Raw genomic sequence first — 228,327 nt, 5'->3', positions numbered from 1 at the left:
GAGCCCGGCGAGGAGGTCACCGTGCACCTCGAGGAACGCCTGGCCTGACCTCCTCGGCTACGCGGGACGGGAGCGGCACTGGCGTAGATTCCCTCCGTCGACGGCGGTTGCGACGACCGCAGGTGGGGGAGGACGACGTGAGCGAGGCGGCAGCGGCCGCGGCGGTCGTCCCGGCATCCCCGACGGCGGCCGGGCAGGCGCCCGGCGTCGCGGTCTTCGACGGCGACTGGACGCTGGTCTCGGTCGACCAGGCGACCGCCGACCTGCTCGGCCGCCGGCGCGAGGAGCTGGCCGGCCGCAACATCTGGATCGCCCTGCCCGAGCTGGCCGGCACGATCCTGCACAGCTTCCTGCTGCACGCCCGGAGCGTCGGCGAGCGGGTGACCTGGCGCGGCTACTACCCGCCCGCGGGCTGCTGGCTCGACGCGACCGCGCAGCGGGCCGGCGACCACCTGCACGTCTCGCTGCGGCGCCGGGTCGGCCCGGTGCCCGAGAGCCGCACCGACGCCGTGGCGGACGAGGGCGACCGGCTGCGCTTCCTCGCCGAGGTCAGCGAGTCGATGGTCAGCACGCTGGACCCCACGAAGTCGGTCGCCACCCTGGTCGACCTCGTCGTCCCCCGGCTGTGCGACTGGGCCGTGGTCAGCGTGCTGGGGGACGACGGCGCTCCCACCGACGCGGGGTGGGGGCACCGCGACCCCGCCCGCGCGGACGACCTCGAGCTCTACCTCAGGAAGAGGGTGCGCACCGCCGTCGACGACAACCCGATGGTGACCGCGCTGTTCACCGGCGAACCGATCCACCTGCAGGCCCTGGACCCGGCGATCATCGAGCCCGCTTTCGGCGGCAGCGAGGAGGTCCGCGCGGCCTGGGAGCGGCTGGACGCCGGCTCGATCACCGTCGTCCCGCTGCGGGCGCGGGCGGAGACCTTCGGCGCCCTCGGGCTGATCAACGGCTCGGCCCGGCCACCGCACAGCGAGATGGAGATCGCCACGGCGGTGGAGGTGGCCCGCCGCGCCTCGCTGGCCATCGACAACGCCCGGCTCTACGGCCGCCAGCTCGCCGTCGCCGAGACCCTGCAGCGCAGCCTGCTCACCCCGCCGCCGCAGCCGGGCGACCTGGAGATCGCCGTCCGCTACCTGCCGGCGTCGAGCACGCTGCACGTCGGCGGCGACTGGTACGACGCCTTCCAGCAGCCCGACGGCGCGACGCTGCTGGTGATCGGCGACGTCGTCGGCCACAACGTCGACGCGGCCGCGGCGATGGGGCAGGTGCGCAGCATCCTGCGCGGCATCGCCTACGACCGGCACGAGGAGCCGGCGCGGGTCCTCACCCGCGTCGACGCGGCGCTCACCGGCCTGCGGATCGGCACCCTGGCCACCGCGCTCATCGCCCGCCTGGAGCAGCCGCCGGAGCTGGCCGGCAGCGGGCGGCGGGTGCTGCGCTGGTCCTCGGCCGGGCACCTGCCGCCGCTGCTCCTGCACGGCGACGGCCGGGTGGAGCTGCTGGCGAGCGAGCCGCAGACGCTGCTCGGTGCGGAGTCGACCGCGCCCCGCAGCGACGCCGTGGCGGAGGTCGGTGCGGGCGACACGCTGCTCTTCTACACCGACGGGCTGGTCGAGCAGGGCCGCACCGGCATCGACGAGGGCACCGACCGGCTGGTGGCCGCGGTGCGCGAGCTGGGTCCGGTCCCGGTCGACCGGCTGTGCGACGCGCTCATCGAGCGGATCGTCGGGCCCCGGCCGGAGGACGACGTCGCGATCGTCGCCGTGCGCTGTTCCGCGCAGGACGGCGCGGTCCAGGAGGGCGGCACCCCCGCCGGCTGACGGAGGCGCCGCCCGGGCCTCAGCCGATCCGGCGGGCGCTGTTGTAGCCGCCCATCGAGTCGATCGAGGCGACCTCGACCGGCTGGCCGGAGGTCGAGGCGTGCACCATCTGCTCGTCGCCGACGTAGATGCCGACGTGGCTGACCGGGCTGTAGAAGAACACCAGGTCGCCGGGCTGCAGCTGCGACCGCGACACCGGCGTCCCCGTCTGCGCCTGCATCCGGCTGGAGTGCGGCAGGCGCACGCCGGCGGCGGCGTAGGCGTACTGCACCAGGCCCGAGCAGTCGAAGGCGTCTGGCCCGGCGGCGGCCCACACGTAGGGGTCGCCGAGTTGTGCCAGGGCGGTGTCGACGGCGGTCGCCGCGGCGCCGCCGGCCGCCGCCACCCGCGGCGCCGGGGTCGGGGCCACCGCCGCTGCGGCCTGCTGCTGCGCGGCCGCGGCCTCCTCGGCCGTGTGCCGCTCCGCGGCCTCGCGGGCGGCCCGCTGCTCCTCGGCCGCCAGCCGGTCGTACACGGCCTGGAAGGTGGCGACCTGCCGGTCGAGGTCGGCCTGCTGGGCGGCGACCCGGTCCAGCAGCGCGGCGGCCTCGGCCGCGGTGCGCTCGGCCGCGCTGCGCGCCGCGGCGGCGGAGTCCGTGGCCTGCACCGCGCCGCCGAGGACACCGTTGGTGTGGTCGGCGATCGCCTGGAGCGTGCCGACCCGGTCGAGCAGCTCGTCGGGGGAGTCGGCGGTGAGCACCGCCGAGAGCGTGGTCAGCCGGTCGCCGGTCCAGGCGCCGCGGGCGACGGCGCGGACCTGCTCGCGCGCCGCGGCCAGGGCAGCCTCGGCGGCGGCGACGTCCCGGGCGGCCTGCGCGGCGGCGTCCTGGGTGGCGCGCAACTGCTCGCGCGCCTCGTTGAACCGCTCGGTGACGACCTCGAGGTCGTGGGCCCGCTCGGCGACGAGCGCGGCGGCCTCGGCGGAGGTCTCGGGGTCCTCGGGACTGGCGGCGGCGGGGACGGTCGTGAGCGTGAGGCCGCCGGCGGCGATCAGGCCGATCACGATGCGGGGGACCGCACGGCGGGCAGGGGTGGGTGCACTCGCCATGGAGGCGGGTCTGTCCTTCCTTCCACGGCCGCCTACCGAGTTAGCTGACGGGTTCGGGCGGGAAGACGCCCGGCGCTGCCCGGCCTGGCGGCCGGGTGGCGCTTCACCCCGGTGCTGCGGTGGGTCCCCGGCCCCCGATCCGGCGAGACGGGCCGGTACGGGGTTCGGCGGCGTCCGCCCGGTCGCCACGGGGGAGTGGCGGACGACCCGGTCGGACGGCCGGAACGGTAGGTCCGTGACCTCGGCGTGACAAACCGCGGTACGGGCGCGGTCGGACACCCCGGGTCGGGATGACCCACGGTGACCGGTCCGCGCACACTGCGTCCTGACGGCACCGGTAGCCACCGTCGACCCGCAGCGGCCCGCCGACGACGGGTCGGTGCTCGCGATCCCGTCCGAGCTGGTCCACCACGTGCTGCCGGACCTCCGGTCGAGGGGGTCCGCGCTCTCCGGCTGCCCCCCGGAGGCCCGTGCAGTGACGGTCCGGTGACACTGCTCGGGTCCTGCTTGTCGCTGGGGACGGGCGCGGTCACAGTGGGGGCGTGCACCACCTGAGCTCCGGGTCCGAGCCGCCGAGCGGCTCCTACCGGGTGGTGCAGGAGGGCGCCGGCCCGGTCCTGCACCTGATCGGCGACGTCGACGAACCCCTCGTGCGGCGGATGCGCGCCGACGGCCTCGACGAGCGCGAGCTGGTGGCCGTGCAGGTCGCCTCCGTCGGTTACATCGACTCCACGGGGCTGTCGCTGCTGGTGCGGTGGGCGCAGTCCGCGGCGCGCGACGGGCGGCCGGCGGTGCTCCGGTCGGCGTCCCCGCGGTTCCGCAAGGTGCTCGACCTGGCCGGCATCTCGGTGCTCTTCGTCCTCGCGGACGACGGCCGCGGCTGACCGGCCGCACCGGTCCCGGCCTACAGTCCGCCGGGGCGGCCCGCCGGGGGCCGCAGGAGGTGGGGACCGTGGACCGACCGCCGGCGATCGCGCTGCTGGGACTGGGGGAGGCCGGGGCGGAGATCGCCCGCGACCTGGTCGCTCTCGGTGCCGACGTGCGGGGCTACGACCCCCGGGTGGCTCCGCCACCCGGGGTGCTGCCGCGCACCGACGAGGCCGCGGCGGTCGCGGACGCCGACCTGGTGCTCAGCGTGAACAGCGCCGCCGACGCGCCCGTCGCGCTGCGCAACGCCCTGCCCCGGCTGCAGCCCGGGGCGATCTGGGCCGACCTCAACACCGCCGCGCCCCGCGTGAAGCGGGACCTCGCCGCGACCCTCGCCGACCGGGGTGTCCCGGTGGCCGACGTGGCGCTGCTGGGGACCGTCCCCGGGCGCGGGCTGCGCACCCCGATGCTGGTGTCCGGGGACGGCGCCCGCAGGTACGCGCAGGTGCTGGCCGGGTTCGGCGTGACCGTGGACGTGCTCGACGGTCCGGCGGGTGCGGCGATCTCCCGCAAGCTGTTGCGCAGCGTCTTCTGGAAGGGCGTGGCCGCCGCCGTGGTGGAGGCGGTGCAGGGCGCGGAGGCGGCCGGGGTCGGCGACTGGCTGCGGCGCGACATCGCCGCGGAGCTGGACCGCTTCGCCGCCACCGACCTCGAGGTGTTCCTGACCACGTCCCGCGAGCACGCCCGCCGCCGGACCGCGGAGATGGCGGCCGCCGCCCAGCAGCTGGCCGACCTGGGCGTGCCGGCCCGGGTGGCCGCCGCCGCGCGGGACCAGCTGGCGGCCCTGGCCGACGAGGCGACCCCAGGCGAGGACGGCGGCGGGTCCTGACCGGCGGCAGGCGTCCAGCGAACGCACAGCGCGGGTCCGGGCGGCCTCCAGGCCGGCCGGTCACGGTGGTTGCACACTGCGACCTGAGAAGCACCGTGAGCCACCCCGACCCGACCTCCAGCCGGCCCGGCCTGACCGCGCCTCCTGTGGCGCACGGGGCTGGTGGTGCGGCCGGCCGGGGCGACGAACGGAGGCGCGGCACACTGGGTCGAGGTGTCGCGGTGTCGTCATGTCGTCATGACGTATGGTCGATGGCGACCCGGCCCACGACCCCAGGGAGACAGCCGGTGCGTATCGGTGTGCTGACCGGCGGGGGCGACTGCCCCGGCCTCAACGCCGTCATCCGCTCGGTCGTCCGCACTGCGACGACCCAGTACGGCAGCTCGGTGATCGGTTTCCGCGACGGCTGGCGCGGCCTGCTCGAGAACCGCACCACCCCGCTGGACGTCGCCGCCGTCGACGGCCTGCTCACCCGCGGCGGGACGACGCTGGGCTCGGCCCGGGTGGCGCCGGAGAAGCTGCACGCCGGCCTCGACGACATGAGGGCCGTGCTGGACCAGCACGGGGTCGACGTGCTCATCCCGATCGGCGGTGAGGGCACGCTGACGGCGGCCCACCTCCTGTCGGAGGCCGGCGTCCCGGTCGTCGGCATCCCCAAGACCATCGACAACGACATCGACTGCACCGACCTGACCTTCGGCTTCGACACCGCGGTCAGCATCGCCACGGAGATGATCGACCGGCTGCACACCACCGCGGAGTCGCACCAGCGGGTGCTGCTGGTGGAGGTGATGGGCCGGCACGCCGGGTGGATCGCGCTGCACGCCGGCCTGGCCGCCGGCGCGCACCTGACCCTGGTGCCCGAGGAGCCCTTCGACGTCGCCGAGGTGGCGAAGATCGTCGAGGACCGCTTCGCCCGCGGCGACTCGCACGTCATCGGCGTCGTCGCCGAGGGTGCCACCCCGGTGCCCGGCACGATGCTGGTGCGTGACGGCGGCGTCGACGAGTACGGCCACAAGCGGTTCACCGGGGTCGCACAGCAGCTGGGCGAGGAGCTGGAGCGGCGCACCGGCAAGGAGGTGCGCACCACCGTGCTCGGCCACGTGCAGCGCGGTGGCACCCCGACCTCCTTCGACCGGGTGCTGGCCACCCGCTTCGGCCTGCACGCCACCGTCGCAGCGCACGAGGGCGGGGTCGGTCAGATGGTGGCGCTGCGCGGCACCGAGATCCACCTGGTGCCGCTGGCCGACGCCGTCGCCCGGCTCAAGACCGTGACGCCGTCGCGGCTGGCCGAGACCCTCGCCTTCACCGGCTGAACGGCCCCGTCCTCCCCACCCCTCGGAGGAGGACCCCTGCCCCCACTCGCTCGCAGGCTCGCGGCGGGTCCCTGCAGGGGCCGGCGGCGCCGTGGAGGGGGCCGTTCCAGCACCTCACCTGTAACAGTACGAATCCGAGGAGGCGTCGCCGCCCTGCAGGCGGACCTGGTGCGGCCGCAGCCCGCGCCAGTCGTCGCCGTGCGGGAAGAACCGCTCATCGAGGTTGAGTCCGCCGGTCTGCGGGTCGGTGTCGATCTTCGCCATCCACGAGCCGGTGCCGTCGGGGAAGAACTGGTCGTCCCACGCTCCGTACAGCGAGTTGGTGACGTAGATGCGCCGGCCGTCGCGGCTGACCTCGACCATCTGGGGGCCGCCGGCCAGCGGCTCGCCGGGCGCCGCCGGGTGGGCGGTCTTCCGCACGATGCCGCCCAGGTGCACCGAGCCGACCTCGCGCGGGTGCGCCGGGTCGGTGACGTCGTACTGCTTGAGCTCGCCGGTGCCCCAGCACGAGACGTAGAGCATCCGGTCGTCGACCGACAGGTCGATGTCGGTGACCAGCGGGGGCACCGCCGAGAACGGCTTGAGTGCCGGCGGCAGGTCGTCCGGGTCGGCGGGCTGGGCGGGGATCGTGATGACCTTCTCGGCCTTCCACTCCTCGCCGTCGCGGAACCAGCGCCACACCGACGCCGACAGGTCGGCGGTGGAGACGACGACGCCGGCGAAGCCCCAGGTCGCCTCCGGGTCGTGGGAGGGCCGCAGCTCGAGGACCATCTGGTGCTCCGCACCCAGGTCGACCGTCTGCCGGTGCCGGCCCTCGGCGAGGTCCCAGAAGTGCAGTGCGTGGCCGTACTCGCCGCCGAGCAGCAGCTCGGGGACCAGCCCGTCCTCCACCATGGCCGGGGTGCCCCACTCGCTGGAGACGAGCGTGTTCTGGTTCAGGTGCCACCAGGCGTCGTAGGCGAGGTACTGCGGGCCGCGGTCGGTCTCCCACGCCCGCAGGACGTCGAAGGTGCTGTGGTCCAGCAGCGCGATCCCGCCCGGGCCGTCGTCCCCGGTCCCGTTGCCCAGGCAGGTGAGGAAGACGCCGTCCGGGCCGCAGTGCAGCGTGTGCGGCCGGGAGTAGCCGGCCTTCTCCGCCAGCTCCTGCGCCTCGATCGTCTTGTGCAGTCTCGGCGAGCGCGGGTCGGGGTGGGTGTCGTAGACGTGCACGTTCGAGCTGCGCAGCCCGGGCAGCAGCAGGTAGCGGCGCTGCAGACCGTCGTCCCCCATGTCGTGGCCCTCGTGCCTCAGCGCGCTGGAGCAGGCGTTCCAGCCGAAGTGGTGGAGCTCGTCGCCGACCGTGGGCAGCTCGGCGAAGCCGACCAGCTGCCCGTAGGTCGGGGAGTCCGCGTCGGTGTCCACGACGGTGAGTGCGTCGGGCCTCGCGCCGGCGCGGTCGAACGCGACGACGTAGGCCAGCCGCTCGGTCGGGGCGGCGATCGCCTCGGCGGCGCTGCGGTAGAAGGTGGGGTCCATCCGCGTCGGGCTGCTCATCATCGGCCTCCTGGACTGACGGGTAGGCCCGACCATCCCGCGCCCGCCCGCCCCGGGGAAGACGCTGCTGCGTCAGCCGGCGCCACGCCGTCGCAACCGGCGGTTCCACCACCCCGGCTGCCGCCGGGACCGCACGAGGAGTCGCCGGTACTCGCGGTGCTGCGCCCCCACCAGCCACGGGACGACGACCGAAGCCGTCCGCGCCCGAGACGTCGGCTTCTGCATGCGCGGGCGGCTTCGCGCTGCTGGGCGCCGCCTGCGGCATCACTCGGGTCGCGCTCGGGGAATGGCCATTTGGACCGTGCCCCGGAGGCCACGTACCACCAGTGGCAGCATGAGGCAGGACTCGAGCGTTAGTGCAATGAGCCACCCGCTGGCGAATCCGAGTAGGCCGGCGTGTCGGCCGCCGAGGAACGCCATGCCCATCTCAAGGGCGGCACCCAAGTAGATCAGTGGTACGGCGTTGTGGACGCGACGTCCGATCCGGCAGACCGCGACATAGTGGTTCTTGACCACGGTCGGGATACCGGCAAGGGCCAGCACGATCAAGGCCCCCGTGCCATTGCGGACGTACTGCTCGCCGAACACGGAGAGGATCCACGGGGCTCCTCCTGAGAGAACTCCAGCGGCGATCAGAGTGAGCACCACGGAGATTGTCAGCGTGAGCCGCAGTCTCTGCGCAAGTGCGCGGCTGTCGTCAGCTCCGACGGCGTACAGCATCCCGGCGAGTGACGCCGGTAGCACAAAGGCGGTGCTGGTCAGCTGCCAGGCGATGTAGAAGTTTGCGTTGGCCTCGGCCGACACCACGCTGATGACGAGCACGGGGAGCGTCAATAGGGGGACCTTGAGGCCGAGGTTGAGGAGTTGATGCCGCAGCACCGGGGGCATCACGTCTCGCAGTAGTGGAACTATCGCGGACAGTCGTAACTCACTCAGGCATGCCTGTGTCCACCTGCCACGCGCAATGGCCAGCCAGACCAGTGACAAGACCGCGCCAGCGACCCACGTCGCGAACAAGATGAGTCCTCCGCTGTTGGCCAGGACAATGCCAGCCAGTACGAGCAGGAGGAGCTTCAGGACGCCGAACAAGGTATTGCGGTGGAGCTGGATGCGCCCGTAGAGGGCCCCCAGGAGAGCCGCGTCCAGCACCCCCCCGACTGCGGTAGCCGTGGCGCCCACCACGAACAGCAGAACAGTCCATGTGCTGGCAGCCAGGGGGCGCAGGTCCTGCGAGAGAAGTGGCACCACTACTGCGTAGATCACGGCCAGGACGGTGGTTGTGAAGCCGGTGGCCATCAACGTGGTGACGATGAGGGATCGTCGGCGCTCTCGGATGCGCTGCGCTTCTCCCAAGACGTACGTGGTCAGGCCGAGCGAGGACAGCGTCGAGACCAAGGTCATGCCGGACACGGCTGCGCTGCTGAAGCCGACGGCCGACGGCGAAAAGCTGCGGGCCGCGACAAACCAGTACGCGAGTCCTAGCGCCGAGGTGGCGACGGTAGCGCTGGCCGCACTGACCGCGTTGGTGACCATGTCCCGCAGCACGGGCTGTGAGCGCCACAGGCTCCGTACCCGCTGGATGAGCGTCCTCCGGCCGGGGAGCTGCGGTCTTCCGCTCGGCCCATTGGACCCCGGAGCCGATCGGCTCGTCATGCTCCCAGTCCTGAGCCGCGGAGCTGTAGCGGCTGGCGGTGACCGGCGATACGGGAGCGGTCGTTGCCTTCGCGCCACTCCCAGGGGCGGTCCGGCACCCGATGGATTCTCGGCCAGCGAGTCGAGCCCTCGTTCGTGATGACGAATTTCGTGCGTGAGCGACTTCCCGAAGACCTCACCTGTTGAAGTTCCGGCTGAGGTGGTGCCGGTCCGGCGTCTGGAGTTGGTTCATCGAGTAGATGTCGTAGTCGGTCAAGAATGCCGCGGCATGGATCGGACCCGCATCGACGAGTCGCGAAGGGCCGCCGGATACGGTCTCCGGCGGGGAGCGCCGTTGAGTGGAGGCTTTCCAATGTCGTGGTGTTCTCCGTCCGGAGTGCCGGATGTCAGGCCTGGCGAGGATCCTCATCCGGCTCACGGATCGTCGAACCGGCGGCGGCGAGCGATCGCGACGGGGTGACCGCTCGGGTACCAGGACCCGGGATGATCAGCTCGACGTCGTGCCACCGTCGATGGGAGCGCTTCTCATCGCGGTCCGCAGGTGACTGCACACGGTGACCGACGTCGGCGGTCGTGATCGGACCGCGCATGTTCCTCCCGTTGTCGGTGGTCCTGGCACTCAACTACGGCGTGAAGAGCCGTGTCAACGAGTTCCGCCGGGTGGACGTGTGGGCCGAATAGAACGACGGGTCCGAATGCTGTTACGAAGCGTAGTGGCGCCTCCGTAGCGATGATGGTTTCGCCTCGACGTGACGATCTTGCTCCTGTGCGTCGACTCACTGATCCAGTCGAGTCGCAACTGCTCTCGGGTTGGCGAGCCGTGCCGGAATGCGGCCCCGCAGGGTCAGCGACGTGGCACCATCGGCGGCCGTCGCAGGGACGGTCCCTGACAGTCCTCGCGGCTCAGCCCGCAGCGCCTAGATGTCGTGTGGCGGGTCCGTACCCGTGACCGGAGACCGAAGCTGCAAGGAGAGATGCATGTCAGGGCACCCTATCCGTGCTGCTGCCGGCGACGGTGGAGTCCCTTGGAGCGACGGTGTCGTTGCTCCCCCAGCAGGGAGCGGGAAACACGTCCCAGACGACCTGCATGTCCGGGAGTGCGATCCCACCCTCGACGACCGTTGGGATCGGTTTGTCGCCGACCACCCCGACGGCCACATCTACCAGTCCGCCGGCTGGTTCTCGGTGGTCACTGCTTTCACCGGACACGCTCCCACGGCTCTTATGTGCGAGGACGGGGCTGGACGGCTGAGAGGGGTGCTACCGATGGTGTGCAGGCCTGCTGGGCTGCTGAGCCGACGGACGCACTACTACTCCTCCCTGCCTCACTCCCCTTTCGCCGGGCCTCTCGCCGACAGCGATGAGGCCACAGCCGCGATGCTGCGGGCCGCCGCCGCACGCGTCGAGGCAGACCCAGGAACGTGGCTTTCTGTGCGTTCGACCACCGGAGGCCTGGACCAGTGGCTCCCCGTATCAGTGACAACTCGAACCACCTACGTTCGGGAGTTGCCTCCACCGGAGCAGCCGTTACGCTTTGGAAACTCACATAACCACGGTGTCAAAAGGCGCGCGGTGGAGAAGGTGGAGCGGTCTGGAGTCCGGGTACGTGCAGCGGAGACCGAATCTGACCTCAGAGCTTGGTACCGGCTCTACCTCGCTACCATGCGCCGACACGTAGTACTGCCCATGCCGTACCGATTCTTCCTCACTGTGTGGAGGATCCTCGGCCCGAGCGGCCACGCGCAGCTCCTGCTTGCTGAGCAGGAGCGGGGATCTGCTGCAAATCTGCTGGTGGGCTCCTTGTTCCTGCGCTTCGGGGGGACGGTCATGTACGCGAAGAACGGTCGTGACCCGGACGAGGTGTCCTCCCAGCCGAACGATGCGATCCTGTGGCGCGCGATGCACGATGCGTGGAAGGCGGGATACCGCTACTTCGACCTGGGCGAGGTGCGGGAGAACCAAGAGAGTCTCGGGCAGTACAAGATGAAGTGGGGAGCGCGGCCTCAGTCCTTCCATGTGTACCGGTATCCGTATGCGGCGAGTTCTCCGACCGCAAGCCGGGACACGGGAACCGGCCGGCTGTCTCCCCGGATCGCAGCCGCCAGTCGGAACCTGTGGCAACGTGTCCCGCTGCGTGCCACCGCCGCCATAGGTGAACGCTGGTATTCGTGGTACTGAAGTCGCGCCGGAATGGCAACGAAGCCACGTCCGTGCCCGGTGGGCGCCAGAACGCCGTTCGGAAGGCCCCTGGGGAACGGTCACACGGAGAGGTGGCGCCTCGTCGCTGACGGTTGCTAGGCGGCCATGCGCAGGGGAGTGGCGGGGAAGACGCTGCTGCGTCAGCCGGCGCCACGCCGTCGCAACCGGCGGTTCCACCACCCCGGCTGCCGCCGGAACCACGCGAGGAGTCGCCGGTACCCGCGGTGCTGAGCCCCCACCAGCCACGGGACGACGACCGGCACGACCAGCGTCCCGACGAGCCCGCGGCGGTTCTCCAGCAGTCCGCCGACGGCCGCGACCCCCGAGACGTGCAGGACGACGTCGTACGGGTGCACCACCGGCCCGCGCAGGCCCTCGCACTCGGCGAGCCACGGTAGCCACGGGCGGACGCGGGGCCAGCCGGTCAGGTGAGCCACCACCGCGGACAGGTACACCCCGTCGACGACGGCGAAGACCGGGTCCCAGGACGCCGGCCGCCGTCCCGCCTCCCGGACGCCGACGGCGGTGCTGCCGGCCCACCACGCCGCGGCGGGCACCGGTCCGGCCGGCCCCGCGAACGGCATGCCCACGCCGGCCAGCAGCTCGTAGAGCACGTGCGCGCCGCCGCCGAGGACGGCCGCCCGTGTCCACGGCCGGCGGCGGGTGCGTGCCTGCACGGCTCCTCCTCCCGGGCTGCCGGAGGTTGGTCCGCTGGGTAGCGTCCGGGGCTCCGACCCGGCCGACGACGACAGGAGCCGTCCGTGCCCGAGACGACCATCCCCGGCGCGGTGAGCGCTCCGCACCTGCGCGCGCACCTCGCCGTCCCGCCGGTGGGGCAGGGGCCGTGGCCGGGCGTGGTGGTGGTGCACGAGGCGTTCGGGTTGAACGACGACACCCGCCAGCAGGCCGACCGGCTCGCCGCCGCGGGCTACCTCGCCCTGGCCCCCGACCTGTTCAGCGCCGGCGGCGCCGTGCGCTGCCTGAGGCGCACCTTCGGCGACCTGCTCCGCCAGGACGGCCCGGCCTTCGGCGACCTGGAGGCGGCCCGCGGCTGGCTGGCCGGCCGGGAGGACTGCACCGGCCGGATCGGCGTCGTCGGCTTCTGCATGGGCGGCGGGTTCGCCCTGCTGGCGGCCACCCGCGGCTTCGACGTCGCCGCGCCGAACTACGGGATGCTGCCCAAGGACGCCGAGCGGGTGCTGGCGGGCGCCTGCCCAGTGGTGGCCAGCTACGGCAGGAGGGACCGCGCTCTCCGCGGGGCGGCGCAGCGGCTGGAGCGGGTGCTCACCGGGCTCGGCGTGCCGCACGACGTCCACGAGTACCCCGACGCCGGGCACTCGTTCATGAACCGGCACGACACCGGGCCCTTCGCCGTCCTGGAGCGGGTGGCCGGCCTCGACTACCACCACCCGTCGGCCGAGGACGCCTGGGCGCGGATCCTGCGCTTCCTCGACACCCACCTCCGCGCCGGCTGAGGGGACCCCGTCCCCTCCCACGCTGCGCAGGCTCAGAGCGGGACCCGGGACGGAGCCGGCGGATCAAGGCAGCGCGGGGACGACGGCCGCCTGGCGCCGGCGGCGGTGGGCCGCCATCCGCACGGGCGCGTCGGCGGTGCCGTAGCCGTCGTAGCCGCCGAGCCGCTGCACCACCTCGAAGAACACCCGGTCGCCGAGCACCTCCGTGGCCAGGTGCAGGTAGCCGCCGGCGCCGTCCTCCTCGTACATCAGCCCGTGCTCGCGGACCGCGGCCAGCACGTCGGCCGGCAGGTCGAAGCGGGCCTCGAGGTCGTCGGCGTAGTTGGCCGGCAGCGGCAGCAGCGGGGCGCCCGCCGCGCGCAGCCGGCGCGCCGTCGTGACCACGTCGTCGGTGGCGAGGGCGACGTACTGCGGCTCGGGGACGCCGGGCGCCCAGCCGCCGCGTCGCAGCGCCGCTGCCGACAGCGCCAGCCGCACCGACCGCGCCGGGTCGGTGACCGCGCGGGTGCGCACGAGGCCGAAGGGGGCCGCCAGCTCGGTGACCTCCTGCGGCTCCAGCCCGAGGACGGCGCGGTAGAACAGCCCCGCCTCGTCGAAGGAGTCGAACGGCTGGGTCAGCCCCACGTGGTCGACATCGGTGATCCCCGCACCGGGCCCGACCTGCTCCCCGGTGGGCAGGAAGTCCGCCGGCCAGCCGTCGGGGACGGTGCGGGTGAAGAAGACCTGCGTACCGTCGGGTGCGGCCACGGCCGACAGCTCGGCCTCGGCGGCCCCGCGGGTGCGCGGGAGGACCGGGGCGCTCATGGCCTCGGCGCGGGCGGCCGAGCGGCCGGGGTCGGCGCTCTCCAGCCCCAGCGCGGCGACCGAGGCGACGCCGGCCGCGGCCGGGCGCACCACGGAGGCGTTGAGGAGCACTCGGGCGCGGCCCTGCTCCCACAGCTGCACCGGCTTCGAGCGGTGCTGGCCGGTGTGGGTGAAGCCGAGCGCGGTGAGCACCCCGGCAACCCGCGGACCCGAGACGCCGTCGACGCCGAGCTCGGTGAACGACCAGCCCGACAGAGCCGGCGCGGCCGGCGGCGGGGGCAGGTCGGACGCCGGGTCGCGCAGCGCGAGCCCCTCCTCCAGCCACTGCAGCGAGCGCATCGCGTCCACAGCCGTCCGGACCGGGTCGGACTGCCGGTAGACGTCGTTGAAGACCTCGAGCGACAGCGGCCCGGCGTAGCCCGTGGCGAGCACCGCGGCGACGAAGCCGGGCAGGTCGAAGGCGCCCTGGCCGGGGAAGAGGCGGTGGTGGCGGCTCCACTGCAGCACGTCCATGGCCAGCCGCGGCGCGTCGGCCAGCTGCAGGAAGAACAGCTTCTGCCCGGGGACGTCGGCGAAGCCGGCCGGGTCGCCCCCGCGGGAGAGCACGTGGAAGCTGTCCAGGCACAGCCCGAGAGCGGGGGAGTCCGCACGGCGGACGGCGTCCCACGACCGCTCCCACGTCGAGACGTGCCGGCCCCAGGCCAGCGCCTCGTAGGCGATCCGCAGGCCGCGCTCGCTGGCGCGGGCGGCGGCGGTGGCCAGTTGCCCGGCCAGCCGGTCGGCGTCCTCGACGGCGTCCGGCGCGACCGAGGAGCAGACCAGCACGGTGTCGACGCCGAGCGCGGCCATCACGTCGAACTTGCGCTCGGCCCGGCGGAGGTTGCGGGTGAAGCGGTCGGGGTCGGTGGAGTCCAGGTCGCGGAAGGGCTGGTAGAGGTCGATGGACAGGCCGAGGTCCGCGCAGTGGGCGGCCAGCTCGGCCGGGGACCACGGCGAGGCCACGAGGTCGGGCTCGAAGACCTCGATGCCGTCGAACCCGGCGGCGGCCGCGGCGGCGATCTTGTCCTCGAGGGTGCCGGAGAGGCACACCGTGGCGATGGCCCGGCGTGGTCGCTGGGGAGAACGGGCGGCCCCCTGCAGGGTCCCGCCGCGAGTCTGCGAGTGGCGGGGGGCAGGGGGTCCTTCCTCAGCCGACACGGGTGCCGGAGACCAGCGTAGTGAAGTGGGCCAGCATCCGGTCGGCGTCGGGCTCGACCCCGGTGAACAGCCGGAAGGCGTCGACGGCCTGGAACACCGCCATGCCGCCGCCGTCGAGCACCCGGCAACCCAGCTCGCGGGCGGTGCGGATCAGCGCGGTCTCCAGCGGGCGGTAGACGATGTCGGCCACCCACAGGTCGGGTCGCAGCAGGCCGGCGTCCAGCGGCAGGCCCGGGTGGGCGGCCATGCCGGTGGGCGTGGCGTGCACCAGCCCGTCGGCGTCGCCGAGCGCGACCGGCAGGGTGGCCAGGTTGCCGCCGGTGGCGCGGGTGTCCCCGAACCGCGCGCGCAGGGAGCTGGCCAGCTCCACCGCCCGCTGCACGTCGACGTCGAGGACGGTGAGTCGTCGGGTGCCGAGGGTGAGCAGCGCGTGGGCGACCGCCGCCCCGGCGCCGCCGGCGCCGAGCAGCACCACCCGGTCCAGCGGGGCCTCGGGCAGGCCGCGGTCGAAGGCCCGGGCGAAGCCCGACCAGTCGGTGTTGTGCCCCACCGCGCGGCCGTCGCGGAGCACGACGGTGTTCACCGCACCCAGGGCCGCGGCGTCCGCGGAGAGGTCGTCGAGGTGCGGGATGACCAGCTGCTTGCAGGGGTGGGTGACGTTGAGTCCGTCGTAGCCGGCCAGCCGCGCGGCGGCGAGGATCTCGCCGATCGCCGTCGCCGGCTTCTGCAGCCGGTCGAGGTCCAGGCGCCGGTAGAGGTACCGCAGGCCCAGCTCGTCGGCCTCGCGCTCGTGCAGCGGCGGGGTGAGCGACGGGCCGATGCCGCTGCCGACCAGACCGACCAGGAAACCCTGCGCATCGCCCGTCACGGGACCGCCCCCTGTATGTACCAAATGGTGAGTTGTTGTGCAGCAGACCACATCCGGCGGCCCGGCGCCAGCCTCCGCCGGCGGTCCGGAGCCGTCGGCGAGCGGGGCTTGTGCTCTACGCCACGCTAATGTACCAATTAGTTCATTGCGGACGTGGTGCCGGTCACCGCGCTCGCTCTCGCACCGAGCACCGCCGTCCCGCGCCCCCCGGCGCCCCCCGTCCCGCTCAGGAGGACCGATGCGCGACGCAGTGGCCGAGCCCGGCTCGCACGAGCCCCGTGAGTTCCAAAAGTCGCCCAGGAAGGCGGCGGCCAGCGGCTGGATGGGCAGCGCGCTGGAGTACTACGACTTCTTCATCTACGCCCAGGCCGCGGCCCTGGTGTTCCCGACGATCTTCTTCCCGGAGTCCAACCCGCAGATCGGCATCATCGTCGCGCTGGCCACCTTCGGCGTGGGCTACGTGGCCCGGCCGATCGGCGCGTTCGTGCTCGGCCACTGGGGTGACACCCACGGGCGCAAGAACGTGCTGGTGCTGTGCATGCTGCTGATGGGCGCGTCCACGTTCCTCGTGGCGCTGCTGCCCACCTACCAGCAGGTCGGCCTGCTGGCCCCGGCGCTGCTGGTGCTGCTGCGGCTGGTCCAGGGCTTCGCCGTCGGCGGGGAAATCTCCGGCGCCAGCGCGATGATCGTCGAGCACGCGCCCTTCGGCCGGCGCGGCTACTACGCCAGCTACACCCTGCAGGGCGTGCAGGCCGGGCAGATCCTCGCCGCCGCGGTGTTCCTGCCGCTGGCAGCGTTGCTGCCCGAGGCGGCGTTCGAGTCATGGGGCTGGCGCATCCCGTTCCTGCTGTCCGCCCTGGTCGTGATCGCCGGCTACGTCATCCGGCGCCGGGTCGACGAAACCCCGGTCTTCCAGGAGGAGGCCGCGCACGGCGAGGTGCCCAAGGCCCCGATCGTGCAGGCCGTCCGGGAGAGCGGCAGGGACATGCTCCGCGTCGTCTGCATGGCGCTGATGAACGCCGTCCCGGTGGCGACCACCGTGTTCGGCGCCACCTACGCCACCAACGAGGAGGCCTACGGCATCGGCTTCAGCGCCTCCACCTACCTGTGGATCTCCGTGGTAGGCAACGCGGTCGCCGTGCTGCTGATCCCCTTCGTCGGCAACCTGTCCGACCGCATCGGCCGACGGCCGTGCATCATCGTCGGTGCGCTGGGCTCGACGGCGCTGTCCTTCGCCTACCTGTACGCGATCAGCCAGGGGTCGGTGGTGGGGGCCTTCGTCCTCGCGATCCTCATGTGGGGTGTGGTCTACCAGGGCTACAACGCGGTCTTCCCGGCCTTCTACCAGGAGCTGTTCCCGACCCGGACCCGCGTCACGGCCTTCGCGGTCTCGCAGAACCTGGGCACCATGATCACCGCGTTCCTCCCCGCCCTCTACGCGATCGTCGCCCCGGGCGGGTCGAACGTGCCGCTGATCGTCGGCGGCATCACCTTCGGCGTCGGGATCATCGCGGCCACGGCCGCCTGGTCGGCCCGGGAGACCCACCGGGTGCATATGAACGACCTGGGTCGCGACGACGCCCCCGTGGTGCCGCGCGAGGAGTACGAGCGCATCCGCGCCTCCGCCTGAAAGAGGACCCTCCTGCCCCCGCCACTCGCGGGCTCGCGGCGGGCCCCTGCAGGAGGGCCGTCCCGGGCGGCCGGGCCGACAGTGCGTCGGCCCGGCCGCCTAGGCTCGGGGACCAGCCCACCGCCGGGAGGTTCCGCCGTCGTGCCGCCGTCCGCCGCTCAGCCGCTGCCCGACGACGCCACCGTGCCGGCGGGTCCCGAGCCCGCTCCGGTGCGCCAGCGTGACGCCGAGCGCACCCGTGCCGAGATCCTCGACGTGGCCACCAGCGAGTTCGCCGACCGGGGCTACGCCGGGGCGCGGGTGGACGAGATCGCCGCGAAGACCCGCACGACCAAGCGGATGATCTACTACTACTTCGGCGGCAAGGAGCAGCTCTACGTCGCCGTCCTGGAGCGGGCGTACAGCCGGATCCGCAGCCTGGAGCAGCAGCTCGACGTCGAGCACCTCGACCCGGTCCAGGCGGTGCGCGAGCTGGCCGGTCTGACCTTCGACCACCACGAGGCCCATCCGGAGTTCATCCGGCTGGTGAGCATCGAGAACATCCACCGGGCCGAGCACATCGCCCGCTCCGAGGCGCTGTCCGGGCTGGCGAACCCCGCGCTCGACGTCCTCGGCCGGATCCTCGAGCGCGGCTGGGACGCCGGGGTCTTCCGGGACGATGTCGACGCCCTGGACGTGCACCAGGTGATCAGCGCCTACTGCATCTTCCGGACGGCGAACCGGCACACCTGGCGGGCCCTCTTCGGCCGGGACATGCTCGACCCCGAGCGGCGCGAGCACCAGCGCCGGCTGCTCGGTGACCTCGTCGTCGCCCACCTCACCGCCCACTGATCCCGCCGCGGCCGCGCCGCCGGCGCCGCATCGTCGCCCTGCACGCGGTGTGGCCTGGGGGCGCACACGCCGCGGGTCAGGCGCCGGCGACCTCGATGAGCGCGATCGTGTCCCCCTCGGGGTCGGTCGCCACGGCCTCGCGCGCCCCGGCGCCCTCGGCCGTGACGGGGCCGCAGTGGATGCCGCGCCTGCCCAGGTCGGTCACCGCGTCGTCCAGGTCGCGGACCTCGATGGCGGCGAGACCGCGGCCGGCGCGCGGCGTCCTCGACCACGTAGAGCCACCCGGTCCCGGTCACCCGCCACAGGACCTCCCGGTCGTGCGCCACGACGTCGGCGTCCCGCCCGAACAGCCGGCCGTACCACTCCGCCGCACGGGTGAAGTCGGCCACCGCGATCCCCGCGAAGAGCACTTCCACCGCCACGGGGCCACCGTGTCACCCGTCAGGGCGGTCCGGCAGGAGTCCAGCCCTGGTGGTGGAGCCGCTCGAAGCCGTCGAGCAGCAGGTCGAGCGCGAACTCGAACTCGAACTGGTCGTCACAGCGCTCGGTGGTCGAGGCCATCTCGACGATGGCGGGGTACCGCGCGGCGAACCGGCCCAGCATCGCCGCTCGCTCGCCCGGGTCCGCGGGTGTCGCCGGGGTGGGGAAGACGTCCTGGGTGAAGCCCCACATCCGCGTGCCGAGGGCGTGCATCGCGTGGTGGGTGAGGTCGACGGAGAAGCCGCCGGCCCGGAACGCCGCGACGAGGGCCTCCATGTGGTCGAGCACCACCGGTGAGGCGGCGGTGCGCGACTCGACCACCTGGGCGGCCCAGGGGTGCCGCAGCAGGGAGGCCCGGGCGGACAGGACCCGTTGTCGGACGGCGTCCTTCCAGTCGGCGCCGGGCGCCGGGGGCTCGATGTCGCCGACGACGACGTCGACCATCCCGTCGAGCAGCTCCTCCTTGTTCGTCACGTGCTTGTAGAGCGCCATCGGCACCACGCCGATCCGCTGGGCGAGCGACCGCATGCTCAGTGCCTCGATGCCGACCTCGTCGGCGAGCTCCACCGCCGCGCGCAGCACCCGGTCCCGGTTCAGCCGGGCGCGGGGCGGGGGATTTGACACGTGTACACCGTACACCTACGGTTCCGGCACCGAGGTGTACGCTGTACGCCTCCTGGCCCGAAGGGCGACGCCCGTGACCTCCTCCAGCCCCGCGCGACAGTGGTCGGTCCCCGCCGGACTCCTCCTGCTCAGCGCCGTCCCGGTGCTCGCCGGCGCGGCCCGGGTCGGCGAGCTCACCGGCGGTGCGGGGGTCACGGCGGACAACGCCCGGTTCCTCGCGTCGCCGGTCCCCGTGCTGGTGCACATCGTGGGCGCGAGCGTGTTCTGCCTCCTCGGGGCCTTCCAGTTCGCCCCCGCCTTCCGTCGCCGTCGGCCCGGCTGGCACCGCCGGGCCGGTCGACTCCTCGTCCTCAGCGGTCTCGCCGCGGCGCTGTCGGGCCTGTGGATGACGCTCTCCTTCCCCCGCCCGCCCGCGGACGACGTCCTGCTGACGCCGATCCGCCTGTTCTTCGGCGCGGCGATGGCGGGCTGCATCGTCCTCGGCGTCGCCGCCATCCGCCGTCGGGACGTCGACGGCCACCGGGCCTGGATGGCGCGCGGCTACGCGATCGGACTCGGCGCCGGGACCCAGGTGCTGACCCACCTGCCGTGGGTGCTGCTGGCCGGCCAGCCGAGTGGGACCCCTCGGGTCCTGCTGATGCTCGCCGGCTGGGTGGTCAACCTCGCCGTCACTGAGTGGGCGCTGCGCCACCGACCGGCCCGGGCCGTCCCGTCGCCGCGCCGGGCGACTCGGGCCGTCGTGGCCGACCCGGTGCGCTGAACGCCCGGCCCCGTGCGGCCTGTCTCCGGTCGTCAGTGCAGGTGGGTCAGCCAGTCGGCGGGGACCCGGCCGCGCGGCCCGGGGGCCGGCTGGTCCCACGGCCGGTGCTCCGGCGGCGCGAGCTCCGGGCCCGGCACGAAGTCCTCGCGGGTGAAGTCCCAGAACCAGCTCTCACCCGGCTCGAAACTACGGATGACCGGGTGCCCGGACTCCGCGGCGTGCCGGCGGGCGTGCTGTGAGGGCGAGGAGTCGCAGCAGCCGACCTGCCCGCACTGCGCACACCGGCGCAGGTGGAACCACCACCCACCCGTGGCCTCGCACTCCACGCAGCCGGTGCCGCTGGGCGGCACCGACGGGTCGATCCCGACGGTCGTCCTCACGTCGGCCACCGTAGGGACGTCGGGCGGGTCCCCGGAAGCCGTCGCGCGACCGGCGGGGCACACTCGGGCAGGGGACGGAGGTCAGCATGGCGACGACGAGCCTCTCCGGGGCGGACTTCGCGGCGGCGACGCGGGCGGCGGGCATCGTGCTGGTCGACTTCCGTGATGCCGCGTCGGGATCCAGTCGCGCGTTCGCCGAGGTCTTCGACACCGTGGCCCAGCGCCACCCCGACCTGCGCTTCACCACCGTCGACCTGCCCGCTGAGCCGGCGCTGGCCGCCGCGGTCGGGGTGGAGCGGGCGCCGAGCCTCATGGTGTTCCGCGACGGCGTGCCGGTGTTCGCCGAGCCGGGTTGGCTGCCCGAGGACTCCGTCGAGTTGCTCATCGCCACCATCCGCGAGCTCGACATGGTCGCCGTCCGGGAGACCTTCCCCGAGCCGGTCACCGGTACCTGAGCACCCTCGGGCACGCGGGGAGGGTCTCCGGAGCAGGCGCCGCCGCTAGCCTGGCGGGGCTCCGGGTCAACCGCTCGAGTCGCCGATCGGGGACGTTCGGATGAAGCGCGGCGCCACACTCGTGTTCAGGGCTCGGGAGGCCGTCCCGGCGGCCCGGGCCGAGACGGCGGCCGTCCCGGCGACGGCGGCGGAGGCCGACCTGACCCTTGAGGTCGTCCCCGAGCTCGCGCCGCGCGACGAGGCCGTCTTCCTGCTGCACACGGCCGCCGAGGTCGAGCACGCGCTGATGGTCCAGTACCTCTACGCGGCCTGGTCCCTCCCCGACGGGCCGGTCGGCGTGCGGCGCTGGCGGCAGGCGATCCTCCGGATCGCCCGGGAGGAGATGGCGCACCTCGTCGACGTGCAGAACCTGCTGCGGTTCGTCGGCGGTCCGCTGAACCTCGACCGCGAGGACTTCCCGTTCCGGAGCGGCTTCTACCCCTTCCCGTTCCGCCTGGAGCGGCTGCACCGCGCATCGCTCGCCCGCTACGTCGTCGCGGAGATGCCGGCCCGGTCCGGCGTGGACCCGGCGCTGATCGCCGAGGCGGTGCGCCTGGCGACCGGTGGGCCGGACGGCGGGCCGGTCAACCGCGTCGGTGCGCTGTACAACCGGCTGAGCGAGCTGTTCGGCGACGAGGACCGGCTCCCCGACGCCGTGTTCCGACCGGACACCGCCGACCTGCTCCAGGCACGCCCCTCGCGGTTCCGTGCCGACGTGGGGCACGGCCCGCTGTACCTGCGCACCGTGCGCACCCGCGCCGAGGCGCTCGGCCTCCTCGCCGACGTCGCGAACCAGGGGGAGGGGGAGGGGTCCGTGGCCGACTCCCACTTCCTGGCCTTCGTCGACGTCTTCGACGGCTGGCCGGTCGACGGCGACGGTCCGTCGTTGGAGGTCCCGACGAACCCGACCGTCGGGTCCTCGTCCGGCGCCGACGACGGGGGTCTCATCAGCCACCCGCACGCCCGGGACTGGGCGGTGGTCTTCAACCACCACTACCGCATGCTGCTCGCCTGGATCCAGCACGGCCTGCTCACCGGGGCGGGGGCCACCGCGGACGGCCTGGCGCTCCGGGCGTTCGACGAGATGTTCGTCCTCGCCGACGTGGGGCCGCTGCTCGCCACGCTGCCGCGCACGGCCGGCGGCGCGGGCCGGGCCGGTGCTCCCTTCGAACTGCCCTACACCCTCGCGCTGCCCGACCTCGCGCCGGACCGCTGGACGCACCACCAGGACCTGATCGCGACCGCCCGCGCGCAGATCGCCGCCCTGGGGCCCAGCACCGGCAGCGCCGAGGACGACGTCCGGCGGCGCATCACCGCGTCGCTGAAGGTGGCCGAGGCGTTCGTGACGGCGCACCTCGACGAGGCCCGGAGGCCGGTGTGAGCGTCCTGTCGTTCCCTCGACTGCACCTGCGCGGCGGGATGTCGTGGGACCCGGTCGTGTCCAACAACGACCCGGCGGTCTACGACGGCGTGGCGGCCCGGGCGATGCTCGCGCCGGGGGAGCGGGTCGCCTGCTTCCGCGAGCGCATGATCGCCAGCACGGTGGAGCGCGGCGACTGGAACTACTTCGGCACGTACCGGTGTGCGCTGGAGGGAGGGCAGGTCAGCGGCGGATCACTCGCTCCCCGCGACGGGGGAGACCTGCTCGGCGACGGCGTCCTCGGCGCACCGGTCGGCCTCGTCGGCAAGCTGGTCGACATCGACCCGGCCGGGGTGCTCTCCCAGCTCTTCTTCGACGAGCTCACCGTGGGCGTCCCGGGCCGCCCCCACCTCCGCGCCCGCCCGCGCCGCCGGATGAGCTCCCGCTGGCTGAACTTCGGTCGCAACCTGGGCGAGCTGCCCATCGCCGGTCGCGCGTCCGCGGCCTGGCAGACGGTCTTCCCCACGGCGGACGTCGAGCTCCGCCGCACCGGCGGGTCGCCGCTGCTCGGGCGCCTGGCCGCTGCCCTCGACCAGCCGCGCGCCCGTGGTCTCGTGCTGCGGCTGAGCACCTACCGGACCCTGTACTTCCAGAATGGGGTGCTCAACGAGCTGGAGCCGGCGGCCGACCTCGGCCAGCTGCAGCGCCTGCACGAGCGGGGCCTGCCCGTGTCCAACCCCGCGTACAGCCTGGTGGTGGGCACGCTGGGGGTGTGGTGGGACGGGGAGAGCGAGTCGGTGCCGGACGGGCGCCGGCTGTTCTCCGCCGGACCGGTGCCGGTGCGCAACGCCGGCGGTCGCCCAGCGGCGGCCGGCCCGGCCGCAGCGGTGTTCCACCCCGACGAGGGGACGTTGTCCCTCGACCTCGCGGACACGGTCCCCGAGCTGGACCGGGACGCGGAGAAGGCGGACTTCGGCCCGCTGGAGGTCGTCGTGGAGACCGACGACGGCGCCGTCGGGATCGGGCGGGTCGAGTACTCCGCCTACGACCGGTCGGCCTACGAGGCGCGGGCGGGGGTCGTGGACGTCGACGTCTCCGGCCGCCCGGACGTCGCCGCCCTGCTGTCGCGCGGACGGCTGTCGATACGGGTGGACGCGCCCGCCGGGTGCACGGAGCTGCTCGGCGAGCGGCGGCTCACCGCGTCCTGCGACGACTGCAACGTCTACCTCGACCAGGACGAGCTCCGGACGCTGGCGATCCGTGCCCGGGAGTGCGGCGAGCCTCCGTCGCGGCCGCTGTCCGTCCTCGTCGCCACCTACGTGCAGGCGGAGGACATCGTCTTCTCGGGGGAGATGACCGTGCTCCCGGTCGCGGAGGACGGCACGGCGACCCTGGAGATCCGCGGTGAGCAGCCCGGGTACCGGCATCTCGGCTTCACCGTGTTCGGCGAGGGCGACATCCCGGTGCCACCCGCCACGTTGCCCATCGCCACCGCCGACTTCACCAGCGTGCGCACCCTGCCCTTCGACGACGAGCTGGCGGACGCCACTCCGGACGAGGCGCTGACCTTCGGCTTCGTCTTCGCCAACGTCCTGTCGACGTACGACGCGATCGCTCCGCGGATGAGCAACGTCCTCGACCTCTCCAGCGCCGAGGCGGTGCGCACGTTCGCGCGCCGCATCCTGGAGGTGGTCGACCCCGCGCTGTTCGAGAGCAGCCGGTACATGCCGGTCACCCGGGACCTCTCCCGGGGCGGGCGCACGTTGCTGCGGCGGTTCTGCACCCTGCAGCTCACGTCGCCGGGTCCCGCTCGGGTCCCGGCGCCCGAGCCGCCCACCGCGGCGGAGGCCGGCGCCGACCGCGCCGACGGCCGTGGGGAGCCCGGGCCGTCCGGACCAGGCGGGCTCCGCACCGCCCCCCTCGGCGAACCGTTCGACAAGCGGGCGCTCCCGGGGTGATGCCCCGGCCACCGATGCCGTGGGGACCGGCGTCTCGCCAGGCTGTCGCGGCGGCGGCCGTGCGGGCTAGCGTGGCCGCACCCGGCGACGACGCCGTCCTCCAGCGCACCTCCCCGCCACGGCGGGCCCGGACAGGAGGCCGCCATGGGCCGACCCGTGCTGCTCACCGTCGACGACGACCCCGCCGTCTCCCGCGCCGTCGCCCGGGACCTGCGCCGCCACTACGGCGAGGCGTACCGGGTGCTGCGGGCCGGCTCCGGTGCCGAGGCCCTCGAGGCGCTGCGGGAGCTGAAGCTGCGCGGCGACCCGGTGGCGGTGCTGCTGGCCGACCACCGGATGCCGGAGATGAACGGCATCGAGTTCCTCGAGCAGGCGATGGACCTGGTCCCGCGGGCCCGGCGCGCGCTGCTCACCGCCTACGCCGACACCGACGCGGCCATCGCGGCGATCAACGACGTCGACGTCGACGCCTACCTGCTCAAGCCGTGGGACCCGCCCGAGGAGAAGCTCTTCCCCACGCTCGACGCGATGCTGACCGCCTGGCACGACACCCCCGACCCCGAGGTGCACGGCGTCAAGCTGGTCGGCCACCGCTGGTCGGCGCCGTCCTTCCGCGCCCGCGACCTGCTGGCGCGCAACGCCGTCCCCTACCGCTGGTTCAACGCCGACGAGCCCGACGGGCAGCGGATCCTCGCTGCGGCCGGCGCCGGTCCGGACGACGTCCCCGTCGTGGTCACCGCCGACGCGCAGGTGCTGCGGCACCCCGGCGAGGCCGAGCTCGCCGCGGTCGCGGGTCTGGCCGTCGACCCGCGGGAGAAGTTCTACGACCTGGTGGTCGTCGGTGGTGGGCCGGCCGGGCTGGGCGCGGCCGTCTACGGTGCCTCGGAGGGACTGCGGACCGTGCTCGTCGAGCGGGAGGCGACCGGAGGGCAGGCCGGGCAGAGCAGCCGCATCGAGAACTACCTCGGCTTCCCCGACGGCGTCTCCGGCGGGCAGCTGGCCGACCGCGCCCGCCGGCAGGCCGTCAAGTTCGGTGCCGAGCTGCTGCTGGCCCGTGACGTGGTGGCGCTCGAGGCGCACGGCCCCAAACGCGTGGTGCGCCTCGACGACGGCCGGCGCATCGCCGCGCACGCCGTCGTCCTGGCCACCGGCGTCTCCTACCGCAGCCTGGGCGTGGACGGCGTCGACGACCTGAGCGGCCGCGGCGTCTACTACGGCTCGGCGATGACCGAGGCCGCCCAGTGCGCCGACAGCGACGTGTACGTCGTGGGCGGGGCCAACTCGGCGGGCCAGGCGGCGGTGTTCTTCTCCCGCTACGCCCGCTCGGTGTGCCTGCTCGTCCGCGGGCCCTCGCTGGAGGCCTCGATGTCGGCCTACCTCATCGAGCAGATCGCCGACATCCCGTCGATCTCGGTGCGCACCCGCACCAGCGTGGTGCGCGCCCAGGGCGACGGGCACCTCGAGGCCATCACCGTGGAGGACGCGCGGACCGGTGAGCGGGAGACGCTGCCGTCCAGCCACCTGTTCGTCTTCATCGGCGGGGCGCCGCGCACCGGCTGGCTCGACGGCACCGTCGTCCGTGACGAGCGCGGGTTCATCCCGACCGGGCCCGCCCTCCTGCGCGAAGGACGCCGTCCCGCCGGCTGGGACCTCGACCGCGACCCGTACCTGCTGGAGACCAGCCTGCCCGGTGTCTTCGTCGCCGGGGACGTGCGGGCCGACTCGGTCAAGCGGGTCGCCTCGGCCGTCGGCGAGGGGGCCATGGCGGTCACGCTGGTCCACCGCTACCTGGAGGAGAGATGACCGAGACGGCGAGGTCGACCGGGTGCAGCGCACGACCCGGCACGGGTCCGACGAGCGCCGGCGAGGTGGAGACGTGACGACGGCGGCCGAGCGGCTCGGCCCGGCCGAGCTGCGCGAGCTCTTCCTCTTCGCCGACCTGGACGACGAGCAGCTGGCCTGGGTCGCCGAGCACGGCGACGTCGTCGCGTTCCCGGCCGGCGCCGAGGTGTCGGTCGAGGGCGAGGCGGCCACCTGCTTCTCGGTCCTGCTCGACGGGACGCTCGCCATGTCCCGCCGGGTGGGCGGCAGCGAGGTCGAGACCGTGCGGACGGCGCACCGCGGCGTCTACTCCGGCGCGGTGCAGTTCTACTTCGGCGACCGGCTGCCGCAGCGCTACCCGGCGACGGTCCGCGCCGTCACCGACTGCCGCTTCCTGCAGCTGCCCGCCGCGGAGTTCGCCGCCGTGTTCCGGCGCTGGTACCCGATGGCGGTGCACCTGCTGGAGGGCCTGTTCGTCGGCCAGCGCAACACCGCCGAGCTGGTCGGGCAGCGGGAACGGCTGCTGGCGCTGGGCAAGCTGACCGCCGGGCTCACCCACGAGCTCAACAACCCGGCCGCCGCCGCGTCGCGCGCCGCCGCGGCGCTGCGCGACCGGTTCGCCGGGATGCGCCACAAGCTGGCCCTGCTGTCGGAGGGCCGGCTCGACGGCGCGGTGCTGCGGGCGCTGACCGGGCTGCAGGAGGAGCTGGTGGCCCGGGTGGCCGGCGCCCCGGAGCTCACCGCGCTGGAGCGCGCCGACCGGGAGGACGAGCTCGGCGACTGGCTCGACGAGCGGGACGTCGGCGGCGCGTACGAGCTCGCCGGCGTCTTCGTCGGCGCCGGGCTCGGCCCCGCGGACCTGCAGCGGGTCGCCGACGCGGTCGACGACACCGCCCTGGAGCCGGCGCTGCGCTGGCTGGCCTACGCGGTGGAGACCGAGTCGTTGCTCGCCGAGATCACCGACAGCACCGGCCGCATCTCCGGCCTGGTCGACGCCGCCCGCCAGTACTCGCAGCTCGACCGCGCCCCGTACCAGCCCACCGACCTGCACGCCGGGCTCGACGCCACGCTCGTGATGCTCAGCGCCAAGATCCCGCCGGGGGTGCGCGTGGTCAAGGACTACGACCGGTCGCTGCCCGCGGTGCCCGGCTACCCGGGGGAGCTCAACCAGGTCTGGACCAACCTGATCGTCAACGCGCTCGACGCGATGGCGGGGGAGGGGACGCTCACCCTGCGCACCGCCCGGGACGGCGACCGGGCGCTGGTCGAGGTCGCCGACACCGGCCCCGGGATCCCCGAGGAACTGCGGCAGCGCGTGTTCGAGCCGTTCTTCACCACCAAGCCGGTCGGCCAGGGCACCGGATTGGGCCTCGACGTGTCCTACCGCGTCGTCGTCACCCGGCACGGCGGCGACCTGCGGGTGTGCTCGGAGCCCGGCGACACCCGCTTCCAGGTACGGCTCCCGCTGACCGACGCGGCTCCCGCCTGAGGGAGGGCCCCGTCCCGGCCCCGCTGGCTCCCTGCAGGGTCCCGCCGCGAGCCTGCGAGCGGGGGGCAAGGGGTCCTTCCACGAGGGGGGAGGACGGGGTCCTCCTACGGTGTGCGGGCCACGTAGACCGAGTCGAACGGGTCGTCGGGCACGTCGTGCACGGCCACGTCGACGAACCCGGCCTCGTCGAGCATCCGGCGGGCCAGCTGCTCGCCCCACACCGTGCCCAGCCCGGCGCCGCCCTGGGCGAGCGAGACGGTCATGCAGTGCAGCGTGCTGATCCCGTACAGCCAGGGCGCCATGGGGTTGCCCACGTTGTCCTCCAGCGCGGAGGCCGCCTTGATGTCCATCATCACGAACCACCCGCCCGGCTCCAGCGCCGCGCGCACCCGCGACAGGACGCCGGCCGGGTCGGCCTGGTCGTGGATCGCGTCGAAGGCGAACACCGCGGTGGACAGCGGGTCGCTGGGCAGCCGGGCGACGTCGAGCACCTCGAACGAGACGTTGGTCAGCCCCCAGTCGGCGGCCTCCGCCCGTGCCCGGTCGATGGCGTCCCCGGCCAGGTCGTAGCCGGTGAACGACGACCGCGGGTACGCCGGGGCCATCAGGTTCAGCGCGTGCCCGGTGCCGCAGCCGACCTCCGCGACCCGGACGCCGTCGGTCAGCCGCGCGGGCAGCTCGCCGGTCAGCGGGAGGATGCCGTCCGCGACGCCAGGTCGATCATCAGCGTCACCATGCCGCCGACGTAGGTGCCGATCAGCTTCTCGCCGAAGGCGGCGACCCGGGTCTCGTCGAGGGACGTGGTCATCGTGCACCTCCAGAGTCCGCCTGAGCGGCCACGCTAGGAGGGCCCGCGACGGGGCGGCCAGGGCCGGAGGCCCCGCCCTGCGGAGCCCCCGGACCCGGCGGAGGATCGAGGGGACGGCGGGCGCGCACCGGGCGCCGCCACCTCGACTCCCCGGAGGTGCCCGTGACGGCCCGGCCCGACCTCGACCGGACCGCGCGGGACCGCGGCGGCGACGCGGAGGAGTACCGGCCGGACCCGCGCCGCTGGCGGGCGCTGTCGGTCACCCTCGTCGCGGGCTTCATGAGCCTGCTCGACGTCAGCATTGTGTCGGTGGCGCTGCCCACGTTGCAGCGCGAGCTGGGGGCCTCGCCCGCGGCGGTGCAGTGGGTGGTCTCCGGCTACGCGCTGACCTTCGCGCTGATGCTCGTCCCGGCCGGCCGGCTGGGCGACGCCCTCGGCCGGCGGCGGATGTTCCTCGTCGGGCTGGCCGGCTTCGTGCTGTGCAGCGCGGCGGCCGGCGCGGCAGCGAGCGTGGGCCTGCTCATCGCGGCCCGGCTGGCGCAGGGGCTGGCGGCCGGGGTCCTGGCCCCGCAGAACTCCGGGCTGATCCAGCAGCTGTTCCGCGGCGGCGAGCGGGGCCGGGCGTTCGGCCTGTTCGGCGCCGTCGTCGGGGTGTCGACCGCGGTGGGGCCGATCGTCGGCGGGCTGCTGCTGGCGGTGGCCGACTGGCGGTGGATCTTCTACGTCAACGTCCCCATCGGCGTGGTGGCGTTCGCGCTGGCCTGGCGGCTGCTCCCGCGAGGCGGCGCGGCCCGGAGCAGCTCCATCGACGGCGGCGGGGTGCTCCTGCTCGGCGCCGGGGCACTGGCCCTGCTGCTGCCGCTGGTGCAGGCCGAGGCCGGCGGGCTCTCCCGGCTGTGGTGGCTGTTCCCGGTCGGTGCGCTGCTGATGGCCGCCTTCCTCGCCTGGGAGCGTCGGGTGGTGCGCCGCGGCGGGGAGCCGGTGTTCGACCCGCGGCTGGTGACGCAGACGCCCGGGTACGGGCTGGGGGCGGCGCTCGGGACCGTCTACTTCGTCGGCTTCAGCGGCATCTGGCTGGTCTTCGCGCTGTTCTTCCAGACCGGCCTGGGGCTGACCCCGCTGCAGTCCGGGCTGGCGGTGACGCCGTTCGCGCTCGGCTCGGCGGTGGCCGCGGTGGTGGCCGGGCGGCTGGTCGAGCGCTTCGGCCGGCTGCTCACCGTCCTCGGCCTGGTCGGGGTGATGGCCGGGCTCACCGCGACCGCCCTCGTCCTGCTGTTCGCACCCGCCGGCGCCGTCCCCTGGGCGGTGGCGCCCGCGCTGCTGGCCGGCGGCCTGGGCGGCGGCTGCGTCATCTCGCCGAACATCACGATGACGCTGCGCGAGGTGCCCGTCCGGATGGCCGGTGCGGCCGGCGGCGGACTGCAGACCGCGCAGCGCTTCGGTGCGGTCATCGGGACGGCGGCGCTGCCGGGCCTGTTCTACGTCGTCCTCGGAGCGACGGGCGAGGACTACCCGGTGGCCGCGGCGGCCGGGTTGGGGGTCGCCCTCGCCGGGATCGCCGCGGCCCTCGTCCTCGCCGTCGTCGACCTGCGGCACAGCCGGGGGCAGGACGCGGGCGTCGAGCGGCGCGGGGACGCGCACGCGCACCGACGCCGCTGACCGCCCTGCCCCGCACGGACGCCGACCGGGTGCGTCCCGGCCCCGGGGTGCCCTCCGGCGGTGTCAGCCGCCCCAGATGTCCTCGAGGAACCGGTCGCCCGAGCGCAGCCCGGCCAGCCAGGCCTGCGCGTCCGCCTCACCGGCCGACGTCCGCTCCCGGAAGACCCGCGCCAGGGACGCGCGTACGGCGGGGGCGATGGTGGCGGCGTTGCCGCAGACCAGGACGACGGCGCCCTGCTGCAGGAGGTCCCACACCTCGTCGGCGCAGTCCAGCAACGCGTCCTGCACGTAGCGGCAGGGACGGCCGTCCTCGCGGGAGAAGGCGTTCTCCACGCGCACCAGTCCCTGCTCCTCGAACCCGCGCAGCTCCTCGGCGTAGAGCAGGTCCGCCCCTGGCTCGCGGCAGCCGAAGACCAGCAGTGAGCGGGCCACGGGCACGCCCTGGGCACGCTGCGCCGCGCGCTCCTGGAGGAAGCCACGGAAGGGCGCCACCCCGGTCCCGGCCCCGATCATGACCATCGGCACGTGCGGGTCCTCCGGTGGCCGGAAGGGGATGGTCGGCTCGCGGACGAACACGAACGCCGTCCCGTCCTCGGGTAGCTCGGCGAGGTGCCCGGAGGCCACGCCGGTGAACGTGCCCGCGCCGGAGCGGGCCGGGCCGCGGAGCACGCCCACGGTGATGCTGCAGACGTCCGGGCTGGCCAGCGGCGAGGAGGAGATCGAGTAGTACCGGGGCCGCAGCGGCGGCAGCACGTCCAGGAACTCCTCGAAGGGCAGCCGGCAGGCGGGGAACTGCTCGAGCAGGTCGAGCACCGACCGGTTGGGCCCGAGCACCTGCTGCCGGTACTGCTCGTCGTCCCCGGCCACCGCCTCGAGGGCGGACCGCTGGTCCGGGTCGTCGGTGTGCCGTGCGAGGAGCGCCACGTCGTCGCGGGTGGCGACGTCCTGGAGCTCGACGCAGGTCCCGAGCACGCCCAGCAGCGGCGTCGGCTCGTCGATCGGCAGGTGGGTGTGGGCGCCGCTGTTCGGGATGATCGTGACGTACTGCCCGGCGTCCAGCCCGAAGTGCGCCATGACGCGGCGGATCTGCTCGATGCTGTTGCGCGGGAGCACCCCGAGGTGGTCACCGGCGCGGTAGGCCGTGTCCGCCGGGAGGGCGATCTCCAGGTGTCGGGTCGACCGGCGCGGCGTCCCGTGCTCGCCCGCGCCGAGCAGCTCCCGGTTCTCCCGGACCCGGGCCGGTCGTGCCCGGTACGACACGATGACCGGGTTGGTCACCTGGCGGTTGGTGAGCGTGATCGACAGCCGGGGCCCGGCGGGGGCCGTGGCGGCGACCTCCGCCGGCAGGTCCAGCGCGGTGGCGAGGGTCTGCCACAGGTCGCCGTGCCAGTCGCGGTACGCCGCGTCGAAGTCGCCGGCCGCGTTGCCCTCGCCGCGGGCGTGGACCCGCTCCCCGCCATGGGCTTCCAGCTCCCGGTCGAGCAGGGTGGGCACGGCCTGGTAGGTGCCGGCCCACTCGGTGTTGCCGCAGCCGAAGACGCTGTACGTCACGCCCGCGGCCGCGTCGGCCGGGGCGGAGCTGATCCAGCGGCAGAACGCGGCGGCGTTGTCCGGCGGCGTCCCGTTGTAGGACGAGCAGACCACGAGGAGGGCGCCGCCGGCGGGCAGGTCCTCGACGTGGTCGTCGAGGGGCCCGAGAGTCACGTCGAAGCCGCGTTCGGTCCCCTCCTGGGCCAGCCGCGTGGCGATCGACTCCGCGGTGCCGAGGTTGGAGCCGAACAGCACCGTCAGCTTCGTGCCGTGCCGCGCGACCGTGGGCACGGGTGCGGCCTGCGGGGTGGCGGTCCGGACCACGGGGTCCGGTCCGCTGCGCTGGACCGGGATGCCGAGCGGGACGTCCTCCCGCGGCAGCACCTGCAGGTGGAAGTCGTCGGGCTTGACGGTGAGCGTCGTCTTGACGTGCAACCGGTAGTCGCGGGCGTCGACGAAGTCGAACCGCTGCAGCAGCATGCCCAGCACGAGGGTGGCCTCCTGCAGCGCGAACTGGCGGCCGATGCAGGCCCGCTGCCCGGTGCCGAAGGGCTTGTAGGCGTGCGGCGGGAGGGCGGCCAGCCGCTCGGGTGCCACGTGATCGGGGTCGAACTCCGCGGCGTCGGGTCCCCACACCGAGGTGCTGCGGTGCAGCGAGGGCAGCAGCACGGTGATCGGCGTGTGCGCGGGGATGGCGTAGCGGCCGCCGATCACGGTGTCCTCGAACGGCGCCCGGGTGAAGCCGGGCGCGGTCGGCCAGAGCCGCAGGGACTCGTCGAGCACCTGGCGGACGTAGCGCAGCCGCTGCACCTGCTCGAACGCCGGCTGGGCCGTGCGGCCCAGCACCTCGTCGACCTCGGCCCGGGTTCGCTGCAGGAACGACGGGTTCTTGACCAGGTAGTGGAGCGCGAACGACAGCAGTCCCGAGGTCGTCTCGTGCCCGGCGACGAGGAAGGTGATGCACTGCGCGCGGATGTTCTCGTCGGGCAGTCGTTCACCGTTCCGGTCGACCCCGGTGAGCATCCGGCCGAGCAGGTCGGTGGTGTCCGCGGCGTCCCCCTGCGCCCGGCGCTCGGCGACGAGCCGGTCGACCAGGTCGTCCATGAACGCCTGGTCCTCCTCCATCTGCCGCTGGGCGCGGACCTTCAGCCGGGTCTGGACCGGCAGCTGCCGCGCGCGGGCCTGCGACTCGGCCAGCGTGCGGATCATGGCGTCGACGAACGGGTGGGGGGTCTCCCGGTAGAAGGAGTTGAACCGGTAGCCGAAGCCGCAGAGCGCGATGGTGTCGAGGGTCAGCCGGGTCATGTCGGCCGGGATGTCGGCCTCCTCGCCGGGGTTGAGCCGCGACCACTTCTCCACCAGCTGCTCGGCGATGTCGAGCATCTCCGGCAGGTAGTCGCGCATCGCCTGCAGGCTGAACGGGCTCATGAGGATCTCGTGCGCCCGGTGCCACAGCGGGTCGTCGGTGTCGGAGGTGAACAACCCGTTCTCGAGGGCGTCCTTCTTCAGGTTGCCCAGCCCTCCACCGACCACCTTGTCGAAGCGCGCGTCGTCGCAGACCTCGGCCACCAGGTCCGGTCCCGACACCATCAGCCGCGTGCCCCCCGGGACGCTCAGCCGGTACAGCGGCCCGTATTCGTCCGCCATCCGCATGAAGCTCTCGAAGGGACTGGCGGTGTCGATGTCGAGGACGTTGCCCAGAACCGGCACCCCGCGGGGGCCGGGGATCTCGTCGAGGGCGGCGGTCGCGGTCATGACGGAGCTCCTGCCGGCCGGCGCACCAACAGCAGGACGCTCATGAGCAGCACCCAGGCCGGGAACACCAGCAGGATGGCGGGGTGGAAGGTGGTGCTCGCCAGGAGGACGGCGGCGAGCGCGTAACTGATCAGGGCGGCCGGTCGTGGCACCACGCCGGCGGCCCGGGCGAGGCCGGTGGTGGTGAGCATGTACATCCCGGCGGCCCGCACCGCGTACACGAACACGAGCGTGTAGCCCGCCGCCGTCAGCCCGCGGGTGACGTCGGGGGTCAGGGGCGGGTCGTCGGAGAGCTGGACCACCAGTGCCGCCGCGCCGGAGGCGGCGGCTCCGGCGAACAGCAGGGCGACGAAGAGCACGCAGGCGGCCAGGTGCAGCCAGTGGGTGGCGTCCGCCCAGGACCCCGGACGCCGTACCTGCAAGAGGGTGCGCGTGGCGATCATGTGCCAGAGGGCCGCGATGCCGGCGAACGGCACCAGGTAGAGCCCCACCGCCACCATCTCGTCGCCGCCGCCGGCGTAGAAGTCCGTGAACTCCGCGTCGGAGGCGGCCAGGCCCGGAACGCGGCTGAGCAGCAGCACCGCCGTGACCAGCAGCAGCGTGAAGGCGATGCCCGACCACCCGGCCGTGCGCGCGTGGGCAGCCGCGAGCCCTCCTGCGCCGTGGTCCTGGACGGTGGTGGAGGGGCGAGGTGGCCGGGTGGGGACCCTCATGGAGGCCTCCTGCGGCCGCCTGCCCCGTGGCTGCGACGTGGTCCCGCGTCCGGGCCGGAGGGGACCGGGCTTTGCTACACCCGCCGGCGGGGGAGGACAACGACCCGTCCTCCGGACCTCCCGTGCGGCGGCCGGTCGCTCACGGCCGTGGCAGCCGACTCACTCGCCGTGAGCCATTCGTTCCTCACCGTTTCGGTACGCCGACTCCCCGGATCGCGCCCCCACCGGGCGGCCGGTACGACGAGAAGGGGGTGCCCGGCCCGCGAGCGGGCCGGGCACCCCCGGGTCGGTCGGCTACCGGTCAGCGCACCGAGGACTCCGCCAGCTTGGCCTGCGCCTCGCCCGCGTCCCGCTGCCCCGGCCCGGCGTTGCTCCCGGAGGCCGGGAGCTCCTCGCCGTGGGAGGCCAGGTAGTCGTCGTGCTCGTCGAGCATGGTGGCCTCGTCGAACGGGTCACGACCCGACAGCACGGCCGACAGCTGCTCGCGGTCGAGCTCCTTGGTCCAGCTGGCGATCAGGACGGTGGCGACCGCGTTGCCCGCGAAGTTGGTCACCGCCCGCGCCTCGGACATGAACCGGTCGATGCCGACGATGAGGCCGACGCCGTCCAGCAGGTCCGGACGGTGCGCGGAGAGCCCGCCGGCCAGCGTGGCCAGGCCCGCGCCGGTCACACCGGCGGCGCCCTTCGAGGCGATGATCATGAACACCAGCAGCCCGATCTGCTCACCGATCGACAGCGGGTCGCCCAGCGCCTCGGCGATGAACAGCGAGGCCATCGTCAGGTAGATGGCGGTGCCGTCGAGGTTGAACGAGTACCCCGTCGGGACGACGATGCCGGCGACCGGCTGGCTCACACCGGCGTGCTCCAGCTTGGCGATCAGCCGAGGCAGGGCGGTCTCCGACGACGAGGTGGAGACGATCAGCAGGAACTCGCGGCCCAGGTACTTGAGCAGCGAGAACACGTTGACCCCGGCCAGCAGTCGCAGGATCAGGCCGAGGACGACGAACACGAAGACGGCGCAGGTCGCGTAGAAGCCCAGCATGATGATCGCGAGGCTCTTCAGCGCGTCGATCCCGGTCTCGCCGACGACGGCGGCGATGGCGCCGAAGGCACCGATCGGGGCCACCCACATGATCATCGAGAGGATGCGGAAGACCAGCCGCTGGAAGTGCCCGATGCCGCGCAGGATCGGCTCGCCGGCCCGGCCCATGGCCTGGATGGCGAAGCCGGTCAGCAGCGCGATCAGCAGGGCCTGCAGCACGGATCCCTCGGTCAGCGCCGAGATCAGCGTGGTCGGGATGATGCCGAGGATGAAGTCCGTCGTCCCGCCGCTCTCGTGGGCGGTCTCGGCCAGCTGGGCGCCCTGGCCGCGCAGCTCCTCGGAGAGCTGCAGCCCGTCGCCGGGGTGCAGGATGTTGCCCACGACCAGCCCGATCGCCAGGGCGACGGTCGACATCAGCAGGAAGTAGCCCAGCGCCAGGCCGCCGATCCGGCCGACCTTGGCCGCCTGCCGGATGGCGCCGATGCCGAGCACGATGGTGCAGAAGATGACCGGCGCGATCAGCATCTTGATCAGGGCGACGAACGCCGTGCCCAGCCACTTGAGGGAGACGGCGAACTCGGGGAAGGCGAAGCCGACCGCGATGCCGGCGAGCACGGCGCCGATGACGGCGAGGTAGAGCCAGTGCGTGCGGTCCCGCCGCTTCGCGGGCGGCGGCGCGTCGGCCACGGTGTCTGAGGCCATGACTGCTCCTGGGGGTCCGGGGGATGGGGTCGGCCCGCGATGAGGGCCAGTGCACAAACGGTGCGGGTAGCCAGTGACCGCCGTCACGCATTCGTTCATTGCGTACACGCCGGCCGCGGCGCGGGGCCCGCACGCGGGACACTCGCGGCGTGCGCGTCCCCGCCTTCCTCTCGCACCGCCGCCGGGGCGACGCGAGTCTGGCCCGGCGCCTGCTCCTCCTGCAGGCGCTGGTCGTGGTGGTCGTCGTCCTGACCATGACCGCCGTCGCCTACCTCGAGGCGCGCCAGGCGGTGCGCCAGGCGGCCGAGGAGGAGACCACGGCGATCGTCGCCAGTCTCGCGGACTCGCCGCTGGTCCGCTCGGCGGTGACCGGACCGGACCCGACGGGGGTCCTGCAGCCCTACGTCGAGGAGGTCCGGGCCGACACCGGGACGTCGTTCATCACCGTCCTGGCGCCCGACCGCACCCGGTTCACCCACCCCGACCCGGCGCAGATCGGCAAGCCGTTCATCGGCACGATCGGCCCGGCCCTGGCGGGGGAGACCTTCACCGAGACCTACACCGGCACGCTGGGCCCGTCGGTGCGCGCGACCGGCCCGGTGTTCGACGACGACGGCGACGTGGTGGCCGTGGTGTCGGCCGGGGTCACCGTCGAGGCGATCGGGGAGGACCTCGCGGCCGCCGTCCCCGGCATCGTCGGGACGGCGGTCGTGACGCTGGCCGTCGGCGCGCTGGGCAGCGCGGCGCTGTCCCGGCGGCTGCGGCGGCAGACCCACGGGCTGTCCCCGGCACAGCTGGCGCGGATGGTCGACTACCACCACGCCGTGCTGCACGCCGTCCGTGAGGGCCTGCTCCTGGTCGACGACGAGCAGCGGGTGCAGCTGGTCAACGACGAGGCACGGCGGCTCCTCGGGCTGACCGACGACCCCACCGGCCGGCACGTCGACGAGCTCGGCCTGCCCCCGGAGCTGACCGCGGCGCTGGGCCAGCAGCGCACCGCCGTCGACGAGGTGCACGTGACCGGCACCCGGGTGCTGGTGGTCAACCAGGCCCCGCCGCGGCCGGACGGTCGCTCGGCCGGCACCGTGGTCACCCTGCGCGACCACACCGAGCTGCAGGCGCTGACCGGTGAGCTGGACAGCGTCCGGGCCTTCGCCGAGTCACTGCGCGCCCAGGCGCACGAGGCGGCCAACCGGCTGCACACCACCGTGTCGCTGGTGGAGCTCGGCCGCACCCAGGAGGCGATCGACTTCGCGACCGCCCAGCTCGCCTCGGCGCAGCAGCTCACCGACCGGCTGGTCGACGCCGTCGGCGACCCGGTGCTGGCGGCGCTGCTGCTGGGCAAGGCGGCGACCGCGCACGAGCGCGGGGTGCTGCTCGAGGTCGACCCGGCGACGGCGGTGGGGGAGACCGGCATCCCCGGCGGCGACCTGGTGACGATCGTCGGCAACCTGCTGGACAACGCGATCGACGCCGCGCTGGCCGGCGACCCGCCGCGGGAGGTGCAGTTCGCCGCCGAGGTCGACGACGGGCGGCTGGAGATCCGGGTCGAGGACTCCGGTCCCGGGGTCCGCGAGGAGGACCTGCCGCGGTTGTTCGAGCGCGGCTGGAGCACCAAGGAGACGACCGCCGCGCCCTCGGGGCTCGGTCGCGGGCTGGGCCTGGCGCTGGCCGCGCAGGCCGTCGCCCGGCACGGCGGCACGCTCACCGTGCGGCCCGGCCCCGGTGCGCTCTTCACCGTCACCCTGCCGGTCGGGGTCCCGGCGGTGTCCCGGTGATCCGCGTCCTCGTCGTCGAGGACGAGCCGGTCGCCGCCGAGGCACACCGCGCCTACGTCGACCGGACACCGGGCTTCACCACCGCGGCGGTCGCCGGCACCGGGGCCGCGGCCCTGGACGCGCTGGCCCGCCAGCCGGTCGACCTGGTGCTGCTGGACATGAACCTGCCCGACGGCCACGGCATCGACCTGTGCCGGCGGATCCGTGGCGCCGGCGCGCAGGTCGACGTCCTCGCCGTCACCTCGGCGCGGGAGCTGGCCACGGTGCGCGCCGCGGCCGCCCACGGTGTGGTCGGCTACCTGCTCAAGCCGTTCACCTACCCGGCGCTGCGCGACCGGCTGGCCGCGTACGCCGAGTACCGCGAGCGGCTGCGCGCCGGCGGGGACGCCGCCGGGCAGGAGGAGGTCGACCGCGTGCTCGGCGCCGTGCGCCCCAGCCGGCCGGCGCCGCTGCCCAAGGGGATGGGTCGGGAGACGCTCGACGCCGTGGTCGCCGCGGTGCGCGCCGCCGGTGAGGGGCTGTCGGCGGCGGAGACCGCCGAGCTCATCGGCGCCTCGCGCATCACCGCCCGCCGCTACCTCGAGTACCTCGCCGACACCGGGCTGGTCGACCGGGCACCGCGCTACGGGGGCGCGGGCCGCCCGGAGCTCGAGTACCGCTGGCGCTGAGCCGCGGCACCGTGCGCGGGGAAGGGCCGGCGGGGGTGCTGGGGTGTCGGTCGCTGTCAGGTGGGGGGTGCCGAGCCGAGCCGCAGGCGGACGATCCGGTTGTCGCGGAACTCGGCCTCGGCGCATGCGCGCGAGGCCGTGTCCCCGCTGCCGGTACGCACGGTCCAGGCGGTCCGGCTCCCGGTCACCTGCTTGCGCGTGACGTCGATGCGGACGTCCTCGGACAGGGTGCGCATGACCTCGTGGAGCTGCCGCCCCCGCACCGGGCCGCGCTCGCGGAACGGCTCGGTGAACGTCAGCTCCGCGTCGTCGGCCAGGTGGTGCACCAGCTCGTCGGCGTCGCCCCGGTGCCACGCCCGTTCGAAGGCCAGCGCGGTGAGGAACGTGTCGGCCTGGCGTCCACCCTCGCGGATGAGGCGGCGGAGGAAGCGGCGGTCGCGGTTGACCTTCGACGCGGGGCCGAACCACCGTGACGAGCGGAGCCGCGGGAGCTGGACGACGCGCACGGTGACCTGCTTGTAGCGGTCGCCCGTCAGGAGGCCCTCGTCGAGCAGCTGGTCGATCTTCTCGATGACGTGCAGCTCCTGGTAGAGCGACAGGTTCCCCGCCAGCTCGTTGCGCCGATCGGCGATGGCCAGCACACTGCGCGGCTCGCTGGACCGGGTCGTCGGGTTGATCTGGACGACCCACAGCTCGTCCGGCCGCGCATCGAGCAGCTCGCGGACGGGTGGGTTCTGCGAGAACAGACCGTCCCAGAAGCTGCCACCGGCGGTGCGCACGGTGCGGAACGCGGTGGGGATCGCCGCCGAGGCGAGGACCATGCCGGCGGTGATCCGCTCGCGGCGGCTGTTGAATGCCCGGAACTCGCCGGACAGCACGTCCACGGCGCCGATGAGCAGGATCGGGTGCCTGGCCAGGCCATCGACCTGGATCCGGTCGAAGTCCACCCATCGCCGGAGCAGCGTGCGGAAGTGTTCGAGCCCGGTGACCGGGACGTCGTAGGGACTGACGGCGGGCAGCAGACCGACGCTCTGCAGCGTGGCGGCCCACAGCACCCACGCATTGATCGCCATCTCCACAGGACCCGACGCGGCGTTGTCGGCCCAGAACCCGTCCAGCCGCGCCTTGCTGTCCGCCGGGTCGCCGTCGAGCAGAGCCGACCACGCCAGCGCCGCGCACACCGCCCCGCCGGAGGTCCCGCTCAGGCCCACCAGCTCGTACTCGTCGAACTCGTCGGCGGTCAGCAGTCGGCCGAGCACACCCGCTGTGAACGCGGTGTGGCTGCCACCGCCCTGACAAGCGATCGCCACACGTCGCTCGGAACCACCGGTCACGGAGCCTCCCGGGTCGGCCACGCCCTGGACACGTCACCGTGAACGGGCGACTGACGTTGACCGCCTCATGGTCCTCGCGGGTGCCCCGCAGGCCGCCCGGAGTGCTGCGGTCGCCGCGGATCGGCCCTCCCGTCCGGCGCGTGCACACGGCCCCGACCGGGTCAGGAACTCACCGCTGGTGGCCGTCGCCGCCCCACGCGCCGCCCCCGAGGCGGACGTCGTCCGACGGTCCTGGGCCGGCATCCGGTCTGCACGGCGACATCCGTGGTCGTCCTGATCGGCGAGCGACCTCGGTCGGTCCACCTCTAGGCTGCGGCTCCAACCAGGGCGGTTCCCAGGCGAGGTGGGTGGTCGCATGTCGGAGGGCGGGGCCTCGGAGGCCGAGGCGCGGGCCTTCGCGGCGGCGGTCCGGTCCCTGCTGGCGTGGGTGCACGCACCCGAGGGCGGGGACCGCAACGAGGTGGCCGCCCTGGTCAAGGAGGTGCTCGGGGAGGCCGGCGCGGCGCACTCGGTGGTGACCCGGCAGCTGCCGCCGTTCGAGCACGTCAACCTGCAGACCGCGCTCGACGCGTGGTCGGCCGAGGAGGGGCGGCGGGTCGAGGTCCGCGGCATCGCACTACCCCCGCACTTCGGCGGGATCGCGCTGCAGCAACTGGTCAGCGGCGAGGCGCTGCCGCCGCTGCGGCTGTCGGCGCCCGGCGTGGTGGACCTCCCCGATGGGCCGAACTCGACGCTGGCGTGTCTGCGGCTGGCGCTGCTGCTGGTCACCGACTCCAGGGGTCGGTACGTGCTGATGGTGCAGGGACCCGCGGAGCACCACGAGCCCGTGCTGACCGTCGAGCTCGCCGGGCTCCCGGTGCGGCAGGCGCAGGCGGTGCTCGGCGGGCTCGAGCGGTTGAGCCGCCGGCTGAACGTCTACCGAGGGCAACTGCTGGAGGTGACGCAGACCCCGATGGGCGGGGTCAGCCTGGGCTTCCTCGGCGTGCCGACCACCGGCCGAGACGACGTCGTCCTGCCCGAGCCGGTGCTGGACCGGATCGAGCGGCACGCCCTGGGGGTCGCCGAGCACCGGGCCGCGCTCGTCTCGGCCGGTCAGCACCTCGAGCGTGGCCTGCTGCTCTTCGGTCCACCGGGAACCGGCAAGACGCACACCGCGGGCTACCTGCTCGGCCGGATGACCGAGTACACCCGGCTGGTGCTCACCGGCCGGTCGCTGGGAGTGGTCGGGGCGGTGACCGAGCTGGCTCGAGAGCTCCAGCCCGCCGTGATCGTCCTCGAGGACGTCGACCTCGTCGCCGCCGACCGCTCGTTCGGACCCGGCGGCAGCCCGGTGCTGTTCGACCTGCTGGACGCGATGGACGGCGCCGCGGCCGACGCCGACCTGCTGTTCGTCCTGACCACCAACAGGGCCGACCTGCTCGAACCCGCGCTGGCCGCCCGCCCTGGCCGGGTCGACGTCGCCGTCGAGATCGACCTCCCCGACGCCGAGGCCCGTCGGCGGCTGCTCGAGCTCTACGGCCGCCGCGTCCCGCTGCAGGTCTCCGACGCCGACGTCGAGGCGGTGATCGAGCGCAGCGACGGCGTCACCGCGTCCTTCCTGAAGGAGCTGCTGCGCCGGGCCGTGCTCGAGGCGCTGCGCGACGGCAGCGGGTCCACCGCTGTCACCGGCCGGCATCTGACCCGCGCGCTCGATGACCTGCTCGACTCCACCCAGTCGGTCACCCGCACCCTGCTCGGGGTCGGCGTCGACCCTGCGACTCCGCCCGACGGCGGCCCCACGCCGATGCCGGCCCGCGCCGGCTGGCTCACTCACTCGGGGCGCCACGGAGGACGCCGCCACGAACAGCGGACTCCCGGTGTACTCCCGCCCTGAAGCTCTCCGACACTGCGACGACGCTCGTCGGGGACGTGATCGGAATCCCTGGGTCAGCGCATCTCCCACGTGCCCTTGCAGTGACGACTGCCGTTGCAGCACCAGCGCCGTGCGTTGCTCCCGGACGTACGTGCCGTGCTCGACGCAGGGGATGCGGCGCTCGGCGATGAAAGGGCGGACGAACCGCTCGCCGGTACGCACGTAGCCGCCCGGCTCGGCTGTGCTGTGCCAGGAGCCGTCCTCGGAGCGGTCCACACGGACACCGCGCGGGAGTGGCGACCCGGTGTCGGGGCACGGCGACGGTGATCAGCTCGGCGTCGGCAGACTGGGCCGATGACTGGGACGACCTCGCGGGTCCAGACGCTGGGGGGACCGGCGGCTTTCGTCCTGCTGTGGAGCACCGGTTTCGTCGGTGCCAAGTACGGGTTGCCCTACGCCGAGCCCTTCACCTTCCTGAGCCTGCGCCTGGGCGTCGCCGCGGCCCTGCTCGGCGTCCTCGCCGTCGCGCTGCGCTCGGCCGGCATGGCCGCCCGCCCGCAGTACGGCCGCGCCTCGATCGCCGGGTTGCTGCTGCACGGCGGGTATCTGGGCGGCGTCTTCTACGGCATCTCGCTGGGTGTGCCCGCGGGGGTGTCGGCGGTGATCGTGAGCCTGCAACCCGTGCTCACCGCCGTCCTCGCCGCACGGGTGCTCGGCGAGCGGCCCACGGCGCGCCAGTGGCTCGGGCTGGCGCTCGGCGTCGGGGGCGTCGCGCTGGTCGTCGGCCCGGGCATCGCCGACGCCGGGTCGGCCGAGCCGCTCCCGGTGGCCGGTCTCGTCGCGTGCCTGGTGGCACTGGTGTCGGGGACGCTGGGCACCGTCTACCAGAAGCGGCACGGCGACCGCATCCCGCTGGTCTGGGGGACGGCGGTGCAGTACGCGGCGGCCGCGGCCGTGCTGGTGGTGGTCGCGGTGGCGACCGAGGACATGTCGATCCGGTGGACCGGTGAGTTCGTCGCCGCGTTCGTCTGGCTGGTGCTGGTCCTGTCGATCGGCGCGGTCCTGCTGCTGCTCCTGTTGCTGCGCCGGGGCACGGCCGCCGGCGTCTCCAGCCTCTACTACCTCGTACCGGTGGCCACCGCCGTCGAGGCGTACCTGCTCTTCGGTGAGCGGCTCAGCGGGCTGTCGCTCGTGGGCATCGGGGTGACCGCTCTCGGCGTCGCGCTGGTGGTGGCGCCGCCGCGGCAGCGGTGACGCGCAACCACCGGACCAGCACCTCCACCAGCGGGCGGCGGGTCCCGTGAGATTCCTCGGACGCGTCCCCGTGGAGACCCGTCCGCCGGGCTCGAGCGGCGGCTCCTGCAGTTCCGGACCCGCCGCTCCGCGGCGCTACGGGTGCCCGGTGTCCGTCGTCAGCTCCCACCGCCAGACGGCGCCGGCTTCCGGGTCGTCGAGCTCGGCGGTGCGTCGGAAACCCAGTCGCCGGAGGACCGCTGTCGAGGGGTTCTCCTCGGCGAGGGTGTGGGCGCACACGAGCCCCACTCCACGGGCGGTGGCGATGCCGAGCAAGCGGCGGGCGGCCTCGGTGGCGTGACCGCGTCCGCGGTGGGCCGGAGCAATGCTGTAGCCGATCTCGACGGATCCGTCGGTCGGTGGCCCCTTGAAGCCGCCGAGGCCGATGACCGTGGTCGTCGTGGGGTCGATGATCAGATAGCTGAACCAGTCGGGGTCCACGCCGTCCCGAAGCGCCTGGACGGTCGCGGGGAGGGCCTCCGGGAACTCCAGGTAGCCGTCGGCCACCCCGTAGCCGAACCTGCGTGTGAAGGCATCGGCTCCCTCGAGCAGCGCCTCGGCGCGGTTCCGCGTGAGCGGTTCGACGGCTGTGTGCTGCGCTTCCATGATCTCGTCCGGTCCTCGTCCGGGCGCTCGCCGGCGCGTGCGGTGGGTCGCCGCCATCCTCGCCCGGAAGCGGCCCCGGTGGGAGGGAGCGGCGCGCCCGTCCCCGCGACGCGAGGGCCGAGGAGAGGACGGCGGAGGTGGTGTGAGCACCTCGGCGAGCCCTGCGATGACGAGATCCTCGACCGAGCCACATGACACACAGTCGGCGGAGTCGTACCCTGGGTCACGGTCGTCTGACTCGAGTCGCGCCCGGATGTCGGTGGGCAAGCCGGACCCGACGGGGTCTCCGGCTCGGGTCGAGGGCAGTTGGGTCCTGGCACAGCGTCCGCGACGCCCGTCGCGAGAGTGGTGGAACCGTGAGTGATCGAATCACCTGGGAGGTCTGTCCGGGGTGCGGACGAACCGCCGCAGTGGGCTGGATCGAGGAACAACCGGTCGAGTTCGACTGCACGGCCGCGTGCCGCGTGACCGCGGGCCAGCTCCGCGACCTCGCTCGGCGGAGCCGCGTGCACGACCTGCTGGCTCGCATCAGTCCCCCAGGCGCCCCCGAACGCCGTTTCGTCCACTCCTTCGGCGTCGTCCTGCCGCACACGCCGTAGCGCGCGTCCACGGCCACGGCGTGGGCCAGGCACGGCCCTGGCGCATGGCGCTTCCGGCGAGCGGCGACCGCGGTGCCGCGTTGCCGGGTATGCCGTCTCGGCCGTGTGGCCATCACGCGGCGGGCCGCCGGATCACATGGGGCCGCGTCTACTGCGTCGAGTGATCGGATGAGCACCAGCGACTCCGCCGCTGCTCTCGGTGACGCGCTCCGCGGGCGACGGTCATGAGACCTCGTCGACCGCGTCAGCACGTGCACCGCGGCCGAGGCGTGCGGTGCCTTGCTGTCCCCGGACGGTCCGAGCCCGCCTCGCATGGCGGACAGGGCCGCTCGACCTCACTCTTCGTCTATGCGGTCAGTGCACGGCCCGTCAACGCGCGCCTCCGTCAGGGGGGCCATCGACTCGGCCGCGTTCGTGGAGGAGCACCGTCAGGTGCTCCTCCACGAGGAGGCAGCGGCCATGCCCGAGCTCAGGGCCCTGCAGGGCAAGCCGCGGCGTGAGGTCGCCATGTTGCAGCGGCGAGCCGCCCACCTTCGTCGATGGGCGGCTCGCCTGCGTTCACACTTGTCCGACGCTGGAGACAGGCAGCCGAGATGAGCTTCGATCTCTACCGAGCAGACGGTGAGGTCATCCGCTATGGGGATGACGCTCGGTTCAGCTTCACCGCCACGGGACACCTCGTCATCTACGACGGTGCGCACAAGATCGTCTTCGGTCAACACAGTTGGGATCGCGTCGAGGAACCCGTTCCGCCGCCGGGGAAGTGATCGTCACGGACAGGCCGGCGTCCCAGCCGTCCGTCCCTGGAGACCATCGCCTGCTTCGGATGGTTCCCTGCTGCACGGGCGGCGCCCGCGGCCGCTGACGCCCGACCAGGTCACGGCGCTCCGACGGGCCCGACGCGGAGGGCGGCGTCGCGTCAGGCGCGTTCCTGCCACTGCCGGACCCACGCCCGGCCGTAGTCGTTGCCGTGCGGGGTGCGCAGCACGGTGTGCACGTGGAACGGCTTCGGGGTGTCGTGGTCGAGGAAGACGCCGCAGTGGTGGTCCAGTTCGGAGATCACCACCGGTGACTGCACCCGGTAGTAGAAGACGTCGCCGGGAGCGTGCCCGCCGATCCAGCTGAACCAGGTCTCGTCGAGGCGCGCCTCGACCTCGCGCATCCGCGCGGCGCGGGGACCCTCGGGCAGCAGCCGCACGAACGCCGCGACGACGTCGAGCACCCGGGCCCGCGCCTCGGCGGAGAGGTCGGCGACCCGGATCCCCTCGACCGGGATGACCCGGTTGTCCTGGAACGCGCCGGCCAGGTGCCGCTCGTCGCCGGGGTGCACCCGGCCCGGCGGCATGGCCGGGTCGACCATCTGCCCGTACACGGTCGCCCGTGCCCGCTGCTCCGGCGTCAGCTCCGCCATCACGGCGAGGCCGGCGGAGATCCGGTCGGCGAACAGGCCCGAGATCCCCGCGTGCGGACCCTCGTCGATCTCGTCGGGCTCGGCGCCCACGAACACCGGCGAGACCACCATCCGCCCCTCGACGACGAGGACGTTGACCGCGCAGTGGTGGCCGTAGAGCTGCCAGCCCCACGGCGCCCGCAGGTGGGGCGTGCCGTAGAGCGCGACGTTGTAGCTCCACTCGCCGAGCAGCTCGGGCAGGTCGACGACGTCGCCGAGGAAGCCGTTGACCAGCATCGCCGCGTGCACCAGGTCGGCGCCCTCGGGGGACAGCGACGCGCGCACCAGCGCGAGCGCCTTCTCCCGCACCTCCTGCGGCTGGAACTCCAGCCGCAGGCCGGTGTCGAACTGCATGAACTCCGGGTTGGCCCAGGTCTGCCACTCCACCGCGTCCACGTCGAAGGCGATCCGCTCGCGGTCCTCGGGGGACAGCGCCGCGAGCAGGTCCTGCGCGGCCGCGACCATCGCCGGGACCGGCGCCTCCTCGCCCGGCTCGGCCGGGGTGAGCGGGTACAGCCCGTCGCGCAGCGTGCCGTCCTCGGTGACCCCGCGGAACGGCGCCCGGTACAGCGGCGTCCAGCCCTCGACCAGCCCGCCGGTGAACGTGCCCGGCTTCTTGGCGAACTCGCCGTAGGTGTACGGGTCCAGGCCGCGGACCTCGGCCAGCCGCGGGTGGTCGTGCGGGAACAGGTACTGGCGGAACTCGCCGGCCACGGTCAGCCCTCCTTCAGGCGGGCGTCGTTGCCGACGACGGTGTTGCGCAGCACGCCGAGCCGCTCGACCTCGACCTCGACGACGTCGCCGGGATGCAGCAGCCACGGGGGCGTGCGGGCATACCCGACCCCGGACGGGGTGCCGGTCGCCAGCAGGTCGCCCGGCCGCAGGGTGAACGTCCGCGAGACCAGGGAGAGCGTGTCGCCGACCGTGTAGACCATCTCGTCGGTGCGCCCGTCCTGCACCGTCTCGCCGTTGACCCGGGTCTGCACGCGCAGGCCGTCGCGCAGGTCGCCCACCTCGGCAGCCGGCACGATCGGCCCGAGCGGGCCGGAGCGGTCGCCGTTCTTGCCGAGGATCCACTGGCTGGTCAGCTTCTGCGCCCGGCGCGCGGTGAGGTCGTTGAACGTCGAGTAGCCGACGACGGCGGCCAGCGCGTCGTCCGGGGTGGCGTCGACCAGGGTCGAGCCGACGTAGGCGACGACCTCGCCCTCCCAGTCCAGGCCGTCCTCGTCGGCGGGGACGGGGACCTCGGCGCCGCCCACGGTCAGCGACCGCGTCCAGCGCGCGAACAGCGTCGGGTAGGGCGGGATCTCCTGGTCCCGGAAGGAGCCCTCGGCCACGTGCTTGAGGTAGTTCAGCCCGATGCACACCACCCGGGCACCGGGCAGCACCGGGGGCACGAACTCGACGCCGCCGGCGGGCAGCGACTCACCGGCCGGTTCCCGCGACAGGTGCCCCGCGGCGTCGGCCCAGAACTCCGCCAGGCCGGCCAGCACCGTCACCCGCGTGCCGTCGTCCGACAGCGACGCCACCTCGACCGGCTCACCGTCCCGGCGGATGCCCACGATCCTCATGCCCGTCGTCCTCCCTCGTCGTCGGTTCGGCCCCAGCCGCAGGCCCGCTCCAGGGCCTCGGCCGCGGCGGCGGGGTCGTCCCCGCGCCAGGCCACGTGCTGGTCGGGGCGGACCAGCAGGAACGGTGCGCCCCACGTCTCGCGCAGCGGGACGCCGCCGGGCGCCACGTCGCCGTCACCCAGCCGGACGACGATCAGCGGGATCCCGCGGCGCGCCGCCGCCTCCCGGACCGGCCCGGGATCCCCGTCGGCCAGCTCGAGCAGCGTGAACCCGCGGCCCAGCAGGTCGTAGGCCGAGCGCCCGCCGGTCAGCCAGCGGTGCGGCAGCAGGCAGCCGGGGTGCGCCGACGGGGTGTAGCGGACCGGGTCGTCGGCCGGCAGGTCGCTGCCGTCGTCGGTGGTCAGCGGCGAGGTGGCGTACTGGTAACCCAGCACCAGGCCCAGCGAGTGGAACTCGCTCTCCTTGACGTCGAGGGCGCAGGCCACCTCCTTGCGGAGGAGGTCGGCCTCGGGGCCCTCCTCGCCCAGCCGCGGGTCGGCGAAGTGGTGCGCCAGGGCCCGGTCGTTCGCGGCGGCGTCGGCGATGGTCCGGGCCGCGACCGGGCGCCGCTCGGCCTCGTAGCTGGCCAGCAGCCCCGGCCCGCCCCAGCCCTGCAGGACGGCGGCGGCCTTCCACCCGGCGTTGACCGCGTCGCCGACGCAGGTGTTGAAGCCGTGCCCGCCCCATGGCGGGTTGAGGTGGGCGGCGTCCCCGACGAGCAGCACCCGGCCGGTGCCGTAGGAGTCGGCGAGCAGCATCCGCGCCACCCACGGGTCGGTGGCGAGGACCTCGACGTCGACCGGCTCGCCGACCAGCGCGTGCACGAGCGCGACCGGGTCGACGTCGTCGGCGCGCACGTCCACCCCCTGCACGATCGCCCACCACGTGTCGGCCAGGTCCAGCCGGCCGACGATCCCGGCCGCGCCCGGCGCCATCACCCAGGAGTGGACGGCGCCCGCGAAGGGCACGCGGTCGGCCAGGCCGGGGGCGCGGAACAGGGTGCTCAGGTTCGGCTTCTCCCCGGAGCCCCCCTCGTACCGGGCGCCGAGCGCCGTCCGGACGACGCTGCCGCCGCCGTCGGCGCCGAGCACCAGGTCGGCGCGGACCGTCGAGACGGTCCCGTCGGCGTCCTCGACCGTGACCTCCACGCCGTCGTCGTCCTGCCGCAGGGCGGTGACGCGAGCGCCGGTCAGCAGCCGGGCGTGCGCCGAGGCCTCCACCGCGGCGCGCAGCACCTCCTCGATGACCGGCTGCGGCACCTGCTGGCCGGCCTCGGGGAACTCCTCCCGAGGAGTCGCGTACAGCTGGAAGGCGTGCTCGAAGCGGCGCACCTCCTGACCCAGCAGGGTGGAGCAGAAGACGACGTCCTGCGCCTCCTCGACCGGCAGGGGTGCCGCGGCGCGGAGCCGGTCGGCGATGCCCCAGCGGCGCAGGTGGGTCATCGTGCGGGCGTTGGTCGTCTTGGCCCGGGGGCGCAGCGGGTCCACGGTGACGCGGGGCTCGACCACCAGGCTGGCGACGCCGTGGGCGTCCAGCTCCAGTGCGGCGGCCAGGCCGGCCGGGCCACCGCCCACGACGAGGACGGGCACGTGCCGGCTCATGCGGCACCGCCGGTGGGAACGGACGCCGTGGGGACGGCCACGGGGACCTCGGGCCGCGAGCGGGGCAGCCGGCTCATGACCAGCGCGCCGAGCAGCGCCGGGACGGCGAAGGCGACCGCGCTGGCGACCACCGCGCTGCCGCCGCCGACGAAGAGCGCGCCGTAGGTCGGCCCGACGATGGCGCCGATCCGGCCGACGCCGAGCGCCCAGCCCAGCCCGGTGGCGCGGGCGCCCGCCGGGTAGAAGCCGGCGACGTGGTCGTTGAGCAGGTTCTGGGTGCCCAGCCCGCCGAAGCCGGCCACGGCCACCAGCACGAGCACCACGCCCGTGGGCGGCTGCGCGGCCAGGACGGCGAGGGCGATCGTGGCCGCGGCGAAGCCGGTGAGCACCAACGCCTTGGCACCCAGGCGCTGGGCGAGGTGCGCGGCGACCAGCGTGCCGACGATGCCGCCGGCGCTGTAGACGAGCAGGAAGGCCACCGACGAGCTCAGCCCGTAGCCGGCGGTGCGCATGATCTGCGGCAGCCAGGTGCTCAGCCCGAACAGGGTCAGCAGGCTGCAGATGGTCACGACCCAGATGCCCAGGGTGGCCGGGCCCATGCCGTCGACGAACAGCGTCCGCACCGGCGAGCGGCGGCCGGCCGGCGCGGGCACGGCGGCGGGGGCGGGGAGGCCGAAGGCGGCGGCGGGGGCGGGGAGGCCGAAGGCGGCGGCGATCTCGTCGGCTTCGGCGGTGCGGCCCCGGGCGCGCAGGTACGCCGGCGACTCCGGCAGCAGGCGCAGGGCGACGGGCACCAGCAGCAGCGGGATGACGCCCAGGCCGTAGACCAGCTGGAAGCCGTGCTCGGCGAGCAGCGCGACCGACGCCGCCGAGGCGAGCAGGCCGCCGACCGGCGGGCCGGTGAGCACCGCGCCGAGGATGCGCGACCGGTGCTGCGGGGCGGCGAACTCGCTGGTGAGCGCGATCGCCGTGGGCAGCAGGCCGCCGATGCCGAGGCCGGCGAGGAAGCGGAACGCGGCGAAGACGGCGAAGGAGGGCGCCAGCCCGCAGCCGAGCATCGCGAGGGAGAACAGCGCGACCGAGGCGGCGAAGAGCCGGCGGCGGCCGAGCAGGTCGGTCAGCGTCCCGGCGACCAGGGAGCCGCAGAGCATGCCGACCAGGCCGAGGCTGGCGACGGCGCCCACCGACGCGGGCGTCGCGCCCCAGCCGGGCGCGGCCAGCAGGCCCGGCACGGTGGCGCCGTAGGCGAACAGGTCGTACCCGTCGGCGGTGAGGGCCAGCCAGCACAGCACGGGCACGAGCAGCGCGGATCGGGACGGGGTGCGCGAGTCGAGGTTGTCCACGCGGGTCTCCGGGGTTCGAGGGAGGGGGACGGGCGGCCGCTGCACCCAGACTGGGTGACGCGGGTCACCCGGCCCGACGGCATTGCCGTTCAATGGCAGACCGAGGTGCCAGGATCCCCGTCGTGGACGAGGACCCGGGACCCGCTCCGGCCGCGCGCGGGAAGCGGCCGCCGCAGGGCGATCCCGTCGTCGACCGGGCGCTGGCCCTGCTCGCCGCATTCGACGACGGGCACCGCCGGCTGACGCTGTCGGACCTGGCGCGGCGGGCCGGGACGCCGCTGAGCACCACTCGCCGGCTGGCCGAGCGGCTGGTCGCCTGGGGCGCGCTGGAGCGGGCCGCGGAGGGCGGCTACGTGGTCGGCCTGCGGCTGTGGGAGGTCGGGTCGCTCGCGCCGCGCGCGCTGGGCCTGCGCGAGGTCGCGATGCCGTTCATGGACGACCTGTACGAGGCCACCCGCCAGCACGTGCTGCTCGCCGTCCTCGACGGGGACGCCGCCCTGCTGGTGGAGCGGCGGTCCTCGCGGGCCGCCGTGCCGGTGCAGTACCGCGTCGGCGACCGGCTGCCGCTGCACATGACCGGGGTCGGCCGGCTGCTGCTGGCCCACGCGCCGGCCGACCTGCAGGAGCGGGTGCTCCGCGGGGAGGTCGGCGGCCGGTCCGACGACCCGCCGCCGCAGCCGACCGCGCTGCGCCGGGAGCTGGCCGAGATCCGCCGCAGCGGGGTCGGGGTCATCAACCGGCGGCGGCCCGCGCCGGTGGTCTCGGTGGCCGCACCGGTGTGGGACGCCGCGGGGCGCGTGGCCGCGGCGCTGTCGATCGTGGTGCCGGCCGGTGGCGCCAGCCCGCGGACGATCGAGCCGGCGGTGCGCGCCGCGGCTCGTGCGGTGTCGCGCGGGCTGGGCGCCCCGGCGGCGGGGCGGCCGGGGCCGTCAGCGGGCTGAGAGGAAGCCGATCGTCCGGGCCAGCGCGTCGTCCGCCACCTCCGGGCTGCCCAGCCACATGTGGTCGGCGCCGTCGTAGGTCGTGAGCTCGACCGGCACACCGGCGTCCTGCAGCGCGTCGCGCAGCCGCTCGCTCTGCACGCAGGGGATGAACCGGTCGGCCCGCCCGTGCAGCAGCAGGAACGGCGGCGCGGTGGGGGAGACGTGGGCGACCGGGCTGGCCTGCGCCGCGCGGTCGGGCACGGCGGCGACGGGCGCGCCGAGCAGCTGCGCCTCCCGCGAGTCGGCGGCCGTGGGATCGGCACCGAGGTCCCCGGGCAGCGCGGACAGGTCGGTGGGCGGGTACCAGGCGGCCACGGCATCCACCGCGCTCGAGGGGCCGGTCACACCGACGTCCCCCTCCAGCTCCGGATGACCCGCGGTCAGGCCCAGCAGTGCGGCGAGGTGGCCACCCGCCGACTCGCCCCACGCGGACACCCGCCCGGGATCGAGGCCCAGCTCGCCGGCCCGGGCGCGCAGCCAGCGGACCGCCGCCTTGACGTCGTGCAGCTGGGCCGGCCAGACCGCCTCGCCGGAGAGCCGGTGGTCGACCGAGGCGACGGCGATCCCGGCCCGGGCGACGACCTCGAACGCCGACGGTCGCCGCCCGGCGTAGGCGGGCCCGGCCGAGTGCCGGCTGCCCAGCCGCCAGCCGCCGCCGTGCACGAAGACGACGACCGGCGCCGGGCGCTGCGCGGGCAGGTACAGGTCGAGCTCGAGCGGGCGGGCGCCGGGCAGCGCCGCGTACGGGACGCCGGCGAGCACGGAGACGCCCTCACCGGCCTCCCGCGGCGGCGGCAGGGGCGTGGCGTGCGCGGGTGGGGGCAGCGGGAGGTCGGGCACGCGTCGTCCCGCGGGATCAGGCGCCGGGCCAGTCGACGTCGCGCAGGAACTGCATCCGGTGCGCCTGCGCGGCGGCCTGCATGCGGGGCGGGTCGGGGACGAACGGGGGCTGCTCCCCGGGGACGTCGGTCGGCGCCCCCATGTGCTGGAAGAACCGCTCGAACCCGCCCGAGACGACGCCGAGCATCCGGCTGGCCCGCTCGACGCGGTAGGCGTGCGGCAGCCCGGCGGGCACGAAGCCGAAGTCGCCCGGTCCCAGGAGCCGGGACGTCTTCTCGCCCTGCCGGTCCTGCACGAACACGCGCACCGCGCCGTCGACGACGTAGAACACCTCGTGCGTGGCGTCGTGCGCGTGGGTCGGGATGACGTCGCCGGCGGGGCAGTCGGCGGTGAAGAGGCCGAACTGGCCCTCGGTCTCGTCGCCGCTGAGCAGCACGGTGAACAGGTCACCGAAGAGCCGGGCGTGCTCGCCCTCGCCCCGCCGGAGGAAGAAGGGCTCGGGCGCGCCGGGGAGCAGACCGCGCCACTGCGGCCCCTGCTCCGGGTCGGTCAGGTACTCGAAGCTCATGGCTGCTCCCGGGCCGGGTGGACGACGTCGCGGGGAGCCTCCGTGACGCCGGATCCGCCCGGCCAGGGGGTTGCCATTGGCCGGAACGCGGATCCCGTGCGGCTGCTCAGCGCACCTGGACCTCTCGACCGTCCTCCGACCACAGGGTGTGGAAGGTGCCGCCCTGGTCGACCCGCCGGTAGGTGTGCGCGCCGAAGAGGTCGCGCAGTCCCTGGACGAGGGCCGCGGGCAGCCGCTCGGCGCGCAGGCCGTCGTAGTAGGCCAGGGCGGTGGAGAAGCCGGGCGCCGGGACGCCGGCGCGGACCGCCTCGGCCACGACCCGGCGCCAGCCCTGCTGGCCGGCGGCGACCGCGTCGCGGAAGTAGTCGTGGGTCAGCAGCGTGGTCAGGGTCGGTTCCTCGGCGTACGCCTGCCGGATCCGGTCGAGGAACCGGGCCCGGATGATGCAGCCACCGCGCCAGATGGTGGCCAGTGCGCCGAGGTCGATGTCCCAGCCGTGGGCCACGGCTCCCGCGGCGATCTGGTCGAACCCCTGGGCGTAGGCGACCACCTTCGAGGCGTACAGCGCCTGCCGGACGGCCTCGACGAACGCGTCCCGGTCCTCCACCGGCGGGGCGCCGTCGGCAGGCCCGGGCAGGACCTTCCGGGCTGCCGCGCGCTGGTCGGCGTGCCCGGACAGCGCGCGGGCGAACACCGCCTCGGCGATCCCGCTGACCGGGACACCGAGGTCCAGTGCCGACTGCACCGTCCACCGGCCGGTGCCCTTCTGCTCGGCCTCGTCGAGGACGACGTCGACGAACGGGAGGCCGGTGTCGGCGTCGACGTGGTGCAGCACCTGGGCGGTGATCTCGACGAGGTAGGACTCCAGGTCGCCGGCGTTCCAGCCGGCGAAGACGTCGCCGATCTCGGCGGGGGAGAGGCCCAGCCGGTGGCGCAGCAGGTCGTAGGCCTCCGCGATGAGCTGCATGTCGGCGTACTCGATGCCGTTGTGCACCATCTTCACGAAGTGGCCGGCGCCATCGGTGCCCACGTGCGTGCAGCAGGGCGTGCCGTCGACCACCGCGGCGATGCTCTCCAGCAACGGCCCGATGAGGGCATACGCCTCCGCCGAGCCGCCGGGCATGATGCTCGGCCCGAGCAGGGCACCCTCCTCGCCGCCGCTGATCCCGCAGCCGACGAAGTGCAGGCCGCGCGTGGTCAGCTCCGCCGTCCGCCGGATGGTGTCGGTGTAGCGGGCGTTGCCGCCGTCGACGAGGACGTCGCCCTCGTCCAGCAGGGGGGCGAGTTCGTCGACGACGGCGTCCGTCGGGGCTCCGGCGGCGACCATGACCACGATCCGGCGAGGTCGCCGGAGGGCGGCGACGAACTCCTCGGCCGTTCCCGTGCGGACGAAGTCGCCCTCGTGGCCGTGCGCGGCCAGGAGCCCGTCGGTCCGCGCCTGGGTCCGGTTGTGCAGGACCACCTGGTGTCCGTGCCGGGCGAAGTTCCGGGCGAGGCTGGCGCCCATCGTGGCCAGTCCGGTCACGCCGATCTGCTCGCTCATGGCTCGTCCTCCGGTTCGTCGGGCGGCGTGGGTCCACCCTCGTCCGGTGCGTTCCACGGCGCCAGGGCCGACCGCGCCGGACGGCAGGGGCACCCCCTCCGGACACGACCGCGCCCCCGGCCGCAGGTCGGCCGGGGGCGCGGTCGGTGGCGGGCGAGCGTCAGCTCGGGAGCGGGACCTCCCGCGCGTCGTCGTCCCGCTCCGGGTCGGTCAGGTCGTCCCCGGCCACCGCCTCGCCGCGGGCGACCAGGCCGGCCACGTCCGACAGCGGGATCTCCTTGAGGAACAGCGCCAGCAGCAGCGCGACGGCGAAGGCCGGCAGCAGGTAGCCGAACACCGGGGCCAGGGCGCCGGCGTAGGCGTCGACGATCGCCGTCCGCAGTGGCTCGCCGGCGGCCTCGACCGCCTGCGGCACCAGGCTGTCCGGTGACGTGATGCCGGCCGCGACCGCCTGCTGGGCGTTGTCCTGCAGCGCGCCCGAGAGGTTCTCGGCCAGCCGGTTGGTGAATACCGTGCCGAAGACGGCGACGCCCAGCGTGGCGCCGACCTCGCGGAAGTAGTTGTTGGTCGAGGTGGCCGTGCCCAGGTCGCGCGGGGAGACCGCGTTCTGCGCCACGAGGACGACGACCTGCATGACCAGGCCGAGGCCCAGGCCCATCACGAACAGCATCGTGCAGATGGTGACCAGCGAGGTGTCGCCGGACAGCGTGGTCATCCACAGCATCGCCGCGGCGATGACGAGCACGCCGGCGATGGGGAAGGCCTTGTACCGGCCGGTCCGGGTGGTCGCGATGCCCGAGCCGATGGCGGTGACGAACAGGCCGGCCATCATCGGCAGCATCAGCAGGCCCGAGCTGGCCGCGGAGGTGCCCGAGGCCATCTGCAGGAACGTGGGCATGAAGGCGATCGCCGAGAACATGCCCAGACCGATGGCGGCGCCGAGTGCCGTGGCCACGACGAAGGTCGGGTTGCGGAACAGGCCCAGCGGGATGATCGGCTGCACGGCGCGCTGCTCGACCAGCACGAAGGCGAGCACCGAGACGGCGAAGGCGGCCATGAGCGCCAGGGTCAGGCCGTCGGTCCAGCCGCGGTCGCCGCCGAGGTCGGTGAAGAAGACCAGCGACGTGGTGGCGGCCGAGAGGGTGACGATGCCCGCGTAGTCGACCGGCTCGGTGTTGCGCTTGCGCGGCAGCGTCAGGGCGAACCAGCCGATGACCAGGGCGGCGACGCCGACCGGGACGTTGATCCAGAAGCACCACTGCCAGCCCAGGCTCGCGTGGTCGGTGAAGAACCCGCCGACGAGCGGGCCGGCGACGGCGGAGAGGCCGAAGATGGCGCCGAGCGGACCGAGGTACTTGCCGCGCTCCCGGGCCGGGACGACGTCGGCGATGATCGCCTGCGAGAGGATCATCAGCCCGCCGCCGCCGAGGCCCTGCACGCCGCGCCAGACGACGAACCAGGTGAAGTCGGTCGACAGGGCCGCCCCGACGCTGGCGACGGTGAACAGCGCGATCGCGATCAGGAACAGGGTGCGGCGTCCCCACAGGTCGCCGAACTTGCCGTAGATCGGCATGACCAGCGTGCTGGCCAGCAGGTAGGCCGTCGTCACCCACGCCATGTGCGAGACGCCGCCGAGGTCGCCGACGATGGTCGGCATCGCCGTCGAGACGATGGTCTGGTCGAGGCTGGAGACCAGCATCCCGGCGATCAGCGCCGAGAAGATGAGGTTGATCCGGCGCCGGGTGAGGACGAACAGCGGTGCGTCGTCCGTGGCGGTCGGGGTGGGGTCGTGCACGGGGCTCCTCGGGTCAGCGGGGTGCGGCGGTCAGGCCGCGGGCGAGCGCGTTCCACGCCTCGTCGACGAGGCGCGGCAGGGAGTCGGTGAAGCCGCTGGTCAGCCAGCGGTGCATGGCGGTGCGCATCACCGCGCCGCTGGTCAGCGCCAGCAGCATCGGGAGGGTGTCGGCGTCGACGTCGGTGCCGGTGCGCTCGGCGACGGCGGTGGCCAGGGCGCGGTCGGCCTCGCCGAAGTGGGTGACCAGCCGCCCCACGAGGTCGGGGTTGGCCTCGATGACCTGCAGCCGCAGCGGCCACAGCTCGGTCTCGCTCGCCATCTCCTCGGCCTGCTCGCGCTGGACGGCGCGCAGCGCCGCGACGGCCGACTCGTCCGCGGGCCGCGCGGCGAGCGCCTGCGCCGTGCGCCGCGGCTCGGCCGGGTCCAGGCCCAGGACGGCGTCGTCCTTGGTGGCGAAGTAGTTGAAGAAGGTGCGCGGGGAGACGTCGGCGCGGGCGGCGATGTCGTCGACCGAGACGCCGTCCAGGCCGCGCTCGGCCACCAGCCGCAGCGCGGCCTCGTGGAGCGCGGACCGGGTGGCGGCCTTCTTGCGCTCACGGAGTCCGGAGGTCACTCCGCCATCGTTGCACCCTCTGCAAGTTTGCGCGGCGTGCAGGATGTGTCGGGTCGATCACGCTGCTTAGGCTCTGGCGGTGACGGTCCGCGAGCTCGTCGTCCTCGGCACCGCCAGCCAGGCGCCCACCCGGACCCGCAACCACAACGGCTACCTGTTGCGCTGGGACGGCGAGGGGCTGCTGTTCGACCCGGGCGAGGGCACGCAGCGGCAGATGCTGCTGGCCGGCGTCCCGAGCAGCGCGGTCACCCGGATCTGCCTGACCCACTTCCACGGCGACCACTGCCTGGGCGTGCCGGGCGTGGTGCAGCGGATGTCGCTGGACCGGGTCACGCACCCGGTGGTCGCGCACTTCCCGGCGTCCGGGCGGGAGTACTTCGGCCGGCTGCGCGCCGCGTCGGTGTTCCACGACGTCCTCGACCTGCGCGAGGAGCCGCTGACCGCGGACGGACCGGTGGCCGCGGGGCTGTCGTGGACGCTGGAGGCGCGCCGGCTCGACCACCTCGTCGAGTCCTTCGGCTACCGGCTGGTCGAGCCCGACGGCCGCCGGATGCTGCCCGAGGAGCTGGCCCGCGCCGGGGTGTCCGGCCCGGACGTCGGCCGGCTCCAGCGGGAGGGCTCCCTGGACGTGGGCGGGCGGACCGTGCGGCTGGACGAGGTGAGCGCCCCCCGGCCGGGACAGCGGGTGGCCTTCGTGATGGACACCCGGCTGTGCGACGCGGTCTCCGCGCTGGCCGACGGCGCCGACCTGCTGGTGATCGAGTCGACGTTCCTCGAGGAGGACGCCGCGCTCGCCCGCGACTACGGGCACCTGACCGCGCGGCAGGCGGCGACGGTGGCCGCCGAGTGCGGGGTGCGCCGGCTGGTGCTCACCCACTTCTCGCAGCGCTACCCCGACGCCTCGCGGTTCGCCGACGAGGCGGCCGCGGTGTTCGCGGGCGACCTGGTGGTGGCGGCGGACCTGGGAACCGTAGCGGTGCCGCGGAGGGCATAGGGCGCCCTACCGCACCTCGCCGGAGCCGTAGTCGCCGAAGGGTTCGGTGGCCACGGCGTTGATCGGCACCTCGGCCAGCGCCCGGCCGGCCGCGTCGAGGGTGCGCACGTCCCGGGCGCCGGTCGGGAGCAGGGCGACCCCGCCGCCGTCGGGCAGCGGGACGGTGGCGAGCACGCCGCCGCGCTCGTCGAGGACGGCGGCGGCCGTGGCCGGGGGAGGCGCGGTGACGACCAGCCAGCGGCCGTCGTCGGACGGCTCGCTCTCGGGAGAGGAGAGGTCGCAGACCCGCGCCACGACGAGCCCGGCCACGTCGGTCGTCCCCGGTGGGGTGTGCACGCCGCACGGCACGGTGCGCCCGGCCCCGGTGCTGCCGAGCTGCCCGGCCCGGGTGGTGACGACCAGCCCGCCGCCGGGGCTGCGGCCCACGACGACGACGGCGCTGCCCGGCACCTCGGCCATCGGCAGGGTGCCCGACCAGAGCAGCTGCGGCTGCAGCTCGGCGGGCTCGGCGCCCAGCGGGACGGCGATGTCGGTGAGCGCCTCGGTGACCAGCCGGTCGGCCGGACGGGTGGTCACCGGCCGCAGCGGCTCCAGCGGCGGGACGTCGGCGGCGCCGGTGGGGAGGGTGGGGGCAGCGCCGGTGGGGAGGGTGGGGGCAGCAACGCCGGCGCGGTACACCGGCTGCCCGTCGCGCAGCACCCGGACGCTCGTGCCGCTGCCCCCGCTCGTCGTCGGCACCTCGGCCACCGCGAGGCCGTCGTCCGCGGGGACCGGTTCGTAGGTCCGGCCGACCGTGCCGCGCGGCCCGACCTGCAGCCGTGGGGAGACCTCGACCACGTCGCCGGGGGCGGTGACGAGGACGAGGGTCGCCGGGCCCGGGCCGCCCAGCAGCAGCGACGCCGGCCGGTACGGGCCGAGGTCCTGCGGCACGTGCCGGGTCAGCCGCTCGGGCGGCGCACCCACCGGGCCGGTGAGCCAGACGCCGCGGACGTCCTCGTCGACCGTGCCGGCGAGCAGGACGACGCGGCCGTCGGGGGTGTCGGTGGCGAGGACGACGCGGCGCTCCTCGACCGGCGGCGGGGTCAGCGGACCCCAGTCGGCGCGGCGCGCGGCCTCGAGGAAGGCGGCGTCGCCGGCGAGCGAGCCGCGGGTGGGCTGGATGAGCACGGGGACGTCGGCGGCCTGCTGGGCGGTGCCCTGGAGGTCGGGCGGCTCCGTGGTCAGCTGGGGGACCACCAGGGCGGCGGCGGCCACGGTGGCGGCGGCCGTGGCGGCGAGCCCGGCTGTGCGGACCCGGCGCTGCCGGCGGGCGCGGGCGAGGGCGTCGGTGGCAGCCGCGTCGGCGTCCAGGCGCCAGCGCGCGGGCGGAACCGGTCCTGGTCGGGTGCGCTCGTCGAGCGACTCGAGGACCTGCGCGTCCCCGCGCGGCGACGCGGCGGCGTGCAGCGCGTCGGCGGCGGTGGTCGCGGGGTCGGTGCCGCGCCGTCCCCAGTGCCGCCGGGTGGTGGCCAGGGCGCGCTGGACGGCGTCCTCGGCGCGGTCGGGATCGCCGGTCAGCCGGAGCGCCTCGGCGAGGAGTCCGTCGCGCTCGTCGGCGACGAAGCGGCGGAAGGCCGCGTCGGCACCCTCGGTCATGCCGGCCAGTGTGCGCCGTGCAGGAGCCCTGGTCTCCCGCTCCCCGGTCGTCCGGGCCCGCCGCTGGGGCTAGCGTCAGCAGACGTGCAGCTGCCCGACGGACTGGTCGCCGTCGTCAAGCGGGACTGCCCGACGTGCCTCCTCGTGGAGCCGGTGCTGCGCGACCTGGGTGCCGCGGTCTGGTGTCAGGACGACCCGGACTGGTTCGACGGCGACGACACCGGCCTGGAGCTGTCGTACCGGCTGGGGGTCGAGACGGTGCCGACGTTGCTGCGCGTCGAGGGCGGGCGGGAGACGGGCCGGGTCGTCGGCTGGAGCCGGGAACAGTGGGAGGCGCTGACCGGGGTCGCCGGGCTCGGTCCCGGGCTGCCCGACCACCGCCCCGGCTGCGGGTCGCTGTCGGTGGACCCGTCCCGGGTCGACGACCTGGAGGCCCGCTACGGCGACGGGCTGGTCAGCCGGCGGGTGGAGCTGGCCGACCTCGAGGACGAGCACGAGGCGCTGTTCGACCGCGGCTGGACCGACGGGCTGCCCGTGGTCCCGCCGACGCCGAGCCGGGTGCTGCGGATGCTGCGGGGGACGTCGCGGGATCCGCGCGAGGTCGTCGGCGTCGTCCCTCCGGACCTCGTCGAGTGCACCGTGGAGAAGGTCGCGGTCAACGCGGTGATGGCCGGGTGCCTCCCCGAGTACCTGCCGGTGGTGCTGGCCGCGGTCGAGGCGGCGTGTGCCGAGGAGTTCGCGCTGCACGGGCTGCTGGCCACGACCTACTTCTCCGGCCCGCTCGTGGTCGTCAACGGTGCGGTCGCGCTGCGGATCGGGATGAACAGCGGGGTCAACGCCCTCGGCCAGGGCAACCGGGCCAACGCCACGATCGGCCGGGCGCTGCAGCTGGTGGTGCGCAACGTCGGCGGCGGCCGTCCCGGCGAGGTGGACCGGGCGACCCTGGGCAGTCCCGGCAAGTACACGGCCTGCTTCGCCGAGCGGGAGGAGGACAGCCCCTTCGCGCCGCTGGCCGCCGACCGCGGCGTGCGAGGGGACGCGGTCACCGTGTTCGCCGGCTCGGGGGTGCAACCGGTGGTCGACCAGCTCAGCCGGGACCCGGAGTCGCTGGCCCGCAGTCTCGCCGCCTGCCTGCGGGTGAACGCGCACCCCAAGCTGCCGATGGCCTTCGACGCCATGCTGGTCGTCTCGCCGGAGCACGGCCGGGTGTTCCGCGAGGCGGGCTGGGACCGGGCGCGGCTGCTCGCCGAGCTCGACGGGCTGCTGCAACTGCCGGCCGGCGAGCTGGTGCGGGGGGCGGGGGGCATGGCCGAGGGGCTGCCACCGGGGGTGGGGGTCGAGCAGCTGCCGAAGTTCCGGCCGGGCGGTCTGCTCGTGGCGCACGCCGGCGGGGACGCCGGACTGTTCAGCGCGATCATCGGCGGGTGGGTGTCCGGCGAGACGGGGAGCGTCCCGGTGACCAGGGAGGTGCGTGGGTGAGGACGGTCCTGGACCCGACGGGGGAGCGCAGGCCGGCGACGCGGGGGCTGCTGCCCCGGCCCGGCTCGCTGCGTGGCCGGACCGTCGGCCTGCTCGACATCAGCAAGGCCCGTGGGGACGTCGTCCTGGACCGGCTGGAGGAGCTGCTCCGTGCCGACGGGGTACGGGTGCTGCGCTACCGCAAGCCGACCTTCGCCCGGCCCGCTCCGGTGGACCTGCGGCACGAGATCGCCGAACACTGCGAGGTGGTCATCGAGGCACTCGCCGACTAGGGCTCGTGCACGTCGTGCAGTGTGCACGACATCGCCGATCTCGAGCGCCGCGGCGTGGTGGGGGTGTTCCTCGCCAGCGAGGCCTTCGCCGAGGCTGCCCGGATCCAGGGCCGGGCCCTCGGCTTCCCGGCTCCGGCGGTCCTGGTGCCGCACCCGGTGCAGGACCGCACGGACGACGAGCTGCGTGCCGCCGCGGACGCCGCCTACCCGGAGGTCGTCGCCGCGGTCACGGGCGACGGGTGAAGCCGCTGCGCGACGTCATCGCCCCCGGCCTCGACGTCCTGTTCTGCGGGATCAACCCCTCGCTGGTGTCGGCCGAGCGCGGGCACCACTTCGCGCGGCCGGGCAACCGCTTCTGGCCCGCGATCCACCGGGCGGGGCTGACCCCGCGGCAGCTGAGGCCCGAGGAGGACCTGCAGCTGCTCGACCACGGCCTCGGGGCGACCAACGTGGCCGACCGGCCGACCCGGACCGCCGCGGAGCTCTCCACCGCGGAGCTGCGGGCCGGCGCCGTGGCGCTGGGCGAGCTGGTGGCGCGGTACCGGCCGAAGGTGCTCGCCGTCCTCGGCATCACGGCCTACCGGCTCGGCTTCGACCGGCCGCGCGCGGGCATCGGGCTGCAGCCCGAACGGGTCGGTGGGGCGGCGACCTGGGTGGTCCCCAACCCGAGCGGGCTGAACGCCCACCACCAGCTGCCCGACCTCGCCCGGATCTACGCGCAGCTGCGGGACGCGGCGCAGGGCGACTGAACGACCCGGCCGGGCGACCCGGTCAGCGACGGGTCGAGATGGCGCGCAGCTCGTGGGCGGACTCGACGGTCGGCGCCCGGGCGAGCACCCGCTCGAAGGCGCGGTCCTCACGCATGCGGGCGCGGACCCGGCGGCGCTCGGCGATGGCGGTGCGCAGGGACACGGCGGTTCCTTCCGGGTCAGGCGGCGGCGGGCACCGGCGCGCCGGGCAGGGGGCTCTGCACGGTGTAGACGCCGTGGTCGGGGGTGAGGACGGCGCCGGGGAGCAGCCGCCGGACCAGCCCGACCACCCGGTCGTTGTCGGCTTGCACGTCGGCGGTGAGGCTGCGGACCCCGCGCCGTGCGGCCAGCTCGGTCAGCTCGCCGAGCAGCTGGCGGCCGACGCCGAAGCCCTGCCAGCCGTCCTCGACCACCACGGCCACGTCGGCGGTCGCGGGGTCGTCGGGGGAGCGGTCGTAGCGCGCCACCCCGACCACCTCACCGCCGACGACCGCGACGAGCGCCTCGCGCAGGTCGTGGTCGACCTCGACGAGCCGGGCGGCGTCGACCGGCGTCCGGCGCAGCGGGGCGTGAAAGCGCCGGTAGATCGTCTCCGGGGAGAGCCGGTCCCAGAGCCGGCAGAACAGCGGGCCGTCGTCCGGTCGCACCGGCCTGGTGTCCACGGTGATGTCCATCCCGACCTCCTGAGTTCGTGCGGTGAACTCTGCTCCCCAGTGCTTGGTTCGTCAAGTGAACTCAGCCCGGCTATGCTGGAGCCGTGAGCGAAGCCCTGTGGGACCGGTCGCGGTGCTCGGTCGCGGGCACGCTGGCCGTCGTCGGTGAGAAGTGGAGCCTGCTGGTGCTGCGCGAGGCGTTCCTCGGCGTGCGCCGGTTCGCCGACTTCCAGCGGGTGCTGGGCGCGCCCCGGGCCGTGCTCACGGACCGGCTGAACACGCTGGTGGACCAGGGCGTCCTGCGGCGGGTCCCGTACCAGGCGGAGGGGGAGCGGCAGCGCCACGAGTACCGGCTGACGCAGAAGGGCATCGACCTGCACCCGGCGCTGGTCGCCCTCATGGCCTGGGGGGACAAGTACCTGGCCGGGGACGGCGACGCCCCCCTCGAGCTGCGGCACCGCGACTGCGGCGAGCCGGTGCACCAGGTGCTCGTGTGCGAGGCCGGGCACCAGCTCAGCGGCGCCCGGGACGTCCGGCCGGTGCCACGGGCCGCCCACGGGTGAGCGCTCCCCGTCCCCGGGAACGCGGGTCAGGGCCGGCGGCGGGCGCGTGCGTCCCGGGCCAGGCGGCGGGCCTCCCGGAGGGGGAGCGGGGTGCGCACCGCGGACGACGAGGTGAGGACGAGCGCGGCCGCGGCCTCGGGGTCGGTGCGCCACGCGGCGTGCGCCACGACCGGACGCGCCCCGGCCGCCGTGCGCACCCAGCGGGCCACCTCGGCACCGTCGAGCGCGAGCGGTGACGTGTCGCCGCGCGCGGGCCCGGGTGGGGGGCCGGGGGCGAGGAGGGGGCGGTCGGTGACGCCGACCGTGGGCAGGTCCAGGACGGCGCCGAGGTGCAGCGCGAGGCCGGCCCGCCGCGGGTGGTCCCGGCCGGCCGCGGCCAGCAGGAGGACGTCCGGCCGGAGGTGCAGTCCGCCCACCGCGGCGGACAGCAGCGGCCCCTCCCGGGCGGCCAGCAGCCCGGGTTCGTAGGGCACCGCGAGCGCGCCCTCCACCACCTCGGTGGCCAGGACCCGCGGCCCACGGGTCACCACCGCGGCCGCCCAGGCGGGACCGACGTCCCCGGCGGAGACGACGACGGCGGCGGCCACGGCCGGGAGCGACGCCCCGGGCCGCCAGGCCGGCGGTCGCTCGGTGGCGAGCCGCGGCTGGTCGGCGAGGACCGCGGCGGGGAGCGTCAGACCGGCTGGGGTCCGGAGGGCGGCGGCGCCGACGGGTCGGTGGGACCGGGCACGGGGAACGGGGCGGGCTCGGGCGGCGGGACGGGGTCCACGGGCGACGGCGTGGGTGACGGTGGTTGCGGACCGGGGGGTGGCGGGACGGTCATGGACCGACGCTAGTCCCCGGGAGGAGCGCTCGAAGAGCCGAACGGCGCCCGGAGGTGCCCACCGCGAGGCCCGCCGCGGCGGTGGAGGCCACGAGCACCCGGGCCCTGCGCCGCTGCTCCGGGCCCGGGCGCCGCGGGTCCGCCGGCCCCGACACCGGGCCCGGGAGACCGCCGGGATCCGGCGGCGCCGGCGCGCCGGAGCGCAGCAGGGAACGGCGGCCCAGCCGGTCGGCGTCCCGCGCGGCCAGCACCGGGGGGCACCCCTGCGAGCGAGGGCCCGGGCCGGGGCCAGGCCGGTGCCGCTCGACCCCCGTGAGGACGACGACGGAGCCGGCCACCTCGCGCGACACCGGACCTCCCGGGGACGACGGCCGGCCCGGGGCCACCCCGTCGTGGACCGGCGGACGCGCACCGGGTCCCCTAGCGTCCGGGGACGTGAGCAGACGCGTGGTGGTGATCGGTGGGGACGCCGCGGGTGGCAGTGCGGCGTCGCAGGCGAAGAAGCGACGTCCCGACCTGGACGTCGTCATGTTCGAGCGGGGCCGTGCCACGTCGTACTCCGCCTGCGGCATCCCGTACTGGATCAGCGACGCCGTCGACTCCGAGGCCGACCTCATCGCCCGCACGCCGGAACAGCACCGCGCGATGGGCGTCGACGTCCGGATGCGGACCGAGGTCGTCGGCATCGACCTCGACCGGCGCGTCGTCCACTGGCGCGGTCTGGACGACGGCGGCAGCGGCGTCGAGCCGTTCGACGAGCTGGTGTACGCCACCGGCAGCGTGCCGATGCGGCCGCCGGTGCCGGGCATCGACTCGACCGGGGTCCACGGCGTCCAGACGCTGGACGACGGCGCGGCGCTGCGGGCGGCGCTCGACAGCGGTGACGTCCGCCGGGTGGTCGTCGTCGGTGGCGGCTACATCGGCCTGGAGATCGCCGAGGCCTGCCGGATCCGCGGGCTCGACGTGACCGTCGTCGACATGTCGGCGACCCCGGTCGGCACCTTCGACCCCGACGTCGGCGAGTTCATCGCCGAGGCCGTGCGCAAGGAGGACATCGAGCTGGTCCTCTCCGACGCGGTCGCGGCGATCGAGACCGACGCCGGCGGCCGCGCCCGGGCGGTGGTGACCGCCAGCGGCCGGGAGCTGCCCGCCGACCTGGTGGTGCTCGGCCTGGGCGTGCGCCCGGCCGTGCGGCTGGCCGAGGAGGCCGGCATCCCGCTCGGCGTCTCCGGCGGCATCGCGGTCGATGCGGGGATGCGAACGCAGGTCGAGGGCGTCTGGGCGGCCGGCGACTGCGTCGAGTCCGTGCACCGGCTCTCCGGCCAGCGGGTGGTCGTCGCCCTGGGGACCCACGCCAACAAGCAGGGCCGGGTGGCCGGCATCAACATCGGCGGCGGCTACGCCACCTTCCCGGGCGTCATCGGCACCGCGATCACCCGCATCTGCGAGCTGGAGGCGGCCCGCACCGGGCTGTCCACCGCCGAGGCCGAGGCGGCCGGGTACCAGTTCGTCACCGCCGTCGTCGACTCGACGACCAAGGCCGGCTACTTCCCGGGCGCGCAGCCGATCCGGCTCAAGATGATCGCCGAGCGGCGCAGCGGGCGGCTGCTGGGAGCGCAGGTCGTCGGCCGGGAGGCGGCGGCCAAGCGCATCGACGCGCTGGCGATCTGCATCTGGAACGAGATGGACGTCGACGAGATCCTCTCGCTCGACCTCTCCTACGCCCCGCCGTTCTCGCCGGTCTGGGACCCGGTGCTCATCGCCGCGCGCAAGGCCTTCGAGGCCGTGGAGGCCGACGTCCGGCAGCTCTGACGCCGGGCCCGGCAGCCCGCCGGCGCCGCACCCCGCGGGGTGCGGCGCCGGCGACCCCCCTGCAGGGTCCCGTCGCGAGCTTGCGAGCGGTGGGGGGCAGGGGGGCTCCCTCAGACCGGGTCGACCCGGTCGGCCTGCCGGCCGCGCTGACCCTCGCTGGCGTCGAACTCGACCCGCTGGCCCTCGTCGAGGCTGCGGTAGCCGCCGCGGTCGGCGATGGCCGAGAAGTGCACGAACACGTCCGGCCCGCCGTCGTCGGGCTCGATGAACCCGAAGCCCTTCTCCGCGTTGAACCACTTCACCGTGCCGGTGGCCCGGCCCCCGCCCGAGGGACGGCGACCCGCACCGGCGCCGCCGCGCCCGGCGTCCCGGCCGCCGTCGCGGTACCCGCCGGAGTCGCGGTAGCCGCCGCGGTCCCGGTCCTGGTAGCCGCCGCGGTCGGACCAGCCGCCCGAGTCGCGGTACCCGCCGCCGTCCCGGGGGTCGCCGCCACGCTCGGCCGACCGCACGTCCTCCGCCTGCGGTCCGCGCTGCCCCTGGGTGACGTCGAACTCCACCCGCTGGCCCTCGTCGAGGCTGCGGTAGCCGCCGCGGTCGGCGATGGCCGAGAAGTGCACGAACACGTCCGGCCCGCCGTCGTCGGGCTGGATGAACCCGAAGCCCTTGTCGGCGTCGAACCAGGAGACCGTGCCGGTGGCGCGGCCGCCGCGCGACGGCCGGCCGCCGTCCCGCCCGCGGTCGCCGCCGCGGCCCCAGTCCCGGTCGTCGTCCCGCCCGCGACCCCGGTCGTCGCGCCCGCGCTCCTGGCGCCGCGGGGCGCCGCCGACCGGCCGCACCGAGTCGGCCTGCGGGCCGCGCTGACCCTCGCTGGCCTCGAACTCCACCTGCTGGCCCTCGTCGAGGGTGCGGAACCCGCCCTCGTCGGCGATCGCGGAGAAGTGGACGAAGACGTCACGTCCTCCGTCGGCGGGTTCGATGAACCCGAAGCCCTTCTCGGCGTTGAACCACTTCACCGTGCCCTGCGGCATCCACGTGCTCCTGCACTGCTCATCGCCGGCGGGCCCGTCCCACCGGCCTTCCTCCGGCCACGCCGTCCCCGAGGAGAGGCACGGCCGCGCCTCCAGCCTCCCTCACCCGCCGCGCGCCCGGGCGGGCACCCGGCGGGACACCGGTGCCCGGCTCACGCGGCGCGCACCCGGCGGGTGGCGGTCATGCGGTCGAGGCGGTCGTCGAGCAGCTCGTTGAGCCGGGCCTCGGCGGCCTGGCAGGCGGCGACCGCGGCGCCGCTCGGGGAGTGCGCGAACACCGACCGGGCCGCACCGAGCTCACGGTGGGCCTCGACGATGCGTCGGTCGATCTCGGACAGGGGGACGACGGCGGACGTCATGGTGCTCTCCGCGGGTCTCCGGCCGGTCCGACTGTCCGAACCCAGGCCGCACGGTGGCCATACCCATCGGTGACCGTTCCATCCCCCGTTCGGCACACGTGCGGCGTGTCCGGGAGGTCGGCGGCGTGTCCCGTTACCCGGACGCGGGTGCGGGTAGAGGCGGCCACTCACACGGGCACACGATCGACGGAGGAAACGGATGACCACCAACACCGACAACCACTTCGTGGCCCAGGCGGTGCACGACCTCGGCTCGGCCCTGTGGTTCGGCGGGGCGGTGATGGGCATCGCCGGCGTGAACAAGTCCGGCCAGGACCTCTCCCAGGGCCTCGACCGCATCCGGGTGGCCGGGTCGGCGTGGAGCCGATACCAGCCCGCTCAGTTCGGTGGCATCGCCGCCACCCTGCTGGCCGGCCTGCGGCTCACCCAGGTCGGCGGCCGGCGGATCGCCCTGCAGAAGGGCTTCGGCACCGTGGGCGCGCTCAAGGCAGGCCTGGCCGTGGCCGGCGCGGGCGCCACCGCGTACGCCGCCTACAGCGGCAGCCGCATCGGCAAGGCCGCCGAGGAGGCCGCGCGCCGCGGCGAGCAGGTGGAGGTCAAGGACGCGACCCTGCCGACCCAGAACACCCCGTCGGAGATCGCGAAGTGGCAGAGCCGCCAGCGGGTGACGCAGTTCCTCGTGCCGGCCCTGGCCGGCGCCAACATCGTCTGCAACTCGTGGCTGGTGCAGTCCTACCGTGTCGGGGCGACGGCCAAGGGCGTGCTGCGCCGGTTGCTCCCCGACTGAAGGAGGACCACCCTCCCCCCACGCCTCGTCGAAGGACCCCGTCCTCCCCACCCTTCGCGAGCTCAGGGCGGGACCCGGGACGGGGCCGGCGGGCCCCTGGAGGGTGGCCGTTCCAGCACGTCACCAGGCTCAGGGGGGCCGGGTGCAACCGGCTGCAACGCTCCCGGGGACCGGGCGCCTCGCGGTGTCCTGTCGGCAGCCCCCCTGCGGGGGTCCACCGACGGACGGAGACGACGCCATGAGGGCAGCCCGGTTCCACGGTCGCGGCGACATCCGGGTCGAGGAGGTCCCGGACCCCCAGGTGCGCCCCGGCACGGTCGCCGTCGAGGTCGAGTGGTGCGGGATCTGCGGCACCGACCTGCACGAGTACCTCGAGGGCCCGATCTTCGTGCCGACGCCCGACGCGCCGCACCCGCTGACCGGCGAGAGCATGCCGGTCACCCTGGGACACGAGTTCGCCGGCGTGGTGGCGGAGGTCGGCCCCGGGGTGGACGACGTCCGGGTCGGCGACCGCGTGGTCGTGGAGCCCTACGTCGTCTGCGGCCACTGCGACGCCTGCCGGCAGGGCCGCTACAACGTCTGCCGGACGCTGGGCTTCGTCGGCCTCTCCGGCGGCGGCGGGGGCTTCTCGCGGTACGTCGTGGCCGAGCGGCGGTGGGTCCACCCACTGGGTGACCTCGGCACCGACGTCGGGGCGCTCGTCGAGCCGCTCGCCGTCGCGTACCACGCCGTCCGGCTCTCCGGTGCCAGGCCGGGACAGTCGGCGGTGGTCTTCGGCGCGGGCCCGATCGGGCTGGTGACGACGGCCGCTCTGCGCGCCGCCGGGGTCGGCGAGGTCATCACGGTGGAGCCGGCCGAGGCGCGCAAGCAGAAGGCGACCGTCGCCGGTGCGTCCACCGTGCTCGACCCGCGCGAGGTCGACGTCGTCGAGACCGTCGACGAGCTGACCAAGGGCCGCGGTGCCGACGTCACCTTCGAGTGCGCCGGCGTCGACCAGGTGCTGGCGACGGCCATCCGGTCGACCCGCGCCGGCGGCACCTGCGTCAACGTCGCGATCTGGGGCCACGAGGCCCGGGTCGCGATGAACGACCTGGTGTTCCGCGAGGTCAGCGTGCTGGGCAGCCTCGCCTACGCGCACGACCACCCGGCGACGATCGAGATGGTGGCCTCCGGCCGGGTCGACCCGTTCCAGTTCATCACCGGGCGGATCGGGCTCGACGACATCGTCGAGCGGGGGTTCCGCGAGCTGATCGACAACAAGGAGGAGAACGTCAAGATCCTGGTGCAGCCCCGATGACGACGTTCCGCGGCCGGATCGTCCAGCCGGTGACCAGACCGTGGACCACGTACGGGTCGGACTCGACGAAGCGCTCCACCACCTCGCGCGGCGCGGTCCACACCAGCAGCGCGCGGTCGTAGGGGTCGGGGAGGGCCCCGGCCATCAGCAGCTCGCCGCGCTCGTGGGCGGCCCGGGCGAGGGCCAGGTGCTCCTCCCGCAGGGCCGCCCGGTGCTCCAGGTAGTCCTCGACCAGCGCGTACTCCAGGACCAGGTGCACGCGGCCAGTCTGGCAGGGTTCAGCGGAGGTCGGTGGTCAGCCGCACCGTGACGCCGTCCGGGCCGGAGCTGATGTCGACGTGGTCGCACAGCTGGCGGGCCAGCCACACCCCCATGCCGCCGTGGGAGAGGTCCTCGCCGTGGGCCGGGCCGTAGCCGACGAACGGGTCGTCCAGACCCGGGCCGTGGTCGGTGACGGTGCACACGACCCGGTCGGCCGACGTCCACAGCCGCAGGCCCACCGGTGGCCCGCCGTGCCGGACGGCGTTGGACGTCGTCTCGTCGACGGCCAGCAGGAAGTCCTCGACCACCTCGCGCGGACCGCCGACGGCGGCCAGTTCGGCGGCGACGGCGTGCCGCAGCGCGACCGGGTCGGCGACGTCGTCCACGGCCAGCTGCGGGGCCCCGGACTGCAGCGGTTCCCACGGCACCGGCAGGCCGCGCAGGTAGTCGGCCGGGTCGACGAAGCGCGGGTTGGGCGTGCGGGAGCGGCCGGTGACGACCGTCGAGTGGGTGCGGGCGACGGACTCCAGCACCGGCTCGGGCAGCCGCGTGGTGTCGAAGACGCACAGCCCCCACAGCGGCCAGGGGGCGAGCGCCTGGTTCAGCACCGCCTCGTAGCGCTGCCACTCCAGCCACTCGCGCTCGGTGCGCCCGAAGTCGGTCTCGCCGACCACCCGGACGCGGTGCGCGCCGGCGGCGGTGAGCTCGTCGGCCAGCCGGCGGAACGCGATGACGGCCGCGGGTGTGCGCCGCGCGTAGGCCGACCCCCGCTCCAGCACGCGGACCCGCTCGTCGTCCACGGCTGCGCGGACGACGTCGGCGGTGGCGGCGGAGGCGGTGACGACGACGGCGTCCCCGGCGGCCAGGCCCTCCTGCACGAAGGGGACCGTGGCGGCGACCAGCTCGTCAGGGGAGGAGAAGAACAGGGCGTCGTGCACGTAGCGCGAGCCGGGCACGGGGACGGTCCCGTGCCGAAGCGCCGTGTCCACCTGTCCGTTCCCCTAGCGTGCGGTCCGCCGATGCCCTCCCACGGTAGCCAGCACCGCGCCGTGCTCGCCCGCGGACACGGGGCGACGTCCCCCACGCCGGGCATGCCCGCGGGGTCCCCGGTGTTGTCCCTCCCGAGCCCTGACGGGCCCTCGCCCGGCACGACGCCCGTGGCCCACCTCCCGCACCAGACGACGGACGCCGTCCTGCCTGCCCTCCCGCACCCCCTGCCCGTCGCCCGGGACACGGTGGCCACCGGCCCGGCCCTGCCGGTCCGCGGCAACCCGCCGCGGCGGGTCGTGTTCCACCTCGGCCCCACGAACTCCGGCAAGACCCACGACGCACTGGCCGCCCTGGCCGCGGCCGGCTCCGGCACCTACGCCGCACCGCTGCGCCAGCTCGCCCACGAGGCGTACGCCCGGCTGTCGGCGCAGCTGCCGCCCGGTGCCGTCGGCCTGTCCACCGGCGAGGAGCAGATCGACCCCACCGCGCCGATCCTGTGCTGCACCGTGGAGAAGGCGCCGCCGCGCGGCGAGCTGCTGGTCCTCGACGAGGCGCACTGGGTCACCGACCCCGACCGCGGGCACACCTGGGCGCGGCTGCTGCTCACCGGCGAGTACCGCGAGATGCGCGTCATCGCCGCGGCCGAGGCGCTGCCGGTGCTCGAGCCGCTGGTCGCCGACGTCGCCGGCGTGGCGGTCGTGCGACACGACCGGCTGTCCCGGCTGGACGTCCTGCGGGCGCCGGTGCGGCCCTCCGGCGTGCGGCCGCGGACACTGGTCGTCGCCTTCTCCCACAAGGCCGTCTACGCCACCGCGGCGGTGCTGGAGGCGGTCCGGCCGGGCCGCACCGGCGTCCTCTACGGCGCTCTGCCGCCGGCCACCCGACGCGAGGTGATCGACCGGTTCACCCGCGGGGAGCTCGACGTCCTGGTGACCACCGACGTGATCGGGCACGGCATCAACGTGCCGGCGGCGACCGTGCTGTTCGCCGAGACGACCAAGTTCGACGGGATGGAGCGCCGGCCGCTGCGCACGTGGGAGGCCGCGCAGATCGCCGGCCGCGCCGGCCGTTACCTGCTCACCGGCCACGGCACCGTCGGCGTGCTCACCGGCGTGCCCGGGCTGCGGCCCGACACCGCCCTCGTCGCGGCCGGCGCCGCGGTCGCGCGCGGCACGGTGGCCAGCGACCTGCCGCAGCGCACGCCACGGCTCCGCCCGGAGCTCGACGACCTGGGCGCCCGCACCCCGGTGGACCTGCCCGGGGCCCTGGCCCGCTGGGCACGGTGGGCCCGGGCGGCCACCCGGCACGAGGCGGTGACGGGGGACGACGTCAGCGGGCTGGTCGAGCGCGCCGAGGCCCTCCTGCCGTTGCTGGAGGGACCGGTCGGGGCGAGCACCGACCTGGAGACCGTCTGGCGGCTGGTCACGCTGCCCATCGACTTCGACCCGCCGCGCCGCACCCGCTGGCTCACCCTGGCCCGCGCCGCGCTGCTGCACGGGGCCGGGTACCGCGTCCCGCCGCAGACGGTGCTGCCCGTCCGGCCGCGGCGGGGACCGGTGGAGGACTTCGAGCAGGCGGCCGCCGCCGCGCGCGACGCCGCGACGCTGCTGCGGTCCTTCCCGGGCGTCGCCGGGCTCACCGCCGAGGACGCCGCGGGGCTGGAGCGGCAGTGTGCCGCGCGGATCACCGAGCTGCTGCCCCGCGCCATCGCCGCGGCCGGGCCGGGCCGGTGCGTCGACTGCGGCTCGCCGGTCGCCCCGCGGTTCCCCACCTGCCGGGCCTGCGCGGCCCCCGGTTCCCGGCGGGGGGCCCCGGCCGGCCGGGGTGCGCCCCCGGCCCGCCGTCGCGAGGACGCCGGCGGCCGCCGGTCCGGGCGCACGGGCGCGCCGCGTCGCGAGACCGCACGGCGGGCGGGACGCGGCTGACCGCCTCCGGGCGCACCATGGCGGGGTGACCGGCACCGCGCGGTACGTCGCGCTGGGCGACTCGATCTCGATCGACGACTACTCCGGCGGCCCGGGGCGCGGCGGGGCCAGCCTGCTGTTCGCCAACCGGGACGACGACTTCCCGGAGTGGTGCGGGCGCGACCTGCGCAGCACCGTGCCGGGGACGGCGTTCACGCTCCTGGCCACCGACGGCGCGACCACCGGCACGCTGCTGGACCGGCAGCTGCCCCGGCTCGCTGCGCTGCCGTCGCGGCCCGACCTGGTCACGCTGACGATCGGGGGCAACGACCTCCTCGGCGCCTACGGGGACACCGCGGCGGCGCGTGCGGTCGTCGCCCGGGTCGCGGCCGCTCTCGACCGGGCGCTGACCGCCATCGGCGAGGTCCTGGCCCCGGACGGCCGGGTCGTCGTGGGCACGGTGTACGACCCCAGCGACGGCACCGGCGACGCGGCCCGGCTCGGCCTGCCGCCCTGGCCGGACGCCGTCGCGCTGATCACCGAGCTCAACGACGCGCTGCGCCGGGGAGCGCTCCGGCACGGCGCCGCCGTGGCCGAGATCGCCGAGCACTTCCACGGCCACGGGCTGGCCGCCGGTGACCCCCGGCGCGCCGAGGCCCGGCCAGCGGAGCGGGACCTGTGGTTCTGCTCTCTCATCGAACCCAACGCCTGGGGGGCCGGCGGCGTCCGCGCGGCCTTCTGGGCGGCCCTGCACGGCTCCGGTTGACGGTGGACGCCCCCGGCCCGACCTGGACCCGCCGGCGGCTGCTCGCCGCCGGGGCGCTCGCCGGCGTGGGCGTCCTGGCCGGGTGCGGGCTGCGGCTGCCGGTGCCCGGGGGCACGGGAGCGGAACTCCGGCTGACCGCCCGCCCGCAGCCGCAGCCTCCCGCCGCGCTCCCCGCGCCGGGGACGCAGCCGCTGGACCCGGGCGTCGAGCGGCCGCCGCTGCTGCACGTGCCGCCCGGTCTGGTCGCCGGCAGCCCGGCGCCGCTCGTGGTCGCCCTGCACGGCGCCGGCGGGGACGCCGCGGCCGGTCTCGGCATCCTCGGCGGCCTGGCCGACGAGCGGGGCCTGCTCGTCCTGGCGCCGGCCTCCCGCGGGTCGACGTGGGACGCGGTCACCGGCCGCTCCGGCGAGGACGCCGCTCTGCTGGACCAGGCCCTGGCCCGCGTCTTCTCGACCGTGCCGGTCGATCCGGGGCGCACCGCCGTGGCCGGGTTCTCCGACGGCGCCTCCTACGCGCTGGGCCTCGGCCTGGCCAACGGGGACCTGTTCGCCTCCGTCGTCGCCTTCTCCCCGGGCTTCGTCCCCGGGGCGTCGCGGCAGGGCCGGCCGGCGGTGTTCGTGTCGCACGGCGACGCCGACGGCGTGCTGCCCGTCGAGCGGACCAGCCGGCGGATCGTGCCGGACCTCCGCGAGGAGGGCTACGACGTCACCTACCGGGAGTTCTCCGGCGGGCACGCCGTCCCGCCCGAGGTGGCGGCGGAGGCGGTCGACCGGCTCGTGGGGTGACGGCGCGACGCTCCGGGGCGCGGGCGGGCGGCGACCGGCGTAGCGTCCGCAGACACCTCACGTTCCGGGGACCGAGTTCCGGGGGAGCCGATGGCCCTCAGACGCCGGATCGGCAGCGCGCTCGGCGCGGCCGTGACGCTGGCCGGTGCCGGCGTGGTGGCCGGCGCCGGGGTCACGGCCGGGCTCGTGGGCGGCACCGCCGGCCTGGTTGAGGGGCCCGCCCGCGCCGTGCTGTCGCGGGCCCACGCGGCCGCGGTCACCGGCACGCGCGCCGTCGGCACCCTGGTCACCGGCGCCGACCCGCTGCCCGACGGGCACCTGCGCGACATCGTGGACACCGTGCGGGGGATGGTCGAGCCGCCACCGTCCCGGCACACCCGCCGGGTGTGGGCCGACCGGGGTCGCGTGCAGGTGGAGCTGTGCGTCCCGGACGCACAGGAGGCCCCGGAGGTCCGCTCCGCGCTGCGTCGCCACCTCGAGCGGCTCGAGGGCGTGGAGTGGGCCACCGTCAACGACGTCGTCGGCCGCGTGCTCGTCGCCTTCGACGACCGCCGGGTCACCGTCGAGGACCTCGTCGGCACGGTGACCGCCATCGAGAAGGCCCGGGGCGGACAGGGGCTGTTCCCGGCGCGGGAGGACCACCCGGCCGACCTGGAGCCGCTGCTGGCCGCGCTCGTCGCGGCCGGCATCGACCTCGCCGCCGTCGGGGTCGCCTACGCGGCGAAGATGTCGCCGGTCCCGGCGCTCACCCGCCACGCGACCCTCGCCGTCGCGCTGCTGGAGTCCCAGACGTGGCTCAAGCGGGTGCTGTACCGGCGCGTGGGCCCGACCGGCACGGAACTGACCTTCTCCGGCGTGAGTGCGCTGCTGCACGCCCTCACCCAGAGCCCCACGGTGCCCGCGCTCAACGCCGCCGCCGCGCTCCAGGAGGTCCTGGAGATGCGCGCCCACCGGCAGGTGTGGCGGCGCCGCGAGTGGGAGCTGTGCCGCCCGGAGCCGGACGACGGCGAGCGGGAGCCGCTGACGCCACCCGGCGACCGGCCGCGCCCCCTGCCGCCCGGCCCGGTCGAGACCTACACCGAGCGGCTGGCCCCCACCGAGCTGGCCGCCGCGCTCGGCCTGCTGGGGCTCACCGGCCGCCCCGGCCGCTCGGCGGACCTGCTCAAGGCGCTGAACCCGAAGGCCGCCTTCCACGGGCGGGCGGCGTTCGCCACGACGCTGGACCTCCTGCTGTGCCGCCGCGACGTGCTGCCGATGGACGGCTCGGTCTACAAGCGGCTGGACCGGGTGGACGCCGTCGTCGTCGACGGCGACGCGCTCTGCACCGGCCCGCCGGTGGTGCTGGAGGCCACCGCGGAGGCCGACGGGTGGGACGACGCCCGGGTCTGGACGGCCGCCGCACGGCTGGTCGGCGCCCTGGAGGGTGACGAGCCGGACGACGACGTGCGGCTCGGGCGGTCCCGGGCCGCCGAGGACGCGCCCGGGGCCGAGGTCCGGCAGGTGTACGAGGGCCGGCGCCGGGTGGGCACGGTGACCGTCGCCCGCGAGCTGGACCCGTACGCCGAGGCGTTGCTGGCGACCGCTGCCGCGACCGGCGCCCGACTCGTGCTCACCGCGCACGCCGGCACCCGGGAGGTCGCCGCGGCCGCGGACGAGGTGGCACCCGCGGACGAGGCGCTGGTGGCCACGGTCCGCCGGCTGCAGGACGACGGGCTCGGCGTCCTCCTGGTCAGCCACTGCGACGGCCCCGCGCTGCTGGCCGCCGACGTCGCCGTCGCCCCCGTCCGGCCCGGCCGCGCGCCGGCGTGGGGTGCCGACCTGGTGACCCGACCCGGGCTGGCCGACGCCTGTCGGATCGTCGCGGCGACGACGGCCGCCCACACCGTGAGCCGGCGCTCGGTGCAGGCGGCGCTCACGGGCAACGTCCTCGGCGGGCTCCTCGCCGCCGTCGGCAGCGAGCGGTACGGGCAGCAGAAGGCGACCACGCCCGGCAAGACCGCCACGACCGTCGCGATGCTGGGCGGCACCTGGGCCGCCGTCCGGGCCGCCGGCCGCCCGGTCCCGCCCCCGACGGTGCACACGCCCTGGCACGCGCTCGACCCCGACGAGGTGCTGCACCGCGTGGCCGAGCTGCCGGCCGCGGAGGACGCGCGGCCGGTCCGCTTCCGCCGGGTCCGGGCGCACCCGCTGGTGCGGGGACCGTCCCGCTTCGTCCGCACCGTCGCCGCCGAGCTGGCCGACCCGCTGACCCCCGTGCTCGGCACCGGTGCCGCCGCCACCGCGCTGCTCGGCGAGGCCACCGACGCCGTCCTCGTCGGCAGCGTCACCGTCGCCAACTCGCTGGTCAGCGGCCTGCAGCGGCTGCGCGCGGAGACGGCGCTGGAGTCGCTGCTGCTCGAGCAGGACGTCGTCGTGCACCGGGAGACCGACGGCGGCCGCGAGGAGGTGCCCGGCAGCGCGCTGCGGGTCGGGGACGTCGTCCTGGTGGAGCCCGGTGACGTGCTGGCCTGCGACGCCCGCCTGCTGGAGGCGGTCGACCTCGAGGTCGACGAGTCGAACCTGACCGGGGAGTCGCTGTCGGTGGGCAAGTCGGTGCCGGCCACGCCCGGGGCCGACGTCGCCGACCGCACCTGCGTGCTCTTCGACGGCACGACCGTGGTGGCCGGGCGCGGCCGGGCCGTCGTCGTCGCGGTGGGCGACGCCACCCAGGCCGGCCGCGCGGCCCGGGCGGCCGGCGGCGCGGCGCCCCCCGCGGGCGTCCAGGCGCGGCTGGGCGAGCTGACCCGCTCGGTGCTGCCGCTGACCCTGGCCGGCGGCGCGGCGGTCACCGCCCTCGGGGTGCTGTGGCGCCGCCCGCTGCGCGACGCCGTCCGGGACGGGGTGGCCGTCGCCGTCGCGGCGGTGCCCGAGGGGCTGCCCCTGGTCGCCACGGTGGCGCAGCAGGCGGCCGCGCGGCGGCTGTCCCGCCGGGGCGCCGTCGTCCGCAGCGCGCGGGTGCTGGAGGCCCTCGGCCGGGTGGACACCGTGTGCTTCGACAAGACCGGGACGCTGACGGAGAACCGGCTGCGGGTGGCGGGGCTGGTCCCCCTGGACGGGGGGCTCGACGAGGACGGGCTGCTGCGGCTGGTCGCGGCCGGTGTCGGCAACGGTGACGACCGGGCGCACGAGACCGACCGCGCGGTCGTGGAGGCCGCCGAGGAGCGCGGGGTGTGCCCCGACGGCGACGCGGGGGCGAGCCTGCCGTTCGCCGCCGGGCGCGGCTTCTCCGCGGCCGTGCGCGAGGGCCGGCTCGTGGTCAAGGGGGCGCCCGAGGTGGTCGCCGGCCGCTGCCGGGACGCCGGGGACCTCACCGGGCGGGTGCAGGAGCTCGCCGCCGAGGGGCTGCGGGTGCTGGCCGTCGCCGACCGGGAGTGGGACGGCGGCGCGGGCGACCTGGAGGAGGAGGCCCGGGACCTCACGCTGCGCGGGCTGGTCGGACTCGCCGACACGGTCCGCGGCTCCTCGGTCGCGGCAGTCGAGCAGCTGCGGGCAGCCGGCGTCCGGGTCATCGTGGCCACCGGCGACCACCCGGAGACCGCCCGCGCCATCGCCGCCCAGGCCGGCGTCCCCGGTGCCGACCAGGTCGTGACCGGCGCGCAGTTCGCCCGCGCCTCGGAGGCCGAGCGGGCCCGCATGGTGCGCGAGACGGCGGTGTTCGCCCGGCTGTCGCCGGAGCAGAAGGTCTCGCTGGTCGCCGCGCTGCGCCGGGCCGGGGCGACCCTGGCGATGACCGGGGACGGCGTGAACGACGCCGCGGCGATCCGGCTGGCCGACGTCGGGGTGGGGGTCTCCGGTGCCGAGTCGCCCGCCGCCCGTGCCGCTGCCGACCTGGTGCTCACCGACCTGGACCTGACCCGGCTGGTCGACGCGATCGGCGAGGGCCGCGCGATGTGGTCGCGGGTGCGGGACGCGGTCTCGGTGCTGGTCGGCGGCAACGCCGGCGAGGTCGCGTTCACGGTGCTCGGCACCGCGTTCGGCGGGCGGGCGCCGATCAACACCCGGCAGCTGCTGCTGGTCAACCTGCTCACCGACATGTTCCCGGCGCTGGCCGTCGCCGTGGCCGCGCCGCGGGGTGCCGCGGTCGACGGGGACGACGGCCCGCTGGCCGGGCACCCGCTGGCCGCGGTGCTCGAGGCCGGGCCGCAGCGGGGCTTCGCGCGGGAGGTGCGGCGGATGGTGCTGGTCCGCGGTGCGGCCACCACCGCCGGTGCGACGGGGGCCTGGACCGCCGGGCGGCTCACCGGGTTCCGGGGGCGGGCCGGGACGATGGGCCTGGCCGCGCTAATCACCAGCCAGCTCGGGCAGACCGCGTGGGCCGGCCGGCGCAGCCCGCTCGTGCTGGTCACCGCCGCGGGCTCGCTCGCCGTCCTGGCCGCCGTCGTCCAGACGCCGGGGCTCAGCCGCTTCTTCGGCTGCACGCCGCTGGACCCGCTGGCCTGGCTGGTCGTCCTCGGCTGCGCCGCCGCGGCCACCGCCGGCGCCGAGGTGCTGCCGCGCCTGACCGGGTCGGCCGGGTCGAAGGCGTCGGGCTGACCCGCTCAGCCGGCGAAGCGGGCGGCGAACGCCCCCGGTGTCATCCCGGTGACCCGGGCGAAGTCGCGGCTGAAGTGCGGCTGGTCGGCGTACCCGAGCAGTGCCGAGACCTCCGCGAGGGTCGTGCCGCGAGCGCGCAGGCGCTCGGCGGCCTCCTGCAGCCGGCGGCGCTGGATCAGCCACTTCGGCGTCAGCCCCAGCCGGCGGCGCACCAGCCGCTGCAGGGCCCGCTCGGACAGGTCGAACGCGGCGCACACCTGGGCCACCCGGGTCACCGCGTGGTCGCCCTCCACGAACGCGACCACCCGGTTGACCAGCTGGCCCTCGGGGTCGACGGGCAGCAGCGGCCGCAGCGCGTCGCCGAAGGCGTCCATCGCCGCCCGGTGCGCGGCGGGGGACGTCGAATCGCCGGTCATGGCCGCCCGCACCCGCGCGGTCAGCCGCTCGCCATCGGCCCCGAGCACCTGGGCCAGCGGGACGTGCCGGTCGGTGTACGGGGCGACCGACCCGCGCGCGACGAGCGCGCCGGCGGCCGGGGCGCACATGACCCCGACCGCCCAGCCGTCACCGGTGAGCGTGGTCGTCGACAGGCCGGAGACGACGCCGTGGAAGCGGGCGTAGTCGCCGGAGACCACGAGCAGCGTGACCGGGTACTGCAGCACCTGCTGCGGCGCCTCCCGGCCGGGCGGGACCGACCAGACCGGGATCCAGAAGCGCTCCAGCAGCCCGGTGAACTCCGGTGCGGCCGCGTAGCGGTACATCACGTGCGAGGCGTCGCCGGGGGAGCGCAGGTGGGCCCGCTCGACGTGGTCGAGGCGGCGCGGGGCGGTGTCGGGTTCCATCAAGACCCCACCCTGCCCGGCTCCCTAGCGTCGCGGCCATGACGACACCCATCGCCGCCGCCTACGCCGCAGCCGACCGCCCCCTGACCGCCGTCCTCGACGCCGTGCCCACCGCCGCGTGGGACCGGCCCTCGACCTGCGAGGGGTGGACCGTACGGGAGGTCGTCCGACACATGGTGCAGACCCAGCGGGAGTTCCTCACCGACCGTGGGGTGGACCTCGGCGAGGAGCCGGACGTGGACGCGGACCCGGCGGCGGCGTGGCGGGCCCACGCGGCGCGGGTCGTGGCGGCGGTCTCCGACGAGGCCGTCGCGGAGCAGGCTTACGACGGGTTCTTCGGCCCGACGACGGTCGGCGCCAGCCTCGAGCAGTTCTACGTGTGGGACATGGTCGTGCACCGCTGGGACGTCGCCCGGTCGGTCGGCCAGGACGCCGCGCTGACCGACGCCGAGCTGGACCGCGTCGAGTCCGGGGCGGACGCGTTCGGCGACGCGCTGTACATGGAGGGCATCTGCCGGCCCGGGGCGCAGCCGCCCGCGGACGCCGGGCGCGAGGCCCGGGTGCTCGCCCGGCTGGGCCGCGGCTGACCCGCTGCTCAGCCGGCGGGGTCCCGCGCGGGGAGGGCGTCCAGCGACCGGCGCACGGCCTGCACGATGTCCCCGGCCACGAACAGGTCGTCGGTGCTGGTGGCCCGGGCCCGGCGGACGGCCTCGGTGAACTCGTGCAGGCAGGCCTCCGCCCGGGCCAGGGCCTCGCGGTCGGCGGCGGCGTCCTCCACCGAGCGCAGCGCGGCGGCCAGCGCGGCCAGCGTGCGGGACGCCGCCGGGCGCAGCGTCGGGCCGAGCGCCACCCGCTCGAACTCAGCCCGCTCGGTCTCGGCGATCACCTGGGTCAGCTGCTCGACCAGCAGGCTCAGCCGCTCCAGCGCGCGGGCCTGCCGGTACTGCGCCTCAGCGGCGGCGCGGTGGTGGCGGGCCCGGCGGTTGCCCCGGCGGGCCTCGGCGGCCTGCTGCACCGCCTCGCGCATCTGGGCCAGCACCGGGTCGATCCGGTGCGTGCGCCGCTGCCACTCGTCCTCGGTGGGCGGGTGCTCCTGCTGCAGCCCGTCGGCGAGGTCCTCGAGCTGGCCGGCCAGGGTGTCGCGCAACGCGCGCAGCCGCTCGGCGGCCGGGGCGAGCGGCAGCGGCGGGAAGGCGGCCGTGACCGCGAGGCCGATCAGCGCGCCGACGGCGGTCAGCCCCGTGTAGGCCAGGACGAAGCCGGGGTCCTGCGTGCCGAGGACGAGCACGAACAGCGCCGAGGTCGCCGTCCAGCTGCCGGAGCTGCCCAGCCGCCGCCAGCCGGCCAGCAGCACCCCGGCAGCGACCACCACGGCGAGGGTGCCGAAGTCGTCGCCCAGCACGGCCGACACCCCGAGGGCGAGGGCGGCGCCCAGCGCGATCGCCGCGACCGACTGCGCGGCCTCCCGGATCGACCCGGTCAGCGTCGTCGAGGTGGCGAACACCGCCCCCAGCGGCGCGTAGTACGGGTACCGCTGGGCCGGGTCGAGGGGCAGCAGGCCCGCCACGTGCCAGGCCAGCGCCGCGGCCAGGGCGGCCTTGACGGCCAGCGCCACCCGCGGGTGGCGCGCCCAGGTCCGCCGCAGCCCGCCCGGCCGGCCGAGCCGGGGGCGCCGGGGGACGGCGGTCACCGGCCCAGGTGCGCCCGGAGGGCAGCCACGACCATGCGGTGGTCCTCCAGCTGCGGCAGCCCGGAGACGACGACGGCGCCGACCGGGCCGACCGAGCGCACGACGACGGGGAACCCACCGCCGTGGGCCGCGTAGAGGGCGGGATCCAAACCGAACTCCTCCTCGAACGTCGTCCCCCGCTCGACCGAGGCCTGCCGCACGTAGAGGCTGCTGTGCCCGAACCGGTGCACGACGCGGGTCTTGCGCTGGATCCAGGAGTCGTTGTCCGGGCTGGTACCCGGCAGCGAGGCGTGGAAGAGCTGGTGGCCGTGCCGGCTGACGTCCACCGCCACCGGGGCGCCGTCCCGCCGCGCGGCCGCCACCAGCGCCGACCCGAGGTCCCACGCGTCGTCGTTGGTGAAGCCGTCGAACTGCAGCTCCTCCTCCTCGGCGGCGAGCTGGGCGAGGGACGGGAAGGAGTCGGCCATGCGTCCTTCCTACCGCGCTCGACACTCCTCCCGCGGGGTAGGAAGGGTGCCCCTCCGGACGACAGGGGTGGCCCATGAGGTGGACCGAGCGGGTCGACCGGTTCCAGCGCCGGCACCCGGCGGCCGGGTTCCCGATCGCGGTGTTCTACAAGTTCATGGACGACGACGGTCACTTCCTCGCCGCGCTGATCACCTACTACGGCTTCCTGTCGCTGTTCCCGACGCTGCTCCTGCTGGCCACCGTGCTGGGGTTGGTGCTGGCCGGGAACCCGGACCTGCAGCAGCAGCTGCTCGACTCCGCGCTGGCCGAGTTCCCGGTGATCGGCCCGCAGCTGGCGCGGCCGGAGGGGCTCGGTGGCGGGGTCACCGGGATCGTGGTCGGGGGGCTGGTCGCCCTCTACGGGGCGCTCGGCATGGGGCAGGCCATCCAGCACGCGATGAACACGGTCTGGGCGGTGCCCCGACACAGCCGGCCGGACCCGATCACCTCCCGCGGGCGCAGCCTGCTCCTGCTGTGCACCCTGGGCCTGCTCGTGCTGGCCAGCACCGTGCTGTCCGCGCTGGGCAGCGGTGCGGCGGCCTACGGCGGGTTCAGCGGATGGCTGCACCTGCTGCTCACCGTCGCCTCCGTGCTGGCGAACGCCGCGGTCTTCGTGCTCGGGTTCCGCATCACCACCGTCCGCCGGCTCACCACCCGGCAGGTGCTGCCCGGTGCCCTGACCGCTGCGGTGCTGTGGCAGCTGCTGCAGTCCTTCGGCGGTGTCTACGTCGCCCGCGTGGTGGCCAACGCCAGCGCCGTCGACGCGGTCTTCGCCCTGGTCCTCGGGCTGCTCGCGTTCATCTACCTGGCCGCGGTCGCGCTGATGCTGTGCGTGGAGATCGACGTGGTGCGGGTGGACCACCTGTACCCCCGGGCGTTGTTCACCCCCTTCGTCGACCACCAGGACCTGACCGAGGGCGACGAGCGGGTCTACTCCGAGGCCGCGCGCGCCCAGCGTGCGGTGCGGCACCAGGAGGTCGACGTCCGCTTCGAGCGCGAGGACCGCGAGACGGAGAGCCCGTAGCCCCGCCCGTCCGGAGCCGGTCGGGGCCGACGAGGCTTGACCTCACGTGCACTTCAGCTCCGACGATCGGTGCCGCGGCTCGCACCCGGAAAACCGGTGGCGGGCCGATGACCCGGCCGCGCACATTCCGTCGTAGGGACGACGGACGCCGCACCGCACACGCCGCTCGAGGGAGTCGGGATGACCGCAGGGAGCGCACTCGCCATCGAGGCGACCGGCCTCGAGAAATCCTTCGGGGACACCCGCGCCGTGGCCGGCGTCGACCTCGCCGTCCCCGCCGGTGCCATCTACGGGGTCCTCGGACCCAACGGCGCCGGCAAGACCACGACGATCCGGATGCTGGCCACCATCGTCCCGCCCGACGCCGGCAGGGCCCGGGTCCTCGGCCACGACGTCGTCACCGAGGCCGACGCCGTGCGCGGCCTGGTCAGCCTCACCGGTCAGCTCGCCTCCGTCGACGAGGAGCTCACCGGCCGGGAGAACCTCGTCCTCATCGGGCGGCTGCTGGGCCACCGCCGGGGCGCCGCCCGCGCCCGGGCCGACGAGCTCCTCGAGGCCTTCGGCATCGCCGGCGCCGCCGGGAAGCTGGTCAAGCACTACTCGGGCGGCATGCGCCGGCGGCTGGACATCGCCGCGAGCATCGTCGTCACCCCGCAGCTGGCCTTCCTCGACGAACCCACGACCGGACTGGACCCCCGCTCGCGCGGTCAGGTCTGGGAGATCGTCCGGGCGCTGGTGGCCGAGGGGACGACGGTCCTGCTCTGCACCCAGTACCTCGAGGAGGCCGACCAGCTGGCCGACGGGATCGTGGTCATCGACCACGGCCGGGTCATCGCCGAGGGCACCCCGGGCCAGCTCAAGGCCTCGGTGGGCACCGGCTCGCTGCACGTGCGGCTGCTCGACCCCGGCCAGCGTGCGGAGGCCGCCCGCGTCCTCGAGGCCGCGGTCGGCAGCGTGGTGCTGGAGCCCGACCCGGCCGCACTGTCGGCGGCCTGCCCCGACCCCGGGCTCGCCGCACTCGGCGTGGGCGAGCTGGGCCGCGCCGGCCTCGGCATCGCCGAGTTCGCGCTCGGCCAGCCCAGCCTGGACGAGGTGTTCCTGGCCCTCACCGGCCACCTCGCCGAGGAGCAGCCCACGGACACCCTGGAGGACCAGGCGTCATGACCGCCACGACCACCCCGGGAACTGCCGACACCGCCGCCGTCCGCCGGGCGATCGCCTCCACGGCACGGCCGCCCCGGCCGGGACCGCTGTCGACCGCGCTGACCTTCGGCTGGCGCGGGATGCTCAAGATCAAGCACGTCCCCGAGCAGCTGATGGACGTCACCATCACGCCGGTGCTGTTCGTGCTGATGTTCACCTACCTGTTCGGTGGTGCCCTCGCCGGCTCGACCAGCGCCTACCTGCACTACGTGCTGCCCGGCATCCTCGTCATGTCGGTGGTCTTCACGACCGTCTACTCGGGCGTGGCGCTCAACACCGACCTCACCAAGGGCGTCGTCGACCGGTTCCGGTCCCTGCCGATCTGGCGGCCGGCGCCGCTGCTGGGCGCGCTGCTCGGCGACAGCGTCCGCTACGTCGTCGCCGGCACGGTGATCCTCGTGCTGGGCGTCGTCCTCGGGTACCGGCCGGAGGGTGGGGTGGCCGGGGTCCTGCTGGCGCTGGGGTTGGTCGTCGTCTTCTCGTTCGGGCTCTCGTGGGTGTACTCCGCGCTCGGCCTGGTGCTGCGCTCGCCGAGCGCGGTGCTGAACGGCGGGTTCACGGTGCTCTTCCCGCTGACGTTCCTGTCCAACGTCTTCGTCGACCCGGCCACGCTGCCCGGCCCGCTGCAGGCCTTCGTCGAGGTCAACCCGATCTCGGTGCTGGCCACCGCGTGCCGCTCGCTCATGGCCGGCACCCCCGACGGCACCGCCATCGCCGTCTCCCTGGCCGTGGCCGCGGCGCTGGCCGCGGTGTTCCTGCCGGTCACGACCCGCCTCTACCGCAGCCGCTGAGGACCACGGTGACGGCCGTGGTGCCGTCGGACCCGGACCCGTCGGGATCGGTGCGGCCGCTGGAGGACTCGATCCGCACCGACCTCGGCTCGGCACCGCGTCGGGCTCCCCGTCGCACCGGTACCGCGCGGTCGAGTCCGTCCCCGGCGGGCCCTGCGGGAAATCGATGGCGCCGCCTGTCACGTCCCGAGCACCGTTTCCGTCGGTAGGTGGGAGCAGGGTGCGCACCCACCGAGGAGAGGACGAGGCATGACCGCACGACCAGGCAACACCGGTGTCCTTGTGGCCCTCCCGCCGGGAGGTCGAGCATGGGCACCCTGGCGCACCCGACGAGGAGGAGCCGACATGGATCCCGATCCGCGTGAACCGACCGGAGACCTCGGCTACGACATGGCGCACGACGACATGGCCCAGGTGAGCGGCGGCCGGCCGCGCTCCCGGGGCGAGGCCGCGCAGCGCGCCCCGGCGGACGACGGCCGCGACGACGCCGCGGGGGACTACGCCTACGACGAGGCACACGACTTCCGGCGCTGACGTCCTGCCCCGGCGTGGCGGCGCCGCGCCGGGGTAGGGGAGGGGGCACCCCTCGACCCTGGGAGCGTCGTGACCGACCGCACCTCCCCCCGATCCGCCCTCGGTGCGCTGACCGGCGCCCTCGTCCGGGCGCCGGAGCTGCGCACCGACGAGGAACGCTCGGCCTCCCGCCTGGAGCTCTTCTTCGACCTGGCGTTCGTCCTCGTCGTCGCGGAGCTGGCTCTCGACTTCCGCGCCGACGTGACCTGGCACGGCGAGCTGGTCTTCGCCGGGCTGTTCACCACCGTCTGGTGGGCGTGGGTGAGCGCGACCCTCTACGCCAACCGCTTCGACCACGACGACGTCGTCTACCGGCTGCTCAAGCTCGGCTCGATGGCCGCCGTCGTCGGGATGGCCGCCACCGCCACCGAGGCGACCGGCACCTACTTCGGCGTCTTCGTGGGTTGCCAGCTCGCGCTGCGGGCGACGCTGTTCCTCCAGTACCTCCGCGCCCACCTGCACGTGCCCGGTGCCCGGCCGATCGCCCGGCTGTACATGATCGGCACCGCCATCGGGGCGCTGCTGTGGGTGGTCTCCCTCGCCGTGCCGCGCCCGGTCGGGTTCGCCCTGTGGGCCGCCGCCATCCTGGTCGAGGCGCTGGTGCCGCTGCTGGCCACGCGCTCGTCGGCCGACGTCCCCCTGCACGTCGAGCACCTGCCCGAGCGGTTCGCGCTCTTCGTGATCCTGGTGCTCGGCGAGTCGGTGGCGGGCATCGCCCACGGGCTGCACGACGCCCACTGGACGGGATCCGGACTCCTGGTCGCGGCGCTCGGCTTCGTCCTGGCCGCGGCGCTGTGGTGGAGCTACTTCGACCTGGCCGGGGCCCGCGCCAAGCAGCTGCTCAGCGAGGTGGGCGGGGAGCGCAGCGACCACTCGCACGACGCGTACGTCTTCGGGCAGCTGCCGTTGACCCTGGCGCTGGCCACCGTCGGCGCGGGGCTGGAGCTGGCCGTGGTGCAGAGCGGCGAGGGCGAGGTGCCGATCGGCACCCGGCTGGTGCTCGCCGGTGGGGTGGCGGTCTACCTGCTGTCGGTGTCCGTCACCGAGGTGGGGATGTCCAAGCGGGGGGCGCGGCGCGGGTTGTGGTGGCCGGTCGCCGCGGCTGCCGTCGCCGTCGTGGACGTCGTGCTGGAGCTGCCGGCCGCCGTCGTGGTCGGCGCGCTGACCGCCGTCGTCGTCGCGGTGGTGGTCGTCGGCCTGGTCGAGCGGGCCACCGGCCGTCTCGACGTCGAGGAGGTCTGAGGGCGGCTCAGTCCGCCCGGCGCGGGAGCGCTCGGCGGGCCGGGCCGGGCAGGAGGAGCAGGAGCAGCGAGAGATAGCCGATGGCCGGGACGGCGACGCCGACGACCAGGGCCAGCACGAAGGTGCCCGTGGTGAGGAGCGCACCGGGCAGGTCGTCCTCCGCCGGGTCGGCGCCGGCGCGGCGCAGATACGGACGGCGCACGAGGAGGAGGGTGAGCAGGGTCAGGCAGGCGGAGCTCACCGTCATCGTGCCGATGTAGACGGCGATCGCGAGGCGCTCGTCGCCGTAGACCGCTGTCACCTCGGTGGCGAAGGGCAGCAGCACGATCGTCAGCGTCCAGACCAGGTTCACCAGCACGAACGGCCGGTCGTAGGAGCCGACCCGCTCGACGATCCGGTGGTGCACCAGCCACAGCTGGGCGATCACCGCGAAGCTCAGCGCGAAGGCGCCGAACCGGCCGGCCTCGGCGACCAGGAGGGCGTCGAGGTCCACCACCTCGCCCTCGTCGGGGAGGACGTCCACGAGGGGCAGGACGAGCAGCGTGATGGCGATCGCCACGATGGCGTCGAGGAAGGTGATCAGCCGGTCGAGGCCCCGGTCGGTGCGCACCGCCGCAGGCTAGGGGCGCAGGTTTCTGGGTGGGGTGGTCGGAGCGCCCGCCGCCGGGTACGGGCCGCAGCATGCGCGAGCGACCAGGTCACGGCGGACGACCCAGACCCCGGGAGAGCCGCATCGAACTGCCGGACGGGCGGGCGATGGCGTACGCGGAGTACGGCGACCCGGCGGGCCGGGTGGTGCTCGGCTGCCACGGCTCGCCGAGCTCGCGGCTGGAGCGCCACGTCGAGGACCCCGAGGACTACCGGCGCTGGGGCGTGCGGTTCGTCGTGCCCGACCGGCCGGGCTTCGGCCGCTCCGACCCGCAGCCGGGACGGCGGGTGGTCGACTGGCCGGACGACGTGGCGGTTGCTGGACTCGCTCGGTGTGGGCGAGTTCTCGGTCCTCAGCCTCTCCGGCGGTGCGGCCTACGCGCTGGCCTGCGCCGCCGCCTTCGGCCCCCGCGTACGGGCCGTCGGCGTGCTCGGCGGGGCGCCGCCGCCCGACGTCCCGTGGCCCTGGCCGCAGTGGGTGCCCCGACGGCTGCGGGTGGCCGCGCACCGGCCGTCGTCGGCGGCGCTGCTGCGGCCGCTGTTCGCTCCGGTGGCGCTGCGCCCGGCGGCGATCCCGCGCTACCTGCAGGCACGGCTCAACCCGGCCGACCGGCGGGTGATCGGACGTCCCGAGGTACGGCGGATCCTGTCCGAGACCTTCACCGAGGGGTTGCGCAACGGCGCGACCCCGCTCGCCGAGGACCGCGCCCTGCTGTTCCGGCCGTGGGGGTTCCCCCTGTCGTCGGTGCGCCAGCACGTGCACGTCTGGCACGGCACGCAGGACTGGCAGGTGCCCGCCGGGCTCGGCCGGGTGCTGGTCGCGATGCTGCCCCGCTGCACCGCGCACTGGCTGGTGGGGGAGGGGCACTTCGCCGTCTTCGACCACGCGGCGGAGGTCTACGGCGCGCTGCGCCCCTGACCGGGCGGGGGAGGATGGGCACGTGCCGCGGCTGCTCGTCGTCCACCACACGCCCTCGCCGTCCCTGCAGGCCGTGCTCGAGGCGGTGCGGGAGGGCGTGGCGCTGGTCGAGGAGGTCGAGCTCGAGGTCCGGCCGGCGCTGTCGGCCGGGGCCGCGGACCTGCTCGCCGCCGACGGCGTCCTGCTCGGGACGCCGGCCAACATCGGCTACATGTCCGGGGCGCTCAAGCACTTCTTCGACACCGTCTACTACCCGTGCCTGGACGCCACCGTCGGTCTCCCGTACGGCGTGTACGTGCACGGCAACGACGACACGTCCGGCGCGCTGCGCAGCATCGAGCGGATCACCGGCGCCCTGCGGTGGAAGCAGGTCGCCGCGGCCCTGAGCCTGACCGGCGCCCCCGGCCCGGCCGACCTCGAGTCCGCCCGCGAGCTGGCCGCCACCGTCGCCGTGCAGCTGTAGCGGACTCGTCCCCGGGCTCCTCACCGCCGCTCGGCGGGGGCCGCGCCGGGAGCGGCCGGGATCCCCGGGTGCGCGTGCCGCGGCGGCACCTCGGTGAACAGGTCCACCAGCGCATCCCAGCGGGTCCGGCGGCCGGCGGGGAAGCGGGCCTCGGCGCGGGCCCGCCGGTGCGAGCCCGGCCGGTACCAGCGGTGCGCCCAGAACGAGCCGGGCCGGGCCAGCCGCACCGCGCCGACCAGGGCCACCAGCGGGACGAAGACGCCGACGACGCCGAGCACGACCCGGCCCTTGAGGATCGCGGCCAGGGCGAAGAACAGGTTGACGACGACCGTGATCCACAACACCAGCTCGCTGCCGGCGTCGTCGGCGTCGAACGGGTTGGCGCCGACGAGCAGCAGCCCGCCGACGACGAGCGCGACCATGACGGCGTCGATCGAGCTGCGGCCCTGCCGGCTCCAGTAGACGTCCTCGAGGTGCAGCCACAGCGCGAACTCGTCCAGGGTGAGCGCGGCGCCGGCCCCGAACAGCACCGCCAGCAGCTGCACCCAGGGCGTGCCGGGCCGGTAGGTGAACTCCAGCGTGCCGGCGCCCAGCAGCAGGAAGATGCCGTAGACCTCGTGGTGCACGTGCACGCCGCCGACGCTGGCGTCGCGGAACGGCCCGCGGCCGGTCCGGATCGCCCGGGTGACCAGCCGGGTGACCAGGAAGGTCACCAGGAACGCCAGCACCATCCAGGCGACGACGCTCCGGCGCCCGGCCAGGTCGGGCAGCAGTTCCGGAGTGACCTGCACCCGCCACCTCCGCCCGCCGCCTCGACCGCTGGGGCCCCGGTCGCCGCCGATGGTGGTGCCGGGGGCGGTTCCCCGACAAGCGGCTCAGCCGCCGTGCAGGCGGAGCAGGACGGCCTCGTCCGGCTGCAGCACCAGGTCGCGCACCACCGAGGACGGGCGGCCGGGGTCGGTGGAGACGAGCAGGGTGGCCTCCTCGCCCGGGACGAGGGTCCGTGGCCCGAGGCCGAGGTTGACGGCGGCCAGCAGCCGCTCGTCGCCGTCCTCCCGGAGCCAGGCCAGCACGTCGGGCGCGGCGTCCAGCATCCGCTGCCGGCCGGTCTGCAGGGCGGTGGAGGCGGCGCGCAGCTCGCCGAGGCGGCGCACCAGGGACAGCGTGGACGACGGGTCGGCGGCCTGGCGCTCGACGCAGAGCCGCTCGGCGTCGGCGACCAGCGGCAGCCAGGGCTCGCCGGTGGTGAACCCGGCCCCCGCGCCGGCGACCGACGGCGGCCGCCAGGGGAGCGGCGCCCGCTCGGGGTCGCGGCCGTCGACGTCGACCACCCGGTCCGGCGGGACGATAGCGTCGGGCAGCCCCAGCTCGTCGCCCTGGTAGAGGAACGGCGTGCCGCGCAGCGCGGTCAGCAGCAGCGCGACGGCCCGCGCCCGTGCCGGGCCGTGCCCGCCGTCGTCATAGCGGGTGGCGATGCGGGAGTGGTCGTGGTTGCCGAGGAACCACGCGGGCCAGGCCTCGGGCTCGGCCTGCGCCTCGAACTCCTCGATCGCGGCGCGGAAGGCGCCGGCGTCCCACGGCAGGTGGACGAAGACGAAGTTGTGCGCCAGGTGCAGCTGGTCGCCGCCGGTGAGGTAGGCCAGCACGCGGCGCAGGTCGAGCAGGTAGACCTCGCCGACGACCATCCGGTCGGGGAACTCGTCGACCACCCGCCGGATGCCGCGCAGCCGCCCGTGCGCGGTCTCCCAGTCCTGGTCGTGCCGGCGGTCGGAGCCGGCGTTGCTGCGCAGCAGCGGGTCCTTGGCCAGCCGCTGCAGCGCGTCGATGCGCAGCCCGTCGACACCGCGGCCCAGCCAGAACCGGATCGTGTCGTGCATCGCCGCCTCGACCTCCGGGTGCTCCCAGTTCAGGTCCGGCTGCTGCGGGGTGTACGAGTGCAGGTACCACTGGCCCGTGGGCTCGTCGTACGTCCAGGCCGGGCCGACCGCGGCGAACTCCGAGCGCCAGTCGTTGGGCGGCCCGCCGTCGGGGGCGCCGTCCCGCCAGACGTACCAGTTCCGCTTCGGGTCCTCGCGGGAGGAGCGGGAGGCGCGGAACCACGGGTGTTGGTCGGAGGTGTGGTTGGGCACCCAGTCCAGCACCACGCGGATGCCCCGCGCGTGGCAGTCGGCGACCAGGTCGTCGAGGTCGGCGAGCGTGCCGAACAGCGGGTCGACGTCGCAGTGGTCGGAGACGTCGTAGCCGAAGTCGGCCATGGGGGAGGGGAACACCGGCGAGAGCCAGACCGCCGTGACGGACAGCCCGGTGAGGTGGTCCAGGTGCGCCCGCAGGCCGCGCAGGTCACCGACGCCGTCGCCGTCGGAGTCGGCGAACGACCGCGGGTAGACCTGGTAGACCGCGCCGCGCCGCCACCAGCTCGTCACGGCCGCGGGATGTTCCGCAGGTTGCTGCGCGCCAGGTCGATCATCTTCCCGACGCCGCCGCCGAGCACCTGCTTGGTGGCCGACGTCGCGAAGCCGCGGATCTGCTCACCGGTGATCGCCGGCGGGATGGACAGCGCGTTCGGGTCGGTGACGAACTCCATGAGCACCGGACCGGGGTCGGCGAGGCCCTTGGCCAGGGTGTCCCGGACGTCGCGGGGGTCCTCCACCCGCATCGACCGGATGCCCACGCCCGCGGCGATGGCGGAGAAGTCCGTCGGCTCGTGGTCGGTCTCGAAGTCGGGGATGCCGTCGACCATCATCTCCAGCTTCACCATGCCGAGGGAGGCGTTGTTGAACAGCACGACCTTCACCGGCAGCCGGTGCAGCCGCACGGTGATCAGCTCGCCGAGCAGCATCGCCAGGCCGCCGTCCCCGGACATCGACACCACCTGCCGGTCCGGCGCGGCGAGCTGCGCGCCGACGGCGTGGGGGAGGGCGTTGGCCATCGAGCCGTGCCGGAAGGAGCCGATGACCCGGCGGCGGCCGTTGGGTGTCAGGTAGCGGGCCGCCCACACGTTGCACATCCCGGTGTCGACGGTGAAGACGGCGTCGTCGTCGGCGAGGTCGTCGAGCTGCGCGGCCACGTACTCGGGGTGGATGGGCCGCATCCGCTCCACCCGGTGGGTGTAGGCGTCGACCACCTTCTCCAGCGCCTCGGCGTGCTGCCGGAGCATCGCGTCGAGGAAGCGCCGGTCGGTCTTCTGCTCCAGCAGGGGCAGCAGCGCCCGGATCGTCTCGCCGACGTCCCCGTGGACGGCGACCTCCAGCGGGCTGCGCCGACCGAGGTGACCGGCGTCGGCGTCCACCTGCGCCGTCCGCCGCTGGGGCAGGAAGTTGGTGTACGGGAAGTCGGTGCCGAGCAGCAGGAGGAGGTCGGCCTCGTGGGTGGCCTTGTGCGCGGCGCCGTAGCCGAGCAGCCCGTTCATCCCGACGTCGTACGGGTTGTCGTACTGGATCCACTCCTTGCCGCCGAGGGCGTGCCCGACCGGGGCCAGCACCCGCCCGGCCAGTTCCACGACCTCGTCGTGCGCGCCCGCGCATCCGGCGCCGCAGAACAGCGTGACCGTGCGCGCCGCGTTCAGCGCGTCGGCCAGGGCCTGCACCTGCTCGGGCACCGGGCGCACCGGTGAGGGCCGGGAGACCAGGGCGGTGGGCACGGTGGGTCCGCCGGACTCCTCGGCGGCCAGGTCACCGGGCAGGACGACGACCGAGACCCCGCGCCTGCCGACGGCGGTCTGGATGGCCACCCGCAGGGCGTGCGGCATCTGCTTGGGCGTGACCACCTCGCACCAGTACGAGCAGTCCTGGAAGGTGCGCTCCGGGTGGGTCTCCTGGAAGAAGCCCGTCCCGATCTCCTGCGACTGGATGTGCGAGGCGATCGCCACCACCGGGGCGCCGCTGCGGTGGGCGTCGTAGAGCCCCTGGAGCAGGTGGGTGTTGCCCGGTCCGCAGGAGCCGGCGCACACCGCCAGCTCGCCGGTCACCTGGGCCTCGGCGGCGGCCGCGAACGCGCCGCCCTCCTCGTTGCTGACGTGCACCCACTCGATGCCGTCGGTGTGCCGGACGGCGTCGACGACGGGGTTGAGGCTGTCGCCGACCACGCCGTAGATGCGGCGGGCACCGGCGTCCCGGAGCATGCGGACCAACTGGGCGGCGACGGTCGGGTGGGCCATGGCGGCTCCCTGGGGGCGGAGCGGGGCGGCTCGGGCTGACCGCCGCCCCGGACGGTACGTGGACCCGGCGGTCCGGGGGAGTGCGCCACTGCCGGTCGACGCTCCGGTGGCTGACGGTCGCCGCTCCGGCCGGAGACCTGAGTACCCTCCCGCAGGTGCCACCCAGGGCCACGTGTCTCGCGCGGTGGCTCGAGCTGGTGGGCGACGCGCTGACGCAGCCCGCCGGGGAGCGCTTCCCGCACCAGGACGTGGCGCAGCTGCTGCAGACCTCCTTCGAGGCCGCCTGCTGCTCCCTGCACGTGGTGAGCGGCACCTGGGTCGACAGCGTCGAGGGGTGCTGGCCCGCCGGCTACCTGCCGCCGATCGCCTCGCTGGAGCGTCCGCCCGACGCGACCTGGCACCCCCTGATGCGCTGGTACGCCCACACGGCGAGCACGGGACCGCAGGTCCTGGGGGCGGTGCCGGCGGCGATCGCGGACCGGTCCCTCATGGAGGGCTGGACGGCCTTCGCCCGCCCCTTCGGGATCACCCACCAGCTCGCTCTGCCCCTCGTCGCCGGGGACGGCGTCCAGACCTACCTGCTGAGCCGCCCGGACGACGACTTCGGCGACGACGACGCCGACCTCGCCGCACTGGTCCAGCCGGTGCTCGCCGCCCTGTTCCGCCAGCACCAGCTGCTGGCGCAACGGGCGGCCTCGCAACTGACGTCGGCGGCGGGGACCGGCCTGACCGGACGGGAGACGGCCGTCCTCCAGCTCCTCGCTGCTGGTCTCACCGCCGGGTCGATCGCGCACCGCCTGGGCTGCTCTCCCCGGACCGTGCACAAGCACCTCGAGCGGCTGTACCGGAAGCTGGACGTGAGCGATCGGATGGCGGCGGTCCAGGAGGCCCGTCGTCTCGGGCTCGTCTGACCGCACCGGACGGAGTCGGCCGCGGAGGCAACTCCTCACCGGGCGAGGAAGTGCACCCCCAGCCACAGCCAGGCGAGCAGCACCGCGACCCGCCCCGGTGTCGTGCGCATGGCGGCGCCGATGGCCTCGCCGGCGGTCGCCGGTCCCGCGCCGCGTCGCGCGACGGCCTCCAGGACGAGGGCGGCGACCAGCAGGACGGCGAACCCCGCGGCGGTCACCCCGGCTCCCGGCGCGCGGGACGGGTGACCAGCCAGGCGCCGGCCGCCAGCCAGGCGAGGGTCGCCCCGGCGCGCACCACCGGAGCGGCGAGCAGGGGGTCGGCGAGGTCGCTGAGCGTGGGCAGGTCGTCGTCGGCCAGGACGACCAGCTCCCAGGCGACGGCCACCGCCAGCCAGCCGAGCCACGGCGCCCCCCGTCGGCCGACCGGCGGGGCCGCCGCTCCGGCGCGCCGGGCCAGGCCCACCGCGGTGACGACGACACCGGCGGCGGCCACGGCCAGCAGGGCGCCCGTGGACAGCTCGCCGGCGACGGCGACCGTGGCGGCACAGGCGGCGGCCGCGGTTCCGCAGGTGAGCCGGCGCGCGGAGCGGGAACACCGCATCCGTGCATGCTGGCGCAGCCGACCGCAGGAGGGTGCTGCTCCTCGTCGCGGCGCTCGTCCCCGTGCTCGGCGCCTGGAACAACCTGGTGGTGCACCGGCTCCCGGGCCGGCCCGGCTCCTACGTCGTGGCCAACGTCGCGGCGACGGCCGTGCTGCTCGCCGCCGCCCGCGCAGCCGGGCTGTCGTGGGCCGAGCTCGGGTTCGACCGCCGCCGCCTCGCGGCGGGTGCGCGGTGGGGCGGCGCCTGTGTGGCGGTCGTCGCGGCCGGCTACGGCACGGCGCTGGCGGTCCCCGTGCTGCGGCCACTGCTCGGTGACGCCCGAGCGGCGGACCTGGACGGCGGGGAGCTCGCCGGGCAGACGCTGGTCCGGATCCCGCTGGGGACCGTCCTGTGGGAGGAGGTCGCCTTCCGCGGGGTGCTGCTGGCCGCGCTGGGCCGGCTGCTGTCCCGGCGCGGCGCGACCGGCACCTCCGCCGCCTTGTTCGGCCTCTGGCACGTCCGACCCACGCTCGGGGCCCTGGCGGCGAACGACCTGGCTGGCGGGCCGCTGGCGCGCACCGGCGCCGTGCTGCTCGCCTGCCTGGGCACCGCCGCCGCCGGCGTCCTCTTCGCGGAGTTGCGGCTGCGCAGCGGCAGCCTGCTCGCCCCGGCCCTGCTGCACCTGGCCACGAACTCCCTGGGCCTGCTCGCCGCGGCCACCGTGCACCGTTGACGGCCCCCTCCTCCACCCGCCTCGTGGAGGACCCCCTGCCCTCCACCCACTCGCAGGCTCGCGGCGGGACCCGGCAGGGAGCCAACGGGCCCCGGGACGGGCCTCCCTACAATCGCGCCGATGACGACGGCGAGGTGGCGGGCGGCGCTCGCGGTCCTCGCGGTGGTCGCCGGGGCGCTCGCCGTGCTGACCAACCTCACGCTCTTCCCGCTCTACTCGCTCAACCGGGACGACTCGGTCTACGTCGCCATGGCCCGGCTGCTCGAGACCGGCACCGTCACCCTGCCCGCCGACCACGACGCGTTCCGGCCCTGGGCGTCCGCGGTGGTCGGCGACCGGGTCGTGCTGAAGTACACGCCGCCCTGGCCGGCCGTGATCGCCGCCGGCGAGCTGCTCACCGGCTCGCCGCGGGCGGCCCTGGCGGTCAGCGCCGCGGCGGCCGCGGTGCTCGTGGCGCTGCTGGCCGCCGAGGTGCTGCGCGACCGCGCCGTCGCCCTCACCGCCGGCGCGCTGTTCGCCCTGTCCCCGGTCGTCGTGGTGCAGAGCGGCACCTTCCTGCCGTACCTGCCCGCGCTGGCGCTGGGCCTGGGCGCCGCCGTCCTGCTGCTGTCGGGCGCGCGGCTGGGCTCGACGTCGCGGCTGGTCACGGCCGGCGTGGTGGCCGGGGTCGCCGCCTTCGCCCGGCCCTTCGACGCGCTGCTCACCGTCGCGCCGTTCGCCCTCGCCGTCCTGCTGGCCCGGGAGCGCGGTGGCCTCTCCCGCCCCGGCCTGGTCCTCCGGGTCGCCGCCGGGGCGGTGCCGGTGCTGGTGCTGGTGCTGGTCTACAACGCCGTCGTGGTCGGCGGCCCGTTCCGGCTGCCGTTCACCGTCACCGGTCCGCAGGACACCTTCGGTTTCGGCGACCGCGGCGTCTTCCCCCAGTACACGGTGCACTTCACGGCCGCCGACGGCGTGGCCGGGATGCTGGCGAACCTGGTCGCCACGCCGGGCTGGGTGGCCGGCGGGGTCGTCCTCGTGGCGCTGGCCGTCCTCGGCCTGGTGCGCAGCCGGGTCCCGGCGCGGTGGCCGGTCGCCGCGCTCGCGGTCGTCGTGCCGCTGGGCTACCTGCCGTTCTGGGGGCCCTGGGCGATCAGTGCGCAGTGGGAGGGCCTGGAGCTGTTCGGCCCCTTCTACTGGCTCCCGGTCGTCGTCCCGCTGGTCGTGTTCGGCGCCGCCGGTCTGGCCGTGGTGATCCGACGCGGGCGGGCGCTCACGGCCGTCGTCGTCGCGGCGATGGTCGGACTCACCGCGCTCGCGGTGCCCGGCCCGGTGACCGGGAACCGGGCGGTGACCGCGGAGTACCGGGCCGTGCAGCGGGTGGTCGAGGGCGCCGGCCTCGACGACGCACTGCTGTTCCTGCCGGAGCGGGGCGACCTGGGCTTCGAGAGCGACACCCCGTTCCTGCAGAACGACCCGTCGCTGCGCCAGCCGGTGCTCTACGCCGAGCAGCGCGGCGCGGCCGACCTCGCGCTGGCCGCGCGCTTCCCGGACCGCTCCCTGCACCGGCTGGCGGAGGACGACGACGGCCCGCCGGTCGTGGAACCGCTCCGCGTGGACGCCGGTCCGCAGGTCACCCTCAGGCTGAGCTTGAGCCCGCTTCCGGGCGCCGTCGCCTACCTGCGGGTCGGCGACCGCACGTACGAGCAGCCGCTGGGCCCGGCCGGCGAGGTGGGCTGGACCGTCGCCGCACCCGGCGCGGCGGCCGACCCCGGGGCGGTGGTGCTCGAGGACGACGGCGTGCTCGCCGTCGGCCTGGCCGTCCGCGCTCCGGGGGACGACGGCCCCGGCGACCGCTGGGAGCGGCGGGTCGCCTACCGCACCGTCGACGACGGGGCCCGGGTGGAGGTGCTGCGGCCGGGACAGGCCTGGGCGCGGACCGACGGCGGCGGCTGGCGGCCCGACGCGACCGGCAGCCCGGTCGAGGAGCTCGGCTAGCCGAACCGCCGCTCCAGCCAGTCGAGGACCCGCTCCCCGCGCAGGCCGACGGCGAGCGGCTCGCAGTGCCCGTCCGCGCCCTCCTCGGCGGTGAACCGCACGAGCTCCTTGGGGCCGGGCAGCATCTCGTACAGCTGCCGCGACTGGCCCGGCCAGAACTGCTCGTGCTCGGGGTCGGTGACCAGCACCGGGCAGGTGATCCGCCCGACGACGTCCTCGGTCAGGGTGTACGCGCGGGCGGCGGTGAGGAAGTCGAACGGCGAGGTGGTGCCGTAGGGCCGCATCCGCCACGTCATCATCGCCTGGACGCGCGGGGCCAGCCGCAGCACCAACGCCATCTCCTTGTCGAAGACCTCCCGCTCCCCGGCGTCGAGCAGCCGCACGAGGTGGTGCGGCAGGTGGGCCAGCATCACCGCGGCCACGTCGACCACGCCCGGATCGGCGACGGCGGCGGCGACGCGGTGCTCGAATGCCACCGCGCGGGGCACCCAGTAGCCGGCCTGGCTGACGCCGACCAGGGCCAGCCGCCGCGGGTCGACGTCGGGACGGGCGAGCAGGGCGTCGACGATCGGGGTGACGACGTGTTCCCAGTCGGGCCGGAAGTGCAGCCCCTGGCGGACGAGGGCGGCGTTCTGGCCGGGTCCGTCGAAGGTCATCGCGTTCCACCCGCGGGCCAGGGCGCCGGAGATGCCGCGCACCCAGGCGCCGACGACCGATCCGTCGCTGCCGTTGTTGTAGACCAGCGTGGGCCGGGGCTCGTCCGGCCCACCGGACCGGAACAGGTAGCCGGGCAGGGTGGTGCCCTCGTACGGGATCTCCAGGCGCTCGACGGCGAGGTCGGTGGCGTCGACGAACGCGTCCCAGGCCTGCCGGTGCCGCTCCCAGGTCGCGGCGAACAGGCCGTCCTCGCCCGTGCGGTCGGCCGCCCCCGTCACGGCGGCGAGGTAGTTCGCGGCGCGCAGCGCCCGCGCGGCGGTCGAGGCGGTGCTCCCGTCCTCGGTCAGCAGCCGGTCCGCGGTGGCGGTCCACTCGTCGACCCAGGAGCGGGCCCGGCCGTCGGAGATCCGGTCGACGGTGGTCAGCACCTCGCCGACGTCCGCGGCCCCGGCGAACACCCCACCGAGCAGGTTGCGGGTGGCGAAGTCGAAGTCCTCGTCCTGGAACAGCCGGCGCACGGCGGTCACCTCCCGGGTGGTCCGACGACGATCCCGTGCACCCGGCGCCGCCGGAGACCGGTCGGCACCGCTCGGTGTCCGGAGCTCGCGGGTCGTTCCGGGTGGCGAGGGGACCGACCGGTTCCGTGAGGCCGCGCAAGGGGTTCCCGGGCCCGGCGCGGCCCGGGAGCATGGGCGCGGTGGACGGACTGGCCGCGGTGCTCGCGCTGCTCGCCGCCGTCCTGTTCGCGGTGGCCTCGGCGGTGCAGCAACGCACGGCCGCCGACGTCCCCCAGGCGCAGGCCCGCGGCGGCCGGCTGCTGCTCGCCCTGGCCCGCAGCCCGCGGTGGTGGGCCGGGACGCTCTGCGACACCGCGGGGTTCGCGGCCCAGGCTGCGGCGCTGGGCCTGGGCTCGCTGCTGCTGGTGCAGCCGCTGCTGGTCACGACGCTGCTGGTCGCTCTGCCGCTGGGCGCCCGCTGGGGCGGCCGGCGGCTGCGCCGGTCGGACTGGGTCTGGGCGGCGTTGCTCGTGCTCGCCCTCGCCGTCTTCGCCCTGGTGGGGGAGCCGACCGCGGGCGTCGACCGGGCCGGCTGGCGGCCGTGGCTGCCGGCATGGGTGCTCCTCGGCCTGCTCGTCGGCGGCTGCCTGGCCGGCGCCGTGGCCCGCCGGGGGACGGCGCGGGCGGTGCTGCTCGCCGTCGCCGCGGGTGTGGCCTACGGCGTCGGCGCGGCGCTGACCAAGGGCGTGGTGAGCCTGCTCGACGACGGGCTGCTGGCCCTGCTCACCGGCTGGGAGACCTGGCTGCTGGCCCTCGCGATGGGCGGCGGCACGCTGCTGCAGCAGTCGGCCTACCAGGCCGGCGCCCTCGAGGCGTCGCTGCCCGCGGTGACCGTGGGGGAGCCGGTGGTCGCCGTCGCGCTGGGGATCGCGGTGCTGGGCGAGCGGCTGCAGGCCGACGGCGTGGAGTGGGCGCTGGTCGGCGTCCTCGTCCTGGTCATGGTGGCCGCGACGGTGGCGCTGGCCCGGGCCTCGGCGCGGGACGCCGCCCTCATCCCCACGTGAGCGAGGACCCCGTGCTCCCCGCCCTCCGCGGGCTCAGGGCGGCACCGGTGGGTCCTCGTCGGCGTCGCGGCGGCTGACCAGCCACGGTTGCAGGTCCTCGAAGCCGCGCACCGAGCGGCGCTGCAGCGGCTCGATCCGGTAGCCGGGGTGCCGCCGCAGCCTGGCGGCCAGCTCGCGGTCGACGAGCACGCTGCCGGCGCGGGCCACCGTGGTCAGCCGGCTGGCCAGGTTCACCACGGTCGAGTACACGTCCCCGAGCCGGGTGAGCACCCGGCCGTGCGCCAGGCCGACCCGCAGCGGCGGCCGGTCCCCGGCCGCCCACCGCTCCGGCAGGGACAGGGCGATCTCCGCGGCGGCGGCCGGGTCGGTCGCGGTGAACAGCACCCCGTCGCCGACGGTCTTCACCACCCGCCCGCCGCCGCGCGCGACGACCTCGGCGGCGGTCGCCTCGAAGTCCTCGACCATGACGCCCAGCTCCGCGCCGCTCATGCCGCGCGTGCGGGTGGTGTAGCCGACCAGGTCGGCGAAGCCGACGGCCAGCTCGCGGATCCCGTCGCCGGGCGGTGCGGCCGGCGCCCGCTCGAGCGCGGCGGCCAGGTGGCGGCGCCAGACGTGGTCCTGCACCTGGCGCAGCCGCGACAACAGCGCGTCGGCCTCGGGGGGTCCGTCCTGGGTCGAGTCGTCCGGTTGCGCGGTGCCGTCGCGGGCGAGGGCGCCGGCGAGCAGGGGAGCCTGCCAGTCGGCCAGCCGCGCCAGCGGCTGCGCCAGCGCACGCGCGAACGACGCCTCGGTGCCCGGAGCGGCGGACCCGGCGTCGGCGAGGTCCGACAGGGTCTGCAGCGCGGCGACGTCGTCGTCGGTGAACACCACGTCGTCCTCCGCGGCCTCGGGGAAGCCCAGGGCGTGCCACAGTCGCCGGAAGCGGTCCGGCGGCAGTCCGGACAGCTGGGCCACCTGCGCCCGGGTGAACCGGCGACGGCCGCCCAGCAGCAGCCGGTCGACCGGCGCGTCGGTCGGGTCGAGACGCGCCTCCCCCTCGTCGTGCACCCTCCCGAGTGTGCGGCTCACCCCGGGACGGCGCTGCGCCGGCGCTCCAGCAGGGCGAAGACGAACGGCGGCAACGACAGCACCACGGTCGCCAGCGCGAGCAGCAGCACGTAGACCACCGGGTTGCCGGTCTGCAGCTGGTCCGGGGGCACGAAACCGAGCAGGAACGAGACCACGCAGCCGAGCAGGCCCACCCCGCCGACCAGCCAGACGCCGGGCAGGCCGCCGGGGATGCGGTACGGGCGGGGGACGTCGGGCTGGGTGTACCGCAGCCGGATCACCGCGGCGAACACCAGCGCGTACATCGTCACCACCACCTGCGCGGTGACCGCCGAGAGCATCCAGTACGAGGTGCTGACGCTCGGTACGAGCACGAACAGCAGCGCGAACACCGACCCGGCGACCGCCTGGACGACGAGCAGGGCCACGGGGACGTCGTTGCGGTTGACCCGGCCCAGCCGCGCCGGGGCCAGCCCCTCGCGGGCCACCGCGCCCATGCCCTTGGCCGGTCCCAGCACCCACGGCGTCAGGTGCGCGACCCCGCCGAGCGCGACCACGACGGCCAGCGGGGCCAGCAGCCACCCGATGTCCAGCCGCTGCAGCACGCTCGAGAACAGCTCCATCGTCCCGGAGACCAGGCTGATCTCCCGCTGCGGCACGACGAAGGCCATGAACAGCGAGCCCAGCACCGAGAAGGCGACGGTGACGGCCACGGCCAGCGCGATCGCCCGGGGCACGGTCCGGCCGGGGTCGACGGTCTCCCGGGCGTGGAAGCCGGCCATCTCCATGCCGGTGAACAGCAGGATCACCCCGCCGAGGAAGGCCACGTTCTCCAGCCGTACGTCCGGCACCAGCGCGCCGGCGGAGAACGGGATCTCGGAGGCGTTGCCGCGCAGCAGGAACGCCGCGCCCAGCGCGACGACGAGGACGGCCGGCAGGATCGAGCCCGCGATCGTGCCGACCGCGCCGATCACCGACGACGTCCGCACCCCGCCCAGCGCGGCGGCCGTGGTGCCCCAGAAGACGACGAGCATGACCGCGACCAGGAAGAACCGGTCGTTCGCCAGCGCCGGGTCGAACGCGTAGGCCAGCGAGGCGGCGATGAACGACAGCACGGTGGGGAACCAGGCGACGTTCTCGGCGTAGTCGCACCACACCGCGAGCGCTCCGGTCCGGCCGCCGAAGGCCTCCTTCACCCAGGCGTAGACGCCGCCCTCCTTCGGCCAGGCGGTGCCGAGCTCGGCCGCGGCCATCGAGACCGGGACCAGGAAGACCGCCATGGACAGCGCGAACAGCGCGAGCATCGACCAGCCGTACTCGGCCATGACCGGCAGGTTCCGGGCGCTGACGATCGAGGCGACGTTCACCATGGCCAGCGACAGGACGCCCAGGCGAGCCGTGGCGCCCGGCCGGCTCACGCGCGGTCCACCCGGCTCACGCGCGGTCCACCCGGCTCACGCGCGGTCCACCCGGCTCACGCCGCGGACCGCAGCTCCGGCGCCGACGGCGAGGGCACGCCGCCGACCGCCTTGGGCACGAGCAGCTCACCGAGGCCGGGCAGCGCGAGGAAGCCCTCCGCGCCGGCGTAGCGCAGCCCCACCCGCGGCAGGTCGGCGCGGTGCCGGTAGGCCAGGACACGGGGAAGCCACTCGGGGTCGAACTTGGCGTTGAAGTCGTGCAGCGACTTGATCTGGAAGAACGGGTTGAGCGCCCCGACCGCCCAGCGGGCCGCGCGCTGGGCAGGGGTGAACGGGACGTCGTCGGAGAACAGCCGCCCCCACATGGCGAAGTTCATCGACAGCCGGGCCACCCCGCGGGCGCCGAGCGCGGTCGCGGTGGAGGCGATGAGGAACTCGGTCATGCCGTTCGGCGCGTCGGGGTCGTGGCGCATCAGGTCGAGCGTGTACCCGAACGACGGTCCGTAGGCGGGCACCAGGCGGAGGAAGCCGCCGGGCACCCCGTCGGCGTCCAGCGCGACGCAGAGCAGGAACCCGGGGTCGGCGCCGGCGCCGCGGACGTCCTGGGACAGCGACATGGTGAAGCCACGCTCGGGGTGCTTGCCGCGCCAGCGGGCGCTGATCGCGTTGAGCTGGTCGACCAGCGCCGGCGGGGCGTCGGCCTCGGCGATCAGCCGGAAGCGGTGGGTCCGCCCGACCCGCCGGACGGCGGCCCGCAGCCCCTTGTGCCCCGCGCCCTCCAGGGTGAAGCGGCGGCAGTCGATGACGGCCTCGTCGCCCAGGTAGAACGCGCTGAACCCGCGCGAGGAGTACAGCGGCATGCTCGCCTCCCGCGCGGCCAGCAGGGCCGGCGTCCACGCCCGCTCGTCGCACATCGCGAGGAACTCGTCGAGCACCCGCGGGACCGACTCACGGGCCCCGATCGGGTCGCCGGAGACCAGCGCGTAGCCGCCGAGGTAGGTGTAGGCCAGGAAGGCCTCGCCGTCCCGGGAGAAGAAGAACGTCTTGTCGTCGCGCAGGGCGAAGTAGGCGAGGGTGTCCCAGCCGTAGGTGTGCACCAGCCGTTCGGCGTGCGTCCAGTCGTCCTCGGTGTGCGGACGGCGAGCGGCGGCCAGCGGCCGGAACAGCAGCACCGCCAGCACGACCAGCCCGACCACACCGAGCGCGAGCAGCGCCGCCGGGTAGAACGCCGCGAAGAACCGGGAGCCGTAGGTGTACGGGCCGTCGAGGCCGACCAGACCGGCGAACACGGTCTGCAGCGCCCCGCCGAGGGTGGGCGGCGGGTCGACCCGCCCCCGCTCGAACCACAGCGCGGCCAGGCCGAACAGCAGCACGCCGCCCAGGTACAGCGGCACGAACCGCAGCACACGCAGCAGGGACGGCGGATCGGCCGGTGCCCGGAACGCCGACCGGTAGCGGACCAGCCCGGCCAGCAGCGCCAGGCACAGCGCCACGGCGACCGGGTGCGGGCCCTTCACCACGTGCGCCACCGCCCCCACGGCGAACAGGACCACCGCCACCCGCCAGGCCAGCGCCTTCCGCCGGGCCAGCTGGTCGGACAGCAGCAGGAGCAGCAGCCCGACCACCACCGACGCGACCGCGCCGCTCACCGGCACCCACAGCGGTCCGAAGGCCGTCCCTCGGCCGACGAGCCGCTCGTGTACCACGGGCAGGGCGGTGAGCAGCTGCAGGACGCCGGAGAGCGCGGTCAGTCCGGCGAGCACCTGCACGGCCAGGGGGTGCGGGCGCGCCGTCGGTGGGGGTGCCGGGATCGGGCCGGACGAGGGGGCCATGGCGGGCAGCGCGACGACCGAGCCGTCCGCCGTCCCCGCGCCGTCCGCCGTCCCCTGGCCGTCGGATCCGGCCGTGCTGCCGGCGGGGAGCGGGGTGGGGGCGACCAGTGGGCGCACCGCGCCGTCCGGGCCGGTACCGGGGACCTCGGGACGCAGCGTCGGGAACAGGATGACCTCGCGGATCGAGTCGACGCCGGCCAGCAGCATGACCAGCCGGTCGATGCCGATGCCCAGCCCGCCGGTGCAGGGCATCCCGCACTCGAGCGCGCGGACGTAGTCGAGGTCGACGTCCCCGGCCTCCGGGTCGCCGTGCGACTTGGCGCGGGCCTCGGCCTCGAAGGCGGCGAGCTGCTCGACCGGGTCGTTCTGCTCCGAGTAGGCGTTGCACAGCTCGAAGCCGGCGACGATCAGCTCGAAGCGCTCGACGTAGGCGGGGTCGTCGCGGTGCACCCGGGCCAGCGGCGAGACCTCGCGCGGGTAGTCGACGCAGAACACCGGCCCCACGACCGAGTGCTGCACCTTCTCGTCGTAGACCTCCTTCATCAACCGCCCGGCGCCCCACGAGGCCTCGTAGGGGATCCCCAGCCGGTCGAGCACCGCGCGGGCGTCGTCGATGGGCATGGCCGGGTGCATGGTCGCGCCGGTGGCCTCGGCGATCATGTCGGCGAACCGCTTGCGGGGCCACGGCGTCGCGGCGAGGTCGATGGCGTGGCCGGCGTAGTGCACCGTGAGGTCGTCGCCGAGGGCCGCCCGCGCCGCGGCGGTGACGAGGCCCTCGGTCAGCTCCATCATGTCCGTGATGTCGCCGAAGGCCTGGTAGGCCTCCAGCAGCGTGAACTCGGGGTTGTGCCGGGTGTCGACGCCCTCGTTGCGGAAGACCCGGCCGATCTCGAAGACCCGCTCCAGGCCGCCGACGATCAGCCGCTTGAGGTGCAGCTCGAGGGCGATCCTCAGGTAGAGGTCGAGGTCCAGGGCGTTGGAGTGGGTGACGAACGGGCGCGCGCTGGCGCCTCCCTGGATGGTCTGCAGCACCGGCCCCTCGACCTCGGTGAACTCGAGGTCCTCCAGGTGCCGGCGGATCGCCCGCACCGCCGCGTGCCGGATGCGGAAGACCTGCCGGGTGCGCTCGTTGACCTCGAGGTCGACGTAGCGCTGCCGGTAGCGGGTCTCGACGTCGGTCAGCCCGGCGTGCTCGGGCGGCGGGGCCCGCAGCGCCTTGCCGAGGACGGCGAAGTCCTCGACGCACACCGACAGCTCGCCGGTCCGGGTGGTCATCACGGTGCCCTCGGCGCCGACCCAGTCGCCGCGGTCGACGTCGTCGAACTCGGCGTGCCGGTCCGCGCCGAGGACGGAGCTGTCCACGTAGAGCTGGATCGCGCCGGTGCGGTCGCGCAGCGTCGCGAAGGTCAGCCAGCCCTGCCGGCGGATGAGCTCGACGCGGCCGGCGACCCGCACGCGCTCCGTCGTCCGCACGTCGGGGGCCAGGTCCGCGTGGGCCGCGCGGATGCCGGCGGCGGTGGCGTCCGGCGGCCAGCGGTAGGGGTACGCGGCCGTGCCGCGGGCGTGCAGGGCCTCCAGCTTGGCCAGCCGGTGCGCGCGCTGTCCGGCGCTGCGCCCGGCGACGTCGGGTGCGCTGACCACCGGGTCATGATGGGGAGCCCCGCGGCCGGTGCGATCCCCTCGGCCACGCCGGCCGCCGCGGCCGCGTGCGTGCCCGGTGGGTCGCTGCGCTCAGGGGCGGGCGGCCCCCGCTGCGTGTGGTCGAGGCCGGGACCCTCGCCCCTGGTGGGGGGCCCGGCGCGGCAGGATCGTGCGTTCTCGTGCGACGGACTTCACTCATCGCGTGGGCGGCCGCCGGCCTGCTGGTCCTGGGCGGCTGCGACGCCGGGCAGGAGGCCGAGACGGCCCAGGAGACCCCGGACGTCGCCGGCGTCGACGGCACGGTCGGCGAGGTGTCGCTGGACGACGTCTTCCTCGACGCCGAGGACACCGTCGAGGCGGGGGCCTCCGTACCGCTGCGGGGGGTGCTCACCAACGACGCCGAGCAGGCCGACCGGCTCGTCGGGGTCAGCACACAGGCCGCGGAGTCGGTCCAGCTGCTCGACGAGTCCGGTGCGCCGAGCGCCGACGGCATCGAGCTGCCGGCCGACGGGCAGGTGGAGGCCGTCACCGGTGCCGTGCGGATGCAGCTGGAAGGGGTGACCGCTCCGATCGCTCCCACCGACACCGTGTCCGTCACCTTCACCTTCGAGACGGCCGGTGAGGTGGCCCTCGACGTGCCGGTCGCCGCCGGTGGCGGTCCCGTGGACTAGGCGCACCCGGCAGGGGCGTCGGGAACCGGGCCGGTGTGCCCGGGGGAGGGGCGCGGCGAGGCCGTCACCAGCGGCTGCGGAGGGCCTCGTCGAGGTCCCGGAGCAGCTCCCCGACGCGCCCTCCGCCGGGCGGCGCCGCGGGGTAGCGGCGGAGCACGCCGACGACGGCCGGTGTCGCGCGCCGCCGGGCGCGCTCCAGGTGGGCGGCACCGGCCCCTCGATCGCCGCCCGACACGAGCTCGGCCGCGCGCGCCGCGTGGGCCGCTGCCCCCAGGATGTGCTTCACCTGGTGGGCGTCCGCCAGCGGGTGCAGGTACGCGGCGGACGCCGCGCACATCGCGGCTCGCGCCGCATCGCCCGCGGCCGCGGTGCCTGCGTCCCGAGCGGCCCGGTGCGCCGCCCACGCCGCGTCGCGCAGCGACTTCCCGCGTTCGCCACCTCGAGCGAACGCCCACGCGGCGTCGACCGCGTCGCGAGGCCGTGAGTCGGCCGGGCGAGCTCGCTCGAAGACCTTCAGGACCTCCTGCGCGCTCCCAGCGGCGTACCCGGTGACCTCACGGAGGTCCTGCGCGCTCAGCACGATCTCGCGGGTCCCGTCCGCCACGGTGCCAGCCTCGTCCACCACACCGGACACCGGCCACACCCGGTCGGCGGGCGGCCGCCGGATGCGTGCCCGGCGGCATGCGCACGGTCCGCACGCGCCGGGCCGGGTCCCCGCGAGCCCGACCGGGGTCTCCCGGCACCGCCCACCCCGACGCGAGCGAGGACATTCCTCCCTGTGGCGGTGCCGCCCGGCACCCCGGGGAGGAGAACGGTCATGTACGCCAGGACGACCTCGGTCCGCGGCGACCCGCGCGCGGTCGACGACGGCATCGCCCTCGCCCGGAGCGAGGTCTGGCCCCGGTTGGAGCGCATGGACGGCTGCGTCGGGATGTCGATGCTGGCCGATCGCGCGGCGGGGTGGTGCATCGTCACCACCGCGTGGGCCGGGGAGGACGCGATGCGGGCCAGCGCCGACGAGGTGCAGGAGCTGCGGAGGCACCTGGACGAGGTCCTGCGGGCCGAGACCGTCGACATCGCCGAGTGGGACATCGCCGTGTTCCACCGGTCCCGACCGCCGGGCGAGGCGGCGTGCGTCCGGGTCACCTGGATCGACGTCCCGGACGGCCAGGTCGACGGGACGGTCGACGCCTTCCGGATGAGCCTGCTGCCGAGGCTGGACGACCTGCCCGGCTTTTGCAGCGTCAGCCTGCTGGTCGACCGGCTCACCCACCGCGCCGTGGCGGCCGTGACCTACGAGGACCGGGCCGCCATGGAGCGCACGCGGGAGCAGGGCGTCGCGCTCCGCGAGGAGTTCAGCCGGGCGATGGGTTCGACGATCACCGAGGTCGCGGAGTTCGACCTGGCCCTGGCCCACCTGCGCGTCCCCGAGATGGCCTGAGGCACCGCGGCCGGCGCGCCCGTGCGCGCCGGCCCGGCGGCGGCAGCACTGCGTGCCCACGGCCCGTTCCCGGCCGCTGAACGGGCCACCGGTGCGCACCGGCCGGTGCGCTCAGCCGGGCTGCCAGCCCAGTGCGGGGCCGAGCCGGGTGGCCGTGTCGGTGAGGATCTGCTCGTAGTCGGCCGGCGCGAGGTCGAACGGCAGCGCGAAGACGACCTCGGTGACCTCGCGGAAGCCGGCGTGTGCGTACAGGGCCTCGGCGATCTGCTCGGAGCTGCCCAGCAGGTCGCGGGCGAAGAGCATCCGCGCCGGGCCCTGCGGTGCCGTCGTCCGCGGGGTGCGGGCCGCGACGTAGGCGGCGTACCGTGCCCGCTGCTCGGGGGTCGCGGTGTCGGTGGGGATCACCACCAGTCCCTGGGAGACCCGGCCGGTGGGGTTGGCGGCCCGGAAGACCCGCACGTGCGCGGCCTGGACCTCGGCGAAGTCCTCGGACTCCTCGGCCCTGACCACGCTGGAGGTCAGGAAGTGCAGGCCGTGCTCGCCGGCCCACGCCGCCGAGCGCAGGCTGCCCCCGCCGTACCACATCCGGCCGGCCAGCCCCGGGGACTGCGGCTGCACCCGGTCGGACCACTGCTCGACGACGCCCTCCCGGCCGACGAAGGTCGACGCCCGCTCGCCGCGGACGAACCGCAGCAGCCGCTCCACCCGCGCGTAGCCGAAGTCCTCGCGGTCGGCGGTGTCCGGGTAGAGGGCGTCCTTCACGTCCTCCCAGTGCATCGGCGGGCCGACGCTGACGCCCGGGTTGAGCCGGCCACCGGAGAGGACGTCGACGGTGGCGAGGTCCTCGGCCAGCCGCAGCGGGTTCTCCCACGCCAGCGGCGTGACGGCGGTGCCGAGCCGGATCCGGCGGGTGCGCTGGGTGAGCGCGGCGAGGACGGCGACCGGCGAGGAGATGCCTGGCTGCAGGTGACGGTGGCGCAGCCACGCGCTGTCGAACCCGAGCCGCTCGCCGAGCTCGACCATCGCGAGGGTCGCCTCGTGCCCGGGGCCGGGATCGGCCGGGTCGAACGTGCCGATGGTCAGGAAGCCGAGCTGGTCCAGCGGGGTCCCGGGGGCGGGCATGGGGCGGCTCCTCGATCGGTGCGGCGGCTTCCGTGCATCGTCGGTCAGGGCCACCGGGAGGCGAGGTCGCCGGGTGCGGACTCCGGGTCCGGTCCGCGGACGCCGACCTCCGCCGTCCGGACGCGGGGACGACGCGGACGTCACCCAGCGCACGACGTCCTGCCGGTCTCGGGCCGGCCTCGACGACCGTGATCGTCGCGCTGTCGATCCGTCGCTGCTCACAGCCGGCCGGCGAGCACCTGCCCCGGGTCCTGCGGGTCCAGCGCCAGGGCGGCGGCCAGCAGCAGCCGCCCCTGCCACGGGCTCAGGTCCCCGCCCAGCAGGGCGCCGTCGCGGGCCAGGCTCGCCCCGCCCCCGGCGTACAGCGGCGCGACCGGACCCGACGGCACCCGCGAGCAGACCAGCACCGGCACGCCGCCCACCACGAGCTCGGCTGCCGTCGCGGCCACCGGCGGCGGGACGTTGCCCGCCCCGAACGCCTCCAGCACGACCCCGGCGGCGCCGGCCGCGACCGCGGCCCGCAGCAGGGCGTCGTCCGACCCCTGGGCGCAGGCGACGACGTCGACCCGCGGCAGCTCGGCGTCCAGGTCCAGTGGCAGCGCGGGCGGCCGCGGCGGCCGCCCGAGGGGGGCGACGGCGCCACCGGCCACCCGCAGCACCGGGCCGCGACCGGGTGCGCCGAAGGCCGCGCTGCGCAGCGTCTCGACCTTGCGCACCCCGCGGGCGGCGAAGACCGAGCCGTCGAAGGCCAGCAGCACGCCCAGGTCCCGGGCCGCGGGGTCGGCGGCCACCCGGAGCGCGTCGGCGAGGTTCGCCGGGCCGTCGGGGGCCGGCGCGTCGAACGGCCGCTGCGCGCCGGTGAAGACCACCGGCCGCGGGTCGTCGTGCACCAAGTCGGCCAGGAACGCCGACTCCTCCATCGTGTCCGTGCCGTGGGTGACGACGACGCCGTCGACGCCGCCGGCCAGGTGCCCGCGCACCTCGCGGACCAGTGCGCGGACGTCGGCGCCGGTGAGCGCGAAGCTCGGCACCGTCGTCAGGTCGCTGACCGTGACCTCCAGGCCCGGGAGCGGCCCGGCAGCGGCCAGCAGCTCGGCGGCCGGCGTGGTGGCCGACAACCCGCCGTCGGTGCGGCGGCTGGCGATCGTGCCTCCGGTCGCCAGCAGGTGGACCCGTGCCACGGCACCCTCCCGTCCTCGCGCGCAGGCCCCAGGTGACCACGACGCGCCGAGCGACGCACCTCGAGGACGGGTGTGAGCGGACGCACCCTCGGCGCTGACCTGCCCAGCTGCCGGACCGGTCCGTCCCGGGCTTGACGACCCTCCGCGGGGCTCACCTAGAGTCCTCGTCCGGACACCGCCCGTCATGGGGGGCCGCACGCCGCGGGGGCCACGGGGCTCCCGCGTCACGCGGCGCGGGGGGTGGCCCGCCGGAGCGCCCCGTCGCCCGGACGACCGCCGCCCGGGTGCTCGGAAACCCGGGCGCGCTTCCGCCCGAACGCCCTGGAGAACGCCCGATGCACCACCTTGCCCACCGGCGTCGCACGTCCACGGGAGCCCGCCGGTGACGGCGGTCCTCGACCGGCCGCGCGTCTCGGACCTCACCGGCGAGCACCCGCTGCCGGTGATCCGCCGGGCCGCGCCGTCCTCCCGGGCGCAGGCGGTGACGTGGACGGCGCTGCACGCGCTGCTCGCCGTCGCCCCGCTGGCCCTCTGCTCCACCGCCGTCCGGCCCGGTCGCGGCTTCCTCGTCGACCTGTCCGTGGCGCTGGGCTTCCTGGCCCTCTCGGTGATGGGGCTGCAGTTCGCCCTGGCCGCGCGGTTCTCCCGCGCCACGGCCCCGTTCGGCATCGACGCCGTCCTGCGCTACCACAAGCAGATCTCGGCGCTGGCCGTCCTCGCGGCGTTCGGGCACCCGGCGCTGTTGTTCCTCGCCGACGACCGGTACCTGGTGCTGCTCGACGTCGTCGACGCGCCGCTCCGGGCGCAGTTCGCGTGGCTGTCGGTGCTGGCGCTCGGGCTGCTGATGGTGACGTCGGTGTGGCGGCGGGCGCTGCGGATCCCGTACCAGGTCTGGCACGTGCTGCACTCGCTGCTCGGCGTCACCATCGTGCTGGCCGGTCTGGTGCACGCCTTCCTCGTGAACAACTGGATGAGCGCGCCGTGGGTGCGGCTGGGGTGGATCGTCTACGCCGCGGCCTTCCTGTGGCTGGCGGTGTGGGTCCGGCTGGTCAAGCCGCTGCGGTTGTGGCGGCGTCCCTGGCGGGTGGTGGAGCTGTGGCCCGAGCCCGGCGGCGCCGTCACCGTCGGCCTCGAGCCCGCGCACCGGCACGGCGGGCGGCCGTGGTCGTTCACGGCCGGACAGTTCGCCTGGATCCTCCCCGGCCGGGTGCCCTTCACCCCGACCTACCACCCGTTCTCGATCTCCTCGAGCGCGCTGCGGCCGCGCGTGGAGTTCACGATCAAGCAGGTCGGCGACTTCACCCGCTCCATCCGACGGCTGCGGGTGGGCGACACCGTCTACGTCGACGGTCCGCACGGCTCGTTCACCCTCGACCGGCACCCGGGCATGGGTTACGTGTTCCTGGCCACGGGCGTCGGCGTCACGCCCTTCCTGAGCATGCTGGCCACGCTGGCCGACCAGGGTGACCGACGCCCGGTGTGGCTGTTCCTCGGCAACCGCAGCGAGGACCAGATCACCGGCATCCGCCAGCTCGAGCGGCTCAAGGGCCGGCTGGACCTGCGGGTGGTGCACGTGATCAGCCGGGCGTCCGAGGGCTGGCCGGGCGAGCGCGGCCGGATCGACGCCGCCCTGCTGGCCCGCCACCTGCCGCCGCACGCGCGCTCGCTGCAGTACTTCGTCTGCTCGCGCGAGGAGACGGTGCGGGCGGTGCGCGTCGCGCTCGGCGAGCTCGGCGTGCCCGCCGACCGGGTGCACAGCGAGCAGTTCGGGATGGTGTGACGTGCGCGCCGACGGACCGGCCTCGGCGGCCTGGGTGGTCAGTGGCGTGCTGCTGGCCCTCTGCGTGCTCTGGGCCCTCCTGCAGACCTGACCGGCGCGCGCCGGGCGGGCACGGTGCCGACAATCCCCTCACGGGAGACCGTCCGCACCGCGCCCTCAGGAGGACCAGGTGGCGACCTTCAGTTCCGCCCAGCTGACCCCGACCGCCTTCCTCGAACGCTCCGCGCGGGTGTTCCCCGAGCGCACCGCGGTGGTCGACGGGGACCGGCGGTTCACCTACCGCGAGTTCGCCGACCGCTCGCGTCGGCTCGCCGGGGCCCTGGCGGCCCGCGGTGTCTCGCCCGGGAACCGGGTGGCCGCGCTGTGCGCGAACAGCTCGGCGATGCTCGAGGCGCACAACGGCGTGCCGTGGGCGGGAGCCGTGCTGGTCCCGCTGAACACGCGGCTGAAGGCGGGCGAGCTGGAGTACATCCTGCGGCACTCCGGCGCAGCGGTCCTCCTCGCCGACGCCGCGTTCGCGGCGACCGCCACCGAGGTCGCCGCGGCGGTGGGGATCCCGGTCGTGGTGGCCGGCGGGGAGGCCGACGAGTACGAGGAGCTGCTTGACTCGGCCGAGCCCCTGGCGCTGCCGTGCGCCGACGAGTGGGGCCTGCTGGCGCTCAACTACACCTCCGGCACGACCGGCCGGCCCAAGGGCGTCATGTACAGCCACCGGGGCGCCTACCTGCAGGCGGTGGCGATGGCCCTGCACACCGGGCTGAACCCCCGCAGCCAGTACCTGTGGACGCTGCCCATGTTCCACTGCGACGGCTGGTGCTTCCCCTGGGCGGTGTCGGCCGGCGGTGCCACCCACGTGTGCTCCCGCGGGTGGAGCCCGCCCGCATCTGGCAGCTGCTGCGCACGGAGGGCATCACGCACTTCAGCGCGGCGCCGACCGTGCTGACCATGATCGCCAACGCCGAGGAGGCGGAGGCCGGTCCGGTGTCCCCGCGGGTCTCGGTGCAGACCGGCGGCGCGCCGCCCACCCCGACCCTGCTGGCCCGCATGTCCGCGCTGAACATGGACGTCACCCACCTGTACGGGCTCACCGAGACCTACGGGCCGGTGGCGGTCAACCAGTGGCACCCGGAGTGGGACGACCTCCCGGAGGACCGGCAGGCCGAGCTCAAGGCCCGGCAGGGCGTCGCGAACGTGGTCGCCGAGCCGCTGCGGGTGGTGGGGGAGGACGGCACCGACGTGCCCCGCGACGGGGAGACGATTGGGGAGATCGTCGCTCGCGGGAACGACGTCATGCTCGGCTACTACCAGGACGAGGAGGCGACGGCGAAGGCGACGCTGCCGGGGCCCGACGGTGGCGCCGGCTGGTTCCGCACCGGCGACCTCGCGGTCGTCCACCCGGACGGCTACCTCGAGATCCGCGACCGCAGCAAGGACATCATCATCTCCGGCGGCGAGAACATCTCCTCGGTGGAGGTCGAGCGGGCCCTCGACGCCCACCCCGCCGTGCTGGAGTCCGCCGTGGTCGCCGAGCCCCACGAGAAGTGGGGGGAGGTCCCGGTCGCCCACGTGACGCTGCGGCCCGGGAGCGAGGTCACCGACGAGGAGCTCGCGGCCTTCGTGCGGTCGCGGCTGGCGGGGTTCAAGGTGCCCAAGCGGTTCGTCTACGGGGAGCTGCCCAAGACCTCCACCGGCAAGGTGCAGAAGAACCTGCTGCGCGAGCGCTCCTCCGGCTGAGCCGCCCTCAGACGGCGGCGGTCCCGATCAGGCCCTTGCGGGTGACCAGGCCGGCCAGCTCCTCCTCCGACATCCCGTCGGTCCCCTCGGGCCGGCGTGGGACGACCATGTACCGCGACTCGGCGCTGGCGTCCCACACGCTGATCCGCGTCCCGGCCGGCAGCTCGAGGCCGAACTCCCGCAGCACCCCGCGCGGGTCCCGGACGACGCGGGACCGGTAGGCCTCGCTCTTGTACCAGGCCGGGGAGGGGCCGAGCAGCGCGATGGGGTAGCAGGAGCACAGCGTGCAGACCACCACGTTGTGCTCGTCCTCGGTGTTGGCGACGACCTTCAGCCGCTGCTCCTGCAGGCCGCCGGACATCGACAGCCCCAGCTCCCGGATCGCGGCGTTGGCGTCGGCGAGCAGCCGGTCCCGGAAGGCCGGGTCCACCCAGGCGCGCGCGGTGATCCGGGCGCCGTTGGCGGGCGAGCCGCCGGCGAGGAACTCGTCGATGCGCCGGTCGATCTCGCCCTCGTCGACGAGGCCGCGCGCCTCCAGCAGCGCCTCGACGTGCCGCACCCGCTCGGAGATCGCCGAGCTGCCGTGGTGGTCCCCGCTCATGGTGTCCCTCCCTGGGGGTCGGCGGGCTCCAGGTAGTCCTCCCAGAGCTCCACGGTGACGGCGTGGTCGCCGTCGCCGAACAGGTCCGCGGCGGCGAACCGGACGTGGTAGACGGCCTGCGTCGTGCCCGGCAGGCCGCGGGCCCGGTCGTCGGCGAGGGGGTGGTGCCCGGCGACCTCGACCACCCGGCCGACCGCGCCACGGGCGTACCGGGGCAGCCGGGTGTGCCAGGCCGGGTCGGCGGTGCTGGTCCGCACGGCGTCGCCGGGGGCGAAGCGGTCAGGCACCGGGGTCGGACCCGGGGACGGCGAGCTCCGCCGGCGTCGCCAGTTCTTCCCGCGTGGCGACGCCCTTCTCGACGAGCAGGGTCGTGATGGCCGTGAACCACTTCTCGTAGTAGGAGCTCGACAGGTAGGCCGCGGGCTCCATCCGCTCGATGGCGTCGCGGAACTCGTCGAGGTTGTAGACGCCGCGCCGGATCAGCGCCGCGTTGAGGGCCAGGACGTGCGCTTCCCAGTCGGCGTGGAAGGCCGGCTCGTCGGGTTCCTCGGCGATGGCGGGGAAGCCCACCATGCCACCGACGTCGTTCATGCGGCTCACCCGGGGAATCCTGTCCCGTCACGGCGATCCGGTCCAGCTCGTCGGGCGGGCCGGCCGGTGCAGGAGCAGGCTGGGCTCCTGGACCGCGACCGTCCCGACGCCCGAGGAGTCCCCGTGCCGCGTCGACGCACCGCCGTGACCGCCCTGACCGCCGCCGTCCTGGCCGGGATCGCCCCGGCCGGCACCGCGGCCGCCGCGCCCGGGAGCGCCGCCGTCCCGCCGCCGGAGAAGGTGCCCCGCGCGGTCGGGACCGGCGGCGCGGTCGCCACGGTGGACCCCGACGCCACGCGGGTCGGTCTGGAGGTCCTGGCCGCGGGTGGCAACGCCGCCGACGCGGCGGTCGCCGCGGCCGCCGCGCTGGGCGTGACCGAGCCCTACTCGGCGGGCGTCGGGGGCGGTGGCTTCTTCGTGTACTTCGACGCCGCGACCGGCGAGGTCACCACGGTCGACGGCCGGGAGACCGCACCGCAGGCGATGGGGGCCGACGCCTTCCTCGGGGAGGACGGCCAGCCCCTGCCCTTCGAGGAGGCGGTGACGAGCGGGCTGTCGGTCGGCACGCCGGGGACCCCCCTGACGTGGCAGCGGGCGCTCGACGAGTTCGGCACGCTCTCGCTGGCCGAGGCGCTGGAGGGCGCCACCCAGCTGGCCGAGGAGGGCTTCGTCGTCGACGAGACGTTCCGCGAGCAGACCGCCGACAACGAGGAGAGGTTCCGTCGCTTCGCGTCCTCCGCGGAGCTGTTCCTGCCCGGCGGCGCGCTGCCCGAGGTAGGCTCGGTCTTCCGCAACCCCGACCTCGCGGACACCTACGAGCTGCTGGCCGCGAAGGGGGTCGAGGCCTTCTACACGGGCGAGCTCGCCGAGGAGGTCGTGCGCACCGCCCAGGAACCCCCCGTGGCGGACGGCGCCGCGCCGGTGCGCGCGGGCCTGCTCGAGGAGTCCGACCTGGCTGCGTACGAGGCGCCGCTGCGCGAGCCGACCCGCCTCGAGTACCGCGGCCTGGAGGTCTACGGGATGGCGCCGCCCTCCAGCGGTGGTTCGACGGTCGGCGAGGCGTTGAACGTGCTCGAGGGCTCCGACCTGGCCGCGCTGCCGGAGGTCGACGTCCTGCACACCTACCTGGAGGCCAGCGCGCTGGCCTTCGCCGACCGCAACGCCTACGTCGGCGACCCCGCCTACACCCAGGTGCCGCTGGCCGAGCTGCTCTCCGACGGCTTCGCCGCCGAGCGGGCCTGCCTGGTCGACCCGGAGCGGGCGGCGCCCAAGCCGGTGCCGGCGGGCGTCCCGGACGGCGAGTACGGCCCGTGCCCCGCCCCGGCCGCAGCTCCCGACGACGGCGGCCCGGAGGGCCCGTCGACCACGCACCTCACCGTGGCCGACGCCGCGGGGAACGTGGCCAGCTACACGCTGACCATCGAGCAGACCGGGGGCAGCGGGATCACCGTCCCCGACCGCGGGTTCCTGCTGAACAACGAGCTGACCGACTTCACCCTCGCGCCCGCCGACCCGACCCGCCCCGAGCCGAACCTGCCCGCCCCGGGCAAGCGGCCGCGCAGCAGCATGGCACCGACGGTCGTGCTGCAGGACGGCGAGCCGCTGCTGGCCCTCGGCTCGCCCGGCGGGGCGACGATCATCACCACCGTCCTGCAGACGCTGGTGGACCGGCTCGACCGCGGCGCCGACCTGGCCGACGCGATCGCGGCCCCGCGGGCCAGCCAGCGCAACGCCGCGACGACCGACGCCGAGCCGGCCTTCCTCGACGCGTACGGCGCCGAGCTGACCGCCCGCGGGCACGCCTTCGCGCCGGTCGACGAGATCGGGGCCGCCACCGGCGTGGAGTTCCTGCCCGACGGCCGGCTGTTGGCCGCGGCCGAGACCGTGCGGCGCGGTGGCGGCAGCGCCGGGGTGGTGGACCCCGCCGAGGGCTGAGCCGCCGGGTCAGCTCCCGGGCGACCGTCGCCGGCCGAGCTGCACCAGCACCGCCGCGGCCAGCAGCAGCGCCCACGCCGCCTGGACGGCGACCAGCAGCGGGGTCGGGCCGCCGGTTACCAGCGCGGCCAGCAGCGGCAGGCTGCCGACGACGCCGACGTCCACCCCCTGCACGAGCGTGGCGCCGACCCCGGCCGGCAGCACGCCCATCGGGGTGGAGACGACGGGCCCGGACCAGTCCGGGTCCGGGCGCAGTGCTCCGCGCAGTGCCGCGGCCGCCCACGCCGGCGCCGCGGCCAGCCCGAGCAGCGCCCAGGTGCCGGCGAGCCCCGTGCCGACCCCCAGCAGCAGCCCGCTGAGCGCGCAGACCAGCGCGGTCGCGACCAGCGGGACGACCGCGCGGCTGCGCACCACGGCCGCCGCCGACAGCGCGAACAGCCGGTCCAGCTCCGGTGCACCGTGCGCCTCCCGCGCGGCCCGCCCGGCCGCCGTCGCGGCCAGCCCCCAGCCGATCAGGCAGCCGGCCCACACCGCGGGCGGCAGCGCGCCCAGCCCCTCGGTGCGGGCGACGACGACCGGGACGCCGGCGGCGACGGCGAGCTGTCCGAGCTGCCACCGGCCGCGGACCAGGACGGCGAGGTCGGTGGCCACCACCGCCTGCCAGGGACGGCGGACCCGGCGGAAGCGGCGACTGCGCCGGGGTGGGCGGTCCCGGCCGGCCAGCGCGCGGCCCAGCTGACGGGTGTCCAGCGAGAGCAGCGACCCGCCGGCGTAGCGGGCCGTCGCCCCGCCGGCGAGCAGCCGGCCGGCGTCGAGCCGGCCCAGGCCCCGGTCGGCCTGCACGAGCAGGGCCGCGGCGGCGACCGCCGCGACCGCGAGGACCCAGCCCGGCAGGGTCCCGGCGGCCGGGACGCCGACCGGCCTCCCGCCCGCTGCGGCGAGGGTGCCGGCGACCGCGGGGACGACGGCGGCCGCGCCCGCGACCGCACCGGCGGCCCCGGCCACGCCCCGGCCGCGGTGCCGGGTCTGCAGCAGCGCCGTCCCGCCGACCGCGGCGACGGCCGGCGCGACCGCCCAGCCCAGCCCGCCCAGCACCGAGCCGACCGTGGGCGCGGCGGCGGCCCCGAACACCAGGGGCAGCGCCAGCAGCACGGCGACGGCCACCCCGGCGACGGTGAGCCGCGACAGCTCGCCGCGCAGCAGGCTCCGGCGGTCGGCGGGCAGCGGCAGCCACCACGCGGCGGCCGCGGGCGTGGCGCTCACCGGCCCCAGCCGGGCCAGCACGACGACCACACCGGCCAGGGCGAGCAGCGCCAAAGCGGCGGAGGTGAGCGAGGCCGGCAGCGTCGTGCCGGTGACCGGCGCGCCGGCCAGCGCGATGCGCTCGCGCAGCGAGGCGAGGCCGCCGCCGGCGACGGCCACGCCGATCCCGGCCGAGACCAGCCCGCCCCAGGCGTCGGAGAGCCGCTCGCCCAGCGTGGTCCGCGCCCGCGCCGCCGTCGCCCGGCGGGTCCAGCGGCGCACCGCCGCGCCGTCCAGCGGCGCGGCCACCTCCGTCGCCACCGCTCAGAGCTCCGCGATGCGGCCGGCGGCCTCGGCCGGGGCCAGCAGCCGGCAGGCGTCGTCGTCCACCACGAGCACCTCGTCGGCGACCGTCGCGACCACGTCGGCGTCGTGGCTGGCGAGCAGCACGGCGGTGCCGGCGTCGCGCAGTGCGGCGAGCCGGGCGGCCAGCCGGGTCCGCATGCCCGCGTCCAGCCCGCGCTCGGGCTCGTCGAGCACCAGCAGCCGGGCGGGACGGACGAACGCGGCCGCCAGCGCCAGCCGACGCCGCTGACCGGAGGAGAGCGCCGAGGGCAGCGCGTCGGCGCGCTCGCCGAGGCCGAACGCCTCGACCTCGGCGTCGACGACGTCCTCGGCGGCGGCCACCCCGTGCCCGCGCGCGGTCAGCAGCAGGTGCTCGCGGCCGGTGAGCGAGACGAAGAACGCGTCGTCGTCGAGGACGGCAGCGACGTCCCGGCGGAAGGCCGTCGACCGCTCGTCGACCGGAGCGCCGGCGAAGGCGACCGTGCCGCCGAGGGGTTCCAGCAGGCCGACCAGCGTGCGCAGCAGCGTGGACTTGCCCGAGCCGTTCGGGCCGACGACGGCCACGGCGCGGCCGGCGGCCAGCCGGAGGTCGACCGGGGCGCACACCGGGGCGGTCCCGTGTCCCACGGAGAGGTCCTCGGCGACGAGCAGGTCGGGCGAGGGCACGGTGCGGTCCATCGGCGACCAACCTAGGTGCAGTCTGCGATGCCCCCGTCGGCGGCGCGGCGATGAGTTCCCACGCGCACACGGGTCGGTAGACGCAGAGCAGCGGGAGCGACAGGAGCGAGGCATGGCCGAGACGACGTCCGCGGACGGCACGACGATCGCCTACGACGCCTGGGGCGACGGGCCCCTGGTCGTGGTGGTCGGCGGCGCGTTCAACGACCGGGGTACCTGGGGGGAGCTGGCCCGAGCGCTGGCCGACCAGGGGTTCCGCGCGGTGTCCTACGACCGCCGGGGGCGGGGCGGCAGCGGGGACACCCAGCCGTACGCGCTCGAGCGCGAGTTCGAGGACCTCGCCGCGGTGGTCGACGCGGCAGGGCGGGATGGGACGACGTACGCCCACGGCGTCTCCTCGGGCGGCGCGCTGCTGCTGCGTGCCGCGGCCGCCGGGGTGCCGGTGACGCGGCTGTCGGTGCTCGAGCCGCCCTACCGGGTCCAGGGCGCGCCCCCGGCACCGGAGCGCTACCTCCAGACGTTGCAGGGCTACGTCGACGCCGGCGACCGGTCCGGCCTGGTCGAGTACTTCCAGACCCGGGTCGTGGGGCTCCCGGCCGAGATGGTGACCCGGTTCCGGGGGACGCCGATGTGGCACGCCCTGGAGGAGATGGCACCCACGCTGCGCTACGACGCCCTCGCCCTGGGCGGCGACGACCACTCCCTGCCGGTCGACCTGCTCTCGCGCGTCGACGTCCCGGTGCTGGCGGTGACGAGCACGGGGACCGCGCCGCCCTGGATGGGGCGGGCCACCGAGGAGCTCGCGGCCGCGCTGCCGTCCGGCGAGCTCGCCCGCCTGGAGGGCGGCTTCCACGAGGTGCCGGTCGGGGTCCTCGCGCCCGCCCTCGCGGACTTCTACCGCCGGGACTGAGCGCGCCCGGTCCCCCGGACAGCGGTCGACGGCGGGAGGATGCGGCATGGACGCCGATCCCGGACTCGAACCCGACCTCGAACCGGACCTCGACGGCTTCCTGCTGGCCCGCATCGCCGAGGACCAGCGACTGGCGGCCGAGGCCGCGCAGGCGACCGGTCGGCGGGCGTGGGACGGCAGCGTGACCGCGCCGCAGGGCGCCGCCGACCACGTCGCCCACCACGACCCGGCGCGGGTGCTCGCCGAGTGCGCCGCCAAGCGCCGGCTCGTGCTGGCCTGCCGCGACGCCCGCCCCGACCTGCACCTGCTCGGCGCCCGCCCCCAGGGACTGGACTTCCCGCCCGCACCCACCGACCAGCACCAGCTGGCCGCCCTCACCCTGGCGCTGCTGGCCCTGCCCTACGCCACCCACCCCGACTACCGGCCGGCCTGGCGCCCCTGACCCGGCGATGAGTCCCGCCCACCCCCGGGGTCGGTACTGCGACGGAGCCGATCCCCAGGAGGCACGGTGCGCACGCTCGCGATCACCCAGAACACGACCGTCGACGGCGCGGTGGAGATGCTCGACGACTGGTTCGACCCGCAGGGGCAGGCGGGGACGGACAACTCCGACCTGATGCAGGAGATCCACCGCCAGGACGAGCGGGCCGACGCCCTCCTCGTCGGCCGGCGCACGTTCGAGGACTTCCGCGGCTACTGGCCGGGGCGGACCGACGACCCGACCGGCGTCAGCGCCTACCTGGACCGGGTGCAGAAGTACGTCGTCTCCGCGACGCTCACCGAGCCCGGCTGGCAGCACACCACGGTGCTGTCCGGCGACCCGGTGGAGCAGGTCCGCGCGCTCAAGGAGCAGCCCGGGGCGGACATCGTCGTCACCGGAAGCATCACCCTCTGCCACACGCTGATCGGCGCCGGGCTGGTCGACGAGTACCGGCTGTTCACCTACCCCGTCGTCCAGGGCCGCGGCCGGCGGCTGTTCCCCGACGGCGCCGCCGCGGACCGGCTGCGGCTGGTCGAGTGCCGGGGCTTCGGCAGCGGCATCACGTACTCGCGCTACGCCCGGGAGTGACGCCCGCCGCCGCCCGCACGCGGGCGGCGGCGGGCCCGGCACTCAGCGGTGCAGCAGCTCCCCGAAGGCCCCGCAGGTCTCGTCGACGGCGGCCTGCGCCGCGGGGGAGACCGCACCCATGGCGAAGAAGCCGTGGATCAGCCCGTCGTACCGGCGGACCCGGGCCTCCACCCCCGCGGCGCGCAGCGCCTCGCCGTAGGCCTCGCCCTCGTCGCGCAGCGGGTCGTACTCCGCGGTGACGACGACCGCCGGTGGCAGCCCGGAGAGGTCGGCGGCGTGCAGCGGGGACAGCCGCGGGTCCTTGGCGTCGTCCCAGGCGCCGGCGTAGTGGCCGTAGAACCAGTCCATGGTGTCCTTCTCGAGGAAGTAGCCGCGGGCGTTCTCGGTGCGCGAGGCGTACTCGCTCAGCGCGTCGACCGCCGGGTAGATCAGCAGCTGCGCGGTCAGCGGGGTGCCCTCGGCGATCAGCTGCTGGGCGACGACGGCGGCGAGGTTGCCGCCCGCGCTGTCGCCGGCCACGGCCAGCCGGTCGTCCCCGCCCAGCTCACCCAGGTGCGCGGCGATCCAGCGGGCGGCGGCGACGGCGTCCTCGGCCGCGGCGGGGAAGGGGTGCTCGGGGGCGAGCCGGTAGTCGACGGCGACGACGACCGCCCGGCTGGTGCGGCAGATCTCCCGCACCGACTGGTCGTGGGTCTCGAGGTCGCCGATGACCCAGCCGCCGCCGTGGAGGAAGGCGACGGTGGGGAACGGGCCCTCGCCCTCGGGCCGGTACACGCGGGCGCGCAGGTCGCCCTCGGCGCCGGGCACGGTGGTGTCCTCGACCGCGCCCACCGGGACGACCTGGTCGGGGGAGCGCGCCGCGCCCAGCGCCAGGAACTGGGCCCGGGCGGCCTCCGCCGTCCCCTCGTGCATGGGCGGCATGCCGCTCTCGGCGAGCATGGTGAGCAGAGCGGCGATGTGCGGGTCGACCGGCACCGGACCTCCTGTGCGTGTGTGCGCTGAGTCACGGCAACCTATCCGCGCCGGACGACGGTTCCGGCACTGGGGTGTCCGCACCGCCTCCGATGGGCAGGAGGGTGACGACGGCGTCGAGCCACCGGCGTCCCGACCGTCGCCGGCCCTCCCCGGCGCGCCCGCTCCGAGGGGAGCCACCGTGGCCGTCCGTCTCCGCCCGCTCGACCAGCAGGTCGTCGTCCTCACCGGTGCCTCCAGCGGCATCGGCCTGTCCACCGCCCGCCTCGCCGCACGCCGCGGCGCCCGCCTGGTGCTCGCCGCCCGCAACGAGGCGGCGCTGCGCCAGCTGTGCGACGAGCTGAACGCCGGCGGGGAACGGCGGGCCGTCGCCGTCGCCGCCGACGTCGCCCGCGAGGAGGACGTCGCCCGCATCGCCGAGACCGCGGTCGCCGAGTTCGGCCGCTTCGACACGTGGGTCAACAACGCCGGGGTGTCGGTCTTCGGTGAGACGACCCAGGTGACGATCGAGGACTTCCGCCGGGTCTTCGACGTCGTCTCCTGGAGCGTCGTGTACGGCTGCCGGCAGGCGGTGGCGCACTACCGCTCGCGCGGCGACGGCGCCGGCGCGGGCGGAGCGGTCGTGAACGTCGGCAGCCTGTTCGGCGACCGGGCGACCCCGCTGCACGGGCCGCGGGACATGTTCGTGGGCAGCCAGGCCAAGACCACGGCACTGGCCGGCGCGCTCTTCCCCCGGTTGGTGGACCGGTACATGGAGCGCCACATGTGGCCCTCGCAGATGGCCGACGACCGGCCGTCGCAGCCGCGGGAGACGCCGGACTCCCCGCAGCCGACGGCGGCGCTGTGGACCGCCGGGTACGGGATGCACGTGCGCGGCTCCAACGCCGGCTGGCACCGCCGGCGCAGCTACTGGGTCGCGGCACGCACCCACCCGGTGCGCACCGTGGCCGGCACCGGTGTCGCGGCGCTGGGGCTGCTGGCGAGCCGGGCGACCCGCCGTTGACCTGCCGGCCGGCCCGTCCTGGGGTCCTGCTCGCCGCCTGGTTGACTGGTTGAACGCTGGACCGTCGCCGGTGGCGGCCCGATCCCCGAGGAGGACAGCCGTGCACGTCGGCGTCGACAGCTTCGTCGCAGCGGTGACCGACCCCTCGACCGAGCGCCTGGTCGGGCCCGAGGAGCGGATGGCGCACCTGCTCGAGGAGATCGCCCTGGCCGACGAGGTCGGGCTGTACTCCTTCGGCATCGGTGAGCACCACCGCCCGGAGTACTACGACTCGGCGCCGCCGGTGATCCTGGGCGCGGCGGCCGCGCGGACCTCGCGGATCCGGCTGGGCAGCGCGGTCACCGTGCTCAGCGCCGCCGACCCGGTCCGCGTGTTCCAGCAGTTCGCCACGCTGGACCTCATCTCCCGCGGCCGCGTCGACCTGGTGGTCGGCCGCGGCTCGTTCGTCGAGGCGTTCCCGCTGTTCGGGCTCTCGCTGGCGGACTACGACGAGCTGTTCGAGGAGAAGCTCGACCTGCTGCTGCGGCTGCGGGAGTCCGAGGAGGTGACCTGGTCGGGCCGGCACCGCCCCGCGCTCACCGGGCAGGGCGTCTACCCGCGGCCGCTGCAGGACCCGCTGCCGATCTGGGTCGGCGTCGGCGGGACGCCGGAGTCGTTCGTCCGCGCCGGGCTGCTCGGCCTGCCGCTGATGGTGGCGGTCATCGGCGGCGAGCCGCGGCAGTTCGCGCCACTGGTGGACCTCTACCGCCGGGCCGGTGCGCGGGCCGGGCACGCGCCCGAGCGCCTGCAGGTGGGGCTGCACGTCTTCGGCTACGTCGCGGAGAGCACGCGGGCCGCCGCCGACACCATCTACCCCGGCTGGCACGAGATGTTCACCAAGGTCTCCCGCGAGCGCGGCTTCGCCCAGCCGACGCGGGCCCAGTTCGACGCGACCAGCGGACCGAACGGTGCCTTCTTCACGGGCGACCCGGACACCGTGGCCGACAAGCTCGTGCGGGTCTCCGGGCAGCTCGGCGGGGTCGACCGCGTCTCGATCCAGATGACGAACCCGCGGCTGGCGCACGCCGACCTGCTGCGCGGCATCGAGCTGCTGGGCACCGAGGTCGCGCCCCGGGTCGCGGGGGCTTGACCGAGGACCCCCTCCCCACCCCTCGCACGCTCGGGCGGGACCCGGGAGGGGGTCACCCCGGGGGTTCCCTCGCACGCTCCGGGGCGGCCGTCGACCGCCCCGTCCGCCGTACGCTGCTGGGACCGGGAGCGGACGTCGGGCTCCGCTCGTGCACCCGGTCGGAGCGCGCCGGGCACACGTACCCCGGCACGACCGGTGGAGGAGGCGGGCGATGGCCCAGGGTCCGGCGTCCATGCCGGTGCTCAGTCGGGGCAGGCACCGCAACCCGGCGCGCGGGGCGTGCTTCATGGAGTACACCGCCCTGCTGGCCGGCGAGCCGTTCACCGACACCCCGGACTGCGTGGACGGCGAGCTGGCCGCGGTGCTCCGGCACGCCAACGACCGGCTGTCGGACGGCGACCGGTTCCGGCTGACGCCCCTGCTCGGCCGCGCGATCGGCCTGGTGGTCCCGGGGCCGGCGGTGCCCCGACGACAGCGTCGCTCCGCACGCCGGGCAGCCGGGGCGGACGGGCACGCCCTCGCCGTCCACGTCGCGGCCGTCGGCGAGCTGCGGACGGCGGTCGCGCGGCGCTTCACGGCCGCGCTCGGCTCCCGCCCGTCCCCCGCGGAGTGGCGCGGGCACGCCTGCGGCCGGGACGTCGACCGGCTGTTCTGGTCCCTGATGCTGGAGCCCACGCCGGTCAGCACCTCCGCCGCCTACGTGGACCGGTTGCTCGACCGGCTGGTCCTGCTGCACGAGTGCTACGAGCTGGCCATGGCGCAGCTGGGACTGGCGAGGAGGCCACCGGGAGCCGGCGCCGAGACGGTGGTCGTCGCGGCGACCGACCACCCGCACGCGGACTGACCCCTGGCGTTCGCACCCGGCCCCCGTGTGGTGCGGTGGGCGGGATGCGGACACCGAGAGGGACGAGCACGGCGGTCTTCCTGCTCGGCCTGGCGGCGCTGCTGACCGTCTACGCCACCCAGCCGCTGCTGCCGGCGCTCGCCGCCGACCTCGGCGTCTCCGCGACCGCCGCCGCCTGGACGGTGAGCGCCACGGCGCTCGGGGTCGCGGTCGCCGCGCCGTTCGCCGGGGCGGTGTCGGACCGGCTGGGCCGCAAGCGGCTGATGCTGGCGGCGATCGCCGTGCTGGCCGCAGCGACGGCCGCCTGCGCCGTCGCCCCCGGCTTCCCCGCGCTGCTGGCCGCCCGGGCGGCGCAGGGCCTGGCCGTCCCGTTCGTCTTCGCGGTCGCGGTCGCCTACGTGGCCGAGGAGGTCCCCGCGTCCCGGTCGGCCGCCGTCAACGGCCTCTACGTCTCGGGGACGGCGTTCGGCGGCTTCCTGGGCCGCTTCCTCTCCGGCGCGGTGGCCGGCGCGCTCGGCTGGCGGGCGTCGTTCGCCGCGCTGGGGCTGGTGCTGCTGGCCGTGCTCGGCGGGGTCGCGGCCTGCCTGCCGCGGGAGCGGCGGTTCGCGCCGACGGCCGGTGTGCTCGGCGGCCTGCGCGGCATCGGCGGGCACCTGCGCAACGGGCGGCTGATGGGCACCTGCGCGCTGGGAGCCGCGGTGCTGTTCGTACAGGTCGGCGCCTTCACCTATGTCGGGCTGCACCTGTCCGGGCCGCCGTTCGGCCTGGGCAGCGCGCAGGTCGGGGCGGTGTTCGCGGTGTTCCTCGTCGCCGTCGTCGTCACGCCGCTGACCGGGCGGCTGGTGTCGCGGGTGGGCCGCCGCGCGGTGCTCGTGCTGGCCACCGCGGTGGTGCTCGCCGGGTTGGCGCTGACCCTCGTGCCGGCGACCGCGGCCGTCGTCGCCGGGCTGGCCGGGGCGTGCACCGGTGTGTTCGCCGCCCAGGCGTGCGCCACCGCGCAGGCCGCCGCCAGCGGGGGCGCGACCCGCTCGAGCGCAGTCGGGCTGTACCTGACCTGCTACTACGCCGGCGGAGGCGTCGGCGCCGTCGTCCCGGCGCCGCTGTTCTCGGCGGCCGGGTGGCCGGCGTGCGTGGGCCTGCTGGGCGCCGTCGCCGTCCTCGGTGCGGTTCCGGCGCTGGCGAGCTGGCCGGCGCCCAGCAGGCCGCGAGCGGTGCCCGGCCGGCGTGGAGCGGATCGGTGCCGTCCCGCAACAGGTCCGGCCAGTAGCCGACGGGAGACCGTGGCCGCAGCCGATGTGTCTACGGCGATGCTCTGCCCTTGCCCCGCATGGTGGGCAGCGGGAGAGCGTCCAGGGGCGGTGGTCGGCCCCCGAGCCGGAACGACGTCTGGGGACGGTGATCGTCGACGACCGTCGCCGCGACGGTCGGAGACGTGCTGGCCCGGACCCGACCGGCCATGCCGGGTCCGGGCACGCAGGGGTGGCATCCGGCGCCGGCCTGTGGGGAGATGCCATCTCCGGGACCGAACGGCGCGGAGGTGCGGCATGGCCCGAGCGATCGTCGTCGGTGGCGGGGTCGCGGGGCCCGTCGCGGCGATGGCCCTGCAGCGGGTCGGCATCGAGGCCACGGTGCACGAGGCGCACGCCGGCCCCGCGGGCGACGTCGGCGCGTGGCTGGGCCTGCAGACCAACGGGCTCGACGCGCTGCGGGCGATCGACGCGGAGCGCGCGGTCGCGGGCGTGGGCTTCCCGACGCCGGTCATCGAGTTCCGCAGCTGGACCGGGAAGGTGCTGGGCGCCGTCCCCACGTCGGGTCCCGGCGGAGACGTCGGCCTCTCCATGCGGCGCTCCGACCTCTACCGGGCGCTGCACGCCGAGGCCCTGCGCCGCGGCGTGCGGGTCCGCTACGGCTCCCGCCTGGTCGACGCGCACTGCACGGACTCGGCCGTGACGGCGGTCTTCACCGACGGCACCTGCGAGTCGGCGGACCTCCTGATCGGGGCCGACGGCGTCCGCTCCACCGTCCGGGCCCTGGTCGACCCCGGAGGTGCGGCGCCCCGCTTCGTCCCGGTGCTCAACACCGCGGGCTACTCCGAGCACGTGCCGCCGGGCGCCGAGGTCGGTCGGCTCACGATGGTGTTCGGCCGGCGCGGGTTCGCCGGCTACCTCGTGGCGCCGACCGGAGGGACCTGGTGGTTCGCGAACCCGCCGCTGACCCGCGAGCCCCCGGCCGGCGAGGTGGCGGCCACCTCCGACGCGGAGTGGCGCGCCCGGCTGTCGGACCTGTACCGCGGCGACCGGTCCCCGGTGGTCACGCTGGTCGAGGCCACCCCGGGTCCGCTGCGCGGGTGGACGACGTACGACGTCCCGACCGTGCGCCGGTGGTCCGCCGGCCGCATGGTGCTGATCGGGGACGCCGCGCACGCCACCTCGCCGGCGGCCGGGCAGGGCTCGTCGCTCGCCGTCGAGGACGCCGTCGTCCTGGCCCGCTGCCTGCGCGACCTGCCGTCCCCCGCGGCCCTGGAGGCGTTCGAGGCGCTGCGCCGGCAACGGGCGGAGCGGGTCGTCGCCCAGGGCTTCCGCACGAGCAGCGCCAAGTCGCCCCCCGCCGTCGGCCGGGTCGCCCGCGACCTCGTCATGCCGTTCGTGCTCCGGCGCCGGGACCCGCAGGCGTGGATGCGGGCACACACCGTCGACTGGGACGCCCCCGCCGTCCCGGCGTGAGGACCCCGCCGGTCAGCCGCCGGCGAGCAGCGCGCGCACGGCGTCGAGCGTGTCGGCGTCCGCCGGCGACCGGTCCGGCCGGTAGCGGACCACCCGGGCGAAGCGCAGCGCGACGCCGCCGGGGTAGCGCGGGCTGCGCTGCGCGCCGTCCAGGGCGACCTCCACGACCAGTTCCGGCTCCAGGAGCACGCCCCACTCGTGCTGCTCGCGGGCGAGCCCGGGGAAGGTCTGCGTCTGCCAGTCCAGCAGCTCGTCGGTCATCCCCTTGAAGGTCTTGCCGACCATCACCGGCCCGCCGCCGTCGGGGTCGCGGGCGCCGAGGTGGATGTTCGACAGCTTCCCGGAGCGCCGCCCGTACCCCCACTCGGCGCCGAGCACGACCAGGTCGAGGGTGTGCACCGGCTTGACCTTCTGCCACGCCCGCCCGCGCCGGCCGGCGGCGTAGGGCGCGTCGAGCGCCTTGACCACCACGCCCTCGTGCCCGGCGGTCAGCGCGCCGTCGAGCACCTCGGCGGCCTGCTCGGGCGTGGGCCGGCGGACACCGGGCATCCGCAGCGCCGCGTGCTCCTCGCCGGCCAGCAGCCCCGCCAGCGCGTCGAGGCGGACCGCCAGCGGCTCGTCGAGCAGGTCGCGGCCGTCGAGGTGCAGCAGGTCGAAGAAGAACGGGCTGAGCAGCACGGCCGGGTCGGGGGCGTCACTGCCGAAGCGGCTCATCGTGTCCTGGAAGGCGCGCGGCCGTCCGTCGCCGTCCAGCGCGAGGGTCTCGCCGTCGAGGACAGCGGTGCGGCACGGCAGCGACCGGACCTGCGCCACCAGCTCGGGCACCCCGTCGGTCACCTCGCGCAGGGTGCGGGTCCAGACGCGGACGACGTCGCCGTCGCGGTGCACCTGGATCCGGGCGCCGTCCAGCTTGGTCTCGACCGTGACGTCCGCGCCGAGGTCGGCGAGCGCGGCGTCCAACGAGGAACCGGGGCCGGCCAGCATCGGTCGCACCGGGCGGCCGACCTGCAGGTGCACGGCCACCAACGCCCCCGTACCGCCGGCCAGGGCGGTCGCGGCGGTCTCCGGCAGGCTGCCGGAGAGCATGAACGCGCGCCGCACGGCCGCCGCCGGGACGTCGGCCGCCGCGGCGATCGCGTCGAGGACGACGCCCTCCAGCGCGCCCTGCCGCAGCTCGCCGGTGAGCAGCCGGACGAGGAAGCGCTGCTCGTCGGCGGTGGCGTCGGTGAACAGCCGCTCGAGGACCGCCTCCCGCCTGGCCGCCGACCCGGTGCCGGTCGTGCCGGCCAGCTCGGTGAGCACGCGGTCGACGTCGTGGACGGTCAGCCGCGGCGAGGCTGCCGGGTCGTGGGCGAGGCGGCCGAGGGTGCGCCAGCCGACCCCCACCCGGCCCTGCAGGGCGTCGCCGGCCAGCCAGGCGGTCGCCGCCCGCACCTCGTCGCCGTCCGCGCGGCGCAGCAGGTCGGCGATGGCCGCGGTCTTCGCCGTGCGCGAGCGGGTGGCCGCCACCGCGGCGGAGGCGGCGACGACGTCGGCGAACAGCACGGCGCCATGGTGGCAGCCGGGTCCGACACCGCTGCGCTGCCGACGGCCCGCGGCCGGCGGGCACCCGTCGGTGACGCCGGGGTGACGCCGTCCGCCCACCCTGGGCGGGTCGCGTTGCGTCCGTGCGGAGGGTCCCCATGCCCGGCTTCACCCCGACCGGCAGCATGAGCGTCAGCAGGAGCCTGCGGTCCGCGGCCCGCCTCGCCGACGGGCGGGTCCTCGTCGCGGGCGGCCGGGACCCCCAGGACACGGTCCTCCGGACCGCGGAGCTGTACGCCCCGCAGTCCGGCACCTGGAGCCCGGCCGGGTCGCTGGTGCAGGGACACGACCGCGCGGTGCTGGTCGCCGTGCCGGGGGGCGCCGTCCTCGTCGGCGGCGACGAGGCGGCGACCGACACCCTCCTGGAGACCTGGGACTCCGCCACCGGGCAGTGGACCGCGACGGTCGTGCCGCCGTTCATGGGCCGGGTGGCCGGAGCCTGGGCGGACGGCGACGAGCTGCTGGTCCTGTCCGCCCCGGAGTCCCTGCTCGACGACATGGAGTTCCGCTCGGTCCACCTCGACAGCGGTCAGGTCGACAGACTGCCCTCACCGATCACCCCACGCCTGACCACGTACGAGTGCCGGTTGTCGGACGGGCGCATCCTCCTCGCCGGTGGGGCGTGCGCGGGGATCGGCGGCGACGGCGAGCCGGTCGAGTACCTGACCCGGCAGTGCGAGGTGTACGACCCCGCAACCGGAGCGTGGCAGGCGGTCGGGCACCTCGCCGTGCCGCACATGTCCCTGGACCGGTCCGGTCAGAGCCTCGTCGCGCTCCCGGACGGCGGCGCGCTCATGGTCTGCGGCAGCGAGCCGGGCGGGGACGGTCACACCGGCGTGGTGGAGCGCTGGTCGGCCGCCACGGGGTCGTGGTCCCTCGAGCCACCGCTGCCGGAGTCCCGCGACGCCCACACCACGACGCTGCTCCCGGACGACTCCGTCCTGGTGGTCGGCGGTGAGGGACCCGCCGGCACGCGGTCGGACTGCCACTCCTTCGACCTCGCCGGTTCCACCTGGAGCGGTGCCGACGGGCTGTCCCGTCCGCGCCAGGGCCACGTCGCCGTGCCGCTGGCGGGGTCCGGGCTGCTGGTCGTCGACGGGGCCCGGGACGGCAGCTGCGAGCGGTTCGGGTGACCGGGGCGCGGACGAGCCGAGCGCTCAGCCACCGTCCACCTAGGCGCCGGCCCCCGCCGCCCCCGGAGCCGCCCGGCAGGCCGCCGCGGCAGCGCTGTCGCGCGGGCGGTGGTCGTGTCAGCCGCGTGACAGGGCGCTGCGAGGGGGCTCCGCCACCGTGAGGAGCCGCCGCGAGGACCTGGAGGTGGAGGACGAGATGGTGGGTGGATCGGTGGACGCAGCGGTGCCGGCTCCGGCGGCCCGCTCGCCGCAGCGGGGCCGCGGGACGGCGACGCCGGTGGCGGTCCTGGGGATCGGCGCGTTCGCGACCGGCACCGACCTCTTCGTCGTGGCCGGGGTGCTCCGCGGCCTGGCCGACGACCTCGGGATCACGGTCGGCACCGCCGGCCTGACGGTGACGGTCTCCGCGGTCGCCTACGCCGTCGGCGGCCCCCTGCTCGGCGCTGCGCTCGGCGCGCGGCCCCGGCGGCGGGTGCTGATCGGCTCCCTGGCGCTGTTCGGGGCGTGCACCGCGGTGGCCGCGGCGGCGCCGACGTTCGCGGTGCTGCTGGTCGCCCGGGCCCTGGGCGCCCTCGCGGCGTCCGTGCACGTGCCGGTCGCCGCCGCGGCAGCCGTCGCGGCGGTGCCGGCACGGTCCCGCGGCCGGGCACTGGGGGTGGTCCTGGGCGGGGCCTCGGCCGCGATGGTCCTGGGTGCCCCGCTCGGGGCGCTGCTGGCCGGGGCGCTGTCGTGGCGTGCCGCCTTCGGCCTGGCCGCCCTCTTCGCGGCGGGCGGCGTCGGTGTCCTGCTGTGCAGCGACGTCGGGTCCGGTCGGCTGCCCCCGTCGACGTTGTCCGAGCGGCTGCGTCCGGTCCGCCGCTCGGCGGTCGTCGTCACGCTGGGCGCGACGGTCCTGGTGATGGCCGGCTCGAACGGCGTGTACAGCTACCTGGGCGTGCTGCTGGACCCGGTCGCCGGACCGGTCGGTCCCGGGCTGGTCATGGCGGCGTTCGGCCTCGGCGGCGCGGCGGGTGCCTGGTGGGGCGGGACCCTGGCGGACCGGCTCGGGGACCGGCGCCTGGTCCTGCTGGCGGGAGGTGCGCTCACGGCGGCGCTCGCCGCGCTCCCGCTGGTCGCCTCGGTCGGTGGCGCGCTGTTGGTCGTCGTGGCCGGGTGGGGGACCGCGGCCTGGGCGTTCACCGCGGCGCAGCAGCACCGCGTGCTCCGGCTGGGCGGGGACGCGGCGTCGGTGTCCCTGGCCCTGAACAGCGCGGCGACCCACGTCGGGTTCGGAGCGGGGGCGCTGCTCGGCGGACTCGTCGTCGACGCCTCCGGACCCGGCCCGTTGGCGCTGCTGGGCGTCGCTCTCGGCGGCGCCGGGCTGACCCTGCACCGATTCCTCGACCTGGAGGTCCGATCGTGAACGAGTCCGCATCCGTCGTCGCCGAGCTGGGCACCGTCCTGGGCATCTGGGCCCACCCCGACGACGAGGCCTACCTGTCCGGCGGGTTGATGGCGCTGGCCCGCGACGGCGGCTCGCGCGTGGTGTGCGTGACCGCGACGCGCGGCGAGCTGGGGACGCCCGACCCGGAGGCGTGGCCGCCCCGGCGGCTGGCCGCCGAGCGCACCCGCGAGCTGGCGCGCTGCCTGGCGGTCCTCGGCGTCTCCGAGCACCGCTGGCTCGGGTACCGGGACGGCGAGTGTCCGGCCGCCCCCGCGTCCGAGGCGGTCGCGGAGTTGTGCGAGGTGATCGACGAGGTCGCCCCGGACACCGTGGTGACGTTCGGTCCGGACGGCATCACCGGTCACCCGGACCACCAGGTGGTGTCGGCGTGGGTGACCGCGGCGTTCGAGCGAGCGGCCGCGCCCGGGGCCCGGCTGCTGTACGCGGCGGCCGCCGAGCGGCGGGTACCCCGGTGGCAGGACCTGGACGAACGCCTGGGCGTCTACCTGCCCGGCTACCCGGTCTCGGTCCCCGACGAGCGGCTGGCGGTCGACCTGGTGCTGGACGCGGACACGGCAGCCCGCAAGGTCCGGGCGCTGGCGGCCCAGACGACCCAGACGGCCGGCCTCATCGCCACGATGGGGATCGACTGCTACACGGCCTGGGTCGGGGAAGAGTCGTTCGTCGAGCACCGGCGTGGGGCGGCGGTGGCCCAGCGGCCGGTCGCCGCGGTCACGCGCGGGTGAGCGTGGCACCCAGGTGACCTGAGAGACCGAGCTCCGCCCGAGAGCACCCGGGTACTCCAGACCCGTGGTGCCGGGAGCGGAGCCGGCTGGGGAGCACGCTCGTCAGACGGGGACGGAGTCGTAGTGGGAGGACATCTCGAGGCGGACGACCGGGTCACGCAGGCTGTCGCCGGGAAGGCGGCTGAGGGCCTTGAACATCTCGTGCAGCCCGGCCGGGGCCATGATCGCCAGCAGGGTCCCGCCGCCGTGCCGGGCCGTGATCATGTGCGGGCTGCCGATCGGGACGAGGAAGTAGTCCCCGGGACCTGCGGTGACCGCATCCCCGTCGCACTCGAAGTCGAACGTGCCGTCCAGGACGAAGAACGACTCACTGGTCCGCTCGTGCACGTGCGGGATCGACCAGGGGCCCTCGTCCCCGCGGAACTCCGCGAGGGCGAAGGCACCGCCGGCCTGGTCCTCGACCAGGACGCGCATGGAGACCACCCCCAGGTCGCAGATCTCTCCGGCGTCCTTGTTGACGTAGTACCCGGCCACCGTGACCGCCTCCTTCAGCGAGAGGAACCCACGATCCTGCGCCGTCGCCGGGCGCTCCAGCCCAGAAAGTGAACCGCCCCGGTGATCCTCCGGCTGCCAGACTGCAGGGTGTGCGGACCTACGGTCAGTACTGCCCGGTCGCACGGACGGCCGAGATCTTCGCCGAGCGCTGGACGCCGATCATCATCCGGAACCTGCTCGCCGGTGTGACGACCTTCGGCCAGTTGCTGGCCGGGGCGCCGGGCATCCCGAAGGCGCTGCTCGCCGAGCGGCTGGCCGGCCTGCAGAGGGCTGGCATCGTCGAGCGCCGCACCGGCCCCGGCCGCCGGGTCACCTACGGCCTCACCGATGCCGGCCGGGAGCTCAAGCCGCTGTGCGACGCGATGGGCGCCTGGGGGATGCGCTGGCTGGAGGTCGAGCCGCAGCACGTCGACCCGGCCTACGTCCTGTGGGCCACCGCGCGACTGGTCGACGTCGACGCCCTGCCGCCCGGGCAGGTGACCGTCCGGGTCGACCTGCGCGAGGCGGCCGCCGGTCCCTACTGGTTGCTGCTGCACCGTCCCGTGGCCGAGGTGTGCACCCACTATCCGGGGACCGCCGAGGACCTGATCCTCCGCACGGACGCCGACGCCCTCGCGCGCTGGCACCTGCGCGAGTGCAGCTACGCCCACCTGGTCCGTCAGCAGCGCATCCGAATCGACGGGCCGCCGGGCCTGGTCCGCGCCTTCCCCCAGTGGATCCGCCCCAGCCCGCACGCCGTGCACCGCACTCCTGCGTCGGCCCCGCCGTCCTCCTGAGGCCCTCCCGCAGGCGGCCGCCGGTCCCATCGCCCGTGCTCGGGGCCGGCGCCCCGGGCCCGTCGTGAGCGGACCTGGCACGACCACCGGACCGAGCGGCGCGGCTGCCGCCGACCACCAGCCCCGTCGCCCTCGATCGTGGCCCGCATCCACCAGGCAGAGGGACTCGCGACGAGCACCACCGCACCGACCGCCGCCGCAGGAGCCATGTCCACCACCGACCGCGCCCGGGAGCCAGGTCGCCTCCGAGCGACGGTCACCCGCGGGCGAGGTTGCGCTCGATGGCCAGCCGGGCCACCTCGAGGACGGCGGCCCGGTCGGTGACCTCGACGGGAGCCGGCTGCGGTCGGGTGTCGCGGACGGCCGCGTCGGGAGCCCGGTCGGAGGCCGCGTCGAGCAGGTCGGCCGGCTGCTCGTCGCCGAGCCGGCGGAGGAGGTCGGCGAGGTTGCGCAACGTCGTCCACTGGTGGGTCCAGTTGCCCGTGCGGGCGAAGTAGTCGACCACCTCGCGGTAGCCGACCAGCGCCTCACGCACCCGGCCGGCGTCGGCGCGGGCCGCGAGCAGCCCCACGGACGCGACGCCGACGAGGAAGGTGGCCCCTGCCTTCCGGGCCAGGTCGACGGCCCGGACGTAGTGGGGCTCGGCGCGGTCCCGGCGACCGACGGCCGTCTCGATCTCCCCGGTGACGTAGGCGCCCCAGGCGCGCATCGAGGGCGACACCGCGCCGGCGAGCCCCCGGTCGTTGAGGGTCCTCGCCCGGTCGGCGTCGCCCGAGTAGGCCAGCGCCAGGGCGGCGATCCCGAGGTTCTCGCGGGCTCCGGTGGCCAACGCCGCCGCGGCCAGGGAGTGCTCCACGGTCTCGGCGTACGCGCCGCGGGCGAGGGCGACCACCGACAGCGGCGACAGGCAGGACCAGGTCCCGGCCGCGTCGGTCGCGCGCTCGAGCCCGGCGCGGGCGAGGCGTTCGGCCCGGTCGTGGTCACCGCGGTGGTAGGCCGCCTCGGCGGCCGTGCCCAGCACCCGGGCCTCGTCCGGGTGGCCGGCCAGCGCCGGGTCGTCGGCCAGCTCCTCGGCCCAGGTGCGCAGTTCGACGAGGTCGCGGTAGGTCATCGCGTCGTAGAGCGCCGTCACCATCGCGGCGGCCTCGTCGAGGGCACCCCGGCTCCGGGCCGACCGCCAGGCGGCCCGGAGGTTGGCGAGCTCACGGCGGAGCGTCGCGTCCGCCTCCGGCTCCTGTTCCGTGGTCATCCCGGCGCAGATCTCCGCGGTCAGCTCGACCGCCCAGCGCTGCATGCGGTCGGTCGCGGCCTCGAGCTCGCCCGCGGCCGCCAGCCGGTCGAGGCCGAACGCCCGCAGCGTGTCGAGCATGCGGTAGCGGGTGCCCCCCTCCCCGATGTCGGCCTCGACCACCGAGGCGTCCACCAGGCGGGCCAGGACGCTCCCGGGGTCGCTGCCCAGGCCCAGGTCGGCGCCGAGCCGCTCGGCGGTCGCCAGGTCGACGCCGTCGACGAACACCGACAGGTGCCGGAACAGGCGCCGCTCGTCCTCGGAGAGGAGCTGGTAGGACCACTCCACGGTCGCGCGCAGCGTCCGGTGCCGGGCGTCCCCACTGGGGCGGCCCCCGCCCAGCAGGTCCAGCGAGCGGGTCAGCCGGCTGCGCAGCTCGGTCAGGGAGAAGGTCGACAGCCGGCCGGCGGCGAGTTCGATGGCGAGCGGCATGCCGTCGAGCCGGTGCACGATGTCGGCGACCGTGCGCAGCTCCTCGGGTGTCGGCGGGGGACCGGGGCGGACCCGGCCGGCCCGGTCCAGGAAGACCGCCACGGAGGGGACCCGCGAGAGGTCACGTTCGCCGTCCGGGAGCGGGAGGGGAGCCAGCCGGACGACGCACTCGGCGGCGAGGCCGAGCGGTTCCCGGCTGGTGGCGAGCACGGCGAGCCGCGGGCAAGCGGACAGGACGGCGTCGACCGCGTCGCGGACCGCGTCGAGCAGGTGCTCGCAGTTGTCGACCACCAGCAGGCCGGGGCGGTCGCCCAGGACGGCGAGGCAGGCCGCGAGGACGTCGCCCTGGACGACCTCCAGGCCCAGGGCCGCCGCCAGCGCGTGCGGGACGGCGGCCGGATCGGTGACCGGTGCGAGCAGCAGCGTCGCGGTCGCGGCGGTGCGTCGCGCGACCTCGGCGGCGACGCGGGTCTTCCCCACCCCGCCCGGGCCGACGAGCGTGACCAGCCGCTCCGTCTCCAGCCGCCGGTGCAGCGCAGCCACCTCGGCGTCGCGGCCGATCAGCCGGGTCGTGGGCCGGACGGCCACCCGGGGTCCGGGGACCGGGCCAGCAGCTCCTCCGGCGACCCTCCGTTCCAGCTGGTCGAGCTCCGGTGACGGGTCGAGGCCGGTCTCCTCGGCCAGCCGCTGCCGGTACTCGCGCGCGGCCCGCAGCGCCTCGGGCGCCCGCCCCGTCGCCGCCAGTGCCCGCATGAGCAGCAGCACCGCGGGTTCGCGCAGCGGGTCGTCGGCCAGGGACGCGGCCGCCAGGCCCAGGACCTCCGCCGCCTCTCCGGCGGCGATCGCACTGTCGATCAGGGCGTCGGTCACCTCGCGCTGGAGCCGCGTGCACTCCTCGACCGCGGCGGCGATCGGCAGGACGTCGGTGAGGTCGGACAGGACCGGACCCCGCCACAGGGCCCGTGCCTGGCGCAGCACGGCCAGCGCACCGGCCGGGTCCTGCCGTACGTGCGAGCGGGCCGTGGCGAGCAGCGTCCGTGCCCACGCCACGTCGAGGGCGTCGTCCTCGAGCACCAGCCGGTAGCCGTCCGGCCGGGTCTCCAGCCGGGCCGCCGCGGAGCCGAGGTGCGCGCGCAGCCGGGACACGTGGCTGTGCAGGGCCTGGCGGCCCGACTCCGGCACCTCGGCCGGCCACAGCGCGTCCACGAGGGTGTCCACCGGCACGGTCCGGCCCTCGGCGAGGGCGAGCAGAACGAGGACCGCGCGTCGCTTGGGCCCGCGGACGTCGACCACGGCGCCGTCGACGACCAGCTGCAGCGGTCCGAGCACCTCCACCCGGACCCGCGCCGCCGCCTGGTCGTCCGACATCGCGCACCTCCGCTGCCCAGCCTGCCCGCGTCGGCGTCCGGACGGGAGGCCCGGCCGCCCTGTCAGCGGGCTGCGAGTGCGTGCGAGAGCGGTGCCAGCGCCCGCGCCCACCGTCTGTCGCGACCGGCAAGACAGGAGGAGAACGAGATGGACCAGAGCAGGGTGACGGCGTTCCTCGAGCGCTTCGTAACGGACCTGGGTGCGGGTGGATCCGTCGGCGCGGTGGCGATCGGCCACCGGCTGGGGCTCTACCGGGCCCTGGCACAGGGCCCGGCGACGCCCGAGCAGCTCGCCGAGCGCAGCGGGTGCCACCCCAGGTACCTCACCGAGTGGCTGCGCGGCCAGGCCGCCGGCGGATGGGTGGCCTACGACCCCGCCACCGGCGCGTTCTCGCTCACCGAGGAGCAGGCGTTCTGCCTGGCCGACCCGAACGGGCCGAACCTGGCCGCGGCGTCCCTGGTCGTGCTCGGCTACCTGCGCGCGGAACCGAGGATCACCGAGGCCTTCCGCACCGGTGCCGGCGTGGCCTGGGACGAGCACGACGAGGACGTCTTCGTGGGGTGCGACGCCTTCTACCGGCCCGGTTACGTGGCCCAGCTGGTGCCCGCCTGGATCCCCGCGCTCGACGGGGTCGAGGAGAAGCTGACCGCGGGGGCCCGCGTCGCCGACGTCGGGTGCGGTCTGGGCTCGACCTCGGTGCTGCTCGCCCAGGCCTACCCGCGCACGACCGTCGTCGGCTCGGACCTGCACGCCGAGTCGATCGAGCTGGCGCGCAAGAAGGCCGCCGACGCCGGGGTCGGCGACCGGGTCGGCTTCGAGGTGGCCTCCGCGCAGACCTTCTCCGGCGAGGGCTACGACCTGGTGGCGATGTTCGACTGCCTGCACGACATGGGGGACCCGGTGGGTGCCGCCCGCCGGGTGCGCGAGGCGCTGGCGCCCGACGGCACCTGGCTGCTCGTCGAACCGTTCGCCGGCGACGCGGTCGAGGACACTCTCAACCCGGTGGGACGGCTGTACTACAACGGCTCGACGTTCCTGTGCGTCCCCAACGCGCTCTCCCAGCCCGGCGGCTACGCACTCGGCGCCCAGGCCGGTGAGGCCGCGATCCGCCAGGTCGCGGCCGAGGCGGGCTTCACGCGGTTCCGGCGGGCGGCGCAGACCCCGTTCAACCTGGTCTACGAGATCCGTCCGTAGCCGCCCGACCGCACCAGGGTGCCGGCCGGCGGGGGTCAGCCCCCGCCGGCCGGTCCGGCGAGGTGGGCCTGCTTGGGGGCCAGGCCGCGCAGCGCCTCGGCGGCGACCCGCTCCCGGTCGGCGCCCGCGGCCGCGGTGACCGCCGCGCCGACGAGGCCCTCGACCAGGGGAGCGGGGGAGAGGACCACCCGCTCGCGGAGGCCGTCGTCGAGCAGTTCCAGGGCGGTCTCGGCGGAGAGGACGGCGCTGCCGAGGTCCATCAGCACGACGACGCCGTCCCCGCTGTCGGCAGCGGTGACCGCGTCGGCGATCGCCGTGGCGTCGGTGCCCAGGCCGCCGTCGACGTCCCCGGCCGCCACGCCGACGGCGAGCTCCCGGCCGGGGAGCATGCCGCGGGCGAGCTCGACCGCGGCGTCGGCCAGGGCGCGGCTGTGCGAGACGACCACCAGCCCGACCGGCACCGCTCAGCCCTGCCCGGGGAGCGCGGTCGCGGCGGCCTGCACCAGCAGCGCCGCCGAGGCCGCACCGGGGTCCACGTGGCCGGCGCTGCGCTCGCCGAGGTAGCTGGCCCGGCCCTTGCGGGCGACCAGCGGCTCGGTCGCGTCGCGCCCGGCCGCGGCCGCCTGCGCGGCGGCGCCCAGGGCCTCGGCCACCGGCTTGCCCGCGGCCAGTGCCTCGTCGAGCGCGTCGCACGCCGGGCCGAGCGCGTCGAGCATCGTCTTGTCCCCGCGCTCGGCCTTGCCCCGCGCGACGACGCCGTCGTACCCGGCGCGCACCGCGGTGGCGAGGGCGCGACCGTCGTCGCCGCCGAGGGCGCCCGCGGCGCGCAGGAAGAAGGTGCCGTAGAGCGGCCCGCTGGCGCCGCCGACCGTCTTGATCAGCGTGGTCGCGACGGTCTTGAGGACGGCGGCGGGGTCGTCGCCGGGCTGGGCCTCGAGGGCGGCGACGGCGGCCGTCATGCCGCGGTCGAGGTTGGCGCCGTGGTCGGCGTCGCCGATGGCGGCGTCGAGCTGGGTGAGCGCGTCGCGCTGCTCGTGCACCAGCCGGGCGAACTCCCGGACCCAGGCGGTGAGCGCGGCGGCGTCGACGGTGCTCATGCGCCCCAGCGCAGGGACGGGGTGCGCACGGGGGCGTCCCACAGCCGCAGCAGCTCGTCGTCGGCCTTGAGCAGGGTGACCGCGCAGCCGGCCATGTCGAGGCTGGTCATGTACGAGCCGACGAGGTTGCGGGCGACCCCGACACCGGCCTTCTCCAGGACGGCGAGCACCTCGGCGTACATGAGGTAGAGCTCGAGCAGCGGGGTGCCGCCCATGCCGTTGACGAAGGCGATGACCCCGTCGCCGCCGGTCATGTCCAGGTCGGCGAGGACCGGCTCGAGGAGCATCTCGGCGACCTCCCGTGCGGGCGCCAGCGGGACGCGGCGGCGGCCGGGCTCGCCGTGGATCCCGATGCCGATCTCCATCTCGTCGTCCGGCAGGTCGAAGGTCGGTCGGCCGGCCGCCGGCACCGTGCAGGAGGTGAGCGCCATGCCCATGCTGCGGCCGTTGGCGTTGACCCGCCTGGCGATGTCGGCGACCTCGGCCAGCGGGCGGCCCTCCTCGGCCGCGGCGCCCGCCAGCTTCTCGACGAGGACGGTGACGCCGACGCCCCGCCGTCCGGCGGTGTAGAGGCTGTCCTGGACGGCGACGTCGTCGTCGGTGACCACCGCGACCACCTCGGTGTCGGACTCGGCGGCCACCAGCTCCGCCGCCATCTCGAAGTTCATGACGTCGCCGGTGTAGTTCTTCACGATGTGCAGCACCCCGGCGCCGCCGTCGACGCCACGGGTCGCCGCCACCACCTGGTCGGGGACCGGCGAGGTGAACACCTCCCCGGCGCAGGCCGCGTCGAGCATCCCCATTCCGACGAACCCGGCGTGCATCGGCTCGTGCCCCGAGCCGCCGCCGGAGACCAGGCCGACCTTGCCCTGCACCGGCGCGTCGGCCCGGAAGACGACGCGGTTCTCGTGGTCGACCCGCAGCTCGGGGTGGGCCGCGGCCAGTCCGCGCAACGCCTCGGGGACGACGTCCGCGGGGTCGTTGATGAGCTTCTTCATCACAGCCTCCTGGCCTCGGGATACCCGGGAACGGGGGTCACGGGGCAGGAGGCTAGGAGGGTGCACCGACCGGCACAAGCGACGCGGGGACCACGGCCGGCCCGCCGCTCCCCCGGGGCGTCCCGGTGCCCGTCAGGGGACGACGACGACCGGCCAGCGGCCGCTGCGCACCAGGCGGTTGCCCAGCGAGCCGAGGAGACGGTGCCCCACCCGGGCCGAGGCCCCGACCACGACGAGGTCGGCCCGCAGCCGGGTGGCGAGGCGGCACAGCTGGGTGAAGGGCTCGCCGCGCACGGCCAGGAACTCGGCACGGACCCCGGCGTGCGCGGCGTCGGCCTCCACCTGCGTGCGCAGGTCGGCCGTCCGCTGCGCCATCGTCTCCTGGATCGGCCACGGCTGGTCGGGGGAGAGCAGGGCCATCACCGGCGGGGTCTCGACGTGGACCACGACGAGCCGGGCGCCCTCGCGGCGGGCGACGCCCGCGGCGTACGCACCGGCCCGCTGCGAGGGGGGCGACCCGTCGAAGCCCACGACCACCACGGACGGGCCGTCCGTGCCGAGCTCGAACGCCGGCCGCTGCGGCGCGGCATCCTCAGCCACGGCGCCCGCCGGTCCGGTCGGAGCGGTCTCGCGGGCAGGGCGAGGGGGCGGCCGGCTCGTCGGACGGCGTGACCGTCGGGGTCGTCGCGGTGGACCCCGGGGTGCCGGGCGCGGACGGCGCCGGGCGCGCGGCCGACGACGCTGGCGCGGCGGGTGTCGTCGCGGTGGGGCTCTCGGCCGCCGGGACGGGGGCCGGGTGCCCGGGAGCCGGCGCGGGCGGCGTCGTGGTGGGGGGTGTTGCGGCCCGCTCTCCGGTCCGGACGTCCGGGGGCGCGGTGCGCGGGGTCGCTGCCGGTCGCGGCTGAGCCGGTGCGGTGGGCCCGACGGGTCCGGCGTCCGCCGGTCTCCGGGCGACCGCCGGAGCCGGCGCGGTCGCAGCGCCCGGCGCGCCGGGCGGCTCGGTTGTCGCGGTCGGCGCCGCGGCGGCGGGCTCCGTGGTGTCGGTCGGCGCGGCGGCGGCCGGCAGGGCCGTCGCGGCGGGGCCGGGACCGGCCGGTGCGGACGGCTGGTCGCCCGCGGTGCCGGCCAGGACGGCTCCGCCGGCGAGCACCGCGGCGGCCGCCCCGGCCGCCAGGGCGAGCCGGCCGCGGCGCGCCGGCCGCGGCTCCGGGGACCGCCGCGGCGCGCCGCCCAGGATGCGCAGGGCGGCCACCGCCGGCGGGCTGAGCCGGGTCCGGCCGGCGCGGAGCTCCGCGAGGACCACGCGGGCGAGGTCCTGACGCAGCTCGTCGTCTGCGTCCGGCATCGGTTCGCCTCCTTCGGCGCGGGGGTGGTGGAGCGGTCAGTCGGCCAGCACGGCCTGGATCTCGAGCTCGACGAGCAGGTGGGTCCCGACGAGGGAGAGGCCCAGCTCGACGGCCTGGTTCCAGTTCATCCGGAAGTCCTCCCGGTCGAGCCGGGCGGTGGCCGTGAAGCCCGCCCGGACGCCGCCCCACGGATCGGGGCGGGTGCCGCCGTAGCGCAGCTCCAGCGGCACGTCGCGGGCGGTGCCGGCGAGGTCCAGCCGGCCGTGCACGGTCCAGCGGCCCGGCCCCGCGGGCTCGACCGCGGTGCCGGTGTAGCGGATCTCGGGGAACCGCGCGACGTCGAGGAAGTCCGCCGAACGCAGGTGCGCGTCGCGCTGGTCGTTGGCGGTGTCGATGCTGGCCGCGTCGATCACCGCCTCGCACCGTGACCGTTCCAGCGGCTCGGCCACCACGATCTCGCCGGAGAAGTCGCGGAAGCGACCGTGCACCGTCGAGAGGGCCAGGTGCCGGGCGGTGACCTCGATCGTGGAGTGCGCCGGGTCGATGACCCACCGGCCGGGCCGCGGGGTGCCGGAGTCGCCGGGGCGGCTCAGGACGAGCAGCCCGAGGTCGGTGCCGGCCGGGCCGGTCGCCACGGTGCGCGCGACCGGGACGCAGCCGGGGGCGGCCACGATGACCGTCGCCGTCACCGTCACCGTCGCCGTCCCCGGCGCGGGGACCGGGACGGCGAAGCGGCCCGCGGCGTCCACGGCGGTGCGGCCGAGCTGCCGGCCGGTGCCGTCGACGAGCGTCACCGTGGCCGCCTCCAGCGGCTCGCCGTCCCGGCCGAGGACCGTCCCGGTGACGGCGTCCCGGACGTCGACCCGACTTCGGCTCACCGGAGCGCTCCCAGCGTCATGTCGTGCGCCACCTCGGCCCCGGCGGGCAGGCGCAGCGCCTCCGCCACGGGTGCGAAGCCGCTGGCGGTCACCGTGTAGTCGCCGGGCAGCAGGTCGCTGAACGCGTAGCCGCCGTCACCGCCGGTGCGGGTCGTGGCCAGGACGGTGCCCGCCTCGTCGAGCAGGGTGACCGTCGCCTCCGGCAGCGGGCGCCGGTCGCTGGCGGCACGGACGGTGCCGCTCAGCCGGGCGCCGCCGATGAGGACGAGGTCCCGGACGACCGTGCCGCCGTCGGGCAGGTCCACGGTGCCGGCGACCGGCTGGTGTCCCGGCGCCTGGGCGGTCAGGGTGTAGACCCCGGCCAGCAGCTCGCCGAGGGCGAACGCCCCGTCGGCGGCGGTCGTGGTGCTGCCCACCACCTCGCCCTGGACGTCGGTCAGGGTGACCAGCGCCCCGGGGAGCGGCGCGCCGGTGGCCCCGCACAGGGTGCCTCGGATCTCGCCGCTGCCGGCCAGGACGACGTCCCGGTGCACGGCGGAGTCGGCCACGGCGACCATGGCGGCGTTCGGGGCCAGCTGCGGCGCGGCGGCGATGAGCAGGTAGGTGCCGCCGGTGGCCGGCCGCAGGCGGTAGCCGCCGTCGTCCCCCGAGCTGGCCCGGTCGACCTGCCGCCCGGTGACGTCGGCCAGCGTGACCGACGCGCCGGCCAGCGGCCGGCCGTCGCCGCGCAGCACCCGGCCCACCACGACGCGGCCGTCCGCGGGGTGTCCGTTGCCGTTCACGCCGGGGACCGCGCCGTTCGCGCTCGCCGCGGCCAGCGTGTGCCGAACGCGAGGAGCCTCCCCACCGGCGGCCGGAGCGGCGTCCGCGGCCGCAGGAGCGGCCTCGCCGGCGGCGTTGCTGCGGCGCAGCGGCACCTCCTTGATGAACAGGACGGCGAGCACCGCCACCGCGGAGATGACCGCGGCGATGACGAACACGTCGCCGATGACGTCGCCGTAGACCGCCCGGACCAGGTCCTGCACGGGAGCGGGGAGACCGGTCAGGTCGAGGGACTCCGAGCCGCCACCCTGGGGTGCGGGCAGGCCCATCGCCACCAGCCCCTCGGCTACCCGGTCGCTGACCCGGTTGGCGGCGATCGAGCCCAGGACCGAGACCCCGGCGGCACCGCCCATCGAGCGGAAGAAGGTGACGACCGAGGTCGCGGCGCCGATGTCGCGCAGGTCGACGGTGTTCTGCACCGCCAGGACCAGGTTCTGCATGGTCATGCCGACGCCGAGGCCGAGCAGCGCCATGTAGCCGGCCATGACCGCGTAGTCGGTCTCGTGGTCGATCGTGCCGAGCAGGCCCATGCCGGCGACCAGCAGGATCGTGCCGGCGACCAGGTAGACCTTCCACTTCCCGAACCGGGTGACGAGCTGGCCGGAGACCGTGGAGGAGACCAGCAGCGCGCCGATCATCGGGATCGTGGCCAGCCCGGCCTTGGTCGGGGACCAGCCGCGGGCGATCTGGAAGTACTGGCCGAAGAAGACCGAGGCGCCGAACATCCCGACGCCGACCGCGATCGAGGCGATGATCGCCAGCGCGGTGGTCCGGTCCCGCACGATTGGCAGCGGGATGATCGGCTCCCGCACCCGGCTCTCGACGAGCACGGTGAGCAGCAGGGCGACGAGACCGCCGCCGGCCATGACCGCCGACTGCCAGGAGACCCAGTCGAACTGGTTGCCGGCGAAGGTCACCCAGATCAGCAGGTCGCTGACCGCGGCGGTGACGAGCGTGGCACCCAGCCAGTCGATGCTCACCGTCCGGCGCACGGTCGGCAGGTGCAGCGTCTTCTGCAGCAGCACCAGGGCGATGAGGGCCAGCGGCACGCAGGCGTAGAAGGTCCAGCGCCAGCCGAGCCACGAGGTGTCGACGATGACGCCGCCGAGCAGCGGGCCGCCCACGGTGGCCACGGCCATGACCGCGCCCAGGTAGCCGGAGTACTTGCCCCGCTCCCGGGGCGGAATCATCGCCCCGATGACGACCTGGACCAGGGACTGCAGGCCGCCCATCCCGATGCCCTGGAGCACCCGGAACCCGATGAGCATGCCCATGGACTGGGTGAGGCCGCAGAGCGCGGAGCCGATGACGAAGACGACGATCGCCAGCTGGACCAGCAGCTTCTTGCTGTAGAGGTCGGCGAGCTTGCCCCAGATCGGCGTCGACGCCGTGGCCGCCAGCAGGGCCGCGGTGACCACCCAGGTGTACTGCGACTGGGTGCCCTCGAGCTTGGCGGTGATCGTCGGCAGCGCGTTCGCGACGATCGTGGTGCTGAGCAGGCCGACGAAGAGGGCCATCAGCAGGCCGCTGAGCGCCTCGAGCGTCTCTCGGCGCGACATGGCGGACTCGACGGCAACAGGCCTGGCGGCCCGGTGCGTGGTGCTCATGCAGTGTCCTTTGCGGATGACGGCCGCCGGCCGTGCGCAGTTGTGAGGAAGGCGGTCGGCAGTGGTCCTGGCCGCCGCTACGGTTGTATTACGCAACGATATGTGGAGAGCTTCCCGGTTGCGGTGGAGACCTGCGTCACTGGCGGCGTTCCGGGCTCCGCGCTTCCCGGTTGCCGGGTGTCCGGCCTTGGACTGCGGGACTCCGGCCGCCGTGTGTCGCCAGTCCGGTCGCGCCGACTTCCTGTGGTAGCGGCTGCGTTCTCGTGCCTGCTCATCTCTTTGCGTCTCCGACCTGCACGTTCCCTTGAGTCGTCGCCTACTCGAACGTGTGATCGAGTGTGTGGACGACGGGGCGCGGACCGGCACGCTCGCTGGCGACGCGCCGCTCGTCGGGTGGGCGTCGGGTCCGCTGGGGGCGGTGCAGGCCGCGGATCGGGAGATCGCCCGGCAGACCGCGATCCGGGCGCAGGCGGTGGCGGCCTTCGCCGCCTCCCGGCCGGCGTCGGCCGACCGCCAGCAGGGCGCGCCCGGGGCGATGTCCGCGGAGCGGTGGGCGGCCCGGCCGGAGGTGCTGCGGCCGGTGAGTGAGTGGGCCCCCCGAGTTGGCGCTCGCGCTGAACCTGACGCAGCCGGGCGCCGAGGCGCTGCTGGCGCAGTCGCTGACGCTGGTGCACCGGCTGCCGGGCACCCTCGATGCGCTGCAGCGCGGGCTGGTGCACGCCGGGCACCTGTGGCACCTGCTCGACAAGGTCGCCCTGATCGCCGACGACGCGCCGCGCGCCGAGATCGAGGCCGACCTGCTGGCCTGGATGGGCCGCCGGCAGACGGTGACCACGCCGGCGCAGCTGGGCGACAAGGCGCGCAGGCTGGTGGCGCAGCGGGACGCGGCCGCGGCCGGGCGGCGGCTGGCGCGGGCGCTGCGGGAGCGCGGGGTGTCGATCCGCCCGGACCGGGTCGAGGGCATGGCGCAGCTGAGCGTGTTCTGCACGCTGCCCGAGGCGCGGGCCTTCCACGGCGCGCTGGTGCAGTGCGCCGACGCGATCGTCGACGAGCCCGGTGCGCCGGTGCGCACCCGCGGGCAGAAGATGGTCGACGCCCTGCTGGAGCTGGTGCTGCGCCCCGGGGGGAGCGAGTTGTCGCCGGTTCGGGTGCTGCTCACGGTGGTGGCCTGGGTGCCACGCTGCTGGGCGGGGACGCCCCGGCCGAGCTGGACGGCGAGGTGCTGCCCGCGGAGATGGCCCGCCGGCTGGCCCGCGCCTTCGCCGGCCAGCCGCCCGTCGACGACACGTCCGAGCAGGCCGCCGCGAACGCCGACGCCGCGCCGGGCGCCGCTGGCGCCACGACCTCACCCCCGGCGGCATGCTGACCGTCACCACCCCCAGCGGCCTGACCGCCGTCACCGAACCCCCGCCCTACTGAGTGAGGGCCACCGGCCGTGCGAGTGGAGCCGCCGAGGTGGTTGCTGCTCGTCAGCGGCAGAGGCCGGGCACCAGGCGGACGCCAAGAGGCCCTCGACCGCGGCGCACCGGTCGGTGCCGCGCTGCGGCCGGGACGGTGCGCGGGGAGACGAGCGGCTCAGGTGGCAGGCGACGAGGTGCTTGTGCCGTCCTCCGTCGGGTCCTGGTCGGGGTCGTCGTCCGGGAAGTCGAACGGCGGAGTCGGGTTCTGCCCCTCGGCGGACACCGGCACGTCGACCGTCACCTCGCCGGCCTCGCCGAAGGTGGAGGTGACGGGGATCGACTGCGACGAGCGTAGCTCCCGCCCCAGGTGGAGCAGGGTCACGTTCGGCGGCCCCTCCGCGCCCACGTACAGGGTGTCCTCGGCGTCCACGGTGAGGGGCAGGCCCTGGCCCTCGGCGGACTCGACCCGCACGCCGCCGAAGTCCGGCCCGCTGATGTCGGTCAGGGTCACCGGCTCCCCGCCGGTGTTGGTGACCGCCATGAACAGCCGTGCGTCCTCGCCGGCCTCGTACAGCCCGTCGAGCGGGTCCTCCAACTGCACCTGCTGCAGGCCGACGTAGTCGTTGAGCCGGACGTCGGGGCCGACGGCGCCGCCCTCGACCTCGGCGGGATCGTCCGACAGCGTCTGGTCCGGCTCGGCGTCGCCGCAGCCGCTCAGTACCAGGACTGCTCCGGCGACGGCGGCCAGTCGGCGGCAGGTGGGGGAGAGCGCGGTCACGGGACCTCCTGCGGCGGTGGGTCGGGATCGGCGGTCACGGGCTGAGGGACGCGGGCGCGAGCACCTCGGTCGCCGGGTGAGGCCTGGTCGTTCCACGCCTCCAGCCGTGCCAGGTCGACGTCGAGGCAGAGCCCCCGGTCACCGCCGAGGTGTCGGAGGAGTCGACCGGTGTCACGGCCACGAGCAACGACGGGGTCTCCTCTCGACGGCTCGGGCTCGGTGCGCCCGCTCGCCGCACCTCCTGCCCGGACACGCCGGACACCCCTCGGCCCCGGCCCGTTGTGTCACCGAACCGTGATGTCCCCGGCTGGTGCTCAGGAAGGCGGCCGGCGGCGCGGGGCCCGGTCCGTCCCGGAGGACGACGCCGACGCGCCCTCCGGGACGGCGACCGCGGCGTGGTCGCCGCGTCCTCGCGCCGGCTCAGAACCAGCCGCGGCGGGCGCCGAGCTGACGGACGGCGGCGTCGAGGTGTGCCGCCACGGTGCGGACGTCGGTGTCGGAGTGGCTCAGCCGCAGCCGGCCGCCGACGTCCCGACCCTCGCTGAGCAGCCCGCCGCGGCGGTCGACCTCCAGGACGACGTCCACGCCCTGCGGGTCGGCGAGGAAGGTGACCTCCAGCTCGTTCACCCGACCGCGCAGTCCGGGGGGCGGGGCGAACTCGACCTCCTGGTAGAAGGGCAGCTCGCTGCCGCGGACGTGGCCCTTCTCCACGTCGGCGCCGCGGAACGCGAAGCCGAGGCCGTCGAGCGCGTGCAGCACGGTGCGCTGCACCGGCAGCGGCAGCACGGTCACCGGGTCGAGGTCGCCGGGGTCGACGGAGCCGGGGATGTCGACCCGGGTGCGCAGGCCGACGCGCATGCCGCGCAGGTGCCAGCCGTCGATCGCGGTGATCGGGCACTGCCACGGCACCGGCAGGCTGAACGGCACCTGGTACTGCTGCTCCGGCTCCAGCCGCCCGGCCCCGGCGATGGCGGCCGTGCCGAAGGTGACCTCCTCGCGCCAGGACGAGTCGCCGCTCTCCACCTCCACGGTGGCCTGCAGCGCGACGCGCACCTCGGTGACGTCCTGCGGCACCTTGCCGCCGGTGACGTGCACGGTGCCGGTGACCGCGCCGCCCGGGGTCGTCTCCGGCCGGTCGAGCACGGTCTCGACGCCGGCGCCGCCGGAGCCCAGGCGCGCCATCATGCCGCGGAAGGCCATCGGTCCTCCTGGTTCGTAGGGGTGGAGCGAGATCATGTCGGCCGGAGCCTGTCACGGGGCTCGTCCAGGTGTCACCGCTCGTGGCGAGGCGCCGGGTCCGCATGGACCTCCCACCGGCACCGTCAACGAGGAGGGCAACGTGAGCGAGACCTTCAGCCTGGGCCGGATCGCCGGCATCCGCGTCGGCGTGAACGCCAGCGTCCTCGTGATCGTCCTGATCATCGCCGGGGGACTGGCGTTCGGCCGGTTCCCCCTGGTGCTGCCCGGCCGCGGCGCCGCCGCGTACGTCGTCGCCGCGCTGGCGGCCGCCGTCGCCTTCCTCGCCTCGCTGCTGGCGCACGAGCTGGCCCACGCGCTGGTGGCCCGCCGCAACGGGGTCGAGGTCGAGGGCATCACCCTGTGGTTGCTGGGGGGTGTGGCCCGGCTGCGGGGAGGGGCCCGTACGCCCGGGGCGGAGTTCCGGATCGCCGGCGTCGGCCCCCTCACCAGCCTCGTCCTCGGTCTCCTCCTCGGCGCCGCTGCCATGCTGGCGCGGCTCGCGGGGGCCGACGGCCTGCCGGTGGCCGTCCTCGAGTATCTCGCCGGCATCAACGTGGTGCTCGCCGTCTTCAACCTGGTCCCGGCGGCCCCGCTCGACGGCGGGCGGCTGCTGCGCGCGCTCCTCTGGCGCCTCCGCCGTGACGCGTGGTCCTCGGCGGTGACCGCGGCGCGGGCGGGCCGGGTCTTCGGCTTCGCCCTGATCGCCCTGGGCTTCCTGCAGCTGGTCACCGGCCGGGGGTTCGGCGGGCTGTGGCTGGCCCTCATCGGGCTGTTCGTGGTGAACGCGGCGACCGCCGAGGAGCAGCACGCGCGGGTGTCCGGTCGCCTGGGTGGGCTGACCGTCGGCGCGGTCATGAGCAGCTCCGTGCTGGTCGCCGACCCCGACCTGACCGTCGAGCGGTTCCTGCACGAGGTGGCCATGGTGCGGCGCTTCAGCACCTATCCGCTGGTCGACCGCTCCGGCGCACTCGTCGGCCTCGTGACGCTCAACCGGCTGCGCTCGGTGCCCCCCGCGGCCCGGGCCGCGACCCGCCTCCGGGACGTCGCCTGCCCGCCGCCGGAGATCCCGGTCGCCCGGCCCGACGAGCCGCTGACCGAGCTGCTGCCGCGCATGGAGGGGTGCACCGACGGCCGCGCGGTCGTCCTCGACGGCGGCCGGGTCGTCGGCGTCGTCTCCCCGAGCGACGTCGCCCGCACCCTCCAGCTGGCCGACCTCGCCGCATTCGACCGGTACCCCTCGGCGGGGGGCGGAGCCGACGTCGCCCGCGTGGCGGACGCCGGCCGTCCCTGACCGTCCCGACGCCGTGCGGGAGCAGGTCAGGCGCCGCCGGTGAAGCGGCGCTCCGCGCGGGCGACCAGCACGGGGTAGAGCCGCGGCGCCAGCCGGACCAGCAGGTCGACGACCCTGGCGTCGTTGCCGACCAGGATGCGCGGCCGGCCGGCCTCCACCCCGTCCACGACGATCCGCGCGGCCTGCTCGGGCGGCATCCTCAGCAGCTTCTCGTTGTAGGCCCGGTGACGGGCCTCCTCGGCGGCGGTCACCACCTGGCCCTGCGCCCGCGCGTGCTCGAACGCCGCCGTGGCGATGTTGGTCCGCACGCCACCGGGGTGGACGACGCTGACCTGCACCGGGTGTCGGGCGGCCAGCAGCTCCGCGCGGAGGCTCTCGGTGAAGCCGCGGACGCCGAACTTGCTGGCGCAGTACGCCGTCATGCGGCCCTGCCCCATGATCCCGTTGAGGCTGGAGACGTTGACGACGTGCCCGTCGCCGGAGGCGATGAGGTGCGGCAGGAACGCCTTGGTGCCGTGGATGACGCCGAACAGGTTGATCGACAGGACCCGGTCGTAGTCGGCCCAGCTGTTCTCCAGCACGGTGCTCCCGCCGGCGACACCGGCGTTGTTGTAGACCTGGTGGACGACGCCGAAGTGCTCCGCCACCGCGGCCGCGTACGCCTCGACGGCCGCCCGGTCGCTGACGTCGAGCCGGGCGGTGTGCACCTCGGCACCCAGCGCCTCGGCCCGGTCGGCCGTCTCGCCCACGCCCGGCTCGTCGACGTCGGACAGCGCCAGGCGCGCGCCGCGCCGGGCCAGCTCGAGGGCCAGCTGCCGACCGATGCCGGAGCCGCCGCCGGTGACGACGGCGACCTTGCCGCGCACGCTGCTCATCGAGGGTCTCCTGGGGGGGTCGAGTGGGCGAGGCCGGTCGGGGTCGGGCCGGGGGGCGCCGATCGGGCCAGGTCGGCGGTCAGCTCGACGAGGCGGTCGACGACGCCGGGGGCCAGGTGGTGCCCCATGCCGGCGATCTCGACGTGCCGCGCGCCGGGGATGGCGTCGGCGGTGGCCCGCCCGCCGGTCGGGTGCACCATCGGGTCGCGGTCGCCGTGGACCACCAGGGTCGGCGCGGTGATCCGGGCCAGCTCCGCCGTCCGGTCGCCGGAGGCCTGGATGGCGCCGATCTGCCGGGCCACCGGCGCGCCGGCGCGCGCGCCGCCGGCCCGGGCCCACACCGCGGTCGCCCAGGCGCGCTCGAGCTCCTCGTCCGGGGGGAAGGTCGTCGACCCGATGTGCGCCAGCATCCCCAGGTGCCGTTCCACGGACTCCTCGACCGTGCGCGCCGGGTTCCTGGCCATCCGCAGCAGCGTCGAGCGGGCCGGCTGGCCCACCCGCCGGTGCCCGGTGGTCGAGAAGACCGACGTCAGGCTGAGCACCCGAGCCGGGTGCCGCGCCGCGACGATCTGGGCGATCATCCCGCCCATCGACATCCCGACCAGGTGCACCTGCTCGATGCCCAGGGCGTCGAGCAGGCCCACGGTGTCGGCGGCCATGTCGGCGAGGTCGTAGGCGTCCGGCCGGGGCCGGGCCAGCAGCTGGCGCAGGCGGCCGGGTGGCGGGGCGTCGATCCGCGAGGACCGGCCGGCGTCGCGGTTGTCGAGCCGGACGACGCGGAAGCCCCGCTTGACGAAGCCGTCGACCATCCGCTGCGGCCACGAGGTCAGGTCCAGGCCCAGGCCCGCGACGAGCAGCAACGGCGTCCCGTCGTCCGGGCCGTCGACGCGGTAGCAGATCCGCGGGCCGGCCGGGAGGTCGACGAAGCGGTCGGTGTCCTGCGCCGTGGCGGTCACGGCGCCTCCTCGCTGGCGCTCGTCGGCTCCGTGCCCGGCAGTGCTGTGCTCTCCGCGTGACCTCGCGAGCTCGGTCACGCGGTCACCGCCGCGCGGTCGGCGGAGCGGGACAGGTGCAGCTCGGGGTCGGTGACGCTGTCGGCGCGCAGCAGCTTCACGTCGGCGCTGTAGCTCATCGACGTCAGCCACGGCATCCGGTCGCCCTGGCGGGGCAGCTGGTCGACCGCGCGCTGGATGTAGCCGGCGGCGAAGTCGAGGAAGGGCCGGGTCGGCATGTCCGGGTCGCTGGGCTCGGGCCGCGCGACGTCGTACCCGTGCGCGTCCATGTGCGCCAGCAGCCGGCAGAAGTGCTCGCAGAGCAGGCCGATCTTCAGCGTCCAGGAGGAGTTCGTGTAGCCGATCGCGAGGACGAAGTTGGGGACGCCGGAGAGCATCATCCCCTTGTAGGCGACCGTGTCGGGGAGGTGCACCGGCTCGCCGTCGACGGTCAGCGAGATGCCGCCGACGGCCTGCACGTTGAGCCCGGTCGCCGTGATGATCACGTCGGCCTCGAGCTGCCGGCCGGAGGCCAGCAGCACGCCCTTCTCGGTGAAGGTCTCGATCCGGTCGGTCACGACGTCCGCCGTCCCGTTGCGGATGGCGCGGAACAGGTCGCCGTCGGGGACGGCGCACAACCGCTGGTCCCACGGGTCGTACGGCGGGTTGAAGTGCTCGTCGACCGGATAGCCCTCGGGCAGGTGCTTGGTGTTGACCCAGCGGATCAGCCGGCGCGCCGCCTTCGGGTACCTCTGGCAGAACTTCCAGATCCCGATGCCGCGGGCGATGTTCTTGCGCCGGGTCAGCGCGAACGCGCGCTCCTCGCCGAGCAGCGCGCGCAGCCGGTCGGCGAGGACGTCGGTGCGCGGGACGGGCATCACGTAGGACGGCGTGCGCTGCAGCATCGTCACGTGCCCGGCGGTCTCGGCCATCGCCGGGACCAGGGTGACCGCGGTGGCGCCGCTGCCGATCACCAGCACCCGCTTGCCGGCGTAGTCGAGGTCCTCGGGCCAGTGCTGCGGGTGGACGATCGGCCCGCCGAACCGCTCCCGGCCCGGGAAGACCGGGGTGAAGCCCTCGTCGTAGCGGTAGTAGCCGCCGGCGCAGAACAGCCAGCCCGCGGACAGCTGCAGCCGCTCGCCGGTGTCGGTGCGCTCGACGTCCACGGTCCAGCGCGCGTCGGCGGTCGACCACGAGGCCGCCAGCACCCGGTGGTGGTACCGGATGTGGGCGTCCAGGCCGTTCTCGGTGATCGTCTCGCGGAGGTAGGCGAGGATCCGCGGCGCGTCGGCGATCGCCTGCTCGTCCCGCCACGGCTTGAACTCGTAGCCGAAGGTGTGCAGGTCGGAGTCCGACCGGATGCCGGGGTAGCGGAACAGGTCCCACGTGCCGCCGGAGGCCGCACGTGCCTCCAGGATCGCGAACCTCTTCGCCGGCAGCTCGGTCTTCAGGTACCGCCCGGCCCCGATGCCGGAGATCCCGGAGCCGACGACGAGGACGTCGAGGTGCTCGACCGGCGTCTGCGTGGTGGTCACCCCTCCGACTCTGCGTGGTGGGTGCCACTTGTGCCAGCACACGTTGCACCGGGATGCTCCCCGCGTGGTGCACGGTGCTGCAGGTCCGCGCTGGCCCGACGTCTCCCCGCGGGTGCGGGAGCTCTTCCGGAGGGGTGCGGAGGTCGCACTCGACCCGAAGGACGCGTGGGTCGAGGAGCTGCACGCCGCCTCCCTGGGCGGGCCCCGGATGCGGCCGGTCGCCGAGGACCCGGTGCTCGCCGCGGCGACCCGGCGGGTCAGCCTGGCCAACCTGCTGCACTGGGCGGCGGCCAACGTGCAGCACCCGGGACGCCGGGTGCCGCCCAACACCGGTCCGGAGTCGCTGGAGACGGCGCGAGACCTGGTGCGCCGGGGTCTGGACGAGTCGGCCCTGGACGCCTACCGCGCCGCCCAGGGGGTGGCCTGGCGACGGTGGATGGAGATCTGCTTCGAGCTGACCTCCGACCCCGCCGAGCTGCGCGAGCTGCTCGACGTCTCCGCCCTGTCCATCGCCACCTTCATCGACGACACCGTCGCCGCCACCTCCGAGCGGATGCGCGCCGAGCGCGACGAGCTCACCCGCGGCGCGCACGCCGAGCGCCGGGCCGCGGTCAGCCTGCTCCTGGAGGGCGCCCCCATCACCCGGAGCCGCGCCGAGGCCCAGCTCGGCTACGGCCTGGCCGGCCCGCACACCGCCGTCATCGTGTGGAGCGGGTCGGGCACCGCGTCCGAGCACCTCGAGGCCGCGGCCGAGGCCGTCGTCCGGGCCGGCGGCGCCGCGCACCGGCTGACCGTCGTCGCCAGCGCCGCCGCGCTGTGGGTCTGGCTGCCGGTGGCGACCGCGCCGCACGCGGGGCAGCTCGCCGACGAGCTGACCGCGCACCCCGACGTCCGGGTGGCCGTGGGCCGCCCCGGCCGGGACGTCGACGGCTTCCGTCGCAGCCACCTCGACGCCGCCACCACCCAGCGCATGGTCGCCCGGCTGACCAGCCCGCAGCAGGTGGCCCGCTACGAGGACGTGCAGCTGGTCGCGCTGCTCACCGCCGAGCCGACGCAGGCCGACGAGTTCCTCGCCGACACCCTGGGCGACCTGCTGCACGCCGACGCCGACACCCAGCAGGCGGTGCGGACCTACGTCCGCGAGCTGGGCAGCACCACGCGCACCGCCGAGCGGCTCTACACGCACCGCAACACGGTGCTGCGCCGGCTGGCCCGCGCCGACGAGCTGCTGCCGCGCCCGCTCGCGGAGAACGTCGTCAGCGTCGCCGCGGCGCTGGAGGTGCTGCGCTGGCGGGGGACGGCGACCTGACAGAGGACCCGCCGCCCCCCGCCGGCCCCGTCCAGGGCACCGCCCTGAGCTCTGACGGCCCACGTGCAGGGTCCCGCCGCGAGCCTGCGAGTGACGGGGGCAAGGGGGACCGGTGGCGTCGTGCCGGGGCCCGAGCCGGGCCTGCGAGGCGCCGGGGGGAAGGGTGGTCCTTCCTCAGCGGACCCGCAGCAGCACCTTGCCGGTGGCCCGGCGCTCGTCGAGCTCGGTGACCGCCGCGGCGGCGTCGGCGAGGTCGTGCACCGAGCCGAGGACCGGGTCGAGGGCGCCGCGCTCGAGCAGCGGCTGCAGGTCGCGCCACTGCTCCTGCACGTAGCCCGGGTCGCCCATCCAGAACGCGCCCCAGCCGACGCCGACGACCGAGACGTTGTTCAGCAGCAGCCGGTTGACCTTGACCGTGGGGATCTCCCCGCCGGTGAAGCCGAGCACGAGCAGCCGCCCCTCGCGGGCCAGGCTGCGCAGGGAGTCGGTGAAGCGGTCCCCGCCCACCGGGTCGGCCACGACGTCGACGCCGCGGCCGTCGGTGAGCTCCCTGACCCGCTCGCGGAACCCGTCGGCGAGCACGACCTCGTCGGCGCCGGCGGTCCGCGCGGTCTCGCCCTTGGCCTCGCTGGAGACCACCGCGAGCACGCGCGCGCCGTACGCCTTGGCCAGCTGGATGCCCGCCGTCCCCAGCCCGCCGGCGGCGCCGTGCACCAGCACCGTCTCGCCGGCCTCCAGCCGGCCGCGCCGCGTGAGGGCGAAGTGCATGGTCAGGTAGTTCATCGGCAGCGCCGCGCCCTGCTCGAAGGAGACGCCGTCGGGCAGGGGGAAGACGAAGCCCGGGTCGACCGCCGCGACCTCGGCGAACCCGCCGAAGCCGGGGAAGGCCGCCACCCGCTGCCCCGGCTGCAGGCCGCTGCCCTCGGGGGCGCTGCGCACCGTTCCGGCGACCTCGCTGCCGGGGACGAACGGCAGCGGCGGCTTGAGTTGGTACTCCCCGCGACTGAGCAGCACCTCGGGGAAGGTCACGCCGGCGACGTGCACGTCGATCAGCGCCTTGCCGGCCGCGTCGGGCTCGGGGGCGTCGACGACCGAGATGGCCGAGGGGCCGTCGAGGGTGGCGATCTGGGCGGCGCGCACGGGTCCTCCTGCACGGTGGGGATCTCAGACCGCGCGAGCTTGTCAGAGCGCGTGACCGGCGTCGCACCGCGGGTGGCGGAGCTCAGTCGGTCTCCGGCTGCTCCGCCGACTCCGGGCCGACGGCGGGGGCGGCGCCGCCGAGCTCCTTGCTGCGGGTCGGCTCGGCGTCCTCGGGACGGGGGACGCGCGGGTCGTCGGGCAGCGGGGGAGCGGTCCGCTGCGGCCCGTCGAGGTCGTTCGATGGGGTGCTCTCGGGATCCATGACCGTGGGGTACCCGCTCGACGCCTCGTCCTCGCGGGTGAACCGCACGTCCATCCAGGGCTGCCAGGTGACGCCGTCCTCGGCGCGCTCCCACAGCGCGGTCATGCTCCGGCCGTCGGGGGCGATGCGCAGGGTCGACCGGACGGCGGCCGTGGGGACGTCCGGGTCGGACTGCGCGGCGCGGGCGACCTCCCCGCCGCCGGTGAAGTGCCAGACCCCGTCGTCGTCGATGCGGAGCCGCATCAGCGTGACGTCGCCGGTGTCGTCGTAGGAGCGGGCCAGCGTCGCGTCGCCCTCCCGCTCGCCGATGATCTCGAGCGCCCGCACCGGCGTCCCCCCCACGAGGACGTCGACGGAGTGCACGAGGACGTGGCCGCCGGGACCGGGCTCGTAGACGTCGCTGCCGGTGACGGGCACCGGGTCGTCGCCGAGGACGTGGCCCTCGGTGCGCCACCGGCCGACCACCGGCGCCAGGTCGGTGCGGGTCATGGCGCCCATGGTGGGGCCGGCGGGCGCGCCGCGGAACCTAGCGGCCGACCAGCTGCCGCAGTCGGCGGACCGGCGCCCGGACGGCGCACAGCGTCAGCCGCACCGGCAGCGTCACGGCCGTCTGTCCCACCCGGACGCCGAGGCGCCACAGGTCGGCGTAGTCCGGCGGCCGGGGCGCCGTCGGCGGAGGGTCGGGCGGGGGTGGCGTCGCGGGCGCGATCAGGTCCACCGTCGTGCGGCGGCGCGTGCTGCGCAGCGACTCGAAGGACGGGATCGCCGGCGCGGCCGGCGACTCCTCGTCGTCCGGGTGTGTCTCGGGGGTGGGGAGCGGCTCCCCGCGCTCGCCCGCCGGGATGCGGCCGGGCGGTTCCGGGACGACGCGGCGGATGGCGGCGATGCTGCCCGGCCCGAGCCCGTTGACCGCCCGGAGGTCGGCCCGGGAGAGGCCGGCCAGCTGCGCGGTCGTGGTGATCCCGGCCCGGGTCAGTGCGGTGACCGCCCGCGCGGGCAGGCCGAGGTCGCTGACGGTCTCCCCGGGCCTTGTCCCCGGCGACGTGGTCGGCATGGGGTCCAACCTAGGACCGGCCGCCCGGCCGCACCGGTCCAGGTCTCCTGCAGGATGCGCACAGTCCGTACGCACAGGAGGCGCCCGATGGCCGCTGCCCGTCCCGGCCCGACCCCGACGCACGCCGAGGGCGCGCTGGCCTCGGGGCTGTACCGGCAGTCCTGGACCGTCGAGGACCCGGTCGGCGCCGTCGTCCTGGTGCACGGCGCGCACGAGCACGGCGGCCGGTACCGGTACGTCGCAGCGCGGCTGGCCGCCGCCGGTTACACCTCCCACGCCGTCGACCACCCCGGCCACGGCCGGTCGCCGGGCCGCCGCGGCAACATCGGCAGCATGGCCGCCGCCGTCGACGGCGTGGCGGAGCTGGTGCGGTTCGCCGGCGGGCAGCACCCCGGCGTCCCGGTGTTCGTCTACGGGCACAGCCTGGGTGGGCTGATCGCACTGCAGTACCTGACCGGGACGCCGGACGCCCGGGTCACCGGCGCCGTGATCTCGGCGCCGGCGCTGGACACCAGCACCGCGAACGCCGTCCAGCGGACCCTGGCCCCGCTGCTGTCCCGGTTCCTGCCCGACCTCGGCGTCCTGCAGCTCGACGCGACGGCGGTCAGCCGGGACCCGGAGGTGGTCCGCGACTACCGGACCGACCCGCTCAACCACAACGGCCGGATGGTCGCCCGCACCGGGGCCGAGCTGATGACCGCCGCGCTCGCCATGCCGCGGCGGCTGCCCTCGCTCACGATGCCGCTGCTCGTGCTGCACGGCACCGCCGACCGGCTCGTGCCGCCGGCCGCCAGCGAGGTCGTCCGGGCGCACGCCGGCTCGCCCGACCTCACGGTCCGGACCTACGGCGGGCTCTTCCACGAGCCGCACAACGAGCCCGAGAAGGACGACGTCCTGACCGACGTGGTGGCCTGGCTCGACGCCCACCGTCCGTCCTCCTGACCGCCCGCCCGCGGCCGTGAGGGCGTGCGGCGGGCGCCGGGAGTGACCCCGCGTACACCGACGCGACACGCCGTGTCGACCTGCGGCGCGCCGGTCACGAGCCGGATCGTGACCGGCGTCACGACGACAATGCACATGACTGCACGTAGCGTTTCGTGTGCGCTCAGCAAAGGAGAGAGCGCGGCACCGGTCCGCCAAACCCTGCCCACCGGACGCCATCCAGATCCCAGGGCAGGGGTGGGGGACCCACGACCACGGCGTGCCACGACTCGAGCCGCACGACTCGAGCGGAGCACCGCCTCGGGGTGAAGCCGCGGATCGCGGCCGGGCACCGATCGCCCGAACCCGACAGCTCACCTCGCCGGCGGTGATCGGAGATCACCATGGCCAAGCACCGCGCACCCCGCTATGTCCGCACCAAGAAGGTCATCGCCAAGGCGCCCGTCGCCGCCGGCGCCACGGTCGTCGGGTTCGGCGTCCTGGGCGCCCCGTCCCAGGCCCTCGCCGGGACGACGGGCGCCCTCCCCGCCCACGCCGTCGAGGTCCCCGCCGTGACGCCGGTCGCCGAGGCCGGCACCGTCGCCCCGGAGGCCGACTACACCGTCGTCCGCGGGGACACCCTGGCCGAGATCGCCGCCGCCCACGGTCAGACGTGGCGTGACCTCTACCAGCGCAACGCCTCCGTCATCGGCGCGGATCCCGCCCTGATCCTCCCCGGCCAGGTGCTGCTCACGGCCGGCTCCGTGCCGGTCGCGCCGGCTCCGGTCGCCCCGGCTCCGGCCGCCCCGGCGGCGGCCGTCGGCTCGGTCGGGAACGCCGCGCCCGCCGCCGCGGCCGCTCCGCTCGCCGCGGCGGCCCCGGTCGCCGCCCCGTCGGCCACCGCGCGCATCAGCAACAGCGCCGGCCCCGTCGCCGCGCAGGTCCAGGCCGCGGCGAACCGGGTGACCAGCGAGGTGCCCGGCGCCGGCTCCATCACCCTGGGCGGCACCCGCGCCAGCGCCACCGACCCGAACGGCCACCCGTCCGGCCTGGCGCTGGACTACATGGTCATGTCCGACGCCACCCTCGGGGACGCCATCGCCGCGTACCACATCGCCCACTGGGACGAGCTCGGCGTCGAGTACGTCATCTGGCAGCAGCGGATCCTGACCTCGCCCGGCGGCGCGTGGAAGGCCATGGCCGACCGCGGCAGCGCGACGGCGAACCACCGGGACCACGTGCACGTCAACTACGTCGGCTGACGCACCTCGGCCCGGTCCAGGGCACCGCCGGCCCCTGCAGGGTCCCGCCGCGGCCCCGTCCCGGGTCCCACCCGAGCGCTGACGGCCCCCCTGCAGGGTCCCGCCGCGAGCCTGCGAGCGGCGGGGGGCAAGGGGGTCCTTCCAGGGTGCGGACGGGGTCCTCTCTCACAGCAGCTCGTCGAGGTCGTCCGGGCCCGGCCCCGTGCCGCCGGAGTCGCGCAGGGGCGAGGTGTCGGGCAGGTCGTCCTCGGGCGGCTCGGGCGCGACCGGACCCTCCGAGTACAGGGTGCTCGGGTCCCGCGGGTCCATCTCGCTCATGGGGACACAGGTGCCCCGCCAGGCGTCCGGGAACCGTCCGCCGGGGCCGGGTACCACTCGGCGACGAGCAGGTCGGCACCCCTCCCGCCTTCCCCGGCCGTCCGCGGGGGCCGATCGGCCCCGAGAGGGGGTAGACGTCTTGGACATCTGTTGCGGAACGGATCCGTCACCCGCATGCTGACCGCGGGCGGGGCCCTGGGGACGCACCCGGGCGAGCCCCGCCCGCCAGTTTCCGTGTCGCGCCGGTCGTCCCGCCCGGGACGACCGGCGCCGCGCGGGTCAGGCGGGACGGTCGAGCAGTTCCGCGAGCGTCCGGTCGACGAAGGCGTTGTCGGCGGCGTTCATCCCGAGGCCGGCGAAGTGCCCCCAGATCGTGTCGATGACCCGGACCTCGCCCTGCTCGATGAACTGCGAGGCCCACTGCTCGTCCTCGGGCGGGAAGTAGAGGTCGGTCCGGGCAGGCATCGCCACGACGGGGCAGCGGATCGAGCGCAGCGCCGCCTCGGTGTCCCCGTCGAAGCCCGGGGTCCGGCCGACGTCCCCGTTCTCCCACGTCCAGAGCATCGCCAGCAGGTTGTTGGGGTCCCGGTCCTCGTCCAGCCAGAAGCCCTCCCAGAACCCGACCAGGAAGTCCTCGAGCGAGGAGTAGCCCATGGTCCGGTACTCGCGCTGCCAGTAGAACGCCTGGGACAGGCCCCACCCCGCGTAGATCCGGGCGAAGGCCCGCATGCCGGCGGTGGGGCGGGCGTCGGGGGAGTACTCGCCGCCCCGGAAGGCCGGGTCGAGCGTCAGCGTGGCGCGCAGGCTCTTCAGGAAGACCTGGTTGTGCTCGCTCGTGCGGCTGGAGCCGACGATCGGCGCGGCCCGCCTCACCATCTCGGGGTGGCTGACCGCCCACTGGTAGGTCTGACCGGCGCCCATGGAGGAGCCCAGCACCAGCTCGATCGACTCGATCCCCCACTGCTGCGTGAGCAGGCGGTGCTGGGCCTCGACCTGGTCGTGGAAGGTGACCCGGGGGAAGTGGGGGCCGTCGAACGGGGGCGGGGTGGTGCTCGGGGAGGTCGACAGGCCGTTGTTGAGCTGGTTCGGGACGACGATGAAGTACCGCTCCGGGTCGCATGCCAGCCCCGGGCCGATCGACCACTCGTTGGCGTCGTGCCAGGCGCTGAACCAGGTGGGGTGCACGATCACGTTGGACCGGTCGGCGTTCAGGGTCCCGTACGTCTTGTAGGCCAGCTGCGCGCCCCGCAGCGTCCCACCACTCTGCAGCGGCAGGTCGCCGAGGTCGAACAGCTCGTGGTCCGTCGGAGCCGGCACGGCGGGTTCCTCTCAGGTGGGAGGCCGGCCAGCCTGCTCGCCGGGCTGTGCGCAGCGCAACCCCGAACGCCCGGGTCAGAGGGTCGCCAGCCGCTCCAGCAGCCGGCGCAGGGTGCGCGCCTCGGCCGAGGACAGTGCGGCGAGGCCGTCGCGCTCGGCCTCGGCGATCCGCGGGGCCAACGACCGGCACAACGCCCGGCCGCGTTCGGCGGCGTGCACGACGACGCGGCGACGGTCGGTCGCGTCGACGTTGCGGTAGAGCAGCGAGCGCTCCACCAGCCGGTCCACGATCCGGGTCACGGTGGGCCCGGAGATGCGGGTGCGGCCGCTCAGGTCGCTCATGGACAGCGGGCCGCCCTCGGTCAGGGTGTGCAGCATCCGCCACTGGTCCAGGGTGAGGTCGCTCCCGACGAGGATCTCCTCGACGCGGGAGGTCAGGCCGGAGGTCACCTGTCGTAGCAGGTCGACGTGGGGCAGTGACCCCCCGACGTCTCCTGCCGCATGCTCGCCTCTCCCTCGCCCTGGACCCTTCCCATGGCCGGGGCGGGTCAGCATAGTGGTGCCCGACTCGGGCCGATTCTCGCAGAGGTCCCGGGCGTCCCGCTCGCACGACCACGCACTTCACGCCTGGGGGGATCGATGGGTCGTCGATCCACCGAGGTCGCGCGGGTCGGGCTGGTGGTGCCCCTGCAGGGTCCCGCGGGCCTCTTCGGCCCCTCCTGCGAGGCGGTCGCGGCGACGACGGCGCGGAACATCAACGACGCCGGCGTCCTCGGCCGGCAGCTGGTCGTCGAGGTCATCGACGGCGGCGCACCGCCGGAGCAGGTGGGAGCCGCCGTCGGCCGGCTGATCGACGCGGGGCGGATCGACGCGACCGGCTGGCACATCTCGGCGGTCCGGCACGCCGTGGCGCCCGTGACCGCGGGGAGGATCCCCTACGTCTACACCTCCCTGTACGAGGGCGGGGAGTCCCGGCCGGGCGTCTTCTGTTCCGGGGAGACGCCCGTCTGCGTCACCTCCTGACCGGGGCGCTGCGACCGGGCGCGGGCGGACGCCGGTCCGCCCGCGCCCCGGGGCCATGACCCGGACACCCGCCGGACGGCCGGGGACCGTCCGTCTGGTCACCGCCGGTGCGCTGGCCGACCTCGCGGTCGGGACGCTCTTCGCCTGGAGCCTCGTGGCGCCCCTGGTGGTGGCCGACGTCGGGGCGCCACGAGGCAGTGGCCCGGCGGTGTTCGCGCTGGCCCTCGCCGTGTTCACCGTGGTCCTGCTCGGGGTGGGCCGCCTGCTGGCGCGGGTGGGGCCGCGCCGGCTGCTGGCCGCAGCCTCCCTCGCCGCCGGGGCGGGGCTCGGCCTGACCGCCGCGGGGGAGCAGCCCGGGACGCCGTGGCTGGGGATCGGGCTGCTGTTCGGCGCGGCCAACGGGCTGGCCTACGGCGTCGCGGTCGCCCTCGCCGCCCGGGTCCCCGCTCCGCGCCGGGGCACGGCCAGCGGCCTGGTGGTCGGCGCCTACGCGGCCGGGCCGGTGCTGCTCGGCCTGTCGTCCCCGCACGTCCTGCCGGCGGTCGGCTGGCGGACCTGCCTGGCCGTCCTGGCCGTGCTCGTCGCCGGGCTGGTGGGCCTCGCCGCCGCCCTCGCCCCGGGCGGTGCGGGGGACGAGCAGCGCCGCGACCGCGTCGAGGAGCCGGTGTCGAGGACGACGGTGGGAGCTCTGTGGGTCCTCTTCGCCGGAGGCGCGGCGCCCGGTCTGGTGGTCTTCGCCGCCGCCGCGCCGCTGGCCGCCGCCCGGGGCCTGGGGCCGGGAGCGGCGGGAGCGGCCGTCTCCCTGCTGGCCGCCGGCAACCTGGCCGGCCGGCTGGGTGCCGGGTGGTGGTCGGACCGCGTCGGACGCCTGCCCGCCCTGGCGGCCGCGCTCGCGGCCACCGCCGTCGCGCTCGCCGGGCTGGCCGTGGCGACCGCGCCCGCCGTCGTCCTGACCGGCCTGCTCGTCGTCGGACTGGCCTACGGCGCGGTCTCCGCGCTGGTCCCGGCGGCGACGGCGGACCGGGTCGGGGCCCGCGCGTTCCCGGCGGTCTACGGCCGGGTGTTCACCGCGTGGGGGTGTGCCGGTCTGCTCGCACCCCTCCTCGGCGGGAGGCTCGCCGACGTCGACGGCCCGCAGGTCGGACTGCTGCTGCTCGCCGTCCCGCTGGCCCTCGCGGGGGCCGCGCTGTGCGTGCTGGCGCGACGGTGACCCCTACACCCTCCGCCGTCGATCCGACAGGTGCGCGACGCGCGTCACCTCACAAAGCGAGGGCAGCGGATTGTCACAGTTCGATGACGCCGTTACGGTCGATGGGTCCGGCTCGGTCGTTGCGTCCCCGCAGGGGGCCCGAGCGGACGCCGCCGAGTCGCCCTCCGGGGCGAGCCGGGGACCCACCGCAGTACTGGGGTGAATCCCGCTCCTGGACGCACGTCCGGGGGCGGGAAGGGCTGCTTCCCGCCCGAACCCGTCAGCTAACCCGGTAGGCGGCTCACGGAAGAAACGGAGAGCCGCCGGATGGCGTGCCGCTGCCCCGCTGTGCCATCCCGTCGGCTCCGGTCCTGGGGGCGCTCGCGCACCTGACCGCCCCGGCCGTCCGCTGCGGACGCCGCCGGCGCAGGCCCACCGGACCCCTCGAGCACCTCCGCTCGACCGGCACCCCGCCGCTTCCCTCCGGTGCGCCCGCCCCGGCGCTCGCCGCACGGCCGCAGTCCCCGCCGTCCGCACGCCTCCGCAGATCCCGCGCGCCCGCGCGCGCCGCTGCGCCCGCACCCCGGAGAACCCACCCATGGACACCCGCACCACGACCGCCGGCCGGCTCGGCCGCGCCCGCCGCCGTCCACCCGCCGCCGTCCGCCGCCCCGCCCTGTACCTGGGGGTGGCCACCGCCGGCGCCGTCCTGGTCGGCGCCGTCGTCGGCCCCGAGCCGGCCGCGCAGGCCGAGGCCGCCCCGTCGGAGACCGTGAGCGTCGCCCGGGAGCTCGGGCTGACCGCCCGGTCCGGCCCCGTCGACGTGACCACCGAGCTGCAGCCGCTGCAGGACCTCGCCGCCAGCCGCAGCACCCGCGAGGCCGCCGAGACCGCCGCCCAGCAGGCCCAGGCCGCTGCCGACCAGGCGGTGCTCGACCGGCAGAAGGCCGAGGCCGAGGCCGCCGCGAAGGCGCAGGCCGAGGCGGAGGCCGCGGCGAAGGCGGCCGCCGAGGCCGCGGTGGCGGCGGCCGCCGCCCCTGTGCAGGCCGGCGCGGCCGCTCCCGCGGCGGCCGCGCCGCGGGCCTCGGCCGCCGCGGCCGGTAGGGTCGCGCGGATCACCAACACCGCCGGCCCCATCGCCGGGGTGGTGCAGGCCGCGGCGAACCGGGTGGTCAGCGAGGTGCCCGGCGCCGGCTCGATCACCCTGGGCGGCACCCGGCCGAGCGCCGCCGACCCGGGCGGCCACCCGTCGGGCCTGGCGCTGGACTACATGGTCGGTTCCAACGCGGCGCTCGGGGACGCGATCGTCGCGTACCACATCGCGCACTGGGACGAGCTCGGCGTCGACTACGTCATCTGGCAGCAGCGGATGCTCTCCTCGCCGAACGGCTCCTGGAAGGCGATGGCGGACCGTGGCGGGGCGACGGCGAACCACATGGACCACCCGCACGTGAACTACCGGGGCTGACCCGCGGTTGCCCGCCGCGCCGGTGGGGCAGGACGGCACGATGGGGAACAGCCCGTCCCGTCCCGTCCCGCCGACCCTCGTCGACGCCAACCGCCTCTGGGTGGACTCGCGCGTCCGTGCGCTGGTCCAGCGCCGCGTCGAGGCGCCGGTCCTGCTGCGGCTGGGCGGGCCGGTGCCGGGCGGCCGGGTCCTGGAGCTGGGCACCGGGCGGCGGGGCACGGGGCTGCGCCTGGCGCTGGAGGTCTTCGGCGCCGCACACGCCGACGGTGTCGAGCGGTTCGACGACAGCGTCGCGGCGTGCCGGGCGGCGGTCCGCGACCTCGGCGGGCGGGTCGACGTCCGGCGCGGCGACGCGACGGCGCTGACCGCGCAGGACGGGGCCTACGACGCGGTCTTCGGCTACCACGTCCTGCACCACGCCGACGCCTGGCGGGACGTCGTCCGGGAGGCGGCGCGGGTGCTGCGGCCCGGTGGGCGCCTCTACTCCTGCGAGATGACCGCGCGCTTCATCGACAGCCGCCCGCTGCGAGCCGTCTCCCGCCACCCCGCCGACGGCGACCGCCCCACCCCGGACGGCCTCGCCGCCGCCTGCCGGGCAGCGGGGCTGACCGTGACCGCGCAGGACACCCGGCTCGCCGGCTGCTGGACCGCGCTGGTCGCGACCCGACCCTGAGCCGGCCCCACGGCGGGCGTCAGAAGAGGGGGGCGACCGTCCGCGCGGCGTCGTGCTCGGCGATGAAGGCGCGGACGACCGGGTAGATCTCGGCCTCCCAGCGCGAGCCGGCGAAGACGCCGTAGTGGCCCACGCCCTGCTGCAGGTGGTGGCGTCGCCGCTCGGGCGGGAGCCCGGTGCACAACGCGTGCGCCGCCTCGGTCTGCCCGGGTGAACACATGTCGTCCTGGGCGCCTTCGACGGTGAGCAGCGCGGTCTCCCGGATGAGCGAGGGGTCCACGCGCCGGCCCCGCCAGGTCAGGACGCCGCGGGGCAGGTCGTGCTCCATGAAGACGTGCTGCAGGGTCTCCAGGTAGAACTCCGCGGTCACGTCCATCACCGCGCCGTACTCGTCGTAGAAGGCGCGGGTGGCGGCCGCGGTCACCTCGTCACCGGCGACCATGGCCCGGTACATCCCCAGGTGGGCGTCGAGGTGCCGCCGCGGGTTCATCGCCATGAAGGCCGCGAGCTGGGCGACGCCCGGGTAGACCCGCCGTCCGGCGCCCGGGTACCGGGCCGGGACGGTCGTGGTCAGCAGCCGCTCGTACCGGGACAGCGGGACGCGACCGGCACCGGCGTTGACCCGGTTGGGGTTGACCCGGGTGTCGATCGGGCCGGCGATCAGCGTGAGGCTGCGCGGCTGGGCGGGGTCGCCGTCGGCGGCCAGCAGGGCCACGGCGGCGAGGACCAGCGGCGCGGGCTGGCACACGGCCAGGACGTGGGTGTCCCGGCCCAGGTGCCGCACGGCCTGCAGGACGTGGTCGACGTACTCGTCGAGCCCGAACCGGCCTGCCGTCACCGGGACGTCGCGGGCGTTGTGCCAGTCGACGACGAACACGTCGTGGTCGGCCAGCAGGGTGCGCACCGTGGGGCGCAGCAGCGTGGCGAAGTGCCCGGAGATCGGCCCCACGACCAGCACCTGCGGCTGGCCGGCGATGTCGGGCTTGACGAAGTGCAGGACGTCGGCGAACGGCGTCGACAGCACCGGCTGCACCACCACCTCGGCCGGCCGCCCGTCGACGTCCACCGTGTCGATGCCCCAGTCGGGGCGGATGTGCGTGGGGCGCGCGTCGGCGACCACCCGGCAGGCCGCCCGCAGCCGGCGGGTCCCGGGCAGCGCGGCCAGCGGCGCGGGCAGCGCCTCCAGGGCCCGCGCGGTGAGCGCCGTCGTCGTCCGTGCGGGGGCGGTCAGCCGCCGCTGCCACTCGTACGCGGTGTAGAGCACGGGTGTCCGCCCTTCCGAGGCACTGCCGTGTGGCCGGCGCCACACCTCACCGACGCTAACCGACGGTTCCGGTGACGGCCCGTCGGGACGCGCCGGGTCGGTCAGCCGGCCAGGCCCGCGTAGGTCGTGCGCAGCTCGCGCTTGAGGATCTTGCCGCTGGCGTTCTTCGGCAGCGCGTCGGCCACGGCGACGTAGCGGGGGGTCTTGAAGCCGGCCAGCCGCTCCCGGCAGAACCGGATCAGCTCCTCGGTGTCGACCGTCTGCCCCTCCCGGGGGACGACGACCGCGGCGACGGCCTCGATCCACCTCGGGTGGGGGATGCCGAAGACGGCGGTCTCGGCGATACCGGGGTACTGGTAGATGACCTCCTCGACCTCGCGGCTGGCGACGTTCTCCCCGCCGGTCTTGATCATGTCCTGCTTGCGGTCGACGACGGTGATGTAGCCGTCCTCGTCCACCACGCCCAGGTCGCCGCTGTGGAACCAGCCGTTGCGGAAGGCCTCCGCGGTCTTCTTCGGGTCGTTCCAGTAGCCGGCGGTGGCGTGCGGGCTGCGGTGCACGATCTCGCCCTCGACGCCGGGCGGGACGGGGTCGTCGAGGGCGTCGACGACCCGGGTCTCCACGTTGACCGCGGCCGTCCCCGCGGACCCGGGCTTGCGCAGCTGGTCCTCGGGGGACAGGACGAGTGCGACCGCGGACATCTCGGTCTGGCCGTAGAAGTTGAACAGCGCCATGCCGGGCAGCCGGCTGCGGAGCTCCTCGACGATGGCGACCGGCATGATCGACGCGCCGTAGTAGCCGTGGGTGAGCGAGGAGAGGTCCCGGCGGTCGAAGTCCGGGTGGCGGAGCAGGCCGATCCAGACGGTGGGCGGGCAGAACAGGCTGGTCACCCGCTCCCGCTGGACCGTCTCCAGCACGGTGGCCGGGTCGGGCCCGTCGAGCACGACGTTGGTCCCGCCCAGGTACAGGTTGGGCATCAGGAAGCAGTGCTGGGCGGCGACGTGGAACAGCGGCAGCGCGTGCAGGGCGACGTCCCCGGCGCTGTACCGGCCGTCGACGATGCAGCTGACGTACTGGGTGATGAGGCTGCGGCTGGTCATCATCGTGCCCTTGGGCCGCGACTCGGTCCCGCTGGTGTACATCAGCTGCAGCACGTCGTCGTCGCCCACCGGCACCTGCGGCGGGGTGCCGTCCTCGTGCGCGGCCCAGGTCTCGAACGCCTCCCAGCCCTCGGGCAGGGCCCCGCCCTCGCTGCCCAGGACGCCGCGGACCCGTACCGACTCCTCGGCCTCGGCGAGCTTCAACGCCTCCTGCGCGACCGGCAGCATCGCGGCCTCCACCACGACGGCCGTGGCCCCGGAGTGCTCGAGGATGTAGCCGACCTCGGCGGGCTGGAGCATGAAGTTCACCGGCACCGCGATGGCACCCAGGCGGGCGAGGGCGAAGGTCACCACCACGTAGCCGTCGTTGTTGTGCGAGAGCAGTGCCACGCGGTCGCCCCGGGCCACGCCCCGTTCGGCCAGCGCGGTGGCGGTGCGGTCGACCGTGGCGTCGAGATCGGCGTAGGTGTACGAGCGGTCGTGGTAGAGCAGGGCGGTCCTGGCCGGCACCCGGGCCGCCGAGCGGCGCAGCAGGTCGCCGAGGGCGTGTCCGCGGGCGCGGGCGATCGTCGTGGTCAGCGCGTCATCGAACACGGGTGCCCTCCCGGGACCGTGAGCGGTCGGGTCGGTGCAGCTCAGCGGCGGGTGAGCCGGGTCACAGGGTAGTGCGGGGTCCGACCGTGCCGGGAGGGGCGGCCGTCGTCCGGGCTACGGCCGGGACCCGGCGACCTGCTCCGCGGGTGCCCTGGCGTCCTGGTCGCGCAGGAAGTCCTCGACCAGCGCGCAGCTCGGCCCCGGGTTCTCGAACAGGAACAGGTGGCCGCCGTCGACGATCTCCAGTCGGGCCTCCGGCAGGGCGGCCGCGAGGATGTCGGCGTTGCGCGGTGGCGCGAGGGGGTCCCGCCGCGCCCCGATGACCAGGGTCGGGTGCTCGAGCTGGCGCAGCCACCACCGGCTCGACCAGCCGGAGAGCGCGTAGAGCTGCTGCGTGTAGCCGACGAGGCCGGGCGGCCGGTGCAGCCGCGCCCGGCCGTGGGGGGAGTCGGCGGCCGCGCGGGGGCTGGTGCCGAACAGCAGCGGCGCGGTCAGCCGCAGCCAGGTGCGCGAGTAGTAGCGCGCCGGCGAGCTCATCAGCGCCAGGACCCAGGGGGACGGCGGCTGGCCGCCCACGCCCGGCGTGGTGGCGGCCAGCACGAGCGCCCGCACGCGGTCCGGCGCCTGGTGGGCCAGCTGCTGGGCCAGCGCGCCGCCCCACGAGTAGCCCAGGACGTCGACCCGGTCGAGCCCCAGGACGTCGAGCACCTGCGTCACCAGCTGTGCGTAGCCGCGCATCCGCAGCCCGACCCGGAGCGCGGGGGACTCGCCCGTCCCGGGCACGTCGAGCATGACCAGCCGGCGCCCGGTCAGGTGGCGAGCGGCGGGCTCCCACATCTCGATGTTGGCGCCGATGCCCGTGAGCAGCAGCAGCGGCGGCCCCTCTCCGGCGACCGCGACCCGCACCGTGGCCGATCGTGTGCGCACGGTCGAGTACACGGGGGGCCAGGCCGTTGCCGCTGCGCCTGCGCCGTCCCGGGACACCCGGGGGAGGATACGCAGCACCTCCGGGAACCGTGCGGCGCGACCGGCCGGCCGGGTCGGGTCGGAGGACACCGGCGACGCCTCCCGTCCGTCGTCCCTGCGCCGGTTGCGCGTGTCGCGGGCCACCGGTACCCCCGTGCGGAGGTGGTGACGTGGGCCACCATGGACGACGCTGACCGCGCTCGCCCACGCAGAGGGAGGACACCCCGATGGACGTCGCCGAGGCCTACCGGGCCAGCCGGGACCAGCTGCTGGCGCTGCGCGGCCGGCACGAGACGGCGGTCGCCGAGTTCCGCTGGCCCGAGCTGGGGGAGCGGTTCAACTGGGCGGTCGACTGGTTCGACGCCGTCGCACGGGGCAACGACCGCCCCGCCCTGGTGCTCGTCGCCGAGGACGGGACGACGACCCGGCGCTCCTTCGACGAGATGGCGCGGCGCTCCGACCAGCTCGCCGCCTGGCTGGCCGGTCGCGGCGTGCGCAGGGGCGACCCGGTGCTGCTCATGCTCGGCAACCAGGTCGAGCTGTGGGAGTCGATGCTGGCCGTGATGAAGCTCGGGGCGGTGATCATGCCGACCACCACGGCGGTCGGCCCCGCCGACCTGACCGACCGGATCACCCGCGGGGGGGCCCGGCACGTCGTCTGCAACGCCGCCGACGTCGGGAAGTTCGACGAGGTCCCCGGGGACTACACCCGGCTGAGCGTGGGCCCGGCCGAGGGCTGGGCCGACCTGCGGGCGGCCGCCGACCTCGAGCACGCGCCGCTCGAGCACCCGGGGACCGCGCCCGGCGACCCGCTGCTGCTGTACTTCACCTCGGGGACGACGTCGCGCCCCAAGCTGGTGGAGCACACGCAGGTCTCCTACCCGGTCGGGCACCTGTCGACGGTGTACTGGCTGGGCCTGCAGCCCGGCGACGTGCACCTCAACATCTCCTCGCCGGGGTGGGCCAAGCACGCCTGGTCCTGCTTCTTCGCCCCGTGGATCGCCGAGGCCACCGTGCTGGTGCACGACTACCGCCGCTTCGACCCCACCACGCTGCTGGGGCTGATCCGCGAGCACGGTGTGACCACCTTCTGCGCACCGCCGACGGTCTGGCGGATGCTCGTCAACGCCGACCTCTCCGGCGGGCCGGGTGCGCTGCGGGAGGTCCTCGCCGCCGGCGAGCCGCTCAACCCCGAGGTCATCGAGCAGGTCCGCCGCGCCTGGGACCTGACCATCCGCGACGGCTACGGCCAGACCGAGACGACCGCCCAGGTCGGCAACACCCCCGGCTCGGAGGTCCGGCCCGGCTCCATGGGGCGCCCGCTGCCGGGGGTGCCGGTGGTGCTGGTCGACCCGGTCGGCGGCCGTCCCGTCGAGGGGCCGGGGGAGGGGGAGATCTGCCTGGACCTCGCGCAGCACGCGCTCCCGCTGATGACCGGCTACCAGGGCGACCCCGAGCGCGACGCCGAGGCGAAGGCCGGCGGGTACTACCACACCGGGGACGTCGCCAGCGTCGACGCCGACGGCTACATCACCTACATCGGGCGCACCGACGACGTCTTCAAGGCCAGCGACTACAAGATCAGCCCGTTCGAGCTGGAGTCGGTCCTCATCGAGCACCCGGCGGTCGCGGAGGCCGCCGTCGTCCCCGCGCCCGACGCCCTGCGGCTCGCGGTGCCGAAGGCCTACGTCACGCTGGCCCCGGGACACGAGCCGACCGAGGAGACGGCGCTGTCGGTGCTGCGGTACGCCCGCGAGCGGCTCAACCCCTACCAGCGGGTGCGCCGGATCGAGTTCGCGGAGCTGCCCAAGACCATCTCGGGGAAGATCCGTCGGGTCGAGCTGCGCGCCCGCGAGGAGGAGCTCGCCACCGGCGACACGCGCTCGGGCGTCGAGTGGCGCGACGACCAGTTCCCCGAGCTCAAGAGCTGAACCGACCCCAGGAGGGACCCGCCGTGACCGTCGACCGCATGCTGCCCAGCGACGAGGCCGAGGACCTGCTCGATCTCGTCCGCGAGGTCGCGGACAAGGAGCTGGCGACCCGGGTGGACGAGCACGAGCGGAACGAGACCTATCCCGAGGGGCTGTTCGCGACCCTGGGCGGGCTGGGGCTGCTCGGCCTGCCCTACCCCGAGGAGCTCGGCGGGGGAGCGCAGCCCTACGAGGTGTACCTGCAGGTGCTCGAGGAGCTCGGCGCGCGCTGGGCGGCGGTGGCCGTGGCGGTGTCGGTGCACGGGTTGTCCTGCCACCCGCTGGCCACGTTCGGCACCCCGGAGCAGCAGGAACGCTGGCTGCCGCGGATGCTGGCCGGGGAGCTGATCGGCGGCTACTCGCTGTCCGAGCCGCAGGCCGGGTCGGACGCCGCGGCGCTGACCTGCCGGGCCGAGAGGACCGACGCCGGGTACCGGGTGACCGGCACCAAGGCGTGGATCACCCACGGCGGCAAGGCCGACTTCTACGCGCTGTTCGCCCGCACCGGCGAGGGTGCCCGGGGCATCTCCTGCTTCCTCGCGCCGGGCCGGGTCGAGGGGCTGTCGTTCGGCCGGCCCGAGGAGAAGATGGGCCTGCACGCCATCCCGACCACGATGGCCAACTGGGACGGCGCGCTGATCGAGGCCGACCGGCTCATCGGTGCCGAGGGGCAGGGGCTGCCGATCGCCTTCTCCGCGCTGGACTCCGGACGCCTCGGCATCGCCGCGGTCGCCACCGGCCTGGCGCAGGCGGCCCTGGACACCGCGGTCGACTACGCGCACGAGCGCAGCACGTTCGGCCGCCGGATCATCGACCACCAGGGGCTGGGCTTCCTGCTGGCGGACATGGCCGCCGCCGTCGACACCGCGCGGGCCACCTACCTCGACGCCGCCCGCCGCCGCGACGCCGGTCGTCCCTACAGCCGGCAGGCGTCGGTGGCCAAGCTGGTCGCCACCGACGCGGCGATGCGGGTGACCACCGACGCCGTCCAGGTGCTCGGCGGGTACGGCTACACCCGCGACTTCCCGGTCGAGCGCTACATGCGCGAGGCCAAGGTCATGCAGATCTTCGAGGGCACCAACCAGATCCAGCGCCTGGTGATCAGCCGCCAGCTCGCCCGCTGACCGCTCGGCCGGCTCCCGCCGCGAGGACCGGCCCCGACGGACCCGATGGACTGTCCGCGGCCCGGGGAGACGGCTAGTCTCGTCGCGCCTGGTGAGACCGGTGTCACAAGCCGCTGAGCAGCCGGCGGCGCAGGTCCCGTGCTGGGGGGCGATGACCTGAGCGCGGGGTGCCCTGGAGAGCCCGGCCGGCTCGGCACGAGGGTCCTGTCCGCCTCCTGCCACGCCCGCGCCGCCGTCCCGGCGCCGCGGCAGCCGCCCGTCCTCTCCCAGCGTGCCCGCGCCGAGCGACCCGCCCCGCGCGGAACCCGGCGGACCTGGGCGACATCGACGCACGGGGCGGACCGGACCCCGGCGTCCGCAGCGCCAGGAGGTGGACCGTGGGGCTCACGATCGGCGTGGACATCGGCGGCACGAAGGTCGCCGCCGGCCTGGTCGACGAGCAGGGCGGCATCGTCGCCAGCGCCCGGCGCGACACCCCGTCGCACGACCCGGGCAGGATCGAGGAGATCATCGCCGACGTCGTGCGGGAGCTGCAGGCCTCGCACGAGGTCGAGGCCGTCGGCATCGGCGCGGCCGGGTTCGTCGATGCCGCCCGGTCCACCGTGGTCTTCGCGCCCAACCTGGCCTGGCGCGACGAGCCGCTGCGCGTGAACGTCGAGAAGCGGTGCGGGTTGCCGGTCGTCGTGGAGAACGACGCCAACGCGGCGGCCTGGGCCGAGGCCCGCTTCGGCGCCGGGCGGAGGGAGCAGTACCTCGTCGTCCTCACGGTCGGGACCGGCCTCGGCGGCGGCCTGGTGACCGGCGGGGAGCTGTACCGGGGGCGGCAGGGCATCGCCGCGGAGTTCGGGCACGTGACGGTGGAGCCGGGCGGACGGCGGTGCGGCTGCGGCGGCCGCGGCTGCTGGGAGCGCTACGCCAGCGGCCGGGCGCTGATCCTCGAGGCCCAGGAGCTCGCCACGGTCTCGCCGGCCATCGCCGGTCGGTTGCTGGAGCTGGCCGGTGGCCGGCCGGAGGCGATCACCGGGCTGCACGTCACGCGTGCGGCCCAGGACGGGGACGAGGCGGCGCTCGAGGCGTTCCGGGTGATCGGCACCTGGCTCGGTCAGGGCATGGCCGCCCTCACCGCGGTCCTGGACCCGGAGGTGTTCGTCCTCGGCGGCGGGGTCTCCGCCGCCGGGGAGCTGCTGCGCGAGCCGGCAGAGCGGTCGTTGCAGGAGCGGATCACGGCGCGTGCGTACCGGCAGGTGCCGGCCGTCCGGCTCGCCGAGTTCGGCCCCGAGGCCGGGATCGTCGGCGCCGCCGACCTGGCGCGGCGCCGGTGAGGAGCACGGTGCCCGGCGGGTGGCCGGGGAGCACGGGACGTGGCAGCGACCAGGGCACGGCGGAGGGGATCAGATGAGTGAGCACGGTTCGTTCAGCGAGCAGGCGTCCATCTACGACGAGACCGACACCGGGAGTGGCCGCAGCGCGGTACGCATCGCGTCGGTGGCCGCGCTCGGCGGGTTCCTGTTCGGCTACGACAGCGCGGTCATCAACGGCGCCGTCGCCGCGGTGGAGGACCGGTTCGACGTGGCACCGGGCCCGCTCGGCTTCGCCGTCGCCTCGGCCCTCCTCGGCGCCGCGGCCGGGGCCCTGACCGCCGGTCGGTTCGCCGACCGCTTCGGCCGGCTGTTCACCATGAAGGTCGCCGCGGTGCTGTTCTTCGTCAGCGCCCTGGTCACCGGGTTCGCGCCCAACCTGATCGTCCTGATCATCGGCCGCATCGTCGGCGGCATCGGCGTCGGCGTGGCCTCGGTCATCGCCCCGGCCTACATCGCGGAGGTCGCCCCGGCGCGGATCCGGGGCCGGCTCGGCTCGCTGCAGCAGCTCGCCATCGTCAGCGGCATCTTCCTCTCCCTGCTGGTCGACTTCGCCTTCGCGGCCGCGGCCGGGGGATCGCGCGAGCCGTTCTGGTTCGGCTGGGAGGCGTGGCGGTGGATGTTCCTCGCCATGGCCGTCCCGGCCGTGGCCTACGGCCTGCTGACCATGACCATCCCCGAGTCGCCGCGCTACCTCATCGCCACGCACCGGATCCCCGAGGCGCGGCGGATCCTGAGCACCCTGCTCGGCGAACGCGGTCTCGACATCAAGATCAACCGGATCCGGGAGACGATGGAGCGCGAGAAGCCGCCCTCCTGGGCCGACCTGCGCGCGCCACGGAGCGGGCTGCTGCCGATCGTCTGGGTGGGCCTGGGCCTGTCGGTCTTCCAGCAGTTCGTCGGGATCAACGTGATCTTCTACTACTCGAACGTCCTGTGGGAGGCCGTCGGCTTCAGCGAGGCCGACGCCTTCGTCATCACCGTGATCACGTCGGTGGTGAACATCGCGACCACCCTGATCGCGATCGCCACGGTCGACCGCTTCGGTCGGCGGCCACTGCTGCTCATCGGCTCGGTGGGGATGGCCGTCACGCTCGGCACCCTGGCCTTCATCTTCGGGACCGCGCCGCTGGACGCCGAGGGCAACCCGGTGCTCTCGGGTGCGACCGGGCCGATCGCGCTGGTCGCGGCGAACCTGTTCGTCGTGGCGTTCGGCATGTCCTGGGGGCCGGTGGTGTGGGTCCTGCTCGGCGAGAAGTTCCCCAACCGGATCCGCGCCGCGGCGCTGGCCTTCGCCGCCGGCGGCCAGTGGGTGGCCAACTGGCTGATCACGGTGAGCTTCCCGGTGCTGAGCGACGCGTCCCTCGGGCTGGCCTACGGCTTCTACACCGTGTGCGCGGTGCTGTCGTTCGTCTTCGTGCTGCGCTGGGTGCAGGAGACCAAGGGCAAGGAGCTGGAGGACATGCATTCCCAGGCCCGGGCGTGAGTGCCGGGACGGCGTCCCCCGGGGGACGCCGTGGGCAGGTCGATCGGACAGGAGGGCGGTCCCATGCGCAGGGTGCTCGTCGTCGCGAACCAGACCATCGGCGGGGCCGAGCTGAGGAGGGAGCTCGACCGCCGCGTGAAGGCGGGGGAGTGCTCCTTCTACGTGGTGGTCCCGAACACCGCGGCGGCGCACTACCACGTCGTCCCCGCGGCGGGCGGTCTCGTGCCCATGCCGGCCCTCGCCACCGGCTACGGCGGGCCGGCGACCGACGAGGAGGCGACCGAGGAGGCCCAGGGTCGGCTGCAGGACGTGCTGGCCGAGTTGGCCGAGCTGGGCGCCACGGCCGAGGGCTCGCTCGGGCCGGCCGACCCGGTGGACGCCGTCGCGGACGCCCTCGCCACCCGCCAGTTCGACGAGGTCGTCGTCGCGACGCTGCCCACGCGGGTGTCGCGCTGGCTGGGCTCCGGCGTCCCCGACCAGATCCAGCGCCGGTTCGGCCTGCCGGTGACGACGGTGGTGGCCCGCGGCTGACCCGGAGGGAGGGCCGGCGCCATGGACACGGCAGCCCAGCCGACCACGACCGGCACCGGCCGGCACCCGGTCGTCGTCCCCCTGCGGGACCTCGACGCCGGGGACCTCGCCCTGGCCGGCGGCAAGGCGGCCAACCTCGGTGAGCTGATCGGAGCAGGGTTCCCGGTCCCCGACGGCTTCTGCGTGACCACCGGCGCCTACGCCGAGCTGGCGGCCGCGGCCGGTCTCGCGGACCTGCTCGACGGGCCGGCCCTGCCCGCGGCCGAGCTGGCCCGGGCGGCGCGGGAGCGGATCCTGGCCACGCCCATGCCGCCGTCCGTGGCCGGGGCGGTCGCGGACGCCTACGCCGGGCTGGGGGAGTCGGTGCCGGTCGCGGTCCGGTCCTCGGCCACGGCCGAGGACCTGCCGTTCGCCAGCTTCGCCGGCCAGCAGGACACCTACCTGGACGTCGTGGGGGAGGACGACGTCCTCGACGCGGTGCACCGCTGCTGGGCCTCGCTGTGGACCGAGCGCGCCGTGGTCTACCGGGAGCGGAACGGCATCGACTCCGCCGGGACCCGGCTGGCGGTCGTCGTGCAGCGGATGGTCGACGCCGCGGTCGCCGGCGTGATGTTCACGGTCAACCCGGTCACCGGACGGCGGACCGAGACGGTCGTCGACGCCGCGCCGGGGCTCGGGGAGGCGGTCGTGAGCGGCGCGGTCGACCCCGACCACGTCCTGCTCGACAGCCCGACCGGCGCCGTGCTCGAGCGCCGGGTGGGCGGCGGGCGCGACGCCTGCCTCACCGACGGGCAGCTCCGGGAACTGGCGCTGCTCGGTGCCCGTGTGCAGGAGCACTACGGGCGACCGCAGGACACCGAGTGGGCCATCGACGGGGCCGGGACGCTGTGGCTCACCCAGGCCCGCCCGGTGACGACCCTCTTCCCCGTCCCGGAGCGCCCGTCCCCGGACGACGGCCTGCGCGTCTGGTTCTGCGCCAGCCTGGCGCAGGGTCTGACCCGTCCGCTCACCCCGATGGGGATCTCGGCCTTCCGCGTGATGGCTCGGTCGGTGCTGCGCCTCGCGGGTCGGCCGCCGGCCGACCCGGTGGCCGGCCCGCCCGGCGTGCAGGAGGCCGCCGGGCGGCTGTTCTTCGACATCACGCCGATCGTGCGCAGCAGGGCCGGGCGCGCGTACTTCCCCCGGGTGCTCGACGTCATGGAGGCGCGCTCGGCCGTCGTCCTGCGCGGCCTGTTCGACGATCCGCGGCTGTCGGTCGTGCACTCCTCGTGGCTGCCGGTGGTGCGGCGGCTGACCCGGCTGGCGGTGCGCTTCGGCGTTCCGCTGCAGGTCGGGCAGGCCCTGGCCCGGCCGGCCGCGGCCCGCCGTCGGCTCGACCGCGTCGGGGCGCGGCTCCGCGGGCGCCCGCTGCCGGGGGACGCCGCGCCGGTGGGGGAGCGGCTGGACGCCGTCCTCGGGCTGCTCGGCGGCGCGATGCCGACGGTGGTCCCGCGGGTGCTGCCTCCGGTCGCGGCGGGGTTCGCCGCGCTCGGCCTGGCCGCGAAGCTGCTGGGGGACGACGCCCACCCGGGAGACCTCGCGACGGTCCTGCGGGGGCTGCCGCACAACGTCACGACGGAGATGGACCTGGAGCTGTGGCGGCTGGCGACCGCGGTGCGGGCGGACCCGGCGTCGGCCGAGGCGCTGCGGTCGGGTACGGCGGGTGAGCTGGCCGACCGGTACCGGGACGACGCGCTGCCCGAGGTCCTGCAGCGCGGGCTGCGGCTCTTCCTGGCCCGCTCCGGGTTCCGTGCCGTGGCCGAGATCGACGTCGGCGTGCCCCGCTGGGCGGAGGACCCGGCGCACCTGCTCGGCGTGCTGGCCAATTACCTCCAACTCGACGACCCGGCGCGGGCGCCGGACGCCGTCTTCGCGCGCTCGGCGGCGGAGGCCGAGGACATGGTGGCGACGCTGACCGCCCGTGCCCGGCAGCGGGGGCGGCTCCGCGGCGCGGCGGTCGGGTTCTCCCTGGACCGGGCCCGCCAGCTCGCCGGCCTCCGGGAGCTCCCCAAGTACGACATCGTGCTGGTGCTGGGTCGGGTGCGCGCGCTGCTGGCCTCGATCGGCGCGGACCTCGTGGCGACCGGCGTCCTCGCGCGGGCCGACGACGTGTTCTTCCTGTCGCTTCCCGAGGTGCGGGACGCGGTGTCCGCCGCTCGACCGCTGCACGAGGTGGTCGCCGGGCGGCGGGCCGACCACGAGCGCGAGATGGGCCGGCGGCACGTACCCCGGGTGCTGCTCAGCGACGGCACCGAGCCCGAGGCGGTGGCGTCCGGCTCGGTCGTTGCGGACGGAGCGCTCGTGGGCACCGCGGCGTCGGCTGGGACGGTGACCGGCCGGGCCCGCGTCGTGCTGGAGCCGACGGGCGCGCAGCTGGTCCCCGGCGAGGTGCTCGTCGCGCCCTCCACCGACCCCGGGTGGACCCCGCTGTTCCTCACCGCCGGCGGGCTGGTCATGGAGATGGGCGGGGCCAACTCCCACGGTGCCGTCGTCGCCCGCGAGTACGGGATCCCGGCGGTGGTCGGCGTTCCCGGGGCGACCAGCCGCATCACCACCGGCGAGGAGGTCACCGTCGACGGCACCCGCGGCGTGGTCACCACCGGGGAGATGCCCGGCTGAGGTCACCGAGACCCAGGCCGGTGGGGCGATGGTCGACACATGGCCGTTGCCCGGTGCCGGGCGGGGCGGCCGGGTGGTCTTCCTCGGCCTCCTCGGTGTCGGCACAGGTGGCGCTACCTGACGCGGTACGGCGTGAACGGCTCGCAGCGCCGGGTCAGCCCATCGTCTTCTGACCGTCGATCGATTCCCGCAGGATGTCGGCGTGGCCGGCGTGCTGAGCGGTCTCTGCGATGACGTGCAGGAACACCCGCCGGGCCGACCAGCGGGCGCCCGGCTCGAACCACGGTGCCTCCGGCAGGGCGTGCTCGGCGTCCAGGTCGGGCAGGGTGGCGACGAGGTCATCGGTGTGCCGCGCGACCGCCTCGTAGTCGGCCAGCACGCCTGCCAGCGTCTCCCCAGGCGCGAGATGCCAGTGCCGGGTCAGAGCATCGGGGCCCCAGTTGCGGTGCATCGCCTCAGCCCCGCCCTCGGCGAACCGTACCCATTCTGCTTCCGTGGCCGCCACGTGCTTGATCAGCCCGGCCAGGTTGAGCGCGCTGACGGTCGGCCGCCGCAGCGCCTGCTCGTCGGTCAGACCGCGGACGGTGAACCGCAAGAAGGACCGGTGCCGCCGCAGCGACTCGAGCAGGTCGGCCCGCTCGCGGGTGAGGGTGGTGGGACCGGTCATCGGATCGCCTTCCGTCGGCCTCGGGGGGTCGGTGCCGACGCTAGGGGCAGGAGTGCCGGATGTGACGGACAGCGGTGTCGGTAGGCGGCTCATCGGGCGGCCGCTCTCCTGGTGGCGGCGCGCAGCCACGTGCGATGGGCCCGTCCTCAGCGCGACACCCGCGCCCCCTGGGGCTGGTCCAGGGTCGTCACGACGAACGGGTGTACACCTGCGAGGAGGTCTTCGAGCTTCCAGAGTCAAGCGGACTGCACAGGTCGGTTCGACCCACTTCCCCAGCGGCAGTAGCGCCCGACATCGTCAGCTACAGGCGTAGGTCGCTCAAAGACCAGCGACAGGTCTCGACTGGACTCCGTCCTCCCGGTCGCGCGGCAGAGCCATGTCAGGTCATGGGAGCCTGACGGTCTCGACCAGGGGGGATGGTGGCGATGTCAAGCCCGAGTCGTCGTTGCTTCGTCGTTTCTCCGATCGGGGAGAGAGGCAGCACGGTGTGCGTCCAGGCGGACAAAGTCCTAAGGCATATTGTGCGAGCAGCACTGGAGCCTGAATATGCAGTCTACCGAGCAGACGACGACAGTAATCCCGGAGCCATCACACCTCAGATGATCAGCAATATCCTTAGTGCAGAATTGATCGTTGCGGATATCAGCGGCGGCAATGCCAACGTCTTCTATGAGCTTGCAATTGCTCACGGTTACGACAAGTCGACTGTTCATCTTCAAAGCGAAGCGCATCACGTCCCCTTTGACATCAGGGACATGCGGGTCATCACATACGACATCCAAGACCTCGACAGCGTTGAGGGGCAAAGAAGGCCCTGAAGAGTTCCGCAAACTTCGCAGCGGCCGATCCCACGCGCGTCGAGACACCGTTGAAGGGTGCTGAAAGCTTCAGGGCGGTTCAAACGAGCATCGACCCCCAAGCGCAGGTCCTGACGCAGGTTCTGGATCAAATCACTGCCCTGCGGACGGAGATGGTGGCCGGCCCGTCAACTGCTCAGGTCGAGGCCCGGAACGATGATGGGAAATGTAGTAGGCAAATTGTCGCCCGGGCCGCTTCCGCTGGCCGACTCGAGAAAGAAGACTTTGAGGGTGCTATCACACCCCGGACGACGAACACTTTCAATGCCTGGGTCCGGAGGATTTTGCAGTCAGTGACCCACACAGGAGATCCGCTCTATCTCCACGCGACTCTGTTCGACGAAGACATGAAGCACCAGAACCCAGACGACTGGACAGTGGACGAGCCCCCCTTCTGAACAGGCTCGAAGGTGGCCGCCGCCGTCACGGCGTCCGCCAGAACACCTCCACCTCGGTGCCGCGGGATCCCAGCACCGGAACGACACGTGGCCTCGCCGGGCCGGAGGTCCTCGACCGCGGTGATGCGCACACCGGCGGGGGCCAGCGCTCGGTGCAGGCCGGGGACCGCGTCCTCGTCACGCAGCCCGAACCCGATGGGTGAGCCGTCCGGGAGGGGTCGGTGCACCGCAGCCGGGGGCAGCGCGAGGAGGAACCGTCGTCGTTGCGCACGGAGTACCCGCCCCCGGCCTCGAACGTCGAGCGGAAGCCGAGGTTGCGCTGGTAGGAGTCCCGGCAGGCGGCGGCGTCGCGCACACCGAGGTCCAGGTGGTCGAGGTCCGTGCGCGAGCGGCGTGCCCGGGCCGACCCCTCCCCCGGGGCGCCGCCTGCACGCTGTCGAGCGGTGCTGTCACCGGGCGCCGTCCCCGTGTCAGGGCGGCGACAGTGCGCTGCGAGGGTGCGCGCCCACCCTGGTTCCCACCGGAGGGGGACAGCCCCACCCGGAGAACGGGGGATCCGCCCGCCGGAGTCGGGGGTTGCCTCGATCGTCCGGCGACCGGGGAAGCGACAGGCTGCTTCCCAGAAGGAGCCCGACTGCCGAGGAGCCGACGATGACCACCGCCACGATCACCGCCACCCCGACCACCGCCGGCCTGCGCAGCGTGCTCGAGGACGACTTCGCGCTGGCCAGCTGCGAGTGGGCCGAGGCCCGCGCCCAGCAGCAGCGGAAGGACACCCCGGCGCACCGGGCGGAGGTCGCCGAGTGCGCCGCCCGCATCGACGCCGTCCTGGACATGTACCTCGAGGCGCGGATCGCCGCCTGAGCGGGACGTGCCGGCTCAGCCCGTCAGGTCGAGGCGGACGAGTCGTGCGGAGTTGAGCACGCTGACGTAGGCCCGGCTGCCGTCGGGCAGCACCGCCACCGACGTCGGCCCGTCACCGACCGGCAGCCGCGCGGTCACCGCGAACGTCTCGGCGTTGATCACCGCCACGGCGTCCGCGGTCACGGTGGCCACGTAGAGGAAGCGGCCGTCGGCCGACCAGGTGACGTCCTGGGGGTTGTTCCCGACGTCGATCCTGGCGACGACCTGGTTGGTGTTCGTGTCGATCATGGTCACCGACGCCGAGTCGTAGTTGACGTTGGCCAGCAGCGGCCGGGTCGGGTGGATCGCCACGCTGTGCGGGCTGACCTCCACCGGGATCGAGGCGACGACCTCGAGGGTCGCGGGGTCCAGCTGGGTGACGACGTTGGACTCGTGGTTGGCCACGTAGGCCCGCGACCCGTCCGCGGTGAACTCGATCCAGTGCGGGTTCGGGGGCACCTGCACCTCGTCGGTCACCTCGTTGGTCGCCGTGTCGATCACCGAGATGGAACCGGAGTCGTGGTTGGGCACGAACAGCCGCTTCCCGTCCGGGGTCACCGCACCGAGGTAGGGCCGCGTGCGCACGGGGATCGTCGCGATCACCTCGTTGTCGGCGGTGTCGATCACGGCCACGGCGGCGATGGTGCGCTCGTCGTTGAACACGCTGACGTAGAGCCGGCTGCCGTCGGGGGCGAAGGAGAGGAACTGCGGCGGCCCGGCCGGGACGGGGATCGTCGCGGTGACGGCGTCCACGGCGGTGTCCACCACGGTCACCACACCCGCGTTCCGGTTGGCGACGTAGAGCTGCCGGCCGTTGGGCGAGACGGCGACGAAGCCCGGCGTCGCGCCGACGTCGATCCCGTCACCGATGGCGGGGATCGGTACGGCCGTGGCGGGCTGCTGAGGAGGGGCGGACGGTCCGGGCGCGGGCGCGTCGTGGTCGTGCTCGGGCGCGGGCGCGGGCGCCCCGGCGTTCTCCTCCTGCGCCGCGGGGACGGGGGCGTCGTCGCGCAGCAGGACGATGGCGAGGACGACGCCGAGGACCACCACCAGCAGCGCCGCGGCACCGGACAGCACCGCGCGGCGGCGGGACCCGTCCGGCTCCCCAGCGGGGACACCGTCCGTCGGACGCACCGGGCCCGTCGGACCCGCGGGGCCCGCCGGCCCGTGCCAGCCCGGGCCCGTCGCGCCCGGTCCGCCCGGCCCCGCCCGGCCCGGTGCGCCGGGGCTCGAGATCGGGCTGCCGACAGGAGGTGCACCGTTCCCGCGACCGGGCGCCTGGGGCACCGGGGGACCGGTGTCGACCGGAAGGCCACCACCGGGGGCCGGTCGTGGCGGGGCACCGACGGCTGCCTCGGTCCGGGTCTCCGGTGCCGTGGTCGCCGTCCGGGGCGGGGGCACGGGAAGGGTGACCGCCCCGCTCGGGGGAGCCACGTGCCCCTCGGCCGGCGGGGCGACCGCGGTGGGCGCCGCGTCCAGGCCGGTGTGGGCCTGCGCGAGGATCGCCGCCCCCAGGGCGACGGAGTGCTTCGGGTGGGCGTCGACCACGGTCGGGCGCCCCAGCTCGCGCGAGATCATCTGCCCGACCAGCGGGATCCGGGAGGAGCCCCCGATGAGGAGCACGGCCGACAGCCGGTCCGGTGCCACGTCCGCCGTCCGCAGAGCGCGGCCCAGCGTGCCGATCGTCGACTCCACCGGCGCCCGGATCATGTCCTCGAACTCCGCGCGGGTGATCCGCACGTCGAGGTGCCGGCCGGGGAGGAAAACCGGGATGGTCGCCTCGGTGTCGAGGGAGAGCGCCTCCTTGGCCAGGACGCAGTCCTGGCGCAGCCGGGCCAGGGCGACGACGGTCTGCGTGTCACCGAGGTCGAGCTCGGACAGCGCGCCGCCGGTCGCGTGGTTGACGAAGGCGAGGACGGCCTCGTCGAAGTCGGCCCCGCCCAGCCGCTCGATGCCCTCCGGGGAGCCGAGGATCTCGATGCCGTCGGCGGTGCGCTGGAGGACCGTCGCGTCGAAGGTGCCGCCCCCGAGGTCGTAGACGGCGATCACGTCGCCCTCCCCGAGGCGGCGGGTGGCCGCGTAGTAGGCCGCGGCGGCCTCGGGCTCGGTGACGGTGAGAGCCGTGGACAGCCCGGCGAAGCGGGGCACCTCCTCGAACAGCTCGCGCCGGAACGGGCCCCAGTTGGCCGGGTGGGTCAGCACCACCTCGTCGGGCGGGGCGCCCCGCTCGGCGCTCACCCGGGCCAGGACCTCCTGCAGGAGCGCGCCGAGCAGGTCGGTCACCGCGTGCGACGTCCCGCCCAGCAGCAGCGGTGTCGGGTCGCCCAGCCTGCGCTTGATCTCCGTGGCGACCCGGTCGGGGTGGCTCACCGCCCGCCGCGCGGCGGCGTCGCCGGTGACGAGCACGTCGTCGTCGCGCAGGTAGACCGCGGCCGGCATGACCGTCGAGCGGTCGCCCAGAGCGGCCATCTCGAGGCTCTGGCCGTGGGCCGTCGCGGCTGCCACGAACGTGGTCCCGAGGTCGACCCCGAGGCAGTAGGTCACAGCACCTCCCGGACGTGGCCGGGGCCCGTGGCCCCGCGGCACGGCTCGGCTCGCCGGGGGAAGTAGGCACCCGCTGCAGCGAGGTGGCAACGACCTGCTGCGCCACCCCGGCGCGCCCAACACGGACCGGGGGACAACCCCACCACTGGGTAGGGGCCGCACCCTCCCGTCGTGCCGTCCCGGCCGGGACGATCGCCGCATGACGTCCGATCCGGCCCCGCCCGCGGACGATCCCACGCGTGCACCTGACACCGCTGCCGACCGCCCGCTGACCTGCCGGGCCGAGCGGGAGCACTGGCAGCGGCGACTGAGCCTGCAGCGACAGCTGCACGACGGCGCCTCGCTGCGCATCTCCGCGCTCGTCCCGCAGCTCGGCGTCGTCCGCACCCGGGTGCCCGAGGCCCAGCCGGACCTCGACGCCTCCATCGAGGGCGTGCAGGACCAGTTGCACACCGTGCTCCAGGAGCTCCGCGAGATCGCCCGGGCGATCTACCCGCCGGTGCTCGACGAGGCCGGCCTCGGACCGGCGCTCCGCGACCACGCCGAGCACCTCGACGTCGCCGTCTGCGTCGACGTGGGGCCGGAGCGGTACGGCCCGGCCGTCGAGGGCGCCGCGTACTTCGCGGTCACCGGCTGCCTGGCCGCCCTCCCGCCCGGGGCGCCACCGGTCGAGGTGACCGCCCGCTGTGCGGACGACGCGCTCGTGCTCGTGATCTCCGGGGTGCCGCCCCGGCTGGCCCCCCTCGTCCTCGACCAGGTCTGCGGACTCGGGGGCGTGGTCACCACGGCCGGGGGGCCCGAGGGAGGGACGATCGAGGTGAGGATCCCGTGCGGGTAGCGCTGGCCGAGGACGGTGCCCTGTTCCGCGAGGGGCTGCTCATGCTGCTGCAGGCGGCCGGGCACGAGGTCGTGGGCTGCGTCGCCGACGGCGACGCGCTGGTCGAACTGCTCGGCGGCGTGGACGCGGACGTGGCGATCCTCGACATCCGGATGCCCCCGGAGCCCGACGGCGGCCTGGTCACCGCCGAGCGGCTGCGGGCCCTGCACCCGGACATGGGACTGCTCTTCCTGTCCCACTACGCCGAGTCGCACTACCTCATGCGCATCCTCGAGATCGGCACCGAGGCGGTCGGCTACCGGCTCAAGGAGAAGGTCGGCAGCGTCGAGGTCCTCACCGACACCCTCGGGCGGATCGCCGCCGGGGAGATCGTCATCGAGCCGGTGCTGGCCAAGCGGCTGGTCGAGCGCCCGCGCGGGGACCGCAAGGAAGTGGTCGACACCCTGTCGCCGCGGGAGCTCGACGTGCTCCGGCTGATGGCCGAGGGGCGGTCCAACACCGGCATCGCCGCCCAGCTGTTCGTCACCCCCAAGGCGGTCGAGAAGCACATCGCCAACATCTTCAGCAAGCTCGGCCTCCAGGAGGACGGCAGCGAGCACCACCGCCGGGTGCTCGCCGTCCTCACCTACCTGCGGTCCCAGCACGACCGGGCCTGACCCCCTCGGCGCACCGACCCGCGCGCACCAGCCTTGGCCCGCACCCGGAGCCCGCCTAGCGTGGCCGGCGCGGGACCGTCCGGTTCCGCGGCCGAGGGGTCGGTGGTGTGCATGGCCCGGGCGACCCGCACCCGTGCCGCACGCGGCCTGCTGGTCGTCGCCGGGGTGGCCGTCGTGCTGGCCGCCGTCGTCCAGGGCACGCGGGCGGCCGGGGTCGCGGTGCCCACCGCGCTGCTGTCCTTCGCCGCCGCTGCCGTGGTCGCCGCCGGCCTGCAGGCCCTGCTGCCCCGGTTCCTCCCCGACCCCGCCAGCCGCGCCGGGGCGACCCGGTACGCCGCACTCGCGGAGGCGGCCCGGCGCGGGCAGTCCGGCTCGCTGGACCAGGCCCTGCCCGGCCTGGCGCGGGTCGTGGCCGAGGCCACCGGGGCCTCCCGCGCCGTCGTCTGGCTCGCCGTCGGCGCGCGCCTCATGACGGCCGCGGTGCACCCACCGGCGATCGGGGCCGAGGAGGAGAGCGTGCCCGACCTCGCCGCCCTGCTGGCCCGCCCGGACACCGACTCCGCCGTCCCCGTCCTCGACGGGACGGTGCTGCGCGCCGTGCTGGCCATCCGCAAGCCGTCGGCGGTCACCGCCGCCGACCGGCAGGTCATGCAGGACGTCGCAGGCGGTGCCGCGCTGGTGCTGCGGGTCGCCGCCCTCAACGCCGAGCTCGCCGAGCGGGTGCAGCGCGCCGCCGCCCTCGCCGCGGAGCTGCACGCCTCGCGGCACCGGCTGGCCTCCGCCCGAGACTCCGAGCGGCGCCGGCTGGTCGCCGAACTGGCGTACGCGACGGGGGACCGGCTGGAGGAGCTGCGCGCCGAGGTGGCGGCGGCCCGGGCCGCCCTGGAGGACGACGGAGCCGGCCCCGACGCGGCGCGCACCGGGCTCACCCGCGCCCGGGAGCGGCTCGACGAGCTGCTCGAGCGGTTCCGCGCCGTGGCCCGCGGCGTGTACCCCGCCGTGTTGCGTGACCAGGGACCGGCCGCCGCGCTCGACGAGGTGGTCGCCGACCTGCCCCGGCCAGTGCGCACCAGCGGCGGCACGGCCGAGCGGCTGCCGTGGGAGCTGGAGTCGGGCATCTACTACGTCGCGGCGACCGCGGTCCGGGCGCTGGCCGGCCGGGCCGCCGACACGGCCCTGCTGGTGGAGCTGGAGCACGCCGCCGGCCGGATCGCGCTGCGGGTCGAGGACCCGGCTCCGCCCGTCGCCGCGGCGCACCTGGTGGAGCTGCTGGCCGACGACGCCGACCGGCTCGCCGCGCTCGGCGGGGGGATCGAGCTCGAGGTCCCCGCTGCCGGCGGACTCGTCCTCCGCGCCTGGCTGCCCGACCGGGTGGAGCCCGTCGTCGTGGAGACCGCCGGGACGGAGGTCGCGGTCCGGTGAGCCCTGGACGCCCTCAGGGCAGGACCCTCCTCGCCGGCGTGCTGACCGCCCTCCTGGTCACCGTCGTCGTCGGCAGCGTCCACCTGGCCGTGGGCGCCGGCGTCGGCCGGCTCGCGGGCACGACGGCGGCGGCGGTCGCGGCCCCCGTGGTGGCCGCGGCGACGGCGCTGCCGGCGTACGCGTGGGCCCGGCGGCTCACCGCGCGGCTGGACGCCGCCCCCCGCCTCACCGGGGGCCACGTGCTGGCCGCGCTCGCGGCCCTGCCCCGGCCGGCGTCCCGCGGCGTGCCCGACCTCGCCGACGTCGTGGCGGCCGTGGGGCAGGGGCTGGGCGCCGGGGTCTGCACGCTGACCGTGCGCCGGTCCGGGCTGCGCGACCGGGTCGCCACGTGGTCGCCCGCGGGGACGGACCCGGCCGAGGCGCGCTGGACGGTCCCCGTCCGGCACGGCGGGGAGGACGTCGGCACGCTCGCCGTCGACCGGGTGACCGTGCCCGGGACGCCCGGGGAGCGCCGGCAGGTGCTCGCCGACGTCGCCAGCAGCCTCGGGGTCGTCCTGCAGGCCGAGCGGACGGGCATCGAGCTGGAGCGGCAGCTGCGGGCTGCACTGGCGCACGCGACCGAGATCGCCGTCGCCCGCCGCCGCGCCGTCGCGGAGTCCGACAGCGAACGCCGCCGCATCGAGCGCGACCTGCACGACGGGGCCCAGCACCAGCTCGTCTCGCTCAGCCTGGCGCTCGGCCTGGTGGAGCACGGGCTCACGACCGGGCGGCTGGACCAGGCCCGCGCCGGCCTGGACTCCGTCGCGCGCCAGCTCGAGGCGGTCGCCGACCTGCTGGCGCGGACGACCGCCGGCGTCACCTCGCCGGTGCTCGCCCGCAGCGGCCTGGTCGCCGCGCTCCGGGACGAGCTCGCGCACGACGACCCACCCGTCGACCTGGACGCACCGGCCGGGCTGCGCTTCCCCGCCGGCGTGGAGGAGGCCGTCTACTTCGTCTGCCTCGAGGCGGTCAACAACAGCCGCAAGCACGCACCCGGCTCCTCCGTGAGCGTGCGCTTGGCCGCGGACGGCGACCGGCTGCACTTCGCGGTGCGCGACGACGGGCCGGGCTTCACCTCCGCACCCGGCAACCCGGGCCGGGGGATGCGCAACGTCGCCGCCCGGGTCGCCACGGTCGGCGGACAGGTCCACGTCCGATCGGCACCCGGGCGCGGTACGACGGTCGAGGGCTGGGTGCCGCTGCCCGCGCCCGCTCCCGAGCCGGTCAGGGCGACCGCCACGCCGGTCGGCCCCGGGCTGTTCGACCGGGTGCGGACCCTCGTGCGCTCGGCCCGGGACCTCTACCACGGCAGCCCGCAGGCCGAGCGCCTGCACGCCCTCGCCCGCACCCTCGACGGACCGCTGCGGATCGCCGTCGCCGGCCCGCCCGTCCCCGCCGTGGCCGCGCTGACCGAGGGGCTGGCGGCCGGCACCCCGTCGTGCAGCGTCCGCCGGGTCGACGACGGCGACCCCGGCGACGGGGCCGACGCCTGGGTCCTCGTGGCCGACGGCGAGCGGCCCGTCGACCTCCCGCCCGGAGTGCGCCCGACCCAGGCGGTGGGCGTGCTCCTCCGCGGCGACGAAGCGGCTCCGGCCGTGGCCCGCCGCTGTCAGGCGGTGGTGACCCTCCCCGCCGACGACGCGGACCCCGCCGCGGGGACGGCGGCGGTCCAGCGGCTGGTGGACCGCCGGTTGCTGTCGAGGGCAGAGGCCCTCCGGGCCCGGGAAGCCCTCGCCGAGCTCGACGCGACCCTGCAGGTCCCGCCGCCCCGGGGAGACGCCCGGCCGCTGCGCTACCAGCTCGACGCCATCCGGTCGGGCGCGCAGGAGGTCGCCGAGCTCGACCTGCTGGACGCGCTGTGCTCGGGGGAGCTGCGCGTCCCCGATGAGCAGCGGGCGGCCGCCGAGGTCCTCCTCGGCGCGGACGGGGTCGAGGCGTGGGCCCGGCTCGGGTGCGACCCCACCGCCGGCCCGGAGGACCTGGCGCGGGCCGCCGCGGAACAGCTGGCCCGCTGGCAGCGCGTCGCCGCCCACCCGGCGACCCCGGCCGTCACCCGGCGTCTCGCCGGCGCCCTCGTGCAGACCTGCGAGCGGCTGCTCGCGGCGACCGCCCGGCGCTGAGCCGGGATCCGGCCCCCGGCCGGGCCGGGGGAGGACCCCACCCGGAAGACGGGGGATCCGCGCGCCGGATCCGGGGGCCTGCTCGATCGTCCCGCCGCTCGCGCGCCGACACCCTTTCCCCATCGAGAGAGCCACCGGGACCCCAGCCCCGGCTCGAGAAGAGGAGAGGGTCATGTCCGCCTCCACCAGCACCTTCACCGCCCACCCCGTGCACACCGGCCCCCGGCCCTGCTACAAGCACACGGCCCACCGCTGGCTGGCGTACTGCGACGACTGCACCGCCTGGCACCTGGGCCGCCAGATCGCCGCCCGCGAGGCCGCCCGCACCCGCACCGCCCCCGTCCTGACGCTGGTCGTCTCCTCCGGCCGCCGTCCGGCCGCCGCGCTGCGCCCCGCCGCCTGACCCGCCCGAGTCCACCGCCCGTCCCACCCGGTGAGGAGGAAGCATGCGCCCCGCGACCGCACTGAGCGCCCTGGCGCTGGACGCCGCCCTCGCCGTCCGCGGGCTGGTGGTCGACCGGTTGCTCCGCCCGCTGCTCCCCGCCACGGGTGACGCGGCCCCCCTCTCCCCGCCCGTGGCGACCTGCCCGCACGGCTCGCGGCACACCACCCCCGTCGTGCTCGTCCACGGCTACGGCGGCACCCGTTCGACGTGGTCGCCCCTGGAGCGGCGGCTGCAGGACGCCGGTGTCACCCGCCTGCACACCATGACCTACAGCCCCTTCGCCCCCTGCGTGCCCGAGATCGCGCGCAACCTCGTCCGGGAGTGCCACGCCGCGATGGAGCGCGCCGGCACCGACGCGGTCCACCTCGTCGGGCACAGCCTCGGGGGCGTCGTCGTCCGCTACGCCGTGCAGGAGCTGGGGCTCGAGCCGCACGTCCGGACCGCCGTCACCGTCGCCTCCCCGCACAGCGGGACGCCCGCCGCGCTGCTGGTGCGCGGCGCCCTCGTCGCGTCGCTGCGGCCCGGCTCGCCGCTGCTGGCGCAGCTGCGCCGCAGGGCGCGGACGAGCTGCGTCCGCTGGGTCGCCTACTACGCCGACGCCGACCTCGTCGTCCGTCCGCGCTCCGCGCGGCTGGACGACCCCTCGCTCGGTGCCACCAACGTCCTGGTCCCCGGCGCCGGACACCTGGGGATCGTCCGGTCCCCGCTGTTCCTGGCCTCGGTCGTCGACCTGCTCACCCGCGACACCCCGCACGCCCCCGACGTCGTCGAGGTCCCCGCCGTCCTCGCCGCCTGACCGCGCCCGCCCTGCCCCTCGAAAGGTCCCGCCATGCCCGCCTTCACGTCCCGCGAGCAGGCCGTCTCGGTCTTCTCGCAGCTCTTCGAGATCCTGCTCGAGGACGGCGCCTTCCGCGCCATCATCCGCGACGAGGCGCTGTCCGTGCGCTTCGTGCACACCAAGCCCGACTTCGAGCTCCACGTCGACGCCGACGGCGTCCGGGTCGACGGACCGCCCGCCCCGACCACGCTGGCGATCAAGATGTCCTGCGACACCGCCGACGCGCTCTGGACCGGCCGGCTGCTCATGCCCATCGCGGTCGCCACCGGGAAGATCCGGATCAAGGGCAGCGTGGCCAGGGTCATCGAGTTCGTGCCGCTGCTGCGCCCGGCGTTCGACCGCTACCCCGCCCTGGCCGCCGCCGCCGGCGTGACCACCGCCGCCTGAGCGGCTCCTCGACGCACCCGACGTCCCCGCCTGCCCCACCCGAAGGAGTCCCCCCGTGCTCGACATCGCCGCCGCCGAGGTCGCCGGCCCCACGTTCACCTCCCTGCCGCCCCACGTGGAGGCCCTGCGCGACCGCGTCCGGACCTTCGCCCAGGGGCGGCTGCGCCCCGAGGTGCAGCGGCTCGACCGCGCCGACGCCGCCGACTTCGACTGGGAGCTGGTGGCCGAGGGGCACCGGCTCGGCCTCACCCGGCTGGTCATCTCCCGGCAGCACGGCGGCCTCGGCTACGGCGAGCTCGGCGTCGCGGTGGCCCTGGAGGAGCTCGCCGCGGTCGACGCGGGCTTCGCGCTGGTCTTCGGCGCCACCATGCTCGGCCAGGCCCCGCTGCTGCTGTCCGGCGACCCGACGCTGCAGGCCCGGTTCCTCCCGCTGTTCTCCGGGGACGAGCCGGTGCTCGCCTGCAACGCCATCACCGAGGACCTGGCCGGCTGCGACCTGCTCATCCCGGAGAACGCGCAGTACGCCGCCGACGTCATGCAGGCCCGCCGCGACGGCGACCACTACGTCCTCGACGGGGCCAAGAAGTTCATCACCAACGGCAAGGTCGCCGCCTACGCCACGGTCTTCGCCAACATCGAGGGCCACCCCGGGGCCAGCGCGCTGACCTGCTTCGTGGTCCCCCTGGACTCGCCGGGGGTCGAGCTCGGCGAGGTGGCGGACAAGATGGGCTACCGCACCTGCCTGGGCACGGAGATGACCTTCCGCGGCGTCCGCGTGCCCGCCGAGAACGTCATCGGCGGCGAGGGCGGCGGCGTCGTCATCAACATCCAGCAGATGAACATGGCCCGGGCCGCCGTGGCCGCGATCTCCACCGGCGTGGCCCGCGGCGCCCTGGACCTGGCCCGGCAGTGGTGCGGCGAGCGCATCCAGGGGGGCGTCCCGCTGTACCGCCACCAGTTCACCGCCCGCAAGCTCGCCGAGATGTCGACCAAGGTCGACGCCGCCCGGCTGTTGTACCTGCGGGCCGCGCACCTCGCCGACACGGAGATCCCGGCCCCCGCCTACGAGCCCGCCGTGGCGAAGCTCTTCGCCGACCGGATCGCCGTCGAGGTGGCCGAGGAGGCGATGTCCCTCATGGGCGCCCGCGGCTACGTCCGCGACTGGGGGATGGAGAAGTACCTGCGCGAGGCGCTGGGCGCCCGGATCTACGAGGGCACGCCTGAGGTGCTCGCCCTGGCGATCACCGACTCGCTGTACGCCGCGGACGACGACTTCTGAGCCGGGGAGGAGAGACGACGTGTGCACCACACCGACCAGCGGCGCCACCCGCCGCTACGCCGCCGACATCGTCGCCCTGCACGACCGGCTCAGCCACCGCCACCTGCGGGACCACCTGCCGTCGGCGGACCTGCTGCACGAGGCCGTGCGCGGGGACGGGCTGGTGACGGTCGCGGTCGCCACCGAGCACCTGCCGCACCGCTACCTGCTCGGTCTGCAGGGCTTCCGGCTGGCCCAGTACCTGCAGCTGGGCTGGGCCTGCGAGGAGGCGCTGCACCGCAGCGCCGGGTTCTGCGAGCCGCTGCAGTCCCTGCACCACGACGACGTCCACGTGGTCACCTACAGCAGCCGGACCGGGCGGGTGCTGGGCTACCTCAGCCTCACCGCCTCCGGTGACACGGAGCCGCGGGAGCTGCGCGACCCGGACCGCTCCCGGTTCCCCGTCGAGACAGCGCACCGGGTGGACGTCTTCGACTCCGTGCCGGTCCCGGACGGCGTCCGCAGCGACCAGGTGCGAGAGCTCAAGCGGTTCGTGCACTCCCGGACGCTCACCGACAAGGCGCAACGGCTGCGGGTCACCCTCGAGCTGCTGCTCGGCGCGGGCCGGACCCTGGTCGCCCTCGAACCCGCCGTCCGCGTCCTCGTCGGGGACGTCGAGGAGCAGGTCGCCCTCCGGCACCTGCTGCTCGCCGGCCTGGACGTGCACCTCATCGAGGACACCCGGCCCTGGTTGCCCGACGACGACCTGCTCCACCTGGCCTACACCCGGCGCGGCGAGGTCAAGCCGTTCGTCGCGCACGTCCCCGACCGCGCCGAGCTGGAGGGCCGGGTCGAGATGCTGGAGGCCACGCTCGCGTCCGAGGACCTCTTCGCAGCCACCGACGCGTTCTCCGGCGCCGTCCGCGGTTCGACCCAGCGCACCGCCGCCTGACCCGCCCGACGCTCGACCACCGCCCCGAGGAGCCCCCGTGTCCATCGACCCCGCCGTCGTCCGCGCCCAGGAGTTCCGGGTCGTCTTCCGCGGCTACGACGTCGAGGAGGTCGACACCTTCCTCGACTGGATCGAACAGCAGCTCGCGGCCCCGGCGGGGACCGCCGACGCCGTTCCCACCCAGCCGGCGCACGCCCATGCCTCCACCCAGGCGGTGCGGACCCTCGTGCACGCCGAGCAGGCCGCCGAGCGGATGCTCGCCGAGGCCGCCGCCGAGGCCGCCGCCATCCGGGAGCGGGCGCACGCCGAGGCGCGGGGGATCGTCGCCGACGCCCAGGCGCAGGCGACCCACCTCCTGGCCACCGCCGCCCGGCGCCCGTCGGCGGAGGCCGAGGAGCTGGTGGCCCGCGCCCAGCGACTGCGCGCCGAGCTCGACCGCCTCGGAGAGTCCGAGCGCCGGTGCCGCGAGCAGCTGGAGAGCTGGCTCGACGAGCACGGGCGGCTGTCCGCCCAGCCTCCGACGACGCCCGCCGGCCCACCGGTCGCCGGGGCCTTCCCGGGGGCCCTCGACGTGTCCCGCCGGGACACCGGCACCACGGTCCGGCGGGTGGTCACCACCCTGCCCACGGCCGCCGTCCGCTGACCCCACCCCTCCACCCCTCGAGCCGGAAGGCACCCGTCATGACCGCGACCGCCCCGGACCCCTACGACGAGCTCACCCGCCGCAACCGCGGCTTCGTGCCGCCGGCCTCGCAGCAGCGCCTCCGCGCCGCGACCGTGCTCGTGGCCGGCTGCGGCTCCACCGGCGGTGCCGCGGTCGAGCCCCTGGCCCGGCTGGGCGTGCAGTCCTTCCTGCTCGCCGACAACGGGACCTACGAGCTCAACAACCTGAACCGGCAGAGCGCCGGGCAGGCCGACATCGGGCGGAACAAGGCGGAGGTCTGTGCCCGGCACGTGCACGAGATCAACCCGCAGGCCCGCACCCGCGTGGCGACCGAGGGCGTCCAGCCCGGCACCGTCGCGGCGATGGTCGCCGCCTGCGACGTCGTCATCGACGGGGTCGACGTGACCGAGCCGGCCGGCTGGCGGGCCAAGTACGCGTTGCACGAGGCCGCCGCCGCGCTGCGCCGCCCGGTCATCTCCGGCTACGACATGGCCGGCACCCAGTACCTGCGCTTCTACGACTACCGGCCCGGTGGCGTCCCCTTCGACGGCGCGATCACCGCGGCCCAGGTCGGCTCGAGGGCGACCTGGCGCCTGCTGCGGCAGGTCGTGCCGCTGCGCGTGGTCCCGGTCGAGATGCTGGAGAGCGCCCGGGCCGCGGTGGCCACCGGCGAGGAGAGCGTCTCGCAGTTGGTCTACACCTCGATGCTGTTCGGGGCCCTGGCCTCGCGGATGGTCGTCGACGTCCTCGACGGCCGGCCGGTGCGCCGCCACACGGTGGTCGACGCGCACGCCGCGGTCCGGCCCGCGGTCGCCTCGCTGCGCGCCCGGCTGCGCAAGCCGGCCGTGCTGGCGCTGGCCCTCCGGGACCTGGCGGTCCTGGAGCGCACGACGGGCCGCCGCCGGTGATCGAGCGGTTCTCGGCGTTCACCCGCCGCACCCGCTGGCCGATCGCCGTCGTCTGGGTGCTGCTGGTCGCCGGCGGGGCCTTCCTCGCCAGCGGCCTGCCCGACCGGCTCAGCGGCGGTGGCTGGGACGTCGACGGCTCGCAGTCCGCCGCGGTCGAGGAGGCCCTGCGCGAGGGGTTCGTCGGCCGCGGCGAGAGCACCCTGACCGTCGTCGTCCACGACCGGGAGCACACCGCGGACGAGGAGCCCTTCGAGGGCCGGGTGCGCGAGGTGGTCGCCGCGGTGGCCGAGGACCCCGACCTGGAGGTCCGGAGCACGTACGGCTGGTCGACGCTGAGCCCCGAGGCGCGGGGGCCCTTCCTCGGCGGGGACCGGCGCACGGTCGTCAACGTGGTGGGCCTCGGCGTCGAGGACGGCTACGCCCGCCAGGAGCTGCCCGCGGCGCAGGAGCGCCTGCACGAGCGGTTCGCGGACGACGGCCTGGAGGTCTCCCTCGTAGGCCCGGCGTCCTTCTGGGGCGAGGTCAACGAGCTCAGCGAGGAGGGCCTGTTCCGCGCCGAGCTGATCACGCTGCCGCTCATCGTCCTCGTGGTGGTGCTGCTCTTCGGCGGCATCGTGGCGGCGCTGGTGGCCCTCGTGGTCGGCGTGACCTCGATCGTCCTGACGCTGGCCGTGCTCAGCCTGCTCGCCGGCCAGTACGAGCTGTCGCTGTTCGTGCAGAACACCGCGACCATGCTGGGCCTGGGCGTCGGCGTCGACTACTCACTGTTCGTCATCGCGCGCTTCAAGGAGGAGCTGGCGGCCGGCCGGGACGTCGAGAGCGCGATCGCCACCACGCTGCGCACCTCGGGGGAGACCGTGCTCTCCTCCGGCGTCACCGTCATCGCGGCCATGTGCACCCTGTTCCTGGTGCCGCTGGGCGTCATCGGCTCGATCGCCCTCGGCGCGGTCGTCGTCGTCGCCTTCTCGGTGTTCACCAGCGTGGTCCTGCTGCCCGTGCTCCTGCACCTGCTCGGCCCGCGCATCGACCGGTGGGTGGTCGTGGTCCGCAAGGGCACCCACCGCCGCCCGGCCGCGGCGCGGTGGGCGGCGTTCGCCGGCCGGGTCATGCGCCGGCCGGTGGCCTTCCTCGTGGTCACCGTCGCCGGGCTGCTGCTCCTCGCCGCCCCCTCGCTGGGGCTGCGCACCTTCACGCCCGACGCCCGGATCATCCCGGCGGAGGAGCCGGTGCGCGCCGGGTACACGCTCATGGAGGAGCAGTTCGGCGTCGGCTCCACCGCGCCGCTGCAGGTGCTGGTCAGCTCGCCGGAACCGCTCGGCTCGGACGACGGCCCGGCCGTCACCGACCTGCGCCGGCGGTTGCAGGAGCTGCCGGGGGTGGTCCGCGTCGACTCGGCCCTGGACGCGCTGGCCGCGGCGTCCCCGGAGGACCCGCTGGGCGCGCTGGCGGCACCGGTCCGCGAGGCGTTGCCACCGGACGCGCGGCAGACGGTCGACCACTCCGTCTCCGCGGACGGACGCCGGCTGCTGCTCAGCGTCGTCCCCGACGGCACGGCCGCGGCCGAGGGCACCCAGGAGCTGCTGGACGACGTCCGCGCCGAGGCGGCCCGCACCGAGGGCGCCGGGCTGAGCGTCGACGTGGGCGGCGAGACGGCGCAGGGGGTGGACAGCAACGACGCCATCACCCGGACGATGCCCGCGGTCGTGGCCGCGATGCTGGGCGTCATCTACCTGTTCCTGCTGGTGACCTTCCGGTCGGTCTTCCTCCCGCTGAAGGCGATCCTGATCAACCTGCTGTCGGTGGCGGCCACCTACGGCGTCCTGGTCCTCGTCTTCCAGCACGGCATCGGGGCGGACCTGCTCGGTTTCGAGCGCACCGGCTACGTGCAGAACTTCGTCCCGGTGCTGCTGCTGACGCTGCTGTTCAGCCTGAGCACCGACTACGAGGTCTTCCTGCTCAGCCGGGTCCGCGAGGACCACCGGCGGACCGGCGACGGCGTCGGCAGCGTCGCCCGGGGACTGGCCCGCACGGCACCGCTGATCTCCGGGGCGGCGCTGCTCATGGTCGTGGTGTTCGGCGCCTTCTCCTTCGCCGGCATCCTGCCGATGAAGCAGCTCGGCCTGGGCATGGCGGTCGCGATCGCGCTCGACGCCACCGTGATCCGGCTGGTCGTGGTCCCGGCCTCGATGCGGCTGATGGGCGACTGGAACTGGTGGATGCCGGGGCGCCGCGCGCCGGCGCGGCGTGCGGCGGGCCGGGGCCGCCGGTCCCACCCCGCCGCCGCCCCCGCCCAGGTGCACCGAGCAGTGCCCGCGGGGGTTGCCGCCACCTGAGGGCCACGGGTCCTCCCCACCCCGGGACGGGGGACTGCTCCATCGAATCCCGGCCGCGTTCCCAGCAGGCTCGTGAGCACCGACCAGCAGCGCCGGACCGGCGCCGGCGAGACGAGGTACGAGATGACCACCAGCACGTGCGAGGCCCCCCACCGGTCTCCGGCGACCGGCGGCGCGGCGTCGGTCCGCGTCGTCCGGCCGCGCCCGGACGACGGTTCCGACCTGGCGGACCTGGTCCGGCGGGCCGCCGACGGGGACCACGCGGCGTGGCAGACCGTCGTCGAGCGGTACAGCCGCCTGCTGTGGTCGGTGGGCCGCGGCCACCGGTTGTCCGACGCCCAGGCGGCCGACGCCGTGCAGGCCACCTGGCTGCGGCTGGTGGAGAACGTCGACGCGATCCGGGACCCCGGGCGGCTGCCCGGCTGGCTGCGGACCACCGCCCGCCGCGAGTGCCTGGACATCATCCGCCGCACCGGCCGCGAACACCTCGCGGACCCCTCCGCACAGGACTCCACCGTCGAGCCGGTCGCGGACCGGGACGACGTCGACCCGGAGGCGTTCGTGCTGCGCCGGGAGCGGGCCGACCGGGTCCGCGCCGCCGTGCGCCAGCTGCCGGAGCACTCCCAGCAGCTGCTCGAGCTGCTCCTGGCCTCCCCGCGACTGAGCTACGAGGAGATCGGAGCGCGGCTGGGCATGCCGGTCGGCAGCATCGGCCCGACCCGCGCCCGGCTGCTGGCCCGGCTGCGCACCACCCTCGCGGACACCGACCTCCGCGACGCCGCCTGACCCACCGCACCGCACCCCGAGGAGGAGCCCGTGCCAGCACGACCGCCCGCCGCCCACCGACCGGAGCCCGGGAGGCACCACGACGCCATCGTGATCGGGGGCGGCGCCGGTGGCCTCACCGCCGCCCTGACGCTGGCCCAGCAGGGCGCGCGGACGCTGCTGCTGGAGAAGAACCCCGTCGTCGGCGGGTACGCCCACGGCGACGGGGAGCAGGGCTTCTCCTGGGACCACGGCGGGCACATCCTGCTGGCCTACCGGCTGGGGTCGGCGGCCAGGCAGGTGTTCGAGCGGCTGGGCATCGACCAGCGGATCGAGATGGTCCCCGACCTGCAGACCTTCCAGTGCGTCTTCCCGGACGCCCGGACCGAGATCCCGGCCGACCTGACGATGGCCGCCGAGCGGCTGTCCCGCCAGTACCCCGCCGAGCGCGCCGGGATCACCCGGCTGCTGCTGGACATGGAGCGGATGGTCGCCGACCTGGACGCCGTGGTGCCGTCGTTCCGGATCGCCGACGTGCCCGGGCAGCGCCGGCCGCTGGACCGGGTGCTCGAGCAGTTCCAGCGCCCGTGGCTCGGGGACGCCGTCGCGCCCCTGGCCGCCCGGCTGCACCTGCCTGGACACACCCTGCTCACGTACCAGAACCGGACGCTGCAGCAGATGCTCGACGAGCACCTGCGCGACCCGGACCTCAAGGCGACGCTCTCCATGCTGTGCGTCGGGATCGGCACCGCGCCCTCGGAGCTCTCCGCGGTGATCGCGGCGGTGTTCCTGGTGCACGCGCTGCGGCCCATGTGGATGCCGACCGGCGGTTTCGGCCGGCTGGCCGAGGTGCTCCGGGAGATGTTCCTGGACGCCGGCGGGACCGTCGTGACCGGCGCCGAGGTGGAGCGGGTGCTCGTGTCGCGCGGCCGGGCCCGGGGCGCGCTGACGACCGACGGCCGGGCGTACACCGCCGACGCGGTGGTCTGCGCGTCCGACGCCCGCCGGCTCTACACGGAGCAGCTGCCGGCGGACGCCGTCCCGCGCAGGCTGCGCAGCCGCGTGCAGACCATGCCGACGACGCCGGCGTTCTTCCAGGTGCAGCTCGGGGTCGACCTCGACCTGGCCCGCCCGGAGCTGGACCTCAAGCGGCTGAACTTCGTCTACCCGTCCCGCGACGTCGACAAGGCCATGGCGAACTTCCCGATGGGCAACGTCGAGGAGGCGGCCTACTACCTCTACGTCGCCACGTTCCACCAGCCGGAGCTGGCCCCGCGCGGCATGCACTCGGTCAAGCTCGAGTGCCCGACCCGGCTCGACAGCGGCGGCATCGACTGGGACCGCGACAAGGAGGCGGTCGCCGACGTGTTCGTCCGGCGCGCCGAGGAACTGATCCCGGGCCTCCGCGAGCACGTCGTCGTCCGGCGCGTGTTCACGCCGCAGGACATGGTGCGGCGCACGGGCAACGCCGACGGTGCCTTCGCGGGGTGGGCCTTCGTCCCCGAGACGCTGACCCGGGCCCGCCCCCAGCAGCGCTCCCCGCTGCCGGGCCTCTACCTCGCCGGGCACTGGACGACGCCCAGCGCCGGGCTGCCCTGGGTGGTCCTGTCGGGCTACAACACCGCGGGCATGGTGCTCGCCGACGCCGGAGGCCACCCGCAGTGGACGCACTGACGCTCACCCCGACCGAGCAGCGCAACCTGGACACGATGGCGGCCGTCGTCCCGCAGTGGAACCGCCACGACGTCCCCGGGATCCTGGCGCACTACGACGAGCAGATCACCTGGCACGACGTGGCCCGGGGGCGCACGCTGCGGGGCAAGCAGCAGGTCGGCGACTACCTGAGGGCGCTGTTCGCCGCCGTCCCGGACCTGCGGCTGGACCTCACCACCCGGCTCCCGCACGGCGACTCGGTCGCGGAGGAGTACACGATCACCGGCACCCACCGGGGCTCGCTGTTCGGCATCCCGCCGACCGGCCGGCCGCTGCGCGTCCGGGCGGTCAGCTTCGTGCGGATGCGCGACGGCCGGCTCGCCGAGGACACCTTCTACGTCGACCTCGCCGGTGTCCTCGGCCAGATGGGCCTGTTCCCGCCGCTCGACCTGGCCGAGACCCGGTGGGGACGGGCCGGGCTGTGGGCGGCCGTCCTGCTGCGCTCACCCCGGCGTGCCCTCGCGACACGCCGGGCCCGGCCCGGCAGACGGGGACGAAGGGCCTGGTCCGGCAGCACCCCGCCGGAGGACGCTGACGGACCCCGGCCGCCCGTCTGACCCAGGAGGACCCATGCGCCACCCGGTCGTCGCCCCGCTCGTGTCCGCCTGCGTGCTCACCGCCGTCCTGGGCGGCTGCGCGGGAGCCGACGAGGCGGCGTCCGGGTCCACCGGCGGCACCGCGGCCGCGGACTCGGCGTCGGCCCCGACGTCGGGCGGAGCCGGCGGCGGGGAGCTCACGGCCCGGCTGGTCGACCCGCAGGGCCAGGAGGTGGGGGTCGCCACCCTCACCGAGGCCGAGGGCGGCACGCAGGTGGACGTCCGGGTCACCGGCCTGCCGCCGGGCTTCCACGCGTTCCACGTGCACGCCGTCGGCCGCTGCGAGCCGGACAGCGCCAACCCGGCCGACCCCTCGATGACGGGGGACTTCCTGTCGGCCGGTGGGCACATCGGTGCCGGCGAGGCCGACCACGGGGAGCACGCCGGTGACCTGCCCGTGCTGTTCGTGACCGAGGCGGGCACCGGGACCCTCACGGCCGTCACCGACGCGCTGACCCCCGACCAGCTCACCGACGAGGACGGCAGCGCGGTCATGGTGCACGCCGGCCGGGACAACTACGCGAACGTCCCCGAGCGCTACGCGCCCGGTGGCCCCGACGAGATGACGCGGAACACCGGCGACGCCGGGGGCCGCATCGCCTGCGGACCGGTCGAGGGCTGATCCGCCCGCGCCCCCGGCGCGACGGACCCCCCGATCGGCGGCCGGGCCCGGGTCTCAGGGGCCGTCCCGACCCCGACGGCTGCGGAACCCCGCGGACGACCGGGTCCCAGGAGGCTCGTACGGTCGGTCCGGGCCGCCCGGTGGACGCCGGGCGCGGGACGATCGGAGAACAGTGTGAACGCAGACGTGCCGCCGGTCGTGGAGCAGATCTACGACGAGGTCCTCCGCCGCAACCCGGGTGAGGTCGAGTTCCACCAGGCCGTCCGCGAGGTGCTCGAGTCCCTCGCCGTCGTGCTGACGCGGCACTCCGAGTACACCGAGATGAAGACCGTCCAGCGGATCTGCGAGCCCGAGCGGCAGATCATCTTCCGCGTGCCGTGGCAGGACGACCGCGGCGAGGTGCACATCAACCGGGGCTTCCGGGTGGAGTTCAACTCCGCGCTGGGCCCCTACAAGGGCGGCCTGCGGTTCCACCCGTCGGTCAACCTGAGCATCATCAAGTTCCTCGGCTTCGAGCAGATCTTCAAGAACGCGCTCACCGGGATGCCGATCGGCGGCGGCAAGGGCGGCTCGGACTTCGACCCCAAGGGCCGCTCGGACGCCGAGATCATGCGGTTCTGCCAGTCGTTCATGACCGAGCTCTACCGCCACCTCGGCGAGTACACCGACGTGCCGGCCGGCGACATCGGCGTCGGTGCCCGCGAGATCGGCTACCTGTTCGGCCAGTACAAGCGGATCACCAACCGCTACGAGTCCGGCGTGCTCACCGGCAAGGGCCTGGGCTGGGGCGGCTCGCTGGTGCGCACCGAGGCGACCGGCTACGGCGCGGCCTTCTTCGCCGACGAGATGCTCAAGGCGCGCGGTGAGTCCTTCGACGGACGGCGGGTCGTCGTCTCGGGGTCGGGCAACGTGGCCGTGTACGGCGTCGAGAAGGTGCACCAGCTCGGCGGGACGGCGGTGGCCTGCTCGGACTCCAGCGGCTACGTCGTCGACGAGAAGGGCATCGACCTCGACGTCCTCAAGCAGGTCAAGGAGGTCGAGCGCGGCCGGATCAGCGACTACGCCGACCGGGTCCCCTCGGCGGACTTCGTCGCGGGCGGCAGCATCTGGGACGTCCCGTGCGACCTGGCCATCCCCAGCGCCACGCAGAACGAGCTGGACGGCGACGCCGCGACGACGCTGGCCCGCAACGGCTGCCGGTACGTCGTCGAGGGCGCGAACATGCCCTCCACCCCGGACGCCGTGCGGGTGTTCCGCGAGGCCGGCATCGCCTTCGCCCCGGGCAAGGCGGCCAACGCCGGCGGGGTCGCCACCTCCGCGCTGGAGATGCAGCAGAACGCCTCGCGCGACCGGTGGACCTTCGAGCACACCGAGGCCCGCCTCGAGGAGGTCATGCGCGACATCCACACCCGCTGCCACGAGACGGCGGAGGAGTACGGCTCCCCGGGTGACCTCGTGCTCGGGGCCAACGTGGCGGGGTTCCTGCAGGTCGCGGAGGCGGTGCACGCCCTCGGCCTGGTCTGAGGCGCCCCCCGGGTGTGAGCTGTCGCCCCCTGTGGGCATGATGCTGGCAACGTCCTGTGGCTCGACGCACAAGGGGCGGAGGTCCCCGCTAGGGATCGCCGTCCCGGAGGAGACGACATGACATCGGTCGACGACACCCGTGAGGTGGCCGGAGCGGCCGGACCGCTCGACCTGCTGCTGACCCAGGCGGCCCAGGGCACGCTGCGGCGGCTGTCCCCGGGGAAGCCGGGGCTCAAGTTCCTGGGCGGGCTGGCGCGCCGTCCGGACCGGGTGGCCGCCCGTGGCCGCTCGCTGGCCGGTCAGCTGGTGCAGATCGCCGTCGGCACGTCCGACGTGGCCCCCTCCAAGCGGGACCGGCGCTTCGCCGACCCGGCGTGGACGGAGAACCCGCTGCTGCGCCGGCTGGTCCAGGCCTACCTGGTCTCGGGCGAGACCGCGCTGGGCCTGCTGCACGACGTGCCGCTGGAGTGGAAGGACGCCGAGCGGGTGCGCTTCGCCGGCACCAACCTGGTCGACGCGCTCGCCCCCAGCAACAACCCGCTGATCAGCCCGGTGGCGTGGAAGGCCCTCATCGACACCGCCGGGGCCAACCTCGTCCGGGGGCCGCGGAACCTGGTGCGCGACCTGGCCAGCCCGCCGCGGGTGCCGACGATGGTCGACCCGGACGCCTACGAGGTGGGCCGGGACCTCGCCGTCACCCCCGGCGCGGTCGTGCTGCGCACACCGGTCTTCGAGCTGATCCAGTACCGGCCGACGACCGAGACGGTCCGGACGGTGCCGCTGCTGATCGTGCCGCCGACGATCAACAAGTACTACGTGCTCGACCTCGCGCCCGGGCGCAGCCTGGTCGAGCACCTCGTCGGCCAGGGCCAGCAGGTCTTCATGATCTCGTGGCGCAACCCCGACGCCCGGCACCGCGACTGGGGCTTCGACACCTACGCCACGGCGATCCTCGACGCGCTCGACGCGGTCGAGGAGACCACCGGCGAGGACGCCACCCACCTGATGGGCACCTGTTCGGGCGGCATCCTGGCCAGCATGACCGCCGCCGTCCTGGCCGCGAAGGGGCGGCAGGACCGGCTGGCCAGCGTGAGCCTGCTGGTCACCGTGCTGGACCAGACGCGCGCCGGCCTGCTCGGCGCGACGATGGACGAGGACACCGCCCGGCAGGCCGTCGAGTCGTCCCGCCGCGCCGGCTACCTCGACGGGCGCAAGCTCGCCGAGGTGTTCGCCTGGCTGCGGCCCAACGACCTGATCTGGAACTACTGGGTCAACAACTACCTGCAGGGCAAGCGGCCACCGAAGTTCGACATCCTGTCCTGGAACTCCGACACCACCCGGATGACCGCCCAGCTGCACGCCGACTTCGTCGACATGGCCCTGGGCAACAAGCTGACCCGCCCCGGCAGCGTGACCCTGCTCGGCACGGAGGTGGACCTCAGCCAGGTCACCGTCGACTCCTACGTGCTGGCCGGGTCCGCGGACCACATCTGCCCGTGGCAGGCGTGCTACCGCAGCAGCCAGCTGCTCGGCGGCAAGATGCGCTTCGTGCTCTCCACCAACGGGCACATCGCGGCGCTGGTCAACCCCCCGGGCAACCCCAAGTCCAGCTACCGGGTCACCGACGACAACTCGGCCGCGGTCGAGGAGTGGACCGACACCGCCCGCACCGAGAAGGGCTCGTGGTGGCCGGACTACTCCGCGTGGCTCGGGGAACGGTCCGGCCCGGACAAGCCGGCTCCCGAGCAGCTCGGCAGCGCCCGGTTCCGCGTCCGGGAGGACGCGCCGGGCAGCTACGTCCGGGACTCGTGACGGCCGGCACCGGGACAGGGGAGACCGACGTGGAACTGGCAGAGGACATCGGCAAGGCGCTGGCCACCGACTACTTCATGCTGCGCGAGGAGTTCACGCCCGAGCAGCGGGACACCCTGCTGCGCACCCGGGCCTTCGTCGAGGACGAGGTGCTCCCGGTGATCAACGGCTACTGGGAGCGCGCGGAGTTCCCCCAGGAGCTGGTGGAGAAGCTGGGCGCGGCGGGCCTGGTCGGCGACGGCATCGAGGGCTACGGTTGCCCGCCCATGGACCACCTGTCCGCCGGCCTGGTCCACATGGAGCTCAACCGCGGCGACGGCAGCCTGGGCACCTTCCTGGGCGTCCAGGCGGGGCTGGCGATGAAGTCGATCGCCATGCTCGGCTCGGAGGAGCAGAAGCAGCGCTGGCTGCCGCCGATGGCCCGCTGCGAGGCGCTCGGCGCCTTCGCGCTCACCGAGCCCGACCACGGGTCGGACTCGATCGCCCTGGAGACCTCCGCCCGGGGGGACGGCGACTCGTACGTGATCAACGGGTCGAAGAAGTGGATCGGCAACGGCACCGTCGCCGACGTCGTCGTGGTCTGGGCCCGCGACACCGAGGACGGGCAGGTCAAGGGCTTCCTCGTCGAGAAGGGGACGCCGGGCTACCGGGCGCGCCGAATCGAGGGCAAGGGCTCGCTGCGGGCTGTGTGGCAGGCCGAGATCGAGCTCGAGGACGTGCGCGTCCCGGCCGAGAACCACCTGCCCGGCTCGCGCAGCTTCAAGGACGCCGGCGCGGTGCTGGCCACCACCCGCGGCTCCTGCGCGTGGATGGCCCTGGGCCACGCCGTCGCCGGGTACGAGGCGGCGCTGACCTACGCCGGGCGGCGCAAGCAGTTCGGCAAGCGGCTCGTGGAGTTCCAGCTCATCCAGGAGCGGCTGGTCGGGATGCTGGCCCAGGTCACCGCGATGCAGCTGTACTGCCGGCGGCTGGCCGACCTGGGGATGGCCGGCCGCGTGGAGCCCACACTGGCCGGGCTGGCCAAGGCGCACAACACCAGCACCGCCCGCGCGGTGCTCGCCGAGGCCCGCGACCTCCTCGGCGGGAACGGCATCCTGCTGGACTTCCACGTCATCCGGCACATGGCCGACATCGAGTCGATCCACACGTTCGAGGGGACCGAGACCATCCAGACCCTCATCGTCGGCCGGGACATCACCGGCGCATCGGCGTTCACGTGAGGCGCGCGGAGGTCCGCACCGTCCAGGTCGGGGAGGTGCGGCTGCGGACGTCGGTCCGCGGCTCGGGTCGGCCGCTGCTGCTCATCACCGGCCTGGGCGCCAGCCTGGAGCTGGCCGAGTCCTTCGAGCGGGAGCTGGCCGCCCGCGGCCGGCAGGTGATCAGCTTCGACGCGCCGGGCATCGGTGGCTCGACGCCGTACCGGAGTCCGCGGCGGATGCCGGGCCTGGTGCGGACGGTCTCCGGGTTGCTCGACGCCCTCGGGCTGGACGAGGTGGACGTCTTCGGCGTCTCCCTCGGCGGCGTGGTGGCCCAGCAGCTGGCCCACCAGGTACCCCATCGGGTGCGGAGCCTGGTGCTCGCGGCCACCGCCCCCGGGCTGGGCGGCATGCCGGGGGCGCCGTCGGCCCTGCTGGCGCTCACCACGCCGCGCCGGTACCGCGACCCCGAGCACTATCTGCAGGTCGCCGGGCGCATCTACGGCGGCATGGCCCGCACCGACCCGCACCGGCTGCTGCGCACCGTCATCGGCCGGGTGCGACCCCCGTCGGTGGCGGGGTACGTCGGCCAGCTCTACGCGATCACCGGGTGGAGCAGCATGCCGTGGCTGCACACCGTGCGGCACCCGACGCTGGTGATCGCGGGGGACGACGACCCGATCATCCCGCTGGTCAACGGGCGGATCCTCGCCTGGCGCATCCCGAACGCGCGGCTGCACGTCGTCCGGGGTGGGGGGCACCTGTTCATCCTCGAGCGCCCGGCCGAGATGGCCGCCCTGGTCACCGCGTTCCTCGACGACGAGCCGGTCCCGAGGACGGTCAGCGCGAGCGCGTCCAGGCCGACAGACCTCCCGCGCGGCGGAACCCCAGTGCCTCGTTGACCGCGACCATCGGCCAGTTGGACTCCGAGTTGTAGGTGCTGATCCGCCGCACCTGCGGCAGTGTCGCGGCCAGCTCGCGCAGCACCGCGACCTTGAGGCGGGTGCCCAGGCGGTGCCCGCGGTGCTCGCGCAGCACCAGCGTGGCGCCCTGCTGGGCGCGCTCGGGTTGCTCCAGCGGCACGTGCAGCTCGGTGAAGGCGACCAGCCGGCCGTCGCGGACCGCGCCGCCGGTGAGCACCGTGCGCCCGCGGGCGACGTGCGCGTCCTCGTCCTCGCGCACCCGGGCGGCGTCCCACCGCTCCTCCTCGACCGGCACGTCCCCGATCGGTGCATCGGTCGACATCCGGCGGCTGAGCAGGGCGCGGTCCTCGACGAGGGCGTCCGGCGTCCGGTCCCGCCAGGTGAGCACCTCGTAGCCCTCGTCGGCGGCGCGGGCCCCCGCCTCGATCGCCGCCAGCTGCGCCGGGTCCACCGGGAGCGCCAGGTCGCGGCGGCTCTCCTCCAGGGCGCACCTCCACCCGTGCTGCCGGGCGAACGCGCGGCCGGCGGTGTCCGCCCGGCCGCCGCGGCGATCCGACCGGCCTCCTCGAGCAGCGCGCTGCCGACCCCCCGGCGGCGGGCGTCCGGGTGCACCGCCAGGTCGACGTACGCGACGGTCGTGTTGTCGCGCACCGGCAGGAGCAGCCGCAGCGCGCCGACGACGGCGCCGCCGGCGACCGCGGCGCGGTGGGTGCCGTCCACCGAGCCGCCCGGCGCGACCAGGCGGCGTCCCAGGGCCACGTGGTCGCGCGCCGGCCGCGGCAGCTCGTCCGGGCGGTCGGCGCGCTGGGTCGCCGCCCAGACCTCGCACCAGTCGAGGAAGCCCGCGCCGTCGGGGGAGATCTCCAGGATCCGCACGTCCTCGTTCCAGCGACGGGCGCAACGCGTTTCCGGTCAGGGGCCCAGGCCTGCGTCCTCCCGACCGGCCGCTCCGAGGGGTCCGGTTCCGCAGCACAGCACGGATGCGGTCAGCCCGGGGCGCCAGGAGTCGGCGGAAGCGGTGGCCGAGGTGTGCGTTCCGGCGCGCCGACCCTGCACAGACCCGGCTCGAACCTCCCGGGCTGCACCGGCGGGCACGGGCGGGTGCTGCCGCCGGCGCTAGCGTGGACGGGTGGGGATCGAGATCGAGCCGGCGACGAGGACCCGGTTCGACGACGTCGCGACGATGCTCGGTCCCAAGAACCCGGCCTCCAACGTCTGCTGGTGCCTCAGCCACCGACTCGACTCGAGGACCAACCGGGAGCTCGTCGGACCGGCACGCCGGGAGTACGTCCGCGAACTGACCGGCCGCCCGACCGCCCCGGGAGTGCTCGCGTACGACGGCGGCGAGGTGGTCGGCTGGGCCGCGGTCGCGCCGCGCGCGGAGCTGCCCTTCGAGCGCTCCAGGAAGATCCCCCACGTCGACGACCTGCCCGTGTGGTCCCTGTGGTGCATCCGTGTGCGTCCGGGTCATCGCGGCAGGGGCATCGCCCACGCGCTCGTCCGTGGGGCGGTGGACTACGCCGCGTCCGAGGGCGCCCCCGCCGTCGAGGGCTACCCGGTCGACAACGAGGGCCGGAAGGTCGACCCCACCATGGCGTTCGTCGGCACGCGCAGCCTGTTCGAGAAGGCCGGGTTCACCAAGGCCGCGGACACCGACGCCGTCGCAGGCGGGTTCCCCCGGGTCCTGATGCGCCGCGTCCTCGCCTGAGGTCGCGCCGGCCCTTGTCTGCCGTACCGGCCGGCGGGACCCTCGGGCGTATGGAGGGGTCCGACGAGCGGGCCGCCCAGGAGCACGCCGCGCGGGCGCGTGCGGGGTTCGAGCGTGCCCAGGTCGAGCAGGCCCAGGTCTCCGAGCGGATCCGGCAGCACATCCGAGCCCACCAGGAACGGCGGCGGACGATCGCCGACGCGGTGGCCTCGACCGAGAACCGGCTCGCCGCCTCGTTCCACGGCATGGCCGAGGCAGCCCGACGGGAGGGCCGCCTCGACGATGCGCGGCGGCTGGAGAGCGCGGTCGCGGCGGCGCTGCGCGGCGCCGCGCACGAACGGGAGCAGGCGGGTCGGTGGTCGCCGGAGGCCGGGCCCGGAGAGCCCGACCGGGCCGAGTCCGGGGACGACTTCTGGGCCGCGGCCGGCCGCGCCCGGGACGAGGCGACCCGGTTGCGGGACGAGGCGGCCCGGCGGCGGGACGAGGCGGCCCGGCGGCGGGACGAGGCGGCCCGGCTGCGGGACGAGGCGGCGCGGCGGCGGGACGAGATGGCGGCGGAGCGTGACCGGCGGGCCGCGGCCCGAGCCAGGGCCATGGAGCGCCGGGACGCGGACGCCGAGCAGCGGCAGGCGCCGGGGGAGGGGCGCGAGGAGGACCGTCGGCCAGCTGCGGCCGACCGGGCTGCCGATGCGACCGACCGCCTCGAAGCGGTGCGGGACCGAGCGGCGGCGGCCCGGGATCGCGAGAACGCCCGCGCCGATCGCGAAGCGGCCGCTCGCGACCGAGCCTCGGCAGAGGCAGACCGCGAACAGGACGACATCGATCGTCAGACCCGGGACTACCGGCCCGGCTGACGGCGGCCGATCCGCGGGGGCGACACGCCGCCACAGGACCGGTTCAGCGGAGTCGTACGGGCAGGCGGGTCAGGCCGCGCATGAGGATGCTCTGCCGCCAGGTCAGCTCGACGGGGTCGACGGAGAGGGCCAGGTCGGAGAAGCGGCCGAGCAGGGTCCGGAAGGCCACCTCGCCCTCGAGCCGGGCGAGCGGCGCGCCGAGGCAGTGGTGGATGCCGTGCCCGAAGGCCAGGTGGCCGGTCTCCCGGTGCAGGTCCAGCTCGTCGGGGTCGGCGTAGTGCTCCGGGTCGCGGTTGGCCGACGCCAGCGACACCAGCACCACCTCGCCGGCGGGGATGGTGGTGCCGCCGATCTCGACCGGCGCAGTGGTGTGCCGGTACGTGGCCAGGTTGACCGGGCCGTCGAAGCGCAGGAACTCCTCGACCGCGGCCGGCACCAGGCCGGGGTCGGCGCGCAGCTCCGCGAGCCGGTCGGGACGGCGCAGCAGCGCCAGCACCCCGTTGCCGATGAGGTTCACGGTCGTCTCGTGGCCGGCCACCAGCAGCAGGAAGGCCATCGACACCGTCTCGTCGGCCGAGAGCCGGTCGGCGTCCTCGGAGGCGGCCACTATCGCCGACAGCACGTCGTCCGCCGGGTGCGCCCGCTTCTGCGCCACCAGGTCGGTCAGGTACACGGCCATGGACATGCCGGCGGCGGTGCGCTCGTCGACCGTGCCGTCGGACGCCAGCAGCGTGTTGGACCAGCGGCGGAACGACGTCCGCTCGGCGTCCGGCACGCCCAGCAGCTCGCAGATGACACCCATCGGCAGCGGGAAGGCGAAGGCGTCCAGCAGGTCCACCTCCGCGGGCCCGACGGCCATCCGGTCGGCGAGCCGGCCGGCGATCGCCTCGATCCGCGGGCGCAGCGCGGCGATGGCCCGCACCGTGAAGGCCCGGCCGACCAGCTTGCGCAGCCGGGTGTGGTCGGGCGGGTCGGAGCTGAGCATGTGCCGGGTGAGTTCCTCGGCGAACACCGACTGGGCCTCCGGCGGCAGCGGCTTGCGCTCCAGCACCCGGGCGAAGCCCTCGGCGTCCTTGGCCAGCCGCGGGTCGGTGAGCGCCTCCCGGACGTCGTCGTACCGGGTCACCAGCCAGACCGGCATGCCGATTGGGGTCACCGCCCGCGCGACCGGCTCCTCGACGCGCAACCGGGCGTAGAGGGCGTGCGGGTCGGCGAAGAAGGCCGGGCCGAGCGGCACGACCGGGGGAGCGAGGTCCATCGTCCGAGGCTCCCGACGCCGCCGAGCAGCCGCCAGGTACCTAGGTCCTGCGTCGCGCGACGACTCTGGACGCCCAGGTCAGCCCCGCACTACGGTCCCCGGCCACCACGGGTGCCCCGTGTGCCGACCGCCCCGGCCGGCCCCATCCGTGGCGTTCCGCGAGCAGGCGCCCGTGCGACGGCGCCGGTCAGGACCGTGCCCGTGTCCGAGTCCCCGAACGCAGCCGTTCCCCGCCGCACGCTCAGGTCCGCCGGCGCGGCCGCGGTGGTCGCCACCCTGACCGCACTGACGTCGGCCTGTGCGGCCGCCGGCGGCGCCGTGGCAGCGCCCGCGACGAGCACGCTGCCACCGACGCCACCGGCGCCGGCGCCGTCGCTGAGCCAGGAGCAGGTCGACTCCGCGCTGACCAGCTTGGACGGGCTGGTGACGGACGCCATGGACCGGACCGGGGTCCCCGGCGTGGCCGTCGCCGTGGTCCACCGGGACCAGGTCGTGTACTCCAAGGGCTTCGGGGTCCGGGAGGTCGGGGAGCCCGAACCCGTGGACCCGGACACGGTGTTCCAACTGGCTTCGGTGTCCAAGCCCCTGGCGTCCACCGTCGTCGCCGGCGTCGTCGGGCAGGGCGTGGTCGAGTGGGACCAGCCGGCCAGGCAGTACGACCCGTCCTTCGCCCTGAACGACCCCTACGTCACCGAGCACGCCACCATCGCCGACCTGCTGTCGCACCGCAGCGGACTGCACACGGGGGCGGGGGACCTGCTCGAGGACCTGGGCTTCGACCGGGAGTACATCCTCTCGCACCTCGACCAGCAGCCCCTGGACCCGTTCCGGTCCAGCTACAACTACAGCAACTTCGGGTACACGGCGGGCGGGGAGGCCGCGGCCGTCGCCATGGGGACGTCGTGGGAGGAGCTGGCCGACCAGGTCCTCTTCGACCCGCTGGGGATGACCGACACCAGCTACCGCCACGAGGACTACGTGGCCGCGGCGAACAAGGCCGTCATCCACGTACCGGCCGGTGACGGGACCTGGGTGGCCCGCTACACCCGCGACGCGGACGCCGAGGCGCCCGCCGGTGGTGCCAGCTCCTCGGTCCGCGACCTGGCCGAGTGGATCCGCCTGCAGCTGGGCAACGGCGTGCACGACGGCACCCAGGTCATCGACCCGGACGCGCTGGCGGTCACGCGTGTTCCGCACTCGGTCTCCAGCCTGCCGGCGTCCCCGGACGCCCGCACCGGCTTCTACGGCCTGGGCTGGAACGTCTCCTACGACGACCAGGGACGGCTGCAGATCGGCCACTCCGGCGCCTTCGACCTCGGCGCCGCCACCTCGGTGCTCATGCTCCCGGTCGAGCAACTGGGCATCGTGGCCCTGACCAACGGGCGTCCCGAGGGGATCCCCGAGGCCATCACCGCCGGCTTCTTCGACGTCGCGAAGAACGGGCAGCCGACCGTCGACTGGCTCACCGCCACCTCCGGGCTCTTCGCCCAGTTGGAGCTGGCCAATGCCCCCGAGACCGACTGGTCGCAGCCGCCGGTCGACCCGCAGCCGGCGCGCGACCTCGCCGCCTACACCGGCACCTACGCCAACTCCTACTACGGGCCGCTCACCGTCACCGCGGACGGCGACCGCCTCACCATGACGATGGGCCCGGCGGACGCGCCGACGACGTTCCCGCTGACCCACCACGCCGACGACGTCTTCACCTTCGAGTCGATCGGCGAGAACGCCAACGGCCTGGCCGGGGCACTGTTCACCGTCGACGAGGGCGGGACGGCGGCGAGCGTGCGGCTGGACTTCTACGACCGCACCGGGCTGGGGACGTTCGTCCGGGGGTGACCGGTCAGCCGCCGGTCGCCGGCGCCGGGCGCGGAGCACCGGTCCGGCGCCGGCGGGTCAGCGGGACGTGCGGAGGGGAACGGACGGGTCAGACGGTCGCCGCCCGGGTGCCCTGCCCGGACACGATGGTGAACTCGTCGGAGACCGCGAAACAGTCGTTGACCGCGAACCGGCCCGCCAGCTCGTCGAGGAAGGCCTGGAGCTGGGCCACGCTGGGCGCGCGCCACAGGCAGATGGCCCGGTCCACTCCCTGCGCCGTCCCGGTGGTCAGCAGCTCCAGGTCTGCCGGCAGGCTGTCCACGTCGACGGTGCGCATCATCTCCACCAGGCGTCGGCGTCCCTGATCGTGTGGATCACACCCAAGTACACGACGACCCCTCCCTGCTGCGACGTGCGGGTCGGTCGCGCTCAGCCTCCGCCGCTCCGCCGTCCCGGGTCAGGGGCGCAGGTCCCTGCCGTCAGCCGGAGCGGGCCGGCGCCCGCCGGGCGAAGGCCGGCGCGTGCTCGGGCCGCAGCCCCACGCCGATCAGGTACGCCGGGACGACGGAGAGCTGGGGGAGCCGGTGCACCAGCGCGAGCACCGGCTTGGGCGGGCCGGTCCGCCGCCCCTCGACGAGCGGACCCACGAAGCCGCGGTGCAGCGCCCGCTGGAGGGTCTGCACGGCCACGGTCGGCAGGATCCGGCGGGCGCGCACGGCGGCCAGGTCGGAGGGGCGCACGGTGCCGTTCCGCAGCGGCTCGGCCAGCAGGGTGGCCGCGGCGACGGCGTCCTGGACGGCGAGGTTGATGCCGACCCCGCCGACCGGTGACATGGCGTGCGCGGCGTCGCCGATGCACAGCAGCCCGTCGACGTGCCACTGCACGAGCCGGTCGACCCGCACGTCGAGGTGCTTGACGTCGTCCATCGAGCGCAGCGCGTCCACGCGGTCCCGGAACTCGGGGATGAGCTGGGCGACGTCCGCGCGGAACGCCTCGATGCCGCGGGCCCGCAGCTCCGCGTCGGTGCCCTTGCGGCCGATGTAGGCGACCTGCAGGAACGTCTCGCGCGGGATGACCACCGCGAACCGGCCCGGCGCGGCCTTCGGGGCCAGCGCGGCCGGGTGGTCCGAGGGCAGCCGGGGGACCCGGAACCACCAGGCGTCGATGGGGACGGGGAACTCGCGCGGCCGAAGCCCCGCCTGCCGCCGCGCGAGCGACTGGCGGCCGTCGCAGGCCACGGTCAGGTCGGCGCGGATCTCGCCGGTCGCGCCGTCCGCCGTCCGGTAGCGCACGCCGACGACCCGGTCGCCCTCGCGCACCAGGTCGGTCATCTCGGTCGACATCCGCAGCGTGAACGTCGGCTCCCGCCGGCCGGCATCGGCGAGCAGGTCGAGCAGGTCCCACTGCGGCGTCATCGCGATGTACGGGTAGCGGACGTGCAGCCGGCGGAAGTCCCCGATGGTCACGGTGCCCCCGTCGGCCATGGGGAAGACGACCTGCTCGAGCTTGGTGTGCGGCAGCCGGTCGAACTCCTCGGCCAGGCCCAGCTCGTCGAGCAGTTGCAGGGTCGAGGGGTGCACGGTGTCGCCGCGGAAGTCGCGGAGGAAGTCGGCGTGCTTCTCCAGCACGGTGACCTCGACGCCGGCGCGGGCCAGCAGCAGGCCCAGCACCATGCCGGCGGGGCCGCCGCCGACCACCACGCAGGTCGTGTGCTCACTCATGCGCCGGCCTCCCGTCAGCCGCCCGGGGCGCGTTCAGCGTCGCGGGGACGTCGTGACGTCTCCTCCCTACCGTTGCGTCGTCCGGACGGGAAGAGCAGCTGGCCCTGTAACCGCGGTCCGGGGAGGACGCCTCGGGGTCGGTACCCGCCGCGGCGCCTCCACGGGCAGCGGTACCAGCCGTCTCCACCAGTGCCGGTCGTCCCTTGTGGGCACCCGGACGGCGGCGGGACGATCGCGCGCACCGGCCCGGTGGAGCGCACCGACCGGCCGTCGCGGCCGTCACCGGGCAGCCCGGGAGGAGGCTCCGTGCGTCGCGCCGTCAGCGGACTGCTGGCCTGGTTCGTGGTCTTCGGCCTGGGTGTCGGCGGGTGGCAGACGCTCGCGCCGCGGTCCTTCTACGAGGACTTCCCGGGCTTCGGCCGTACCTGGGTGAGCGTCGACGGCCCCTACAACGAGCACCTGCTCCGGGACGTCGGTCAGGGCAACCTCGCCCTCGGGGTCGTGGCCCTCGTCGCGCTGGCGACCGGCGGGGTGTGGCTCGCGCGGGCGACGGGTCTCGCCGCGGTCGTGGCCTACCTGCCGCACCAGCTCTACCACCAGCTGACCCTGCACCTGCTCCACACGACGAGCGACATGGTGCTGCAGACGGTGACGCTGAGCCTGGTGTCGCTCGCCGCGGTGCTCCTCACCGTCCTCGCGTTCCGGCTGCCGGTCGGTGAGCGCCCGCTGCGGGGTCCGGCCCTGCGGCCCGACCCGGTCGGTGTCCCCGGCCGGGACGCCGGACGCCGGCACGCCGTCGCGGAGGAGTGAGCTCGCAGGAGGACCACCCGTCCGGTCCGGTCCACCGGCCGGCCGGTGGACCGGACCGACCGGTGGACCGGGCCGTCAGGGCTTGACGGCGAGCACCGGGCGGTCGGCGTCGAGCAGGATCCGCTGGGCGGTGCTGCCCATGAGCAGCTTGCCCACCGGCGAGCGCTTGCGCAGGCCGATCACGATCACCGAGGCGTCGACCGCCCCGGCGACGCGCACCACCTCGTCGGCCAGGTCGCCGGTGTGCGCCTCCTGGTGCACCTCGACGTCGACGCCGGCCGTGGCGGCGCGCTCCACCAGCGCCCGCACCGCGTCCTCGTCGGCCATGGCCGCGCTGATCGGCGCGCCCTCGCGCGGGGTGTTGAGCAGCACCAGCCGCCCGCCGCGGCGGCCGGCCTCCTCGACGGCCGCGGCGAAGGCGGCGTCGCCCTCGGGCGTCGGGACGTAGGCGACGAGGACGGTCACACGAGCTCCTTGGTGTGGGTGGTGTCGCCGGCGTGCGCGGCCGCACGCCGGCGGTGGCGGAGGGCCTGGATCGCCGGGAGGAGGGCGACCAGGACGAAGAGGACCAGCAGCGTCCCGGAGATCGGCCGGGTCAGGAAGCCGGTCGGGTCGCCCTCGAAGATCAGCAGCGAGCGGCGCAGCGAGTCCTCCAGGAGCGAGCCGAGGACGAAGGCGAGCACCAGCGGGCCCGGCTCGAAGCCCAGCTTCTTCATGAGGTAGCCCAGGGCGCCGAACACGATCACCAGGACGATGTCGAACACGCTGTTGTTCACCGTGTAGACGCCGATGAGGGTGATCATCACGGTGACCGGCGCGAGGATCGCCGGCCGCACCCGCAGGATCCGCACGAACAGGCCGACCAGCGGGATGCTCATGATCAGCAACAGGATGTTGCCGATGTACATCGAGTTGACCACGCCCCAGAAGAGGTCGGGCTCCTGGGTGACCAGCTGCGGGCCGACGGCGACGCCCTGGATCAGCAGCGCGCCGAAGATGACCGCCATGGTCCCGTTGGCGGGGATGCCGAGGGTGAGCAGTGGGATGAACGACGACGTCGCGGCCGCGTTGTTCGCCGACTCGGGCGCGGCGACGCCCTCGACGGCGCCCTTGCCGAACCGCTCAGGCGTCTTCGACCGGCGCTTCTCCAGCGCGTAGGCGGCCAGCGAGGCGATGGTCGCGCCGCCGCCCGGGAGGATGCCGAGGAAGAAGCCGAGCACCGAGCCGCGCCCGATCGCGCCCGAGGACTGCGCGAGGTCGTGCTTCGACGGCCAGACGTTGGCCACCTTGGCCGGCGCGTGCACCGTGCGGTGCCGCTCCTCGAGGTTGTAGAGGATCTCGCCGAGGCCGAACAGGCCCATCGCGATCGGGACGAAGTCCAGGCCGTCGGCCAGGTTCAGGTCGCCGAAGGTGAACCGCTCGACGCCGGTGAACGTGTCGCGGCCGACCGTCGCCAGGAGGAGGCCGATGCAGGCGGCGACGACGGCCTTGAGCCGGCTGCCGCCGCTGACGGTGGCGACCAGCAGGATGCCCAGCAGCGCGAGGGCGGTGTACTCCGGCGGGCCGAAGTCGAGCGCGAAACCGGCGACCAGGGGCGCGACCAGGGTCAGCGCGACGATCGAGACGGTGCCGCCCACGAAGGAGCCGATGGCGGCGATGCCCAGCGCGGTCCCCGCACGCCCCTGGCGGGCGAGGGCGAAGCCGTCGAAGACGGTGACGACCGAGGACGCCTCACCGGGCAGCCGCAGCAGCACCGAGGTGATCGTGCCGCCGTACTGGGCCCCGTAGAAGATGCCGGCCAGCATGATGATCGCCGTCACCGGCTCGATGCCGAAGGTGATCGGCAGCAGGATGGCGATGGTCGCCGCCGGGCCGAGGCCGGGCAGGACACCGACCAGCATGCCGATGACGACACCGATCAGGCAGTAGAGGAGGTTGACCGGCTCGAGCACGACGCCGAAGCCGTCGAGCACCGGGGCGAAGTCCACGGCTACTCCTAGAACAGGTGGGGGATGGGCACCCCGAGGGCACCCACGAAGACGACGTAGAACGCGACGACCAGGCCGACGCTCAGGACCAGGGACAGCCGCCAGCTCTCGGCGCCCAGGAAGCGCAGCCACACGAAGCAGAGCAGCGCGGCCGGGATCTCGAAGCCGATGACCGGCAGCAGGACGACGAAGACGACCATCGTGGCGAGCCCGACGAGCACGAGCAGGCTGGTGCGCGTGAAGCGCTCGCTGTCGTGAGCCCGGCGGGCGGTCGCGAGCAGCGCGACGCCGATGAGCACGGTGACGACGGCGACCAGCATCGGCCAGGTGCCCGGGCCGGGCGCCGCGGCGGCGCCGAGGCCCAGACCGGCCGCGCCGACGAGGGCGGCCACCCCCAGGGCGATGACCACGACGGCCGTGACGAGGTTGCTGAGCGTGCCGGCGACCGGTGGGCGGCCCTCGTGCTCTGCCTCCTCGACCTGGTGGATGGCCTCCTCGAGGCTCATCTCCTCGAGCGGCAGGTCGTCGAGGTCCGCCGGGCGGGACCCAGGGGTGGCGGGAGCGGCCGGGCCCTCGGACTGCGGGTGGCCGGCCGGGGTGGCCCCGGCGGCCGAGCGGCCGCCGGGGCTCCCGGGCGCGGAGGCCCCGCCGTGGGCGGTGGTCACTGCTCCGCGCCGAGGTTGATGCCGTACTGCTCGATGAGCGCGCGGTACTTCTCCAGGTTGGAGGTGTACTCCTCGGTCACCTGCGCGCCGTCGACCTCCCAGGCTGTGAGCTGGTTGTCCTCGTTGAACTGCTGGTAGGCCTCGGTCGCGAAGGTCGCGTCCAGCGCCTGGTTCAGCCGGTCGACCACCTCGGCGGGGGTGCCCTGCGGGGCGACGAGCGCCCGCGACTGCTGCACCGGCGCGTCGTAGCCGGCCTCGATCGCGGTCGGGGTGTCGGGCAGGTAGCTCGGCCGCTCCTCGGCGAAGGTGACGATCGGGGTCAGCTCACCGGCCTCGATCTGCTCGATGGCCTCGCCCAGCTGGATCGAGCCGACGTCGACCTGGCCACCGAGGACGGCGGTGAGGGTGGGGGCGCCGCCGTCGAACGGCACGGAGGTCGCCTCGATGCCGGCCTGGTTGAACAGCAGCTCCTGCGAGAGCTGGCTCCCGGTGCCCACGCCGGTGGTGCCGAAGGTGATCGGCCGGCCGGCGTTGGCCAGGTCCTCCACGGTCGTGAAGCCCGAGTCCGGAGCGGTGACGAGCACGTAGTCGTCGAGCGACAGCCCGCGGACCACCTCGTAGTCCTCGATCGAGACGGCCTCGTCCTCGGACACCGCGAACGGCGTGATGTACGCGAGGCTGCCGTTGAAGATCGCCAGGGTCTGCCCGTTCGGCTCCTCGCCGGCGAGCTCCTCGAGGGACAGTGCACCGTTGGCGCCGGGGCGGTTCTCGACGGTGACCGCGACCCCGAGGTCGTCGGACATGCCCTCGGCCGCTGCGCGGGCGATCAGGTCGGTGCTGCCGCCGGGGTCGGCACCGACCAAGATGGTGACCGGGCCGTCGGGGTACTCGGCCGCGTCGGAACTGCCGCCGCCGACGTTGCCGCCACAGGCGGCCAGGGACAGGGCCAGGACGAGGCCGGTGCCGGCCGTCGCCCACCGGCGCGCGCGGGTGTTCGTGGTCATGAGAGTTCTCCTCGGAGAGCAGCCGTGGCCGGGCCGCGGGCGGTGTGAGTGGCGTCACGGACGCCGGGTCGTCGGCGAGCCTAGGAAGGCTCGCTCATGCCTGTCCAAATCCATTGAGGCATCGATTGATACCTTGGCTGCATGAGCTTCACCCTGGAGCAACTCCGCGGGTTCGTCGCCGTGGCCGATGAGCTGCACTTCGGCCGGGCCGCCGCTCGGCTGAAGATGACCCAACCGCCGCTGAGCCGGCAGATCCAGAAGCTCGAGCGGGTCGTCGGTGCCCAGTTGCTCGAGCGGGACAACCGCCGGGTCACCCTGACCGCCGCCGGCCAGGTCTTCCTCGTCGAGGCACGCCGGCTGCTCGGCCTGGCCGACTCCGCGCCCGAGCTCGCCCGGCGGGTGTCGTCGGGGGCCAGCGGCGTGGTGCGCATCGGCTTCACCGCCGCCTCGACCTACGGCATCCTCGGCCAGTTGCTCAACGACCTGGCGCAGGAGCTGCCCGAGGTCGACGTCGACCTGGCCGAGATGGTGACCCGCGAGCAGGTCGCCGGCCTCCTCAACGAGGAGGTGGACCTGGGCCTCGCGCGTCCGCCCTTCGACGAGGACGCCTTCGGGCACCGGCTGCTGCACCGCGAGGCGCTGCTCGTGGCCGCGCCCGTGGGGCACCGGCTGCTGGAGCTCGGTCGCCCCCTGACCGCCGCGGACCTCGCGTCGACGCCGGTCGTCATGCACTCGCCGACCAAGGCGAAGTACTTCTACGACCTGGTGGCCGGCGTCGCGCCGATCGCCGCGGAGAACACCGTGCACACGGTGAGCCAGGTGCTCACCATGCTCTGGCTCGTGGCGGCCGGCCGCGGGGTGGCCTTCGTCCCGGAGTCCGCGGCGCGGCTGCCGATCGAGGGCGTGGCGTTCGTCCGGCTGGAGACGCCGGTGCCCGAACCGGTCGAGCTGCACCTGCTCTGGGCCAAGGACTCGAAGAACCCCGCGTTGTGGCGGGCGCTCGCCGTACTGGAGCAGCGGGCCGGTCGCCTCTGATACCGGCGGGGCATCGCTCGATGCGCAAACGCGATTGGACGTGCATCGTCTGTCGTTCCTACGGTGGCCCCGACCACAGCCCGCGCCGACGGAGGACCCCGGCGCGGACCCGTCGGACCCAAGGACACGATCCCCGTGACGATGCTGCCCCCGGACGCCCTCGCTGACCGGCTCAAGTCCGGCCTGCTCTCCTTCCCGGTGACCCACTTCGACGCCGAGCTGCAGTTCGACGAGGCCCGGTACCGCGAGCACCTCGCCTGGCAGGCGAGCTACGACGTCGCCGGCCTGTTCGCCGCGGGTGGCACCGGCGAGGGCTTCTCGCTCACCTCCGCGGAGATCGACCGGGTCGTGCGGGTCGCCGTCGACGAGGTCGCCGACCGCGTTCCGGTCCTCGCACCGGCCACCGGCGGCACCGCCGTCGCCGTCGCCCAGGCCCAGGCGGCGCAGGACGCCGGCGCTTCCGGGCTGCTGCTCTTCCCGCCCTACCTCACCGAGGCCAGCCAGCAGGGTCTGGCCGATCACATCAGCGCCGTCTGCCGGTCCACCGACCTCGGCGTCATCGTCTACAGCCGGGCCAACGCCGTCCTCACCGACGCCACCGTCGCCGAGGTCGCCGAGCGCAACCCCAACCTGATCGGCCTCAAGGACGGCGTGGGTGACATCGAGCAGATGACCCGCACCTACGCCCGGGTCGGCGACCGGCTGATCTACGTCGGCGGGCTGCCCACCGCCGAGACCTTCGCGCTGCCGCTGCTGCAGCTGGGCGTGAGCACCTACTCATCGGCGCTGTACAACTTCCTGCCCGAGTTCGCGCTCCGCTTCTACGCCGCGGTCCGCGCCCAGGACCGCACCGCCGTCTACCAGATGCTCAACGACTTCGTGATCCCGTACCTGGACATCCGGGACCGGGCCAGGGGCTACGCGGTCTCCATCGTCAAGGCGGGCCTGACCGCGGTCGGCCGGGACGGCGGGCGGGTCCGGCCGCCGCTGTCGGACCTCACCGAGGCGGAGCTGGCCGAACTCACCGCCCTGGTCGGCAAGGTCTCCTGATGTCCGCCGCCCAGGCATCCGGAGGCGCCCGCGTCACACGGGTGGAGATCACGCCGGTCGCCTTCCGCGACCCGCCGCTGCTCAACGCGGTCGGCGTGCACGAGCCCTACGCGCTGCGGTCGGTCGTGCAGGTGCACACCGACGCCGGGGTCACCGGGCTCGGCGAGTCCTACGGCGACCTCCCGCACCTGGGCCGGCTGCGGCGGGCCGCCGACGAGCTGGTCGGGCTCGACGTCTTCGACCTCCCCGGCCTGCGGCAGCGGGTGTTGCGGTCCCTGTCGGCCGACGACGGCCGCGGCGGGCACGGGATGAGCGGCATGGTCACCGGGTCGGCGACGACGGACCGGGTGTTCTCGCCGTTCGAGGTCGCCGCGCTCGACCTGCAGGGCAGGCTGCTCGGCCGCCCCATCAGCGACCTGCTCGGCGGAGCGGTGCGCGCCGCCGTCCCCTACAGCGCCTACCTGTTCTACAAGTGGGCCGGCCAGCCCGGCGCCCCCGACGACGAGTGGGGCGCGGCCCTCGACCCCGACGCCCTGGTCGCGCAGGCGCAGCGGATGGTTGACGAGTACGGGTTCACCGCGATCAAGCTCAAGGGCGGCGTGTTCCCGCCCGAGGACGAGGTCGCCGCGATCGAGGCGCTGCGCACGAAGTTCCCCGAGCACCCGCTGCGGCTGGACCCGAACGCGGCCTGGACCGTCGAGACCTCGATCCGGGTGGGCCGGGCACTCGACGGCGTCCTGGAGTACCTGGAGGACCCGACCCCGACGATCGAGGGGATGGCGGCGGTCGCGCGGGAGGTCCCGATGCCGCTGGCCACCAACATGTGCGTCGTCGCCTTCGAGCACCTGCCGCCCGCCGTCCGGCAGGACGCCGTCCAGGTGGTGCTGTCCGACCACCACTTCTGGGGCGGGCTGCGGCGGTCCCAGTCGCTAGCGGCGGTCTGCGGGACCTTCGGCATGGGCCTGTCCATGCACTCCAACTCCCACCTCGGCATCAGCCTCGCCGCCATGACGCACCTGGCGGCGGCGACGCCGAACCTCGACTACGCCTGCGACACCCACTGGCCGTGGAAGGACCCGGCCGAGGACGTCGTCGTGCCCGGGGTCCTGCGCTTCGAGGAGGGTGCGGTCGCCGTGCCGACCGCGCCCGGGCTCGGGGTGGAGCTGGACCCGGACGGCCTGGCCCGGCTGCACCAGCAGTACCTCGACTGCGGTCTGCGGGAGCGCGACGACACCGGCTACATGCAGCGGATCGACCCCTCGTACGTCGCGAAGAGCCCCCGGTGGTGACCCTGATGGAGGACGTCATGACAGCCCGCACGCCCACCGTGGCTCGCGTGGAGGTGGTGCCCGTCGCCGGGCACGACAGCATGCTGCTCAACCTCAGCGGCGCGCACGGCCCCTTCTTCACCCGCAACATCGCGATCGTCACCGACAGCGAGGGCCGGACCGGGGTGGGGGAGGTGCCCGGCGGCGAGGCGATCCGCCGCACCGTCGAGGACGCCGGCGAGCTGCTCACCGGGCAGCCGGTGGCGCGCTACGGCAGCCTGCTCCGCCAGGTGGCCGCCACGTTCGCCGACCGGGACGCCGGCGGTCGCGGCCTGCAGACCTTCGACCTGCGGACGACGATCCACGCGGTCACCGCGCTGGAGTCCGCACTGCTCGACCTGCTGGGCCAGCACCTCGGGGTCCCGGTGGCCGAGCTGCTCGGCGAGGGTCAGCAGCGCGACAGCGTGCCGATGCTCGGCTACCTCTTCTACGTCGGCGACCGCCGCGCCACCGACCTGCCCTACCTCGCCGAGACCGACCCGGCCGACGACTGGGAGCGGCTGCGGCGCGAGCCGGCGCTGACCCCGGAGGCGGTCGTCGCGCTGGCCGAGGCGGCGCAGGCCCGCTACGGGTTCTCCGACTTCAAGCTCAAGGGCGGCGTGCTCGCCGGCGAGCAGGAGGTCGCCGCGGTGCGCGCGCTGGCCGCCCGGTTCCCCGACGCCCGGATCACCCTCGACCCGAACGGCGGCTGGCTGCTGGCCGAGGCGGTCGAACTGTGCCGCGACCTGCACGAGGTGCTGGCCTACGCCGAGGACCCGGTCGGCGCCGAGGGCGGCTACTCGGGCCGCGAGGTGATGGCCGAGTTCCGCCGCGCCACGGGGCTGCGCACGGCGACCAACATGGTCGCCACCGACTGGCGGCAGATGGCGCACGCGGTCCGCTCGAACGCCGTCGACATCCCGCTGGCCGACCCGCACTTCTGGACCATGCGCGGCTCGGTGCGGGTCGCCCAGCTCTGCCACGAGTTCGGGCTCACCTGGGGCTCGCACAGCAACAACCACTTCGACGTCTCGCTGGCGATGTTCACCCACGTCGGCGCCGCCGCCCCGGGGCGGATCACCGCCCTGGACACGCACTGGATCTGGCAGGACGGGCAGGCGCTGACCCGCGAGCCGCTGCAGATCCGCGACGGCGCGATCGCCGTCCCCACCGCGCCCGGCCTCGGTGTCGAGCTCGACCGCGACGCCGTCGCGGCCGCGCACGAGCTCTACCTCGAGCACGGTCTCGGCGCGCGCGACGACGCGGTCGCGATGCAGTACCTCGTCCCCGGCTGGGCGTTCGACCCCAAGCGTCCCTGCCTCGTCCGCTGACCCCTGGAGCACCGCGATGACGACGACCGTCCCGGCCCCGGCCACCTCCACCGCTCCGGCGGTCCTCGACCGGATCGAGTCGGTGACCCTCTCCTCGGTCACCCTGCCGCTGCCCAACCCGATCAGTGACGCGAAGGTGTTCACCGGCCGGCAGCGGCCGATGACCGAGGTCGCGTTCCTGTTCGCCGAGATCCGCACCGAGGCCGGACACGAGGGCGTCGGGTTCAGCTACTCCAAGCGGGCCGGCGGGCCGGCGCAGTTCGCCCACGCCCGCGAGGTCGCACCCGACCTGGTCGGCGAGGACCCCAGCGACATCGCCCGGCTGTGGACCAAGCTGGTCTGGGCGGGGGCGTCGGTGGGCCGCAGCGGCGCCTCGACGCAGGCGATCGCGGCCATCGACGTCGCGCTGTGGGACCTCAAGGCCAAGCGGGCGGGCCTGCCGCTGGCCAAGCTGCTGGGCGCGCACCGCGACTCGGTGCGCTGCTACAACACCTCCGGCGGCTTCCTGCACGAGTCGATCGAGCAGGTGAAGGACAACGCCACCCGCACCCTCGAGGACGGCATCGGCGGCATCAAGATCAAGGTCGGCCTGCCCGACTCCGCCGAGGACCTGCGCCGCGTGCGAGCCGTCCGCGAGCACATCGGCGACGCCGTCCCGCTCATGGTCGACGCCAACCAGCAGTGGGACCGCTCGACCGCCATGCGGGTCAGCCGCCGGCTCGAGGAGTTCGACCTGGTGTGGATCGAGGAGCCGCTCGACGCGTACGACGCCGAGGGCCACGCCCAGCTGGCCCGGTCGTTGGACACCGCGATCGCGACCGGCGAGATGCTCACCAGCGTCGCCGAGCACTACGAGCTGATCCGGCAGGGCTCGGTCGACATCATCCAGCCCGACGCACCGCGGGTCGGCGGCATCACCCAGTTCCTGAAGCTGGCCACGCTCGCCGAGCACCGCAACCTCGGGCTCGCGCCGCACTTCGCCATGGAGATCCACCTCCACCTGGCCGCCGCCTACCCGATCGAGCCGTGGGTGGAGCACTTCGACTGGCTGCACCCGCTGTTCAACGAGCGCCTGGAGACGCGCGGTGGGCGCATGTACGTCTCCGACCGTCCCGGGCTGGGCGTCAGCCTGAGCGAGCAGGCCCGCGCCTGGACGGTCGACCGCGTCACCGTCGGCGCCGTCCGCTGACCACCCCGCACCACAGCACAGGAGGAACCACATGGCTGACGTCGTGAGCACCGATCCCCGCACCGGGGAGGCCGTCGAGGTGGTCGCCCACGAGACCACCACCGAGGAGGTCGACCGGCTGTGCACGGCCGCGCTCGCGGCCGCGCCCGCGCTGGAGGGCCTCGGCCGAGCGGGGAGGGCCGCCCTGCTGCGCTCTCTCGCCGACGCGCTGGAGAGCCGGCGGGAGGACGTGGTCGCCGTCGCCGACCGGGAGACCGCGCTGGGCACCACCCGGCTTAACGGCGAGCTCACCCGGACCTGCTACCAGCTGCGGGTGTTCGCCGAGGTGCTGGACGAGGGCAGCTACCTCGAGGCGGCGATCGACCACGCCGGGGACACCCCGATGGGCCCGCGCCCGGACCTGCGCCGGATGCTCGTGCCGATCGGCCCGGTCGCGGTGTTCGGGGCCAGCAACTTCCCGCTGGCCTTCTCCGTGCCCGGCGGCGACACCGCCTCGGCGCTCGCAGCCGGCTGCCCCGTCGTCGTCAAGGCGCACGGCTCCCACCCGGCGACCTCACAGCTGGTGTTCGACGTCCTCGACGCTGCCGCCCGCAAGGCCGGGGCGCCCGACGGCACGCTCGGCATCGTGCACGGCCTTCAGGCCGGCGCCGACCTGGTCGCGCACCCGGCGATCCGCGCGGTCGGCTTCACCGGCTCGGTGAACGGCGGCCGCGCGCTGCTCGAGATCATCGAGCGGCGGCCCGACCCGGTGCCCTTCTTCGGCGAGCTGTCCAGCCTCAACCCCGTCGTGGTGACCCCGTCCGCGGCCACCGAGCGGGGCGAGCAGATCGGCCGCGAGCTGGTCGGCTCGTTCACCCTCGGCGGCGGGCAGTTCTGCACCAAGCCCGGGCTGGCCTTCGTGCCCGCCGGCCCGGACGGCGACCGGCTGGTCGAGGCGATGGCCGAGGCCGTCCGCGGCGCCGCCGCCCCGGTGCTGCTCAACGGGGGCATCGCCGCCTCCTACGGGCGCATCTCCGACGGGCTGGCAGAGGCGCCGGGGGTGGAGGAGATCGCCCGCGGCGCCGACCCCTCCGGGCGGGGCTTCGAGGCCGTGCCGCGGCTGCTGCAGACCACCGCCGCCGCGCTGCCCGAGCAGGTGACCGAGGAGTGCTTCGGCCCGGTCAGCGTGGTCGCCCGCTACGACGGGGAGAAGGAGCTGTTCGCCGCGCTGGACGCCATGCCCTCCTCCCTGACGGCGACCGTGCTGCGCGGCGAGGGCGAGACCGACCTGCCGCTGGCGGTCTCCCAGCAGCTGCGCACCCGCGCCGGCCGGCTGGTCTACGACGCCTACCCGACCGGGGTGGCGGTGTCCTGGGCGCAGCACCACGGCGGGCCGTGGCCGTCGACGAACTCGCAGCACACCTCGGTGGGGACCACGGCGATCCGCCGGTTCCTGCGCCCGGTCACCTGGCAGGGCGCCCCGCAGGAGGTGCTGCCGGCCGAGCTCACCGACGACCACCGCGGCATCCCGCGGCGGATCGACGGCGTGCTGCAGCTGCCGCAGTGACGCCGCGGGTCGCCCTGGTCAGCTCCGAGCGCGGCCTGCGGGTCGACCCGGACCTCCCGATCGCCGCGCCGGCGCTGCGGGAGGCCGGGGTCGCCGTCGACTGCGTGCGCTGGGACGACCCGGCGGTCGACTGGGCCGGATACGACGTGGCCGTCGTGCGGTCCTGCTGGGACTACGCCTGGCGGCGGGCGGAGTTCCTGGCCTGGGCGGGCACCGTCCCGCGGCTGCGCAACGACGCCACCGTGCTGCGCTGGAACACCGACAAGACCCACCTCCGCGACGTGGAGGCCGCCGGGCTGCCGGTCGTGCCCACGGTCTGGGACCCGGTGCGCGCCGCCGACCTGCCGGACGCCGAGGAGTGGGTGGTCAAGCCGTCGGTGTCCGCGGGTTCCCGGGACACCGCGCGCTGGACCGACCCCGGCGACGTCCTGGCGCACGTCGCGCAGCTGACGGCGGCCGGCCGGACGGCGATGGTGCAGCCCTACCAGGTCAGCGTGGACGACGCGGGCGAGACGGCGCTGCTGTTCCTCGGCGGGCGCTTCTCGCACGCCGCGCGCAAGCCCCCGATGCTCGGCCGCGGTGAGGGCGTGCGTCAGGACCGCAACGGCCGCCGCGGCGTGCGGCCGGCCACCGCGACGCCGGAGCAGCGGGCCCTCGCGCAGGCGGTGGTCGACGCCCTCCCCGCGCTGGTGCGCGATGCCCTTCCCTCGCGGGGGCGCGATGCCCTTCCCTCGCGGGGGCGCGATGCCGCGCCGCTGCTCTACGCCCGCATCGACCTGGTCGCCGACGCCGCCGGCCGGCCGGTCGTGCTCGAGGTGGAGCTCACCGAGCCGAACCTGTTCCTCCCGCAGGCCCCGCCGGAGGCGCTGCCCCGGCTGGTCCGCGCGGTCGGGGACGCGATCGCCGCGTGAACGGGGTGGTGGGGGGCTTCGCCGCCCTCACCGCGGTCATCGCCGTCGGCTGGCTGGTCTCCCGCACCGGCGTGGTCGGGCGCGACGCGGAGGGCGCGCTGTCCCGGGTGTCGTACTACGTCGCGACGCCCGCGTTGCTGCTGCTCACCCTGGCCGACGCCGACCCCGGCGTGCTGGTCTCGCCCGCACTGGTCGCCACCGCCGGCAGCGCGGTGCTGGCCGCGCTGCTCTTCGCCGGGCTGGCGCGCTGGCGCTGGCGGCTGCGGCCGGCCGAGCTGACCGCGGGGGGGCTGGCGTCCTCGTACGTCAACGCCGGCAACCTCGGCGTCCCGATCTCGGTGTACGTGCTCGACGACGCCTCGTTCGTCGCGCCCGTGCTGCTGTTCCAGGTGCTGGTCATGGCCCCGGTCGGCCTGGCCGTGCTGGCCGGGTCGCGCGCGCAGGCGCGGCCCCGCTGGCGGGTGCTGACCCAGCCGCTGGCGACGCCGGTGGTGATCGGCTGTGCGCTCGGCGTGCTGGTCGCCGCGACCGGGGTGGAGCTGCCGGCGCTGGTGCTGCAGCCGGTCGAGCTCACCGCCGGGCTCGCCGTGCCCGCGGGCCTGCTCGCCTACGGGATGAGCCTGCACGGCGCGCCGCGGCCGGCGTCCGGCGGGGGCGCCGGGCCGGTGTGGCTGGGGGTGGCGCTCAAGACGCTGGGGCAACCGGCGCTGGCCTACGCCCTCGGCCGTTGGGTCGCGGGCCTCGACGGGGTGGCGCTGCTCGCGGTCACGGTGACCTCCGCGCTGCCGACGGCGCAGAACGTCTTCGTCTACGCCGCGACCCACGGCCGCGGCACGCTGCTCACCCGGGACGTCGTCCTGCTCAGCACCGTCCTGTCGGTCCCCGTGCTGGTCGGGATCGCCCTGCTCCTCGGCTGACCACCGGCTCAGGCCGCGGCGGTGCGGAGCCGCGCACGCACCTCGGGGACGCCCGCGCCGGTGAGCTCGTCGAGCGCCCCCGGGCGGCCGGCGAGCGTGGTGAGCAGCGCGGTGGCCGGACCGGTGACCGGGAGGCCGGAGCCGTGGCGCCAGTCCGTGTCGGTGGCGGCGAAGGCGAACCCGTCGAGCAGGCCGGGGGCGAGCGCGCGACGGCCGGTCAGCTGGCCGAGGGCGATGCCGGCGTCCTCCGGGTCGGTCGGCGAGGGGATGCCGAGCGGCCGGTAGACGTCCTGGGCGTGGATCACGAGGTGGCTCAGCGGGGCCTCCGCCGGCGCCCCAGGCCCGGCCTCGAAGCGGCGGTGCTCGGTGTCCTGCAGGGCGGCGACGACCTGCGCGGGGGACCGCGGGTCGGTGCGGGCCCAGCGGTCCGCGGCCCGGTCGAAGCGGAAGCCGGAGCGCGCCATGAGGGCGAGGAACCGGGGCACCGAGAGCTCGTAGGGCATGAGCAGGTGGACGACGAGGTCGCGCACCGTCCAGCCGGCGCAGAGGCTCGGTGTGCGCCACTGGTCGGCGTCGAGGCCCCCGAGCACGGCGAGCAGCCGGTCTCGCTCCCGCCGGACCCGCAGGTCCACGTCGTCCCTGGTCCCCGTCATCCCGTGCCCCTCTCGTCGGTCCACGTGTCCGGAGGGGTGACGCCCCGGGGGTGGCGGACTCATCGCGGCGTGCCATGTCCGTACGGCATCGTGCCATGCCGTAGCGGTCTTGGACAGGCATCACCGCGGCTCCCTAGCGTGCGGACCGTGCCGGGAACCGGATCGGTCCAGGACTGGGACGCCGTGCTCGTCGGCGGCGGGGTGATGAGCGCGACACTCGGCGTGCTGCTCACCCAGGCGGAGCCGGACCGGCGGGTCCTCGTCGTCGAGCGGCTGGACGAGGCCGGGTGCGAGAGCTCGGCCGCGGAGAACAACGCCGGCACCGGGCACGCCGGGCTCTGCGAGTTCAACTACACGCCGCGGCGGCCCGACGGCACCGTCGACCCGAGCGCCGCCGTGCGGATCGCCGAGCAGTTCGCCGCCTCCCTGGTGTTCTGGGCCCGGCTGGTCGAGCGCGGTGAGCTGGGGCCGGCCGAGACCTTCGTCCGGTCGGTGCCGCACCTGGGCCTGGGCCGCGGCGCCGACGGCGTGGCGTACCTGCGAGCCCGGTTCGAGGCGCTGCGCGGCCACCCCCTGTTCGCCGACCTGGAGTACAGCGACGACCGGGACGTGCTCGCCTCCTGGCTCCCCCTCGTGGTGGAGGGCCGCGCCGATGGCGAGCCGATCGCCGCCACGCGGGCGGCGCAGGGGACCGACGTGGACTTCGGCGTCCTCACCCGGCAGCTGCTGGGCGCCCTGCGGGCGCGGGGCGGGGAGGTGCGGCTGGGCACCGAGGTCACGTCGCTGCGGCGGCGCGGCGAGCGCTGGGAGCCGGCCGTGCGGGACCGGGCGACCGGGGCGCGCCGGCGGCTGCGGACGCCCTGGGTCTTCCTCGGCGCCGGCGGCGGGACGCTGCCGCTGCTGCAGTCCGCGCGGGTGCCCGAGGTGCGGCGGTACGGCGCCTTCCCGATCAGCGGCCGGTTCCTGCGCACCGACCGCCCCGAGCAGGTGGCCGCGCACCGCGGCAAGGTCTACGGCCACGCCGAGCCCGGCGCGCCGGCGGTCTCGGTGCCGCACCTGGACCTGCGGGTGGTCGACGGGCGCGAGTCGCTGCTGTTCGGGCCCTTCGCCGCGTTCTCGCCCCGCTTCCTCACCCGGGGTCGGCTCGGCGACCTGCTGCGCTCCGTCCGGCCGGGGAACCTGCCCGTGCTGCTCGCCTCGGTGCGGGACAACCGGTCCCTGATCGCCCACCTGGTCCGCCAGGTCACCGCGTCGCCGTCGTCCCGGATGGCGGCGCTGCGCCGGTTCGTCCCGACGGCCCGGGAGGAGGACTGGACCCTGGTGACCGCCGGCCAGCGGGTGCAGGTGCTCAAGGAGACCGCGGGCCGCGGCACGCTGGTCGGCTTCGGCACGGAGGTCGTCACCTCGGCGGGCGGGTCGCTGGCCGCCCTGCTCGGCGCCTCGCCGGGCGCCTCCACCGCCGTGGCCACCGTGCTCGACGTCCTGGACGCCTGCTTCCCCGGACGGCGGGACGAGTGGGCCCCGCGCCTGGCCGAGCTGGTGCCGCTCCCGACCGCCGACGAGCTGGCCCGGGCGCGCCGGGTGCTCGGGCTGGCGCCGGTGTCCGCCGCCGGGGGCGCGCGGTGACCGCGGACCTCCCCACCCGGCTGCGGGGCGTCGTGGGGCCGGCCGGTCTGGTCGAGGACCCGGCGGGCTTCCTCACCGACTGGCGGGGCGCCTACTCGGGGACGGCGGCGGCCGTAGTCCGCCCCGGCAGCACCGAGGAGGTGGCCGCGGTGGTCGGGCTGTGCCGGGAGCTCGGCGTCGCCGTCGTCCCGCAGGGGGGCAACACCGGGCTCTGCGGCGGCGCGGTGCCCGACGCCTCCGGCCGGCAGGTGGTGCTCTCGCTGACCCGGATGCGGCGGATCCGGGACCTCGACGTGGCGAACTCGACGATCACCGTGGAGGCCGGGGTGGTGCTGCGGACGGTGCAGGAGGCCGCCGCGGCCGCGGGCCGGCTGTTCCCGCTGTCCCTGGGCGCCGAGGGCAGCTGCACGATCGGCGGCAACCGGGCCACCAACGCCGGCGGCACCGGGGTGCTGCGCTACGGCACGATGCGCGACCTCACCCTCGGGCTGGAGGTCGTGCTGCCCGACGGGCGGGTGTGGCACGGGCTGCGCGGCCTGCGCAAGGACAACACCGGCTACGACCTCAAGCAGCTGTTCGTCGGCGCGGAGGGGACGCTCGGCGTCATCACCGCCGCCGTGCTGGAGCTGTTCCCGGCCGTCCGCAACCGGGCGACGGCGTGGGTGGCGCTACCCGACCCGCAGGCGGCGGTGGACCTCATCGGCGTGGTCCGCGAGTCGACCGGCGACCGGCTGACGGCCTTCGAGCTCATGTCCCGCCGGAGCGTGGAGTTCGTGCTGCGCCACGGCGCCGGGGTGCGCGACCCGATCGCCGACGTCCACCCCTGGTACGCGCTGATCGAGCTGAGCGACACGCTGCCCGACGCCGGCCTCG

General features: G+C 75.3%; 203 protein-coding genes, 4 pseudogenes and 3 riboswitches (2 of these 210 running past the window's edge). Of the genes and pseudogenes, 116 read left to right on the top strand and 91 right to left on the bottom strand.

From position 1 onward, the window contains the following. Positions 1–48, top strand: partial view of a DUF1905 domain-containing protein gene (locus ACU610_RS09720; protein WP_446767498.1) — the 3' end only. It extends 234 nt beyond the left edge of the window; 48 of the gene's 282 nt are visible here — the last part of the coding sequence; its start codon lies off the left edge, out of view; it ends in the stop codon at positions 46–48. A gap of 89 nt (positions 49–137) precedes the next feature. Then, on the top strand, positions 138–1,826 hold the full coding sequence (locus ACU610_RS09715; RefSeq protein WP_446767497.1) for a SpoIIE family protein phosphatase: 1,689 nt from the start codon (positions 138–140) through the stop codon (positions 1,824–1,826). 19 nt (positions 1,827–1,845) lie between these two features. Here ACU610_RS09715 and ACU610_RS09710 read toward each other — a convergent pair whose 3' ends face one another. Further along, complete coding sequence (locus tag ACU610_RS09710) at positions 1,846–2,913, bottom strand: C40 family peptidase (protein WP_446767496.1); 1,068 nt, start codon at positions 2,911–2,913, stop codon at positions 1,846–1,848. Between the two features lie 14 nt (positions 2,914–2,927). Beyond that, a riboswitch (cyclic di-AMP (ydaO/yuaA leader) is annotated at positions 2,928–3,068 on the bottom strand. 387 nt (positions 3,069–3,455) lie between these two features. Here ACU610_RS09710 and ACU610_RS09705 point away from each other — a divergent pair. From ACU610_RS09705 to ACU610_RS09695, 3 genes are all read left to right on the top strand, one after another. Further along, complete coding sequence (locus tag ACU610_RS09705) at positions 3,456–3,797, top strand: STAS domain-containing protein (RefSeq protein WP_446767495.1); 342 nt, start codon at positions 3,456–3,458, stop codon at positions 3,795–3,797. A gap of 68 nt (positions 3,798–3,865) precedes the next feature. Beyond that, positions 3,866–4,669, top strand: a complete 804-nt coding sequence (locus tag ACU610_RS09700; RefSeq protein WP_446767494.1) for a DUF1932 domain-containing protein — start codon at positions 3,866–3,868, stop codon at positions 4,667–4,669. Positions 4,670–4,956: 287 nt separating this feature from the next. Beyond that, positions 4,957–5,985 carry an ATP-dependent 6-phosphofructokinase gene (locus ACU610_RS09695; RefSeq protein ID WP_446767493.1) on the top strand — a complete coding sequence of 343 codons (1,029 nt, stop codon included), beginning with the start codon at positions 4,957–4,959 and terminating at the stop codon, positions 5,983–5,985. 114 nt (positions 5,986–6,099) lie between these two features. On the opposite strand, the gene ACU610_RS09690 is transcribed toward ACU610_RS09695, so the two are convergent. Both ACU610_RS09690 and ACU610_RS09685 read right to left on the bottom strand, forming a co-directional pair. Next, positions 6,100–7,518, bottom strand: a complete 1,419-nt coding sequence (locus ACU610_RS09690) for a selenium-binding protein SBP56-related protein (RefSeq protein ID WP_446767492.1) — start codon at positions 7,516–7,518, stop codon at positions 6,100–6,102. Positions 7,519–7,782: 264 nt separating this feature from the next. Continuing rightward, positions 7,783–9,051 (bottom strand): lipopolysaccharide biosynthesis protein, encoded by a 1,269-nt coding sequence (locus ACU610_RS09685; RefSeq protein WP_446767491.1) that lies wholly within the window; start codon positions 9,049–9,051, stop codon positions 7,783–7,785. A gap of 1,041 nt (positions 9,052–10,092) precedes the next feature. Between ACU610_RS09685 and ACU610_RS09680 the strand changes: the two genes are divergently transcribed. Beyond that, positions 10,093–11,349 (top strand): lipid II:glycine glycyltransferase FemX, encoded by a 1,257-nt coding sequence (locus ACU610_RS09680; protein ID WP_446767490.1) that lies wholly within the window; start codon positions 10,093–10,095, stop codon positions 11,347–11,349. 161 nt (positions 11,350–11,510) lie between these two features. Here ACU610_RS09680 and ACU610_RS09675 read toward each other — a convergent pair whose 3' ends face one another. After that, positions 11,511–12,047, bottom strand: a complete 537-nt coding sequence (locus tag ACU610_RS09675; RefSeq protein ID WP_446767489.1) for a hypothetical protein — start codon at positions 12,045–12,047, stop codon at positions 11,511–11,513. A gap of 84 nt (positions 12,048–12,131) precedes the next feature. On the opposite strand from ACU610_RS09675, the gene ACU610_RS09670 reads away from it, so the two are divergent. Further along, positions 12,132–12,845 (top strand): dienelactone hydrolase family protein, encoded by a 714-nt coding sequence (locus tag ACU610_RS09670; RefSeq protein WP_446767488.1) that lies wholly within the window; start codon positions 12,132–12,134, stop codon positions 12,843–12,845. A 63-nt stretch (positions 12,846–12,908) separates the two neighbouring features. On the opposite strand, the gene ACU610_RS09665 is transcribed toward ACU610_RS09670, so the two are convergent. Further along, entirely contained in the window at positions 12,909–14,738 is a 1,830-nt protein-coding gene (locus tag ACU610_RS09665; protein ID WP_446767487.1) for a TIM barrel protein, read from the bottom strand. A 97-nt stretch (positions 14,739–14,835) separates the two neighbouring features. Then, positions 14,836–15,714: a shikimate dehydrogenase gene (locus ACU610_RS09660; protein ID WP_446767486.1), complete on the bottom strand. Its 879-nt coding sequence runs from the start codon at positions 15,712–15,714 to the stop codon at positions 14,836–14,838. A 238-nt stretch (positions 15,715–15,952) separates the two neighbouring features. Between ACU610_RS09660 and ACU610_RS09655 the strand changes: the two genes are divergently transcribed. Together ACU610_RS09655 and ACU610_RS09650 are read left to right on the top strand one after the other, a co-directional pair. Beyond that, a complete protein-coding gene (locus ACU610_RS09655; protein WP_446767485.1) occupies positions 15,953–17,344 on the top strand; it encodes an MFS transporter in 1,392 nt (463 codons plus the stop codon). 141 nt (positions 17,345–17,485) lie between these two features. Continuing rightward, positions 17,486–18,175, top strand: a complete 690-nt coding sequence (locus ACU610_RS09650; protein WP_446767484.1) for a TetR/AcrR family transcriptional regulator — start codon at positions 17,486–17,488, stop codon at positions 18,173–18,175. Positions 18,176–18,251: 76 nt separating this feature from the next. Here ACU610_RS09650 and ACU610_RS09645 read toward each other — a convergent pair whose 3' ends face one another. Both ACU610_RS09645 and ACU610_RS09640 read right to left on the bottom strand, forming a co-directional pair. Further along, positions 18,252–18,380 carry a hypothetical protein gene (locus ACU610_RS09645; protein WP_446767483.1) on the bottom strand — a complete coding sequence of 43 codons (129 nt, stop codon included), beginning with the start codon at positions 18,378–18,380 and terminating at the stop codon, positions 18,252–18,254. A gap of 236 nt (positions 18,381–18,616) precedes the next feature. Then, the gene (locus ACU610_RS09640; RefSeq protein WP_446767482.1) at positions 18,617–19,279 is read right to left on the bottom strand and encodes a TetR/AcrR family transcriptional regulator C-terminal domain-containing protein; all 663 of its coding nucleotides are present in this window, start codon (positions 19,277–19,279) and stop codon (positions 18,617–18,619) included. Positions 19,280–19,352: 73 nt separating this feature from the next. Between ACU610_RS09640 and ACU610_RS09635 the strand changes: the two genes are divergently transcribed. After that, entirely contained in the window at positions 19,353–20,039 is a 687-nt protein-coding gene (locus ACU610_RS09635) for a DUF2306 domain-containing protein (protein WP_446767481.1), read from the top strand. Positions 20,040–20,071: 32 nt separating this feature from the next. On the opposite strand, the gene ACU610_RS09630 is transcribed toward ACU610_RS09635, so the two are convergent. Continuing rightward, positions 20,072–20,419, bottom strand: coding sequence for a UBP-type zinc finger domain-containing protein (locus ACU610_RS09630; protein ID WP_446767480.1), 348 nt, complete (start codon positions 20,417–20,419; stop codon positions 20,072–20,074). A gap of 86 nt (positions 20,420–20,505) precedes the next feature. On the opposite strand from ACU610_RS09630, the gene ACU610_RS09625 reads away from it, so the two are divergent. From ACU610_RS09625 to ACU610_RS09605, 5 genes are all read left to right on the top strand, one after another. Further along, positions 20,506–20,874, top strand: coding sequence for a thioredoxin family protein (locus ACU610_RS09625; RefSeq protein WP_446767479.1), 369 nt, complete (start codon positions 20,506–20,508; stop codon positions 20,872–20,874). Between the two features lie 100 nt (positions 20,875–20,974). Continuing rightward, a complete protein-coding gene (locus ACU610_RS09620; RefSeq protein ID WP_446767478.1) occupies positions 20,975–22,294 on the top strand; it encodes a ferritin-like domain-containing protein in 1,320 nt (439 codons plus the stop codon). Then, positions 22,291–24,231 carry a hypothetical protein gene (locus ACU610_RS09615; RefSeq protein ID WP_446767477.1) on the top strand — a complete coding sequence of 647 codons (1,941 nt, stop codon included), beginning with the start codon at positions 22,291–22,293 and terminating at the stop codon, positions 24,229–24,231. The genes ACU610_RS09620 and ACU610_RS09615 overlap by 4 nt, the downstream gene beginning before the upstream one ends. Before the next feature lie 144 nt (positions 24,232–24,375). Continuing rightward, positions 24,376–26,034 carry an FAD-dependent oxidoreductase gene (locus tag ACU610_RS09610; RefSeq protein WP_446767476.1) on the top strand — a complete coding sequence of 553 codons (1,659 nt, stop codon included), beginning with the start codon at positions 24,376–24,378 and terminating at the stop codon, positions 26,032–26,034. Between the two features lie 73 nt (positions 26,035–26,107). Then, positions 26,108–27,541: an ATP-binding protein gene (locus ACU610_RS09605; protein ID WP_446767475.1), complete on the top strand. Its 1,434-nt coding sequence runs from the start codon at positions 26,108–26,110 to the stop codon at positions 27,539–27,541. A 104-nt stretch (positions 27,542–27,645) separates the two neighbouring features. On the opposite strand, the gene ACU610_RS09600 is transcribed toward ACU610_RS09605, so the two are convergent. Beyond that, entirely contained in the window at positions 27,646–28,218 is a 573-nt protein-coding gene (locus ACU610_RS09600; protein WP_446770714.1) for a class I SAM-dependent methyltransferase, read from the bottom strand. Between the two features lie 8 nt (positions 28,219–28,226). Next, positions 28,227–28,349: a hypothetical protein gene (locus ACU610_RS09595; RefSeq protein ID WP_446770772.1), complete on the bottom strand. Its 123-nt coding sequence runs from the start codon at positions 28,347–28,349 to the stop codon at positions 28,227–28,229. A 162-nt stretch (positions 28,350–28,511) separates the two neighbouring features. On the opposite strand from ACU610_RS09595, the gene ACU610_RS09590 reads away from it, so the two are divergent. Continuing rightward, positions 28,512–30,008, top strand: coding sequence for an MFS transporter (locus tag ACU610_RS09590; protein ID WP_446767474.1), 1,497 nt, complete (start codon positions 28,512–28,514; stop codon positions 30,006–30,008). 63 nt (positions 30,009–30,071) lie between these two features. Here ACU610_RS09590 and ACU610_RS09585 read toward each other — a convergent pair whose 3' ends face one another. The 3 genes from ACU610_RS09585 to ACU610_RS09575 form a co-directional block, all read right to left on the bottom strand. Beyond that, entirely contained in the window at positions 30,072–33,293 is a 3,222-nt protein-coding gene (locus tag ACU610_RS09585) for a bifunctional cytochrome P450/NADPH--P450 reductase (RefSeq protein WP_446767473.1), read from the bottom strand. Next, positions 33,290–34,006: a hypothetical protein gene (locus ACU610_RS09580; RefSeq protein WP_446767472.1), complete on the bottom strand. Its 717-nt coding sequence runs from the start codon at positions 34,004–34,006 to the stop codon at positions 33,290–33,292. The genes ACU610_RS09585 and ACU610_RS09580 overlap by 4 nt, the downstream gene beginning before the upstream one ends. A 301-nt stretch (positions 34,007–34,307) precedes the next feature. Then, a complete protein-coding gene (locus ACU610_RS09575; protein ID WP_446767471.1) occupies positions 34,308–35,750 on the bottom strand; it encodes a cation:dicarboxylate symporter family transporter in 1,443 nt (480 codons plus the stop codon). A 149-nt stretch (positions 35,751–35,899) separates the two neighbouring features. On the opposite strand from ACU610_RS09575, the gene ACU610_RS09570 reads away from it, so the two are divergent. Further along, entirely contained in the window at positions 35,900–37,528 is a 1,629-nt protein-coding gene (locus ACU610_RS09570; RefSeq protein ID WP_446767470.1) for a sensor histidine kinase, read from the top strand. Beyond that, positions 37,525–38,196 carry a response regulator gene (locus ACU610_RS09565; RefSeq protein ID WP_446767469.1) on the top strand — a complete coding sequence of 224 codons (672 nt, stop codon included), beginning with the start codon at positions 37,525–37,527 and terminating at the stop codon, positions 38,194–38,196. Before ACU610_RS09570 ends, ACU610_RS09565 begins: the two co-directional genes overlap by 4 nt. Before the next feature lie 56 nt (positions 38,197–38,252). On the opposite strand, the gene ACU610_RS09560 is transcribed toward ACU610_RS09565, so the two are convergent. Further along, a complete protein-coding gene (locus tag ACU610_RS09560; protein WP_446770713.1) occupies positions 38,253–39,506 on the bottom strand; it encodes a patatin-like phospholipase family protein in 1,254 nt (417 codons plus the stop codon). Positions 39,507–39,885: 379 nt separating this feature from the next. Here ACU610_RS09560 and ACU610_RS09555 point away from each other — a divergent pair, with 379 nt between their 5' ends. Together ACU610_RS09555 and ACU610_RS09550 are read left to right on the top strand one after the other, a co-directional pair. Next, positions 39,886–41,403 carry an AAA family ATPase gene (locus ACU610_RS09555; protein WP_446767468.1) on the top strand — a complete coding sequence of 506 codons (1,518 nt, stop codon included), beginning with the start codon at positions 39,886–39,888 and terminating at the stop codon, positions 41,401–41,403. A gap of 333 nt (positions 41,404–41,736) precedes the next feature. Then, positions 41,737–42,636, top strand: a complete 900-nt coding sequence (locus tag ACU610_RS09550) for a DMT family transporter (protein WP_446767467.1) — start codon at positions 41,737–41,739, stop codon at positions 42,634–42,636. 135 nt (positions 42,637–42,771) lie between these two features. Here the strand turns inward: ACU610_RS09550 and ACU610_RS09545 are convergent, their stop codons facing one another. After that, positions 42,772–43,281: a GNAT family N-acetyltransferase gene (locus tag ACU610_RS09545; RefSeq protein WP_446767466.1), complete on the bottom strand. Its 510-nt coding sequence runs from the start codon at positions 43,279–43,281 to the stop codon at positions 42,772–42,774. A 1,192-nt stretch (positions 43,282–44,473) separates the two neighbouring features. Here ACU610_RS09545 and ACU610_RS09540 point away from each other — a divergent pair. After that, complete coding sequence (locus ACU610_RS09540; protein ID WP_446767465.1) at positions 44,474–44,647, top strand: hypothetical protein; 174 nt, start codon at positions 44,474–44,476, stop codon at positions 44,645–44,647. 152 nt (positions 44,648–44,799) lie between these two features. Here ACU610_RS09540 and ACU610_RS09535 read toward each other — a convergent pair whose 3' ends face one another. From ACU610_RS09535 to ACU610_RS09520, 4 genes are read right to left on the bottom strand one after another with little or no spacing between them, the layout of a single operon-like run. Further along, positions 44,800–46,044 carry a DUF3500 domain-containing protein gene (locus ACU610_RS09535; protein ID WP_446767464.1) on the bottom strand — a complete coding sequence of 415 codons (1,245 nt, stop codon included), beginning with the start codon at positions 46,042–46,044 and terminating at the stop codon, positions 44,800–44,802. Between the two features lie 2 nt (positions 46,045–46,046). Further along, positions 46,047–46,901, bottom strand: coding sequence for a fumarylacetoacetate hydrolase family protein (locus ACU610_RS09530; protein ID WP_446767463.1), 855 nt, complete (start codon positions 46,899–46,901; stop codon positions 46,047–46,049). Beyond that, positions 46,898–48,541 carry an FAD-dependent monooxygenase gene (locus ACU610_RS09525; protein ID WP_446767462.1) on the bottom strand — a complete coding sequence of 548 codons (1,644 nt, stop codon included), beginning with the start codon at positions 48,539–48,541 and terminating at the stop codon, positions 46,898–46,900. The genes ACU610_RS09530 and ACU610_RS09525 overlap by 4 nt, the downstream gene beginning before the upstream one ends. Continuing rightward, positions 48,538–49,884, bottom strand: coding sequence for an MFS transporter (locus ACU610_RS09520; protein ID WP_446767461.1), 1,347 nt, complete (start codon positions 49,882–49,884; stop codon positions 48,538–48,540). Before ACU610_RS09520 ends, ACU610_RS09525 begins: the two co-directional genes overlap by 4 nt. A 122-nt stretch (positions 49,885–50,006) precedes the next feature. On the opposite strand from ACU610_RS09520, the gene ACU610_RS09515 reads away from it, so the two are divergent. Next, positions 50,007–50,825: an IclR family transcriptional regulator gene (locus tag ACU610_RS09515; protein WP_446767460.1), complete on the top strand. Its 819-nt coding sequence runs from the start codon at positions 50,007–50,009 to the stop codon at positions 50,823–50,825. On the opposite strand, the gene ACU610_RS09510 is transcribed toward ACU610_RS09515, so the two are convergent. From ACU610_RS09510 to ACU610_RS09490, 5 genes are all read right to left on the bottom strand, one after another. Next, positions 50,814–51,707, bottom strand: coding sequence for an alpha/beta hydrolase fold domain-containing protein (locus ACU610_RS09510; protein ID WP_446767459.1), 894 nt, complete (start codon positions 51,705–51,707; stop codon positions 50,814–50,816). The genes ACU610_RS09515 and ACU610_RS09510 overlap by 12 nt on opposite strands. Positions 51,708–51,723: 16 nt before the next feature. After that, positions 51,724–52,275, bottom strand: coding sequence for a quercetin 2,3-dioxygenase (locus tag ACU610_RS09505; protein WP_446767458.1), 552 nt, complete (start codon positions 52,273–52,275; stop codon positions 51,724–51,726). 106 nt (positions 52,276–52,381) lie between these two features. Continuing rightward, a complete protein-coding gene (gene gndA, locus ACU610_RS09500; protein WP_446767457.1) occupies positions 52,382–53,818 on the bottom strand; it encodes an NADP-dependent phosphogluconate dehydrogenase in 1,437 nt (478 codons plus the stop codon). A 160-nt stretch (positions 53,819–53,978) separates the two neighbouring features. Next, positions 53,979–55,613 (bottom strand): MDR family MFS transporter, encoded by a 1,635-nt coding sequence (locus tag ACU610_RS09495; protein WP_446767456.1) that lies wholly within the window; start codon positions 55,611–55,613, stop codon positions 53,979–53,981. Positions 55,614–55,626: 13 nt separating this feature from the next. After that, positions 55,627–56,226 carry a TetR/AcrR family transcriptional regulator gene (locus ACU610_RS09490; RefSeq protein ID WP_446767455.1) on the bottom strand — a complete coding sequence of 200 codons (600 nt, stop codon included), beginning with the start codon at positions 56,224–56,226 and terminating at the stop codon, positions 55,627–55,629. 79 nt (positions 56,227–56,305) lie between these two features. On the opposite strand from ACU610_RS09490, the gene ACU610_RS09485 reads away from it, so the two are divergent. Next, complete coding sequence (locus tag ACU610_RS09485) at positions 56,306–57,220, top strand: ribonuclease Z (protein ID WP_446767454.1); 915 nt, start codon at positions 56,306–56,308, stop codon at positions 57,218–57,220. Between the two features lie 6 nt (positions 57,221–57,226). Here ACU610_RS09485 and ACU610_RS09480 read toward each other — a convergent pair whose 3' ends face one another. Then, positions 57,227–58,855 (bottom strand): hypothetical protein, encoded by a 1,629-nt coding sequence (locus ACU610_RS09480; protein WP_446767453.1) that lies wholly within the window; start codon positions 58,853–58,855, stop codon positions 57,227–57,229. A gap of 84 nt (positions 58,856–58,939) precedes the next feature. Between ACU610_RS09480 and ACU610_RS09475 the strand changes: the two genes are divergently transcribed. From ACU610_RS09475 to mug, 3 genes and pseudogenes are all read left to right on the top strand, one after another. Then, the gene (locus ACU610_RS09475; RefSeq protein WP_446767452.1) at positions 58,940–60,334 is read left to right on the top strand and encodes a thioredoxin family protein; all 1,395 of its coding nucleotides are present in this window, start codon (positions 58,940–58,942) and stop codon (positions 60,332–60,334) included. After that, positions 60,331–60,849 (top strand): annotated as a pseudogene (locus ACU610_RS09470) (UGSC family (seleno)protein). Before ACU610_RS09475 ends, ACU610_RS09470 begins: the two are co-directional and overlap by 4 nt. Further along, entirely contained in the window at positions 60,846–61,355 is a 510-nt protein-coding gene (gene mug / locus ACU610_RS09465) for a G/U mismatch-specific DNA glycosylase (RefSeq protein ID WP_446767451.1), read from the top strand. The pseudogene ACU610_RS09470 and the gene mug overlap by 4 nt, the downstream one beginning before the upstream one ends. Positions 61,356–61,377: 22 nt before the next feature. Here mug and ACU610_RS09460 read toward each other — a convergent pair whose 3' ends face one another. Together ACU610_RS09460 and ACU610_RS09455 are read right to left on the bottom strand one after the other, a co-directional pair. After that, positions 61,378–61,518 carry a hypothetical protein gene (locus tag ACU610_RS09460; RefSeq protein ID WP_446767450.1) on the bottom strand — a complete coding sequence of 47 codons (141 nt, stop codon included), beginning with the start codon at positions 61,516–61,518 and terminating at the stop codon, positions 61,378–61,380. A gap of 16 nt (positions 61,519–61,534) precedes the next feature. After that, positions 61,535–62,029, bottom strand: a complete 495-nt coding sequence (locus ACU610_RS09455; RefSeq protein WP_446767449.1) for an N-acetyltransferase family protein — start codon at positions 62,027–62,029, stop codon at positions 61,535–61,537. Positions 62,030–62,112: 83 nt separating this feature from the next. Between ACU610_RS09455 and ACU610_RS09450 the strand changes: the two genes are divergently transcribed. Next, positions 62,113–62,571 carry a winged helix-turn-helix transcriptional regulator gene (locus tag ACU610_RS09450; protein ID WP_446767448.1) on the top strand — a complete coding sequence of 153 codons (459 nt, stop codon included), beginning with the start codon at positions 62,113–62,115 and terminating at the stop codon, positions 62,569–62,571. Positions 62,572–62,597: 26 nt separating this feature from the next. Here the strand turns inward: ACU610_RS09450 and ACU610_RS09445 are convergent, their stop codons facing one another. Then, positions 62,598–63,158 (bottom strand): endonuclease V, encoded by a 561-nt coding sequence (locus tag ACU610_RS09445; protein ID WP_446767447.1) that lies wholly within the window; start codon positions 63,156–63,158, stop codon positions 62,598–62,600. A gap of 671 nt (positions 63,159–63,829) precedes the next feature. Here ACU610_RS09445 and ACU610_RS09440 point away from each other — a divergent pair. Continuing rightward, complete coding sequence (locus ACU610_RS09440; RefSeq protein WP_446767446.1) at positions 63,830–65,206, top strand: FAD-dependent oxidoreductase; 1,377 nt, start codon at positions 63,830–63,832, stop codon at positions 65,204–65,206. A 110-nt stretch (positions 65,207–65,316) separates the two neighbouring features. Here the strand turns inward: ACU610_RS09440 and ACU610_RS09435 are convergent, their stop codons facing one another. Both ACU610_RS09435 and ACU610_RS09430 read right to left on the bottom strand, forming a co-directional pair. Next, a complete protein-coding gene (locus ACU610_RS09435; protein WP_446767445.1) occupies positions 65,317–66,234 on the bottom strand; it encodes a cold-shock protein in 918 nt (305 codons plus the stop codon). A 152-nt stretch (positions 66,235–66,386) separates the two neighbouring features. Then, positions 66,387–66,593 (bottom strand): hypothetical protein, encoded by a 207-nt coding sequence (locus ACU610_RS09430; protein ID WP_446767444.1) that lies wholly within the window; start codon positions 66,591–66,593, stop codon positions 66,387–66,389. A 199-nt stretch (positions 66,594–66,792) separates the two neighbouring features. On the opposite strand from ACU610_RS09430, the gene ACU610_RS09425 reads away from it, so the two are divergent. Together ACU610_RS09425 and ACU610_RS09420 are read left to right on the top strand one after the other, a co-directional pair. Beyond that, a complete protein-coding gene (locus ACU610_RS09425; protein ID WP_446767443.1) occupies positions 66,793–67,380 on the top strand; it encodes a hypothetical protein in 588 nt (195 codons plus the stop codon). Between the two features lie 238 nt (positions 67,381–67,618). Beyond that, positions 67,619–68,677 (top strand): 2,3-butanediol dehydrogenase, encoded by a 1,059-nt coding sequence (locus ACU610_RS09420; RefSeq protein WP_446767442.1) that lies wholly within the window; start codon positions 67,619–67,621, stop codon positions 68,675–68,677. Here ACU610_RS09420 and ACU610_RS09415 read toward each other — a convergent pair. Both ACU610_RS09415 and ACU610_RS09410 read right to left on the bottom strand, forming a co-directional pair. After that, on the bottom strand, positions 68,652–68,936 hold the full coding sequence (locus tag ACU610_RS09415) for a YciI-like protein (protein ID WP_446767441.1): 285 nt from the start codon (positions 68,934–68,936) through the stop codon (positions 68,652–68,654). The two genes, ACU610_RS09420 and ACU610_RS09415, sit on opposite strands and share 26 nt — an antisense overlap. Before the next feature lie 19 nt (positions 68,937–68,955). Next, positions 68,956–69,894 carry an anti-sigma factor RsbA family regulatory protein gene (locus tag ACU610_RS09410; RefSeq protein ID WP_446767440.1) on the bottom strand — a complete coding sequence of 313 codons (939 nt, stop codon included), beginning with the start codon at positions 69,892–69,894 and terminating at the stop codon, positions 68,956–68,958. A 201-nt stretch (positions 69,895–70,095) separates the two neighbouring features. On the opposite strand from ACU610_RS09410, the gene ACU610_RS09405 reads away from it, so the two are divergent. The 4 genes from ACU610_RS09405 (at position 70,096) to ACU610_RS09390 (ending at position 77,955) form a co-directional block, all read left to right on the top strand. Next, complete coding sequence (locus ACU610_RS09405; protein ID WP_446767439.1) at positions 70,096–71,853, top strand: helicase-related protein; 1,758 nt, start codon at positions 70,096–70,098, stop codon at positions 71,851–71,853. A gap of 25 nt (positions 71,854–71,878) precedes the next feature. Next, positions 71,879–72,598: an SGNH/GDSL hydrolase family protein gene (locus ACU610_RS09400; RefSeq protein WP_446767438.1), complete on the top strand. Its 720-nt coding sequence runs from the start codon at positions 71,879–71,881 to the stop codon at positions 72,596–72,598. A 2-nt stretch (positions 72,599–72,600) separates the two neighbouring features. After that, positions 72,601–73,383, top strand: coding sequence for an alpha/beta hydrolase (locus ACU610_RS09395; protein ID WP_446767437.1), 783 nt, complete (start codon positions 72,601–72,603; stop codon positions 73,381–73,383). A gap of 90 nt (positions 73,384–73,473) precedes the next feature. Then, entirely contained in the window at positions 73,474–77,955 is a 4,482-nt protein-coding gene (locus tag ACU610_RS09390; protein ID WP_446767436.1) for an HAD-IC family P-type ATPase, read from the top strand. 5 nt (positions 77,956–77,960) lie between these two features. Here the strand turns inward: ACU610_RS09390 and ACU610_RS09385 are convergent, their stop codons facing one another. Continuing rightward, positions 77,961–78,797: a helix-turn-helix domain-containing protein gene (locus ACU610_RS09385; protein WP_446767435.1), complete on the bottom strand. Its 837-nt coding sequence runs from the start codon at positions 78,795–78,797 to the stop codon at positions 77,961–77,963. 38 nt (positions 78,798–78,835) lie between these two features. On the opposite strand from ACU610_RS09385, the gene ACU610_RS09380 reads away from it, so the two are divergent. Continuing rightward, positions 78,836–79,384, top strand: coding sequence for a TIGR03086 family metal-binding protein (locus tag ACU610_RS09380; RefSeq protein ID WP_446767434.1), 549 nt, complete (start codon positions 78,836–78,838; stop codon positions 79,382–79,384). An 8-nt stretch (positions 79,385–79,392) separates the two neighbouring features. Here the strand turns inward: ACU610_RS09380 and ACU610_RS09375 are convergent, their stop codons facing one another. Both ACU610_RS09375 and ACU610_RS09370 read right to left on the bottom strand, forming a co-directional pair. Further along, entirely contained in the window at positions 79,393–80,487 is a 1,095-nt protein-coding gene (locus ACU610_RS09375) for an FUSC family protein (protein ID WP_446767433.1), read from the bottom strand. Further along, a complete protein-coding gene (locus tag ACU610_RS09370; RefSeq protein WP_446767432.1) occupies positions 80,484–80,954 on the bottom strand; it encodes a heme-degrading domain-containing protein in 471 nt (156 codons plus the stop codon). Before ACU610_RS09370 ends, ACU610_RS09375 begins: the two co-directional genes overlap by 4 nt. A 74-nt stretch (positions 80,955–81,028) precedes the next feature. On the opposite strand from ACU610_RS09370, the gene ACU610_RS09365 reads away from it, so the two are divergent. From ACU610_RS09365 to ACU610_RS09345, 5 genes are all read left to right on the top strand, one after another. Beyond that, the gene (locus ACU610_RS09365) at positions 81,029–82,018 is read left to right on the top strand and encodes a YihY/virulence factor BrkB family protein (protein ID WP_446767431.1); all 990 of its coding nucleotides are present in this window, start codon (positions 81,029–81,031) and stop codon (positions 82,016–82,018) included. A gap of 180 nt (positions 82,019–82,198) precedes the next feature. Continuing rightward, a complete protein-coding gene (locus ACU610_RS09360; protein ID WP_446767430.1) occupies positions 82,199–83,182 on the top strand; it encodes an ATP-binding cassette domain-containing protein in 984 nt (327 codons plus the stop codon). Beyond that, complete coding sequence (locus ACU610_RS09355) at positions 83,179–84,012, top strand: ABC transporter permease (protein WP_446767429.1); 834 nt, start codon at positions 83,179–83,181, stop codon at positions 84,010–84,012. The genes ACU610_RS09360 and ACU610_RS09355 overlap by 4 nt, the downstream gene beginning before the upstream one ends. A gap of 345 nt (positions 84,013–84,357) precedes the next feature. Then, positions 84,358–84,546 (top strand): hypothetical protein, encoded by a 189-nt coding sequence (locus tag ACU610_RS09350; protein ID WP_446767428.1) that lies wholly within the window; start codon positions 84,358–84,360, stop codon positions 84,544–84,546. Between the two features lie 69 nt (positions 84,547–84,615). After that, positions 84,616–85,827, top strand: coding sequence for a low temperature requirement protein A (locus ACU610_RS09345; protein ID WP_446767427.1), 1,212 nt, complete (start codon positions 84,616–84,618; stop codon positions 85,825–85,827). Positions 85,828–85,834: 7 nt separating this feature from the next. Here ACU610_RS09345 and ACU610_RS09340 read toward each other — a convergent pair whose 3' ends face one another. Then, on the bottom strand, positions 85,835–86,437 hold the full coding sequence (locus ACU610_RS09340; protein ID WP_446767426.1) for a TMEM175 family protein: 603 nt from the start codon (positions 86,435–86,437) through the stop codon (positions 85,835–85,837). 354 nt (positions 86,438–86,791) lie between these two features. Here ACU610_RS09340 and ACU610_RS09335 point away from each other — a divergent pair, with 354 nt between their 5' ends. Together ACU610_RS09335 and ACU610_RS09330 are read left to right on the top strand one after the other, a co-directional pair. Beyond that, positions 86,792–87,394 carry an alpha/beta fold hydrolase gene (locus ACU610_RS09335; protein ID WP_446767425.1) on the top strand — a complete coding sequence of 201 codons (603 nt, stop codon included), beginning with the start codon at positions 86,792–86,794 and terminating at the stop codon, positions 87,392–87,394. Positions 87,395–87,416: 22 nt separating this feature from the next. Continuing rightward, entirely contained in the window at positions 87,417–87,857 is a 441-nt protein-coding gene (locus tag ACU610_RS09330) for an NAD(P)H-dependent oxidoreductase (RefSeq protein ID WP_446767424.1), read from the top strand. A 20-nt stretch (positions 87,858–87,877) separates the two neighbouring features. Here ACU610_RS09330 and ACU610_RS09325 read toward each other — a convergent pair whose 3' ends face one another. The 3 genes from ACU610_RS09325 to ACU610_RS09315 form a co-directional block, all read right to left on the bottom strand. Then, positions 87,878–88,648 carry a hypothetical protein gene (locus ACU610_RS09325; protein WP_446767423.1) on the bottom strand — a complete coding sequence of 257 codons (771 nt, stop codon included), beginning with the start codon at positions 88,646–88,648 and terminating at the stop codon, positions 87,878–87,880. A gap of 84 nt (positions 88,649–88,732) precedes the next feature. Beyond that, positions 88,733–90,280, bottom strand: coding sequence for an alpha-amylase family glycosyl hydrolase (locus tag ACU610_RS09320; protein ID WP_446767422.1), 1,548 nt, complete (start codon positions 90,278–90,280; stop codon positions 88,733–88,735). Beyond that, positions 90,277–92,013: a pyruvate dehydrogenase gene (locus ACU610_RS09315; RefSeq protein ID WP_446767421.1), complete on the bottom strand. Its 1,737-nt coding sequence runs from the start codon at positions 92,011–92,013 to the stop codon at positions 90,277–90,279. Before ACU610_RS09315 ends, ACU610_RS09320 begins: the two co-directional genes overlap by 4 nt. 155 nt (positions 92,014–92,168) lie before the next feature. Between ACU610_RS09315 and ACU610_RS09310 the strand changes: the two genes are divergently transcribed. Next, on the top strand, positions 92,169–92,924 hold the full coding sequence (locus ACU610_RS09310) for a response regulator transcription factor (protein WP_446767420.1): 756 nt from the start codon (positions 92,169–92,171) through the stop codon (positions 92,922–92,924). Positions 92,925–92,959: 35 nt separating this feature from the next. Here the strand turns inward: ACU610_RS09310 and ACU610_RS09305 are convergent, their stop codons facing one another. Both ACU610_RS09305 and ACU610_RS09300 read right to left on the bottom strand, forming a co-directional pair. Further along, positions 92,960–93,142, bottom strand: coding sequence for a DUF6186 family protein (locus ACU610_RS09305; RefSeq protein WP_446767419.1), 183 nt, complete (start codon positions 93,140–93,142; stop codon positions 92,960–92,962). Next, positions 93,139–93,525, bottom strand: coding sequence for a hypothetical protein (locus tag ACU610_RS09300; RefSeq protein WP_446767418.1), 387 nt, complete (start codon positions 93,523–93,525; stop codon positions 93,139–93,141). The genes ACU610_RS09305 and ACU610_RS09300 overlap by 4 nt, the downstream gene beginning before the upstream one ends. Before the next feature lie 32 nt (positions 93,526–93,557). On the opposite strand from ACU610_RS09300, the gene ACU610_RS09295 reads away from it, so the two are divergent. After that, positions 93,558–94,238: a CPBP family intramembrane glutamic endopeptidase gene (locus ACU610_RS09295; RefSeq protein ID WP_446767417.1), complete on the top strand. Its 681-nt coding sequence runs from the start codon at positions 93,558–93,560 to the stop codon at positions 94,236–94,238. 120 nt (positions 94,239–94,358) lie between these two features. After that, positions 94,359–96,212: a hypothetical protein gene (locus tag ACU610_RS09290; protein WP_446767416.1), complete on the top strand. Its 1,854-nt coding sequence runs from the start codon at positions 94,359–94,361 to the stop codon at positions 96,210–96,212. Here the strand turns inward: ACU610_RS09290 and ACU610_RS09285 are convergent. After that, positions 96,209–97,396, bottom strand: a complete 1,188-nt coding sequence (locus ACU610_RS09285) for an alpha/beta hydrolase family protein (protein WP_446767415.1) — start codon at positions 97,394–97,396, stop codon at positions 96,209–96,211. The genes ACU610_RS09290 and ACU610_RS09285 overlap by 4 nt on opposite strands. 161 nt (positions 97,397–97,557) lie before the next feature. Between ACU610_RS09285 and ACU610_RS09280 the strand changes: the two genes are divergently transcribed. Next, positions 97,558–98,430 carry a DMT family transporter gene (locus ACU610_RS09280; RefSeq protein WP_446770712.1) on the top strand — a complete coding sequence of 291 codons (873 nt, stop codon included), beginning with the start codon at positions 97,558–97,560 and terminating at the stop codon, positions 98,428–98,430. Positions 98,431–98,463: 33 nt separating this feature from the next. On the opposite strand, the gene ACU610_RS09275 is transcribed toward ACU610_RS09280, so the two are convergent. From ACU610_RS09275 to lysS, 3 genes are read right to left on the bottom strand one after another with little or no spacing between them, the layout of a single operon-like run. Then, the gene (locus ACU610_RS09275; protein WP_446767414.1) at positions 98,464–99,498 is read right to left on the bottom strand and encodes an adenylate/guanylate cyclase domain-containing protein; all 1,035 of its coding nucleotides are present in this window, start codon (positions 99,496–99,498) and stop codon (positions 98,464–98,466) included. After that, positions 99,495–100,895: an APC family permease gene (locus ACU610_RS09270; protein ID WP_446767413.1), complete on the bottom strand. Its 1,401-nt coding sequence runs from the start codon at positions 100,893–100,895 to the stop codon at positions 99,495–99,497. The genes ACU610_RS09275 and ACU610_RS09270 overlap by 4 nt, the downstream gene beginning before the upstream one ends. 56 nt (positions 100,896–100,951) lie before the next feature. Further along, the gene (lysS, locus tag ACU610_RS09265; RefSeq protein ID WP_446767412.1) at positions 100,952–104,368 is read right to left on the bottom strand and encodes a lysine--tRNA ligase; all 3,417 of its coding nucleotides are present in this window, start codon (positions 104,366–104,368) and stop codon (positions 100,952–100,954) included. A 179-nt stretch (positions 104,369–104,547) separates the two neighbouring features. On the opposite strand from lysS, the gene ACU610_RS09260 reads away from it, so the two are divergent. After that, positions 104,548–105,039, top strand: coding sequence for a copper chaperone PCu(A)C (locus ACU610_RS09260; RefSeq protein WP_446767411.1), 492 nt, complete (start codon positions 104,548–104,550; stop codon positions 105,037–105,039). Between the two features lie 64 nt (positions 105,040–105,103). Here ACU610_RS09260 and ACU610_RS09255 read toward each other — a convergent pair whose 3' ends face one another. Continuing rightward, positions 105,104–105,643 (bottom strand): putative immunity protein, encoded by a 540-nt coding sequence (locus ACU610_RS09255; RefSeq protein WP_446767410.1) that lies wholly within the window; start codon positions 105,641–105,643, stop codon positions 105,104–105,106. A gap of 213 nt (positions 105,644–105,856) precedes the next feature. Between ACU610_RS09255 and ACU610_RS09250 the strand changes: the two genes are divergently transcribed. After that, positions 105,857–106,480 (top strand): hypothetical protein, encoded by a 624-nt coding sequence (locus ACU610_RS09250; RefSeq protein WP_446767409.1) that lies wholly within the window; start codon positions 105,857–105,859, stop codon positions 106,478–106,480. 111 nt (positions 106,481–106,591) lie between these two features. Here ACU610_RS09250 and ACU610_RS09245 read toward each other — a convergent pair whose 3' ends face one another. Together ACU610_RS09245 and ACU610_RS09240 are read right to left on the bottom strand one after the other, a co-directional pair. Beyond that, the gene (locus ACU610_RS09245) at positions 106,592–107,602 is read right to left on the bottom strand and encodes an LLM class flavin-dependent oxidoreductase (RefSeq protein ID WP_446767408.1); all 1,011 of its coding nucleotides are present in this window, start codon (positions 107,600–107,602) and stop codon (positions 106,592–106,594) included. A gap of 218 nt (positions 107,603–107,820) precedes the next feature. Then, the gene (locus ACU610_RS09240; RefSeq protein ID WP_446767407.1) at positions 107,821–108,783 is read right to left on the bottom strand and encodes an asparaginase; all 963 of its coding nucleotides are present in this window, start codon (positions 108,781–108,783) and stop codon (positions 107,821–107,823) included. Positions 108,784–109,165: 382 nt separating this feature from the next. Between ACU610_RS09240 and ACU610_RS09235 the strand changes: the two genes are divergently transcribed. The 3 genes and pseudogenes from ACU610_RS09235 (at position 109,166) to ACU610_RS09225 (ending at position 112,297) form a co-directional block, all read left to right on the top strand. Beyond that, positions 109,166–110,563: a ferredoxin reductase family protein gene (locus ACU610_RS09235; protein WP_446767406.1), complete on the top strand. Its 1,398-nt coding sequence runs from the start codon at positions 109,166–109,168 to the stop codon at positions 110,561–110,563. Positions 110,564–110,732: 169 nt separating this feature from the next. After that, a pseudogene (locus ACU610_RS09230) lies at positions 110,733–111,808 on the top strand (AMP-binding protein); the annotation flags it as partial. A gap of 45 nt (positions 111,809–111,853) precedes the next feature. After that, entirely contained in the window at positions 111,854–112,297 is a 444-nt protein-coding gene (locus tag ACU610_RS09225) for an AMP-binding enzyme (protein ID WP_446770711.1), read from the top strand. Positions 112,298–112,304: 7 nt separating this feature from the next. Here ACU610_RS09225 and nthA read toward each other — a convergent pair whose 3' ends face one another. The 3 genes from nthA to ACU610_RS09210 are packed head-to-tail and all read right to left on the bottom strand — an operon-like array spanning position 112,305 to position 113,489. Further along, a complete protein-coding gene (gene nthA, locus ACU610_RS09220; RefSeq protein WP_446767405.1) occupies positions 112,305–112,898 on the bottom strand; it encodes a nitrile hydratase subunit alpha in 594 nt (197 codons plus the stop codon). Then, complete coding sequence (locus ACU610_RS09215; RefSeq protein ID WP_446767404.1) at positions 112,895–113,185, bottom strand: SH3-like domain-containing protein; 291 nt, start codon at positions 113,183–113,185, stop codon at positions 112,895–112,897. The genes nthA and ACU610_RS09215 overlap by 4 nt, the downstream gene beginning before the upstream one ends. Beyond that, positions 113,178–113,489, bottom strand: coding sequence for a hypothetical protein (locus ACU610_RS09210; protein ID WP_446770710.1), 312 nt, complete (start codon positions 113,487–113,489; stop codon positions 113,178–113,180). The genes ACU610_RS09215 and ACU610_RS09210 overlap by 8 nt, the downstream gene beginning before the upstream one ends. 123 nt (positions 113,490–113,612) lie before the next feature. Between ACU610_RS09210 and ggt the strand changes: the two genes are divergently transcribed. Beyond that, entirely contained in the window at positions 113,613–115,424 is a 1,812-nt protein-coding gene (ggt, locus tag ACU610_RS09205) for a gamma-glutamyltransferase (RefSeq protein WP_446767403.1), read from the top strand. A gap of 9 nt (positions 115,425–115,433) precedes the next feature. Here the strand turns inward: ggt and ACU610_RS09200 are convergent, their stop codons facing one another. After that, positions 115,434–116,987, bottom strand: a complete 1,554-nt coding sequence (locus ACU610_RS09200) for a DUF6297 family protein (RefSeq protein ID WP_446767402.1) — start codon at positions 116,985–116,987, stop codon at positions 115,434–115,436. Positions 116,988–116,990: 3 nt separating this feature from the next. Further along, positions 116,991–117,689, bottom strand: a complete 699-nt coding sequence (locus ACU610_RS09195; RefSeq protein ID WP_446767401.1) for an ABC transporter ATP-binding protein — start codon at positions 117,687–117,689, stop codon at positions 116,991–116,993. Between the two features lie 112 nt (positions 117,690–117,801). On the opposite strand from ACU610_RS09195, the gene ACU610_RS09190 reads away from it, so the two are divergent. The 3 genes from ACU610_RS09190 (at position 117,802) to ACU610_RS09180 (ending at position 119,668) form a co-directional block, all read left to right on the top strand. Then, positions 117,802–118,599 carry an alpha/beta fold hydrolase gene (locus ACU610_RS09190; RefSeq protein ID WP_446767400.1) on the top strand — a complete coding sequence of 266 codons (798 nt, stop codon included), beginning with the start codon at positions 117,802–117,804 and terminating at the stop codon, positions 118,597–118,599. Positions 118,600–118,645: 46 nt separating this feature from the next. After that, positions 118,646–119,041: a DUF6221 family protein gene (locus tag ACU610_RS09185; RefSeq protein ID WP_446767399.1), complete on the top strand. Its 396-nt coding sequence runs from the start codon at positions 118,646–118,648 to the stop codon at positions 119,039–119,041. Between the two features lie 66 nt (positions 119,042–119,107). Further along, positions 119,108–119,668, top strand: coding sequence for a dihydrofolate reductase family protein (locus ACU610_RS09180; RefSeq protein WP_446767398.1), 561 nt, complete (start codon positions 119,108–119,110; stop codon positions 119,666–119,668). Between the two features lie 42 nt (positions 119,669–119,710). On the opposite strand, the gene ACU610_RS09175 is transcribed toward ACU610_RS09180, so the two are convergent. Next, the gene (locus ACU610_RS09175; protein WP_446770709.1) at positions 119,711–120,607 is read right to left on the bottom strand and encodes an alpha/beta hydrolase; all 897 of its coding nucleotides are present in this window, start codon (positions 120,605–120,607) and stop codon (positions 119,711–119,713) included. A gap of 214 nt (positions 120,608–120,821) precedes the next feature. Here ACU610_RS09175 and ACU610_RS09170 point away from each other — a divergent pair, with 214 nt between their 5' ends. From ACU610_RS09170 to ACU610_RS09155, 4 genes are all read left to right on the top strand, one after another. Continuing rightward, complete coding sequence (locus ACU610_RS09170) at positions 120,822–121,643, top strand: SDR family NAD(P)-dependent oxidoreductase (RefSeq protein ID WP_446767397.1); 822 nt, start codon at positions 120,822–120,824, stop codon at positions 121,641–121,643. Between the two features lie 100 nt (positions 121,644–121,743). Next, positions 121,744–122,772 (top strand): Atu2307/SP_0267 family LLM class monooxygenase, encoded by a 1,029-nt coding sequence (locus ACU610_RS09165; protein ID WP_446767396.1) that lies wholly within the window; start codon positions 121,744–121,746, stop codon positions 122,770–122,772. Positions 122,773–122,983: 211 nt separating this feature from the next. Continuing rightward, entirely contained in the window at positions 122,984–123,616 is a 633-nt protein-coding gene (locus ACU610_RS09160; RefSeq protein WP_446767395.1) for a hypothetical protein, read from the top strand. 44 nt (positions 123,617–123,660) lie between these two features. After that, positions 123,661–126,339, top strand: a complete 2,679-nt coding sequence (locus ACU610_RS09155; RefSeq protein ID WP_446767394.1) for an MFS transporter — start codon at positions 123,661–123,663, stop codon at positions 126,337–126,339. 12 nt (positions 126,340–126,351) lie between these two features. On the opposite strand, the gene ACU610_RS09150 is transcribed toward ACU610_RS09155, so the two are convergent. Further along, positions 126,352–127,884: an ATP-dependent DNA ligase gene (locus ACU610_RS09150; protein WP_446767393.1), complete on the bottom strand. Its 1,533-nt coding sequence runs from the start codon at positions 127,882–127,884 to the stop codon at positions 126,352–126,354. A gap of 137 nt (positions 127,885–128,021) precedes the next feature. Between ACU610_RS09150 and ACU610_RS09145 the strand changes: the two genes are divergently transcribed. From ACU610_RS09145 to ACU610_RS09135, 3 genes are all read left to right on the top strand, one after another. Continuing rightward, positions 128,022–129,056, top strand: a complete 1,035-nt coding sequence (locus ACU610_RS09145; protein WP_446767392.1) for a Kelch repeat-containing protein — start codon at positions 128,022–128,024, stop codon at positions 129,054–129,056. A gap of 157 nt (positions 129,057–129,213) precedes the next feature. Next, positions 129,214–130,458, top strand: coding sequence for an MFS transporter (locus tag ACU610_RS09140; protein ID WP_446767391.1), 1,245 nt, complete (start codon positions 129,214–129,216; stop codon positions 130,456–130,458). Then, complete coding sequence (locus ACU610_RS09135) at positions 130,455–131,225, top strand: PIG-L deacetylase family protein (RefSeq protein ID WP_446767390.1); 771 nt, start codon at positions 130,455–130,457, stop codon at positions 131,223–131,225. Before ACU610_RS09140 ends, ACU610_RS09135 begins: the two co-directional genes overlap by 4 nt. A 102-nt stretch (positions 131,226–131,327) precedes the next feature. Here the strand turns inward: ACU610_RS09135 and ACU610_RS09130 are convergent, their stop codons facing one another. Further along, a complete protein-coding gene (locus ACU610_RS09130; protein WP_446767389.1) occupies positions 131,328–131,759 on the bottom strand; it encodes a cupin domain-containing protein in 432 nt (143 codons plus the stop codon). Between the two features lie 110 nt (positions 131,760–131,869). Between ACU610_RS09130 and ACU610_RS09125 the strand changes: the two genes are divergently transcribed. Further along, entirely contained in the window at positions 131,870–132,556 is a 687-nt protein-coding gene (locus tag ACU610_RS09125) for a winged helix-turn-helix transcriptional regulator (RefSeq protein WP_446767388.1), read from the top strand. Positions 132,557–132,812: 256 nt separating this feature from the next. Here ACU610_RS09125 and ACU610_RS09120 read toward each other — a convergent pair whose 3' ends face one another. Continuing rightward, on the bottom strand, positions 132,813–135,644 hold the full coding sequence (locus tag ACU610_RS09120; protein WP_446767387.1) for a BTAD domain-containing putative transcriptional regulator: 2,832 nt from the start codon (positions 135,642–135,644) through the stop codon (positions 132,813–132,815). A 147-nt stretch (positions 135,645–135,791) separates the two neighbouring features. Here ACU610_RS09120 and ACU610_RS09115 point away from each other — a divergent pair, with 147 nt between their 5' ends. After that, a complete protein-coding gene (locus tag ACU610_RS09115; protein ID WP_446767386.1) occupies positions 135,792–136,838 on the top strand; it encodes a class I SAM-dependent methyltransferase in 1,047 nt (348 codons plus the stop codon). Positions 136,839–136,873: 35 nt separating this feature from the next. On the opposite strand, the gene dhaM is transcribed toward ACU610_RS09115, so the two are convergent. The 7 genes from dhaM to ACU610_RS09080 all read right to left on the bottom strand — a co-directional run bounded on the left by dhaM (position 136,874) and on the right by ACU610_RS09080 (position 143,586). Further along, entirely contained in the window at positions 136,874–137,299 is a 426-nt protein-coding gene (dhaM, locus tag ACU610_RS09110; RefSeq protein ID WP_446767385.1) for a dihydroxyacetone kinase phosphoryl donor subunit DhaM, read from the bottom strand. Between the two features lie 3 nt (positions 137,300–137,302). After that, on the bottom strand, positions 137,303–137,935 hold the full coding sequence (gene dhaL, locus ACU610_RS09105; RefSeq protein WP_446767384.1) for a dihydroxyacetone kinase subunit DhaL: 633 nt from the start codon (positions 137,933–137,935) through the stop codon (positions 137,303–137,305). Beyond that, positions 137,932–138,933 carry a dihydroxyacetone kinase subunit DhaK gene (dhaK, locus tag ACU610_RS09100; protein WP_446767383.1) on the bottom strand — a complete coding sequence of 334 codons (1,002 nt, stop codon included), beginning with the start codon at positions 138,931–138,933 and terminating at the stop codon, positions 137,932–137,934. The genes dhaL and dhaK overlap by 4 nt, the downstream gene beginning before the upstream one ends. A gap of 132 nt (positions 138,934–139,065) precedes the next feature. After that, positions 139,066–139,533: a universal stress protein gene (locus ACU610_RS09095; protein ID WP_446767382.1), complete on the bottom strand. Its 468-nt coding sequence runs from the start codon at positions 139,531–139,533 to the stop codon at positions 139,066–139,068. Next, positions 139,526–140,278 (bottom strand): hypothetical protein, encoded by a 753-nt coding sequence (locus ACU610_RS09090; RefSeq protein ID WP_446767381.1) that lies wholly within the window; start codon positions 140,276–140,278, stop codon positions 139,526–139,528. Before ACU610_RS09090 ends, ACU610_RS09095 begins: the two co-directional genes overlap by 8 nt. Positions 140,279–140,314: 36 nt before the next feature. Next, a complete protein-coding gene (locus ACU610_RS09085; RefSeq protein ID WP_446767380.1) occupies positions 140,315–141,157 on the bottom strand; it encodes a YceI family protein in 843 nt (280 codons plus the stop codon). Beyond that, positions 141,154–143,586, bottom strand: a complete 2,433-nt coding sequence (locus ACU610_RS09080; protein WP_446767379.1) for an MFS transporter — start codon at positions 143,584–143,586, stop codon at positions 141,154–141,156. Before ACU610_RS09080 ends, ACU610_RS09085 begins: the two co-directional genes overlap by 4 nt. 584 nt (positions 143,587–144,170) lie before the next feature. Between ACU610_RS09080 and ACU610_RS09075 the strand changes: the two are divergent. Then, a pseudogene (locus ACU610_RS09075) lies at positions 144,171–144,686 on the top strand (DUF222 domain-containing protein); the annotation flags it as partial. A 119-nt stretch (positions 144,687–144,805) separates the two neighbouring features. Continuing rightward, complete coding sequence (locus tag ACU610_RS09070) at positions 144,806–144,952, top strand: hypothetical protein (RefSeq protein ID WP_446770771.1); 147 nt, start codon at positions 144,806–144,808, stop codon at positions 144,950–144,952. Between the two features lie 209 nt (positions 144,953–145,161). Here the strand turns inward: ACU610_RS09070 and ACU610_RS09065 are convergent, their stop codons facing one another. Both ACU610_RS09065 and ACU610_RS09060 read right to left on the bottom strand, forming a co-directional pair. Beyond that, on the bottom strand, positions 145,162–145,764 hold the full coding sequence (locus ACU610_RS09065; protein WP_446767378.1) for a hypothetical protein: 603 nt from the start codon (positions 145,762–145,764) through the stop codon (positions 145,162–145,164). 420 nt (positions 145,765–146,184) lie between these two features. Beyond that, on the bottom strand, positions 146,185–146,964 hold the full coding sequence (locus tag ACU610_RS09060) for a sporulation protein (RefSeq protein ID WP_446767377.1): 780 nt from the start codon (positions 146,962–146,964) through the stop codon (positions 146,185–146,187). A gap of 139 nt (positions 146,965–147,103) precedes the next feature. Here ACU610_RS09060 and ACU610_RS09055 point away from each other — a divergent pair, with 139 nt between their 5' ends. Further along, positions 147,104–148,294, top strand: coding sequence for a site-2 protease family protein (locus ACU610_RS09055; protein WP_446767376.1), 1,191 nt, complete (start codon positions 147,104–147,106; stop codon positions 148,292–148,294). Positions 148,295–148,320: 26 nt separating this feature from the next. Here ACU610_RS09055 and ACU610_RS09050 read toward each other — a convergent pair whose 3' ends face one another. The 3 genes from ACU610_RS09050 to ACU610_RS09040 all read right to left on the bottom strand — a co-directional run bounded on the left by ACU610_RS09050 (position 148,321) and on the right by ACU610_RS09040 (position 151,696). After that, complete coding sequence (locus ACU610_RS09050; protein ID WP_446767375.1) at positions 148,321–149,169, bottom strand: SDR family NAD(P)-dependent oxidoreductase; 849 nt, start codon at positions 149,167–149,169, stop codon at positions 148,321–148,323. After that, on the bottom strand, positions 149,166–150,125 hold the full coding sequence (locus ACU610_RS09045) for an alpha/beta fold hydrolase (protein ID WP_446767374.1): 960 nt from the start codon (positions 150,123–150,125) through the stop codon (positions 149,166–149,168). Before ACU610_RS09045 ends, ACU610_RS09050 begins: the two co-directional genes overlap by 4 nt. A gap of 74 nt (positions 150,126–150,199) precedes the next feature. Continuing rightward, positions 150,200–151,696 (bottom strand): flavin-containing monooxygenase, encoded by a 1,497-nt coding sequence (locus ACU610_RS09040; RefSeq protein ID WP_446767373.1) that lies wholly within the window; start codon positions 151,694–151,696, stop codon positions 150,200–150,202. A gap of 64 nt (positions 151,697–151,760) precedes the next feature. On the opposite strand from ACU610_RS09040, the gene ACU610_RS09035 reads away from it, so the two are divergent. Beyond that, positions 151,761–153,005, top strand: coding sequence for a PucR family transcriptional regulator (locus ACU610_RS09035; protein WP_446767372.1), 1,245 nt, complete (start codon positions 151,761–151,763; stop codon positions 153,003–153,005). Positions 153,006–153,179: 174 nt separating this feature from the next. On the opposite strand, the gene ACU610_RS09030 is transcribed toward ACU610_RS09035, so the two are convergent. From ACU610_RS09030 to ACU610_RS09020, 3 genes are all read right to left on the bottom strand, one after another. Further along, positions 153,180–154,145: an NADPH:quinone oxidoreductase family protein gene (locus ACU610_RS09030; RefSeq protein ID WP_446767371.1), complete on the bottom strand. Its 966-nt coding sequence runs from the start codon at positions 154,143–154,145 to the stop codon at positions 153,180–153,182. 82 nt (positions 154,146–154,227) lie between these two features. After that, positions 154,228–154,896, bottom strand: a complete 669-nt coding sequence (locus ACU610_RS09025) for a hypothetical protein (protein WP_446767370.1) — start codon at positions 154,894–154,896, stop codon at positions 154,228–154,230. Between the two features lie 37 nt (positions 154,897–154,933). Continuing rightward, positions 154,934–155,461: a DNA-directed RNA polymerase subunit alpha C-terminal domain-containing protein gene (locus tag ACU610_RS09020; RefSeq protein ID WP_446767369.1), complete on the bottom strand. Its 528-nt coding sequence runs from the start codon at positions 155,459–155,461 to the stop codon at positions 154,934–154,936. A gap of 87 nt (positions 155,462–155,548) precedes the next feature. Between ACU610_RS09020 and ACU610_RS09015 the strand changes: the two genes are divergently transcribed. Both ACU610_RS09015 and ACU610_RS09010 read left to right on the top strand, forming a co-directional pair. Then, on the top strand, positions 155,549–156,403 hold the full coding sequence (locus ACU610_RS09015; protein ID WP_446767368.1) for an alpha/beta hydrolase: 855 nt from the start codon (positions 155,549–155,551) through the stop codon (positions 156,401–156,403). A 262-nt stretch (positions 156,404–156,665) separates the two neighbouring features. Continuing rightward, positions 156,666–156,785: riboswitch (cyclic di-AMP (ydaO/yuaA leader) on the top strand. 1 nt (position 156,786) lies between these two features. After that, the gene (locus ACU610_RS09010; RefSeq protein WP_446767367.1) at positions 156,787–157,644 is read left to right on the top strand and encodes a LysM peptidoglycan-binding domain-containing protein; all 858 of its coding nucleotides are present in this window, start codon (positions 156,787–156,789) and stop codon (positions 157,642–157,644) included. A gap of 165 nt (positions 157,645–157,809) precedes the next feature. Here ACU610_RS09010 and ACU610_RS09005 read toward each other — a convergent pair whose 3' ends face one another. The 3 genes from ACU610_RS09005 to ACU610_RS08995 form a co-directional block, all read right to left on the bottom strand. Beyond that, positions 157,810–157,962 (bottom strand): hypothetical protein, encoded by a 153-nt coding sequence (locus ACU610_RS09005; protein ID WP_175479654.1) that lies wholly within the window; start codon positions 157,960–157,962, stop codon positions 157,810–157,812. 279 nt (positions 157,963–158,241) lie between these two features. After that, positions 158,242–159,279, bottom strand: a complete 1,038-nt coding sequence (locus ACU610_RS09000; protein WP_446767366.1) for an alpha/beta fold hydrolase — start codon at positions 159,277–159,279, stop codon at positions 158,242–158,244. A 75-nt stretch (positions 159,280–159,354) separates the two neighbouring features. Beyond that, positions 159,355–159,729 carry a MarR family winged helix-turn-helix transcriptional regulator gene (locus ACU610_RS08995; RefSeq protein WP_446767365.1) on the bottom strand — a complete coding sequence of 125 codons (375 nt, stop codon included), beginning with the start codon at positions 159,727–159,729 and terminating at the stop codon, positions 159,355–159,357. Between the two features lie 189 nt (positions 159,730–159,918). Between ACU610_RS08995 and ACU610_RS08990 the strand changes: the two genes are divergently transcribed. From ACU610_RS08990 to ACU610_RS08975, 4 genes are all read left to right on the top strand, one after another. Beyond that, positions 159,919–160,302 (top strand): ABC transporter substrate-binding protein, encoded by a 384-nt coding sequence (locus tag ACU610_RS08990; RefSeq protein WP_446767364.1) that lies wholly within the window; start codon positions 159,919–159,921, stop codon positions 160,300–160,302. 55 nt (positions 160,303–160,357) lie between these two features. Further along, positions 160,358–161,512, top strand: coding sequence for an MFS transporter (locus ACU610_RS08985; RefSeq protein WP_446767363.1), 1,155 nt, complete (start codon positions 160,358–160,360; stop codon positions 161,510–161,512). A 140-nt stretch (positions 161,513–161,652) separates the two neighbouring features. Then, a riboswitch (cyclic di-AMP (ydaO/yuaA leader) is annotated at positions 161,653–161,805 on the top strand. Between the two features lie 284 nt (positions 161,806–162,089). After that, entirely contained in the window at positions 162,090–162,959 is an 870-nt protein-coding gene (locus ACU610_RS08980; RefSeq protein WP_446767362.1) for a hypothetical protein, read from the top strand. Between the two features lie 40 nt (positions 162,960–162,999). Beyond that, positions 163,000–163,632, top strand: a complete 633-nt coding sequence (locus tag ACU610_RS08975) for a class I SAM-dependent methyltransferase (RefSeq protein ID WP_446767361.1) — start codon at positions 163,000–163,002, stop codon at positions 163,630–163,632. Between the two features lie 19 nt (positions 163,633–163,651). On the opposite strand, the gene phaZ is transcribed toward ACU610_RS08975, so the two are convergent. The 3 genes from phaZ to ACU610_RS08960 all read right to left on the bottom strand — a co-directional run bounded on the left by phaZ (position 163,652) and on the right by ACU610_RS08960 (position 167,496). Beyond that, complete coding sequence (gene phaZ / locus ACU610_RS08970) at positions 163,652–164,896, bottom strand: polyhydroxyalkanoate depolymerase (RefSeq protein WP_446767360.1); 1,245 nt, start codon at positions 164,894–164,896, stop codon at positions 163,652–163,654. Positions 164,897–164,997: 101 nt separating this feature from the next. Next, on the bottom strand, positions 164,998–166,590 hold the full coding sequence (locus ACU610_RS08965) for an acyl-CoA synthetase (protein WP_446767359.1): 1,593 nt from the start codon (positions 166,588–166,590) through the stop codon (positions 164,998–165,000). 114 nt (positions 166,591–166,704) lie between these two features. Then, on the bottom strand, positions 166,705–167,496 hold the full coding sequence (locus ACU610_RS08960; protein WP_446767358.1) for an alpha/beta fold hydrolase: 792 nt from the start codon (positions 167,494–167,496) through the stop codon (positions 166,705–166,707). A gap of 287 nt (positions 167,497–167,783) precedes the next feature. Here ACU610_RS08960 and ACU610_RS08955 point away from each other — a divergent pair, with 287 nt between their 5' ends. From ACU610_RS08955 to ACU610_RS08930, 6 genes are all read left to right on the top strand, one after another. Beyond that, entirely contained in the window at positions 167,784–169,487 is a 1,704-nt protein-coding gene (locus ACU610_RS08955; protein WP_446767357.1) for an AMP-binding protein, read from the top strand. Between the two features lie 23 nt (positions 169,488–169,510). Further along, entirely contained in the window at positions 169,511–170,650 is a 1,140-nt protein-coding gene (locus tag ACU610_RS08950; RefSeq protein WP_446767356.1) for an acyl-CoA dehydrogenase family protein, read from the top strand. A gap of 377 nt (positions 170,651–171,027) precedes the next feature. Continuing rightward, on the top strand, positions 171,028–171,972 hold the full coding sequence (locus tag ACU610_RS08945) for an ROK family glucokinase (RefSeq protein ID WP_446767355.1): 945 nt from the start codon (positions 171,028–171,030) through the stop codon (positions 171,970–171,972). Positions 171,973–172,045: 73 nt separating this feature from the next. Then, positions 172,046–173,494 (top strand): sugar porter family MFS transporter, encoded by a 1,449-nt coding sequence (locus tag ACU610_RS08940; protein ID WP_446767354.1) that lies wholly within the window; start codon positions 172,046–172,048, stop codon positions 173,492–173,494. A 63-nt stretch (positions 173,495–173,557) separates the two neighbouring features. Next, positions 173,558–174,025, top strand: a complete 468-nt coding sequence (locus ACU610_RS08935; RefSeq protein ID WP_446767353.1) for a hypothetical protein — start codon at positions 173,558–173,560, stop codon at positions 174,023–174,025. A 21-nt stretch (positions 174,026–174,046) separates the two neighbouring features. After that, positions 174,047–176,683 carry a PEP/pyruvate-binding domain-containing protein gene (locus ACU610_RS08930; protein ID WP_446767352.1) on the top strand — a complete coding sequence of 879 codons (2,637 nt, stop codon included), beginning with the start codon at positions 174,047–174,049 and terminating at the stop codon, positions 176,681–176,683. A gap of 154 nt (positions 176,684–176,837) precedes the next feature. Here ACU610_RS08930 and ACU610_RS08925 read toward each other — a convergent pair whose 3' ends face one another. Next, positions 176,838–177,350, bottom strand: a complete 513-nt coding sequence (locus ACU610_RS08925) for a DinB family protein (RefSeq protein WP_446767351.1) — start codon at positions 177,348–177,350, stop codon at positions 176,838–176,840. A 521-nt stretch (positions 177,351–177,871) separates the two neighbouring features. On the opposite strand from ACU610_RS08925, the gene ACU610_RS08920 reads away from it, so the two are divergent. Both ACU610_RS08920 and ACU610_RS08915 read left to right on the top strand, forming a co-directional pair. Further along, positions 177,872–178,168 (top strand): hypothetical protein, encoded by a 297-nt coding sequence (locus ACU610_RS08920; protein ID WP_446767350.1) that lies wholly within the window; start codon positions 177,872–177,874, stop codon positions 178,166–178,168. 1,088 nt (positions 178,169–179,256) lie between these two features. Beyond that, entirely contained in the window at positions 179,257–179,469 is a 213-nt protein-coding gene (locus tag ACU610_RS08915) for a hypothetical protein (RefSeq protein WP_446767349.1), read from the top strand. Positions 179,470–179,484: 15 nt separating this feature from the next. On the opposite strand, the gene ACU610_RS08910 is transcribed toward ACU610_RS08915, so the two are convergent. Continuing rightward, positions 179,485–182,052 (bottom strand): Hsp70 family protein, encoded by a 2,568-nt coding sequence (locus ACU610_RS08910; RefSeq protein WP_446767348.1) that lies wholly within the window; start codon positions 182,050–182,052, stop codon positions 179,485–179,487. Between the two features lie 199 nt (positions 182,053–182,251). Between ACU610_RS08910 and ACU610_RS08905 the strand changes: the two genes are divergently transcribed. From ACU610_RS08905 to ACU610_RS08810, 20 genes are all read left to right on the top strand, one after another. Next, complete coding sequence (locus tag ACU610_RS08905) at positions 182,252–182,890, top strand: sensor histidine kinase (protein ID WP_446767347.1); 639 nt, start codon at positions 182,252–182,254, stop codon at positions 182,888–182,890. Continuing rightward, positions 182,881–183,546: a response regulator transcription factor gene (locus ACU610_RS08900; protein WP_446767346.1), complete on the top strand. Its 666-nt coding sequence runs from the start codon at positions 182,881–182,883 to the stop codon at positions 183,544–183,546. The genes ACU610_RS08905 and ACU610_RS08900 overlap by 10 nt, the downstream gene beginning before the upstream one ends. Positions 183,547–183,657: 111 nt before the next feature. Continuing rightward, the gene (locus tag ACU610_RS08895; RefSeq protein WP_446767345.1) at positions 183,658–184,968 is read left to right on the top strand and encodes a hypothetical protein; all 1,311 of its coding nucleotides are present in this window, start codon (positions 183,658–183,660) and stop codon (positions 184,966–184,968) included. A 38-nt stretch (positions 184,969–185,006) separates the two neighbouring features. Beyond that, positions 185,007–187,127, top strand: coding sequence for a sensor histidine kinase (locus ACU610_RS08890; RefSeq protein ID WP_446767344.1), 2,121 nt, complete (start codon positions 185,007–185,009; stop codon positions 187,125–187,127). 172 nt (positions 187,128–187,299) lie between these two features. Further along, positions 187,300–187,530 carry a hypothetical protein gene (locus ACU610_RS08885; RefSeq protein ID WP_446767343.1) on the top strand — a complete coding sequence of 77 codons (231 nt, stop codon included), beginning with the start codon at positions 187,300–187,302 and terminating at the stop codon, positions 187,528–187,530. A gap of 43 nt (positions 187,531–187,573) precedes the next feature. After that, a complete protein-coding gene (locus tag ACU610_RS08880; protein ID WP_446767342.1) occupies positions 187,574–188,368 on the top strand; it encodes a lipase family alpha/beta hydrolase in 795 nt (264 codons plus the stop codon). Positions 188,369–188,401: 33 nt separating this feature from the next. Beyond that, positions 188,402–188,797, top strand: coding sequence for a hypothetical protein (locus ACU610_RS08875; protein ID WP_446767341.1), 396 nt, complete (start codon positions 188,402–188,404; stop codon positions 188,795–188,797). Positions 188,798–188,852: 55 nt separating this feature from the next. Beyond that, positions 188,853–190,076, top strand: coding sequence for an acyl-CoA dehydrogenase family protein (locus ACU610_RS08870; protein ID WP_446767340.1), 1,224 nt, complete (start codon positions 188,853–188,855; stop codon positions 190,074–190,076). Between the two features lie 19 nt (positions 190,077–190,095). Continuing rightward, positions 190,096–191,007, top strand: coding sequence for a hypothetical protein (locus ACU610_RS08865; protein WP_446767339.1), 912 nt, complete (start codon positions 190,096–190,098; stop codon positions 191,005–191,007). A gap of 37 nt (positions 191,008–191,044) precedes the next feature. Next, on the top strand, positions 191,045–191,650 hold the full coding sequence (locus tag ACU610_RS08860) for a DivIVA domain-containing protein (RefSeq protein WP_446767338.1): 606 nt from the start codon (positions 191,045–191,047) through the stop codon (positions 191,648–191,650). Between the two features lie 38 nt (positions 191,651–191,688). Beyond that, positions 191,689–192,579, top strand: a complete 891-nt coding sequence (locus ACU610_RS08855) for a HesA/MoeB/ThiF family protein (protein ID WP_446767337.1) — start codon at positions 191,689–191,691, stop codon at positions 192,577–192,579. Continuing rightward, positions 192,576–194,912 (top strand): MMPL family transporter, encoded by a 2,337-nt coding sequence (locus ACU610_RS08850; protein ID WP_446767336.1) that lies wholly within the window; start codon positions 192,576–192,578, stop codon positions 194,910–194,912. Before ACU610_RS08855 ends, ACU610_RS08850 begins: the two co-directional genes overlap by 4 nt. A 72-nt stretch (positions 194,913–194,984) precedes the next feature. Beyond that, positions 194,985–195,698 (top strand): RNA polymerase sigma factor, encoded by a 714-nt coding sequence (locus ACU610_RS08845; RefSeq protein WP_446767335.1) that lies wholly within the window; start codon positions 194,985–194,987, stop codon positions 195,696–195,698. 30 nt (positions 195,699–195,728) lie between these two features. Beyond that, the gene (locus ACU610_RS08840; protein WP_446767334.1) at positions 195,729–197,351 is read left to right on the top strand and encodes a phytoene desaturase family protein; all 1,623 of its coding nucleotides are present in this window, start codon (positions 195,729–195,731) and stop codon (positions 197,349–197,351) included. Beyond that, a complete protein-coding gene (locus ACU610_RS08835) occupies positions 197,339–197,947 on the top strand; it encodes an ester cyclase (protein ID WP_446767333.1) in 609 nt (202 codons plus the stop codon). The genes ACU610_RS08840 and ACU610_RS08835 overlap by 13 nt, the downstream gene beginning before the upstream one ends. A gap of 13 nt (positions 197,948–197,960) precedes the next feature. Further along, positions 197,961–198,608 carry a superoxide dismutase family protein gene (locus ACU610_RS08830; RefSeq protein WP_446767332.1) on the top strand — a complete coding sequence of 216 codons (648 nt, stop codon included), beginning with the start codon at positions 197,961–197,963 and terminating at the stop codon, positions 198,606–198,608. A 174-nt stretch (positions 198,609–198,782) separates the two neighbouring features. Then, a complete protein-coding gene (gene gdhA, locus ACU610_RS08825) occupies positions 198,783–200,132 on the top strand; it encodes an NADP-specific glutamate dehydrogenase (protein WP_446767331.1) in 1,350 nt (449 codons plus the stop codon). Between the two features lie 117 nt (positions 200,133–200,249). Further along, positions 200,250–201,944 carry a PHA/PHB synthase family protein gene (locus ACU610_RS08820; protein WP_446767330.1) on the top strand — a complete coding sequence of 565 codons (1,695 nt, stop codon included), beginning with the start codon at positions 200,250–200,252 and terminating at the stop codon, positions 201,942–201,944. 29 nt (positions 201,945–201,973) lie between these two features. After that, positions 201,974–203,164: an acyl-CoA dehydrogenase family protein gene (locus ACU610_RS08815; RefSeq protein WP_446767329.1), complete on the top strand. Its 1,191-nt coding sequence runs from the start codon at positions 201,974–201,976 to the stop codon at positions 203,162–203,164. After that, positions 203,161–204,042 carry an alpha/beta fold hydrolase gene (locus ACU610_RS08810; RefSeq protein WP_446767328.1) on the top strand — a complete coding sequence of 294 codons (882 nt, stop codon included), beginning with the start codon at positions 203,161–203,163 and terminating at the stop codon, positions 204,040–204,042. The genes ACU610_RS08815 and ACU610_RS08810 overlap by 4 nt, the downstream gene beginning before the upstream one ends. On the opposite strand, the gene ACU610_RS08805 is transcribed toward ACU610_RS08810, so the two are convergent. Continuing rightward, positions 203,981–204,514, bottom strand: a complete 534-nt coding sequence (locus tag ACU610_RS08805; protein ID WP_446767327.1) for a GNAT family N-acetyltransferase — start codon at positions 204,512–204,514, stop codon at positions 203,981–203,983. The genes ACU610_RS08810 and ACU610_RS08805 overlap by 62 nt on opposite strands. 98 nt (positions 204,515–204,612) lie before the next feature. Continuing rightward, positions 204,613–204,783, bottom strand: a pseudogene (locus ACU610_RS08800) (GNAT family N-acetyltransferase); the annotation flags it as partial. A 409-nt stretch (positions 204,784–205,192) separates the two neighbouring features. On the opposite strand from ACU610_RS08800, the gene ACU610_RS08795 reads away from it, so the two are divergent. Together ACU610_RS08795 and ACU610_RS08790 are read left to right on the top strand one after the other, a co-directional pair. Beyond that, on the top strand, positions 205,193–205,771 hold the full coding sequence (locus ACU610_RS08795; protein WP_446767326.1) for a GNAT family N-acetyltransferase: 579 nt from the start codon (positions 205,193–205,195) through the stop codon (positions 205,769–205,771). A gap of 50 nt (positions 205,772–205,821) precedes the next feature. Then, entirely contained in the window at positions 205,822–206,625 is an 804-nt protein-coding gene (locus ACU610_RS08790) for a hypothetical protein (protein WP_446767325.1), read from the top strand. A 43-nt stretch (positions 206,626–206,668) separates the two neighbouring features. Here the strand turns inward: ACU610_RS08790 and ACU610_RS08785 are convergent, their stop codons facing one another. Continuing rightward, positions 206,669–207,883 carry a cytochrome P450 family protein gene (locus ACU610_RS08785; RefSeq protein WP_446767324.1) on the bottom strand — a complete coding sequence of 405 codons (1,215 nt, stop codon included), beginning with the start codon at positions 207,881–207,883 and terminating at the stop codon, positions 206,669–206,671. Positions 207,884–208,084: 201 nt separating this feature from the next. Here ACU610_RS08785 and ACU610_RS08780 point away from each other — a divergent pair, with 201 nt between their 5' ends. Beyond that, complete coding sequence (locus ACU610_RS08780) at positions 208,085–209,722, top strand: serine hydrolase (RefSeq protein WP_446767323.1); 1,638 nt, start codon at positions 208,085–208,087, stop codon at positions 209,720–209,722. 88 nt (positions 209,723–209,810) lie between these two features. On the opposite strand, the gene ACU610_RS08775 is transcribed toward ACU610_RS08780, so the two are convergent. Further along, complete coding sequence (locus ACU610_RS08775) at positions 209,811–210,038, bottom strand: hypothetical protein (protein ID WP_446767322.1); 228 nt, start codon at positions 210,036–210,038, stop codon at positions 209,811–209,813. A gap of 142 nt (positions 210,039–210,180) precedes the next feature. Further along, the gene (locus ACU610_RS08770) at positions 210,181–211,422 is read right to left on the bottom strand and encodes an FAD-dependent oxidoreductase (RefSeq protein ID WP_446767321.1); all 1,242 of its coding nucleotides are present in this window, start codon (positions 211,420–211,422) and stop codon (positions 210,181–210,183) included. Between the two features lie 306 nt (positions 211,423–211,728). Here ACU610_RS08770 and ACU610_RS08765 point away from each other — a divergent pair, with 306 nt between their 5' ends. After that, positions 211,729–212,232, top strand: coding sequence for a hypothetical protein (locus ACU610_RS08765; protein ID WP_446767320.1), 504 nt, complete (start codon positions 211,729–211,731; stop codon positions 212,230–212,232). A gap of 75 nt (positions 212,233–212,307) precedes the next feature. On the opposite strand, the gene ACU610_RS08760 is transcribed toward ACU610_RS08765, so the two are convergent. From ACU610_RS08760 to ACU610_RS08745, 4 genes are read right to left on the bottom strand one after another with little or no spacing between them, the layout of a single operon-like run. Continuing rightward, positions 212,308–212,697: a universal stress protein gene (locus tag ACU610_RS08760; RefSeq protein ID WP_446767319.1), complete on the bottom strand. Its 390-nt coding sequence runs from the start codon at positions 212,695–212,697 to the stop codon at positions 212,308–212,310. Further along, the gene (locus ACU610_RS08755; protein WP_446767318.1) at positions 212,694–214,220 is read right to left on the bottom strand and encodes a tripartite tricarboxylate transporter permease; all 1,527 of its coding nucleotides are present in this window, start codon (positions 214,218–214,220) and stop codon (positions 212,694–212,696) included. Before ACU610_RS08755 ends, ACU610_RS08760 begins: the two co-directional genes overlap by 4 nt. 8 nt (positions 214,221–214,228) lie before the next feature. After that, complete coding sequence (locus tag ACU610_RS08750) at positions 214,229–214,885, bottom strand: tripartite tricarboxylate transporter TctB family protein (protein ID WP_446767317.1); 657 nt, start codon at positions 214,883–214,885, stop codon at positions 214,229–214,231. Next, positions 214,882–215,889 carry a Bug family tripartite tricarboxylate transporter substrate binding protein gene (locus ACU610_RS08745; protein ID WP_446767316.1) on the bottom strand — a complete coding sequence of 336 codons (1,008 nt, stop codon included), beginning with the start codon at positions 215,887–215,889 and terminating at the stop codon, positions 214,882–214,884. The genes ACU610_RS08750 and ACU610_RS08745 overlap by 4 nt, the downstream gene beginning before the upstream one ends. Positions 215,890–216,030: 141 nt before the next feature. Here ACU610_RS08745 and ACU610_RS08740 point away from each other — a divergent pair, with 141 nt between their 5' ends. The 8 genes from ACU610_RS08740 (at position 216,031) to ACU610_RS08705 (ending at position 225,175) form a co-directional block, all read left to right on the top strand. Beyond that, positions 216,031–216,924 carry a LysR substrate-binding domain-containing protein gene (locus ACU610_RS08740; protein ID WP_446767315.1) on the top strand — a complete coding sequence of 298 codons (894 nt, stop codon included), beginning with the start codon at positions 216,031–216,033 and terminating at the stop codon, positions 216,922–216,924. A gap of 141 nt (positions 216,925–217,065) precedes the next feature. Next, positions 217,066–217,974, top strand: a complete 909-nt coding sequence (kdgD, locus tag ACU610_RS08735) for a 5-dehydro-4-deoxyglucarate dehydratase (RefSeq protein WP_446770708.1) — start codon at positions 217,066–217,068, stop codon at positions 217,972–217,974. Then, complete coding sequence (locus ACU610_RS08730) at positions 217,974–219,263, top strand: glucarate dehydratase family protein (RefSeq protein ID WP_446767314.1); 1,290 nt, start codon at positions 217,974–217,976, stop codon at positions 219,261–219,263. Before kdgD ends, ACU610_RS08730 begins: the two co-directional genes overlap by 1 nt. A 17-nt stretch (positions 219,264–219,280) precedes the next feature. Then, on the top strand, positions 219,281–220,612 hold the full coding sequence (locus ACU610_RS08725) for an enolase C-terminal domain-like protein (protein WP_446767313.1): 1,332 nt from the start codon (positions 219,281–219,283) through the stop codon (positions 220,610–220,612). A 16-nt stretch (positions 220,613–220,628) separates the two neighbouring features. Next, entirely contained in the window at positions 220,629–221,801 is a 1,173-nt protein-coding gene (locus tag ACU610_RS08720; protein ID WP_446767312.1) for an L-talarate/galactarate dehydratase, read from the top strand. Positions 221,802–221,832: 31 nt separating this feature from the next. Further along, positions 221,833–223,347 carry an aldehyde dehydrogenase (NADP(+)) gene (locus ACU610_RS08715; RefSeq protein WP_446767311.1) on the top strand — a complete coding sequence of 505 codons (1,515 nt, stop codon included), beginning with the start codon at positions 221,833–221,835 and terminating at the stop codon, positions 223,345–223,347. Further along, entirely contained in the window at positions 223,344–224,258 is a 915-nt protein-coding gene (locus ACU610_RS08710; protein ID WP_446767310.1) for an ATP-grasp domain-containing protein, read from the top strand. Before ACU610_RS08715 ends, ACU610_RS08710 begins: the two co-directional genes overlap by 4 nt. After that, a complete protein-coding gene (locus ACU610_RS08705) occupies positions 224,255–225,175 on the top strand; it encodes an AEC family transporter (RefSeq protein ID WP_446767309.1) in 921 nt (306 codons plus the stop codon). The genes ACU610_RS08710 and ACU610_RS08705 overlap by 4 nt, the downstream gene beginning before the upstream one ends. Before the next feature lie 8 nt (positions 225,176–225,183). On the opposite strand, the gene ACU610_RS08700 is transcribed toward ACU610_RS08705, so the two are convergent. Continuing rightward, positions 225,184–225,828 (bottom strand): maleylpyruvate isomerase family mycothiol-dependent enzyme, encoded by a 645-nt coding sequence (locus ACU610_RS08700; protein WP_446767308.1) that lies wholly within the window; start codon positions 225,826–225,828, stop codon positions 225,184–225,186. A 147-nt stretch (positions 225,829–225,975) separates the two neighbouring features. On the opposite strand from ACU610_RS08700, the gene mqo reads away from it, so the two are divergent. Next, positions 225,976–227,454: a malate dehydrogenase (quinone) gene (gene mqo, locus ACU610_RS08695; RefSeq protein ID WP_446767307.1), complete on the top strand. Its 1,479-nt coding sequence runs from the start codon at positions 225,976–225,978 to the stop codon at positions 227,452–227,454. Beyond that, positions 227,451–228,327 carry the 5' portion of an FAD-binding oxidoreductase gene (locus tag ACU610_RS08690; protein WP_446767306.1) on the top strand. 530 nt of this gene lie beyond the right edge of the window, so only the first 877 of its 1,407 coding nucleotides appear in the window; its start codon is at positions 227,451–227,453; its stop codon lies off the right edge, out of view. Before mqo ends, ACU610_RS08690 begins: the two co-directional genes overlap by 4 nt.

Source organism: Geodermatophilus sp. URMC 61, from assembly GCF_052931555.1.
The sequence above is the reverse complement of the archived record's forward strand: the minus strand, read 5'-3'. Positions and strand labels throughout refer to the sequence as shown.

Bases quoted from the DNA above. Each gene is read 5' to 3' on its own strand.
- ACU610_RS08990 (WP_446767364.1), top strand. From the start codon at position 159,919: ATGGGTCGTCGATCCACCGAGGTCGCGCGGGTCGGGCTGGTGGTGCCC.
- ACU610_RS08880 (WP_446767342.1), top strand. From the start codon at position 187,574: ATGCGCCCCGCGACCGCACTGAGCGCCCTGGCGCTGGACGCCGCCCTC.
- ACU610_RS09175 (WP_446770709.1), bottom strand. From the start codon at position 120,607: ATGCTCGCCGAGAGCGGCATGCCGCCCATGCACGAGGGGACGGCGGAG.
- ACU610_RS08915 (WP_446767349.1), top strand. From the start codon at position 179,257: ATGACCACCGCCACGATCACCGCCACCCCGACCACCGCCGGCCTGCGC.
- ACU610_RS09540 (WP_446767465.1), top strand. From the start codon at position 44,474: ATGAGCTTCGATCTCTACCGAGCAGACGGTGAGGTCATCCGCTATGGG.
- ACU610_RS09370 (WP_446767432.1), bottom strand. From the start codon at position 80,954: ATGGCCGACTCCTTCCCGTCCCTCGCCCAGCTCGCCGCCGAGGAGGAG.
- ACU610_RS08770 (WP_446767321.1), bottom strand. From the start codon at position 211,422: ATGAGTGAGCACACGACCTGCGTGGTGGTCGGCGGCGGCCCCGCCGGC.
- ACU610_RS09290 (WP_446767416.1), top strand. From the start codon at position 94,359: ATGACGACGGCGAGGTGGCGGGCGGCGCTCGCGGTCCTCGCGGTGGTC.
- ACU610_RS08725 (WP_446767313.1), top strand. From the start codon at position 219,281: ATGACAGCCCGCACGCCCACCGTGGCTCGCGTGGAGGTGGTGCCCGTC.
- ACU610_RS09315 (WP_446767421.1), bottom strand. From the start codon at position 92,013: ATGGCCCACCCGACCGTCGCCGCCCAGTTGGTCCGCATGCTCCGGGAC.
- ACU610_RS09555 (WP_446767468.1), top strand. From the start codon at position 39,886: ATGTCGGAGGGCGGGGCCTCGGAGGCCGAGGCGCGGGCCTTCGCGGCG.
- ACU610_RS09580 (WP_446767472.1), bottom strand. From the start codon at position 34,006: ATGAGGGTCCCCACCCGGCCACCTCGCCCCTCCACCACCGTCCAGGAC.
- ACU610_RS08925 (WP_446767351.1), bottom strand. From the start codon at position 177,350: ATGACCGGTCCCACCACCCTCACCCGCGAGCGGGCCGACCTGCTCGAG.
- ACU610_RS09710 (WP_446767496.1), bottom strand. From the start codon at position 2,913: ATGGCGAGTGCACCCACCCCTGCCCGCCGTGCGGTCCCCCGCATCGTG.
- ACU610_RS08875 (WP_446767341.1), top strand. From the start codon at position 188,402: ATGCCCGCCTTCACGTCCCGCGAGCAGGCCGTCTCGGTCTTCTCGCAG.
- ACU610_RS09355 (WP_446767429.1), top strand. From the start codon at position 83,179: ATGACCGCCACGACCACCCCGGGAACTGCCGACACCGCCGCCGTCCGC.
- ACU610_RS09545 (WP_446767466.1), bottom strand. From the start codon at position 43,281: ATGGAAGCGCAGCACACAGCCGTCGAACCGCTCACGCGGAACCGCGCC.
- ACU610_RS08895 (WP_446767345.1), top strand. From the start codon at position 183,658: ATGGCCCGGGCGACCCGCACCCGTGCCGCACGCGGCCTGCTGGTCGTC.
- ACU610_RS09225 (WP_446770711.1), top strand. From the start codon at position 111,854: ATGCTCGGCTACTACCAGGACGAGGAGGCGACGGCGAAGGCGACGCTG.
- ACU610_RS08955 (WP_446767357.1), top strand. From the start codon at position 167,784: ATGGACGTCGCCGAGGCCTACCGGGCCAGCCGGGACCAGCTGCTGGCG.
- ACU610_RS09005 (WP_175479654.1), bottom strand. From the start codon at position 157,962: ATGAGCGAGATGGACCCGCGGGACCCGAGCACCCTGTACTCGGAGGGT.
- ACU610_RS09115 (WP_446767386.1), top strand. From the start codon at position 135,792: ATGGACCAGAGCAGGGTGACGGCGTTCCTCGAGCGCTTCGTAACGGAC.
- ACU610_RS09620 (WP_446767478.1), top strand. From the start codon at position 20,975: ATGAAGCGCGGCGCCACACTCGTGTTCAGGGCTCGGGAGGCCGTCCCG.
- ACU610_RS09160 (WP_446767395.1), top strand. From the start codon at position 122,984: ATGGCCCAGGGTCCGGCGTCCATGCCGGTGCTCAGTCGGGGCAGGCAC.
- ACU610_RS09250 (WP_446767409.1), top strand. From the start codon at position 105,857: ATGTACGCCAGGACGACCTCGGTCCGCGGCGACCCGCGCGCGGTCGAC.
- ACU610_RS08700 (WP_446767308.1), bottom strand. From the start codon at position 225,828: ATGACGGGGACCAGGGACGACGTGGACCTGCGGGTCCGGCGGGAGCGA.
- ACU610_RS09245 (WP_446767408.1), bottom strand. From the start codon at position 107,602: ATGCCCGCCCCCGGGACCCCGCTGGACCAGCTCGGCTTCCTGACCATC.
- ACU610_RS09195 (WP_446767401.1), bottom strand. From the start codon at position 117,689: ATGGACCGCACCGTGCCCTCGCCCGACCTGCTCGTCGCCGAGGACCTC.
- ACU610_RS08745 (WP_446767316.1), bottom strand. From the start codon at position 215,889: ATGACCACGAACACCCGCGCGCGCCGGTGGGCGACGGCCGGCACCGGC.
- nthA (WP_446767405.1), bottom strand. From the start codon at position 112,898: ATGAGCGGGGACCACCACGGCAGCTCGGCGATCTCCGAGCGGGTGCGG.
- ACU610_RS08855 (WP_446767337.1), top strand. From the start codon at position 191,689: ATGACCGCGACCGCCCCGGACCCCTACGACGAGCTCACCCGCCGCAAC.
- ACU610_RS08820 (WP_446767330.1), top strand. From the start codon at position 200,250: ATGACATCGGTCGACGACACCCGTGAGGTGGCCGGAGCGGCCGGACCG.
- ACU610_RS09145 (WP_446767392.1), top strand. From the start codon at position 128,022: ATGCCCGGCTTCACCCCGACCGGCAGCATGAGCGTCAGCAGGAGCCTG.
- dhaK (WP_446767383.1), bottom strand. From the start codon at position 138,933: ATGAAGAAGCTCATCAACGACCCCGCGGACGTCGTCCCCGAGGCGTTG.
- ACU610_RS09185 (WP_446767399.1), top strand. From the start codon at position 118,646: ATGGACGCCGATCCCGGACTCGAACCCGACCTCGAACCGGACCTCGAC.
- ACU610_RS08885 (WP_446767343.1), top strand. From the start codon at position 187,300: ATGTCCGCCTCCACCAGCACCTTCACCGCCCACCCCGTGCACACCGGC.
- ACU610_RS09050 (WP_446767375.1), bottom strand. From the start codon at position 149,169: ATGAGCAGCGTGCGCGGCAAGGTCGCCGTCGTCACCGGCGGCGGCTCC.
- ACU610_RS09505 (WP_446767458.1), bottom strand. From the start codon at position 52,275: ATGAGCTTCGAGTACCTGACCGACCCGGAGCAGGGGCCGCAGTGGCGC.
- ACU610_RS09015 (WP_446767368.1), top strand. From the start codon at position 155,549: ATGGCCGCTGCCCGTCCCGGCCCGACCCCGACGCACGCCGAGGGCGCG.
- ACU610_RS09625 (WP_446767479.1), top strand. From the start codon at position 20,506: ATGGCGACGACGAGCCTCTCCGGGGCGGACTTCGCGGCGGCGACGCGG.
- ACU610_RS08935 (WP_446767353.1), top strand. From the start codon at position 173,558: ATGCGCAGGGTGCTCGTCGTCGCGAACCAGACCATCGGCGGGGCCGAG.
- ACU610_RS09575 (WP_446767471.1), bottom strand. From the start codon at position 35,750: ATGGCCTCAGACACCGTGGCCGACGCGCCGCCGCCCGCGAAGCGGCGG.
- ACU610_RS09430 (WP_446767444.1), bottom strand. From the start codon at position 66,593: ATGACGTCCGCCGTCGTCCCCCTGTCCGAGATCGACCGACGCATCGTC.
- ACU610_RS09155 (WP_446767394.1), top strand. From the start codon at position 123,661: ATGCGGACACCGAGAGGGACGAGCACGGCGGTCTTCCTGCTCGGCCTG.
- ACU610_RS08775 (WP_446767322.1), bottom strand. From the start codon at position 210,038: ATGCGCACCGTCGACGTGGACAGCCTGCCGGCAGACCTGGAGCTGCTG.
- ACU610_RS09380 (WP_446767434.1), top strand. From the start codon at position 78,836: ATGACGACACCCATCGCCGCCGCCTACGCCGCAGCCGACCGCCCCCTG.
- ACU610_RS08730 (WP_446767314.1), top strand. From the start codon at position 217,974: ATGTCCGCCGCCCAGGCATCCGGAGGCGCCCGCGTCACACGGGTGGAG.
- ACU610_RS08930 (WP_446767352.1), top strand. From the start codon at position 174,047: ATGGACACGGCAGCCCAGCCGACCACGACCGGCACCGGCCGGCACCCG.
- gndA (WP_446767457.1), bottom strand. From the start codon at position 53,818: ATGAGCGAGCAGATCGGCGTGACCGGACTGGCCACGATGGGCGCCAGC.
- ACU610_RS09360 (WP_446767430.1), top strand. From the start codon at position 82,199: ATGACCGCAGGGAGCGCACTCGCCATCGAGGCGACCGGCCTCGAGAAA.
- ACU610_RS09610 (WP_446767476.1), top strand. From the start codon at position 24,376: ATGGGCCGACCCGTGCTGCTCACCGTCGACGACGACCCCGCCGTCTCC.
- ACU610_RS09210 (WP_446770710.1), bottom strand. From the start codon at position 113,489: ATGAACGACGTCGGTGGCATGGTGGGCTTCCCCGCCATCGCCGAGGAA.
- ACU610_RS09455 (WP_446767449.1), bottom strand. From the start codon at position 62,029: ATGGACATCACCGTGGACACCAGGCCGGTGCGACCGGACGACGGCCCG.
- ACU610_RS09390 (WP_446767436.1), top strand. From the start codon at position 73,474: ATGGCCCTCAGACGCCGGATCGGCAGCGCGCTCGGCGCGGCCGTGACG.
- ACU610_RS09690 (WP_446767492.1), bottom strand. From the start codon at position 7,518: ATGAGCAGCCCGACGCGGATGGACCCCACCTTCTACCGCAGCGCCGCC.
- ACU610_RS08905 (WP_446767347.1), top strand. From the start codon at position 182,252: ATGACGTCCGATCCGGCCCCGCCCGCGGACGATCCCACGCGTGCACCT.
- ACU610_RS09060 (WP_446767377.1), bottom strand. From the start codon at position 146,964: ATGGCCTTCCGCGGCATGATGGCGCGCCTGGGCTCCGGCGGCGCCGGC.
- ACU610_RS09525 (WP_446767462.1), bottom strand. From the start codon at position 48,541: ATGAGCCGGCACGTGCCCGTCCTCGTCGTGGGCGGTGGCCCGGCCGGC.
- ACU610_RS09010 (WP_446767367.1), top strand. From the start codon at position 156,787: ATGGCCAAGCACCGCGCACCCCGCTATGTCCGCACCAAGAAGGTCATC.
- ACU610_RS09365 (WP_446767431.1), top strand. From the start codon at position 81,029: ATGAGGTGGACCGAGCGGGTCGACCGGTTCCAGCGCCGGCACCCGGCG.
- ACU610_RS09680 (WP_446767490.1), top strand. From the start codon at position 10,093: ATGTCGTGTGGCGGGTCCGTACCCGTGACCGGAGACCGAAGCTGCAAG.
- ACU610_RS08975 (WP_446767361.1), top strand. From the start codon at position 163,000: ATGGGGAACAGCCCGTCCCGTCCCGTCCCGCCGACCCTCGTCGACGCC.
- ACU610_RS09480 (WP_446767453.1), bottom strand. From the start codon at position 58,855: ATGACCGAGGGTGCCGACGCGGCCTTCCGCCGCTTCGTCGCCGACGAG.
- ACU610_RS09350 (WP_446767428.1), top strand. From the start codon at position 84,358: ATGGATCCCGATCCGCGTGAACCGACCGGAGACCTCGGCTACGACATG.
- ACU610_RS09120 (WP_446767387.1), bottom strand. From the start codon at position 135,644: ATGTCGGACGACCAGGCGGCGGCGCGGGTCCGGGTGGAGGTGCTCGGA.
- ACU610_RS08830 (WP_446767332.1), top strand. From the start codon at position 197,961: ATGCGCCACCCGGTCGTCGCCCCGCTCGTGTCCGCCTGCGTGCTCACC.
- ACU610_RS09280 (WP_446770712.1), top strand. From the start codon at position 97,558: ATGGGCGCGGTGGACGGACTGGCCGCGGTGCTCGCGCTGCTCGCCGCC.
- ACU610_RS09685 (WP_446767491.1), bottom strand. From the start codon at position 9,051: ATGGTCACCAACGCGGTCAGTGCGGCCAGCGCTACCGTCGCCACCTCG.
- ACU610_RS09300 (WP_446767418.1), bottom strand. From the start codon at position 93,525: ATGCGGTGTTCCCGCTCCGCGCGCCGGCTCACCTGCGGAACCGCGGCC.
- ACU610_RS08940 (WP_446767354.1), top strand. From the start codon at position 172,046: ATGAGTGAGCACGGTTCGTTCAGCGAGCAGGCGTCCATCTACGACGAG.
- ACU610_RS09420 (WP_446767442.1), top strand. From the start codon at position 67,619: ATGAGGGCAGCCCGGTTCCACGGTCGCGGCGACATCCGGGTCGAGGAG.
- ACU610_RS09595 (WP_446770772.1), bottom strand. From the start codon at position 28,349: ATGACCACGTCCCTCGACGAGACCCGGGTCGCCGCCTTCGGCGAGAAG.
- ACU610_RS08790 (WP_446767325.1), top strand. From the start codon at position 205,822: ATGGAGGGGTCCGACGAGCGGGCCGCCCAGGAGCACGCCGCGCGGGCG.
- ACU610_RS08985 (WP_446767363.1), top strand. From the start codon at position 160,358: ATGACCCGGACACCCGCCGGACGGCCGGGGACCGTCCGTCTGGTCACC.
- ACU610_RS09550 (WP_446767467.1), top strand. From the start codon at position 41,737: ATGACTGGGACGACCTCGCGGGTCCAGACGCTGGGGGGACCGGCGGCT.
- ACU610_RS09080 (WP_446767379.1), bottom strand. From the start codon at position 143,586: ATGAGCACCACGCACCGGGCCGCCAGGCCTGTTGCCGTCGAGTCCGCC.
- ACU610_RS09530 (WP_446767463.1), bottom strand. From the start codon at position 46,901: ATGAGGATCGTGGGCATCCGCCGGGACGGTGAGCCGGTCGAGGTGGCG.
- ACU610_RS09090 (WP_446767381.1), bottom strand. From the start codon at position 140,278: ATGCCGGACGCAGACGACGAGCTGCGTCAGGACCTCGCCCGCGTGGTC.
- ACU610_RS08740 (WP_446767315.1), top strand. From the start codon at position 216,031: ATGAGCTTCACCCTGGAGCAACTCCGCGGGTTCGTCGCCGTGGCCGAT.
- ACU610_RS08715 (WP_446767311.1), top strand. From the start codon at position 221,833: ATGGCTGACGTCGTGAGCACCGATCCCCGCACCGGGGAGGCCGTCGAG.
- ACU610_RS09655 (WP_446767485.1), top strand. From the start codon at position 15,953: ATGCGCGACGCAGTGGCCGAGCCCGGCTCGCACGAGCCCCGTGAGTTC.
- dhaL (WP_446767384.1), bottom strand. From the start codon at position 137,935: ATGAGCACCGTCGACGCCGCCGCGCTCACCGCCTGGGTCCGGGAGTTC.
- ACU610_RS09425 (WP_446767443.1), top strand. From the start codon at position 66,793: ATGACCACCAACACCGACAACCACTTCGTGGCCCAGGCGGTGCACGAC.
- ACU610_RS08980 (WP_446767362.1), top strand. From the start codon at position 162,090: ATGGACACCCGCACCACGACCGCCGGCCGGCTCGGCCGCGCCCGCCGC.
- ACU610_RS09020 (WP_446767369.1), bottom strand. From the start codon at position 155,461: ATGCCGACCACGTCGCCGGGGACAAGGCCCGGGGAGACCGTCAGCGAC.
- kdgD (WP_446770708.1), top strand. From the start codon at position 217,066: ATGCTGCCCCCGGACGCCCTCGCTGACCGGCTCAAGTCCGGCCTGCTC.
- ACU610_RS09385 (WP_446767435.1), bottom strand. From the start codon at position 78,797: ATGGAACCCGACACCGCCCCGCGCCGCCTCGACCACGTCGAGCGGGCC.
- ACU610_RS08785 (WP_446767324.1), bottom strand. From the start codon at position 207,883: ATGGACCTCGCTCCCCCGGTCGTGCCGCTCGGCCCGGCCTTCTTCGCC.
- ACU610_RS08720 (WP_446767312.1), top strand. From the start codon at position 220,629: ATGACGACGACCGTCCCGGCCCCGGCCACCTCCACCGCTCCGGCGGTC.
- ACU610_RS09025 (WP_446767370.1), bottom strand. From the start codon at position 154,896: ATGACCCGCACCGACCTGGCGCCGGTGGTCGGCCGGTGGCGCACCGAG.
- ACU610_RS09190 (WP_446767400.1), top strand. From the start codon at position 117,802: ATGGCCGAGACGACGTCCGCGGACGGCACGACGATCGCCTACGACGCC.
- ACU610_RS09585 (WP_446767473.1), bottom strand. From the start codon at position 33,293: ATGACCGCGACCGCCGCCCTCGACGAGATCCCCGGCCCCCGCGGGGTG.
- ACU610_RS09435 (WP_446767445.1), bottom strand. From the start codon at position 66,234: ATGCCGCAGGGCACGGTGAAGTGGTTCAACGCCGAGAAGGGCTTCGGG.